This window comes from Xaviernesmea rhizosphaerae (assembly GCF_001938945.1).
In the GTDB taxonomy this organism is placed as follows: domain Bacteria; phylum Pseudomonadota; class Alphaproteobacteria; order Rhizobiales; family Rhizobiaceae; genus Xaviernesmea; species Xaviernesmea rhizosphaerae.
The window spans coordinates 1-223,171 of record NZ_MKIO01000029.1; the positions used below are offsets into that span (position 1 = coordinate 1).

Genomic DNA, 223,171 nt, shown 5'->3' on the forward strand with positions numbered 1-223,171 from the left:
AAAACACATCACTCATCACGGTCTCCTTTCCGAAACCGTGAATCACATCTCAAACCAAATTAATAGGTCCTGAGCCTAGATTTGATGCAACTGCTTAAGCCGTAGCTTTTGGACTTCACCTATTCGCCGAAGTTCCTCGGCCTCGGCCTTTCGCTTCGCTTTCTTGTCGCCCTCGGCGTATTTCCACGTCACACGGGCGGCCGGATTGCAGGGGACCGACACGAGACTGATTTCGAGAAGATCGGACTTCGTGTAGCGCTGCGGGCCCTTCATGGGATTGCCCTTGTCCAGCGGCAGGCTTTCGAGCGGACGGAAGCCGATGGAAACGCCTGCGATGACGTTGGCGCGCACCAGCGCATAAATCTGATCGGAAAGAGCGGACACGCCAGCTGGCGGAAACTCACATTCGGCTTCAAGGCTGTTGCCGCTCAAGCGAACGTCGGTCGCCCTGGCGATCGGCGATCCGTGGTCGTGCTGCCAGAGAATGACCGGGTTTTGTCGATACGCCTGCAAATCAATCCCGGTCTGCACAACGATATCACCCGTACGGTCGATATCATCGGTTGAGCATAGCAGCACAACGCGCCGGGATTTGCCGTCGTTAAACGCTGCCGTGTTCGCTACCGCCGGGACGCTGCCGCCCGGGGAAAACTTGCGGATGACGTTCATTCTCGGTCCTCATCCGGCTTTGCAAGCCGCTGCTCGCCTTGCGCGATCTTGCGAACCATGGAAAGGCCGTCCGCCGTCCGATCGTCTGTCTTCTTCTCGGCGCTCTTGCCGGTGGTCTCAAATCTGTATGCCCTGGCCATGTCGGACCCTTTCAAACGAAAACTGCCGCGCCAGCCGCAACCAAAGCCGCAGCCTCCGGCAAGAGAAAATCAAATGTCGAGCCGGTCGGAAGCACGGCCCGACGCTTGGCAACCTCGCCCCCCACGTTGGGCCGATCCGGCCACCCTGGCACCCACTCAAGCCGATAGTCGGCCGTCAGAGTAACGCGTGTCAGGATAGGGCTGCCGCCGCTGATGCCTTGGGAAATGTCCGCAACGACAGGCGTTCCATTGACTGTTGCGATGCGGACAAGGACGGGGTTAATCGCCATCTTTCGCCGCGTCCTCGATACGGTCGGGAACCGGTTCGGCCTGTGTCGGAACCGCATCCGGCGGCGCAAAGTCCGCAGCGCCCTTGCCCATCAGCGCATGGGCGATAGTGTCGGGATAATCGACGATATCGCCGATCCGGCTTTGTCCGCCGTCAGGCAGTTCGATGCCGGACCGCAGGATGGCAAGACGGATGCGGAGCAGGTAGGGACGGAGGTGCGATACAAGGCGCCGAAGTCAGGCAAGGCCCGCACTGTTGCATTGTCCTCCATGATGGCGACGGAATTGAAGGCGCACCGTGCGCGACAGGCTGAAGAGCAACTGAGGATCGGCCTCAGGCCAGGAGATGACGCGTTCGTCATTGCTCAAGTGGACAGTCGGCCGCTGAAACCGGTATCGCTGACGCACGAATGGACGCGACTGCTGGCGAAGACTGATCTTCCCCGTATCCGCTTCCACGATCTGCGGCACACCCACGCATCGCAGATGCTGGCCGCCGGCGTTCATCCGAAGGTCGCAAGCGAGCGCCTGGGGCACTCTACGATCGGGATCACACTCGATTTGTATTCGCACGTCATGCCCGGAATGCAGGCCGACGCGGCGGAACAGGTTGACGCGGCGTTGCAAGCGGCTATAAGCGCAAGTCGAAAAACGAAATAGTTGCAAAGTGCGTAGCAACAGGCGTTTTTCTCCTACGATGTCGAAGAAAAAACCGCTTTGATATCAATTAGATGGAAGAGTGTCCGAGTGGTTTAAGGAACCGGTCTTGAAAACCGGCGTGCGGGAAACCGTACCGTGGGTTCGAATCCCACCTCTTCCGCCATCTTGGCTGACATTCTCAGTCTACCATCGGCCCATGCCGCCGCGCGCCGATTTCCTTCCACATATGGCTGCCTGACTTTCTATCCCCTTGCCGCGCGATCGGCTCGTTTCGGCGTTGCCTTTTTAGGACATTCGCCCTAGATATCTTTAGGTCATACGTCCTAGGCGCGATTTCGGACCTTTGTTTGTCGCGCCATGATCGTGGAGTGCTGCAATGAGCGCGATCGAGACCCGCCGGCAAATCGTGGACGTCGCCGACAAGCTCTTCTATGAGCACGGTTACGAAGCCACCTCCTTTGCCGATATCGCCGGGGAGGTCGGCCTGTCGCGAGGCAATTTCTATTACCACTTCAAGAGCAAGGACCAGATTCTCGAGGCGGTCATCGAGCGGCGCATCGCAAAGACAGGCGCTATGCTGAACGCCTGGCAAGAGGATGCAGGATCACCCTTGGACCGTATCCGGCGCTTCATCCGCCTCCTCATCGCCAACAGCGCAAAGATCATGGACTATGGTTGCCCGGTCGGCACGCTTTGCAATGAGCTGGCGAAACTCGATCACGTGGCAAAGGACGACGCGGCGCACCTGTTCGCCCTTTACCGCGATTGGCTTGCCCGGCAGTTCGCGGCGCTTGGCCGCGAAACGGAGGCGGAGGCGCTGGCTCTCCACCTGCTGATGCGCAGCCAAGGTGTTGCCACCCTTGCAACGGCCTTCCGCGACGGAGATTTCATCCGCCGCGAGGTCGCCGATATGGAAGCGTGGCTGCAGGCACAATGCCCGGTCACATCATCCCCTCAATTCTAGAGCATCGGACCGAAAAGTGGGAACCGGTTTTCGGAAAAATCCGATGCGAAAACAAAACTCTAGAGCATCACACTGCGTATGGTTTCCAGTCCGATGCTCTAACAGTCCGCCTGATGGAGCAATCATGTTTGTCATTACCCTTCGCTTCGCCGACAAAACCAAGGCCCCCCAGTTCATGGAAGGGCATAATGCCTGGATCAAACGTGGTTTCGACGATGGCGTGTTTCTGTTGGTCGGAAGTCTTCAGCCAAATGCCGGCGGTGCGATCCTCGCGCACAATGCATCGCCGGAGGAGATCGAGCGACGTGTGCAGGAAGACCCTTTCGTCGCCGAGGGCGTGGTCCGTGCAGAAATCCTCGTTATTTCGCCTGGCCGTACCGATGAATGGCTGGACTTTCTGAAAGCATGAGAGATGAGTCCGATTGATCTCATGCGACCAGAGCAGGCGTGTCGTCGCAACGAAACGAGTCGCTCATAGCTTGCGAAGCTCTCACCGCAAGAGGGGCTTGCGGTCGCGCAGGAGGCGTATCCAGGCTTAAGGCACAACAAGACGAACGCCGCAAAAGCGGGACGCGGCGGTAACCTTACAATGCTGTTGTGATTATGATGGTCGGAGTGGAGAGATTCGAACTCCCGACCCTCTGGTCCCAAACCAGATGCGCTACCAGACTGCGCTACACTCCGACATAGCCTGTGCCCCAAGGGGCTGCGGCTCTCATCCCGCCTTCTAGCAGGGATGCGAAAGACGATGGCTTGGAGCCCTCAACTGCGTCTTTCGCGGGTTGGATACACGCTCGCTTGCGGGAGGGCAATGGGAAAGATTGCAGATTCCCGGGCCTTTTGTGCCCAACCTTTTTATAAGAAGGCTTCTGTGCGCGCTGAAAGGATCAGAGTTCCACCGTTTCGATCTTACGGTCGACGAAGCGCAGCGCGACGTCGCCCTGGATCAGCTTGAGCGCGGTCTCGCCGAACAAGTCGCGGCGCCAGCCCTTGAGCGCGGCGACATCGGCCTTGTCGCCTTCGGCGGCGATCTTGTCGAGATCGTCGCTGCTGGCGATCACCTTGGCGGCGACGCCCTGCTTTTCGGCCGTCAGCTTCAGCAGCACTTTCAGCAATTCTGAGGCGGCGCCTGCGCCTTCGGGCGACTGGGTCGTGCGGGGCAGCCGGGGAAGATCGGCCTTGGGCAGGTCCAGCGCCTCGTTGACGGCGGCGAGAATGGCACCGCCGGCGGCGGAGCGCTCCCAGCCCTTCGGCACGGTGCGCAGCCGCGACATGGCCTCGGCATCGCGGGGCTGCTGCTGGGCGATCTCGTAAAGGGCGTCGTCCTTCAAGATGCGGCCGCGGGGCACGTTGCGATTGCGTGCCTCGCGCTCGCGCCAGGCGGCGATGCGCTGGAGCACGGCCAGCTCCACTGGCTTGCGCAGACGCATCTTCAGCCGCTGCCAGGCATTTTCCGGGTCGATGTCATAGGTCTCGCGCGCCTCGAGCACGGCCATCTCGTCGGCCAGCCAGCTTGCGCGGCCCTCGCGCTCCAGCTCGGCCTTCAGATGGGCGTAGACGTCGCGCAGATGGGTGACGTCGGCAAGCGCATAGTCGAGCTGCTTTTCGGAGAGCGGGCGGCGGCTCCAGTCGGTGAAGCGCGAGGACTTGTCGATCTGCACATTCTTGATGCGGTTGACCAGCTGGTCATAGGAGACGCTGTCGCCGAAGCCGCAGACCATGGCGGCCACCTGCGTATCGAAGATCGGATGCGGGATCAGACCGCCGAGGTGGAAGATGATCTCGATGTCCTGCCTTGCGGCGTGGAACACCTTGATCACCTCGGGATTGGCCATCAACGCGAAGAAGGGCGAAAGATCCAGTCCCGGCGCCTGCGGGTCGACGATCACGGCAATGTCTGGTCCGGCCATCTGGATCAGGCAGAGCTGCGGCCAGAAGGTCGTCTCGCGCAGGAATTCCGTGTCGATCGTCAGATAGGGCGCGGCTGCGAGCTTTTCACAGGCATCGCGGAGTTCGGCTGTGGTGCTGATCATCAAACTTCAATCAAGATGGCAAAAATGCGACTTTTCCCGATTTAGACCGTCACGCCGCCCGCCTCAATGAAAAAAGCTATACCACACGGAAATAGGCCGACATGCCGCTCTTCTGATGTTCGATGATGTGGCAATGGAGCATCCAGTCGCCGGGATTGTCGGCCACCAGCGATAGCTCCGCCTGCTCGTCCGGCTGCAGGAGAATGGTGTCGGTCGGCGGCGGCAGGCTGGTGCGCTTGCTGGAGGAGAGAAGGGTGAAGGCAAGCCCGTGCAGGTGGATCGGATGGGCGTGCGGCGTGCGGTTGGCCATTTCGAGAATATAGCTCTTGCCGAGCTTCAGCTCGGCCAGCGGCCCCATCGGATCGGCCGTGTCGCCCTGCCACGGCACCTTATTGATCGCCCAGAACGTATAACCGATCGAGCCGCAGAGGCTCGGAGCCGGCGCATGCTCGGCGGTCGCCGTGAAGTCCAGCGGAATGCGGATGGCGGAGGAGGCGTCGAAAGGGGTGAGATGGTTGGGGGTCAGCGCCCTGACATCCCGCAGGTCGCGACGGGCGGCGGCGCCGACGGCCCGCAGGCTCGCCACCGTCCAGGGATTTGAGCCGCGGAAATTGGTGAGCGTCACCACCGTGCCCTCCGTCTCGGGCATGTGAACGACGAGATCGGCGCGCTGGCCGGGGGCGAGATCCAGCTGGTCGAGCGGCAGCGGCGCCGGCGTGGCATGGCCGTCGAGCGAGATGATCACGGCCGCGGCGCCCTTGAGCCCCAGCGTGTAGATCCGCGTGACATCGGTCGCCGCCAGCCGCAGCCGCACCAGCCCGCCGGCCGGCGCATCGATCACCGGCGCATCGCGCCAGTTCGCGGTGCGCAGCGTGCCGAACGTGCCGCTGCGGGCAGCATCACGCGGCTTGAAGGTTTCCAGGAAGGTGCCGTCCGGGCGCAGCCGCCAGTCGCGCAGGTTGAGCACGATCTCGGCGTCGAACACCGGATCGGTCGGATCCTCCACCACGATCACGCCGGTCAGGCCCCGGCCCATCTGTTCCAGCGTGTTGCAATGGGGATGATACCAGAAGGTGCCGGCATCGGGCGGGGTGAAGCGATAGTCGAAGCCATCGCCGGGATAGACATAGGGCTGCGTCAGCTCGGGCACGCCATCCATGGCATTGTCGATCCTCAAGCCATGCCAGTGCACCGTGCTCGGTTCGGCGAGGTGGTTGGTGAAGCGGGCCGCAAAGGGTTCGCCCTTGCGCATGCGCAGGACCGGCGGCGGCGCGGCCTCGGCCGTATCGTCGAGGCTATAGGTCATCACATCGCTCGGGCCGGTGGCGGCGCCGATGCTGAGCCGGGCCGGCCGGGCGGTGAGCGGCACGGGTGCTGCGCTGGCGCCGGCGTGGCGCGCAAGACCGGCGCCGAGCGCGGCGCAGGCGGCGGCAGCCGACCCCTTGAGAAGTGTGCGGCGGGAGAGCGGCATCATGAAAGGAGCTCCGAGGCGGATCTGACTGGATGCTTCTTTAAACTTGAGAGATCAATTCATCAATCCTGCCATCAATCCTGCTTGTCGGCTTGTGGATGGGCCGGCGGCGTGTGGGGCGTATCCGGACGGGCGGGAAGGCGATTGAAATAGGCGGAGACGCGCAACAGCGCCCGGAACCGCAATTGCCGCCGGCCGATCTCCACGCCGCCACGCGCGCGCATGCGCAGGAGCGTGTAGACAATGAAGCCGGCGAGCACCACCGACATATAGAGGAACAGCGCGCGGCTGCCGAAATGGTCGATGAGCAGCGAGGCGCCGAGCGGCCCGACGATCGCGCCCAGCGACCAGAAGAACAGGATGCCGGCGGAGACCAGCGCATGCTGGCCGGGGGCGGCATGATCGTTGGCATGGGCGGAACAGAGCGAATAGAGCGGCATGGCGAAGGCGCCGAACAGGAAGATGCCGATGATGTTGCGGGTCTCGTCCTGCCCGGCGAAGAAGGCCAGATAGAGCACCGACACCAGCGAGCCGATGCCGGCGGCCAGGATGATCCGGCGCCGGTCCAGCCGGTCGGAATAAAGGCCGAGCGGATATTGCAGCACCACGCCGCCGATGATGCCGGCGCTCATGAAGGTGGCGATGGCCGTGACCGACAGGCCGATATCGGCGGCATAGATCGGCCCCAGCGAGCGGAACGGCGCAGTGGTCAGGCCGACCACGATCGCGCCGACGGTGGCCAGCGGCGAGACCGACCACAGGGCTTTCAAATCGAAGCGGAAGGCCTCGGGCGGGGCGGGGCTGGAGCGGTCGGCCAGCGAGATCGGCACCAGCGACAGGCTGAGCGCCATGGAGATCACCGCAAACAGGCCGAAGCCATCCACGCCGATGGCCGGGATCAGATATTGGGCCGCGGTGACCGAGCCGAGATCCACCAGCCGATAGACCGAGAGCGTGCGGGCCCTGTTGTCGTTGGTCACCCGCGCATTCAGCCAGCTTTCCACGGTGGCGAACAGGCTGGCCAGACACAGCCCGGCCAGAAGCCGCATGGCGAACCAGACAGTGGGATCGATGACCAGCGCCATCGACAGCGAGGCGGCGGCCGCCAGCGCCGCCATGGCCGAGAAGGTGCGGATATGGCCGATCGACCGCAGGATGCGGGTGACATAGACGCAGCCAATGGCAAAGCCGATATTGTAGCCCGCGCCGATCAGGCCGATGACGCTGGGCGAAAAGCCTTCACGCAGGCCCCTGAGCGAGATGAAGGTGGCGAGCAACCCATTGCCGCCGATGAGAATGCCGGCAGTGACGAGCAGGGGAACGAGCGGGCGGATCTGGGACATCAAATTTCGGCCGGAAGGAAAGCTTCAAAAAGCGCGAATCGCGCGCTTCGACAGCTGCCATCCTTACAGTCTTTTCAAGACTTGCTGTTGGTCTGACGAAAAGGGTGATTTCGAGAACCGGAGCGCAGCGTCCTTAAGGTCCGTGAGCACCGGAAGCGCAGAAATTGCCATTTGCAGGCGGCCAACGGCGATTATTGGACAGACTGTGAGACCCGGCGAAGGTGTGAGGACAGGCACGATTGCGCCTGTTCGCCTTTCCATTGACGTCGCGACAGGGCCGTGTCCGCGCGGCTTGAGCGTCGGACTGAAAATCATAGGCAGTCCGATGCGCCAGTTTTTTGTTTCTGGATCGGATTTTCCCCGAAAGCCGCTTCCCGCTTTTCGGTCCGGTGCTCCTGCCCGCAAGAGACTGAGGGGGCGCCGTGACCGGGCACGTCCCTGCGCCGGCTATTTCCAGCCGTACTGCTTGGCCGCCGTCTCCACCTCCTTGGCGTAATCGGCCTCGATCGCATCCAGCGCCGTGACCGCCGCCGCGCCGGCGCCGCCCAGTGCCTTCACATAATCCTCGCCCTTGGCCGATTTTTCCCAGTCATTGCCGACGAAGCGCGCATTGACCTGGCCGGATTGCGAGATGGCCGGCTTGTTCGGCGCGAAGGCTTCGGCGGTCTTGGTCAGACCCTCGAGAAACGCCTTGTCCGTCAGGCCGCTATAGGGCTTGCCGGCATCGTCGGTGACATTGAGGAAGATCTGGTCGTCGCCGAAGGCGGTATAGCCGCCGCCGAGGCCCTTTGCGGTGGCATCGGCCTTTTCGAAGAAGCTCTGCGCCGTCTTGGCATCCAGCGTGTCCTTGGGGAAGGAGACGGTGACGTAGAAGGTCTTGCCCTTGGGATCGTCGAAGCGCGAGACGAGCACGCTGTCCTGACGGAAGACATAGCCGAGCGCGGCCGCCAGCCGGTCGGCTAAGGGATCGTCGATCTCGCTTTCGCTCTGCAGCGAGGCATTGGTCTTGAGCATGTAGCCGCCGGGTGTCACCTCCGTCTCCAGCGCGCCGGGCGCGACGCCGACGGCCTCGGCGATCCGGGGCACAATGGTTTCGAGCATCTTCCCGGCAAAGGCGGCGCGGTCGGCATAGGTCGCATCCGCCATCTTCGGCAGGTCGAAGCCGTGCGACGGCGTCGCCTCATAGGACAGCAGCACGCGGTTTTCGGCAAGCGCTGGCCCGGCAAGCGCAAGGAGCGCGGCGGCGAGCGGCGGCAGCACGCGGCGCAGAAGCCGGCGGGTGCGGGAGGCAAGGGCAGAGACAGGCGCGGCAGGCGTGATCGAGGGCATCGGCTTCTCCATTTTCGACGGGCACCGCCCGCCGGAGATCGACCGAGGCGGCTCAGCCCGCGAGAATGTGCGGCGCCGCGCGGCTTGGCAATGATTCGTGTGCACTTGCTAAAGGATCGCCACAGCGGCGGCAGAAGGGCCGGCGCTTTCTCCATGGTCGGCCCCAAAGCCGACTATGCCGCTTTTGCGCTTCATGGAGGCGGCCCGCGGGTGGCAGAAGCGCGCGAAGCATGGCATGCAGAGGCCACGCCCCGTCGCGCCGCCCCGGCCGCAGCGGATGCCGCCCTCCAGCCTTCGAGACATCATGCCCGATTTCGCCCTGCCAAGCACCTATGCGATCACGCTTGCCAATTGCGCCTTCTTCGCCCGCCATGGCGTGCTGGCGGAGGAGGCGAGCCTCGGCCAGCGCTTTTTCGTCGATTGCGAGCTGGAGGTGGAGGCCGGTCCGGCGCTGGTGGACGACCGGATCGACGGCACGGTGCATTATGGCGAGGTGTTCCAGGCGATTGAGGCGGTGGTGACGGCCACGCGCCGCGGCCTGATCGAAACGCTGGCGCATGATATCGCCGTCAGGCTTCTTTCCACCTTCCCGCAGATCCAGCGCGCGCGCATCACCCTGCGCAAGCCGAGCGTGCCGATCCAGGGCATTCTCGACCATGCGCAGGTCTGCGTCGAGGTTCGCCGATGAGCATGCCTGCGCTTCTCGGGCTTGGCGGCAATATTGGCGACAGCCGCGCGCTTCTGGCCGAGGCCCTGCGCCGGCTGGATGCCCTTGATCACTGTCGCGTTCTCGCCGTTTCCCGCCTGTTCCGCACCCCGCCCTGGGGCGTGACCGACCAGGCCTGGTTCACCAATGCCTGCGCGGCGGTCGAAACCGATCTGGCAGCCGAGGCGCTGCTGGAGGCCTGCCTGGCCACGGAGCGGGCGATGAAGCGCGAGCGGATCGCGCGCTGGGGGCCGCGCACGGTCGATATCGACCTGCTGACCTATGGCGATCTCAGGCTGGACACGCCGGCGCTGACTTTGCCGCATCCGCGCATGGCCGAGCGCGCCTTCGTGCTCCTGCCGCTCGCCGATATCGCGCCCGGCTTCATCCTGGAGGGGCGCAGCATTGCGGAGCGGGCGGCAAGGACGGATGCCGAGGGCATCGCGCCGCTGACGGAGACCGGGGACTGGTGGCGATAGGGCATCGGACCGGAAAGCGGCTCCCGCTTTTTGATCAGAGGCGCCAGCGGGGATCAGCCCTTCCGCAGGCTAGAGCATCGGACCGAAAAGTGGCAACCGGTTTTCGGAAAAATCCGATACAAAAACAAAAAATTAGAGCATCGGACTGCGGGCGATTTTCAGTCTGATGCTCTAAGCAGCTCGGCGCCTGAAGATCCGGCGTAAGGATTGCGAAGCTTTAGCGGATCCGAGCGGTTTCCACCCTGTCGCCCGGTTTGAGGCCGAGGCGGCTCACCGTGCCGGCATTCAGTTCGAGAACGAACGCCACGGGCTTTCCCGAATCGATGATGGCCTCCGACTGGGGCACCGCATTCTCGCGGATGGTTTCCACCCGGCCGTTCCTGCCGATGAACAGCATGTCGAGCGGCAGAGTGGTGTTCTTCATCCACATCATCACACGGCGAACCTCGCCGAAGTCGAAGAGCATACCGTGCTCGGGCGCCATGGCGCGGCGAAACATCAGGCCCTGGGCCCGTTGGTCCTCGTCAAGCGCCAGTTCGACGGTGAAATTATGCGTCCGTCCATCCTGTGCGTGAATGACGAGCGGCGCCGTGGAAAAGGCGAGCGTGTCGGCGCGCACGCCGTCCGGGCGAAACAGCGCGAGCAGCATGGCGAGCGATACGAGCAGCGCCATGACGATGAGCGCGCGGGCGGGGAACGCGGATGGACGGGGAATGGCCCTCCCCATGCGCGCCTGCGGGAAGGGCGCGCGATCCAAGTCCTGTTGCGATTGCCGCTGCGTGCGCTGAAACTGTCGGGTCATCCGCTTGGCCTCCCTGTCCTCATCGGACTGTCCTCGTCCTGCCGTCCGCGTGTCCTTGTCGCATTGACTGCGGCAGGCTCGCCGAAGGCAGGCGGCCGCAATCCTGCTCGCCTCTGGCCGCGCTCGCGGTCATCTGCGCCGCTCGACACCGCATTGCGCGAGCCGACGCGACGGTACGTCCGCCGCGCAAAGACTGCGTAACAGGCCCCGGCCGAGCCAGCCAGCAAAATAGGACGATCCTGAGGCGCCAGAGCGTCGAGCCGAAAAGTGGAGATGCGCCAGAGGACACGAAATCGCGAAGAGGAGCGGAAATAGGCGGCCGACGCCGGGATCGACCCGGCAGAACAGATATCCTCCGGGCAAAAAGACGGAGGCATCCGCTCGCGCAACCCGACGCATCTCCTCACCCGGACGCAACAACAAAAAGCCGGCTTACGAAAAATTCTCTTTTTCGTAAGCCGGCTTATATTTCAGCACTCCGGCGCAGCCATTGCGCTGGTCTGGATGCTGCATTTAATGCGCGCGGCCCACGGGCGCGGGCACGTCAGGATGGATTTCCGCGGCCATCAGGCCCTTGTCGCCATCGCCGAAGCGCACGAGAACGGTCTGGCCCGGGCGCAGCTCGGTCAGGCCGAAGCGGCGCAGGGTTTCCATGTGAATGAAGATGTCTTCAGTGCCGTCGCCGCGGGTGAGAAAGCCGAAGCCCTTGGTGCGGTTGAACCACTTGACGATCACCCGCTCCAGCCCGCTGGTCGGCGTGACCTGAACATGGGTGCGCACGGGCGGCAGCTGCGAGGGATGCACGGCGGTGGACTGGTCGATCGAGAGAATACGGAAGGCCTGATAGCCCCTGTCCCGTTTCTGGATCAGCGCGACGATGCGCGCACCTTCCAGAACCGTCTGGATCCCGTCGCGGCGCAGGCAGGTGACATGCACCAGAACGTCCTGCATGCCGTTGTCAGGAACGATGAAGCCGAACCCCTTGGCAACGTCGAACCACTTGATGACGCCGGTGATCTCGATCAGGTCGAGGGCTTCGGAGCCAAAGTCGTCCCCCCGTGCGAGGCTCTTCGGTGTTAATCTTTCCGCCATAGATTCTCAGCCCTCGATATACGCGACACGGTCTGCGGTTACTGATTCTTAAGGCTGAAGCATAACATCCGCTGCGCTGGCTTGCGCAAGTCCTCGGACGAAATTTGCCGCCTTGAGAAAGAGGCTAGATCGCGAGGCTTGCCCCTGGCTGATGACCGATTAGATAGGCCTTGCAGCCGGTTCTGAGCGGATGCCGCACGCCCGCACGACACTGGCCCAGCCTGCCCATCCGAATCCCACCGCATCGAAGGACACCATCATGCGCTATCTCCACACCATGGTCCGCGTGACCGATCTGGACGCCGCTCTGCACTTTTATGGCACACTCTTCGGCCTGACCGAGGTGCGCCGGATCGAGAGCGAACAGGGGCGCTTCACGCTCGTCTATCTGGCCGCGCGCGACGATCTCGATCAGGCGAAGAGCGCAAGCGCGCCGCTGCTCGAGCTCACCTGGAACTGGGATCACGAGGACTATACGGGCGGGCGCAATTTCGGCCACCTCGCCTATGAGGTCGATAATATCTATGAGACCTGCCAGAAGCTGATGGATGCCGGCATCACCATCAACCGCCCGCCGCGCGACGGCCATATGGCCTTCATCCGCTCGCCGGAGGGCATCTCGATCGAACTGCTGCAGAAGGGCGAACGTCTGGCGCCGCAGGAGCCCTGGTCCTCCATGGCCAATACCGGCAGCTGGTAAGCCTCACACAAAGCTGAACGCGCACCTTGCCGCCGACTGACGGGCATCAAGCCCGATTCCAGCCGGCGGCAGGGCAGAACGGATCGCGACCGATCATGCCCGCGCCGGCAAAAGGCGATGGAGGCCTGCCCGCGTGATCCGCCACTCCCCCCGCACCCGCTCCCGCCTGATCCTCGGCCTTCTGGCCTCCGCCTGCCTTCTCTCCGGCTGCATGACCAGCAAGGACAGCGCCGACAAGGCGGCCGATGCGCTCTATGAGGCGGCGCAGGAAGAAGCGGCCGCAAAGGGACCCGCCAAAGGGGCGGCGAGCGCGCAGGCGGCCGACGCCGTCGTGCAGCCCGCCCTCGCCCATCCACAGGCAGCCTCCGCACAGCCTGCCGTGCTTGCGCCGCAGCCGGCGACGGCGGCCACCACCGCGACGGCGGCGGAAACGCCCGCACCGCTCAACAGTCCCGATGGCAGCGGCGTGGTGATGCAGGGCACGGCGGTCAATGCCATGGCCGGCAGCATTTTTTCCAGCCGCCAGCCGGGCCAGGGCGGCGCGCCGCGCAGCCTGTTCGAGGCGCCGGCCAGCCCTGCCGCCTATCCGCAGACCGCAAGCCCGGTCGCGCCCGCGCCTGCGGAACCGCAGGCGGCAATGCCGGAAAGCTCGATCGCCCCGGCGCCGGAGGCCGCCAGGCCGGGCGACTCGCTGATCGGCCTTTTTGCGAAATCCGCCAAGCCGGGCGTGGCCAAAGCTGGGGCCAAAGCGGTGGTGCCGCAGGCCGGCGCCACGCCGCAGCAGGTCGCGGCCCTGAGCTATCACCCGCTGCCGGGCATCCGCGCCCGCTCGATGTTCGCCACGGTCGACGATACCGATCCCGAGCATGACGACAACAGCCCGCGCATCACCCAGGCCTCCCTGCCCGGTCTCGCCCGGCTGGCGGCGCGCGGCTTCTGGCTCGAACAGCCGCAGGTGGACAGCAGCTGCTTTCGCCCGGATCTGAAAGCCATTCTGAAATCGGTCGAGACGCGGTTTGGCCGCAAGGTTCTCGTCACCTCGGGCCATCGCACCCCGGTCCACAATGCCCGCGTCGGCGGCGCGCCGAAATCGCGGCACCTGACCTGCGAGGCGGCCGATATTCAGGTGGCCGGCGTCGACAAGTTGCAGCTGGCCGGCTATCTGCGCTCGCTGCCCAATGTCGGCGGGGTCGGTACCTATTGCCACACCCAGTCCGTCCATGTGGACACGGGCAAGCGCCGCGACTGGAACTGGGGATGTGCCCCGCGCAACGTGTGATCGCGGCTGGCCGGACCGCCGACGGCAGCCTTGCTTTGCACGGCCTGTTTCGCGCCGCTTACAGTGCCCCCACCCGCGAAGGCCTGTGGACGCGCCTCAATCCACAGGCGCAAACACATGATTTCGCAGGGAAATGCGCCTTTGCGCTCCAACATGTCAAAAAAATGAAAGAATCCGATTTTCCTGCTTGCGCCCTGCGAAGGTGCTGATTATAAGCACCCCCACGAGACGACGCGGCGACAACGAAACGCCACACAGTCTCGGCGGCATGCGCCCTTCGTCTATCGGTTAGGACGTCAGATTTTCATTCTGAAAAGAGGGGTTCGACTCCCCTAGGGCGTGCCATCATCCCCTTCGATGTGTTTGTTTCAAGCCTGTCCTGCGGACGGGCTTTTTGCATTTTTCGCCCGTTTTCGTGCTTATCCACAGGCCTCTCCGGGCGAGAAGAAAAATCAAAAAAAGGCTTCACTTTCATCACTTTGGGGCTTGCGGCCTCATACGGCCGAAGCTATAAGCAGCCCCACGAGAGCGGCGGGAAACACCCGACGGTTTCTACGGCATGCGCCCTTCGTCTATCGGTTAGGACGTCAGATTTTCATTCTGAAAAGAGGGGTTCGACTCCCCTAGGGCGTGCCACCCTTTCTCCAGAAATGACTGTCTTTGAGATCTGACCCTGCGTCGGGCGGTGAGTCGTCGTCCTCTCGCTGCCTTGGCTGCACCGTGGCGGGCGATACCGTCGCCATCATCAAAAATTCATGGGCCGCTAGCCTGTCTGTCGCACCGGCGCAATAGAAGCGCTGCATCAGCAAAACCTCACGCATCGTCCGCTGCGAGGTTCTCATGCTGACCCGATTGTTCTCCTCCACGATTCTCGCTTTGTCGATCCTGGCGCCGCTGGCCATGCCGGCCGCAGCCACGGAGATCGGCCAGACCATCGGCAATCCCTGCCCTTTCGGCGATTGCGGCGCGCAGATCGCGCTCGCCTATGCCGGCGAATTCGTGATCCCCACGGGCACGGTGATCGACGGTGTGGAACTCGGCGGCCTGTCCGGCCTGGATTTCGATCCGGCGACGGGGCATTTCATCGCCATTTCGGATGATCGCTCGGAAAAGGCGCCGGCGCGCTATTATGAACTGGCCATCGATGCGGACAGCGCGGGCATCCATGATGTGACGGTGCTGAAGCGCGTGACGCTGCAGGACAAGGATGGAAAGCCCTTTGCGCCGAAGATGGTGGATCCGGAAGCGATCCGTTTCAGCAAGGCAGGGATCGCCTGGACAAGTGAGGGCGACGCCAAGCAGCTTCTGCCGCCCTTCGTGCGCGAGATGAATGCCGATGGCAGTTTCCGGCGTGAATTCGTCCTGCCGGTCGGCTTCGCTCCGCTTGCCGACAAGTCCGCCGGTATTCGCGATAATCTCGCTTTCGAGGGTCTGACCTTCCTGTCCTCCGGCGATCTTGTTGTCGGCACCGAGGAAACGCTGAACCAGGACGGGCCGATCGCCGACCTGCTGCATGGCGGCCTGTCGCGGCTGATCCGCTATGATGCGGACAGCGGCGCGCCCAAGGCGGAATATGCCTATACGATCGCGCCGATCCCCCAGGCGCCGAGCGAGGAAAAGGGCTGGAAGGACAATGGTCTGTCGGAGATTCTGGCGCTGGACGATCATCGGCTGCTGGCGGTCGAGCGCGGCTTTGCCAAGGGCTTCGGCTTCAATATCAAGGTCTATATGATCGATCTTTCCGGCGCGACCGACATTTCCGGCATTGCCTCGCTTGCCAAGGCGGAGACGCCCGTCATCCCGGTGCGCCGCAGCCTGGTGATGGACATGCGCGCCTTCGGCCTCACGCCCGACAATATCGAGGGCATGACGCTGGCCAGGGGCAAGGACGGCAGCGACCTCCTGATCTTCGTATCCGACAATAATTTCTCGCCGGAGCAGAAGACCCAGTTCTACGCCTTCAAGGTGCTGAAGAAGCCCTAAGCGGTCCCCGCACCTGTCATCTCCCGGAGATGGCGGGCCTCTACCGCGCCACCGCCGCGTCGATGATGCGCAGCTGCACCCGGCGCAGGCCCTGATAGGTGTCGGCAGAGAGCGCCCCGGCGACATGAACGAGATTGCCGCGCGCGCCGAGCAGGAAATCGCCGAGCGGGCCGCCGACGGCGCGGAAGGCCATCGCGTCGATCCGGCTTCCGTCCTGGGCCTCTAGCGTCGCCTTGACATGGCTTTCGCCAACTGGGCGGACATCGCGCACGCGATGGGCCGGAAGCGCGAAGATCGGCTGCGGATGGCCCGCGCCATAGGGGCCGGCGCTGTCGATCTGGTCCATCAGCGCGAAGGTGGCGCCCGAGGCCGCCAGCGCGCCATCGATCTTCAGCACTTCGCTGGCCGCCAGTTCGCTGACGGCGGCGCGGGCCCGATCCTCTAAGAAGTTTCGCAGTGCGCCGAGCTTGGCCTTTTCGACCGTCAGTCCGGCCGCCATGGCATGGCCGCCGCCCTTGACCAGCAGGCGCTCGGACACGGCGGCGCGCACCAGCCTGCCGATATCGAACCCGCTGATCGAGCGGCCGGAGCCGGTACCGGTGCCGTTCGGGTTGAAGGCGATGGCGAAGGCCGGGCGGCGGAAACGCTCCTTGAGCCTGGAGGCGATCAGCCCGACAATGCCGGGATGCCAGCCCTCGCGCGCCGTGAGGATCACGCCAGCAGTCGAGCCATCGCCATATTCCACCATCGCCTCGGCTTCCGCTTCGGCGAGCATCGCCTTTTCCATCGCCTGGCGCTCGCGGTTGAGATCCTCCAGCAAGGCGGCGATTTCGGCCGCCTTGTGCGGATCGTCGAGCGTGAGCAGCCGGCTGCCGAGCGCGGCATCGCCGATGCGCCCGCCGGCATTGATGCGCGGGCCGACGACGAAGCCGAAATGATAGGGCGTGACCGGGCCACCGATACCGGCCTGGCGGAAGATGGCGGCGAGGCCAGGATTCTTCATGTGGCGGGCGGCGATCAGCCCCTTGACCACATAGGCGCGGTTCAGCCCCTTCAGCGGCACCACATCGCAGACGGTGGCGAGCGCCACGAGATCGAGCAGGCCGAGCAGGTCGAAGTCACGCGCGCGGGCATCCCCCGCCTCCCGGCGCTGGCGCAGCACCTCGACCAGCACGAGAAACACCACGCCGGCGGCGCAGAGATGGCCCTGGCCGGAGAGATCGTCCTCGCGATTGGGATTGACGAGAGCATGGCAGGGCGGCAGGTCGACGCCGACCTGGTGATGGTCGATCACCACCACGTCGATGCCGCGCGCAGCCGCCGCTTCGAGCGATTCGTGGCTGGTGGAACCGCAATCGACGGTGACGATCAGGCGCGCCCCCTCATCGATCAGCTGGTTGATCGCCGCCGGATTGGGGCCGTAGCCCTCGAAAATCCGGTCGGGAATATAGATACGCGAATCCAGGCCAAAATGGCCGAGCAGCCGGAACATCAGCGCGGAGGCCGAGGCGCCGTCGACATCGTAATCGCCGAAGATCGCCACTTGCTCGCGCCGCTCGATCGCTTCGGAAATGCGGGCTGCGGCCTTGGCGCAATCCGTCAGGCTGCGCGGGTCGGGCATCAGATCGCGGATCGTCGGATCGAGAAAGCGCAGGGCATCGTCCTGCACCACGCCGCGCCCCGCCAGCACGCGGGCCACAAGCTCCGGCAGGCCATGCACCTGGGCAATGGCAAGTGATCGGTTGAGCCCCGCCTGATCGAGCCGAGCAACCCAGCGCTGCCCGGTCACCGATTGCTCGACATTCAGGAAGGCACGCGGAACGGGGTCCGGCGCGTCCATCATCGGCTTTGCGCGCCCTTCCCGATCAGACGTCCTTCGGCCGCTCGATGCGGATCACCTGCGGCTCGCCCATCAGATAGCCTTCGCCGCGAATGACGCCGACCGCCTTGCGCACCGATTCCTCATGCGTCGCATGGGTAACGAGAATGATCGTCTGCGCGCCCTCTTCGACAGGCTTCTTGGAGTGCTGCATGATCGATTCGAGCGAGATGCCGTTGGCGGCCATGGCGGTGGCGATGGAGGCGAAGACGCCGGTCCGGTCTTGAACCTTGAGCCTTATGAAATAGCCGCCCTCGTGATTCTGGATCTGCGCGCGGCGATAGGGCAGCAGCGCGTCGGTGGGGCGGCCGAAGGCCGGAACGCGCTGGGCGCCCGGGCGGCTCTTGGCGATGTCGGCAATATCGCCGAGTACGGCCGAGGCCGTGGCATTGCCGCCGGCGCCGGGGCCGACCATCAAAAGCTCGCCGAGAATATCCGCCTCGATCGCCACGGCATTGGTGACGCCATCGACCTGGGCGATGACGGAGGCGATCGGCACCATGGTCGGATGCACGCGCTGCTCGATGCCGCTCTCGGTGCGCTGGGCGACGCCGAGCAGCTTGATGCGGTAACCGAGATCTGCGGCCGCCTGGATGTCCTCGATCGAGATGTTGGAGATGCCCTCCAGATAGATGTCATCGGGCGCGATCGCCGTGCCGAAAGCGAGGCTGGTCAGGATGGCGAGCTTGTGGGCGGTATCATTGCCCTCGATGTCGAAGGTCGGGTCCGCCTCGGCATAGCCGAGCCGTTGCGCTTCCTTCAGGCAGGCGTCGAAGGTCAGCCCTTCCTTCTCCATCCGCGTCAGGATGTAGTTGCAGGTGCCGTTCATGATGCCATAGACGCGCGAAATCGTGTTGCCGGTCATCGACTCGCGGATCGCCTTGATCACGGGAATGCCGCCGGCCACCGCGGCCTCGTAGTTCAAGAGCGCGCCCTGCTCTTCCGCCAGCGCGGCCAGTTCCATGCCATGGGCGGCCAAGAGCGCCTTGTTGGCGGTGACGACATGCAGGCCGCGGCCGAGCGCGATCTTGACGGCCGAATAGGCCGGATCCTCGGCCCCGCCCATCAGCTCGACGAACACGTCGATCTCGGCTTCACGGGCAAGGGTTGCCGCGTCATCGTACCAGGTGATGCCATCGAGCGCGATGCCGCGATCCTTGCCACGGCTGCGGGCGGTGACCGCCACGACCTCGATCGGCCGGCCGCAGGTCGTCGCCAGGCTTTCCCGTCGCTCGGTGAGAATGCGCATCAGCGATGCCCCCACCGTTCCGAGACCCGCAACGCCCAGTTTCAGCGCATCCGCCATATCAGATCGTCCTTTGAAAAATGCCTTCGGCACGCCTTCTGCCATCTGGCGCGCGGCTTGTCACCCCGGATGGAACTTTCACCATGGGCTGAGTCGATCCCCCGCAAGGATGTCCGACTCGTCAAAAGGGGCGACCCAAGCCGCCCCTCGCCGTGCCCGGCATGTGACCGCAGCATCCCGCACGCTGAGAGCGTCAGCGCCGCGCGTTGAGCGAGATCACATTGTGCAGCGTATCGTCGGCCGAGGAGAAGAAGCGCTTGAGATTGCGCGCGGCCTGACGCAGCCGGTGTTCGTTCTCCACCAAGGCGATGCGGACATAATCATCGCCCTGCTCGCCGAAGCCGATACCCGGCGCCACCGCGATATCGGCCTTTTCCACCAGCAGCTTGGAGAATTCCAGCGAGCCGAGATGGCGGAATTTTTCCGGGATCTTGGCCCAGGCGAACATGGTCGCCTCCGGCGGCGGCACCTCGAAGCCGGCCTTGGCGAAGGCCTCGACCATCACGTCGCGCCGGCGCTTGTAGATGGCGCGCACCTCGGCAATGTCGGAGCCATCGCCGTTCAGCGCATGGGTCGCAGCCACCTGGATCGGCGTGAAGGCGCCGTAATCGAGATAGGACTTCACCCGCGTCAGCGCGGCGATCAGCCGGTCATTGCCCACGGCAAAGCCCATGCGCCAGCCGGGCATGGAGAAGGTCTTGGACATGGAGGTGAACTCGACCGTGCAATCCATCGCGCCCGGCACTTCCAGAACCGAGGGCGGGGGCACGTCGCCGAAATAGATTTCGGCATAGGCGAGGTCCGAAAGGATCACCAGCTCATGCTTCTTGGCGAAGGCGACGACTTCCTTGTAGAAATCGAGGCTCGCCACATGGGCCGTCGGGTTCGACGGATAGTTGATGATCAGCGCGATCGGCTTGGGGATCGAATGGCGGATCGCCCGCTCCAGCGGCGGAAAGAAGCTGTCATCCGGCTCGACCGAGATCGAGCGGATCACGCCGCCGGTCATCAGGAAGCCGAAGGCATGGATCGGATAGGTGGGATTGGGGCACAGCACCACATCGCCAGGCGCGGTGATCGCCTGCGCCATGTTGGCGAAGCCTTCCTTGGAGCCGAGCGTGGCGACGACCTGCGTGTCGGGGTTCAGCTTCACGCCGAAGCGGCGGGCATAATAAGCGGCTTGCGCGCGGCGCAGGCCGGGAATGCCCTTGGACGAGGAATAGCGGTGGGTGCGCGGATCGCGCACGACTTCGCACAGCTTGTCGACGATGGCCTGCGGCGTGGGAAGATCGGGATTGCCCATGCCGAGGTCGATTATATCGGCGCCGCCGGCCCGGGCGGCGGCCTTCAGCCGGTTGACCTGCTCGAAAACATAGGGCGGAAGGCGCCGAACCTTGTGAAACTCTTCCATGTTTTTATCCTCGCCGCGACGCCCTCGGCGTCGCCGATCCTCACGCTGTCCCATCCGGCCCTTGGGCCCTGGACCGTCTGCCGCAATCTGTTCGCTTTGCGTCCAATTTGACGGAAAGGCAAGCGCAAAACGCGCGAGCGCGTCGGCCAGATGCAGCGGTGCTCCGAGAGGCAGGGCGCTCGCGGCTTTTTCAGGGCAGGGTCGCCCCGTAACCGCGCTTTCTCAAGGATTTTTGCGCGGCTGCCGTCCCCGCGCGTGGGCCAAGCCGGCTATTCGCGGCCGATCTCGTCCAGCGTCGCCTGGCCATGGGTTTCGGCCAGATTGGTCAGCGCCTTGCGGCGACGCTCATATTCGGCCTCGGAAATCTGGCCGCCGGCCCGCTGCTTGGACAGAGCGGAGAGGCGCGCCTGCTGGGCGGCGGCCTCGTCATTGGTCATCTGCGTCGTCGCCGCCGGCAGCTTGCCCTCGATCACGGGGTAAACATTGGTCGGCGCCGTGCGCAGCATCGCCGCGGTATAGGCGGGTTGCGGCGTGCGCGGGCCGGTCTCTGTGGTGCAGCCGGCGCTGGAGACGAGGGCGAGGCTCAGCGCGAGGAGAGAGATCAGCGAATGCGGCCGGGCGAGATGAGGCCGGGCGAAACGGGAAGGGGTCGCCCCTGCCGCATTATGTGTGTTCGCCATGCTCATCCTCTGCCTGCTCCGCCCGTGATGCCGCCCCGACCCCAAAGAGCCTTGAGCGACAGGATCTCTGCCTTATGCAGGACGCGGCGCCGCATATCAGGGCCATCGAACCTGCGCTGGCACCTTTACCTGTTTTGTTGCAGAATGCAAAAAGGGAAAAACAGCATGCGATCGGGAGGATTCGGCTTGGCAGGGGATAATGCGACCGGGCATGCGGACAACGCCAAGGCGGGAGGGTTCGCCGGCTTCGATCCGGCCTCGCTTCAGGCCTATATGGTCAAGGATCCCGAAGCACTGACCGTCAATTTCGCCAGAGCGATCGAGAAGGCCGGCCAGGCGGCATCGGCCTGGTTGCAGCCGCGCGAGGCGGGCGAGAAGGTCGACCATCTGGCCGATCCGATGACCGACATGGTCAAGACGCTGTCCAAGGTCTGCGAATACTGGATGTCGGATCCGCGCCGGACGCTGGAGGCCCAGACCCATCTGATGACCGGCATGATGGGCCTCTGGATGCGCTCGATGCAGCGGCTGAACGGCGAGGAGACGGAGGATCCCGCCAGCGGCCGGCCGGATGCCAAGCGCTTTGCCGATCCCGAATGGGCGAAGAACCCGTTCTTCGATTTCCTGCGCCAGGCCTATGCCGTCGGTGCCGGCTGGGCGGAGCGCATGGTCGAGAATGCCGAGGGGCTCGACCCGCATGTGCGCCACAAGGCGATCTTCTACACGCGGCAGATGGCGAGCGCGCTGTCGCCCGCCAATTTCGTCACCACCAATCCGGCGCTCTACCGCGAGACGGTCGCCTCCAACGGCGCCAATCTGGTGCGTGGCATGGCGATGATGGCGGAGGATATTCTGGCCGGGCGCGGGGAATTGCGGCTGCGCCAGACCGATACCAGCAAGTTCACCGTCGGCGAGAACATCGCGGTGACGCCGGGCAAGGTGATCGCCCAGAACGACATCTGCCAGATCCTGCAATATGATCCGCAGACCGAGACCGTGCTGAAGCGGCCGCTGCTGATCTGCCCGCCCTGGATCAACAAATTCTACGTGCTGGACCTCAATCCGCAGAAATCCTTCATCCGCTGGGCGGTGGAACAGGGACACACGGTCTTCGTCATCTCCTGGGTCAATCCGGACGAGCGCCATGCCGACAAGGACTGGGCAGCCTATGCCCAAGACGGCGTGGGCTTCGCGCTGGACATGATCCGCCAGTCCTGCGGCGAGGAGGAGGTCAACGCAATCGGCTACTGTGTCGGCGGCACGCTGCTATCGGCCGCGCTGGCGCTACAGGCGCGCGAGGGCGACCGACGCATCCGCTCGGCGACGCTGTTTACCACCCAGGTCGATTTCACCCATGCGGGCGATCTCAAGGTCTTCGTCGACGAGGAGCAGATCCAGGGGCTGGAAGAGCGCATGAAGGCGCGCGGCTTTCTCGAGGGCTCGCAGATGGCCATGGCCTTCAACATGCTGCGCGCCTCAGAGCTGATCTGGCCCTATTTCGTCAACACCTATCTCAAGGGCGAGGAGCCCTCGGCCTTCGACCTGCTCTACTGGAATTCCGATTCCACCCGCATGCCGGCGGCCAACCACTCCTTCTATCTGCGCAACTGCTATCTGGAAAACCGGCTGAGCCGCGGGGAGATGGTGCTGGAGGGCGCACCGGTTTCGCTGAAGGATGTGACCATCCCGATCTACAATCTCGCCACGCGCGAGGACCATATCGCCCCGCCGCAATCGGTGTTCCTCGGCTCCTCCTGCTTCGGCGGCGAGGTGACCTATGTGCTCACCGGCTCCGGCCACATTGCCGGCGTGGTCAATCCGCCCGACAAGCGCAAATACCAGTTCTGGACCGGCGGCGCGCCCGAAGGCAGCTATGAGGACTGGCTGGACAAGGCCGAGGAACATCCGGGCTCCTGGTGGCCGCATTGGCATGCCTGGATCGAAAAGCTCGATGACACCCGCGTGCCGGCGCGCAAGCCGGGCGGCACGCTCAACACGATCGAGGAAGCGCCGGGCTCCTATGTCCGCGTGCGCGCCTGATCCGTTGCGAAACCGAAGGGTGCGCGCTTCAACCCGGCAGGGGCTTGCGAAAGACCCTGCCGGACGCCGCATCCCGCATGGACGAAGCGGATCTGCGGGACTATGAGGGAAGACGCATCCGCCGCACAGTGGCGGGCCGAACGGGAAACCAAGCCCCTGCCGCGCAGGCAGCGCAGAGTTTGGCCCGGCCAGCCGGCAGCACCAAGTGAAAGACGAACGCATGGTCACCTATATCGAAGCCGATAGCGCTCCCTTGCGCAACACCGGCGCCATCCGCCTCTATCGGCCCGAGGACTTCGAGGGCATGCGCCGGGCCTGTGCCGTGACCGCGCGCTGCCTCGATGGCCTGGTCGACATCGTCAAGCCGGGCGTGACGACCGAGGCGATCGACCGTTTCGTCTTCGATTTCGGCATGGATCACGGTGCGCTTCCGGCCACGCTGAACTATCGCGGCTACACCAAATCCTCCTGCACCTCGATCAACCACGTCGTCTGCCACGGCATTCCCAATGACAAGCCGCTGCGCGAAGGCGATATCGTCAATATCGACGTGACCTATGTGGTGGATGGCTGGCATGGCGATTCCAGCCGGATGTATCCGGTGGGCGAGATCAAGCGCGCGGCCGAGCGCCTGCTGGAGATCACCCATGAATGCCTGATGCTCGGCATTGCCGCCGTCAAGCCCGGTGCGCGCACCGGCGCCATCGGCCAGGCAATCCAGGCCCATGCCGAGGCCAATCGCTGTTCTGTCGTGCGCGATTTCTGCGGCCATGGCGTCGGCCGGCTGTTTCACGATGCGCCCAATATCCTGCATTACGGCCGCGACAGCGACGGCCCCGTGCTGCGCGAGGGCATGATCTTCACCATCGAGCCGATGATCAATCTCGGCCGTCCGCATGTGAAGGTTCTGTCCGACGGCTGGACGGCGGTGACGCGCGACCGGTCGCTCTCGGCGCAATATGAGCATGCGGTGGGCGTGACCGCCACGGGCTGCGAGATCTTCACGCTCTCGCCTGCCGGGCTCGACCGTCCCGGCCTGCCAGCCGCCGCCTGATCGCAATCGAGCGGGAAGCGCCCATGACCAAGGTTCCGCCCCTGCTCCACGACCTTCCGGAAGCGGAAGACGAACGCGGCTTTTTTGCCGACCAGCCCGCGCGCCGGCCCAAGGCCAAGGCGGAGCGTGCGCCGGCCCCCTCGCCCGATCGGCCGGCCGAGGAGGCGCATTATCACGGCCACCGCGACCGGCTGCGCGCCCGCTACCGCGAGAACGGCGACACGGCGCTGGCGGATTACGAACTTCTGGAGCTTCTCCTCTTCCGGCTCATCCCCCGCCGCGACACCAAGCCGATCGCCAAGGCGCTGCTCGACCGGTTCGGCACGCTGTCTGGCGTTCTCGGCGCGCCGATCGGCCTGCTGACCGAGGTGAAGGGCGTGGGCGAGGCCGTGGCGCTGGACCTGAAGCTCACCGCAACCATCGCCCACCGCATGCTGAAAAGCGAGCTGAAGGGCAAGACGGTGCTGTCCTCCTGGTCCCAGGTGATCGACTATTGCCATGCGGCCATGGCGCATGAGACGCGCGAGCAGTTCCGCATCCTGTTTCTCGACAAGCGCAATGCGCTGATCGCCGACGAGGTGCAGCAGACGGGAACGGTCGATCACACGCCGGTCTACCCCCGCGAGGTGGTGCGCCGGGCGCTCGAACTCTCGGCCACCGCGATCATCCTCGTGCACAATCACCCCTCCGGCGATCCGACCCCCTCGCGCGCCGATATCGACATGACCCGCACCATCGTCGAAACCGCCAAGCCGCTCGGCGTCACGGTGCACGATCACATCATCATCGGCCGCGAGGGCCATGCCAGCCTGAAGGGCCTGCGGCTGATGTGATGCCGGCATCCTGCGGCACTGCGGCACCATCATCGGCTTGTTTCAAAACGACACAGGAAGTCGCGTCCGTTTCACCGTTTTTCCATGATTGACCTGCTATGCCGGTCACTGACACATTCCGCATCGCAGCACGTTCAACGTTCACCTTTGCGAACAGGGCTTCCTCATGGTTCAATTTGATCTCGTCGTCGTCGGCAGCGGGCCCGCGGGCCGCCGGGCCGCCATCCAGGCCGCCAAGCTCGGCAAGAAGGTTCTGGTGATCGAACAGGGCAAGCGCGTCGGCGGCGTGTCCGTCCACACCGGCACGATTCCCTCCAAGACCCTGCGCGAAACCGCGCTGAACCTCACCGGCTGGCGCGAGCGTGGCTTCTACGGCCGCGCCTATCGCGTCAAGCAGGAGATCAGCGCCGAGGACCTGCGCCGCCGCCTGCTGATCACGCTCGACCACGAGGTGGAGGTGCTTGAGCACCAGTTCGCCCGCAACCGTGTGCAGCACATGCGCGGCAAGGCGAGCTTTGTCGATCCCACCACGCTGCAGGTGCTGAAGGATGACGGCGAAGCGGTGCAGGTCACCAGCACCAGCATCCTGCTGGCGGTCGGCACCAAGCCCTTCCGCCCCTCCTACATGCCCTTCGACGGCAAGACGGTGATCGACAGCGACGAGCTGCTCGATATCGCCGAGCTGCCGCGTTCGCTCGCCGTGATCGGCGCCGGCGTCATCGGCATCGAATATGCCACGATCTTCAGCGCGCTCGACACGGCCGTGACGCTGATCGATCCGAAGTCGACCATGCTCGACTTCATCGACAAGGAGATCGTCGAGGATTTCACCTATCAGCTGCGCGACCGCAACATGAAGCTTCATCTCGGCCAGAAGGCGGAGAAGGTGGAGCGGCAGCCCGACGGCAAAGTGCATATCAAGCTCGACAGCGGCCGCGTCGTCATCGTCGACATGGTGCTGTTTGCCGCCGGCCGCATGGGCGCGACCGACACGCTGAACCTCGACGCCGCCGGGCTGACGGCCGACAATCGCGGCCGGCTCAGCGTCAATCCGGAAACCTTCCAGACCAGCGTGCCCAATATCTATGCCGCCGGCGACGTCGTCGGCTTCCCCTCGCTCGCCTCCACCTCGATGGAACAGGGCCGGATCGCCGCGCGCGTGGCCGTGGGCGCCATCGCCAAGGAGCCGCCGAAATTCTTCCCCTATGGCATCTATGCCGTGCCGGAAATTTCCACCTGCGGCTTGAGCGAAGAAGAGGTCAAACAGCGCGGCATTCCCTATGAATGCGGCATTGCCCGCTTCCGCGAGACCTCGCGCGGCCACATCATGGGCCTTGATTCGGGCCTGCTAAAGCTGATCTTCTCGCTGAAGACCCGCCGGCTGCTGGGCGTTCACATCGTCGGCGAAGGCGCGACCGAGCTGGTGCATATCGGCCAGGCCGTACTGAACCTGAAGGGCACTGTCGAATATTTCGTCGAGAACACCTTCAACTATCCGACGCTGGCCGAGGCCTACAAGATCGCCGGCCTGGACGCCTCCAACCGCATGGGCGACGGCGAAGTGAAGACGGTGACGGCGGTCTCGGTCTGAGGCTGCCGGAAGCCCAGTTCGGTTTGAGGCATCAAGAGCCTCCGCGGACCGCCCGCGGAGGCTTTTTCATGCGCAGACAGGTCCTCCACGGACGCCGCCCAATGAAAACCCCCGCCGGTGCATCACACCGACGGGGTTCGATCGTTCCGAAAAACGGCCGGCCGATTACTCGGCGGCAGCGTCGTCCTCAGCGGACTTCTTCTTGGAAGCAGCCTTCTTCTTCGGGGCCGGAGCCTCTTCGGAAGAGGTCGCCTCTTCGGACTGGGCGGCGTCTTCGCCTTCAGCCTTGGCGGCCTTGGTCTTGGCGGCCTTCTTGGCGGACAGCAGATCGTCCTCGTCTTCCGCCGTCAGCTCGTCCTTGGAGACGGTCTTGTCAGTGACGCTGATCTGGCCGAGCAGGTGATCGACGACCTTTTCTTCGAAGATCGGCGCGCGCAGCGAGGCGGCGGCACCCGGGGTCTTCTGGAAATATTCGATGATCTGGCGCTCCTGGCCGGGGAACTGGCGCAGCTGTTCGAACAGCGAGCGCTGCATTTCCTCGTCGCTCACCTGGATTTCGGCCTTTTCGCCGATTTCGGAGAGCACCAGGCCGAGGCGGACGCGGCGTTCGGCCAGCTTGCGGTATTCCGCGCGGGCTTCTTCTTCCGTGGTGTCCTCATCGGCGAAGGTCTTGCCGGCCTGTTCCAGGTCGGTATTGATCTGGCGCCAGATGTTGTCGAACTCGGCATCAACCAGACGCTCGGGCGTCTCGAAGCTGTAGAGCGCGTCGAGCTGGTCGAGCAGCTGGCGCTTGACCTTCTGGCGGGTGATCTGGCCGAACTGGCCTTCGATCTGGCTGCGAACGACTTCGCGCAGCTTGTCGGCCGATTCGAGGCCGAGCTTGGAGGCGAGCTCGTCATTGATCTCGACGGCGCCGGGGGCTGCGACGGTCTTGACCTTGATGTCGAAGGTGGCGTCCTTGCCGGCGAGGTTGGCAGCCGGATAGTCGGCGGGGAAGGTGACGGTGATGACCTTCTCGTCGCCGGCCTTCAGGCCGACCAGCTGCTCTTCGAAGCCGGGGATGAAGCGGTTGGAACCGAGAACCAGTTCGGCGTCCTCGTCCTTGCCGCCGTCGAAGGCTTCGCCATCGAGCTTGCCGAGGTAATCGATGGTCACGCGGTCGCCGTTTTCGGCCGCGCCGTCCTTGTCTTCAAAGGTGCGAGCGTTCTCGGCGATCTTGAGGATCTGCTCTTCGACTTCCTTGTCATCGATGGCGACGACTTCGCGCGTGACGCTGATGCCGGAAACGTCCTTGAGCTCGATGCTCGGGATGACTTCGTAATTCAGGGTAAATTCGAAATCGGCTTCGGCATTGAGGATCTTCTCGGCTTCCGCCTGGTCCTCGGTCATGCCGACTTCCGGCTGGGTTGCGGACTTTTCGCCGCGGCCGCTCAGGATCTCGGAAGGCTTGTCACGCACGAGATCGTTGACGAGCTCGGCCATGACGGACTTGCCGTACATCTTCTTCATATGCGCGAAGGGGACCTTGCCCGGACGGAAGCCGTTGATCCGGACCTTGCCCTTGACCTCTTCCAGGCGCTCGACCATGCGCGCGGCCATGTCGGCGGCGGGAATGACGACCTTCAGTTCGCGCTTCAGCCCTTCGGAGCGCGTTTCGATGACTTGCATGTTCAAACCTTCACTTCGGTTGCGGGGCCCGTTCCCGACAAGAGGGAACGTTAGGGCCCATGCTTCGCTTCAGGGACGGCTGCGAGCTGCCAAACCGGCGGCTTTCGACGGGCCGAAAACCTCCCCGGCCGGCGGAGGCCTGTCAGCCGAACCGCATCGCCTTGATCCTGGTGCGGGTAGAGAGACTTGAACTCCCACGCCTTGCGGCACCAGAACCTAAATCTGGCGTGTCTACCAATTTCACCATACCCGCTTGAGCGCGCCCTATCTCACAAAGGGGTGCGTGATGCAAGCTGCGGCGGGCTTTTGCGGGTGTTTCCGGGCGTTTCTTTGTCGTTCGCCGCCACTCATCCCCAGTTTGCGCCGCGACCGCCGCACGCACCCCGAGGACGGCCGGGACTTGAGCCGGCATGCAACCGGCAAGCCTATCCCTGGAAGCCATCGTGAAAGCCTCACGGTCACGTCCAACAGGGACCCCGGCCCCGGACCGGCCATGGCCGCCATTCTGCCTCGGATCCGAAGGGGACGGTGCGGCGGGCTGAGAGGGAATCCTAATGTGAGCAGACGATCCGGCGCAGCGCCACCAGCCATGCATCGGGCGCAGGCCTCCCATACGTCCTTGCCGCTGGTGACGACAGGCCGTCTCCGATATCAATCGATTTAACGCAGCCGCTTCTCTCCTCCCTCTCGAGCGGCGCGCTTGATCGCCGGCCCCTCCTCCTCCCAATGGCCGGTCGATCCCTTAGCCGACGCCCGCTGGACCTCCTCCCCCAGCGGGCGTTGCGCGTTTCAGGCCAGCCATGTGCCGGACGGTCAGCAGCGACCGTCATTTTCCTCCTCTTCATGATCGATGATCTCCAAGCCGTGCGCTCGCCTCGCGATGCGGGATGCACAGACGCCGATCGTGCCGTTGCGGCGACAGCGATCCCGCCGGCATATCAGGCTTCGGGCACAGGGGTTGGAAATTGGCCCGCCCATCGGTAGGCTTTCCGGAATTTCATTATAAATCCGTGACTTGAAGCAACGTCTGAGCAGCGAATTCCGGGCGGGTGACGGCGCAGAAATCGCGTGCGCCTGCTATTGCAGCACACGCGCCAAAATTCAGCCAGATCGCAAATCTGCACAAGAAACATTCAGGCATTTGCACAAATGCATAGCAGATGCCTTTTCATTGCACTGCATTTCCCGAAACGGCGGGTGTAGAACAGCGTCACCGGGCAAGGCGGCGAGGCTGCCGATGCCCCACAGAACACACGAAACAAACCGCAGTTGAGGAAATGACCATGAACCCGCTTCGTATCGCCAAGAACTGGATGAACTACCGCCGCACGATGGCCGAGCTGGCCAGCCTGTCGAACCACGCCCTGTCGGACATCGGCATCACCCGCTACGACATCCGCAACATCGCTTCGCGCTCGTTCCAGTAAGAACGGCGCCAGGCGGAGGCGCGGAGCTGACGACGCCCGGCGGCATGCCGAGAGCGCCGGCTCAAGCCCTCACGCGGCAGAAGAACGATCGACCGACGGCGCCCTTTTGGGCGCCGTTTGCGTTTCAGGAATGGCGCGCGCAGCCAGTCTTGCCCGCACAGGCATCGACGCCCAGCGAATCTGCGGTCGATGTCCGGGCTTGAAATTCCCGGCGCAAAGCGTCAGGACACAGGGCATGACGCATCAAGACACACCTTCTCCCCTCCCTGCGCCGGTCCATGTCATCGGCGGCGGCCTCGCCGGCAGCGAAGCGGCTTGGCAGATCGCGAGCGCCGGCATTCCGGTGATCCTGCACGAAATGCGCGGCGTGCGCGGCACCGAGGCGCACAAGGGCGACAGCCTGGCCGAGCTGGTCTGCTCCAACTCCTTCCGCTCGGATGACGCCACCAGCAACGCCGTCGGCGTGCTGCATGCGGAAATGCGTCTGGCCGGCTCGCTGATCATGGCCTGCGCGGACAAGCATCAGGTGCCGGCGGGCGGCGCGCTCGCGGTGGACCGCGACGGCTTTTCCGAGGCCGTGACGCAGGCGATCGCCGCGCATCCGCTGATCACATTGACGCGCGAGGAGGTGACCGACCTGCCGCCGGAGGACTGGGACCAGGCGATCGTCGCCACCGGCCCGCTGACCGCGCCGTCGCTCGCCGCCGCCATCCAGGCCCGCACGGGACAGGATGCGCTCGCCTTCTTCGACGCGATTGCGCCGATCGTGCACAAGGACACGATCGACATGGACATCTGCTGGTATCAGTCGCGCTATGACAAGATCGGCCCCGGCGGCACCGGCCGCGACTATATCAACTGCCCGATGGACGAGGCGCAGTACAATGCCTTCATCGACGCCCTGGTGGCCGGCGATCGCCTGGGCTTCAAGGAATGGGAAGGCACGCCCTATTTCGATGGCTGCCTGCCGATCGAGGTGATGGCCGAGCGCGGCCGGGAAACGCTGCGCCACGGGCCGATGAAGCCGATGGGCCTGACCAATGCGCACAATCCCGAGGTCAAGCCCTATGCCGTGGTGCAGCTGCGCCAGGACAATGCGCTGGGCACGCTCTATAATATGGTCGGCTTCCAGACGAAGCTGAAATATGGCGCGCAGGCCGACATCTTCCGGATGATCCCGGGGCTGGAACAGGCCGAGTTCGCCCGGCTGGGCGGCCTGCACCGCAACACCTATCTGAACTCGCCGACGCTGCTCGACCCGACGCTGACCCTGAAAGGGCGGCCGGGCCTGCGCTTCGCCGGGCAGATCACCGGCTGCGAGGGCTATGTCGAGAGCGCCAGCATCGGCCTGCTCGCCGGCCGCTTCGCCGCCGCCGAACGCCTGGGCCAGGCGCTGCGCCTGCCGCCCGCCACCACCGCCTTCGGCGCGCTGCTCGGCCATATTACCGGCGGCCATTTGGTGGCCGAGGAGGAAGAAGAGCCCGGCAAGCGCTCCTTCCAGCCGATGAATGTGAATTTCGGCCTGTTCCCGCCGCTGGAACCCGGCGCGCTCACCAGGCCCGAGGGCGTCAAGCGCTTTCGCGGCAAGGAGAAGGCGCTGGCCAAGAAGCACGCCACCGCCGCGCGCGCGCTTTCCGACTGCGCCGCCTGGCTGGAAGCCGTGACCTCCGACGTCAACAGGCAAGACCTCTCGGCCTGACCGGTCGACATCGGCGTTGATGCGGATGGACCGCCTCGATGCTTCCGGGCGATGGAAAGTCTCAACGCTCAGGTCCGGAAACTGCCGAGCAGCCAGAGCGAGACATCGGCGGCGGCCTCCGGGGTCGTGAAATGATAGAGCCCGTCGAGCTTCGCGAACTGGGGAAAGACGATGGCGAGCGTCTGCGTATCCGGCGCATGGTCGAGGCGGATCTGGCCGGCCTCGAAGCGGTAGCACGCATAATGGGCGCCGTGGGAGACCATCAGCCCCACGCGCTCGTCATGCAGCCGCAAGAACGTGGCTTGCCCGTTCTGCGTGGCATGAATGGCGCGAATCGCTTCCTCGGGAAAGGCGCGGCCGAACTCGATGATCGCCAGACCGGGATCCGGCATGCGCTGCTCTTCCTCGGCGCGCTGCGTCATGCGCAGATAGAACAGGCCGGCCGCCGAGGCCGCGCCGATGACGATGAGCCAGGACCATTCGACCGGCAGATCCATCTCAGTCTCCTTCCCGCGGCAAGGACGCAAGCCGCGATGCCCCGCCCTTGCCTTGCCGCCCTCTCTAGAGAATCGAACTGCAAATCATAGGCAGTTCGATGCTTTAGGGTTTTGTTTTTGCATAGGATTTGCCCGAAAATCGGTTCCCGCCTTTCGGTCCGATGCTACAGAGCAATCGGGACAGGCAGCGGCGCAACAGCGCGCTCCCCGGTCCGACGCTCGACTTTTCTGAAGCCGGTCCCGATGTCAGACTGTCCGGCATCCGCCCTTGTCTCAAAGCGGGCTTGCGTCAGTCTCGCTTCCGGTCTCCCGCCGGGCCCAGTTTTTTACCAGCGTCCAGAGCGCGCCGCGCGCCACATGCGCCATTGCCGGCGCCATTGCGGGGGCGCCACCGGCTGGTCGAACACGGCCGCTCCCGCCCTTGCCGCCCGCTCGAAGACGGGCTCGGCCAGGGCGACGGTGACGAAGGCCGGCCGCAGTGCGGGAGAGAGCCCACGAGCGGCGGCGCGCGCCTTGGTGAGATGCTCGCGGCCGAGACCGATCATGGCATCCACGGCGCGGGCAAGCGCCTGCTTGTCCTGGCCTTCGAGGAAGCGCTCGCGGTCGAGACCGGTGGCGGCCAGAAGGTCGAGCGGGAAGAACACCTGCCCGCGCGCGCGATGGATCGGCGCCAGCAGCAAGAGCCCCGCCACCGTCTGGGCGACGCCGGCATGGCCCGCGGCATCGGCCGCACCGGCGACGGCCGCCGGATCGAGCATCAGCCCGGCCAGCTGGATCAGCGCGCTCGCCGTCTCCCCGGCATAGCCTTCCAGCGCATGGCGGCTTTCCATGGGATCGTCATAAAGATCGAAGATCCGGGCATCGATCATATCGTGCAGCACCTGCAGCGGCAGGCGATGGTCGGCCACCGCCTGAAGCAGTGCCTTTGCCACGGGATGGCCGCTGGCCTTGCCGCCGGAAGGATCGTCCAGCACATCGCGCCACCATTGCAGGCGGATTTCGCCCGGCAGAGGCTCGCGCACCACGTCGCGCACCCGGGCGATCTCGGCATGGAAGGCATAGAGCGCGGCGAGCGACGGGCGCGCCGCTTCCGGCGCCAGCAGGCAGGCTAGATAGCGGTCGCGGTCATTCTCGCGCAGCGTGGCGAGGCAGGGGTCTAGGCCGGCGGGCGCGCCCGCGATTCCGGGCGCCGCTGTGGGTTCGGGACTGGCGATCATGACGCGGTCAGACGGCGATGACGGCCGCGGCCACGCGGCGCTCTTCGGCGAGCATGATGTTGTAGGTGCGCACGGCGGCTCCCGTGCTCATCGGATCGCTGTTCATGCCGCGCGCGCGAAAAGCGGTGCGCAGCGGCGCAGGCAGCGGCCGGATATCGGCCCCGGTGCCGACCAGCACGAATTCGATCGGCTCGACCTCGTCGAACAGGCGGGCGAACAGGCCTGCGTCCAGCGCCTGCCCCTCCTCCACGTCCCAGCCGTAAATCCCCGAAGGCAGGAGCAGGAGCGAGCCGCGATGCGACATGCCGGCAAAGCGGAAGCCGCCATTGCCATAGCTGTCGATGGGCGCGCGCCCGGGAAAATGTGCGTTGCGGACTTCGATGGGCCGTCTCATGCTGATCTCGTTTCATCGGGCCTGCGTGAAGGCCGGGCTTGCGTGAAGGCAGGGCTGCCTTCAGGGCCGGACTGGTTTGACAGCCCCGGGCCCCGCGCGGCGCCTGCCTGGCTCCCTGGAGGGAACCCGTTGCGGCGGTTCGGGTTTCATCCGCTCCGCCGTTTCTGGCCGTCCTTTACGGCGAATTCTCGCCCGGCGCCACCTCGCCGCTTTCCGGCCTGCCGGCGCGGCGCATTCGCGTCAGGCGGAAGAGGATCAACAGCGGTCCGGCGACATAGATCGACGAGAAGGTCGCCACCGTTATGCCGAAGAACATCACCAGCGCGAAAGGCCGGATCAGCGGCCCGCCGAAGACGGCCAGCGCCAGAAGCGCCAGCAGCGTGGTGGCCGCCGTCAACAGCGTGCGCGATAGCGTCTGGTTGATGGCCGTGTCGATGACGATCGGAAGCGGCATCATCGGGAAACGGCGGATGACGCTGCGCACGCGGTCATAGATGACCATCGTATCGTTCAGCGAATAGCCGATGATCGTCAGCAGCGCGGCCACGCCGGTCATGTTGAATTCCAGGCCCGTCAGCGTGAACAGGCCGATCGTCAGAATCACGTCATGCAGGATGGCGATGATGGCCCCGACCGCGAACTGCCAGGCAAACCGCATCCAGACATAGGCGGCGATGCCGGCCACGGCCGCCGCCAGCCCGAGCGCCGCGGAGCTCGCCAGACTTTCGGAGACCACGGGCGCGACGACATCGACGCGGCGGAACAGGTATTCATCCTCCAGCTCGCCACGCATGAGGATGACGGGCGTCTGCTCGGCATTGTCGCCGCTGTCGCGCGACTGCACGCGCACCAGCACGTCGCGCGGATTGCTCAGCGGCCTGACGGTGACATCGCCGATATTCAGCCCTTCCAGCCGCGCAGCGATATCGTCGGGATCGGCAGCCCCCTGGCGGGCCGAGAGCTCCACCACCGAGCCGCCGGAAAAATCGATTCCCAGATTGAGGCCGACATTGGCGAGCAGCAGGAGGCTTGCCAGCGACAGGACCGACAAGGTCGAGAAGACGATATTGCGCGCGGCCATGAAACGGATCGCCGCCGTGGCGAAGAAGCCGGTGTGAATGCCCGCCACCGCCTTGGACAGCGCCTTGCGGCCGAGGCCCGCCTCCAGCACGATGCGGCTGACGGTATAGGCCGTGAACAGCGTGGTGACGATGCCGATCGCCAGCGTCACGGCAAAGCCGCGCACGGTGCCGGCGCCCAGATAGAGCAGCACGATGGCCGCCATCAGCGTGGTGATATTGGCATCGGCAATGCCGGCAAAGGCGTTCTGAAAGCCGTAACGGACGGCATCCACCGCGTTGCCGCGCCGCCGGGCCTCCTCGCGCACGCGCTCGAAGATCAGCACATTGGCATCCACCGCCATGCCGATCGTCAGGATAACGCCGGCCACGCCGGGAAGCGTCAGCGGCAGGCCAGTCAGCGTCAGCACGGCGATGATCATCACCACATTGAGCAGCACCGCCCCGGTCGCCACAAGCCCGAACAGGCCATAGAGCCCGACCATCAGCGCGCCGATCAGCACCGTGGCGACAAGGCCGGCGAAGATCAAAAGGCTCAGCGCATCCGCCCTCAGCCCCGCGCCGGACGAGCGTTCCTCCACCACGGCGACGCTGGTGGGCAGTGCGCCCGCCCGCAACACCATGGCGAGATCCTGCGCGCCCTCCGGCGTCATTTCCGGCGCAAGCCGGACCGAGCCGCCGGTGATCGCGCCCGAGACCGTGGGCACCGTGACGATCAGCCCGTCGAGCGCCACGGCCATGCTGCCGCCGACTGCCTCTTCCGTCGCATCGGCCAGGCGCTTGCCGGCATCCTGAGCGAAATGCAGGTCGATCGCCGGGGCGCCCGAGCCATCGGTAACGGCCTCGGCGGCCACGACATCATGGCTCGATACGATCGGCTGCCGGCGCACCAGCGTGCCCACCGGCGGATCGTCCGCCGTGTAGAACACGGCGCTGCCCGCGGGCACCTGGCCTGCCTCGGCCTCAGCCACGGAGACGGACTTGTCGATGAGATGGAAGGTCAGCTCGCCGGTGGTGGAGAGCACGGTTTTCAGCCGTTCGGCATCGATATCGCCGCTGACCTGGATGGCGAGGCGGTCGCGCCCGCGCGGCTGGACGATGCCGCCTTCCAGCCCCAGAGCGGCGAGACGCCGGCGAATGACGGGGATCGTCTCGTCACGCAGCGCGGCAATGCGCTGGTCGACGCCCTGCGGGGTGAGTTGCAGGGACAGGGTGGCGCCCGCCGCAGGCAGGAGCGCCAGATCGCTGCCGCCGCCCGTCAGCGCCTTCAGCGCATCGAGCGCCGGCTGCAGCTGGGCGGGATCGGTGATGGTCACGGAAAGACGATCGCCGGCGCCGGCGAGATCGCGATAGGCGATGCGCACCGCCTTCAGCCGCGCGCCGACCGCCTCGACGGCCACGCGCAGCCGTTGCGCCATGACCGCGCCCCGCTCGACCCGCAGGCCGAGCTGCGAGCCGCCGACCACATCCAGCCCGAAATGCAGACGCCGGTCCGCGAGCGCGGCCGGCGCCTTGTCCAGCATGCTGGCGGGAACGAGATTGAGGCCGGCGACGGCGATGCTCAAGCCGACGATCAGCCAGACCAGCAGAACACGCCAGCGAGAGATCGGGGGAAAACCATTCTGCTGACGCATCGCGCTCTCGGGCTCTGGCGGTCTAAGAACGGACCGCCAAAGGCCGAAAAGCCTTATTCCTTGACGGGTTCGCCCTTCACGCGGACTTCGGAAATACCACTGCGTACCACACGAATCTTGACGCCGTCAGCAATTTCCACCTCGACCTCGCTGTCATCAACGACTTTGGTCACGCGACCGACAATGCCGCCGGCCACCACCTGATCGCCGCGGCGGATGTTGCGCAGAAGCTCTTCGCGGCGCTTCATCGCGGCGCGCTGGGGCCGGATGATCATGAAGTACATGACGACGAAGATCAGCAGGAACGGCAGGATCGACATGATGATCTCTGTGGTGCCGCCGCCCGCCGTGGGGCCGCCCGTCTGCGCGAATGCTTGCGTCACGAACATCGAAAACTCCTTGAAACTTTTCCTGAGACCGGGATTGGCCCGGCTTTTCCGGCCGGCACTATAGGAAAGACGCCTTCGAATGCAACAGAGGCGGGGGCGAATGCAGCAGGCAAACAAGGCCTGCGGCAGCCCTCATACAAGCACAGACGCGTGATCGCGCCTTGGCCGGGCCGGATCCGGCCCCTGTCCATCCTCAGACACCCATGATAAAGCGCGACGCGATCTTTCAGATTCGCTTCCCGCGCTTTACGTGCCTGTTTTGTCGCATGTCGCGATCGCAAAACCGGCGACCGCCTTTCGCCCGACATGCTTTGGCGCGCGGCGGCACGAGATCTTGGAGAGGATGAGGCCATGGACGAGCGCGCTCTGGACGGACACAGGATCGACACGCTCATCGCAGAGGTGCGCAAGCTCTCGGCGGCGCTCGAGCGGATCGCAGGGCCGGCACCGGCCGAAAACGACTGGGCGGCGGCCGATTGCTTCGTCTGGTCGCCGCAGCGCCGCCACCTGCAGCCCGTACCCCGGCCAAACCGCATCGGGCTTGCGCTGATCAAGGGCGTCGACCACGTGCGCGACATCCTGCACGAGAACACCCGCCGCTTCGCCGACGGCCTGCCGGCCAACAATGTCCTCCTGTGGGGCGCGCGCGGCATGGGCAAGTCCTCGCTGGTCAAGTCCGTGCATGCGGCCGTGGCGAGCGAGACCGGCGTGGCGCTGAAGCTGATCGAGGTGCATCGCGAGGACATCGCCACCCTGCCCCTTCTGCTCGACCTGTTGCGCGATGCGCCGGCGCCGGTCATCGTCTTCTGCGACGATCTCTCCTTCGATCATGACGACACCTCCTACAAGTCGCTGAAGGCGGTGCTGGATGGCGGGGTGGAGGGCCGACCGGCCCATGTGCTGCTCTACGCCACCTCCAACCGCCGCCACCTTTTGCCGCGCGACATGATGGAGAACGAGCGGTCGACCGCGATCAACCCTTCGGAAGCCGTGGAGGAGAAGGTTTCGCTGTCGGACCGGTTCGGCCTCTGGCTCGGCTTTCACAAATGCAGCCAGGAGGATTATCTGGCGATGATCGACGGCTATGCGCAGGCCTTCGGCCTTGAGACGCCCTGCGCGCAGTTGCACGCCGAGGCGCTGACCTGGGCCACCACGCGTGGTGCCCGCTCGGGCCGCGTCGCCTGGCAGTTCATCCAGGACCTGGCCGGGCGCGAAGGCAGGCGGCTGCCGTAACCTATGACACCAAAGCAGAAGGCCACCGGTTCCGGGAGGAAACGGTGGCCTTTGCGCAGAATGGATTTTTTGCGCTGATGGGTCGCTGTACTATTCGAGATAGGTGGCCGGGTTGACCGGCGTCGCGCTCTTGCGCACCTCGAAATGCACCTGCGGCTGCGTGGCCGTGCCGCTCATGCCCGAATCGGCGATGGTCTGGCCGCGCTGGATCTTCTGGCCGCGCTGGACCTTGAGGTCGGAGGCGTTGCCATAGACCGTGACTGTGCCGTCGTCATGGCGGATCAGCACGGCATTGCCGAGCTCCTTCAGGCTGCTGCCCGAATAGATCACCACGCCGTTTTCGGCGGCCTTGATCGGCGTGCCCTCGGGCACGGAGATGTTGATGCCGTCATTGCGGTTGCCGTTGACGTTGGCGCCATAGCCGGCGATCACCGCGCCGCGCACCGGCCAGCGATACTTGCTGATGCCGGTCGCCTTCGGCGCATCCGAACCATCGTCGCGCGCGGCGACTTCGGTCACCGACTGCTTGGCAACGGCGGGTGCTGCGGGCGTTTCGGCCTCATGCTTGGCGGCAGCGGGTGCGGCCTTCTTGGCGGCCGGCTGCGGCTCAGCCGCGGCAACCGCTGCCGGAGCCGCGGCCATCGGCTTGACCGAAGCGGTCATGACCTGTTCCGTCTTCGCCGGCAGCTTCAGCTCCTGGCCGACGCGAATCGTGCCGTTGGACATGCCATTGGCCGCGCGCAGTTCCTCCACCGTCACGCCGTTCTGCTTGGCGATGCGGTTCAGCGAGTCGCCCGGCTTGACGACATAGGAGCCCTTCTTGTCGCCGGCGCCGGCCTCGGGCTGCTTGCCCAGAGCCAGATCCTTGGACGAGGAGTTCTTCTCGCGCGACTGGCTCTGGCCGGGCAGGATGGCGACATCGCGCTGGGCCGGCAGGTCGGGAACGTTCTTCTGCTTGTCGACATCGAGGCTCGCAGCCTGCGTGGAGGCCGAAGCCTTGGCCGCGCTGCCGGAGACGCCGAAGGTGGGGATAACGATGCGCTGGCCAGGCTCGGCCTGCGCGGCCGAGGTCAGGCCATTGGCCTTGAGGATTTCCTTTTCGGGAATGCCGTAGCGCTTGGACAGGGTGGCAATGGTCTCGCCCTGGCGCAGCATGACGGCGGGCGCGTTGGCGCCGCTCGACCAGCCGTTCTTGGCTGCAGCAGAAGCGCTCGGCGTCGTGCCCGTGGCGATGGGATCGGCCAGCGCCGGCTTACGCTCCAACGCGGCGACCTGGTGCGTTTCAGCAGGCCTGCGCGTCGGCGCAACGGCTGTCGGCTCGGCAAGCTCGGTGCGCTGCACGGCGATGGGCTGGCTGGCGGCGCGAGCACGCGACACCGGCGCGACGCTGGCGGAAGCCACGCGGCCGGGCTGGGTCGGCATCGGCTGCGCCAGCGCCTGGTTGCGGCCCATATCCATCCCGCCCTGACCGACATCGCCCTGCGGCACCGGCGCGGCGTTGACGGAACTGGTCGTCACAAGATCCGAGCGATTGAACAGCCCGCCAAAGCGCGAGGAGTCCGAGCTGCAGCCGGTGGCAGCGCTTGCCAGCAAGATCGCCACCATAAGGCGGGAAACCGGCATTCCAACATTCGACGAACCACTGACACGCATGTCGCACCCACTTCGAAACTCAACTCGATGTGGATTGATTAAAACGCATTAGAGTTACCGGGCGGTTAAGCCGGCGGCAAAAGCGCGAAATGCCTGTCTATTCGATAACCTTAACAAAAGCGCAAAGCCCTGGCGCGGCGGGCTTTTTCGCGCGGGAAAAACACGAGGCACACGGCCTTTGGAGGCTGCGAAACCGGCCGGTCATGCATGACAGCGTCAGCATCGGGTTGAACGAAGGGTATGCTGGCGTGCGAATCCGTCAATTTTGCGCCCGCCCGATGTGGTCAGAAATCCTCGGTGTAGAACTTCTCGATTTCGGACAGCGGACCCCGGCGCTCCGAGCCGTCATCATAGGAAAAGGCCGGAGCCTCCCAGCCGAACATGTCGCCGGCGATCATGTTGGAGGCCGGGCGCTCGGGCGTGTCGAGATCGGTCTTTTCGCCATCCAGAAGGGCGCTGACGAGGGTGGTGAACACCTTGGTGCCCGTTTCCGTGCCGTCGCTGTAATCCATGGAGCGCAGGCCGGCCACGGCCGCGTCGCGCGTGCCGAAATAGCGCAGGCTGGTCTGGTCTTCCGGGCGCAGATTATCATAGTAGTCGATGAAGGCGCGGTAATAGGCCTTGTAATCGCCCGTCTCGGTATAGCGGCCGAAAGCCTGATATTCGCGCGCAGCAAGCTGCGGCGAGAGCTTGTTGGCCCATTCGTCATGGGTCAGCGGCGGATATTTCTCGGCCACCGGCGCGCGCTTGGTGCCATAGCTCAGGAACAGCATCGCCTCGGCCGAGAGCGCCACGCGCGAACTCGGGTCGAAGCCGCTGGTGACGCCGCCGACCTGAACCGTGGTGGTGGGCCGCGTGGACGTCTCTGCCGCACCGGCGACACGGACCTGCCGGGCATTCCTGTTTTCGCCCGTCTGGCCTGGATTGGATCTGCTATCGACCTGCATGGGGAGCCTCCTGCGCGTCGGCGTGTGTGCCATATGGCAATCCGAGCGACTCGAACGGGCCCAAACACACACCTATTGCCAAAGGCCTACGCGCGCGAACTTGCGCCGGACTGGATATGTTAAGCTTTGGTTAAGAACGCGCACCGTCGGTGCGGCAGCGCACGCAGGCGGTGGACCGGCCTTGCGAAGGGTGCCTCTCCGGCAAAGGGATCAGAGATAGGCGGCCAGCTGGGGCACGATCGGCAGATAGGGCGCGGAAAACAGGTCCTCGCGCTCGAAGCGGCTGCCGGTGCGGGTGATGCGCACCATGCGACAGTCAGTTTCCGAGATCATGATCGGTAGCAGCAAGACGCCGCCGGAGACCAGATGATCGGTATAGCTGCGCGGAAGACTGTCGAAGGCCGTCGTGACGAGGATGCGGTCGAACGTCCCCTCCCCGATCAGGCCGTTGCTGCCATCCCCCTGACGGGCGATGATGTTGCGGATGCCGAGCTCTTCGAAGCCGCGCTGGGCGCTGGCGACCAGCGAGCGGTAGCGGTCGATCGTCAGGACGCGCTCGGCGATCCGGCTCATGACGGCGGCCGTGAAGCCCGAGCCGGTGCCGACTTCGAGGATGCGCTGGCCGGGCTTGACGTTCAGCGCATTGAGGATGCGCACGGCAAAGTCGTAGCCTTCCATGAAGGAGCCGCAATCGAGCGGAACCAGGCGGGAAGACAGCGCCTCGCGCTTGTAGAGCGGCGGGGCAAAAACGCTGCGCGGCGTCTGCTCCACGGCGTTGAGCAAGCCTTTGGCGGTCAGGCCCTCCGCGCGCAGGCGCAGAACCATGGCGGCAAAGCCTTCCTGCTCGACCAGTGCGGACGCGATCACGCCGCGCCTCCGCGCTCGGCCTCGTCGGGCGCGATCAGCGCGGCCGCCACACGGTCCTGTACCGCATAATCCGTCAGGTCGAGCTTGAGCGGCGTCACCGAGATCTTGCGCTCGCGCAGGGTCTGGATGTCGGTCCCTGCGCGGAAATCGCCGACGCGCTCGCCGAAGCGCAGCCAGAAATAGGGGTGGCCCCGCCCGTCGGTACGCTCGTCGATGGTCAAGCCGAAATCGAGCTTGCCCTGCGAGGTCACCTCGACGCCCTCGACCTCTTCCGGCGGGCAATTGGGAAAGTTGAGATTGAGGAAGGTGCCATCCGGCAGATCCACGGCCATCAGCTTGCGCAGGAGACCGGCCGCATGGGTCTCGGCGACCGCCCAGGGCATTGGCCCACTCAAGGGATAGTGAAAGGCCTGGCTCAGCGCAAAGGAGCGCACACCCTGCAGCGTGCCTTCGATGGCGCCGGCGATGGTGCCGGAATAGGTCACGTCGTCGGCCATGTTGGCGCCGGCATTGACCCCGGAGAGGATGAGATCGGGCTTGCGGTCCAGCACCTTGCGGATCGCCATGATCACGCAGTCGGTCGGCGTGCCGCGCAGGGCGAAACGCTGCTGGCTGATCTGGCGCAGGCGCAACGGTTCGGAAAGCGTCAGGGAATGGGCGAGACCGCTCTGGTCGGTCTCCGGCGCCACCACCCAGACGTCGTCCGTCAGGCTCAGCGCGATGCGCTCCAGCACGGAAAGACCCTCGGCATGAATGCCGTCATCATTTGTCAGCAAAATGCGCATCAGCGTATCCAGATCCCAGGCAGCGCGGCGAACGGCCGGTCGCACGATCCCCAAGCCGGCGGCGTCATATCGCCGGCTCGGGCCGCTCCCACAGGGACCGATCGATCAGGTCTCTCAGGCGGCGCGTTCGATTCGCTTCAGCCCGCCCATATAGGGCAGCAATGCTTCAGGAACAGTTACCGAGCCGTCGTCGTTCAGATAGTTCTCAAGGACCGCGATCAGCGCCCGGCCGACGGCGGTGCCCGAGCCGTTCAGCGTATGGACGAAGCGGGTGGCCTTCTCGTCGCGGCCACGCGTGCGGGCATTCATCCGCCGCGCCTGGAAATCACCGCAGACCGAGCAGGAGGAGATTTCGCGATAGGTGTTCTGGCCGGGCAGCCAGACTTCCAGATCATAGGTCTTGCGGGCGGAGAAGCCCATATCGCCCGTGCACAGCGTCATCACCCGGTAATGCAGGCCGAGACGCTTCAACACCTCTTCCGCGCAGGCCGTCATGCGCTCATGCTCGGCGATCGCCTGATCGGCATCGGTAATGGAGACGAGCTCGCACTTCCAGAACTGATGCTGGCGCAGCATGCCGCGCGTGTCGCGCCCGGCCGAACCGGCCTCGGAGCGGAAGGACGGGGTCAGCGCGGTGAAGCGCAGCGGCAGGCGCTCGGCATCGATAATCTCGCCGGAAACGAGGTTGGTCAGCGTCACCTCGGCCGTCGGGATCAGCCAGCGGCCATCGGTGGTGCGAAACAGATCCTCGGCGAATTTCGGCAGCTGGCCGGTGCCATACATGGCATCGTCGCGCACCATCAGCGGCGAGGACACCTCGGTATAGCCATGCTCGCCGGTGTGCAGGTCCAGCATGAACTGGCCAAGGGCGCGCTCCAGCCGGGCAAGCTGGGCGGTCAGCACGGTAAAGCGCGAACCGGAAAGCTTCGCCGCGCGCTCGAAATCCATCAGGCCGAGTTTTTCGCCGATGTCGAAATGCTCGAGCGCCGGATGGTTCCAGCGCGGCTTGTCGCCGACCGTGCGGGCGACGACATTGCCGGCCTCGTCCTCGCCGACCGGCACGTCGTCAAGGGGAATGTTGGGGATGCGCGACAGGGCGTCTGCAAGCTCGGCATCGACCGCCTTGCTCTCCTCCTCCAGCGCCGGCATGCTGGTCTTCATCTCGGCCACTTCGGCCTTGAGCCTGTCGGCCAGTGCCGAATCCTTGGCGGCCATGGCCGCGCCGATCTCCTTGGAGGCGGCATTGCGGCGGGCCTGCATGTCCTGCAGCGTCTGCACCAGTGCGCGCCGGCGCTCGTCGAGCGCGATCAGCGATGCGGACAGCGCCTGTTGGCCGCGCTTGGCCAGCGCCTGGTCGAGAGCCTCGGGATTGTCGCGGATCCATTTGATGTCGAGCATGACACGTTCCAAACATGAAGATGGACGCAGGGCCTGCCTCAGGCAGGATGCGCCGGAAAAATTGCCGCGCAGGGGCACGGTGTCGACCACGGCGTGACAGGCGCGCGAGGAAAGGGTGCGCTCACCCTCTGAGCCTTGTCTCGCCCATCAAGCTGGCGTGCCGCTGACGCTCTCAACACTTGACCGAGGGGCGGCACCGCCTCTCCGGTCGCGCCTTACGATCGCTCGTCCGTCTCGGCCAGATCGCGCGAAGAGGATGCGTCCGCATTGCGCGCGCGCTGGCGCTCGATCAGCCGGGCAGTGTGGATGGAGACCTCGTAGAGAAGGATGGCCGGCAGGGCAAGACCGATCTGGGAGACCGGGTCCGGCGGCGTCAGGATCGCCGCGGCGATGAAGGCGATGACGATCGCATATTTGCGCTTGGCCGCAAGATCGTCGGCCGTGACGATGCCGACACGGGCCAGAAGCGTGGTGATCACGGGCAGCTGGAACACCAGCCCGAAGGCGAAGATCAGCGACATGATCAGGCTGAGATATTCCGAGACCTTCGGCAGCAGCTGGATCGCCACCTTGCCGTCGCCACCGCCCTGCTCCATCGTCAGGAAGAACCACATGACCATGGGCGTGAAGAAGAAATAGACCAGGCAGGCGCCGAGCAGGAACAGGATCGGCGAGGCGATCAGAAAGGGCAGGAACGCCGCGCGCTCGTTCTTGTAGAGGCCGGGCGCGACGAATTTGTAGACCTGATTGGCGATGACAGGGAAGGAGATCACCAGCGCGCAGAACATCGCCACCTTGATCTGGGTGAAGAAGAATTCCTGCGGCGCGGTATAGATCAGCTCGACCTGACGATGGTTGAGGCCCGCCCATTCCACCGACCAGCGAAAGGGCTGGACCAGAATGTTGAACAGCCCCTTGGCGAAATAGAAGCAGACAAGGAAGGCGACGAAAAACGCGCCGACCGCCCAGATCAGGCGGGAGCGCAGCTCGATCAGGTGCTCCATCAGGGGCTGGGGCTTGTCTTCGATATCGCCGCTCATGCCTCGGTCTCCCCGAAATGGCTGTTCGTCTTGCTGGGATCAACCGGCTTGCTGGGATCAAGCGGCTGGCCGGGATGGACCGGCAGGCGCCGATGCGGCGGGGCCTGGACATCGACCACGGCGAAGGAGGCCTTGCGCACACGGCGGAGCGCCGGCTTGCCCGCACCGGCCCGCTCCCAGAGCTTGGCCTTCGCCCGGGTGTTGCGCAGCGCCTTGGGGCGCGGCGTCAGGCGCGGCTTCTGGCTCTCCGCCGGTCCGGCCTTCAACGGTGCGGCACGCACGGGCGTCACCGGCGCGGCATAGCTGTCGGTCTCGTCCAGAAGGGCGGAAGGAAAGGCGAAATTCTGTGGGGGCGGCTCGTCGGAGACGGCGCGGTGCAGATCGGCCTTGATGTCATTGCCCATCTGGCGCAGCGGGTTCATCGCGTCGCGCAGGCTCTGGGCCGGGTTCAGCCGCTGGGCGTCGCTGATATGGCGTCGGACCTCGTCGAGATCCGCCTCGCGCAGGGCATCATCGAATTGCCGGCGGAAATCGGTCGCCATGCCGCGCATGCGCGACATCATCCGGCCAAATGTCCGCAGCATCCCCGGGAGCTCCTTAGGCCCCACGAAGATGATCATCACCACCGCGATGACGACAAGTTCCGTCCAGCCGACATCCAGCATGGCGACGCCTCTAAACCAACCTTAAGGGCCGGCGGCCGGCCGCATGGGGCCGATGCCGCGCGCTAAGCCCGCCTGTTCCTGGGAAAGCGCCGCCGGCAGGATCTGCCCGGCGGCATACCGGTCTTGTCAGCGAACTTCGTCGGACTTGTGATCGACGGTGCGTCCATCGACGGTCTTGCTCGTCGTCGCATCGGCATGCTCGTCGTCCGACATGCCCTTCTTGAAGCTCTTGATGCCCTTGGCGACATCGCCCATCAGCTCCGGAATCTTGCCGCGTCCAAAGAGGAGCAGCACGACAACCAGCACGATCAGCCAGTGCCAGATGCTAAAAGAACCCATAATCCAGTCTCCCCTTGAAGTCTGCGGATGGCGCCGATGTAAGCGGTTCGCCCACTCTTTTCAAACAGCACTTTGTGTCGCTCGTTATCGGAAAGCGTGACATCACGCAATCCTGATGGACATGTCAGCCACCTTTGTCCGTCAATCCGCGGCATCGGGCGCGCCGCCGGGCGGCAGCAGGACGAGTTCTTCCAGATCCTGCGGCGTGATCGGATCTTCTTCCGGACCCAGCGTGTCCGATTCGGCCGGGATCGGCAGAGAGAGGCCGGAGGAGATCCGCCCGCTGATCAGGCCGGCCGCCTTGAGATCTTCCACCGCCGGCAGATCGCGCAGATCCTCCAGCCCGAAGTGATCGAGAAAATCGCGGGTGGTGCCGAAGGTGACGGGCCGGCCGGGCGTGCGCCTCCGGCCGCGAAAGCGCACCCAGCCCGCCTCCATCAGCACGTCGAGCGTACCCTTGGAGGTCTGCACGCCGCGCACCTCCTCGATCTCCGCGCGCGTCACCGGCTGGTGATACGCGATGATCGCCAGCACCTCCATGGCCGCGCGCGAGAGCTTGCGCGGCTCGGCCTGGCCGTCCGCCAGCACGCGCGCGAGATCGGCGGCCGTGCGGAAGGCGAAGCTTTGGCCGATCTGCACGAGATTGACACCCCGGTCGCGATACTGCGCCTTCAGCCGCGCCATGACGGCGCCGGCATCGATGCCAGCGGGCAGTCGCTCGGCGATATAGGCGAGCGAGACCGGCTCGGCGGCAGCAAAGACGATGGCTTCCGCCACGCGCTCGGCCTCGGCCGCCCCCGCCGCGTCGATATCAGCCGGAAGCGCCCTGCCCTTGGCCGCATCAGCCCTCATGCGCCGCCTCCATCCTGCGGATCTCTTCCTCGGAAAAGCGGCGGCGCCCGCCGCGCATCTCGATCGGCGCGAAGGCGCAGGACTGGCGCATGTCCATGCGCCCCTCCCGCACCAGTTCGAGCGAGGCGGCAAAGGCGCTGGCCAGTGCGGTGACGCGCGCCTGCGGCTCGGCGAGATAATCGAGAAGGAAGGCATCGAGCCGCGTCCAGCGCCCCGGGGCCTCCTGCAGCAGCCGGGCGAGCGTCAGCCGCGCCTCGGCCAGCGACCAGACCGCGCGGCGGGCAATGGTGACACGGGTTTCCGCCGGGCGCTGGCGCAGCCGCGCATAGGCCTCGACCAGATCGAACAGTGCGGCGTCGAAACGGCGTCCACCTTCCACGGGCGCATGCTCGGGCGCGCCGCGGGCAAAGACGTCGCGTCCCAGCCGGGGACGCTCGCCGAGCGCCTGCGCCAAGGTGCGCACCTCCTCCAGCCGCTGCAGCCGGCGCGCCAGCGCTTCGGCCATTTCCTCGCCGGAGGGCTCGTCATCCTGCTTCTTCGGCAGCGGCAGCAAGAGCCGGCTTTTCAGATAAGCAAGCCAGGCCGCCATCACCAGATAATCAGCCGCCAGTTCCAGGCGCAGATGCCGGGCGCGGGCGACGAAGGCGATATATTGCTCGGCCAGCGACAGCACGGAGAGCCGCGCCAGATCGACCCGCTGGTTGCGGGCCAGATGCAGCAGGAGGTCGAGCGGCCCTTCAAAGCCCGCGAGATCCACCACGAGCGCTTCCCCTTCACCTGGCAGAGCCTGCGCCGCCGCAGGTGCGGCCAAAGGCTGCTCCGGCGAGGCGTCGGCCTGCAGGCCTTCGGGCCATGCCTGTTCGTCATCCAGCATGGGACGGGTCCCCCGGAGAGGGGCAGAGGATGCGGCGCATCGCCATGGTGCGGCTCAAGCCAGGGCCAGAAGGCTGGCGAATTCCTCGCGCAACGCCGGCTCGTCGGCCGGCTCGGCCGGGCGGAACGCGGCGCGGGCCGCTGTCGCGCGTGCCAGCCCCTCGCCTGCGAGCGGCGGCACGACGGCTGCGACCGCCGTCATCTCCTCCATGATGCCATGGCAATGCAGCACCAGATCCAGCCCCGCACCGATGATATTGCGAGCCCGTGTCGCCATGTCGCCATCAAGCGCATTCATCGACACGTCGTCCGACATCAGCAGACCCTTGAAGCCGATATGGCCGCGAATGATCTCGTCCACGACCTTGCGCGAGGTGGTGGCCGGCCGCTCGGGATCGATCGCGGTGAAGACCATATGGGCCGACATGGCCATGGTCTCGTCCTTCATCGCCACGAAGGGCTTGAAGTCGGTCTCCTCCAGGAGCGCGCGGGGCGCATCGACGATCGGCAGCTTGTGATGGCTATCGACGAAGGCTCGGCCATGGCCGGGCATGTGCTTGATGACCGGCTGCACGCCGCCGGCCTTCAGGCCATCGGCGACGGCGCGGGCAACCGCGACCACGGTCTCGACATCGCGTCCATAGGCGCGGTTGCCGATCACGTCACTGCCGCCTTCGAGCGGCACGTCCAGAACCGGCAGGCAATCGATGTTGATGCCGAAGCGCTGCAGGTCATGGGCGATCAGCCGGCCATGCAGCCAAGCGGCGCGCAGCCCTTTTTCCGCATCCTGCCCATAGACGGCGCCCAGCGCCGCGCCATTCGGATAGGCCGGGACGATCGGCGGGCGGATGCGCTGCACGCGGCCGCCCTCCTGGTCGATCAGCACCGGCGCGGTCTCGTCGCCGATCGACTCGCGCAGGGACGCCACGAGATCGGCGATCTGCCCGGGCTCTGCGATGTTGCGCCCGAACAGGATGAAGCCCCAAGGGCGTTCGTCGGCGAAAAAGGCCTTTTCGTCGGCAGTGAGGCTCAGGCCCTTGCAGCCCGAAATGAAGGATTTTGATTCGCTCATGTGTGCGATCATAGGGCGCGTCCGGCGGCAAAGCGAAGGCACCGCACCCGGCATCGACGCTCTCAGGCGCGTTTTCACCGGATTTCCGGTGGATAACCGGTTCTTACGAGAGGCTGGAGCTGACAGCATGCAGCACCGCCGGCCCGTCGGCCGCGCGCCTCGCCTCCACCGGAAACGCGAAACGCCGCGAGAGCGATCTCGCGGCGTTGTCGATCGATCTGGCCCAGGCTCTCTGGCCCAGGCTATCGGGCTCAGCGCGTGACGAGGCAGGAGCCGCCGGCGGCCTTCAGCTTGTCGCAGAGCGCATTGGCATCGGCGCGGGAGCCGGCGGCGATGCGCACGCGGTAGTAGGTGCCCTTGCCGGCAATGTCCGCCTTGCGGATCTCGACGCTGCGGCCGCCGATGACGCTGGCGAATTTGCCGGACATCTTCTGATAGGACGCCTTGGCATCGGCCTCGCTCGGCAGCGAGGCGACCTGGATGACATAGTCGCCCGTGGAGGCCGAGGCCGGCGCGGCCGCAGGCGCGATGGCCGCCGTCTGCACGGGTGCGGCCGGCTGGGCGGCGGGCGTTACGGGCTTGGCGGCAGCGGCGGGCAGCTTTGCCACGGCGGGGGCCCTGGCCGACGTCGGCACAGGCACATGCGTGTCGACGGCAGCGACCTGCGTGGCCGCCTCGTCATGCAGACCCGCCAGGTTGGCGTTCGGCAATGCGCTCGTCATCTCGCCAGGCGCCGTGCGGCTGGTGCTCTGCGCCAGCGACGGGCGGATCGCGCCGGCGCCGGCATCGGCCGCCGGATCATCCGGCTCCTCGCGGGCGACCAGCGTTCCATCCGGCTTGACCACCATGGTGCGCACCTTGCGCGGCGGCAGGGCCGGCGCGTGATCGCTTGCGGCAGCGCCGGAAACCGCGCCGCCATCCTCAGCGACGAGACGCTCGGCCCCGTCATCGCCGACCATGTCGTTCTCGCCTTCCAGCGGCAGGCTTTCCGGCGTCAGCGTGCGCTGGACCACGTCCATCGGCTGTTCCTCGGAGGTGACAAGCTCATCCTGCCGCGGCGCCGCTTCGCTGCCGCCGGACACGCGGTCATAGACAGCCTTGTCCTGGTTCGGCACGGTCTTGCCGCCCTTTTCGACCGGCACCATCTTGCTCGGCGACTTGTCGGCCAGGATGATCTGCGGTTCGCCGCTGGCCATGCTGGTGGCTTTGCCGCCGAAGAGGCTGTAGGCGACGCCCGCGCCGGCCACCAGAACCACGACGGCAGCCGAGGCCAGCAGGACGAGACGGCGCGACGAACGGGGCTCCTCGATCTGGCTGACGGCATCTTCCGGGTAGAGCGGATCGAAGCCCTGGCGGCCATCGGCCTGGCGCTCGGCGAAGGTGCGGCGGAAGTCCTCTTCCATGGCGCGCTCGAAAGCCTCGTCGGCCATGCCGATCGGCACGACCGGCGCGCGGCCGAAGGGCTCGGCGCGCTGCGCGGACGGCGCTTCATGGCTGGCCGGGCGCGGCGCGGCGGCGCGCGGCGCCGGTTGGAACAGCTGGGCCATCTCCGCGTCGATATCGAGATCATAGTCGCTGGCATGGGCCATCGGCTTGACCGGCTCGTTCACCGGCAGCTGGGGCACGTCCAGCTCGGCGATCGGCGTCACCTGCTCCTCGGCTTCGGCAAGCAGGGCCGGATCGAAAGCGAACTCGTCCTCCTCGATCGCCTCGGGCTCCGGCATCACCTGAAGAGGCGGCATCACCGGCTGGGACGCCATCATCTGGCCCGGAACGGGCTGGACGGGATCGCGCTCGACCGGAATGGCAGGGGCCATCATCGCCTGAGCCGGCATCGCCTGAACCGGCGCGGGTGCCGCTGGCGGCTGCCGCACCGGCATGGCGACCTGCTGGACCGGCTGCGCCGGGCGCACCGGTGCCGGAGCGACGGGAGCGGGATGAACGGCAGCCTCGACGACCGGCGTCCGGGCAGGCGCCGGCGGCGCCACCACGGGCGCATCCGCCATCGGGGCGACAGCCGCCATGTCCAGGCTTTCGGCTTCCAGCCCCATGTCGAGATCCGACAGGTCGAAGGCGAAATCATCGAGATCGATCTCAGGCTCGGCATTGGCCTGCGGCGCGATGGGGGCCTGCGGCGCGACATGGGACTGCGGCACGACGGAGGCCTGCGGCGCAACCGGGACCTGCGGCGGCGCGACGGACGGCTGCGCAGCAGCGGCCACAGGGGGAACCGGTTCGCTCTGGCTGACGGGGCGGGCAAAGCTGCGCCCCCCGCCGGCCTGGCCGGCCATGGTCGGCGTGGCCCGGGTGAAATTCGGCGTGAAGGGATAGCTGCTCTTGCGCGCGACCGGCTCGGGCGCCGGCGCCTGGGCCGGTCGCTGGGCCACCGGCGGCACGGGGAAGCGCGCGACATCGGACAGGAGCGCATCCGCCGTCACCGGCTCGACGAAGGAGGGCACGGGCGCGAAGCCGGAGGGCGCAGCCGGTGCGGTCGCCTGCACGGCGGGGGCGCGCGGCGGCGCAACGGGCTCCGGCGCGACAGGCCGGGCTTCAACGGTGCGTGCTTCGACAGGGCGCGCCTCAACAGGCTCGAGATGCAGCGACTGGGTCAGCTCATCCGCCAGATCGAAATCGAGAGACGGTTCTGACACGGGCGCCATGACAGGCTCCACCCGATGGGCGACCGGCGCGATCGGCTCGGCGCGCGGGATGGGCGCGATCTCGGCCGCCTGAGGCAAAGGCTGCGGCATGACGCGGACGGGCTCGGCAACGGGCGCGGCCGCAGCCGGCGGGGCCATCGGCGGCTCGACGCGGACGGGCTGGACAGGCTGGGCCGCTACGGGCTGTGCCGGCATGACCGGCTCGACCACCGGCGCGGGCGCGGCGGCGTCCTCGAACATGCCGAGCTCGCGCAGGAGTTCGGCTTCCAGGTCGAAGGCAGGCTCGACCCGGACGCGCTCTTGCTGACGCTCCAGCTCGCGCAATTGGTGAACGGCAGGGCGGCTGTCATCGCCGACGATGCGGGCGAGCTCGGCCAACGGGTCGTCCTTCGCAAAGGAAGCAACGTTGCGGTCGTCGCTCAGCGCCAATTGTTTCTCTGCCATTCTCTCCACTCACGCTAATCAGACTCGGTCTGCCAGTGCATTGTGCGGAAATGGTGACTGCTTATCGCATTTCCTCGGGGGCATCCGTGCCTGTGATCGACAGGCCGGACTTGAGAACCGAGGCAACAGCGTGCACCAACCCTAGTCTGGCTATCGTCAATTCTCGGTTTTTATCGTTAACAAAACGTAAGCTCGTATTGTCCTTGCCCTTGTTCCAGTGCCCGTGGAAGGCGCTGGCGAGGTCGTAGAGGTAGAAGGCGATGCGGTGCGGCTCCTGTGCGAGCGCTGCCGCCTCGACGACGCGGGGATATTCCGCCAGTTTCGCTACCAGCTGCAACTCATTGGAATCGTTGAGCTGCGGCAGCGCCGCCACCATCTCCTCAACGGAGGGCGAGAAGCCCGGAAAGGCCTCGGCCGCCTGCCGGAAGACCGAGCGGCAGCGCGCATGCGCATATTGCACATAAAAGACCGGATTGTCCTTGGACTGCTCCGTCACCTTGGCAAAATCGAAGTCGAGAGGCTCCGAGGCCTTACGGTAGATCATCATGAAGCGGACGCTGTCGCGGCCGACCTCCTCGACCACGTCGCGCAGCGTGACGAAATCGCCCGAGCGCTTGGACATCTTCACCGGCTCGCCATCGCGGAAGAGCTTGACGAGCTGGGTCAAGAGCACGGTCAGCGTCACCGTGCCGCCGGAGACGGCGCGCGCCAGCGCCTCCAGCCGCTTGACGTAGCCGCCATGGTCGGCGCCCAGCACATAGATCATCTGCTCGAAGCCGCGGTCGTACTTGTTCTTGAAATAGGCGACGTCGGCGGCGAAATAGGTGAAGCTGCCGTCCGACTTCATCAGCGGCCGGTCGATATCGTCGCCTACCTCGGTGGAGCGGAACAGCGTCTGCTCGCGGTCTTCCCAATCCTCCGGCAGCTGCCCCTTCGGCGGCGGCAGCGCGCCCTTGTAGACATGGCCCTTGAAGGTGAGGTCGTTGATAGCCGACAGGATCGGGCCGCCATTGCCTTCATGCAGCGTGCGCTCGGAGAAGAACACGTCGTGATGGACATTGAGCGCGGCGAGATCGTCGCGGATCATCGCCATCATCGCGTCGATCGCCCTGTTCTTGACGATCGGCACCCATTCGCTTTCCGGCATGGCGGCAAGCCGCGCGCCGTATTCCTCAGCCAGCGCTTGGCCGACGGGCACGAGATAATCACCCGGATAGAGCCCCGGCGGGATCTCGCCAATCGTCTCGCCCAGCGCCTCGCGATAGCGCAGGAACACCGAGCGCGCGAGCACGTCGATCTGCGAGCCGGCATCGTTGATGTAATATTCCTTGGTCACCTGCCAGCCGGCATAGGCGAGCAGATTGGCCAGCGTGTCGCCCACCACCGCGCCCCGGCAATGGCCGACATGCATCGGGCCGGTCGGGTTGGCCGAGACATATTCGACATTGATCGGCTTGCCGCCGCCGATCCGGCTGCGGCCGAAATCCTCGCCCGCCAGGACGGCCGCCTTCAGCACCTTCTGCCAATAGGCCACGGACAGGCGGATATTGATGAAGCCGGGGCCGGCGACCGAGACCTCGGCCACGTCGGCATCGCGGCCCAGCGCCTCGGCGATCAGGCCGGCCAGCGCGCGCGGATTGGTGCCGAGCGGCTTGGCCAGCACCATCGCCGCATTGGTGGCGACATCGCCATGCGCCGCGTCGCGCGGTGCTTCGACCGTGACGCGCGACAGATCAACGCCACCGTCCTTCTCGCGAACGATATCAAGGGTTTCCAGAAGTTTTTTAATTCTGTCTTCAAAGTCGGTGAAGAGATTCATCAAGCCCATCCGCCGGCGCGCCGCGACGCATTGCCCGTCGGCGGCTGCCGGTCCATCACGTTTCCGGCCGCCCCTTGGCCGATGGGGACAAGGCGATGCGGCCGCTTTTCATTTGGCGGCATGCGCAAGCGCATGCCCCGTCGATCCTGAATATCGGCCGCGCGGGCGGCCCTGCCGGCTTCCTGCTTCGCCAGAGGGCGACAGATCAGGCCGCGGCCGTCGATAACCTTCGGCGAGAACGACGTAAGATTTCGCGCCGCCTGGCCCGTCCCGGGCCGGCCCCCGCATCGCATCCCGCCTGCATTTTTTGCCGGCGGGACACCCGTTTAGGGCGATGCTCTAACGCAAATCCGGGGTATGGTCAAACAAGCGGCGGTGAACGGAGACGGCATAGGTGTCGGTCATGCCGGCAAGGTAATCGCCGACATGGCGCGCCTTTGCGGGGATCTCCATGCCGGCGATCTGGTCCGCCCAGTAATGCTTCTCCATCTGCCCGGGATCGGCCATGAAGGCATGATAGAGATCGGTAACGATGTCGGCTGCGGCTGCCCGCACCCGCATCACATCCGGATGGCGGTAGATCCGCGTCATCAGCAGCCGCTTGATCTGGCGGTCCGTCTCCGCCATCGCCGGGGAGAAGGTGGCGACCGCCCGATCGGCAGCCCGCACGTCGGACGCGGTCTCGGGCCTCAGCTCGCGCAGCCGGCTCTGGGATACGGTGATGACATCCTCGACCATGGCGGTGATCTGCCGGCGCATGATCTCATGGGTGAAGCGCACTGGCTCGAGGTTTGGATAGCGCGCGCGCACCTCCGCCATCAGGCCCGCAAGGAAGGGAATGTCTTCCAGCATGTCGAAGGTGAGATAGCCCGAGCGCAGGCCGTCATCGATATCGTGGGTGTTGTAGGCGATGTCGTCGGCAATGGCGGCGACCTGGGCCTCCAGGCTGGCGAAGCTGCCGAGCTCCAGATCGTGCTGGGCGCAATAATCGGTGATCGGCTGGGGCACCGGGCCCTTCATACCCTGCCCGTCCGCGCCCACCAGAGGGCCATTGTGCTTGACCAGCCCCTCCAGGCTCTCCCAGGTCAGGTTCAGCCCGTCAAACTCGGCATAGCGCCGCTCGAGCTTGGTGACGATGCGCAGCGACTGGGCATTGTGGTCGAAGCCGCCATAGGGTTTCAGCACCTCGTGCAGCGCATCCTCGCCGGTATGGCCGAAGGGCGTGTGGCCGAAATCATGGACCAGCGCCACGCCTTCGGCCAGATCCTCGTCGATGCGCAGGGCGCGGGCGAGCGCGCGGGCGATCTGCGCCACCTCGATCGTGTGGGTCAGCCGGGTGCGGTAATGGTCGCCATCGGCAGCGATGAACACCTGGGTCTTGTGCTTGAGCCGGCGGAAGGCGGTGGTGTGGACGATGCGGTCGCGGTCGCGCTGGAAGTCGGAGCGCGTCAGGCTCGGCTGCTCGGGATAGAGGCGGCCACGCGTGCGCCAGGGATCGGATGCGTAGCGTGCGCGCTCCGCCGAGCCGAAACCCAAAGCCTGCCGGTCCAAAGTCAAACCCATAACGTCTCCCATTGACGACGATTTCATCGCTTCATACCTATAGGGCAGGCGCGGAAAAAGCCATGGGGCTCGCCCCCGCGCGGAAAGCCTCCTGCCTGTTTCGGCCCTGCGCCGCGCAAGGTTGAGGCTGTATTGAATATTTTTGATGACGTGCCCGTTCGCACCGCGCTTCCATGGTCGAAGCCGGACAGAGGCATGAGGATGTGAACCGCCATGACCGAAGCCAGCACCCAGGCCAGCATCACCCTTTCGGATTCCGCCGCGCGCCGGATCGACCAGATCCTGCGCAAGGAGCCGGACAAGACCGCCATGCGCGTTTCCGTCGAAGGCGGCGGCTGCTCCGGCTTCTCCTACAAGTTCGATCTGGTCGGCGACGCCACCGAGGACGACATCGTCCTCGAAAAGAACGGCGCCCGCGTCTTCATCGACAGCCTGTCGCTCGTCTATATGGAAGGCTCCGAGATCGACTTCGTCGACAATCTGCTCGGCCAGTCCTTTCAGATCAAGAATCCGAATGCGGTCGCAAGCTGCGGATGCGGAACGAGTTTTTCGATCTGATGTCCATTCGGTTTTAGAGCATCAGACTGAAAATCGCACGCAGTCCGATGCTCTAATTTTTTGTTTTTGCATCGGATTTTTCCGAAAACCGGTCCCCACTTTTCGGTCCGATGCTCTAGCGTTTCAAGCCCGCCGGCGCCTCCCGCCCGCGGGCTTTTTGCGATCAGAGATAAGGTGAACCCAGCCAGAAGATCCGGTTCAGGAGCCGGGTGGCGAAGGGCTTTTGCGAAAGCTGCTCCAGCGTGACGGGCAAGGCATCGGCGATCGCCTTGTCCACCCGCGCTTCCAGCGCCTGCGCCATCTCCCTGTCGAGGATCTCCAAATCGACCTCGAAGTTCAGGCGCAGCGAGCGCGGATCGAGATTGGAAGAGCCGGCATAGGCCCAGCGCCCGTCGATGGCGAGCAGCTTGGTATGGTTGAACGGCCCCTGCGCCCGCCAGACGCGGCAGCCGCCTTTCAGCACCTGATCGAACTGCGCCTGCATGGCCCTGTCGACAAGCTGCAGATTGTTGACGGCGGGAACAACGATATCGACCGTGACGCCGCGCAGCGCCGCAGTGACCAGGGCGCTGATCAGCTCGCGATCCGGCAGGAAATAGGGCGACATGATGCGAATCGAGCGCCGCGCCACCGAGAAGGCGCCGATCAGCATCTTGTGGTTCGACTCGTTCGCCTTGTCGGGGCCGGAGGGCACCACGCGCAGAATGGTCGGCGCATTGGGCACGGCTTCCCGCGGCAGCGTCAGGGTCCAGGCGGGACCTGCCAGCGTCTCGCCGCTGGAAAACAGCCAGTCTTCCGCCGCCACCTGAAACAGGCTGGCGACCACGGGGCCCGTAAGCTCGAAGTGGGTGTCGCGGGCCTGATCGTCACCGGAAAATTCGCGGGTGAAGCCGGCACGGATGTTCATGCCGCCGGTAAAGGCGGTTTCGCCATCGACGATCAGGATCTTGCGGTGGGTGCGCAGATTGGCATAGGGCAGCCGCAGCCCCATGACGATATTGCCGTTGAAGGTTTTGACGGTCACCCCGCCATCGCGCAGCGCCTGCACGATGCTTGGCACGGAATAGCGCGCCCCCACGGCGTCGATCAGTACCCGCACCTCCACGCCGCGCGCTAGTGCCGCCTTCAGCGCCTCGACGAAACGCAGGCCGACGGGGTCGCGGTCGAAAATATAGGTTTCCAGGAGAATGGAGCGCCGCGCCGCTGCGATCGCCGCCAGCATGCGCGCATAGGCGGCGTCGCCGCCATCGAGCAGCGTGATGCGGTTTCCGGCATGCAGCGCGTGGCGGCTGACGCGGTCGCCGAGCAGGGTCAGCGCGCCGAAGCGGTGGCCATAGGCGTCCTCGATCGCCGCGCGCTCCACCAGAAAGCCATCGAGCCCGTCAGCCCGGGCCCAGCGCATATTGTCGCGCAGCTGGCCGATGGAGGAACGGCGCATGCGGTTGATCCCCGCCACCGCATAGATCGCCGCGCCCAGCACCGGCGAGAGGATGATGATGCCGACCCAGCCAAGCGCCGCGCGCACCTCCTGCTTGGTCATGGTCGCGTGAACGGCGGCGGGCACACCGAGCACGACGGAAAGGACGGCAAGGACATGCGGCCAGTAGGTCTCGAACAAGAGGATCATGGGCGCTGATAATAGGGCGCGCCCGTGACAGCGCAATGCACGGCGCGTCTTGTGCATCGCAACCGTTGCGCCGCGCCCTGCCCCGAAACATTGCCGTAAGCGGACCCGGCCCGGCTCCCTCCGACCCGAGACACGCAAAAAGCGGCACTTTCCCCCGGGTTTTTTACCGCGCCTGCGCGAAAGCCCTGCGCAGGACGGCCGGCGCGGCTATAAGGACGGGAGCCGGCACGTTGCCGATCGTTCTGATGAACCGCGATCCGGCGGATGCCGGCGGGGTTTTGCGCATGCAAGGAGCCGCCGATGGAGATCGCCACCTGGAACATCAATGGCGTGCGCGCGCGCATCGAGACGCTGGTCGCCTGGCTGAAGGAGGCCGGGCCCGACATCGTCTGCCTTCAGGAAATCAAGACGGTGGATGAAGGCTTCCCCCGCGGCGAGATCGAGGCGCTCGGCTATCATGTCGCCACCCATGGGCAGAAGGGCTTCAACGGGGTCGCCATTCTCTCCAAGACGACGCCGGACGAGGTGACAAACGGCCTGGCCGGCGACCCGGAGGATCCGCAGTCACGCTTCCTCGAGGCGGTCTATTCCATCGAGGGCGGCGCCTTGCGCGTCTGCGCGCTCTATTTGCCGAACGGCAATCCTGTCGGCAGCGAGAAATATCCCTACAAGCTCGCCTGGATGGAGCGGCTGCATCGCTTCGCCGAGAGCCGGCTGGCGCTGGAGGAACCGCTGATCCTCGCCGGCGACTACAATGTCATCCCGCATGGCCATGATTGCTGGAACCCGGAGGTCTGGAAAGACGATGCCCTGTTCCTGCCGCAGACCCGCGCCGCCTTCCAGGCGCTGGAGGGCCTCGGCCTGACGGATGCCGTGCGTGCCACCTCCGACGCCACAGGGCTCTATACGTTCTGGGATTATCAGGCCGGGGCCTGGCCGAAGAATTACGGCATCCGCATCGATCATCTGATGCTGTCGCCAGAGGCCGCTGACCGACTTCTCGAGACGCGGATCGACAAGCATGTGCGCGGCTGGGAGAAACCGTCGGACCATGTCCCCGTCATCGGCCGTTTCGATTTTCGCTTTCGGGAGCGGTAGCTGCGGCGGGCCTTTGCGCCACCGTCGTCCCGGCCGCAACCTTGGCCTGCCGGGATAAGCCCTGACCACGACATCCTGATGCCGTCGCCCTCATGCGGAGCATAGCCTGACCGCCTGCCTCACGTCGGCGGCGGTCTCACTCCGGGTCGTTGTCCGAGGTCTGGATCGTCTGCGCCATAGCGATGGCCTGGCGACGATCGTTTTCGCCGGCCAGCGAGAAGGCCTGTTCCTGCATCTGCTGCAGCCAGGGCCGGTCCTTGGGCGAACATTTGTCGAGCGCGGCGGTCATATAGGCGAGCCCGCGCGCCGTCTGCCCTTCCTGGAAGATGACATTGCCGAACACGCCCATGGCACCGACATGCCCCTTCTTGCGGGCGCGGTTCAGCCATTTCTTGGCCTGCTGGACATTGGTGGTGCCGCTGTCGCCGTCAAGCAGCATGCGGGCGAGCTGGAACTGCGCCTCCGGCACGCCGAAGGTCGAAGCGGCCTGGAAATAGAGCTGGCGGGCCTGGTTGAGGTCGCGCTTGATCGGGGTTCCGGGAATGCCGCGGCGGTAGTAATTGGCAAGCGAGATCAGCGCATTGACGAAGTAGCCGGTGTCTTCGGAACCGGGCTCGACGCCCTTCTCGGCAATCTCGCTGTAGATCTTGAAGGCTTCGAGGTCGTTTTCGGCGACGCCGTCGCCATAGGCATACATATTGGCAAGCGCCCAGCGCGAGGCGGTATGGCCCTGCTCGGCGGCATAGCGATAGGCCTCGACCGCCTCGTCCTTGCGGCCGTTCTTGTAGGCCGAGAAGCCGAACTTGAACAAGGCGAAGGGGCCGGACTCCTTGGAGACCCCGGCATCGGGATCGAAGGCGTGAGCACGCTGAACCGGACCACAAACCGCCAGCGCCATACTCACCACCAGAAACGTCAACGACCTGTAGTCTTTTGCGACCATCGTACCCGTGTTCTTTCCTACACCCGCTGCCGCGGCGCCTGTCCGCCCGCGTCAACGTCCCCGCACGTGCCGTTCCGTCAAGCCGGATATCCGGCTCAAGGATCGTCCTCTCCTCTCGAAGAAGCTTATTGGCATCGCATTCCGGCGAGACTGGGGCTGTCTTTGGCGCTAAACCGCGCGCCGCCCTTCATCAACACCTTCACCATCTCACGCAACAGCTTGACCGACTTCGATCTTTTTCCAATCCGCCCGGATGCCCGAAAGCATCGTGTCCCCCGGCGGCTGGCTGTCCTTTTCACGGTCGATCCTGCATTCCCGCAAGATGACCGCCGTCGATCCTGACTGCGTGCTCTGTTTTTGTGGCGGGAAATGGACAAAATCCAGCGCGGAAAATCTGCTCTGGAGCTTAAGCGCGACGTGTTGCTGAATCATCACAAGCGCGCGGGCCAAAGCCGCATGGATTCACGCAAAATTAAGCCCGGCACGAGGGCCGGGCTTGTTCTTGGAAAGGTTTGGAAGGAGCGGTTCTGTTCAGAACCTGACCTTGACGGAGGTGGAGATGGCGCCGACGAAATCATTGTCGAAGGAGTATTTCACCTCATTGCCATAGACGCGGCCATTATATTCCTTGGCGCCGGACTCGCCGCTCGTCAGGATGCCGACGACACCGGCCAGACGGAACTCGACATTCTTGGTCGGCGTGTAGGAAACGCCGGTACCGAGCGTCCAGCTGTCGGTCTGCGAGAGAATGCCCGTCGAGGTGCCGCGGTCCCAGGTCAGCGAGACGGCGCCGGACCATTGTTCGTTGAACTTGTGGCCGATGCCGCCGGAGACGGTCCAGCCATCGCGGTAGAGCAGGTCAAGCGAGGTGATCTGCGTGGCAGGCGAGCAGCTCGGAACGCCCTTGACGCAGAACGGGATGGTCTGCAGCTGGCTCCAGTCGGTCCATTTGACCGAGCCGAAGGCCAGCCAGTCCGGGGCGATGCCGGTCTGCAGCTTCAGCTCCAGCGTGTCCGGCATTTTCTGGCTGCCATAGACGTCGAAGACGCGGCCATTGACCTGGCTGAGATCCAGCGTGCCGGTGATGTCCTTGAGGTTGACCTCGCTGTTATAGACGAGGCTCGCCCGCATGGCATATTCGGGGATCTCATAGGCCACGCCCGCGCGCCAGCCCCAGCCGTCGCCCTTCAGGTCTAGACGGCCGACGCCCGTTCCCGGCACCGCGAAATCCGGCGCGACGAGGCGCTCCTTGAAGCCCTCGACCTCCTGGTAGAAGGCGCCGCCGATCAGGCGGATCTGGCCCGGGCCCATCGCCCATTTATAGGAGCAGGTAGCGGCATAGTTGTCGCTGGTGACCTTGGTTTCGATATTGTCGTTCGCGCCCACCCAGTCGGCGCCTGGCTTGGAATGGATGCCCCAGGGCTGCGAATAATCGACCATGCAATCGACGCCTTCCCAGCCGGCCTTCAGGCCGACGCGCGGCACCCAATAATCCGGCGAGTCGGTGACGGAGGTCTTGCCGCCGCCGATGCCGTTCGAGCCGAGGCCGTTCAGCCGATTGGTGTCGACCGCATCCTTGTACTTGCGCTGCGGGCTGACATAGGTCGTGGTCGCCTCTGCGGCATAGGTGCCGGGGTCGAACAGCAGATCAATGTTGTATCCACCGCGCTCCAGTCCCCCGGCCTGCGCCCCCGTGGCCAGCATCATCGATACAAGCAACGTTCCAGTCAGTCTCGTCTTCATGCGTTCCAATCCTCCCACTGTGATGCCCGGTGCGACAGCAGCCCGAGATCCCTCCCGTCTCCCGGACTGCTGCTACAGGTCCGCCGCATCGAACTTGCCGTTGCAGCCTAAGCGCTGGAGAGGTTCATCATCAAGTCATTGACCCAGCTCGGTTTTTGACCGGAAGCTTCGATTTTTGACGTAACTTGGCTATCGCACTGCCGAAATCGGCGGCTGTATGGAATTCTGTTCCACGGGACTTGCCTCAGGCGTGATCCGGCGAAATGAAATTCCCAAAATTGCCACAGATGTCACATTGTCACCACATCTCGCATTTTTGCCTCAGCTTATGAATAACGGCGCGCCCAGCGCGCCGAAGCCGTCAGCGAGGGGTGCGACGGGGCGCCCTTCTCCCCATGAGGCTGCGCAGGCGCGTAGGGCGATTCCCCTGCGGGCGGACGCAAAAAGGCCGGCCGGAGCATCCCTCCGGCCGGCCTTTCCGCACTGTTTCGATGACATCCCTGCCTGACGATGCCCCGCCGCCGCCCGGGCGAAGGAGCAGAGGCGGCACAGGTGCCTCAGACCGCTTCCGCCAGCCGCGACAAGGCAAGCTTCAGCGAGGCGGCCTGCCCGTCGAGCTCGGCCAGACGCTCGCGCTCGGCCTCGACCACCTCAGGCTTGGCATTGGCCACGAATTTCTCGTTGGAGAGCTTGCCGAGGATGCGCTGACGCTCGGCCTCCACCTTGTCCAGCGCCTTTGTCAGCCGCGCGCTCTCGGCCTTGAGATCGATAAGGTTGCCGAGCGGCAGGCAGAAGATCGCCTCGCCGACGACCACCTGCGCGCTGCCGCGCGGCGCGGTCTCGGCCACGGCGATCGTCTCGATGCGCGCCAGCCGGCGGATCGCCGCATCGTGACGGGCGAGCCGTTCGGCGGTCAGCGCATTGGCGCCGATAACCACCAGCGGCGCCATGGCGGCCGGCGGCACGTTCATCTCGGAGCGCACCGAGCGAATGCCGGTGACCAGATCGATCAGCCAGTTGATCTCGTCGGCGGCATGGGCATTGGCAAAGCCCGCCTGCGGCCACGCGGCGTGGCACAGCAGCGTCTCGCGCTCGACACCCTCGCCGGCTGTCGCCGCCCACAGCTCCTCGGTCATGAAGGGCATGAAGGGATGCAGCAGCCGGTAAACGGCGTTGAGCACATAAGCGACGCAGGCCTGCGCCTCCTTCTTCGCCGCCTCGTCCTCGCCGGCAAAGACCGGCTTGAGGAGCTCCAGATACCAGTCGCAGAACTGGTTCCAGACGAAGCGGTAGAGGCTGCCCGCCGCCTCGTTGAACCGGTAGGTCTCCAGCGCCTCGGTCACCTCGGCCACCGTGCGCGACAGCTCGGTGAGGATCCACTGGTTGATGGTCAGCACGGCGCCTTCCGGCACGAAGGCCGGATCGCTGGCCACGCCGTTCATCTCGGCGAAGCGCGTGGCGTTCCACAGCTTGGTGCCGAAATTGCGGTAGCCGGCGATGCGGGCCGGGTCGAGCTTCACGTCGCGCCCTTGCGCCGCCATGATGGCCAGCGTGAAGCGCAGCGCATCCGCGCCATATTCGTCGATCAGGTCGAGCGGATTGATGACGTTGCCCTTGGACTTCGACATCTTCTGCCCGTTCTTGTCGCGCACCAGCGCGTGGACATAGACGGTGTGGAAGGGCTCGTAAGGGTTGCCGTCCTGGTCCTTCATGAAATGCAGGCCCATCATCATCATCCGGGCGACCCAGAAGAAGATGATATCGAAGCCGGTGACCAGAACGTCGGTCTGGTAGTAGCGGTCGAGCTCGCGCGTCTGGTCCGGCCAGCCGAGCGTGGAGAAAGGCCAGAGCGCGGAGGAGAACCAGGTGTCGAGCACGTCCTCGTCGCGGGTCAGGATCTCGCCGGGCTGGAAGTTCTCGAGCTTCTCCTGAACCCAGGCCTTCCACGGACCTTCATGGGCTAGGTAGTGCTGGACGGCGGCATCGAGTGCCTCTTCCTCGGTCTTCTCGACGAAGACCTGCCCATCCGGCCCGTACCAGGCCGGGATCTGGTGGCCCCACCAGAGCTGGCGGGAGACGCACCAGGGCTGGATGTTTTCCATCCACTCGAAATAGGTCTTTTCCCAGTTCTTGGGCACGAAATTCGTGCGGCCCTCACGCACGGAAGCGATGGCCGGCTCGGCCAGCGTCTTGGCATCGACGAACCACTGGTCGGTCAGCATCGGCTCGATGACCACATTGGAGCGGTCGCCGAAAGGCTGCATGATCTTCTTGTTCTCGACATAGGCAATGTCGTTGCCTTCGCCATCCTTGACCGTAACGGCCAGGCCCTCGGCATTGATCGCGGCGACGATGCGCTTGCGCGCCTCGTAGCGGTCGAGACCGCGATAGTCCTCCGGCACGAGATTGATTTCGTCGATCTCGGCCTCGCTCGGCAGGCGGCCGGAGCGGGCGATCTCCTGCGCCTGGGCGGCGTAAGTCGCGTAGTCCTCGCCATCGGCACGCATCTGCGCCTGGGTGTCCATCAGCCGGTAGAGCGGGATATTGTTGCGCTTGGCGACCTGATAGTCGTTGAAGTCATGCGCGCCGGTGATCTTGACCGCGCCGGAGCCGAAAGTCGGATCGGGATATTCGTCGGTGATGATCGGGATCAGGCGGCGATGCGCCTTCGGCCCGACCGGGATCTCGCAAAGCTTGCCGACGATCGGCTGGTAGCGCGCATCCGAGGGATGGACCGCCACCGCGCCATCGCCCAGCATGGTCTCCGGCCGGGTGGTGGCGATCGCGATATAGTCGCGCTCTTCCTGGAAGGTGACGTTGCCGTCCGCGTCCTTCTCGACATAGGTATAGGTCTCGCCGCCGGCCAGCGGATACTTGAAGTGCCACATATGGCCGTCGGTCTCGCGGTTCTCGACCTCGATGTCGGAGATGGCGGTCTCGAACTGCGGGTCCCAATTGACCAACCGCTTGCCGCGATAGATCAGGCCTTCCTTATAGAGCGTGACGAAGACCTCAAGCACGGCCTTGGACAGGCCCTCATCCATGGTGAAGCGCTCGCGCGACCAGTCACAGGACGCGCCCAGGCGCTTCAACTGGTTGAAGATCAGCCCGCCCGACTCGGCCTTCCACTCCCAGACCTTGTCGACGAAGGCCTCGCGGCCCATGGCGCGGCGGCCGGGCAGCTGGCGCTCCATCAGCTGGCGTTCGACCACCATCTGCGTGGCGATGCCGGCATGGTCCATGCCCGGCTGCCACAGAACGTCCTTGCCGCGCATGCGCTCGAAGCGCACGAGCACGTCCTGCAGCGTGTTGTTGAGCGCATGGCCCATATGCAGCGAGCCGGTGACGTTCGGCGGCGGGATCACGATGCAGAAGGGATCGGCACCCTCGCTTGCGCCCGCGCCGGCGCGAAACGCATTGTTGTCGTCCCAGAGCTTCGCGATGCGCGGTTCGACGGCGGCGGAATCATAGGTCTTGTCAAGCATTTCGAAGCCACGAGAAAGATTGGGGTTGAGGGCCTGATAAATCGGAACGTCGCCAGCCTGTCAACTCACGCCGGATCCGGCAGAGTGGCAAACGACGAAGGCCCGCACTTAAGCGGGCCTTCGGAATCCCCGATTTTCAGTCGAGATAGATCTGTGCTGTCGCCGCTTGCGGGAAGAGGCTGGCGGCAGAGGACGGCGTGCCCGTCAGCGGCGCGGGCCGCGGGCCACGCGCTCGATTTCCTCGCGCACCAGCCGCTCCACCAGCGTGGGAAGGTTGTCGTCCATCCATTCCTGCAGCATGGGGCGCAGCATGTCCTGGGCGATCTCGTCGAAGGAGCGGCGCGGCTTGCTGTCCACGGCAATGGCGAGCTGCTCGAAGGCATGGGCCACATGCGCTCCGACCACAGGCGAGATGATTCCGGCAACGCCGGTCAGCGGATGATCCTGCTCCTGTGCCTCGGCAGGCGCAGCCGGTTCGGCATGCGGTCCTGCCAGCTCCGTCGTCGCCGCCTCATGGGCGTCGAGCTCGGCCTCGAAGGCGTCGGCTGCGGCATGGAGCGCATCCTCCACCGGGTCGGCGGATGCCTCAGGCAGGTCCGTGACGATCTCGAAATCCTGCTCTTCCGCCTCAAAGCCTCCCGGCTCCAGGCCAATATGTGCCGGGCCGCTATGTGCCAGGTCCATGGGCGCCGGGGCCGGGCTAACGGAGATAGGCGCAGCAGGCGCAGGCTGGCCCACCCCGCGCAGGGGCTGCTGGCGCAGCGCCATGGCCTCGTCGAAGGGCAGATCCAGATCGCTGGAGCGCAGCGGCGCGGCGGCGGCCGGCTGTGCGAAAACCGAAGGCGCGGGCGCCGCGAAAACCGGCATCTCCACCGCGCGCGGCGGCTCGGCCGCTGGCGGGGCATCGAAATGCACAACGCGCGCCTGCTCGAAGCTGCGCGGGGCCGGCTCGACCGCCGGCGCGGCGCCGGCGCCGCGCTCGAAAGCGGCAAAGGCGCTGCCAGCGGAGGGCAGCGGGCGCGACGGCTCGAAGCCGGCGACAGGCACGACCGGAGAGGGCGGGGCAAAGCTGTTGGCGACGGGCGCGACCTGCGGCGCGGGGGAAGGAGCCGCGGCTGCGGCCGGGCGGGCGGCGGTATCGGCGGCACCCTCGATGCGCGCGGCAACGCTGCGCTCGGAGGCGGCGCGCACCCGCGCGGCGACATCTGCCAGCGACAGCGGCGGATTGGCGATGGCGGCCGCACCGGTATGTTGAGCGGCTTGCGGCAGGCTGGGCGCCGAGGGACGCGCCGGAGCCTCATAGGCATCCTCGCCGAAAGCGGGAAGCCTGAGGTCGTCATCCACCGTCAGATGCACCTCTTCCGCAGCGGCGGCACCATAGCGCGGCCCGGGATCGTTGGCCGGCTGGCCGGGACCGCCGATCTCGTTGCTCTCGATGATCCGGCGGATCGAAGCAAGAATTTCGTCCATGGACGGTTCACGCGCTACGTTGCCTTGTGCCATGTCGCTTTCCAGTATCCCAGCCTATTGAAATCCATCGCGCCGCTTCTGCGCGCGAAGCGGTTTGCGGCGAAATTATGCCAGTACGATCCGAGGGGAAACCGCTCGAATCAACCCTTGACGATCATGCACAGATTTGTTCGCGCCGTCATCACGGCCGCAGCGGGAACAGCAAGGCAATCGCCAGAGGTGGCGGGTTTGCCACGGTGGTCAAAACAGGGGATAGGCCGGAGCATCGGGCTCACACCCAGGATCGGTCAGAGCCCCCCAGCCTTTTGTTTTCAGGTGGGATTTCTTCGGGGAGCGGTTCCCGCCCTGCGGACCGACGCGCTATCGCGCGCTGTCGATGCTTGCGCCGAAGGCCTTGTTCTTCACGGCATTATAGTGCCGCTCGGCATCATATTCGGCCACGGGAAGACCCTGGCCCGCGACGGTGAGACGGCCGGTGGCCGCCAGCAGGGAATAGCTTGCGACCACGGCATTGCGCTGCGCGGCGGCCAGCGTCTCGCGCGCAGCCAGAACGGACTGCTGGGCATCGAGAACATCGATGGTGGTGCGCTGGCCGACCTTGCGCTCCTCGATCACGCCTGACAGCGCCCGGGTGGCAGCGGCGATGCGCTCGCGCGTTGCCAAGATCGTCGCCCGCGCGCCGTCGAGCTGGGCATAGGCCTGCATGATCGTCTGGCGCACCTCGGCGCGAATCGAATCGACCAGGATCGCCTGCTGGCCGGCCCGCTCCTTGGCCTGGCGGATCTGGCCATATTCGGCGCCGCCCTGATAGATCGGGATTTCGATGCGCGCGGTCACCGCGGCATTGGAGCTGTTGGGCACCTCGCCCGGCTGGTCGGTCAGGCTGCGGCTGATCGAGCCCTGCAGGGTCACGCCGGGCAGCATGGTGCCCTCGGCCTGCTTGACGCGGTAATCGGCGGCATCAACCCGGTGGAGTGCCGCGGCAATCGCCGGATGTTCCTTGATGCCGGTCGCCACGGCCAGATCCAGCGTTCGGGGGAGGTTGCGCACGGCCGGCTTGGCCTGCTTGATGCCGCTTGCCGGGCTGCCGACGATCTGCAGATAGGTGGCCTCGCTCTGGCGGAGCTGGGCAATGGCGGCGGCGAGAAGCGCCTTGGCCTCGGCCGCCTGCGTTTCCGCCTGGTTGACGTCGGTCAGCGTGCCCTCGCCTAGGCGCTGGCGGCTGCCGGCGGCATCCACCTGCTGGCGCAGGAACGACAGGTTCTGCTTGCGGATGGCGACTACGTCTTGGTCGCGCGCGACATTGGCGAAAGCTTCGGCGGCCGACAGCAGGGTCGAGATCTCGTTGGCGCGCATGCTCTCGCGCTCGGCAAAGGCCGAAGCCTCGGCCACGCGCACGCTGTTCAGCGTCTGAAATCCGTCAAAGACCTGCTGGGTGATGGTGATACCGGCCGAGCGGTTGGTGTAGTCGAGCGGCTTGGCGATCGAATTCGAATCGAAGCGTACGGCCGTCCCCGTGGCATTGGCGGAAATGCGCGGACGATAGCCCGATTTGGCGATCGGCACGCCCTCGTCCACGGCACGCAGGCTGGCGCGCGCGGCGTTCAGATCCGGATTGTTGGCATAGGCCTTGGCCATGGCGCCGGCGATCGTCTCGGCGAGGGAGGCGGAGGAAAGCCCCAGAACCAGAGCCAGCGCTATACCCGCTTTTGCGATCTGAATCGTGACGATGTGCTTCAGGGCGTTTTGCTTCATGGCGACTGCGGATCCGCAATGCCCTCTGCGAGAGGGCTTCGGTCGGCCGCCATACCAGCGAGTCCGACGGTTTCGTCAGCCCCGGCGCCATTGCGGGGCGGCTTTCGCGGCGGCCACATCATCTGCCAGCCACCCCTCCTTATTGCCTCAGCTTCCACCGGAGGGCAAGACCCGGACGGGAAGCCCTGAAGCGCCAGCGCCGCATCGGGCACCGGCGCGCGAGCCGCAGGGGCTCAGAATACGAATTCACGGGCCAGGCGGAAGCCCGGCAGCGGCTTGACGGCCGTGTTGAAGGCCGGGCTTTCGGACACGATCCCGCCTTCGCGCAGGAAGAGCTTCGCACGTGAGGCATTCCCGTAGCCGACCACGGCAACGAGACGGCCGCCATCCTTCAGCTGGGCGAAGATCGCGTCGGGAACGGTTTCGACGGCGCCATGCAGGAAGATCACCTCATAGGGCGCCCCGGCCGCATGACCGGCTTCCAGCGGGCCTTCCACCACCGTGACATTGTCATAGCCCAGCGCGGCCAGCGTCGTCCTGGCCTGCGCGGCCAGAGCGCCATCGCTTTCCAGCGCGACGACAGAGCCGCCGATGCGCGAGAGGATGGCTGCGCCATAGCCGCTATTGCTGCCGATTTCGAGAATGGCGTCGCCCGGCTCGATCGCCGCCAGCTGCACCAGCTTGGCGAGCGGCGAGGGCTCCATGACGTAGCGGCCACCATTGGCGGCGGAAACCTTCACATCCGTGTCGATATAGGCCAGCGCCTTCATCTCCTCGGGAACGAAGGCCTCGCGCGGCACCGTCAGAAAAGCGGAAAGCACCGGATGGGACGTGACATCCGTTGTCCGGACCTGGTTGTCGACCATTTTGATGCGTGCTGCTTCGAAATCCATCTCTGCCTCGTCCCCGTGGGCGTTCGCTGCCGGAGCGCTCATGCCCTCCTGCGGTCTCTACGCTCATATTGCGGCGCAGGCGGCGTTTCAAGCCGCGAATGTTGCGCGAGCGCTTCGCCGCGCATGTTTCGCATCATGCCGTGACCTCCCGCGAGGGGCAAGAGCCGCTGCAATCGGGGTCGCGAGGCCCGCGCGAGCACCCTGCCCCGCTCGCGTCTTTTATGAGGATCCTCTCCTAGGCCGCGGGATAATCTTGTGTTTCCAGGATTTCTGACCGAACTCATCCGGCCCAGCCACAGTCCTTCGCCTGCAGCGATCATGCGCAACGGTCCGTCCGCAGCAAAAAGCCGGCCGGCGGATCGGGTTCTTCGCCGCGTGGCAGTGCGATGCGGCAGGCGGGATAAGGCAGCGGCGCTCAGCGCGCCGGCATGCCCTCGAGACCGACAAGCGCGATGCGCTGATAGCCGGCGCGCTGGATCCTGTTCATCACATCCATGAGCGCCCCGTAATCAACGGATTTGTCGGCGCGCAGCAGCACGCGGGTCTCCCGGTTGCCGCCGGTCTGCGCCTGAAGGGCCGCGGCGAAGGCCTGCTCGCTGACGGTCTCATTGCCGATGGCGAGACTGCGGTCGGCCTTGAGCGTGACGAAGGCGGGCTTGTCGTCGCGCGGCGCCGGGCGCGCGGCCGATTGCGGCAGATCCACCTTCAGATCGACGGTGGCGAGCGGGGCCGCCACCATGAAGATGATCAGGAGCACCAGCATCACATCGATGAAGGGCGTGACGTTGATCTCGCTGTTTTCCGCAAGGTCGTCGCTGTTTTCATTGAGCTTGGCCGCCATGGTCAGTTGCCCCTGGCGGAAGAGAGGCCCCGCTCGCCCAGCGGGCGTTCGGCCGACAGGCGGCGGGCGAGACGCTGATCGAGATCGCGGCTGACAAGCCGCTCCACCGAGGCGGTGAGATCGGCGAGAATCGCCTTGTAGCCGCTGATCGAACGGGCGAAGTAGTTATAGATCACCACGGCGGGAATGGCGGCGATAAGGCCGATCGCGGTGGCCAGCAGCGCCTCGGCAATGCCAGGCGCGACCACGGCCAGATTGGTCGTCTGCGACTGGCTGATGCCGATGAACGAATTCATGATGCCCCAGACCGTGCCGAACAGGCCGACAAAGGGGGCGATCGAGCCGATCGTGGCGAGAATGCCGGTCCCGGCGGCCGCACGCTTGCCGGCCCCCGCTTCCACCCGGGCAAGCCGCGAGGCGACCCGCTCGCGCAGGCCGGCCGACGGCACGAGATCGATCACTGTTTCCGAGCGTGTCAGCTCCTCGCGCGCCTCAGCCACCATCTGCGCGCCGGGGCCGGCAAGGCCCGAACCATCGGCGAGATCGGACAGGCCGCGCGCGGCGGCGAGCCGTGCAAGCGCCTTGCGGGCCCGGCGCTTGGCGGCGGCGATTTCGGCCGTCTTGGCCACCAGGATCGCCCAGCTGGCGACCGAGGCCAGAGCCAGGCCGATCATCACACCCTTCACCACCCAGTCGGCCGCCAGGAACATGCCGAGCGGCGAGAGATCATGCGGCAGGGCGGGATCGCGCGCCTGTACCTCGCCCTGCGCGTCGAGAGATTGGGCGGAAGGCGTTGCGCCTTCCTGCGCGGAGAGATCCGGCGCAGGCGCATCAGGCTGGGCGGCCGGCGTGGCTGGCGCAGGCGTCGCCTGCCCTTCTAACGAACCCGGCGCGGACGGAGCGGATTGCGTCTGCGCGCAGACGGCAGCCGGGCCGGCGGCCAGCATCAGGCCGATGGCGGCGGCTGTGGCAGTCCGGGCGAGCCGGTTCGAGATCGAGAAGACCATGACGAGTTCTCCCTGCGACGCCCGCTTCGGCGCGGCGAATGTCATACGGTTTCCGGCCGATCGCTTCGCGAACCGGAAACAAGAACCAACGAAAATCTCTGGCAGGAAGGCCAGATTTTCGATGGAAGGCGTACGGTTTTCGGTCTGATCAACCGGAAACCGTATCAGTCCAGCGGGCTGATCTCGACCTTTGCCAACCGCTCGCAAAATCCCCGAGGGCCAACAATCAAAATCATGAGGATCACTGAATAAGCGAATGTTTTCCATTGGAATTTTCGAAATTGCCGTTTGATCCCCAGAGCGCGGCAGATCGGCATCACCTGTCAAATTCATTCCACCTGGCTGTCATAGGCAAAGCCGTCCGCCGGGGCAAGATTATCTTGATTATTTTCATCATGATTTTTGGTCGCAAGATCGGGCGGGGCCGCCGGGGCAAACTGGCGGGTGCGCCAGTCATAGAGGCGGTGACGGGCCCAGGGCGCGGCAAGATCCGGCACGGAGGCGAAGACGCGCAGGGCCGGCTTGCCGCCCGCCGAGGGCTCAGCCGCTGGCCCGGCGCGGATCTCAAGCGCCCCGCTGCGGCGCAATGTTGCGCCGGTGGCGGCAGCGGCCGGCCCCGCCTGGCAGAGCGGCGTCTCCCGAAGGGCGCCCGGCGCGATTACCAGATCAGCGCCAAGGCAGGCGGCCTGCGACAGACGCAGATCCTCCAGCGTGACGATGCGCCAGCCCTCGACACTCACCGCCGCGCACCATTCCCGAGCCACGCAGGCGAAGCGGCCGGGTGGCGCCGCCGCCAGAAGCGCCACCAAGCGCTGATCCGCCGCGGCAAGATCGAGTGGCGGCGGTTCACGCCGGGCTTTGGGCGATGCGGGCTGATCGCCCTCCTGTCGCTTTGCCTGCGCCTCGGGGTGCTCCGGCCCTGCCGCCGCCTTGATGGCCAGCGAGAGCGCGGGCAGCATCAGCGGCGCTGCCGTGGTCTCGATCACCAGCGCGCGGCGCCATTGCTGGTAGATGAAATCCGGCGGCTTGGTCCGGTTCACTCCTGCCGTGCCGCCGGAGAGCAGTGCGACCAGCCGCCCATCCTCCGACACGAGCATGGCCGGCCGCGAAGGCTGGGCCAACACGGCGACGGCGGCACCTGCCAGGATGAGGAGGAGGCCGGAAAGCGCGAGTGCCGTGCGCAACAGGCAGAGGAGAACGCCGCCGACGGCCACGAGGGTGAAAGCCATGGGTGCCAGCCGGCCGGTATCGACCTCCCCGCCCCAGCCGGCAACGGTGCGCGCCACGGCATTCATCCAGTCCAGCCCCAGCGCCACAGCCATCCAGGCCGGGCCATCCAGCCCGAAGGGCATCAAGAGCATGGCGATCAGTGCGCCCGGCATCACCACCGTGCCGACGACCGGCAGCGCCAGCACATTGGCGATCAGGCCATAGGCCGGCAGGCGGTGGAAATGGGCGGCGGAATAGATCAGCGTCGACAGGCCGCCGATGAGCGAGGACAGGACCAGGCCGACAAAACCGGTCCAGACAGGGGAAACCAGCCTCAGCACCGGAAGCGCGCTCGCCTCCCGCCCCTCGGCCGGCGAGTCGAGCCGGCGATAGAGCGCCACAAGAGCTAGCGTGGCGGCAAAGGACATCTGAAATCCCGGCCCTGTGATGGCCGAGGGGGTGACCAGCAGAATGAGGAGGCCCGACAGCGCGATGTTGCGCAGGCTGATCGAGGGCCGGTCAACGAAGACAGCCAGCAGCATGACGACGATCATCACGAAGGAGCGCACGGCCGAAACCGCGCCGCCGGCGATCATCATATAGAGCGTGACCATGAGCAGCGCGCCGGCCGCAGCGATCTTCTTCACCGGACGGCGCTGCGCGAAGCCGGGAAGCAGGCTGAGGCCGGTGCGCAGGCCGACCAGCAGCGTGCCGGCCGCCAGCGCCATGTTCAGCCCCGAGATCGCCAGCACATGGCCAAGGCCAGACAGGCGCATGGCCTCCACCAGCGCCGGGTCGATCGCCCGCTCCTCCCCTGTCACCAGTGCCGCCGCCAGCGCGCCGGTGGGGCCGCCCACAAGGCCGCGAATATGCGTGCCCACCGCCTCGCGCAGAATGGCGATGCGCATCAGCGTCTCCCGCAGCAGGCCCTGCGCCGGGGCGGGGCCGAGATCGCGCGGCGTGCCATAGAAGTAGCCGACAGCGCCAATGCCGGCGAAATAGGCGTCATAGGCGAAATCATTGGCGCCGCGCAGCGCCGGCCCCGAGGGCGGCGACAGGCGGGCCCGCCCCTCGATCTGCCGGCCGATCGCCACAGGCGGCCCGCGCCCGCGCGACAGCAGCATCACTCTCTCCGGCCGGCGAAAGATCGCCGGTGCACGGGTGCCCAAGAGCGCCACCTCGTAACGCCAGAAGCCGCGCGCATCCACCTCCCGCCCCTGCACCACCCCCGTGATCGTCGTGGTCACCGGCGCATCGATCAAAACCGTGTCGAGACGCCAGGTCTGAAGCGCGGCGGCAGCGGCGCCGACCGCCAGCAGCCCTGCCGCAAGCGCAACGGCTTGAAGCAACGGATAGCGATAGCGCGCGCCATAGGCAGCCATGCATAAAACACATGCCAGAGATGCGTTTTGCGCAAGATCCGACGGATTGGCCTGCGAAAACCAGAGGAGCGCGCCAAGGCCGATCAGCAGCGGCCAGAAGAGAAAGCCGTGACCATAACCGGCCTCCAGCGCCAGGCAGTCGCGCAGCCAGAGCGTCAGACGCCGAAGCAGCGACGGGCGTTCTATGCCCAGCAGATCCTGCGACCGGACGAGCGCACGGCCCTGCGTGACGACCGCGGGCAGATTGGCAGAGCCGATATCAGTCGCCGGAGCCTGGGGCGCATCCGCCCAGGCGGTCTCGCGGGGCGATTGACGTTCCCCCTCCATCGGCACCTCGTCACCCTACGTGCACTGAGGCTATACTGTGCAACCCCGCGCCGATCGCGGCAAGAGCCTCGATTGCTCAATTTCAAGGCAGTTCATGCCATAAAGTCGTGCAAGGCCAGATATGGCGTTTCGAAATAAGCCGTGTACGATGCATATATTGCAAGGCCGCATTCCTTTGCTGCACCGCATTGACACGCCCGCTGCCGAACTTGGCACCGGTGGATAAATGGGCTAGCACAAGGGCAACTTTAACATTTGCGGCTTATCGCATAGACCATTGAACCCGCATCACGGAGGATCCCCGGTGGCGAATAAAAGCGCAGTCTTCACGGTCGATGAAAAGCAGGTCGAAATGCCGGTGCGATCCGGCTCCATCGGTCCCGATGTGATCGACATCGGCACGCTCTACAAGAATACGGGCACGTTCACCTACGATCCGGGGTTCACCTCGACCGCATCCTGCGAATCCAAGATCACCTATATCGACGGTGACGAAGGCGTTCTCCTGCACCGCGGCTATCCGATCGAGCAGCTGGCCGAGCATGGCGACTTCCTCGAAGTCTGCTACCTGCTGCTGTACGGCGAACTGCCGACGGCAAACCAGAAGAAGGACTTCGACCACCGCGTGACCATGCACACCATGGTTCACGAGCAGATGAGCCGCTTCTTCACCGGCTATCGCCGCGACGCCCATCCGATGGCCGTCATGTGCGGCACGGTCGGCGCTCTCTCGGCCTTCTATCACGACTCGACCGACATCACCGATCCGCACCAGCGCATGGTCGCTTCGCTGCGCATGATCGCCAAGATGCCGACGATCGCCGCCATGGCCTACAAGTACCATATCGGCCAGCCCTTCGTTTACCCGAAGAACGACCTCGACTACGCCTCCAACTTCCTGCGCATGTGCTTCGCCGTTCCCTGCGAGGAGTATGTGGTGAACCCGGTTCTGGCCCGCGCCATGGACCGCATCTTCATCCTGCATGCCGACCACGAGCAGAACGCCTCGACCTCGACCGTTCGTCTCGCCGGCTCCTCGGGCGCCAATCCCTTCGCCTGCATCGCGGCCGGCATCGCCTGCCTCTGGGGCCCGGCCCATGGCGGCGCCAACGAAGCGGCGCTCAACATGCTCGCCGAAATCGGCTCGGTCGACCGCATTCCGGAATATGTCGCCAAGGCCAAGGACAAGAACGATCCCTTCCGCCTGATGGGCTTCGGCCACCGCGTCTACAAGAACTACGACCCGCGCGCCAAGATCATGCAGAAGACCACGCATGAAGTGCTGGCCGAGCTTGGCCATCGCGACGACCCGCTGCTGGAAGTGGCGATGGAACTCGAGCGCATCGCACTGACCGACGAGTACTTCATCGAGAAGAAGCTCTACCCGAACATCGACTTCTACTCCGGCATCACGCTGAAGGCGCTGGGCTTCCCCACGACCATGTTCACCGTGCTCTTCGCGCTCGCCCGCACCGTCGGCTGGATCGCGCAGTGGAACGAGATGATCGAAGACCCGCAGCAGCGCATCGGCCGTCCGCGCCAGCTCTACACCGGCGAACCGAAGCGCGATTACGTTCCGGTTCCCAAGCGCTAAGGCGCCGAAACGCTGACAGACAGAAACCCGGCTGGAAACGGCCGGGTTTTTTGATGGGTAATACGAAATCCGGTTGATCGCTTCGCGATGTCTGGAGCGTCTTGGCAGAGGCGCACAGTCCTCGTTTCGTCATGCTCGGGCCTGTCGCGAGCATCTCGCAAACGCCTGATATGTCGATAAACCAACCGCCATGGCAGATCCTCGGGACGAGCCCGAGGATGACGTCGCGCGCGATGATCGTCCTTGCCGGAAATCTCAAAAGCCGGACGTGACGCTCAGATGCCGGCGCTGCGCCCTTCGGCATAGGCCAGCACGATCGCGGCCCCCGCCTCGCCCGGCGGCACCGGGGTCTGCATGCGCGCCATCACCAGGTCGAAGCCGACGCGCATGGCGCGGCGCTGGTCGGTGTCGAACGCCAGGCGTTCGATCCAGCGGGCGAGCGCACCGGGGCGGATCGATTCGTTGAAATATTCGGGAACGACCGGATAGTCGGCGATCAGGTTCGGCAGCGCGCCGGTCCAGATGCGGATGCGGCTGTGCATCAGCTTGATCAACCAATCGGCACGATAGGTGGAGACCACGGGAATGCCGCAGAGGCCAAGCTCGAGGATGACCGTGCCGGAGGCCGCCAGCGCAGCGTCGGCCTCGGCGAAGGCCTCCCATTTCGCCTCGGCGCCGACGCTGATCTCGGGCTTATGCGGCCAATTAGCCACCAAGTCCCTGACCCGTGCTTCCTGCCGGGGCACGGTGGGCAGGAGGAAGCGCATGGTCGGGTGGCGCTCCTTCAGAAACAGCATGGCCGCCTGGAATTCCGGCAGGAGCCGCGTGATCTCGGCGCCGCGCGAGCCGGGCAGCAACAGGCAGGTGCGCGGAGCGTCTTTCGCCTCACCATCGCGCTCCCGCTCTCTCTCGCGCGCGCTCTGACGGGCACGCACGGCCAGCACCGCGGCATCCTGCGCCAGCCGATGGCCGACATAGCTGGTCTTCGGTCCGCCGAGACGGGCCATCACCTCCGGCTCGAAGGGCAGCACCGCCAGCACATGATCGACATAACCGCGCATCCGCGGCGCGCGATATTCCTTCCAGGCCCAGACGCTGGGGCAGACATAGTCGATGATGGGCACGCCCGGCAGCGCCGCGCGCACGCGCCTGGCGACGCGATGGGTGAAATCCGGGCTATCGATGATCAAGAGCACATCCGGCCGGGCCGCGATCAGCGCGTCGGCCGTCTGGCGGATGCGGCGGATCAGCGTCGGCAGCCGCGCCAGCACCTGGGACAGGCCCATGATCGACAGTTCGCTGTAATCGAACAGCGATGCCAGCCCCTCGCGCTGCAGGTCCTCGCCGCCGACGCCGACGAGACGGACCGGCCGGTCCGTCTGCCGCTTCAAGGCGCGAATCAGGTCGCCGCCGAGCAGGTCGCCGGACACCTCGCCGGCAACCACGCCCACGGTCAGGACGGGACGATCGGCCATGCTCACTCCTTTGCCAGGGATCGGTCGATGCCGAGAATGAAGAGGTCGGCGGCATCCGCCGCCGCCACGGCCGCCGCGCGATCGAGCAGCAGCGCCCGGCCCGCCTCCACCGCGATCCCGGCAAGGCCGGCCGCAGCGGCCTTTTCTATTGTCGAGAGCCCGATCGAGGGCAGATCCGCGCGCAGCTCCTGCTGCGGTTTGCACATCTTTACCAGCACGCCGCGCCGGCGCTGCGAAATCCGCCCTTCGCGGCGCAGCTCCGCCACCCGCTCCAGCATGCCATCCGTGCCCTCGGCGCCCTCCAGCGCCACCACGCGCCCGCCAATGGCGACCGCGCCTTGGCCGATGTCGAGCTGGCCGAGCAGATCGGCCGCCGCCCTTCCGGCCGCAATGTCACGAAGCGCCTCGGCATCGGGCCGGCACGCACCAAGAGGGCCGATCTCGGCCAGAAGATCCGGAACGATCTCCTGCACGCCGATGACGCGGGCGCCGCTGGTCTCGATCAAGGCGATTGCCATTTTCAAGACCGCATCGTCCCCGCCAGAGATCAGCGTGCGCACGACGGCCGGAACGCGGGCGATCATGCGCAGGGTCGGGCGGATCTGGCGGAAATCCGGCCGCCGCCGCACCCAGCCCGACAGCACCACGCGGTCGACGCGCTCACGCTGCAACAGGCCGGTGATCGCGCGAAAATCGCCGATCGGCAGAACGACGCGCTCGAAGCCGGCCCAGTCGCTTTCCGATTCGCCTGTGAGCGCGATGATCAGCGGCTCGTCGCCGCGCGCACGCGCCGCCTGGGCCACATCCACCGGCAGCCGGCCGCCGCCGGCAATGATCGCCAGGCGCCCCTTGGACGGCGCCGGCGACCCCGGCAGGGGCGCGCTCGCCGTCACGGCCTCAGCCCTTCTTGCCCCGGTGCGGCGAGGACAGCGCCCGGTCCTTGGCCGCGGCAATGAAATCGAGGATCTCGACCACCGCCTTGCTCTCGGCAAACCGCTCGCGGATCGCCTCCGCATTGGTGCGCACATTGCCCGGCCCCTCGAAAATCTCGAGATAGGCGCGGCGCACCTCATGGATCTCAGGCTTGGAGAAGCCCGCCCGCGTCATGCCTACGACGTTGAGACCGGAGAGCACGCCGGGATTGCCGTTGAGCATACCATAGGGAATCACGTCATAGCTGACGGCCGAGAGGCCGCCGACAAAGGCCTGCCGGCCAATGCGGGTGAACTGATGCACCGCCGAACCGCCGCCGAGAATCGCGCGGTCCTCCACGGTGACGTGGCCGGCCAGCATGACATTGTTCGACAGGATGATGTGGCTGCCCAGCCGGCAATCATGCGCCACATGCGCATAGGCGAGAAACAGATTGTTGTCGCCCACCTCGGTCAGGCCGCCATGCTCGCGCGTGCCGGTGTTCATGGTCACGCCTTCGCGGATCGTGCAGTTCGCGCCGATGCGCAGCTCTGTATCCACCGCGCTGTGATGCACGCTCTGCGAATCGCCGCCGATCACCGCATTCGGGAAGATGCGCGTGCCCTTGCCGACGGTGGTGCGGCCGGTGACCACCACATGGCTGAGGAGAACCACATCGTCAGCCAGCACCACCTTCGGCCCGACATGGCAGAAGGGGCCGACGGTGACGTTCTCGCCGACCACGGCGCCCTCTTCGACCAGCGCGAGCGGATGGATCTTGGCGCTTGCAGCAATCATGATCAGGCGTCTTCCTTCTTGATGATCATCGCGCCGATATCGGCCTCGGCCACCAGCTGGCCATCCACCTTGGCATCGCAGTGAAACTTCCAGATGGTGCCGCGTTGCTTCTGCTTGACCACATGGAATTCCACGCGGTCGCCCGGCACGACCGGCTTGCGGAAGCGGGCATTGTCGATGGTCATGAAATAGACGAGATTGGTGCCCTCGCCCGTCTTGCGCGCGCAGATGGCGCCGGCCGTCTGGGCCATGCCCTCGATCAGCAGCACGCCCGGCATGATCGGCTGTTCCGGAAAATGCCCGGTGAAATGCGGCTCGTTCGCCGTCACGTTCTTGATGCCGACAGCGGAATTATCCCCGTCGATGTCGATGATCCGATCGACCAGCAGGAACGGGTAACGATGTGGAAGAAGCTTGAGGATCTCGCGAATATCGGCCGTACCGAGAACATTGGCGTCTGCGTCACTCATCCTTGGCTCCAGATTTCCTTTGTCTGTTTTGCGCGCGCGCCGACACTTCGGCGATCTCGCGCAAGAAGTCCTTGATCGGCCGGGCCGGCAGGCCGCCGATCCGCTCACCCGGGCCGACATCAGAGGCGACGCCGCTCTTGGCGGCGATCTGCGCTCCGTCTCCCACGGTGATGTGGCCGTTCAGCCCGGCATTGCCGCCGATCATCACGCCATTGCCGATCGTCGTCGAGCCGGCAATGCCGACCTGCGCGACGATGCCGCAATGACGGCCGATGCGCACGTTGTGCCCGATCTGAACGAGATTGTCGATCTTGGTGCCCTCGCCGATCACCGTATCATCCATGGTGCCGCGATCGATCGTCGTGTTGGCGCCGATCTCGACGTGATCTTGAAGGATGACCCGGCCGATCTGGACGATCTTCATCATGCCGGGACGCGTGCCCGGCGCATAACCGAAACCATCCTGGCCGATGCGGGCGCCGGGATGAATGATGACGTGATTGCCGATCAGCGCGCTGGCAAGGGTCACGCCCGCCGCGATCGTGCAATCGCGACCGATCGCAACATTGGCGCCGATCACGACATTGGGTCCGATGCGCGTGCCCGAGCCAATCTGCACGCCAGCGCCGATCACGGCAAAGGGCTCGATCTCGACATCGGGCTCGATCTCGGCTGTGGGATGAACCACGGCTTGGGCGGAAATGCCCTGTCCGGTGGAAATGCGTTCGGGCCGCAGCGCCTGCGGATGCAGAAGCGCGCCGGCCAGCGCGAAGGCGGTGTGCGGCCGCGCGGTGATCAGAAGCGGCAGATGCTCGGGCGCAAGCCGGGCCATGGCCGCATCGCAGATCAGCGCGCCGGCGCCGGTCGTCTTGAGTTCGTCGGCCTGACGCCGGTTGAGAAGATAGCACACCTCGTCAACCCTGGCGCGCGCGACCGGCGCCACGGTGCGGATCAGCCGGTCTGCCACGCCCTCGCCCTTCAGCTCCGCGCCGATGGCCTCGGCAAGCGCCGCCAGGCGAATGCCGTCATGCGGCGGAAAGAAGGGCCTGGTTTCCATGCTGAATGCTCCCGTTTTCGTGCGGCCCGCCGGGCCGGACGATCATGCCGCGCGGCGCTGCCGCGCTCGTCTTGCCGCCCGCCTGCGAAGGTCGCGGAGCCGGCCGCCTCAGGCCGATCCAGCCGGCTGTCCGGCGCCCCAGGCGCGGGGCCACGCACGGCTGCCAAGATCCGCGCGGCAGCGGCAATCACCCGGGCATTAGCCTTGAAAGGTCGCCGACTTCAAGAGCATGTCGCCGTTTTTGCCAGACGCAACGCAATCTTTTGAACGAAGCCAACAGAATAACACTGTCTGGAACGCAAGATCAGCGCCGCCTTTGCCCGCAGCGGAACGCATGGCCAAAACGCCCGCAGCGCATTGCCGCAGCGCCTAAAACGCAAACGTGCCGCTAGCACTGGCCAGCGGCACGTTCAAGAGAAATGGTTTTCCCGCAGAAAGCAGGACATCCCGCCGCCTTGTTAGAAGGCCGAGGAAATGCCGAGTTTCAGGTTCTGAACGCGGTCATAATCCTTCTTCACGACCGGCACGGCGTAATCGACGCGCAGCGGGCCGAACGGCGAGGCCCAGATCAGGCCGATACCGACCGAGGCGCGCAGCGACGCATCGGTGCCGACCACGCGGTCCGCCTTGGTGACGGCGACGTCGTTACCATAGAGCGTGCCGGCATCCGCAAAGATCGCGCCGCGGAAACCAGCGTCACGCGAGACGCCGGGCAGCGGGAAGGTCGCTTCGGCCGAGGCGGTGAAATAGGTCGTGCCGCCGATGGCATCGCCATATTGCAAGCTGCGCGGGCCGATACCCATACGCTCGAAACCGCGGACATCCGAGTTGCTGAACTGGAACTGGTCGAAGACCTCCATCGGCCCGCCCGTGTTGAACATATGGCCGGCCGAGCCGGCCAGCGAGCCGATCAGATCGGCCTCGTCGTTCAGCGTGTAGTAGATCTTCGCCTTGCCGCTCAGCTTGTAATAGTCGGAGGTGCCGCCGAGACCGGCATATTCCTGCGTTGCCGAAGCGAGAATCCCGCCATGCGGCAGCTGCGCGTCATCCAGCGTGTTGTAGGTCACCGTCTGCGAGATCGCGGAGCGCGTCCAGGGCGATTCCTTGACCACATGGCGGAAGGGCGAGGAAATGTCCGTGAGGTCGCCGCTGTAATCCAGCTGCGTCAGCGTGTAGCGGAAGGTCGTCGACAGGCGCTCGGTGATCGGCGCCGTCACGCGCAGCGTGAAGCCCTGGTCCTCATAGCTGTAGTTCTGGCCCGAGGTGCTGTCGTTCTCGTTCTTGAACACGTCGAAGCCGGCAGCCAGACGGTAACCGAGGAAATAGGGCTCGGTGAAGGACAGGTTATAGGTCTTCGTCGCCTGACCGCGGCCGGCGGCCAGACGGATATACTGGCCGCGACCGAGGAAGTTCTTCTCCTCAACCGAGGCTTCCAGCAGGACGCCGCCATTGGCGCCGGCGGCATAGCCAGCACCGATGCCGAAGGAGCCGGTCGACTGATCCTGCACATCGACGACCACGACGACACGGTCGGGCGCACTGCCCTGCTGGGTCGTGATGTTGACGCTGGAGAAATAGCCGAGCGCTTCCAGCCGGCGCTTGGCCGAAGCGATCATTTCCTGGTTGAAGGCATCGCCTTCGCTGATGTCGAACTCGCGGCGAATGACATAGTCACGCGTGCGGGTGTTGCCGCGAATGTCGATCCGTTCGACATAGGCACGCTCGCCCTGGTCGACCAGATAATCCACGGCAACCGTGTGATTGTTGAAGTCGCGGTTGCCGCGCGGGGTGACGCGGGCGAAAGGATAGCCATTGGCGGCAACGCGGCGCGAAATCGCCGACATCGTGTCCTGGATGTCCTTGGCCTTGTAGATCTGCCCCTGCTTGCTGACCACGAGGCCCTTCAGCTCGTCGGCATTGATGCCCTGCACGGTCGATTCGACGTTGATCGCGCCGAAATCGTAGCGCGGGCCTTCCTCGACCACGAACTTGATATTGTACTGATTGGACGCGGGATCGAGATCGGCGCTCGAAGAGACGATCCGGAAATCGGCATAGCCGCGGTTGTAATAGAACTGGCGCAGCGCCTCTTCGTCCGCCTGCAGCTTCTCGGGGCTGTAGACGTCCTTGCGGGTCAGGAACGAAAAGATGCCCGATTCCTTCGTCAGGATGACGGAGCGCAGGCGGTTGTTGCTGTAGGCGCTGTTGCCTTCGAAGCTGATGTCCTTGATCTTGGTGCGCTCGCCTTCATTGATCTGGAAGGCGAGGTTGATGCGGCCTTCGGCGATCGGCGCAGTCTTCACCTCGACGGTGACATCGCTGCGGCCGATGGCGGCATAGGCATCCTTGATCGTCTGGACGTCGGCCTGGACGGTGGCCTCGTTATAGGGGCCGAGCGCCTTGGTCTTGACGATCGTCTGAAGCTTGTCGTCCTTGATCTTGCTGTTGCCGTTGAAGACAACCTGATTAATCAGCTGCGCTTCCTTGACGGACACGACGAGCGTGGAACCCGCGACATTGATCGTCACGTCGGAGAAGTAGCCCGTCTGATACAGACGACGGACAGAAGCATCGATATCCGCGCCGGAAAAGGCCTTGCCCGGCTGGATGCTGATATTGGCGCGCACCGTTTCAGGGCTGACGCGCGTGGCACCGCGAACCTCAATGCGCGACACCGTCGCAGCCATGGCGACAGAGGCGCTCGCAAGCATGGCCACGCCGGCACCCGTCGTCACCATCCCTGCAGACAGCGCGACCGCCGAAACCGCGGTCAAAAATCTCGAACCAGCTTTCATGTCGTCTTCTTACCTTTTTCCGATGTCACGCGGCAAACTCGTACCGACTCCGGTCATGCTGCCGTTTTACCCGCTTTTGTCATTGAAGCAAGGTCACCCGTTCATTTCCGTTTACTTCACCAAGACGGCGTGTCCTAATGGCCACTCTCATGTTCCATTAGGGTAAATGAACCCTTCCAAGCGAAGGTTTTGCTTAGGATTTTGGCAAGCTTTGCGCCATTGTTGAAGGTTGATCCCGGGCAATGCGCCCAGCAGCGTCGATGCCCCTTTTCCCCGTCTTTTTCCGGGACGCCCGGCGCCTCCCTCAAGGCGCCGCGCATGGACCGGAATGGCCCGAGCCGCAGCCCTCGCCAGCCCGTTGGCGAGGGTCAAAAGGGATGCAAGCCAGGATGCGCAGTCAGCCGATCAGCGAGCTGATATCGTTCCAGGTGGCGAACACCATCAGCATCAGAACCATGGCGAAGCCGATACGGAAGGCCACGTCCTGAGCACCCGCCCCCAGCGGCCGGCCACGGACGGCCTCGATGGCATAGAACATCAGATGCCCCCCATCGAGGACCGGCACCGGCATCAGGTTCAGCAGGCCGATCGACACGGAAAGCACGGCGGCGAGATGGAACAGGGCGACCACGCCGAGCGTCGCCATCTGGCCCGAGGCCTGCGCCACCCGAATCGGACCGCCCAGCTGATCGGCCTTCATCCGCCCGGCAATGAGATTGCGGATATAGTCGAAGGTACCGGTCACGACGTTCCAGCTCTCGCGCGCGCCTTCCGCGACGGCCTGCGCCGGGCTGAAGGTCTGAACACGGAAATTGCCGCTCTGCTGGCTGGTCAGAATGCCGATGATGCCGAGTTCCATCTTGTTGCCGAACTGGTCCTCCACGACCGTGCGCTCCGGCACCATGGTGAGATCGACCTCCTGCCCGGCGCGATCGATGCGCACGGCGATCGGCACTTCAGGACGGACGCCGACATAGCGGCGCACATCGTCAAAGGTGACCACGGGCGAGCCGTCGATCGCCACCAGCCGGTCGCCCGGCTTCACGCCCGCCCGCTCGGCCGCACTCCCGGCCTTGACCTCGGACACGGTCGGGTCGGCAATATGCTTGCCATAGGTGGCGAAGATCACCGCGAAGATGGCGATGGCGAGGATGAAATTGGCAATCGGGCCGGCGGCGACGGTGGCCGCGCGCTTCCACAGCTTGGCGCCGAGGAAGGTCCGGTCGCGCTCCTCCGGGGCAACGCGGTCCAGCGCGGCGTAATCGGGCGTGCTCGCCGCGTCGCCATCGCCATAGAAGCGGACATAGCCGCCGAGCGGGATGGCGGAGATCTTCCATCGGGTTCCATGCCGGTCGTTGAAGCCGATGATCTCGGGACCGAAGCCGATGGAGAAGGCCAGCACGCGAATGCCGGTCCAGCGGCCGACCAGATAATGGCCCATTTCATGGACGAAGACGATCAGGGTGAGAACCACCAGGAAGGGCAGGATATAGCCCACCAGAAGGTTCAGCGCGTCGCCGAGGAAAACCATGTCATCAAACTCCCGCAGGGCCTACCGGCCTGCCTGTTCACAGACCCAGTAGGATTGCCCCAATCGAGGCCTGCTGTCCATCCAGCTGGCCGAGATTGCCCGTCAGGGCCAGTTCCACCAGGACGATGGCAAGGGCCAGCGTGGCGGCAACCACCAGCGCATCGACCCGGTCCATCACCCCGCCATGGCCGGGAATGATGCGACCGGAATCCTTGACGCCCGAGCGCCGCTTGACCCAGCTTTCAAAGAGATCGCCCACCTGACCCGCCACTGACAGCACGAAAGCGATGAGGAGAATGCGCAGGAGCCCCTGCCCGCCGGCGGCAAACTGCACGCAGGCGCCGGCAAACACGCCTGACAGCGTGCCGCCAATGGCGCCCGACCAGGTCTTGCCGGGCGAAATGCGCGGCGCGAGCTTTGGTCCGCCCAGGGCGCGGCCGAAGAAGAAGGCCATGATGTCGGTCGACCAGACCACGGCGAAGAGAAAGATCGTCGCCATCAGTCCCGCCGAGGAGCTGCCACGCACCGCCTCCAGCGAAATCATCGCCAGGCCGGAATAGAAGATGCCGGTGGGAAGCCAGCGGCTGGCATGGTCGCGGCGGTAAAGGAGAATCGCGGCGAGCACGCCGAGGATGACGACCGCCAGTGCCCAGAGAATGCCGAAAAGCACGAGAGCCACGGCGGCGAGCGCAAAGCTTGCCCAGCCGAGCGCCAGACCGCGCCGGCCGCGCAGGACCAGCCGCGTCATCGCGCTCCATTCGGAAAAGACCAGCGCCCCGATCACCACGCTGAACAGGGCGAAGGCATATCCGCCGGCCCAGGTCACGGCCAAGGCGAGAATGGCAAGGATGATTCCGGAGATGATTCGCAGCTTCAATTCACGCGTCATCAGGAACCGACGGCCAGGGTTTGCGCGGCGGTGACGCCGCCGAATCGGCGCTCGCGCCGGGAATAGGCATCAAGCGCGCGCAGAAAGACCTCGCGGTCAAAATCCGGCCAGAATTCCGGCACGAAAACCAGTTCGGCATAGGCGGCCTGCCAGAGCAGGAAGTTCGACAGACGCTCCTCGCCGCTGGTGCGGATGACCAGATCGGGATCGGGGATGCCGGCCGTATCCAGCCGGCTTGCCAGGCGCTGCGCGGTGATCTCCTCCGGGGCGAGGCGCCCGGCCGCCACCTCGGCGGCGAGCGCCTGGGCAGCGCGGGCGATCTCGTCGCGCGCGCCGTAATTGAAGGCGATCACCAGGGTGATGCCGCTGTTGCGCGCCGTCGTCTCTTCCGCCTCCTCCAGGAGAGGCAGGATGTCGCCGCGCAGGTGCACCCGGTCGCCGATAATGCGGATGCGCACGTTCTGGCGGTGCAGCTCGGCGAGATCGCGACGTATGAAGACTTTGAGCAGGCCCATGAGATCATTGACCTCGGCCTCGGGCCGCCGCCAGTTCTCGGAGGAAAAGGCAAACAGCGTGAGATAGTCGATCCCGAGATCGCCGGCCGTGCGCACGGCCTCGCGCACGGCTTCGACACCCTTCTTGTGGCCGAGCGTACGCGGCAGGCCGCGCTTGTTTGCCCAACGCCCGTTCCCGTCCATGATGATGGCGACGTGCTGCGGAACAGTCTGATGTGTGGCTTTGGACATAGATCGCCGTCGGAAAAAGAGTCTGAAAGGGCTGAACTTAGACCTGCATGATTTCCTTTTCCTTGTCGGCAAGCAAGCGGTCGATGTCAGAAATCATATCATCGGTGATCTTCTGCACTTTTTCCGAGAGGCTGCGGCTTTCATCCTGACCGACGATGCCGTCCTTTTCCGCCTTCTTCAGCACATCCATGCCGTCGCGGCGCACGTGGCGGATGGCGACCTTGCTCTTCTCGGCATAATCATGCGCGACCTTGACCAGCGAGCGGCGGCGCTCCTCGTTGAGCTCCGGCAGCGGGATGCGCAGGTTCTGGCCGTCGATGATCGGGTTCAGGCCGAGATTGGATTCGCGGATCGCGCGGTCGACGGCGCCGACCATCTGCCGGTCCCAGATCGACACGCCGAGCATACGCGGCTCCGGCACGGTGATGTTTGCAACCTGGTTCAGCGGCACGCGCGACCCGTAGGCCTCCACCATCACGGGATCGAGAACATTGGCCGAAGCGCGGCCGGTGCGCAGCGAGGCGATATCGTTCTTGAACGCTGCCAGCGCGCCATCCATGCGGCGCTTGATGTCGTTAAGGTCCAAACCCTTGCTCATGGCATCACTCCCTTTTGCCGGCGCTCTTCCCGGCCCGCTCAAATCAGTCTTCGGCCGCACGCTCTATGCTGCAGGGACATAGGACAGCCGGTTAAAACGTCATCGGCACGGCGCACGGGCAATGAAGCCCGACGGCCGCGCGCGATCTTCTCATGCGTTGCGGCGTCGCCGTCCGCAAGCGGCAAAACGGCAAAACGTCACAAAAGCGCGAGGGAATGCAGCATCGCCTGGGTGAAAACGCCGGCCGAAGCCGGCGCCGGGCGCCTGCTCACGGCGACGATCAGTTGTCCGAGACGATTGTGTAGAGGCCCTTGCCGCCGAGAATATCGGTGAAGCCGCCCTTCTCGTGGATCGAGAAGACAATGATCGGAATATGGTTTTCACGCGCGAGTGCAACAGCCGCGACGTCCATCACGGCCAAGCCCTTGGCCAGCACGTCGGAATGGGTCAGCTTGTCGAAGCGTGTGGCATGCGGGTCCTTCTTCGGGTCAGCCGAATAGATGCCGTCCACCTGGGTGCCCTTGAAGATCGCCTCGGCGCCCATTTCGGCGGCGCGCAGCGCGGCGGCGGAATCGGTGGTAAAGAAGGGATTGCCGGTGCCGCCGGCGAAGATCACGACGCGGCCGAGCGAGAGGTGATGCAGGGTGGCGCGCTGGGAGAAGCTTTCGCAGATTTCCGGCATGGCGATGGCCGAGAGAACCACGGTATCGACATCGAGCTTGCGCAGCGAGGTGGCCAGCGCCAGCGCGTTGATGACGGTGGCGAGCATGCCCATATGGTCGCCGGTGACGCGGTCGCCACCCTTGGAGGCCACGGCCACGCCGCGGAAGATATTGCCGCCGCCGACGACCACGCCGACTTCCACCCCCATGGCGCGGGCCTCGGCAATGTCGGATGCGATCCGGTCGGCAACGGCGACATCAATGCCGAAACCTTGATTTCCCATCAAGGCTTCACCTGAGGCCTTGAGCAGGACGCGTTTGTAGAGCGGCTGGGCGGGCATCGTCACTCCTGTCGGAAAAGCGCGAGATATCGCGCGGAAAATGCGGGCTTACGCCGCCAGGCCGTGCAAGCGCGAGCGCACATGCGTGTTCAAGGGGCCTCGGCCGGCGGCCATCCCCGCGATACACGAAGGGCACCGCGTTGTCCACGCGATGCCCCTGGTTTTCCCGGCGATTTTATTGCAATGCACAAGGCGCCTTCGCAACCGCATCAATGCGCGGCGTTAAGCGCCCCAATGCATCAATGCCTCAGCCCTTGGCGACGGCGGCGACTTCGGCGGCGAAGTCGGTCTCTTCCTTCTCGACACCTTCGCCGAGCAGGAGGCGGGCCATGCCCGTGACTTCGATCGGCGCGCCGACGGTCTTTTCAGCTTCCTTGATCGCAGCCTCGACGGTGATGTCGGGGTTCATCACGAAGGCCTGCGACAGCAGGGCGACTTCCTCGAAGAACTTGCGCATGCGGCCGTCGACCATCTTCTCGATGATGTTGTCGGGCTTGCCCGAGGCGCGCGACTGCTCGATGAACACGTTGCGCTCGCGCTCGGCAACCGCTGCATCCACTTCGCTGGCGCGGATGGCGAGCGGGTTGGTGGCGGCGATGTGCATGGCGACCTGGCGGCCGATCGTGTTCAGCGCATCCTTGTCGCCGGTGGACTTCAGCGCGACGAGAACGCCGAGCTTGCCCAGGCCGTCGGCTGCGGCATTGTGGATATAGGTCGAAACCACGCCGTCCTCGACCGAGAGCAGGGCTGCACGGCGCAGCGTCATGTTCTCGCCGATCGTGGCGATGGCGTCCTTGATGGTCTCGGAAACCGACTTGCCGGTGGCCGGATAGGTGGCGGCGGCGATCGCGTCGACCGAACCTTCGGTTTCCACGGCAACGGCGGCTACGCCGCGAACCAGATCCTGGAAGGCGTCGTTGCGGGCAACGAAGTCGGTTTCGGAGTTGATTTCGACCACGACGGCCTTGGTGCCGGCGCTGGCGATGCCGATCAGGCCTTCAGCAGCGGTGCGGCCGGACTTCTTGTCCGCCTTGGCGATGCCCTTGGCGCGCAGCCAGTCGATGGCCGCTTCCATGTCGCCATTGGTCTCGGCCAGAGCCTTCTTGCAATCCATCATGCCTGCGCCAGACTTCTCGCGCAGTTCCTTCACCATTGCAGCTGTTACGCTCATCTTCCTGCCTCTTTGATTGGTTCCGTTTGGCGCGCAGCCCGGATGAAACGGCGCGGTGCCAGAGGTGTGAGGGGAATGCCCCTCCTTCATGACATCGTGATGAACCTCAACCCGATGCCAGGCGGCAGGCGATGCCTGCCGATGAAATGAACAGGGCCGTTTTCCCTTTTCAGCGGTGAAACGGCCCCGTCAGTCATTCGGTTGCGATGACGGCCGCCCTTGAGACCCGAAAGGGCAAGGGCGGCGCGGCAATCAGGCTTCCACGCCTTCTTCGAGCGCGGGCTCGAGCGGCAGGTCGGCCGAAGCGCCGAGGTCGCGGCCGGCGGCACCCTGCTGGCGGGCAATGCCGTCGAGGGCAGCGCGCGAGATCAGGTCGCAATAGAGCGAGATGGCGCGCGAGGCGTCGTCATTGCCGGGGATCGGGAAGTCGATCTGGTCCGGATCGCAATTGGAGTCGATGATGGCCACGACCGGGATGCCAAGGCGCTTGGCTTCGTCGATGGCGATCGATTCCTTGTTGGTGTCGATGATGAACATCAGGTCCGGAACGCCGCCCATGTCGCGGATACCGCCGAGAGCGCGGTTGAGCTTTTCGCGCTCGCGCTCGAGGTTCAGGCGTTCCTTCTTGGTGAAGCCCTGGGCGTCGGAGGCCAGGATTTCATCGAGCTTGCGCAGGCGCTGGATCGAGTTGGAGATCGTCTTCCAGTTGGTCATCATGCCACCGAGCCAGCGGGCATTGACGTAGTACTGGGCCGAGCGCTTGGCGGCATCGGCGATGATGTCCGAGGCCTGGCGCTTGGTGCCGACGAAGAGAACGCGGCCGCCACGGGCAACGGTGTCGCTGACGACCTGCAGGGCGCGCGACAGCATCGGAACGGTCTGGGCCAGGTCGATGATGTGAACGTTGGAACGTTCACCGAAGATGTAGGGCTTCATCTTCGGGTTCCAGCGATGGGTCTGGTGGCCGAAGTGAACACCAGCTTCCAGAAGCTGGCGCATGCTGAAATCAGGCAATGCCATGCCTTTTACTCCTTTTCCGGTTTAACCTCCGCGAAGTGAACAGCCCGCCCGATCATGTTCGGATACGGACAAAGCCACCGGCGGAACCGCCGGATGTCTCCCGGTCGATCCCAACTTCGCGTGTGGAATGGTGGGCGCCATACAGGATGGCCGACGAACAATCAAGGCCGGGAGGGCCTTTTCGCCCGCCCGCTGCCGGTTTCCTCGTGTTTGAGGCCTATTTGGCCTGCTTTGCGGGCGAGTTACAGCCATCGGCCTTGTAAAGATCAAGCTTGGCAAGCTTGGCCGAGAGGACGAAATCGCCGTAGTCGAGGGTCAGGTCGCGAGTCACACCGTTTTCGTAGAGCTTGAAGCTGGTGCGGTAGGTCGGCGTGGCGTCGCCGGTGGAGTGATCCTCGAAATAGGCGATGGTCACGGGCCAGTAGGGGCTACGGGCCAGCGTGCCGGCCTTTTCGGCGTCCGTGTCGTCCGCGCCCTCCTCGGCCTTGCCGCTCTCGATCTTGTCTTCCTTGTTCTTGTCGCTCTCGGCCTTGCCTGCGCCACCGCCGGCAGGCGTCTCCCGCGCACCGATCACCGTCGTCGTCAGCATGGTCTTGTCGCCCGAATCGGAGCCGTCGAACAGGCGCGCCTCGAACAGCTTCTCGCCCTTCAGCGCCCTCTCGATCACGTCGATCATGTGGGCGGTGGGAAACATCGCCTTCGTCAGATCGACCGACTGCTTCTGCGGCGCCTCCAGATCCACGGAGACCCCCTTCTCCGTTTCATGGGCGGTGCCGCGCACCTCCTTGTCCAGCTTGTCGTCGGTGAAGGAGCGCGTGAGGAAGCGGAAGCTGCCCTTCGGATCCTCGAAGGTCGTGGTCTGCTGGTCTGTGGTGCGCACCTCCTCGCCGCCATCGACCTTGGTGACGAAGCGGAAGCTGACCGTGTAGCCGGCGCAGGCCGAGCCGTTGAACTCATAGACCATGCGGCCATACATGTTGGAAATGCCGGACTGCTCGGTGGCGTCCTGCAGCTGCAGATCATAGACGGCGCGATGGGGCACCAGCGGCGTCATCGCCAGGGCCGGGGCAGCGTGGCTCATGAGGGTGCCGGCCATAAGGAAGAGCGTCAGAGCGCTGCCTTTCCGGAGCGCCTGCGTCCTGTCGGGGCGTCTTGCAAAGGCTTTCGGAAACATGCGCTTGGCTCCTGTTGGTTTGCGCGGCAATGCGTTAGAACACGGGTGCCGAGGAAAGCCGCTTCCTGCGTGCGCCGCGGCCGTCACTGACGCTTCGCACAAACCGTCTGCATGCCGCATCCGCCGGCAAAACACAATCGACCCGAATCCGGAGATATCATGTCCGCCGTCCATCCGATCGATGCAAAACTCGCCGAACTCGGAATTACGCTGCCTGTCGCTGCCGCGCCGGCCGCCAATTACGTGCCCTATGTGCTCTCTGGCACGCAGCTGTTCATTTCCGGCCAGCTGCCGATGGAGGCCGGCAAGGTCGCCGTGACGGGTAAGCTCGGGGCCGGGGTCGATGTCGCCGCCGGGCAGCGCGCCGCCGAACTCTGTGCCATCAACATCCTCGCCCAGGCCAGGGCCGCGCTGGATGGCGACCTCTCGCGCATCGCCCGCGTCGTCAAGCTCAACGGCTTCATCGCCTCTGTGCCGGAGTTTACCGAGCAGCATCTCGTCATGAACGGCGCGTCCAATCTGATCGCAGCGATCCTGGGCGACGCCGGCCGTCATGCGCGCGCCGCCGTCGGCATGGCCGCCCTGCCCTTCGATGCCGCCGTCGAGATCGACGCCGTGCTCGACATCATCTGAGCCGCGATATCAGTCGTATAGAACGAGGACTGAGACCCTGGCGCCCCGAATGCAGGCGCGCCGGGTTTCGGCCGAGCGTCAAGGATCATGCGCATGACCGATCATTCCTGGCTGAAGACCCTGCCGATCGCCCATCGCGGCTATCACGACATGAACGGCCACATCTGGGAAAACACGCTGTCCGCCTTCCAGCGGGCGGTCGACAAAGGCTTCGCCATCGAATGCGACCTGCATTACACGGCCGACAGCGTGCCGGTGGTGTTTCACGATGACGACACGGAGCGGCTGTGCGGCATAGCCGGCGATGTGCGCGCCCGCACCGCCGGCGAGCTTGGCCTGCTCGCGGTCGGCGGCACGAAGGACAGGGTGCCGACCTTCAAGCAGATGCTGAAGCTGGTGGGCGGCCGCGTGCCGCTGATGGTGGAGCTCAAGGGCCGGGAAGGCGATGACGAGGGCTTTGCCGCCGCCGTGCTGGAAGTGCTGGAAGATTATAGCGGCCCCGTGGCGCTGATGAGCTTCGACGCCTGGCTCCTGGCCGACCTCAAGGCGCTGGATGCGCCCTTCCCGCTTGGCCTGACGGCCTGGGGCGAGACGGCGGAGGATTTCGAGCGCCACGAAAAAGCCATGGAGCTGGGGCTCGCTTTCACCTCCTATCATTACGCCCACCTGCCCAATCCCTTCGTCGACGGGGTCAAGGCCCGCGGGCTGCCGGTAATCACCTGGACGGTGAGGGACGAGGCGGCGCTGCGCCACAGCTATGCCGAGGGCGACCAGATCACCTTCGAAGGCTTCGACCCGACGGAGCTTCCCGCCAGCGGTCTCGACAACACGGCAAGAACAAATGGTAAGGAGTGAGCCAGCCTCGTGACAACGCCTGTCAGCATTCGCATCGAAACCGCCTTCCAGGCGATCGACAAGCAGGCCTGGGCGCGGCTTGGCGGCGCCGCGCGCGGCCAGTCCGGCATGGCCTATAATCCCTTCGTCTCCCATGCCTATCTCTCGGCGCTGGAGGAATCGGGATCGGCCACCGCCAAGACGGGCTGGCTCGGCCAGCATCTGCTGATCGAGGACGAGGCGGGCGGCCTGCTCGGCGCGCTGGTCTGCTACCTGAAGAACCACAGCCAGGGTGAATATGTCTTCGACCATGGCTGGGCCGATGCGCTGGAGCGGGCCGGCGGGCAATATTACCCGAAGCTGCAATGCTGCGTGCCCTTCACCCCGGCTACCGGCCCGCGCCTTCTGACGGCGCTCGGCACCGATCCAGAGGCGACGGGTGCAGCGCTCACCGCCGGCCTGCAGGAGCTGACCCGGCGGCTCGGCGCCTCGTCCGCCCACGTCACCTTCCTGCCGGAAGCCGAGCTGGAAAGCTTCGACGATGCCGGTTTCCTGCACCGCATGGACCAGCAGTTCCACTTTACCAATGCCGGCTATGGCTCGCATGACGATTTCCTGGAGACGCTCGCCTCGCGCAAACGCAAGGCGCTGAAGAAGGAGCGGCGCGCCGCGCTCGAAAATGGCATCAGCATCGACTGGCTGACCGGCTCCGACCTGACAGAAGACATCTGGGACCAGTTCTTCGCCTTCTACATGGATACGGGCAGCCGCAAATGGGGCCGCCCCTACCTCACCCGGCGCTTCTTCTCATTGATCGGCGAGCGCATGCCGGAGGATATCCTGCTGGTGATGGCCAAGCGCGAGGGGCGCTACATTGCCGGCGCCATCAATTTCATCGGCGAGGATGCGCTGTATGGCCGGCACTGGGGCTGCATCGAGGACCACCCCTTCCTGCATTTCGAGGTCTGCTATCACCAGGCCATCGACTTCGCGATCGCCCGCAAGCTCGCGCGCGTGGAGGCCGGCGCGCAAGGGGAGCACAAGCTCGCGCGCGGCTATCTGCCCGTGACCACCCATTCCATGCATCACATCGCCCATCCCGGCCTGCGCCGCGCGGTGGAGGCCTATCTCGAGCGGGAGCGGCGCGATGTCGAGGCCATGGGCGACATGCTCTCCGAGCATGGTCCCTTCCGCAAGGGCGCGCGCCAGCTGCGCGAGGGCGAGGAGATCGAGTAGAAGGCCACAGGCGGATCGCCGATCCGCCGCTTGCGATTGCCCTCTTTCCCTTTCAAGAGAATGCACACAAAGACTCACGGAAACCGCGATGGCGCCGAACCGGTGCTGGTCGCGCGCCCGCATCAGGAGGACCCCATGACCGCCTATGACACCGACAATATCTTCGCCAAGATCCTGCGCGGCGAGATCCCGTCGCACCGCGTCTATGAGGACGAGGCGACTATCGCCTTCATGGATGTGATGCCGCAGGCGGACGGCCATGTGCTGGTCGTGCCCAAAGCGCCCTCGCGCAACCTGCTCGACGCCGACCCGGCCACGCTCGCCGGCCTGATCCAGGTGGTGCAGACGATCGCGCAGGCCGCCCAGGAGGCCTTCGAGGCCGATGGCATCAGCATCATGCAATTCAACGAGGCTGCCGGCGGCCAGTCGGTGTTCCATCTGCATTTCCACGTGATCCCCCGCCATGAAGGCCGGCCACTGAAGCCCCATACCGGCACCATGGCTGATCACGGCCTCTTGGCCGCCCAGGCGGAAAAGCTGCGGGAAGCACTCGCCGGCTGAGGCTGAAGGCCTGTCAGCCCCTGGATCGATCCGACTCAGCGAAAGGCCAGCCGGATCAGATAGAGGCAGGCGCCGAGGATGAGCGCCGGCAGCACGAGGATGCGCACGAGATAGGAGACGGCGATGGCGATCGAGGCGTTGAACAGATCGCCCGAAATCGCCACGCCGTCCGCCACCACCTTGGCCTGGGAGATCACGCCCTCCGACAGGCGTTCGACCACGCCGGACGCAGAGGTCACGGTTTCCGACAGGGCGGCGCCCGAAGCGCCGATCGCCGTGCCGATCCGGCCGAGAAGGCTCTGCTCCGGCGGGGCCACTTCCGGTGTTGGAGCGGGCGGCGGCACCACGGCGGCTTCGGCCGCCTTGTCGCTATAGTCGGTCTGCAGCCGGTCGAAGACGGCGGTCGCCTGTTTCCAGGCGGTATTGGTCATCGCCTCGCCGGCATGGAAAGCCAGCGTGTAGGACAGGGGCAGCGCCAGCGCGCCGACAAGCCCGAGCACCACCAGTCCCCGCATCAGCCTTTGCCCCGCCTCCGGCAGGCTGCGGCCAAGTCCGGCGATGAGCGCGAGCAGGGCGGAAGCGGCGGCGAGGCCCACCGCCGCGACCTTGGCGACCGGCAGGACGATGGTGGAGAGAATGCCGGAGAGGATCGCCAGCCAGAAGAGCAGCTCGGCCATGCGGTCGATCGTGTTGGTAACGGGCTGCAGCAATTGTCCGGGGCTCGCAGTGACCGAGGCCACGCCGACACCGCCCGTGACATCCGCATCCTTGGCCACGCTCATCACCGAATTCATCACCCGGAGCGTTCCATAAAGGGCGGTGCTGCCGATGGTGACGTCGCGATTATAGCCGGCGGCCCGGTCCGCCAGCGGATTGGCGAAGGCCAGCAGAACCGCCAGGGCCGCTGTCAGCAGCCAACCCAGCGCCTGACGGCGTCGTCCTGACATGCGCGTCTCCTTTCGGTGGTCCGACCAATCATCCGCTGCCGGGACGCGTGGACATCAGCGCCACGTCATCATCTTAAGGCCGGACGGGTTCTGCCTGCCGAAAGCGGCAAGCCGCTTGTCTATATAGGTCGATGACGGCCAAAGCGCAGCCCATGCAAGCGTGTGGCATCCCGCGGCGCGTACAAGGCCGCGACCGGCGCGATCAGAAGCCGATCCACCAGAGGCCGAGGGCCAGCGTGGCGATTGCGGTGCCGATGCCGATGGCGGGCGTCTTGCGGCCGAGGAAGAAGGCCAGAGCACCGACGGCGACCGCCAGCAGCCGCACCCAGAGCGGCGAGGCGGCAAGTTCGCCGGTGGGGAAGACGATGAGCTTGGAGACGACGGCCGCCACCAGCGCGGTGGCGACGGCGCGCACCCAGTTGAGCATTTCCGAGCTCTCGTCCAGCCGGTTGCCGATGATCACGCCGAGCCAGCGCCAGATGTCGGTGGCGAGAAATCCGGCGATCGCAATGAAGAGATAGCCCTCAGGCCCCGGGGTCCAGTTCATGCCGCCTTCCCTTCCCGCTTGCGCCAGGCCCGCTCGATCATCCAGGCGAGCGTGCCGCCGCCGATGCCGGAGACGAGAATGTCGAAATCGGGCACAGCCAGCGCCGCGAAGGGGCCGATGAAGAGGCCGATCACGAGCGCCACGGGAATGACCCTCTGGCGCGCCGAACTCCAGATCGAGGCGAGAAAATAGACCGGCGTCAGGAAGAACAGGCAGCCGGCCACCAGCGGCGGAAAGGTGGAGACGAAGGGATAGACCAGCGCCACCAGCGCCATGCAGGAGAGCGTCAGCGTCAGCCCAAGTGCCGCGACGAAAGCGAGCCGGTGCGGACGCGGAACCGCCTGCACCCGCTCCATGGCCATGACCCAGGCGGTGATCGCGATCAGATGCGAGACCAGCAGGAGCGCCCAGCTCGGGGTTTTCGCCGTGCGGATTTCCGGAATCAGCGCCGCGATCATCGGCATCAGCCGGATGGAGGACAGGGTGACGGCGAGGAAGGCGGCGATCAGCGGCGCGCCGCTGACGATCGACCCCACGAGAATCACCTTGGCCGGCAGCGCCCAGATGATTCCGGTCATGAACACGGCCTGCGCCATGGGAATGCCGGACTGCGCGGCGAAGGCGGCAAAGCCGGAAAAGGAGATGAGCAGGATCATCCCCGGCAGGCTGAAGAGACCGAGCATGCCGCGCCCGATCCAGTAAGCGCGCGTGCGCTCCGGCAGGCCATCCTTTTCAGGGAGGTCGCCCCCTCGGCCGTGTGGGATCGGCGGCCCGTGCTTCTCGGTCATGCCATCAGCCTTTGCTGTGCTTTCCGCCGCCGCGCGTGACGCGTCTGATCAGCGTTCCTGTCCGGCTGCCTTTCAGGCAGTAGCGGATGCACGCTCGCGAAGAAACCACCATCGCACATGGCTGTCATGAAGAAGGCGCAACACGTCATGCGCCTGGGCGATCCTAAAAGGCCCGCTTCGATCATCGCACCGCCCGGCGATGCCATGACCGAGCCGAAAGAGCGACACCGTCCTGGTCAGCCGGCTTTTCCACGAAAAGGCGAAAACGAAAAAGGCCGGACGATCCCGCCCGGCCCTTTCCTTCATCTTTGAGCAAGCATCGCTTACTTGCGCGGCACCTTGGGAACGGTGCGGCCCTTGCGTGGTGCATCGGGCTCCGGCGTCTGCGCGGGCTTGGCGGCCTTGCGGCCGGAGGCCTTGGGCTCTGCGCCCACGGTTTCCACCTCGGCCTGAGGTTCGGCCTTGGCGCTCTTGCGCGCGGGGCGAACCACTTCGGCCTTCGGCTTGATCCGTTCGCTCTCCGGCACCGATTCCAGAACAATACCCTTGGAGCCATCGGGCTTGTCGCCGATCGTCACCTTGACGACGCCGCCCTTCTTGAGCTTGCCGAAAAGGATTTCCTCGGCGAGCGGCTTCTTGATGTTTTCCTGGATCACGCGCGAGAGCGGGCGGGCGCCCATCTTCTCGTCGTAACCCTTCTCGGCCAGCCAGGCGACGGCCTCCGGCGCGAGGTCGAAGGTGACGTTGCGTTCGGCCAGCTGGGTTTCCAGCTGCATGACGAATTTCTGCACCACCTGATGGATGACCGGCGTCGGCAGCGGGCCGAAGGGGATCACCGCATCCAGACGGTTGCGGAATTCCGGCGTGAACAGCCGGTTCAGCGCCTCCACATCCTCGCCCGTGCGCTTGGACGAGCCAAAGCCGATGGCGGCCTTGGCCATATCCGAAGCCCCCGCATTGGTCGTCATGATCAGGATGACGTTGCGGAAGTCGATCTTCTTGCCGTTATGGTCCGTCAGCTGGCCATGGTCCATGACCTGCAGCAGGATGTTGAACAGATCCGGATGCGCCTTCTCGATCTCATCGAGCAGCAGCACGCTGTGCGGATGCTGGTCGATGCCATCGGTCAAGAGCCCGCCCTGATCGAAGCCGACATAGCCGGGAGGTGCGCCGAGCAACCGCGAGACCGTATGGCGCTCCATGTATTCCGACATGTCGAAGCGCAGAAGCTCCACGCCGAGCGAAGCGGCGAGTTGCTTGGCCACTTCGGTCTTGCCCACGCCGGTCGGGCCGGAGAAGACATAGCAGCCGATCGGCTTGTTCGGCTCGCGCAGGCCGGCGCGGGCCAGCTTGATTGCCGAGGACAAGGCTTCGATCGCCAGATCCTGACCATAGACGACCGTGCGCAGCTCCTTGTCCAGATTGGCGAGAACGGTCTCGTCATCCTTGGACACGGTCTTGGGCGGGATGCGGGCCATGGTGGCGATGGTGGCCTCGATCTCCTTCTCGGTGATCAGCTTGCGCCGCTTGGCCACGGGCAGCAGCATCTGCGCCGCACCGGTCTCGTCGATCACGTCGATCGCCTTGTCCGGCAGCTTGCGGTCGGAAATGTAGCGGGCCGACAGTTCGACGGCCGACTTGATCGCCTCGTTGGAATATTTCAGCTTGTGGTAATCCTCGAAGTAAGGCTTGAGCCCCTTCATGATCTCGATCGCATCGTTGATCGACGGTTCGTTGACGTCGATCTTCTGGAAACGGCGGACCAGCGCGCGGTCCTTCTCGAAGAACTGGCGATATTCCTTATAGGTGGTCGAGCCGATGCAGCGGATCGCGCCTGAGGAAAGAGCCGGCTTCAGCAGGTTGGAGGCGTCCATCGCCCCGCCCGAAGTGGCGCCCGCACCAATCACCGTGTGGATCTCGTCGATGAAGAGGACCGCGCCGGGATAATCCTCGAGCTCCTTGACGACCTGCTTCAGCCGCTCCTCGAAATCGCCACGATAGCGCGTGCCAGCCAGCAGCGTGCCCATGTCGAGCGAGAAGATCGTGGCATTGGCCAGCGCTTCCGGCACCTTGCCCTCGACGATGCGCTTGGCCAGCCCTTCGGCAATCGCCGTCTTGCCGACGCCGGGATCGCCGACATAGAGCGGGTTGTTCTTGGAGCGGCGGCACAGGACCTGGATCGTGCGGCTGACCTCGGAATGACGGCCGATCAGCGGATCGATCTTGCCGATCTTGGCCTTCTCGTTGAGATTGACGCAATAGGCAGAGAGCGCATCCTGCGGCTTCTTCTGCCCGGTTTCGTCATCGGTGCGCGCAGCCTTCGGCTCGGCCTCGCCTTCATCGACGCCGCGCGGCGGCCGCGCCTCCGAAGTGCCGGGACGCTTGCCGATTCCATGCGAGATGAAATTGACGGCGTCATAGCGCGTCATCTCCTGCTCCTGCAGGAAATAGGCGGCATGGCTTTCCCGCTCGGCGAAGATCGCCACCAGCACATTGGCGCCGGTAACCTCTTCACGGCCGGACGACTGGACATGGATGACGGCGCGCTGGATCACGCGCTGGAAGGAGGCCGTCGGCTTGGAATCCTCGTCATAGCCAGTGACGAGATTGCTCAGTTCGTTGTCGACATAGTCGGCGACGGTCTTGCGCAGGGTTTCGAGATTGACATTGCAGGCCCCCATGACGGCCGCGGCATCCGCGTCGTCGATAAGCGCAAGCAGCAGATGTTCGAGGGTCGCATATTCGTGATGGCGCTTGTTGGCGAGCGTCAGCGCCTGATGGAGTGCCTTTTCAAGGCTGGGCGAAAATGTTGGCACGTGCGTTCCTCATTTCTTTTCCATGACGCATTGAAGCGGATGCTGATGCTGACGCGCAAAATCCATCACCTGCATCACCTTGGTCTCCGCGACCTCGTAGGTGAAGACGCCGCATTCCCCCACCCCGTGGTGGTGGACATGCAGCATGATCTTGGTCGCCTCTTCGAGATCCTTCTGGAAAAACCGCTCCAGAATATGGATCACGAACTCCATCGGCGTGTAGTCGTCATTCAGAAGCAGGACACGATACAGACTCGGCTTCTTGGTCTTCGGCTTGGTCCGGGTGATGACCGATGTGCTCCGGCCACCCTCCCCGCCGCCGTCTTTCTCACTCTGCATCCGGATCGGCAGTGCGATCATTTCTTGTTCATTCCCTTATCGGATCGCCGAGCCTCCGGCTGCAATGCGACCATTCGATGACATGTTATCTAGTGGTTCGTTTCCTGATTTTAAGCCCGTTCTGCCGCTCTGCAACGATATTCGCAGGGGCCGCGCCAGAATGCTCGGCAGACGCCGCAATCGCTGGGAAACCTCTCGCCGGAATGGCGGTTCCGGCTGATATGGGGACGAAGCGCGCAAAACAAAACCGGCCGCAGAAATCTGCGGCCGGTTTCGGCTCAATCCGGAAATTGACGATGGACCCGGCGGGGCCCGTCCGTGCCATCAGGCAGCGGCGGAATCTCAGGCAGCGGCAGCGGCCTGGGCCGCGGCGGCCTTCACATTGGCGGCAGCCTTGGCGACCGGCGCTTCATAAGACTTGTAGGCGCTGCGGGCCAGATCGGCATACATTTCGCCGAGCTTGGTGGCTTCGGCGACGTAGCCCTCATAGGCCGACTTCACGAAGTTGGTCTGCAGCTCGACCGCAGTCTCGATGCTGCGAACCGACGACAGACGCTCGATATGGGCAACGCTTTCCTCGAAGGAGCGCTTGGAATAGTCGGTCGCTTCCGCGGCGATGGCCTGGAAGCCCTTCGCCATCGAGGCGTAGGACTTCAACACCAGGTCCATGGCTTCCTTGTTGCGCTTATTTGCTTCATCAAATGCAAACATGGGATGTCTCCTCTCACCAGTTTATGCTGACAAAAAGAGTATGTGCGGTGCACAATGAAGTCAATGTGCACCGCGGTATAGCCAGGGATGGAATCACTAGAAATAGCGAGAAAACCGACCAAAAATCCGTGATCACCTTTTGATTGCAGGCGCTGCGGGCCTCAGAGATCGATCGCCAGGATCGCCATCGAGAAATTGTAGGACAGTTCGCCGTCTTCCTCGTCGCGGAAGATCACGCCCAGGAACTCGTCGGCCAGATAGACCTCGGCCGATTCGTCCTTGCGCGGGCGCGGCTTGATGACGATCTCCTGGTTCAGGTTGCGCTTGAAATAGGCTTCGAGCTTCTTGACTTCTTCAGGCTTCACGGATGTCTCCGACGTGAGGGTGGGCCGTCATCGCGCGGCGAAGGCGCCAGAAAGGCGCTCGGCTCCGGGCAGCGCCGGACGGCGGAACGGCAAAGGAGGACAGCGCGCGATGCGCCGTGCGGGCTTTTCTCACGAAGCCACGGGCGGTGTAAAGCCGCGCCCGAGACAATTTGCGACAAAGGCTGCGCCCGACCCGCGCAAAACGGCGCGCGCCTTCACCGCGCACGCGCCATTCTGCTGCCGTCAGCTCTCGAAGGGCGGCACCAGCTGATCCATCGAGCGCGCGGGCTCCGAGCAGCCGGCCTCGCCCACCACCCGCGCCGGCACGCCGGCGACGGTGGACTTGGGCGGAACGGGCTTGAGAACGACCGAGCCGGCCGCCACGCGCGAGCAGTTGCCGACATGGATATTGCCGAGGATCTTGGCGCCCGCGCCGATCAGCACGCCATTGCCGATCTTCGGATGGCGGTCGCTGCCTTCCTTGCCCGTGCCGCCGAGCGTCACGCCATGGAGGATCGAGACATTGTCGCCGATCACTGCGGTTTCGCCCACCACAAGCCCGGTGGCATGATCGAGGAAGATGCCCTTGCCGATGCGCGCAGCCGGATTGATGTCGGTCTGGAAGATCGAGGAGGAGCGGCTCTGCAGGTAAAGGGCGAGGTCGCGCCGGCCGTGCGAGAACAGCCAATGCGCCAGACGATGGGTCTGGATGGCGTGGAAGCCCTTGAAATAGAGCAGAACCTCCATGAAGCGGGTGCATGCCGGATCGCGGTCATAGACGGCCTGGATATCGACGCGCAGGATCGAGCTCCATTGCGGCCAGTCCGCCGCCATTTCCGCAAAGGCCTGGCGCAGCAGGCTTGCCGAGAGGTCGCCATGGTCCAGCCTCTCGCAGATGCGGTGGATCACGGCCTTTTCCAGCGAGGTCTGGTTGATGATCGTCGCGTAGAGGAAGGCTCCCAGGACCGGCTCGCGCTCGGCGGCAAGGGCGGCTTCCTCGCGCAGGCTGTCCCAGATCGGATCCATCGGCTGGATCGTCTCGCTGGAACGGATGTCGGTCCTGGCAGCCATTGCCGCTCTCCTTGCACCTTGCGAATAGGGGCCTTGTGACGGCGCGCAGCTCATGGGAACTCCCAGGGCACGCGCCGCTGTCCTTCTCCTTTCCGATGAGGACGGAAAGGCCTGTCAATTTGAGTGGCACATATAGGGCAAAATCACGCCAACGGAAATGGCCCTGCGGCCACAACACAGGTCCCTCTCTGCCTTCCGGACCAGGGCGGGTGGCCTGCCTGCATCGTTCGCTGCGGACACGCCCGCTATTTGCGGCCGGGCATAAGCCGGACCTCGCGCGCCATCGGGCAGCGCGCCCGGCGTCAATGACCGGCATGCTGCTCCAGGAAAGCGAGGACGGCGGCCTTGAACACCCGGTCGCCGACAGCCAGCATGTGGTCGCGGTTGGGAATGTCGAGCGCGGTGGCATTCGGCATCAGGGCGGCCAGCGCCTGAGGCGATCCGCCAATATCGTCGCGCGTGCCCACGGCCACCAGCGTCGGTGCGGCGATCCGGCCCATGTCCTCGACTGAGAGGAGATCGCGCGAGGTCGAGATGCAGGCGGCAAGGGCCTGACGGTCGCTCTTGGTCTGATCGGCGAAAGCGCGGAACATGCGGCCGCGCTCATGGCTCACCTCCTCCAGCGAGGGCGCCAGCAGCGCGTCGGCGATCGGGTCCCAATCGCCCACGCCCTCGACCATGCCGATGCCGAGACCGCCGAGCACGAGCGCGCGCACGCGCTCCGGCGTCTCGCGCGCCAGGAAAGCCGAGATGCGCGCGCCCATGGAATAGCCCATCAGCGTGGCCGAGGTGATGCCGAGATGATCGAGCAGCGCCCGGGCATCGGCCGCCATGGCCGGCGGATGATAGAGGGCAGGATCGTGCGGCTTGGCGCTTCGGCCATGGCCGCGATTGTCGAGCGCGATCACCCGGTAACCGGCATCACCCAGCGTCTTCAGCCAGCCGGGAAAGACCCAGTTGACGAGCGCGCTGGAGGCGAAGCCGTGAATGAGCAGCACCGGCGGACCGGCAGGATCGCCCTTGTCGAAAAAGGAAAGATCCAGCCCGTCATGGCGAAAGGTCTGGAACGACGGAGCGTTGAGATCCATGGGGCAAAACTCCTTCAAACGGTCTTCGTCCGGCACCAAGGGCGCCGGCCATCATCTTTATGCGGCGTCTTCTTACATGGTGACGGCCCGGCGCGCGACCGCAAAGCGCAGCCGATCTGCCCACCATCACGCCCGATCGTGGCGCCGGAAAATCCGGCATGAGGCACGCTTGGCGTCTACACATTTGCCGCAAAGCTTTCTAAGGTGCCGGCCGATCGAAACCCGATACCGCAAGAACCGGAGCATAGAGCCATGGCCAGTCACGGCATTCCCCATTTCCAGAACGACGGCGGCCATGCCGTGATCGAAATCGGCGTCAAGGAGTTCATGTGCACCGGCGCCTCCATTCCCTTCGACCATCCGCACATCTTCATCGACATGGGCGACGACAACGAGAAGGTCTGCTCCTACTGTTCGACGCTCTATCGCTACAACCCTGCCCTTAAGGCAGAAGAGACCGTGCCCTCGGGCTGCCTTTTTTCGGTCAAGGCGGCCTAAGACCGTTCGATGCCGCATGATCTGCCCGTCGCCATCGCCGGGGCGGGCATTGCCGGCCTGACGGCCGCGCTGTCGCTCGCCCGTCACGGCTTCCAGGTCGACATCGTCGAGCAGGCGACGGAGTTGAAGGAAGTCGGCGCGGGGCTGCAGCTCTCGCCGAACGCCACGGCCGTCTTGGAGCGGATCGGGCTCGGCCACGACCTCGCGCGCGTCTGGCGCGAGCCGGAGGAAATTCGGCTGTCCGACGGCGCGAGCCTTAGCCGCGTGGCCGCGGTGCCGGCCGGCGCCTATGCCCGGCAGCGCTGGGGCCATGCCTATGCCGCCATCCACCGCGCCGCCCTGCAGCAGGTGCTAAGCGCGGCGGTGGCCGCCCATCCGCTCTGCCGCCTGCATCTGGGCCAGCGGCTGGATGGCGGCACGATCTCCCGTCTCGACGCCATTACGGGCCGGCGCCCGGCCGTGCTCATCGGTGCCGATGGCGCCCGGTCCGCGTTGCGCGCGGTTCTTCCCGGCGCCGGCGCGCGGCATTTTTCCGGTCACGTAGCCTGGCGCATGACCCTGCCCTTCGACAAGGCGCCAGACGTGCTCGATCCGCAGGCGGTGACGGCCTTCATGGCGACGCGGGCCCATGCGGTGGCCTATCCGCTGCGCGATGCCTTCAATCTGGTGGTGATCGGCCGCGGCAGCGCCGATCTCGCCGCCGGCAGCCCGCATCAGGTGCCGGCCGATCTGCTGGCGCTCTGGCATCCCGGCCTTCAGGCGGCGATCCGCCAAGCGACGCCGGCCGTGGCCTGGCCGCTCTTCGAGGTGGCAGACGGCGCCTGGGACGATGGCGCGCAGCGTGTGCTCATCGGCGATGCTGCCCATGCGATGACACCCTTTGCCGCACAGGGTGCGGCCATGGCGATCGAGGACGCCTTCGAGCTGGCGGGTTTTCTCGCGCAATCGCGCGCGCCGGCCGATGCTTTCGCCGCCTATCGCCGCCATCGCGCCGGCAGGATCGACAAGGTGCGCGCCCGCGCGGCCTTCAACCGCTTTGCCTATCACGCCGCCGGTCCGCTGCGGCTCGGCCGCAATCTCGTACTCGGCCTGCGCCGCGGCGAAAGTCTCGCCGCGGATTTCGACTGGCTCTATGGCTATCAGGCGCGGGGATAATCCGCGCCATTCGCGCTGCGGCCACTGCCGTCCAGCAGCGACTGCAACAATTTTGGGGCTTCCCTCTTAAAGCAGCGAGGCCGCGGCAAAGCCTAGCTCGAGATCACGCTGGAGATCGGCGACGTTTTCCAGACCGATCTGCAGACGGATGACTGTGCCCTCCGCCGGTCCCTTGGCGATGACGCGGTCGTTGAGATTGACGTGCACGGCCAGGCTCTCATAGCCGCCCCAGGACCAGCCGAGCCCGAAGAGCCGGAGCGCGTCGAGGAAGGCATAGGCCTTGGCCTTGCGGGCGCCGGGCTCAGCCTTCAGGACGAAGGAGAAGACACCGGACGCCCCTTTGAAATCGCGCTTCCACAGCGCGTGTCCCGGGAAGCTTTCCAGCGCGGGATGCAGAACCGCCGCCACCTCCTCGCGCGTTTCCAGCCAGCGCGCAATTGCCAGCGCGCTTTCGCCGTGATGTGCCAGCCGCACGCCCATGGTGCGCAGGCCGCGCAGCACCTGATAGGAATCATCGGGTGATCCGCAGATGCCGAGCGTGATCGAGGCCTCGTGCAGCCGCTCCCACTGCGCCGCATTGGCCGAGACGGTGCCGAGCAGGATGTCGGAATGGCCTGCCGGATATTTCGTCGCGGCATGGATCGAAATATCGACGCCGTGGTCGAGCGGACGGAAATAGAGCGGCGTCGCCCAGGTATTGTCCATGGTGACGACGGCACCGTGGCGATGGGCGACATCGGCGATCGCGCGAATATCCTGCATTTCAAACGTGTTGGAGCCCGGGGCTTCGGTGTGCACCAGCCGGGTGTTCGGCCGCATCAGGCTCTCGATGCCGGCGCCGATCTCAGGATCGTAATAGTCGACGGTCACGCCGAGATGCGTGAGCATCGCATTGCAGAAATGCCGCGTCGGCCCATAGACCGAGTCGACAATCAGGGCGTGATCACCCGCGGAGAGCAGCGCCAGGAACGGCACCGTCACCGCCGCCAGCCCCGAGGGCACGACGATGGTGCCGGCAGAGCCCTCCAGCGCGTCGATCGCCTCGCACAGGGCGTCGGTCGTCGGCGTGCCGCGCGTGCCATAGGTATATTTCTGCGCCCGCGTCTCCATGGCCGCCGCATTGGGAAACAGCACCGTAGAGGCATGCACGACGGGCGGATTGACGAAGCCGTGGAAGTCGAAGGGATGATTGCCGAGATGGGCGAGCCGCGTGTTCATTCCGGCAGAGGCCAGTGCGTCCTTATAGACGGGATCCTTGTCATCAGTCATCGCGAAAGCATGCTCCATTGAGATGCCCTCTCTTGAAACCGAGACCCCGCATCCGTCAAGAGTCGGCACTTTTGATCGAACAAAGTGAATCAGCCTGGGATACCAGGGATATTCCTGGGGGATATCGATTATTTTTTGTGCGGTGGGCGGATTTATCCCCGTTTATTCGCGAATTTCAGTGGCAAACTCGCAGAAAAAAACAGCAATGCCTTTGTGATGAGCAAGCCGACTTGACCGGGGTTGTTTTTATGATGAGATAGAATTCTGAGCGCCACCCGCGGTGGTTGTACATCGAGAGGTGGCAGCAGCTTTCGATCGCTCTTTCAGCGCAGATGACAACACAAAAAGGTTCAAACAATGGCAAACAGGATTCTGGCAGTGCTGATCGGCGCTGCGGTCATGGGGATCGGCGCGCAGGCTTCGGCGGGCACCCTGGAAGACGTGAAAGCCAAGGGCTTCCTGCAGTGCGGCGTCAACGCAAATCTGTCAGGCTTCGGCTCGCAGGATTCCTCCGGCCAGTTCGCGGGTCTTGATATTGACCTTTGCAAGGCCGTGGCGGCCGCTGTTTTCGGCGACGCCACCAAGGTCAAGTTCACGCCTCTCTCGGCCAAGGACCGTTTTCCGGCGCTGCAGTCGGGCGAGATCGACATGCTGGCCCGTAACACGACCTGGACTGCCAGCCGCGACAGCCAGCTCGGCTTCGACTTCCGCGCCGTCAACTATTACGACGGCCAGGGCTTCATGGTCCGCAAGGAGCTGAACGTGAAGTCGGCGCTGGAACTCTCGGGCGCCGCTGTCTGCGTACAGACCGGCACGACCACCGAGCTGAACCTGGCCGACTACTTCAAGTCGCACAACCTGCAATACAATCCGGTCGTGTTTGAAAAGCAGGAAGAAGTCGATGCCGCCTACAATGCCGGCCGTTGCGACGTCTACACCACCGACCAGTCGGGCCTGTACTCGATCCGCCTGTCGCTCTCCAATCCGGACGATCACGTGATTCTGCCGGAAATCATCTCCAAGGAGCCGCTCGGCCCGGCCGTTCGCCAGGGCGACAGCAAGTGGTTCGACGTGGTGTCCTTCTCCCATTACGCCATGGTGGCCGCCGAGGAATTCGGCATCACCCAGGCCAATGTCGAGGAAATGAAGAAGTCGCCGAACCCGGATATCAAGCGCTTCCTCGGCGAGGAACAGGGCTCGACCATCGGCGCCGATTTCGGCCTGTCCAAGGACTGGGCCGTGAACATCATCAAGGCCGTCGGCAATTACGGCGAAGCCTTCGAGCGCAATGTCGGCCAGGGCTCGCCGCTGAAGATCAAGCGTGGCCTCAACGCGCTGTGGAACCAGGGCGGCCTGCAATACGCTCCACCGATCCGCTAAGGCGGATGTTGACGCGCTAAGCGTCCAATCCTGCGGAAGGCACCCCCGCGCCTTCCGCGACTCTCATTTCAAACGCCCGGCCAACAGGGCGATGCAAAAGGGGTTAAACATGGCTTCCGCTGATGCCCGCGATGGGGATGGCCGTCGCGCATCTCTTCTCTATGATCCGTCTGTGCGTGCCTATGCCTATCAGGCGCTGACCGTTCTCGTGGTCGGCTGGCTGATCTGGCAGGCCTGGTCCAATGCCGCCGAGAACCTCGCCCGCGCCAATATGACGGCCGGCTTCGGCTTTCTGTCCGGCCGCGCCGGCTTCGACCTCGGCCAGGCGCTGATGGCCTACAGTTCCGATTCCACCTTCGCCCGTGCGCTGACCGTCGGTCTGCTCAACACGCTGCTCGTCGGCGTTCTCGGCATCATCACCGCCACGATCGTCGGCCTGCTGATCGGCATCGGCCGGCTTTCGAAGAACTGGCTGATCGCGCGGCTCTGCACGATCTATGTCGAGCTGTTCCGCAACATCCCGCCGCTGCTGGTCATCTTCTTCTGGTACAAGGGTGTGCTGTCGATCCTGCCGGATTTTCGCGCCATTCGCGCCGGCGTGGAACAGGCCAAGGCCGCCGATCCCTCTGTCGGGGACCCGCTGTTCATCATCTCCAACCGCGGCATCAGCTTTCCCGCGCCGATCTTCCAGCCCGGCTTCGGCGCTGTCTGGATCGCGCTGGCCGCGGCCGTGCTGGGCGCGATCGGTTTCACCCTGTGGGCCAACAAGGTCCAGGCGGCCACGGGCAAGCGCCCGCCGGCGCTTCTCGTCTCCGTCGCGCTGATCGTGCTGCTTCCGCTCGCAGTCTTTTTCGCGGCCGGCCAGCCGATCGCCTTCGACTATCCCGTGCTCGGACGCTTCAACCTGAGCGGTGGCGGTCTCATCAGCCCGGAATTCCTGTCGCTCTATCTGGCACTCTCGCTCTATACCGCCTCCTTCATCGCCGAAATCGTGCGGGCCGGCATTCGCGGCGTGCCCTCGGGCCAGTTCGAGGCCTGCAGCGCGCTCGGCGTGCGGTCCGACCGCGCCATGCGCCTGGTGATCCTGCCGCAGGCCATGCGCATCATCATTCCGCCTCTGACATCGCAATATCTCAACCTGATCAAGAACTCTTCGCTCGCCGTCGCCGCCGGCTATCCCGATCTCGTGCAGGTGGGCAACACCATCCTGAACCAGAGCGGCCGCGCCATAGAGGTGATCGCCATCTGGATGATCGTATATGTCACGATCAGCCTGGTCACATCCGTCTTCATGAACTGGTTCAATGCCAGGATGGCCCTGAGGGAGCGTTGAGATGACCGAGAGCCTCTCCCCGAATATGACCACCGAACTCGGCTATGTCCGCCAGACCTTCCTGCCGCAACAGCCCGCACCGAAGGCGAAATCCACCACGCTTTCCTGGATCCGGGACAATCTGTTCCCGTCGGTCGGCAACAGCATCCTGACGCTCATCGCCCTGGCGCTGCTCGTCCGCTATCTGCCGGGGCTGATCGACTGGCTGTTCGTCTCGGCCCAATGGACAGGCACAGACCGGGCGGCCTGCGCCACCGCAGTTCAGGGCGGCGTTCGCCCCGATGGCTGGAGCGGCGCCTGCTGGGCCTATGTCGGCGACCGCTTCCAGCAGTTCATGATCGGCTCCTATCCGCGGTCCGAAGCCTGGCGGCCCTATCTGGTGGCCGCCCTGTTCGTGGCGCTCTTGGTACCGCTGCTGATCCCCTCGGTCCCGCGCAAGGGGCTGAACGCGCTGCTGATGCTCGTTGCCCTGCCCATCGTCGCCTATATCCTGCTGCTCGGCGGGGTCTTCGGCCTCGAACATGTCGAAACCGCGCTCTGGGGCGGCTTGATGGTCACCCTGATCATCTCCTTCGTCGGCATCGCCGTGTCCCTGCCCGTCGGCGTGCTGCTGGCGCTGGGGCGGCGCTCGACCATGCCAATCGTCAAGACCTTCTGCGTGCTGTTCATCGAGTTCATCCGCGGCGTGCCGCTGATCACCGTCCTGTTCATGGCCAGCGTGCTGCTGCCGCTGTTCCTCGAGCCGGGCGACACGATCGACAAATTCCTGCGCGCGCTCGTCGGCGTGTCCATCTTCGCCTCCGCCTATATGGCGGAAGTGATCCGCGGCGGCCTGCAAGCCATTCCCAAGGGACAATATGAGGGCGCCGACTCGCTCGGCCTCAACTATTTCCACAAGATGGGCTTCGTCATCCTGCCGCAGGCGATCAAGCTGGTCATTCCCGGCATCGTCAACACCTTCATCGGCATGTTCAAGGACACCTCGCTGGTCTCGATCATCTCGATGTTCGACCTGCTCGGCGTGGTCAAGAACAGCTTCAGCGACGCGACATGGCTGACGCCGGTGACCCCGATGACGGGCCTGGTTTTTGCCGGCTTTGTCTTTTGGATGTTCTGCTTCGGCATGTCGCGCTATTCTGGCTTCATCGAGCGCCGGCTCGACAAGGGGCACAAGCGCTGACCCTTCAAACGCGAAAGCCTGCGCCAGCGCGCCGGGAAGGCCCCGATCCTTCCCGGCACCATCGTAACAAGCAAAGAAAAAACAAGGGAAACGACAGATGAGTGCTCAAGCCGCGCCGAAAGCGATGACCGTCTCCGCGACAGACGTTGCCGTCGAGATCATCGGCATGAACAAATGGTATGGCGACTTCCACGTTCTGCGCGACATCAACCTCAAGGTCATGCGCGGCGAACGGATCGTGATTGCCGGCCCCTCGGGCTCCGGCAAATCGACGATGATCCGCTGCATCAACCGCCTGGAAGAGCACCAGAAGGGCAAGATCATCGTTGACGGCATCGAGTTGACCAACGACCTCAAGAAGATCGACGAAGTGCGGCGCGAAGTCGGCATGGTGTTCCAGCACTTCAACCTGTTTCCGCATCTCACCATCCTGGAAAACTGCACGTTGGCGCCGATCTGGGTGCGCAAGATGCCGAAGAAGGATGCCGAAGAGATCGCGATGCACTATCTCAAGCGCGTCAAGATCCCGGAACAGGCAAACAAATATCCCGGCCAGCTCTCCGGCGGCCAGCAGCAGCGCGTGGCGATTGCCCGCTCGCTCTGCATGAAGCCGAAGATCATGCTGTTCGACGAGCCGACCTCGGCACTCGACCCCGAAATGGTCAAGGAAGTGCTCGACACCATGGTCGGCCTGGCCGAAGAGGGCATGACCATGCTCTGCGTTACCCATGAAATGGGCTTCGCCCGCCAGGTGGCCAACCGCGTGATCTTCATGGACCAGGGCCAGATCGTCGAGCAGAATTCGCCCGCCGAATTCTTCGATAATCCGCAGCACGAGCGCACCAAGCTCTTCCTGAGCCAGATCCTGCATTGATCTCAGGGCTCCGCTAATCACCGGCCCGAAGCGCAAGGGCATCTCTCGACAGGCGTCGGCAATGGTCAAAATTGCCGGCGCCTGTCGCCGTTTGATAGACAGGAGCGCGCGGGGTTGGTCTGTCGATCCGCTGCAGACGCTTTCGGCAGATCGCGCTTGCGCTCCCCGCGGCCCGCCTCTTCCAACCCTCCAGCACCCGGCCCCGCTCAGGGGGGCCCGCGGCCGGAGCATCGGCTTGAGACCGAACGCAGTCTTATGCTCCAGGATTTTGTTTTTGCACCGGATTTCTCCGAAAGTCGGCTCCCGCTTTCCTATCCGACGCGCTTCAAAAAAAGCAGCCCGCCCAAAACAAAACCCGCCCTGGTCGGACCACGGCGGGTTTTAATGTCTTAAGAAAAGAAAGCGGTGTCTCAGCCGGCCATAGCGGAAGCGACAGCCTCGACGGCGTCCGCCGCCTTGTCGCCGTCCGGGCCACCGGCCTGGGCCATGTCTGCGCGGCCGCCGCCGCCCTTGCCACCGAGCGCGGCGGAGGCGACGCGCACGAGCTCGACGGCGCTGAAGCGGCCGGTCAGGTCCTCGGTGACGCCGACGACGGCGCTCGCCTTGCCGTCGGCCACGCCGACGAAGACGACGACGCCGGAACCCAGGCTCTTCTTGCCGTCATCGGCCAGACCCTTGAGATCCTTGGGCTCGACGCCGGTGACGACCTTGCCGAGGAAGGGCACGCCCGCAACCTCGCGCGGCGCATCGCTTGCCTGCGTGCCGCCCGTCAGGGCCAGCTTGCGCCTGGCATCGGCCAGTTCGCGCTCCATCTTGCGCCGCTCGTCGACCAGCTGTTCGACACGCGACAGGACTTCGGCCGGCTGCACCTTGAGCTGGCCGGCGAGCGCCTTGACCCGCTCATCCTGCTCGCTGAGATAGGCCAGAGCGCCGGGGCCGGTCAGCGCCTCGATGCGGCGCACGCCGGCGCCGACCGCACTTTCGCCGAGGATCTTGACGAGGCCGATCTGGCCCGTCGCCGCCACATGCGTGCCGCCGCACAGTTCCACCGAATAGGGCTTGCCCGCCTTGTTGCCATGCAGCGCGGTGCCCATGGAGACGACACGCACTTCGTCGCCATATTTTTCGCCGAACAGCGCCATCGCGCCTTCGGCAATGGCGTCATCGACGCTCATCAGCCGCGTGGTGACCGCCGTGTTCTGCACCACGATCTCATTGGCCATGTCCTCGACCACCTTGAGTTCCTCGGCCGACATCGGCTTGGGATGCGAGACGTCGAAACGCAGGCGCTCGGGCGCAACGAGCGAGCCCTTCTGCGCCACATGGGTGCCGAGCACCTCGCGCAGCGCCTCGTGCAGGAGGTGGGTGGCCGAGTGATTGGCGCGCAGCCGTGCACGGCGGCCATGATCGACCTCCAGCGCCGCCGCCTGGCCAGCCTCGACCGTACCCTCCTCGACCTCGGCGATGTGGACGAACAGGCCATCGCCACGCTTCTGCGTGTCGGTGACCTTCAGCCGCGCCTGTTCGGTGGTGATGGTGCCGGCATCGCCCATCTGGCCGCCGGACTCGCCATAGAACGGGGTCTGGTTCAGGACCACCTGAACGCTTTCGCCGGCTTTTGCCGAGGCGATCTCCGCCCCGTCGCGCACCAGCGCTTGGATCACGCCTTCCGCGGTCTCGGTCTCATAGCCGAGGAATTCGGTGGCGCCCAGGCGCTCGCGCAGGCCGTACCAGATGGTCTCGGCCGCCGCGTCGCCCGACCCCGCCCAGCTTGCGCGCGCCTCGGCCTTCTGCCGTTCCATCGCGGCGGCAAAGCCGTCGGTATCCACGCCGACGCCGCGGGCGCGCAAGGCATCCTGCGTCAGGTCGAGCGGAAAGCCATAGGTGTCGTAGAGCTTGAAGGCGGTCTCGCCATCCAGCCGATCGCCTTCGCCGAGCGTGGCCGAGGCATCGTTCAGCAGGCCAAGGCCGCGCTCCAGCGTCTTGCGGAAGCGGGTTTCCTCGAGCTTCAGCGTTTCCGAAATCAGGCTCTCGGCGCGGATCAGCTCGGGATAGGCGCGGCCCATCTGGCCGACCAGGGCCGGCAGCAGCCGGTACATCAGCGGATCTTTCGCACCCAGCAGCTGCGCATGGCGCATGGCGCGGCGCATGATGCGGCGCAGAACATAGCCGCGGCCTTCATTCGACGGCAGAACGCCATCGGCGATCAGGAAGGCGGAGGAGCGCAGGTGGTCGGCAATCACGCGGTGGCTGGCGCGCTGGTCGCCCTTGGCCTTCACGCCGGTTGCCTCGACCGAGGCCGCGATCAGCGCCTGAAACAGGTCGATATCGTAATTGTCATGCTTGCCCTGCAGCAGCGCGGCGACGCGCTCGAGGCCCATGCCGGTATCGATGGACGGACGCGGCAGGTCGACGCGCTCCTCCTTCGTCACCTGCTCATACTGCATGAAGACGAGGTTCCAGATCTCGATAAAGCGGTCACCATCCTCATCGGCGGAGCCGGGCGGCCCGCCCCAGATATGGTCGCCATGATCGTAGAAGATCTCGGAACAGGGGCCGCAGGGGCCGGTATCGCCCATGGCCCAGAAATTGTCGCTGGTCGGAATGCGGATGATGCGCTCGTCCGGCAGGCCGGCGATCTTCTTCCACAGGCCGAAAGCCTCGTCGTCGGTGTGATAGACGGTGACCAGCAGGCGATTGCGGTCGATGCCGAATTCGCGGGTCACAAGCGTCCAAGCCAGCTCGATCGCCCGTTCCTTGAAATAGTCGCCGAAGGAGAAATTCCCCAGCATCTCGAAGAAAGTGTGGTGGCGGGCGGTGTAGCCGACATTGTCGAGGTCATTGTGCTTGCCGCCGGCGCGCACGCATTTCTGCGCGGTGGTCGCCGTGGAATAGGGGCGGCTTTCCAGTCCGGTGAAGACGTTCTTGAACTGCACCATGCCGGCATTGGTGAACATCAGCGTCGGGTCATTGCGCGGCACGAGCGGACTCGAGGGCACGATCTCGTGGCCATTCGTCTTGAAGAAGTCGAGGAAGGTCGACCGGATTTCGTTCACGCCACTCATTCGCTTGCCTCTGCTGTTTCCGCCTGCCCGCCCCCGTTCAAGGCCGGACGCGCCCACGCCCCGGATCTCGTTTCCCTGCGGCCCTGCCCGGCCGGCTCATCGAGCGAAACCACAGCCGAAGCCACAAGGGGAACAGCGGCTTTTATCGTTGCAGAAAAACCCTGTCCAGCGCGCAAACGAAAAGGCTTGAGATCGACCGCCCGCCGGGCGCAAACGCCCCACCTTGCCGCGTAACGTTGCCGCATCGCCTTATCGGATCACGAGGCCCCACAAGCAAAAAGGGCGGCACCTTCCGGCACCGCCCTTTTTCAAACCGTCAGCCCAGGGCCGCGTCGTCGTCGTCGCTCTCGCCGGCCTCGGGGCCGCCATTCTCCAGGAACTTCTCGGCGATCAGCCCGGCATTCTGGCGCAGCGCCATTTCGATCTCGCGCGCGGCATTGGGATTGTCGCGCAGGAACTGCTTGGCGTTCTCGCGCCCCTGGCCGAGGCGCTGGCTGTTATAGGAGAACCAGGCGCCCGACTTCTCGACGATGCCAGCCTTGACGCCGAGATCGACGAGCTCGCCGGTCTTGGAGACGCCTTCGCCATACATGATGTCGAATTCGACCTGCTTGAAGGGCGGGGCCATCTTGTTCTTGACCACCTTGACGCGGGTCTGGTTGCCGACCACCTCGTCACGCTCCTTGACCGAACCGATGCGGCGGATATCGAGACGGACCGAGGCGTAGAACTTCAGCGCATTGCCGCCGGTCGTGGTCTCGGGCGAGCCGAACATGACGCCGATCTTCATACGGATCTGGTTGATGAAGATCACCATGCAGTTCGACTTGGAGATCGACGCCGTCAGCTTGCGCAGTGCCTGGCTCATCAGGCGAGCCTGAAGACCCGGCAGGCTGTCGCCCATCTCGCCCTCGATTTCGGCGCGCGGCGTCAAAGCTGCGACCGAGTCGACCACCAGCACGTCGATCGCGCCGGAGCGCACCAGCGTATCAGTGATTTCAAGCGCCTGCTCGCCGGTATCGGGCTGGGAGATCAGCAGGTTTTCCAGATCGACGCCGAGCTTGCGGGCATAGATCGGGTCCAGAGCATGTTCGGCATCGACGAAGGCGCAGACACCGCCCTTCTTCTGCGATTCGGCAATGGTCTGCAGCGCCAGCGTGGTCTTGCCCGAGCTTTCCGGCCCGTAGATCTCGACGATACGGCCCTTGGGCAGGCCGCCGATCCCCAGCGCGATATCCAGCCCTAGCGAGCCGGTCGGCACGGTCTCGATCTCGACCACGCTGTCCTTGCCGCCAAGCTTCATGATCGAACCCTTGCCGAAAGAGCGTTCGATCTGGGAAAGTGCCGCCTCGAGTGCCTTGCTTTTGTCCACGGATTTTTCCTCTACCAGCCGCAAAGAATTCTGTGCCATTTCGTCCACCTTTAGGTTATCGGAACTGTCGAGGCAATCACGCCGCCGCTCAGGACTATGTACTGCTTTTGTTCTCAATCCACAAGAGGCGAACAAGTCCTTGCCGGTAAATTGGAATTTTATTTTCGTTCCACAGATGTTCACGCTGGGGACAATCGGTGCCTGCTTTATGACGAAACCGACGCAGAGCGGCGCGAATCGCGCTTTTGGCGAGGATGATCGGCGATGCTGAACCTCCTCGAGGACCACGCGGTCGTGGTGCTGGGCGGTGCGCATCTCGATCGGCGGGGGCGCATCGGCGGGCAGACCGTAATGGGCGCCAGCAATCCCGGCAGCCTGTTCGAGGAAGCGGGCGGCGGCGGCTTTAATGCCGCGCGCAACCTGGCGCGGCTCGGTGCGGCGGTGACGATGGTCAGCCCGCGCGGCGGCGATGCGGCGGGCGAGATGGTGGCGCAGGCCGCGCTCGATGCCGGCGTTACCGACAAGCCCTTCGTCTTCCTCGATCGTCGCACCCCGAGTTACACGGCGATCCTGGAAGCCGATGGCAATCTCGTCATCGCCATTGCCGACATGGATCTCTACCGCCTGTTTGGCCCGCGCCGCGTGCAGCAGCGGCAGCTGCGCGAGCAGATTGCGGCAGCCGACGCTCTTTTGACCGATGCCAACCTGCCCGCTGAGACACTCTTGGCAGCGCTTCTTCTGGCGGAAGCCGAGGGCCGGATCAAGGCGGGCATCGCGATTTCGCCGGCCAAGGTCCTGCGCTTCCAGCCGAGCCTCGACGCGCTCGATCTCCTGTTCATGAACCGGGCGGAAGCGGCCGCGCTGGTGGCGGCGCAGACGGGGCTGGACGGCGAAGCAGACGGCGCCGGCATCGATCCGGCCAGCGTCGATCCCGCAAGCTGGCCGGCGCGCCTGTCGGCGCTGGGTCTCAAGGGCGGGGTGGTCACCTCGGGCGCCGGACCCGTCATTGCCTTTTCGCACGGTCAAGCCGTGCTGCTGCAGCCGCCGAAGCTCCCCGCGCTCGCCGACGTCACCGGCGCCGGCGATTCGCTGGCGGCGGGATTTCTGGCCGCGCGGCTTGCCGGCCTCGATCTGGGCCAGAGCCTGCGCCATGGCGTGGCCGCGTCGCTGGTCACGCTCGCCTCACCGCTCGCGGTCTCGTCGCAGATGAGCCCGCCGCTCCTGGCGGGCGCGCTTGCCCATGTGCCCGACGTCACGCATCTGCCACCTGTGAGAGGGAGCAGCGCGGCATCGATCGCGGCTTTCTAAGGCCCGCGAAGAAAAACGACTTCTCCTGGCGCAGGCCCAAATGCGGCGCCAAATGCCAGACGACTCGCCGGCTGCGCAAACGCCCCCGCCGGCTTCCAGCTCCAAGAGGATCCATGTGATGACCCGACCCGCCTCCCCGCTCCTGCCCATGCGTCTTTCGGCCGAGGTTGCCGCCGCCAAGGAGCGCAGCGCGCCGGTTGTTGCGCTGGAATCGACCATCATTACCCATGGCATGCCCTATCCGGGCAATCTGAACATGGCCCGCAGCGTCGAGACGATCATCCGCGAGGCCGGCGCCGTGCCGGCAACCATCGCCGTGATCGACGGCACGCTGCATATCGGCCTGGAAGAGGCCGAGCTAGAGACCCTGGCCCAGACCAAGGGTGCGATGAAGGTTTCCCGCGCGGACATCGCCTTTGCCATTGCCGAGCGGCGCACGGGCGCCACCACGGTGGCCGCGACGATGATCGCCGCCGCCCGCGCCGGCATCCGCGTTTTCGCGACAGGCGGCATTGGCGGTGTCCATCGCGGTGCGGAACTGAGCTTCGACATTTCGGCCGATCTGGAAGAGCTGGCGATCTCGCCCGTGATCGTCGTCTGCGCAGGCGCAAAAGCGATCCTCGATATCCCGAAGACGCTGGAAGTGCTGGAGACGCGCGGCGTGCCCGTCGTCACCTTTGAAAGCGAGGCTTTCCCTGCCTTCTGGTCGCGCGAATCGGGCCTTGCCTCGCCGCTCAGCCTCAACAGCCCGGCGGCGATCGCCAATTTCCAGAAGGTGCGCGACCAGCTCGGCATCGATGGCGGCATGCTGATCGCCAATCCCGTACCGGAAGAGGCGGAAATCCCGCGCGAGGAAATGGAGATCTACATCGCCCGCGCGCTCGACAATGCCAAGCGCGACGGCATTCTCGGCAAAGCGGTCACGCCCTATCTGCTGCAGAGCATTTTCGAGATCACCGACGGGCGCAGCCTCCAGACCAACATTGCGCTGGTGGAAAACAATGCGCGCCTGGCGGCCGAAATCGCAGTTGCCATGGTGTGAGACGGAGGTCTCGGGGTTGAGTACGAAAGCGCGAGCCCTCGCCTTCGCATCCATGCAAAGGCCCGTCCCGAGGCTGCGCAAGCTCCTCGTTGCGTCATGCTCAGGCTTGCCCCGAGCATCTGCAAACGTTTGATATATCTACGAATCACTGAACATGGCAGATCCTCGGGACAAGCCCGAGGATGACGTCGCACGTGATGGTTATCTCTGGCAGAAACCTCAAAATTCCGCCTGATCTCCTATCACAGGACAGGGCGCAAATGTCTTTGACCCTGGCTACCCCCTCATGCGGCCCTTCGGGGAGCCTTCTCAAGGCTATACAACAAGGCCGAGGATGACGTCCCATCAGCATCGATGGCCGGGGAAACCTGTTGAAGCCTCCCGCACGCTGGGCCGAACAAGCCTGTCCCATCGAATGCAAAAGCCCGGAGATCCGTCGGATCTCCGGGCTTTTGCATTGTCTATCCGGCGATAGCCTCACCAGTTCTCGCTGTCGTCCAGCTTCGGCGCCAGCCCCAGGCGGCGCTCGAGGTCGATGGAATCGCTGGCCGACAGGCGCAGCTCGAGGCGGACGGCGCCGTCCTCCAGATCCTCCCGCTCCTCGACATGCGCATGCTCGTAGATCCAGGGCAGCAGGTGCAGCCTGTCGACCGGAATGGTGACGCTGCCCTCGGTCATCACGCCGGAAAGCCGGTCGTTGACGAGATCGATCAGCGCATCGACACCCTCGCCGGTAATGGCGGAGAGCGCCATGACGCCCTCGGTGTGGGTGGCCTTTTCCTTCAGCGCATCATGCGCCTCGGGCTCCAGCCGGTCGATCTTGTTCCAGACCTCGACCAGGCGCTCCTTGCGCGCGGCCTCGTCAATGCCGAGATCGGCCAGGATGCGCAGGACGTCGCTTGCCTGGGCGGCGGTGTCAGGGTCCGACATATCGCGCACATGCAGGATCAGATCGGCTTCCAGCACCTCTTCCAGCGTGGCGCGGAAGGCGGCGACCAGATGGGTCGGCAGGTCCGAGATGAAGCCGACCGTATCGGACAGGATGACGGTGCGGCCATGCGGCAGCTTCATCCGGCGCAGCGTCGGGTCGAGGGTGGCAAACAGCATGTCCTCGGCCAGCACGCCGGCGCCGGTGATGCGGTTGAACAGCGTGGACTTGCCGGCATTGGTATAGCCGACCAGCGCCACGATCGGATGCGGCACCTTCTTGCGCTTGGCGCGGTGCAGCTGGCGGGTGCGGCGAACCTGCTCCAGCTCGCGCTCCAGCCGGACGATCCGGTCCTGCAGCAGCCGGCGGTCGGCCTCGATCTGGGTTTCACCCGGGCCGCCCATGAAGCCCGCGCCACCGCGCTGGCGTTCAAGGTGGGTCCAGCTGCGCACCAGCCGGCCCTTCTGATAGTTGAGATGGGCGAGGTCGACCTGCAGCGTGCCTTCCTTGGTGGAGGCACGGCGGCCGAAGATTTCGAGGATCAGGCCCGTCCGGTCGATGACCTTGGCGTTCCATTCCTTCTCGAGATTGCGCTGCTGCACCGGCGTCAGCGGATGGTCCATGATCACCAGTCCGGCATTGTGCTCGCTGAGCAGGTGGCCGATCTCTTCGATCTTGCCGCTGCCGAGCAATGTGCCGGGTTTGGGCTGGGCCACGGGCACGATCAGGCCCTCGACGACCGTCAGGTCGATCGCAATGGCCAGGCCCTTGGCCTCTTCAAGCCGGCTTTCGTCGGAGCGCGTGGAAACCGACACGGCGGCTTCCGCCGCGCCGCGTCCGGTCTTCTTGATCACGGGCACGACGACAAGCGCACGCATGTCGTCGCGAAGCCGCTCGAGCTCCGGGATGATGGAGGTGGATTTCGTATCGCGTTTGGTAATGAGACCAGATCCCGTCAGGACGTGCTGTCGTCGCTTTCGAACATCTGCACCGGCTGGCCGGGCATGATTGTCGAGATCGCGTGCTTATACACGAGCTGGGAGTGGCCGTCACGGCGCAAAAGCACACAGAAATTGTCAAAGGAAGTGACAACGCCAGTCAGCTTGACGCCGTTGATGAGGAAAATCGTCAGGGAAATCTTCTGCTTGCGGACGGTATTGAGAAAAAGATCCTGCAAGTTTTGAGAACGTTCCGCCATGGCGTCGCTGCTTTCTTATTTGCCGGTCCGGCAACCGGTTGTTCCAAAAGAAAAAAATTGCACCCGGGCATGCCCCCGCCCGTCCGTGCGCATTTTGGTATCAAATCGGGGTTACCTCCGCAATCTCGAAAACGATTGCCGCTGCATCCCCCGAAAAAAAGAATAGCCGGCGATCCGGACCTGACTGTCTGATTTTGACATTTGATTCGTGAGATCGCCCGAGGTTGGCCTCAAATGTCAAATTCCCTAGACACCGAGCGATTTCAGTTTTCGGTGTAGCGCGGAGCGTTCCATCCCCACGAATTCGGCCGTTCGGGAAATATTTCCGCCGAAACGGTTGATCTGCGCAATAAGATAGTCGCGCTCGAACATTTCCCTGGCCTCGCGCAAAGGCAGCGTCATGATGTGCTGGTCGCCCTGGGCGGAGATCTTCGGCAGGCTGTCGCCCACCTCGGTCGGCAGCATGTCGGCGGTGATGACGCTGTCGGGACCATCGGACCGGGCGAGAATCATCAGCCGCTCGATATTGTTGCGCAGCTGGCGGATATTGCCCGGCCAGTCATGCGCCTGGAGAACCGCCAGCGCGTCATCGCCGATTCGCCGCGAGCGGATGCCGGCCTGTTCGGAAATCTGGCGCATGAACATGTCGACCAGGAAGGGAATATCCTCGCGCCGCTCGGCCAGCGGCGGCACGCGCACCGGGATCACCGCAAGGCGATGGTAGAGATCCTCGCGGAACAGCCCCTCGGCGATCAGGCTTTCGAGATTGTAAGCGGTGGAGGAGATGATGCGCACATCCACCTTGACCCGCTTGGAGCCGCCGACACGCTCGAACTGCTGATCGACCAGAACGCGCAGGATCTTGTTCTGCGTCTCGCGCGGCATTTCGCCGATTTCATCGAGATAGAGAATGCCGCCATGGGCCTCCTCCAGCGCGCCGGTGCGGCGCGGCTGCCCGGCCGTGCCCTCGGTGCCGAACAGCGCGATCTCCATGCGATCCGGCGTGATCGCTGCGGCATTGAGCGCGACGAAGGGGCCAGTGGCGCGGCTGGACTTGCGGTGGACCATCCGCGCCACCAGCTCCTTGCCGGAGCCGGAGGGGCCGAGGATCATGATGCGGCTGTTGGTCGGCGCCACCTTCTCGATGGTCTGGCGCAGCTGGGAGACCGCCACCGACGTGCCGATCAGCTCGACAGGATCGCCGGAGCGCTTCTTCAGTTCGGACACCTCGCGCTTGAGCTTGGAGGTTTCCAGCGCGCGCTCGGCGATCAGGATCAGCCGGTCGGCCTTGAACGGCTTCTCGATGAAGTCATAGGCGCCGCGGCGGATGGCGGAGACCGCGGTTTCGATATTGCCATGGCCGGAGATCATCACCACGGGCAGTTCGGGATGGCGGGAATGGATCTCGTCGAGCAGGGCCAGCCCGTCCAGCCGGCTGCCCTGCATCCAGATATCGAGGAAGACCAGACGCGGAAGGCGATCGGAGATCGCCGCCAGCGCGCTGTCGCTGTCGAAGGCCGTGCGGGTCTCGTAGCCCTCGTCGGACAGAATGCCGGAGACGATCTCGCGGATGTCTTCCTCGTCGTCCACAACCAGAATATCAGCCGCCATGCCTGTTTTCCTTGTTCTCTTGCTCGGCGCCCTCGGCCGTGGCCGGGGGCAGGAGCACGCGGATCATCGCCCCGCGCCCCTGGTCGAAATCGGCGGGCGCATCGTGCAGTTCGAGCTGCCCGCCATGATCCTCGATAATCTTCTTGACGATGGCGAGGCCGAGGCCCGTACCCTTCTCGCGCATCGTCATATAGGGCTCCAGGATCCGGTGCCGGTTTTCCGTGGGAAGCCCCTTGCCGTTGTCGATCACCTCGACACAATAGAGGTGGCGCTCCGCATCGGCGCGCGCACGCACCAGGATCTTGGCCGGCCCGCGCTCGGCATCGCCCGACACGGCCTCGATCGCCTCGACGGCGTTCTTGATCAGATTGCCGAAGGCCTGGCCCAGCATGCGCGAATCGAACAGGCCATCCAAGGCCGCGGCGCCGAAATCGCGCTGGAACTGGATGTGGCTGTTGCCCATCTCGCGCAGGAAGACGGCGTCCTTGAGGATCGCGCGCAGATCGCTGCGCTCCTTCGTCGGCTTGGGCATGCGCGCAAAGGCGGAGAACTCGTCGACCATGCGGCCGATATCCTCGACCTGGCGCACGATCGTGTCGATGCACTGGTCGAAGACCGGACGCCCATCCTCGGCGATCTGCTTGCCATAACGCCGACGCAGCCGCTCGGCCGAAAGCTGGATCGGGGTCAACGGGTTCTTGATCTCATGCGCGATGCGCCGCGCCACATCCGCCCAGGCCGTGGAGCGCTGGGCGATCACGAGGTCGGTAATGTCGTCGATGGTGATGACGAAGCTGTCCTTGGCATCATGGCTTTCCTCGCGCGTCACCTGAACATTGAGCGTGCGCTCGGTGCCGCCGCGCATGATGTTGATCTGCCGGCGATAATCGGCGCGCGGCCGGCTGACGGCCTCGCTCAGCACCTGATCGATCTCCGGTGCGACATCGCCGAGGCGCTCGCCGACCATATCCAGCACGGGACGGGCGAGAAAATCCTCGGAGGAGGGATTGGCGATGGTGATGCGCCGGTCTTCCTCCACGCCGATCACCGCCGCTGTGACGCCCGACAGCACCGCCTCGATGAAGCGGCGGCGGTTGTCCATCTCGTCCTTGGCCTCCAGCAACTGGTCGCGCTGGGTGCGGATCTGGACGATCATCTTGTTGAAAGTGCGCGACAGGCTGCCGACATCGCCATCGACGGCATGCACCGGAACCACCACATGCAGATTGCCCGAGGCGACGCTGTCGGCCGCGCCGATCAGCAGGCGGATTGGCCGCACGATCCGGTCGGCCACGGCAATCGCGGTCCAGATGGCCGCAAGCAGCACGATCAGCGCAAAGCCGAGATAGAGCACGCCGAAGGCAAGCTGCAGGGAGGCGCGGCCGGCCTTCAGGTTGGAATATTCGGCGGCATTCTCCTCCATCTGCCGCATGGCCCGCATGACGTTCGGATCGACCGAACGCACTGTGTAGAGCAGCGTGTCGGGAATGTTGTCGACGGGAATGATGGCGCCGACGAGATTGGTCACGCCGGGAGGAATGAGCGTCGGCTGGCCGGCGACGGTGCTGTTCAGCGCATCCGTGGGAATGGCCGGCAGAGGCCTGTCGGTGGGAATATTGGCCTGAAGGATGGCCGTGCCGTCCTTGCGCACCAGGAAGGCGCCGAGCATGCCGCGCGCGCGCGCCTGGCGCGTCATCAGCTCGATGAAGCCGGTGCGGTCGAGGCTGTAGAGCTGGCGGTTGCGCTCCAGATCATTGGCCATCGAGGCCGTCTGTCCCTGGAGGTAGCTGGCATTTTCCAAGACATAGGCTTGCGCCACATCGAGCGAGGAGCGCACGATCGCTTGGGTTCGCAGCGAGAACCAGCGGTCGAGGCCGACATCCAGCGTGATCGAGGCGAAGATCGCCACCAGGATCGCCGGGGTGATCGCCACGATCGAAAACAGCGCGACGATGCGGATATGCAGCCGCGCCGCCGCCCGGCCGCGATGGCGCGCCTTCAACAGGCGGGTGATTTCACGGCCGATGAGATAGGCGAGACCGATGACGAAGACCGCGTTGACCGCGGCCGAGGCGATGACGATGTTGCGCTCGGGCGCGATCGGCGTGAGACCCAGCAGAATCAGCAGCGAGGCGATGGCGCAGAACAGCGCGCCGCTGGCCAGCATCACGCCCGGCAAAGCGAAGGACGCACGGCGATCCTGGCCGATCACCGCCCCCTCCTTCTGCCCCGCAGGCATCGATACCCCGTCCACCATGCTCTCACTTCCTTCGACGCCCGACCTTCCGGCTCTCGCCGCTTCGGTGCCGCCTCGTCGCCGTCCATCATCCCCACGTCCGCGCTTGCCAAGGCGGAGAAGCGACCAAGCCGCGCCGACCTCCCCTGACCGGGATCCCTGCCAGGCAAAGCGCATCAAAGGCTCGAAGACGGAGCGAAGCCGACAATCTCTTGAGACGAGATTGTGGTCTAATCAACGGATTGTGGCCAAAATGCAACGGTCCGGCAGCGGAAGTCAAGCAGGGACATCCGCAGACGCAGGATCAAGGCGCTCGAGCGGAGCAAGGCCCCGGCTGGGCATGCCCGGTGAAAGTGCCGCTCAGGCCGAGCGCGAGGAGCGATAGACGGACACGCCGAGCTCGCGAATTTTCTTGCGCAACGTGTTGCGGTTGAGGCCGAGCAGATCGGCGGCCTTGATCTGGTTTCCGCGCGTGGCGGTGAGGGCCGCCAGAATCAGCGGATATTCCATCTCGGCCAGAACCCGGTCATAGAGCCCGGGGGGCGGCAGGGCATCGCCGAAACCGGCGAAATATTGCCGCATGTTTTCCTCCACCGCCTGGGAGATCGACAGGGTTCCCGTGCGCCCGCCATTCTTGTCGATCGGGCTGTCGGGAATGTCGGCCCGCAGCTCGGTCTCGATGATCTCGCGGGTAATGACATCCTGCGGATAGAGCGCGGTCAGGCGGCGCACGACATTTTCCAGCTCGCGCACATTGCCCGGCCAGGGATAGGCCTTCATCAGCTCCAGCGCCTCATTGTCGAAGCGCTTGACGTCGAGCCCGTCCTTCTCCGCCTGGGCGACGAAATGGCGCACGAGGTCGGGAATATCCTCGGCGCGGTCGCGCAGCGGCGGCAGGCGCAGCGGCACGACGTTCAGCCGGTAATAGAGATCCTCGCGGAACAGGCCCTGGTTGATCGACTGCTTCAGATCCTTGTTGGTGGCCGCAACGATGCGCACATCCGAGCGGATCGGCGTGCGGCCGCCGACGGTGGTGTATTCCCCCTGCTGGAGTACGCGCAGCAGGCGCGTCTGCGCATCCATCGGCATGTCGCCGATTTCATCGAGAAACAGCGTGCCGCCCTCGGCCTGCTCGAAACGGCCGGTGGAGCGCTGCTGCGCGCCCGTGAAGGCACCCTTCTCATGACCGAACAGCTCCGATTCGATCAGATCGCGCGGAATGGCGGCCATATTGATGGCGACGAAGGGGCCATTGCGGCGCTTGCCGTAATCATGCAGCGCGCGCGCGACCAGCTCCTTGCCGGTGCCCGATTCACCCGTGATCATCAGCGTCAGGTCAGTCTGCATCAGACGGGCGAGCACGCGGTAGATTTCCTGCATGGCGGCCGAGCGGCCGACCAGCGGCATGCCGTCCTGCGGATCCTCCTCCACCTTGACCGGCTTGCGCTTGGGCTCGGCCAGCGCGCGGCCGATAATGGCGATCAGTTCGGTCAGGTCGAAGGGCTTGGGCAGATAGTCATAGGCGCCCTTTTCCGACGCCTTGATCGCCGTCATGAAGGTGTTCTGCGCGCTCATGACCAGCACGGGAAGATCGGGACGGGCCTTCTTGATGCGCGGCAGCAGGTCGAAGGCGTTCTCGTCCGGCATGACCACGTCGGTCACCACCAGATCCCCGTCGCCGGCCGAAACCCAGCGCCACAGCGTGGCGGCATTGGAGGTGATGCGCACATCATAGCCGGCACGCGACAGAGCCTGGTTCAGAACGGTGCGGATGGCGGCGTCGTCATCGGCGACGAGAATCGTGGCGCCTGTCATCGGGAGGATCCTCTTACGCTGGACGGATCGGCGTCCTCGGCCTTGCCCTTGGAGGCCGGCATGAGCACGCGGAAGGTGGTGCGGTGGTTCTGGCTGTCGCATTCGACGATGCCGCCATGGCCGCCGATGATCTTGGCGACCAGCGCCAGCCCCAGACCCGATCCGTTGGTCTTGGTGGTGACGAAGGGGTCAAAGAGATGCGGCAGCAGGTCGGCCGGAACGCCGGGGCCGTTGTCATGAACGCAGAATTCGAGCGGCAGCGAGATCTTCTCGCGCGTGCCGGCAACCGACAGGCGGATGCCCGGACGATAGGCCGTCGTCAGCATGATCTCGCCATCCGGCTTGTCGCCGATGGCTTCCGCCGCATTCTTCACCAGGTTGAGGAAGACCTGTACGAGCTGGTCGCGATTGGCGAAGACGGCCGGCAGCGACGGATCGTAATTCTCGGTGATCTTGATGCGCCGGGCAAAGCCGGCCTTGGCCACGGCCTTCACATGATCCAGCACGGAATGGATGTTGACCGGATGGCGGTCGACCGGCCGCTCGTCGGAAAACACCTCCATGCGATCGACCAGCGAGACGATGCGGTCCGTCTCGTCGCAGATCAGCCGGGTCAGCGCCCGGTCCTCGTCGTCGACGGAGGTTTCCAGAAGCTGGGCGGCGCCGCGAATGCCCGACAGCGGGTTCTTGATTTCATGCGCCAGCATTGAGGCGAGGCCCGTGACAGAGCGGGCCGCCGCGCGATGGGTCAGCTGGCGGTCGATCTTGTCCGCCATGGAGCGTTCCTGAAACACCACGACGACGCAGCCGGGCTCGGAGGCGACCGGACCGACGAAAAGATCGACCAGCTTGTCGGCGCCCAGGCGCGGCGAGCTCAGATCCACCCGGTATTCGTTGACCGCGGCGCGGCGTTCGCGCACCTGCTCGATCAGCGTCAGCAGCGGGCTGCCGAAGGGAATGAAGGCGCTGATGTCGTGGCGGGCGAGATAGTTGGCGCTGGCGCCGAAAAAGGATTCGGCCTGCCAGTTGGCAAAGACCACCAGCCCCTTGTCGTTAACCATGATCACAGGATTGCGGATGGCGTTCAGCACCGCCATCGGCAGGCTGTCATCCACGCGCTTCTCGGTATCCTTCCTGCCGGCGTCCGTCATGCAGCGGCGCTCCTTTCGACCAGGTCGTTGCCAGGCTGGCGGCCATCGCCTCTGCCTTGCGCGTCTTCGATGGCGGCGAGCACGCGGGCGATCACCGCCTTCGGCTCCGTTCCGGTCATGATCAGGCCCTTGTCGCCGGGCGCGAGCCCCGGCGCGAAGCGGTCGAGATACCAGCCGAGATGCTTGCGCGCATGGCGCAGGCCCGCCTGCTCGCCGTAAAAATCCAGTATGGCGGCATAGTGCTCGGCCACAAGATCGCGCAGCGCGGCGCCTTCCGGCGCGGTGGCGGCGCCGGCCAGACAGCCGGGCAGCCAGGGCTGCCCCTGCGTGGCCCGGCCGACCATGACGGCATCGGCGCCCGAGCGGCGCAGGATCTCGCGCACATCTTCCGGTGTCGCCACATCGCCATTGGCCACCAGCGGCACGGAGACCGCCGCGCGCACGGCGCGGATCGCGTCCCAATCCGCCCGCCCGGTGTAGAACTGCATCCGCGTGCGCCCGTGAATGGTGATCATCCGCACGCCGGCCTCTTCCGCGCGCCGCGCGATCTCGGCCGCGTTGAGGCTCGTCTCGTCCCAGCCCAGCCGCATCTTCAGCGTCACCGGCAGCGACACGGCCTTGACCGTCGCCTCGATCAGCCGCAGCGCATGGTCGGGATCGCGCATCAGCGCCGAACCGGAATAGCCGCCCGTCACCTTCTTGGCCGGGCAGCCCATATTGATGTCGATGAGATCGGCGCCCTCGCCTTCAACGATGCGCGCAGCCTCCGCCATCCAATGCGCCTCACGGCCGGCGAGCTGCACCATATGCGGGGAAATGCCCGCGCTTTTCAGCCGCGCCCAGCTTTCCTCCGCCTGCCCCACCAGCTCGCGGCTGGCCACCATCTCCGTAACCACCAGCCCGGCGCCGTGCCGCCAGGCCAGCCGGCGAAACGGCAGGTCCGTGACGCCGGACATCGGCGCAAGCACGACGCGGTTGCGCAGAGCGACAGGACCCACCATCAGGGAAGAGGAAGCATCCGTTACGTGCAACTGATTATCTTTCGGGCACATCTGTACTTTGCTGTATTTTTAGACATGGATTGAAAGCTTGCCAAGCGCTTTTCCGGGGATTTGCGATAATTTCCGCAGCAATTGCGCGAATAAGGTCATTCGTTTCACGCGGGCTCTGTGATCCGCGGCCAGCCTGGACAAGAGATGGGCAACGGGCCGAGATGCAGCCGGCAGGAACGCCGGCGCGGCTGTGGTGCGGGCTGGAGCGAATTCGCCTCCCAAGTACCGCCATGGTGCTCTATAGAGACGCAAGCCCGGCCCTGTCCGGGCGGCCATTGCGCGGGGATTTAGCACAGAGCATGCAGGCAAAGAAACAGCTTCAGATCGGCATTGTCGTGGTGGCCGCAGGCCGGGGCGAGCGCGCCGGCCAGGAAGGCGGGCCGAAACAATATCGCAGGATCGGCGACGCGCCCGTGATCAGCCACACGCTGCGCCGCTTCGCGGCCTGGCCCGGCACCGCCTGCCTCGTCGCCGTGACCCACTTGGATGATGACGCGCTGTTCGACCATGCCCTAGAGATAAGCCGCATCGCCATGCCGGTGATGCGCGTGCATGGGGGCGCGACCCGGCAGGCTTCCGTTCTGGCCGGGCTCAGGGCGCTTCGCCAGCAGGCGCCAGACGTGACCCATGTGATGATCCATGACGGCGTCCGCCCGTTTTTCGATGCGGCCCTGCTGGAGCGCTGCGCCGCCGCGCTGGCGCAGGGCGACAAGGCCGTGCTTCCCGCCGTAGCGGTGGCCGACACGCTGAAGCGCGGCGACGCGCAGGCCCTGGTGAGCGCCACGGTGCCGCGGGCCGGCCTGTTTGCCGCGCAGACCCCGCAGAGCTTCGACCTCGACGCGATCCTCGCCGCGCATGAAGCGGCGGCGGCCGATGGCGGCCAGGATTTCACCGACGATGCCGGCATTGCCGAATGGGCCGGCCTTGCCGTCCGCCTGGTCGAGGGCGATGCGGGCAATGTCAAACTGACCGTGAAGAAGGATATCGACATGGCCGACCAGCGGCTTGCCACCCCCGCCATTCCCGACATCCGCACCGGCAACGGCTATGACGTTCACAGACTGGTGGCGGGCGATGGCGTGACGCTGTGCGGCGTCTTCATTCCCCACGACCAGGCGCTGCTCGGCCATTCCGATGCCGATGTGGCCCTGCATGCCCTGACGGATGCACTGCTGGCCACCTGCGGCGCCGGCGATATCGGCGATCATTTCCCGCCCTCCGATCCGCAGTGGCGGGGCGCGCCGTCGCGCATCTTCCTGGAGCACGCCGCGCGGATCGTGCGCGACAAAGGCGGTGTCATCCTCAACGCCGATATCTCGCTGATTGCCGAAGCGCCGAAGATCGGGCCGCACCGCGAGACGATGCGGGCCCGTCTTGCCGAGATGCTGGCCATTTCGATCGATCGCTGCTCGGTCAAGGCGACGACCAATGAGACGATCGGCTTCGTCGGCCGCCGCGAAGGCATCGCCGCCATTGCCACCGCCTCTGTCTTTTATCCGCCGGAGCCTGCATGAGCCTCTTTCCCGAACCGCTCGAGCGCCTCGCCGCAGAGGTCATCGCCACCTATGCCGCGCGCGGCCTGATGGTGGCGACAGCCGAATCCTGCACCGGCGGGCTGATCGCCGGCCTGCTCACCGATGTCGCCGGCTCCTCCAAGGTCGTGGATCGCGGCTTCGTCACCTACAGCAACGCGGCCAAGCAGGAGCTGATCGGCGTGCGCGAGGAGACGCTGGCGCGCCATGGCGCCGTCTCGCGCGAGACAGCGCTGGAGATGGCCGCCGGCGCGCTGGCAGCCTCCCAGGCCTTTGCGGCGGTTGCGGTCACCGGCATTGCCGGCCCGGGCGGCGGCAGTGCCGAAAAGCCTGTCGGGCTGGTGCATCTGGCCGCGGTGAACCGCCAGGGCGAGATTCTGCACCTGGAGATGCGCTATGGCGACCTTGGCCGCACCGGCATTCGCCTTGCAACCGTCGAGACGGCACTCGAACTGCTTGTAGAGTTGATACCCGAGCGCTAGAGCGCAGGACTGAAAATCGCACGAAGTCTGATGCTACAGGATTTTGTTTTTGCATCGGATTTCCCCGAAACCCGGTTCGCACTTTTCGGTCCGATGCTCTATAGGTTCCTATCATCGACACTTGGTATAAGACCCGCAACCGGGAAGCAGTTGCACCTCAGCGATAGATCGCGTCGGCCCGCTTCTCGAAAGCTTCCGCGAACATGCGGAAGGCGCGGTCGAACATCGACCCCATCAGGGCGCCCAGGATGCGGTTCTTGAACTCGTAATCGATGTAGAAGACCACCGTGCAGCCGCCCTCAGGCGTCGGCTCGAAGCGCCAGCGATTGTCGAGATAGCGGAAGGGGCCGTCGATATATTTCACGTCGATTTCCCGCGCGGCGGCATTCAGCAGCACCTGCGTGGTGAAGGTCTCGCGAATGGCCTTGTAGCCGACGGTCATATCCGCGACGAGCAGCTCCTTGCCATCGCGCTCCTTGCGCGATCGCACGGCCAGCGCTTCGCAGAGCGGCAGGAATTGCGGGTAGCGCTCCACATCGGCGACAAGATCGAACATCTGCTCCGGGGAGTGCGGGACGACACGTTTCGTTTCAAACTTCGGCATGGACGCCAGTTAGTCGGGGTGGGAGATAAGATCAAGCAGCCGCGCCGTTTCGCCGCGGCTTTTCAGGATGAGAACCCGGCAGTCCGGCGCATAATGCTGCAGCGCCTTAAGGATGAGCGGCGAAAACCGTTTCTCGAAATGCCAGATATAGGAGAGGAATTCGCGGTCCGGAAACTGTTCCAGGCAGCCGGGCGCCATTTCTGGCCGGGTCCCGCCACGATGGCGCAGGGCACGGCTGAAAACGCCATAGAGGCAGAGCCAGCGCGGCATGCGCACCCAGATCACCAGATCCGCGCGCGGCAGCCGCAGATCCATGCTCGAGCTCCCCGTGCCGTCCATCAGCCAGCGCTGCTGCGCGACCGCTTCGGCAATCAGCGCCCGCTCCCCAGCCTTCTCGCGCTTGACCCACCCCGGCAGCCAGAAGAAATCGCGGTCCATCGACAGAAAGGGCAGGCCGAAGCGTCGGCAGAGCGCCAGGGAAAGCGTCGATTTTCCGCCGCCCGAGCAGCCAATGACGAGAATACGCTGGCAGTCAGGCAGGCGGCGCGCCGCGTCTTCAGGCGTGATGGAGTGAACCGACATAAGGCGCGCTCCCGGAAGAAGCTGTTACAAGCCCCCGCTCCGACCGAAGCCGGCACAGGCTTTTGCAGCAGGGTCGTTACCGCGCGCGTTACTCCGCGGCTGCGAGCAGCTTCTTCTCCCGCGCCGCCCGCAGCCGGGCAAAATCGTCGCCGGCATGGTGGGACGAGCGCGTCAGCGGGCTGGAGGCCACCATCAGGAAGCCCTTGGTGTAGGCGACCGTCTCGTAGGACTGGAACTCGTCGGGGGTCACGAAGCGCTCGACCTTGTGGTGCTTGCGCGTCGGCTGCAGATATTGGCCGATCGTCAGGAAGTCGACATCGGCGGTCCTGAGGTCGTCCATCAGCTGGAGCACTTCGTTGCGCTCCTCGCCGAGGCCCACCATGATGCCGGATTTGGTGAACATGGTTGGATCCAGCTCCTTCACCCGCTGCAACAGCCGGATGGAGTGGAAATAGCGCGCGCCGGGGCGCACGGTCAGGTAATTGCCGGCGACCGTCTCCATATTGTGGTTGAAGACGTCGGGCTTGGCGGCCACGACCCGCTCCAGCGCGCCCGGCTTCTTCAGGAAGTCGGGCGTGAGGATTTCGATGGTTGTCGAGGGCGAGGCCGCGCGGATCGCCCAGATCACCTTCTCGAAATGTTCGGCGCCGCCGTCTTCCAGATCGTCACGGTCGACCGAGGTGATGACCACATGCGACAGGCCCATTTGCTTGACGGCCTTGGCGACGTTTTCCGGCTCGTCCTGGTCCAGCGCATTCGGCCGTCCCGTGGCGACATTGCAGAAGGCGCAGGCGCGGGTGCAGATCTCGCCCATGATCATGAAGGTGGCGTGCTTCTTGTCCCAGCACTCGCCGATATTCGGGCAGCCGGCCTCTTCGCACACGGTGACGAGCTTGTGGCTCTTCACGATCGAGCGGGTCTCGACATAGCCCTTGGAGGTCGGCGCCTTCACCCGGATCCAGTCCGGCTTGCGCATGACCTCTGTATCGGGCCGATGCGCCTTTTCGGGGTGGCGCACGCGCTTGGCCTCGTCGCCAGCCGCCGCCTGGGCGTCCGCTGCCTTTGCCAGATGGGTGCGATCCAGGATCGTGACCATGAAGGACCTGCTTTCAAAGCGCGCGTCCTGCGCGCCGGAGAGGGGAAACCGCCGTGTCGCTCACGGCGCGACGGGGCGCTGACGGATCAGCGCCGCACGAGTTTTGCGAGAAATAGCAGAATGCACGCGCCGACGAAACCCGTGACCAGATAGCCCCACCAACCGGGCATGATGAAGACATGCATCCGGTCGAAGATGGCGCTGCCGAGCGCCGCGCCGAGAATACCGATGATGATGTTCATCAGCACGCCGAAGCGCAGATCCATCAGAATCCCGGCCAGCCAACCGGCCAGACCGCCGACGATAATCGTTCCGAAAAGGCCCACGCCTTCCATCATCTTCCCCTTTGCTCGATCCGGTCTGCCACCGGCCCGGCCCCCAGGTGGGGAACAGGGCCAGCGGCGTCAAGGCTGATGTCGCCCGCGGGCGATCAGGCGTTCAGCACGCGCCCATAGGCGTCAAGCACGCTTTCCTTCATCATTTCCGAGAGAGTCGGATGCGGGAAGATCGTGTGCATCAGCTCTTCTTCCGTCGTCTCCAGGTTCATGGCGACGACGAAGCCCTGGATCAGCTCGGTGACTTCGGCGCCGACCATATGCGCACCGATCAGTTCGCCCGTCTTCTTGTCGAAGATGGTCTTGATCATGCCCTGGTCTTCACCGAGTGCAATGGCCTTGCCATTGGCAGCGAAGGAATAGCGGCCGACGCGGATCTCGCGTCCCTGTTCCTTCGCCTTGGCTTCCGTCAGGCCGACGGAGGCGACCTGCGGGTTGCAATAGGTGCAGCCGGGGATCTTGGCCTTGTCCATGGGATGGACATGCGGCAGGCCGGCGATCTTCTCGATGCAGATGACGCCTTCATGCTCGGCCTTGTGGGCGAGCATTGGCGGGCCGGCAACGTCGCCGATCGCATAGAGGCCGGGAACGTTGGTCTTGCCATAGCCGTCGATGACGATACAGCCGCGATCGGTCTTGACGCCGAGCGTCTCCAGGCCGAGGCCCTCGATATTGCCCTGAACGCCGACGGCGGAGATCAGACGGTCGGCCACGATCTGCTGCACCTTGCCGTCCTTGGTCTCGACATGGGCGGTGATGGAATTGCCGCCCTTCTCGACCTTGGAGACCTTGGCTTCGGTGATGATCTTCAGCCCGCGCTTTTCCAGCTGCTTGCGGGCGAAAGTGGAGATCTCCGCATCCTCGACCGGCATGATATTGGCCATCAGCTCGACGACGGTGACATCGACGCCCATGGAGCGATAGAAGGAGGCGAACTCGATGCCGATGGCGCCGGAGCCCATGACGACGATCGACTTCGGCATGAAATCGGGCTTCATCGCCTCGAAATAGGTCCAGATCAGCTTGCCATCCGGCTCGATGCCCGGCAGGGCGCGCGGACGGGCGCCGGTGGCGACGATAATGTGCTTGGCGGTGTAGGTGCCGTGGCCCAGCGTGCCCTTCGGCACGGGGTTCTGCGGCTGCACCACCGGCTTGGAGGAGGCGCCGACCACGATCTCGCCGGGCTTGGTCAGCTTGGCCTCGCCCCAGATCACGTCGATCTTGTTTTTCTTCATCAGGAAGCCGACGCCGCCGTTCAGGCGCTGCGACACGCCGCGCGAACGGGCGACCACATCCTTGACATCGGCGGTCATGGTGCCGTTGAGCGTCAGGCCGAAGCTCTTGGCATGGTTGGCATGGTCGAGAATCTCGGCCGAGCGCAGCAGCGCCTTGGTCGGGATACAGCCCCAGTTCAGGCAGATGCCGCCCAGATGCTCGCGCTCGACGATTGCCGTCTTCAGGCCGAGCTGGGCGGAGCGGATGGCGGTGACATAGCCGCCGGGGCCCGACCCGATGATGATGACGTCATAGGCATTCGACATGAGCGCTTCCACTCCTTGGCGTTGTTCTTCTCCCCGCCGGCGGCCTCGCAAGGCGCGGGCGGAGCTGTCTCATGGAGCGGCAAGCCCGCTCCGGTGCCATCGCGCAGCCTTGGCGGCAGCGATGCCTGCTTGTTCATCGGCGCCGGCCGAGGCCGGGCCTGCGTGGGGCTAAAGCCCCAGCATCATCCGCGCCACCGGCTCCAGCGCGCGACCCAGCGCGCGGGTGTTCTCCGCATCCAGATGCACGCCGTCGAGCGGGGTGGTGCGGGCCACCGAGCCGGCATCGAAGAAGCCGCAGCCCTTCTCGTCGGCGAGATCGCGATAGAGCGAGGCCAGCATGGCCGACTGCTCGACCCCGCCGGCAAACATGGCGGCAAAGGCGGAATTGGCGGTCTCGCAGAGCGGCGGCGGGGAAACGATCAGGATCTCCGGGCCCTCGTCCCGGCCGAAGGACCAGGCATGATGGCGCACCAGCTCAATCAGCCGCTCCATGCCCTGAACCGCACCGAAGGCCTGCCCGCAGATCACCGGCTTCATGTCGTTGGCGCCGAGCATGATGATGACGAGGTCGAGCGGATCATGGCTGTGGAGGATGGTCGGCAGGATGCGCGCGCCATTGCGGTCGCAATCGGCCAGATGATCGTCATAGGCCGTCGTGCGCCCGTTCAGCCCCTCGGCAATCACAGTGACCTCCGGCCCAAGCGCCGCGGCGAGCACGCTTGGCCAGCGATCGGCGAAGTCGTGCCGGCCAAGGCTTTCGGCGCTGTACCCCCACGTCAGGCTGTCGCCATAGCAAAGAACTGTTTTCATCATGCTCCCCGCCGGGCGTTTGCCGGCAACACTGCGGATGGCCGCGCAGCCCGTTCATGGCCGTTCATTGGCCCTTCGTCAGCGCCTCGACCTTGCGCTCAAGTTCGAAGATTCGCTCTTCGAAATCGCCGGTCACGAATTTCGACATCATCGTATCGGCGGTCAGGGCCTGGCGGATGGTTTTCTGGCCGCTTTCCAGCTTGTCCAGTCGCTGTCTCAGATCAACAAACTCTCCGCGAACCTCTTCAAAGCGCCGATCGATTTCGCCGCGAATCTCACGCAACAGAGGGATGATCATGCTTTCCGGCTCATTTGCCATCACGTTGGCTCCTAAAACCCGCGCGTTGTCCGTCTCTCAGCAAGAGATAAGATATCCGAAAAGATTTTCACGCTTCCATCTCTTTGATGAACAGCGAGCTTCAGGGCAATGGCTCAGATGGACTTCCCTGTTGGCAAGACGGACATTTGCGGATATGGCAATCGCACCCGTTCGCGCCATACTCGACGCCACAGAGCAGGCACTTCATCTTCCAGATCCGCTGATTGTAATGGGTCGTTGATGGGCGACCAGTGTCGCCCATCACTTGTTGAGAACGCGCATTAACGTCCCCAACCTTTGGCATCAGACCAGCATGCTCATCGGGTTTTCGATGTAGCGCTTGAAAGCTCCGAGCAGTTCGGCGCCGAGCGCGCCATCGACGCAGCGATGGTCGGTCGAGAGGGTCACGGTCATGACATTGGCGATTTTCATCTCGCCCTTCTTGACCACCACGCGCTCCTCGCCTGCGCCGACCGCCAGGATCGTCGCATGCGGCGGGTTGACGACGGCGGCGAAGTTCTTGACGCCCATCATACCCATGTTGGAAACGGCGGTGGTACCGCCCTGGTACTCTTCCGGCTTCAGCTTGCGGCCCTTGGCGCGGGCGCCGAGGTCCTTCATCTCGTTGGAGATGGCCGACAGGCTCTTCAGCTCGGCCGAGCGCACGATCGGGGTGATCAGGCCGCCGGGAATGGAGACCGCCACGCCGACATCGGCATGCTTGTGCTTGACCATGGCGCTGTCGGTCCAGGAGACGTTGGCATCCGGAACGTCGCGCAGGGCGAGCGCCAGGGCCTTGATCACCATGTCGTTGACCGAGAGCTTGAAGGCAGGCTTGCCGTCCTTCTCGGGTGCCGAAGCGTTGAGCTGGGTCCGCAAAGCCAAAAGCGCATCCAGCTCGCAATCGAGCGAGACATAGAAATGCGGGATGGTCTGCTTGGATTCCTGCAGGCGCTTGGCGATGGTCTTGCGCATGCCGTCATGCGGCACGAGCTCGTAGGAGCCTTCGGCGAAGTTCTTGAGAACCGCTTCGTCGGACATGCCCTTGGGCGCGCTGGCGGGGGCTGCGGCGGCCGGAGCAGCGGCGGCCGGGGCCGGAGCGGCAGCAGTGGCAGGCGCCGGCTTGGCGCCGCCGGCAACGGCCTTTTCCACATCGCTCTTGACCACGCGGCCATGCGGGCCGGAGCCCGAAATGGCGGCGATGTCGAGACCGGCTTCCTTGGCCAGACGCCGGGCCAGCGGCGAGGAGAAGGTGCGCGCGCCGCCCTCGGCCTTGGCCGGCGCCGCAGCGGCCGGCTTGGCTTCCGACGATGCGGGTGCGGCCGAAACCGCCACCTGATCCGACTTGACGTCCTGGGCCTGCGCCTGGGCGGGCGAAGCGCCGCCACCTGAGGCCGCCGCGCCGACATCCTCGCCGTCTTCGGCGAGAATGGCGATCAGCGCATTGACCTTGACGGCCTCGCTGCCGGCGGGAACGACGATCTTGGCGATCGTGCCCTCATCGACGGCTTCCACTTCCATGGTCGCCTTGTCGGTCTCGATCTCGGCGATGACATCGCCGGCCTTGACCTTGTCGCCTTCCTTCACCAGCCACTTGGCGAGGTTGCCCTCCTCCATGGTGGGAGAGAGGGCGGGCATCGTGATGTTGATCGGCATGAGATGCCCTCCCCGTTACTTGTAGCAGACTGCCTTCACCGCCTGGACGACCTCGCCGACATTCGGCAGGGCCAGCTTTTCCAGATTGGCGGCGTAGGGCATCGGCACGTCCTTGCCGGCAATGGTGATCACGGGCGCATCGAGATAGTCGAAGGCCTCCTGCTGGACGCGGTTGGCGATGAAATCGCCGACGGAGGACTGCGGGAAGCCTTCCTCGACGGTGACCAGGCGGCCGGTCTTCTTCACCGATTCGATCACGGCCGGCAGATCCATCGGGCGGATGGTGCGCAGGTCGATCACTTCGGCGTCGATGCCGTCCTTCTCCAGCTCGGCCAGCGCCTTGACCACATAGGTCATGCCGATGCCCCAGGAGACGATGGTCACGTCCTTGCCCGGACGGTGGATGCGGGCCTTGCCGATCGGCAGCACGAAATCATCCAGCTTCGGCACGTCGAAGGTCTGGCCGTAGAGGATTTCGTTTTCCAGGAAGATGATCGGGTTCGGATCGCGGATCGCGGCCTTCAGCAGGCCCTTGGCGTCGGCAGCCGTATAGGGCTGGATGACCTTCAGGCCCGGGATCTGGCTGTACCAGGCGGCATAGTCCTGGCTGTGCTGGGCGCCGACGCGCGCAGCGGCACCGTTCGGACCGCGGAAGACGATCGGCGCACCCATCTGGCCGCCGGACATATAGAGCGTCTTGGCGGCGGAGTTGATGATCTGGTCGATCGCCTGCATGGCGAAGTTGAAGGTCATGAACTCGACGATCGGCTTCAGGCCGGCCATGGCCGCACCCACGCCGACGCCGGCAAAGCCGTGCTCGGTGATCGGGGTATCGACGACGCGGCGGTCGCCGAATTCCTGCAGCAGGCCCTGCGTGATCTTGTAGGCGCCCTGATATTCGGCGACTTCCTCACCCATGACGAAGACGTCGGGATCGCGGCGCATTTCCTCGGCCATGGCGTCGCGCAGCGCTTCGCGCACGGTCGTCGGCACCATTTCCGTGCCGGCCGGAATGTCCGGATCGGCGGCGACATCGACCTTGGGCGCTGCCGGAACCTTGGCGGCGACGGGCGTTTCAGCGGCAGCCTCGCGGGCCTTGCCGCCGGTGCTGTCGGCCGCAGCGGCCGGCGTATCGGCATCGGCCTTCGGAGCCGCGGCCGCGTCGGCGCTCTCGCCGTCCTGCAGCAGCAGGGCGATCGGCGTGTTGACCTTCACATTCTCGGTGCCGGCGGCCACCAGAAGCTTGCCGATGACGCCTTCGTCAACGGCTTCGACTTCCATGGTCGCCTTGTCGGTCTCGATCTCGGCGATGACATCGCCTGACGTGACCTTGTCACCTTCGTTCTTCAGCCACTTGGAGAGCGTGCCCTCTTCCATCGTCGGCGAAAGCGCGGGCATCAAAATTTCAACGGGCATGATGGCGTCCTCGTCGGATCAAAGCAGGATGTCGGTGTAGAGCTCGGATACATCCGGCTCCGGATCGGCCTGGGCGAAATCGGCACTGTCGGCGACGATGTCGCGCACATCCTTGTCGATCGCCTTCAGCTCATCTTCGCTCGCCCAGCCCTTTTCCAGGAGGCGCGCCTTCACCTGCTCGATCGGATCATGCTCCGACCGCATCTTCTGCACTTCATCCTTGGAGCGGTATTTCGCCGGGTCGGACATGGAGTGACCGCGATAGCGGTAGGTCTGCATTTCGAGGATGATCGGGCCCTTGCCGTCGCGGCAATGCGCCACGGCTGCATCGGCAGCGGCCTTGACGGCGCGCACATCCATGCCGTCCACCTGGAGGCCGGGGATGCCGATGGCGGTGCCGCGCTGGGAGAAGTCGACGCCGGCAGACGCGCGGGCGACCGAGGTGCCCATGGCGTAGCGGTTGTTCTCGATGATGTAGATCACCGGCAGCTTCCAGAGTGCCGCCATGTTGAAGCTCTCATAGACCTGGCCCTGGTTGGCCGCGCCGTCGCCGAAATAGGCGAGAGAGACATTGTCGTTCTGGCGATAGGCATTGGCAAAGGCCAGCCCGGTGCCGAGCGACACCTGGGCGCCGACGATGCCGTGGCCGCCGTAGAAATTCTTCTCCTTGGAGAACATGTGCATGGAGCCGCCCTTGCCCTTGGACAGGCCGCCCCGACGCCCGGTCAGCTCAGCCATCACGCCGCGCGCGCTCATGCCGCAGGCCAGCATGTGGCCGTGGTCGCGATAGCCGGTGATGACCTGGTCACCTTCCTTCAGCGCCAGCTGCATGCCGACGACGACGGCCTCCTGGCCGATATAGAGGTGACAGAAGCCGCCGATGAAGCCCATGCCATAGAGCTGGCCGGCCTTCTCCTCGAAACGGCGGATGAGGAGCATCTCGCGATAGGCCTTCAGCTCCTGATCGCGGTCGAACTCCACGATCGCGCCAGGCGCAAACTCATCGATGCTTTTTGAACCTGTCTTGCGGCTGGATACGGACGCGGTATTTCGCGAAGCCATGCAATCCTCCCTTGTGGTTTGCCTGAGAGAGCCTTACCCGAACGGAACCCGGCAACCGGCGCAGCTTGTTCGCAGGCCTTTACAACCACCCTATAGCGCAGAGGGGAAGAAGGAAAGCCGGCACACACGCATCCCTTGCCTCGGGTGGGCTTCCCCACCATCGGCAAGTCACGGCAGGTGGCCGGCTAAGCACCGTCTGAGGAGATCCGATCCCGCCAGTCCGCGCCGCCCTCCACATGCCAGATGACATGCAGCGCCCCTATCCGGTCGGATAAGGTTCCGCGCACACAATAAGCAAAGTCGCGCACAACAGCAATGGGGAAGATTGAAGGCTTTGCCTAGACTAATCGATTGATTAAAAATTGTTTTTTGTGATTAACTGGAAAAAGGTTAATTCCATTTTCAGTGGAAAATCACGATCTCGTCCGCGCGAGACATGTTCAAGGCGAAGCGGGCGCGCTCGTCCAGCATGTCGCGTTCCAGCGAGCCGTCGCTCAGAAGTGCGACTTCCTTCTCGATCGTCTGGCGCTTCTCCACCAGCACGGCCAGGCGCGCCTTGCGATCCACGAGTTGCTGGTTGAAGCGCTCGGTGGACTCCAGGCCGAATTCGCCATGGATGGAATGATAGCCGAAATAGGTGAGGAAGACGGCGGTGATCGCCGGCATGGCGAGACGTCCGAGGTAACGTTTCTTGTGATGTTTGGTCCACATCGCCATTCTGGGCCCTACGCAAAACCGATCCGCCGGGACACACCCTTTGGTTCTCAGGCGACATTACGGGGGAGAGATTAACCGAGCGTTGACCATGCCGAGGACCGCGCCGTCGCGGCCCTCCCTCAACATCGCTCGCCCAGACGGGCAACAAAAAGCCGGCGGGCAAAACCCGCCGGCCAAGACCGCCGACAAGGCGGCGCAAGCCATGAAAGTAAGAGGATCGGGGCTGGCCCCAACCCTCCCTCATCCGGTCGAAGCTCAGCCCTTCAGGATCGAGCGGCCGGCATAGCGGGCCTGCGGGCCCAGCTGCTCTTCGATGCGGATCAGCTGGTTGTACTTGGCGGTGCGGTCCGAACGGGCCAGCGAGCCGGTCTTGATCTGTCCGCAATTGGTGGCGACGGCGAGGTCGGCAATGGTCGAATCCTCGGTCTCGCCCGAGCGGTGCGACATGACGGCGCTGTAGCGGGCCTTGTGCGCGGTCTCGACGGCGTCGAGCGTTTCAGAGAGCGAGCCGATCTGGTTGACCTTGACGAGGATCGAATTGCCGACGCCCATCTTGATGCCGTCGCGCAGGCGGGCGGAGTTGGTGACGAACAGGTCGTCGCCGACGAGCTGGACCTTGGCGCCGATCTTGTCGGTCAGGATCTTCCAGCCGTTCCAGTCGTCTTCGGCCATACCGTCCTCGATCGAGAAGATCGGGTACTTGCCGACGAGTTCGGCCAGGTATTCGGCCATGGCTTCCGATTCGAGCGTGCGGCCTTCACCTTCCAGAACGTATTTGCCGTCCTTGAAGAATTCGGTCGAGGCGCAGTCGAGCGCGATGAACATGTCTTCGCCCGGCTTGTAGCCGGCCTTTTCGATCGAGGACATGATGAAGTCGAGCGCGGCCGGAGCCGAAGCGAGGCCGGGGGCGAAGCCGCCTTCGTCGCCGACATTGGTGTTGTGACCGTCGGCGGCCAGCTGCTTCTTCAGCGTGTGGAACACTTCCGAGCCCATGCGAACGGCGTCGCGGATGGTTTCGGCGCCGACCGGCACGATCATGAATTCCTGGAAGTCGATCGGGTTGTCGGCATGGGCGCCGCCATTGATGATGTTCATCATCGGCACGGGCAGGATGCGGGCATTCGGGCCGCCGACATAGCGGTAGAGCGGCAGGCCGGAGGATTCGGCAGCGGCCTTGGCGACGGCGAGCGAAACGCCGAGGATGGCATTGGCGCCGAGGCGAGCCTTGTTCGGCGTGCCGTCGAGCTCGATCATGGTCTGGTCGACATGGATCTGGTCTTCGGCGTCGAGGCCGCCGACCGCTTCGAAGATCTCGCCGTTGACGGCTTCGACGGCGCGCTCGACGCCCTTGCCGAGATAGCGCGAGCCACCGTCGCGCAGTTCCACGGCTTCATGCGCGCCGGTGGAGGCGCCCGAGGGAACGGCGGCGCGGCCGAAGCTGCCGTCTTCCAGATAGACGTCGACCTCAACAGTGGGGTTGCCGCGGCTGTCGAGAATTTCGCGTCCGACGATATCGATGATTGCGGTCATGGATCTCTTTCCTGATTGAAGCCTTTTGGCTGACGAATACCGGCATGCAGCCGGCGGTGAAGTGGCACGTGTTTGATGACGTGCGGATGAAAGCCGGAACGACGGGCGTTGCCGGGAAAGATCAGCGCTTGGCCACGGCGTCGAAGGCCATCAGCGTTTCGAGCAGGCGCGGCATGTCCTTCAGATGCACCATGTTGGGACCATCCGAAGGCGCATGGTCCGGATCCTCATGCGTCTCGATAAAGACGCCGGCAACCCCCACGGCAACGGCGGCACGCGCCAGCGTTTCCACGAATTCCCGCTGGCCCCCGGTCGAGCCGCCCTGCCCGCCCGGCTGCTGCACGGAATGGGTGGCGTCGAAAACCACGGGCGCGCCGAGCGCGGCCATGATCGGCAGGGAACGCATGTCGGAGACCAGCGTGTTGTAACCGAAGGAGGCGCCGCGCTCGCACAAGAGCACGTTCGGATTGCCGCTCTCGGTGAACTTGGCCAGCACGTTCTTCATGTCCCAGGGCGCGAGGAACTGCCCCTTCTTGACGTTGATGACGCGGCCGGTCTTGGCGGCGGCGACCAGAAGGTCGGTCTGGCGCGACAGGAAGGCCGGGATCTGCAGAATGTCCACGGTCTCGGCAACCAGAGCGCACTGTTCTTCCGTGTGGATGTCGGTCAGGACCGGAAAACCGAATTCAGCCTTGAGATCGGCGAAGATCTCCATCGCCGCATCAAGGCCGATGCCCCGCTTGCCGGAAAGCGAGGTGCGGTTGGCCTTGTCGAAGGAGGACTTGTAGACTAGGCCGATGCCGAGCTTGGCGCAGAGTTCGGCGAGCGTGCCGGCGATCATGAAGGCATGGTCGCGGCTTTCCATCTGGCAGGGACCGGCGATCAGCGACAGCGGCTGGCTGTTGGAAAAGGCGACCGCCTTTTCTCCCGCGCCGGCGGTCACGGTGGCGTTGGTCTGCATGGTCATTCTCCAAAAGCAAATAGAACGCCCTGGCCCGAAGCGGGCGGGACGATGATGAGCGGACCGAGGCTGCGGAAGGCCACATCCCCTGCCCGCAACGTGTCTTCGAGCTGCGCCCGGCTGGCGACACGGAAGACGACGGCAAAGCCGCGCAGGCCGCGCTCGCCCTCCAGTCGTCCCGCCTCGCCGAAAAAGGCCTGCACCGCCTCGGGCGTCAGCACGGAGACCGCTGCGTTGGCGGCTTCCAGATCCATGCCGAAGGACTGGGCGGCAACATGGCGCTGCATGAAGATTTCCTGCAGCAGATACTGAAAATCGCTTGGATTGTCTTCGGTCAAAACCACGCGGGCAATGCCGGTAACGCCATTGGCGTGGCGCTCCAGCGCCGTCCTGTCCGAGGGAAGCGATTGCAGCCGCTGGCAGGCGAAGAAGAACATGTCAGGTGCGCGCAGATCCGCGGCAAAGGCGAGGCGAAAGCTGCCGGTGCCCTCGCTGCCATCGGGCAGGCGCATGATGCGGGAGAAGTCGAGCGGCGCGCCGGCGCTGATCCCGGCCGCGTGGAAGCGCCGGTCATCGGCCTGCGCATCCTCTGACGAGACCACGAGAGCGGAAAGACCCTCCGGCCCCCTGCGGAAGCGGAAGGCCTGGTCGCGCGCCACGAAGACATTGCCGGCGCGCGCGGCGGCCTCGCAGTCCTCGCGCGAGGCGATGGCGAGCGGTTCCAGATAGGTGCCGTCGGCCAGGAAGACGCAGGCATTTTCCGTGCCGAAGGGATGCTGGGCATCGGCGGCCACGGTGAAGCCCATGGCTTCCATCCGCCGGCGCGAGGCATCCAGGCTTTCGACCGGCAGCACGAGATGATCAAGACGGCGGGGCTGCCCTGTCATCGACGGTGCTGATGCCATTCTGCGCGTCCTCTCGCTGGTCCGGGTTCTGAAAGTCTTCTCGCGTGCGAAGCGCCCGGCGGGGCGTTCGGCCTGCCGCTGCGACACTAGCGCAGCCTCCCCTCAGCCCTCTTTCTGTGCTTGGCATCTTCGGGTGAACAATTCAAGGCATGTGTTGCAGCGCACGCGGCTTTGGCGAGGACCTCAGCGCGCTCCTCCTGAATCAAATCGATCCATATTGTGCAGGACAAGGTTTCACCCGGGTGCCACGCTGCGGGCAGGTGGACGGCGCGCCGGCATGAGGACACCGCGATGTCAGTCCGTGCTTGCGAATCATGTCGGTACGACGATCACACTCCTGTGACCGAAAGAGGCGCAGAGCCATCCTGCCGGCTCCCGTCATCGACGCCTGGTGTTACCGGCAGCGGCGCAGCTGGGTCGAATAGTTGCGGGCGATCGAGGTCGCCTTTGCGGCCGCGCGGCGCACACCGGCATCATTGCGCCAGGTGCCGCGGGCATAGCCGACATGGCCCGAGTAATAAGCGAGATAGAGATTATAGGGATCGGTGAGCGCGATGCCGTTCTTCTGGTGATTGAAGTTGTGATACCAGGCGACGAAATGGACGGCGTCGGAGAAATTGCTGCGCCGGGCGCTCCAGTTGCCTGTCGCGCGGCGGTAATGCTCCCAGGTGCCATCCAGAGCCTGGGAATAGCCATAGGCAGTGGAGACACGCCCCCAGGGGATGAAGCCGAGAATGTAGCGGCGCGGCGGCCGGGCATAGGGCCGGAAGCCCGATTCGACATAGATCGTCGCCATCAGGATCGGAACGGGCACACCATATTCGCGCGAGGCGGCGCGGGCCGAACGCTCCCAATTGTTGAAGAGCCCGTCGCGCTGATCGAAGATCGCACAGGCGTTCTGGATATTTCTGGGAGCGGTCGCACAGCCGGCAAGCGCCAGCAGAACGACAATCAACACAATACGCATCGCTCTCATCCCTCATGGACCCGTGATGAATAGAGCGTAAAGATTAAGGGAAGGTTTTGAGCCACTCCGCAGGCTTGGGGATGGCAGCCGCCGAGCGAGCGCCCGACGCAAGGACGCGGCCAAACGGAAACGGGGCCCTCCCTGCCAGGAAGACCCCGTTGACACGATGCATTGATAAGCCTTGCGATCAGACCAGCCGGCTCTGCTCCAGCGCCGCTTCGACGAAGCTCGCAAACAGCGGATGCGGATCGAAGGGCCGGCTCTTCAGCTCGGGGTGATACTGCACGCCGATGAACCAGGGATGGTTGGGATATTCGACGGTCTCAGGCAGGACGCCATCGGGCGACATGCCGGCAAAGACCATCCCGCAGCTTTCCAGCCGGTCCTTGTAGTCGACATTGACCTCGTAGCGGTGGCGATGACGCTCGGAGATCGCGGTTGCGCCGTAGATCTCGGCGATCTTGCTGTCCTTCTTCAGGCTGGCCTGATAGGCGCCGAGACGCATGGTGCCGCCGAGGTCGCCGGCCGCCGTGCGCTTCTGCAGCTCATTGCCCTTGATCCATTCGGTCATCAGGCCGACCACCGGCTCCTGCGTGGGGCCGAACTCGGTGGAGGAAGCCTTTTCGATGCCAGCGAGATTGCGGGCGGCTTCCACCACGGCCATCTGCATGCCGAAGCAGATGCCGAAATAGGGCACCTGACGCTCACGGGCAAAACGCGCCGCATTGATCTTGCCCTCGGAGCCGCGCTCGCCGAAGCCGCCCGGCACGAGAATGCCGTGGACTTTTTCCAGATAGGGCGCCGGATCTTCCTTCTCGAAAATCTCGGACTCGATCCATTCCAGCTTGACCTTCACCCGGTTGGCGATGCCGCCGTGGTAAAGCGCTTCGATCAGCGACTTATAGGCATCCTTGAGCCCGGTATATTTGCCGACGATGGCGATGGTCACCTCGCCTTCCGGCGTGCGGATGCGGTCGGCCACGTCGTCCCAGGCGTCCAGGCGCGGCATGGGCGCCGGCTCGATACCAAAGGCGGCGAGCACTTCCGAATCGAGGCCTTCGCGATGATAGGCGATCGGCACGTCGTAGATGGAGGCAACGTCGAGCGCCTGGATCACGGCCGAGGGGCGGACATTGCAGAACAGCGACAGCTTGCGCCGCTCGGCCTCGGGGATCTCGCGATCGGCCCGCACCAGCAGGATGTCGGGGTGAATGCCGAGTGCCTGCAGTTCCTTCACCGAATGCTGGGTCGGCTTGGTCTTCAGCTCGCCGGCCGCCGGGATATAAGGCATCAGCGTCAGGTGGACATAGACGGCCGTGCCGCGCGGCAGGTCGTTGCCGAGCTGGCGGATCGCCTCCATGAAGGGCATGGCCTCGATGTCGCCGACCGTGCCACCGATCTCGCAGATCACGAAGTCATAGTCTTCGTTGCCCTCGGTGACGAAGGCCTTGATCTCGTTGGTGACGTGCGGGATGACCTGGACGGTGGCACCCAGATAGTCGCCGCGCCGTTCCTTGTCGATGATGTTCTTGTAGATGCGGCCGGTGGTGATGTTGTCGGTCTTGGTGGCCGAGCGGCCGGTGAAGCGCTCGTAATGGCCGAGATCGAGGTCCGTTTCCGCGCCGTCATCGGTCACGAAGACCTCGCCGTGCTGGGTCGGGCTCATCGTGCCGGGATCGACATTGAGATAGGGGTCGAGTTTGCGAAGCCGGACCCGGTAACCCCGAGCCTGCAGCAACGCGCCGAGAGCAGCGGCCGCGATTCCCTTGCCAAGGGAAGAAACCACGCCGCCAGTGATAAAGACATATCGCGCCATGGGCTTAACCGGATACCTTTTCACGTTTGATTCCGCCACCTAAAAAACGGGAAAACGCCGCGATGCGGCGTTCCCGGCCTTTCCCCGTGCGCGCAGGGCCCCCATTTGCGGGCCCAACACGTCAGGACAACGCGACCGAAGACTCCCGCCGTCCGGATCTTCGCCCGGAACGGCTTGCGCCGCAGCGTCCTCAGGTCTCCCGCGCGCCTAAGCCGGAGGGAAAGCTCACCACAAAAGAAAACCGGCGGGCACTTGCGCGTCCCGCCGGTCGGTTCATCAGGCCATCAGCCTTACTGCCCGCTGGGCACGCCGGAAGCCGGCGGGTTGGCGGCCGGAGCCGCCGGAGCGTTGTTGGTCGCCGGCGCGGCCGGGCTGGTCTCGGCCGGCGCGGAGGCTGCAGGCGCAGAGGGCGCAGGAGCCGAAGACGCTGGAGCCGAAGACGCTGGCGACGACGACTGGGCAGGCGCGGCCGGTGCATCCCCCTGCGGAACGCCATTGGACGGCTGTGCCGGGGCGACGCCTGCGGGTGCCTGACTTGCAGGTGCTTGCCCGGCCGGTGCCTGGCCGCTCGGGCCGAGCGAATCGAGAACGCCGTTGCCGGTTCCGGTCGTGCCGGGGATCCGGTCGAGAACGTCGGTGGCCGTCGGCTGGTAGCGCGCGAGAATGCCCATGGCCAGCGCCAGAACGAAGAACAGCGCCGCCAGGATCGCCGTGGTGCGGGTCAGCGCATTGGCCGTGCCGCGGGCGGACATGAAGCCGGAGCCCCCGCCTATGCCCAGGCCGCCGCCCTCAGAGCGCTGGATCAGCACGACGCCGATCAGCGCCAGCACGACCATGAGATAGATCACGAGCAAGATGGTCTGCATGTTCTTCCAGAATCCCGGCCCTTCGGCCAAACATCAATCATCGGGCGGCTCAATATACCATGGAGCCGCCCTTTCCAAGCCCTCTAGGGTCATTGGTCCTGCATATCGTCATGCCAAAGGCCCGTCGCCCCTCTGGCGACGGGCCTCAAGGCTTGACGGACGCCGTTTGGCGGAACCGCCAGGCGCGATGGCTCAGGCGGCTGCCTCGAGATCTAGCAGGCCTTCATAAGCCCCGTAGATGGCGAGGAAGTCGGTCGCCTTCAAGCTGGCGCCGCCCACCAGCACGCCGTCCACATGCGCAATGGCGACGATCTCGCGGGCATTGCTCGGCTTGACCGAGCCGCCATAGAGAATGCGCATGCGCGCACCCTCGTCCCCCAGCCGCTCCTTCAACCGGGCGCGCAGGAATTCATGGGCAATGGCGATGTCACCCGTGGTCGGCGTCAGCCCTGTGCCGATCGCCCAGACGGGTTCGTAGGCAATGATGGTGTTCTCGGCACGGGCGCCCTCAGGCACGGAGCCCTCGATCTGGCGGGCGAGCACTTCCAGCGTCTGGCCGTCGTCGCGCTCGGCCTGGGTCTCGCCGACGCAGATGATGGCCTGGAGGCCGACATTGAGCGCCGCTTCCGCCTTGGCGCAGACGAGCGCGTCGCTTTCGGCATGGTCCTTGCGCCGTTCCGAATGGCCGACGATGACGTGGGAGGCGAAAAGATCGGCAATCATCTCGGCGGAGATGTCGCCGGTATAGGCGCCGCTATTGTGGTGATGGCAATCCTGCGCGCCAATCTGCAGCGGTGAGTCCTCGGCCAGCGCGGTGGCGACGTAAAGCAGCGTGGACGGCGGGCAAAGAACAGTCTCGACCTTCTCGGAAAGCGAGCCGTCGACACCATCGGCGATCTGCTTGATCTCGTCCAGCGCGGCGCGCAGCCCGTTCATCTTCCAGTTACCCGCCACCAGCGGTCGCACATCAGGTGTCATTCACTCTCTCCTGTCAGTTTGCCCTGTCCCCAAGGGGGTCTAACAGATGAATTTTGTCAGCGGAAGTCATATTTCTGCAAAGCGGAAATCCAGTCCCTCCTATTTTGCAATGCAAAATAGCCTGATGGGATCGAACAAACGACCTAATCTATTCTTTAAAACGTTTCATTCTTGCGGAAAGCTTGCATTCAAAAGAAATACTAATCGATTAATTCAATCGCGACCTCCTAATAAATCGATTTAAGAGCGCGGCTAATCGATTTACTTTTGGTGAAACAGAAAGGGGCCGCTGCGCGAAGGCAGCAGCCCCTTCCCCTCCCTTTATGCGATGCAAAATCCGGCCCGTCACAAGCCCGCCAGGATCCTCTTCGATCCGCGTGACGTGCCTGTCTGGGGCCTGGGGGTCTCAGCCGATCTGCGAACCGACGAAATCCTTGACAATGCGGATGATGCCCCGGTTGAGCAGATCGTCCAGCGCCTCGACGAACTGATCGACGTGCTCGCGGCCGCAGATGAGCGGCGGCTCGAGCCGAATGACGTTGCGGTTATATTCGGTGAAGGCCACGAGCGTGGCATAGTCGCGTAGGAGCAGCGCGCCGATGAAGCCGGAGAGCGAACCCTTGAGCTTGTCGTCGAGCATGGAGACAACAGGGCGCAGCACCAGCGGCAGCGTCTGGCTGAAATCATGGAACTCCAGGCCGATCATCAGCCCCTGCCCGCGCACTTCCTTGATGATCTTCGGATATTTCGCCTGCAGTCCCTGCAAGCGCTCCAGAAGATAGGCGCCCTGGACAGCCGAGTTTTCGATCAGCTTCTCGTCATAGAGAATGTTCAGCGCTTCGATCGCGGTGATGCAGGCCTCGCCGATGCCGCCGAAGGTGGCCTGGGCGTGGATCATTGCCGTCTTCGGCGAGCCATAGGCCTTCATATAGATTTCGCGCCGGGCAATCATGGCCGCCATCGCCGTCTTGCCGCCGCCGAGCGATTTGGCCAGCGCGGTCACGTCAGGCACGACGCCGGCATGCTCGAAGGCATAGAAGCGGCCCGAGCGGCCGACGCCGCACTGCACCTCGTCGGCGACCCAGATTACGCCATGCTTGTCGCAGAGCCGGCGCAGCTCCTGCCAGAATTCCGGGGGTGCGGTGATGATGCCGCCGCCGCCCTGGATGGTTTCGAGCACGATCACGCCGATCTCAGGATCGCTCTCGAAGGCGTTGCGGATTGCATCGATGTCGGCGAAGGGTACCCGCACGGTGCGGTCGACCAGGCGGAACTCGCCGCGATAGAGCGGGCTATCGGTGATCGACAGCACGCCCTTGGTCTTCCCGTGGAAGGAATTTTCGGCATAGACGATCTTGGGGCGCTTCGGCCCGGCGGCGCGCTCGGCCACCTTCACCGCCGCTTCCATCGCCTCGGACCCCGTCGATCCGAGGAAGACCATGTCGAGATCGCCGGGAGAGATCGCCGCGAGGTTCTTCGCCAGCGCCGCCGCATATTGCGACATGAAGGCGATGGCAATCTCGTGGCGTCCCTCGTCCTGGAAAGCCTTGCGCTGGGCGATCAGCCTGGGATGGTTGTGCCCGACAGCGAGAGAGCCGAAGCCGCCGAAGAAATCGAGGATCTTCCGGCCGTTCTGATCGATGTAATACATGCCTTCGGCACGCTCGACCTTGATCTTGTTGAAGCCGAGCAGCTTCATGAAATGCAGCTGGCCGGGATTGATGTGATCCTTGAACAGGCTGTTCATATCGGCCACGCTCATGGCCTTGGCGTCCGCCACCGTCATCAGCGGCGGATGCGGAATGGCGGGCGCGGCCGGCGCGGCGCCGCCCGTGGCGGGCGTGTCGTGAAGGCGGGTCTGCGCATCGAGCATGGCAGCGTTCCTCTCTCGGTATTCGGCTCTTCGGCTTCGTTCGGCTCTTGGGACCGCTCGATCGACCGGCCCCGGTCTTTCCTGTGCCCACGCATCCGGCAGGCGCGCACCACGCCGGCCGGATGGCCTTGCTTTCTATTCGGCGGCGACGGCGGCGCCGGAGGCGCGTGTCTGGCCGGCCTTCTTGGCGCGGTATTCGTCATAGGCGGCGATCAGCATGGCGCCGTCCTGGTAGCGCGGCGCCCAGCCCAGATCGCGCTTCAGCCGCCCGGTCTCGCGCACGCACATCTCGTCGGCGATCAGATATTGCTCGGGATCCATGATCGGCAGGTTGATCAGGTCGAAAAAGGCAAGCGTCTTCTTCACCGCGAAAGCCGGCGTCGGCACCAGGATCGAGCGCGAGCCGGTGTGCTTGATCAGATCGCCGAGCAGCTTGCGCACCGAGGGCGGATTGTCCGAGCCGAGATTGTATTCGGCATTGGGCACGCCGCCCTTCCAGCCGAGATAGGCGGCATCGGCGCAGTCGAACACCGAGATGAACTGATACGGCACCTTGCCGGAGCCGATCATCGGCACCGGCAGGTTGGCGTCGATCAGCTTGAACAGCTTTTCCAGAATGCCGAGCCGGCCCGGACCGATGATCAGGCGCGGACGGAAGATGGTGATGTTGAGCCCCTTCTTGCGCCAGTCGAAGGCGAGCTGCTCCGTCGCCCATTTCGACTTGCCATATTCGCCGAGCGGCGCGGCCGGATGGTCCTCGGTCTGCGGCGATTGCACCGTATGGCCATAGATCATGTCGGTGGTGAACTGCACCAGCCGGGTGCAGCCGGCCTCATGCGTCGCCTTCATGATATTCTCGGCGCCGTAATAATTGACCGGCCAGAAGAACTCCCAGCGCTTGGCCCGCACCTGCAGCGGCGAGAGCATCTTGGCCGCCATGTTGTAGACCATGTCGTCAGGGGCGATGCCCACGGCCTGGACCTGGGCGAAATCGGTGACGTCGCAGCGCACATAGCGGGCGCGCTGGTAGAGCGGCAGGTCGGACTTGACGATATCGGCAATGACGACGTTTTCGCCATCGGCAATCAGCTTTTCCGCCAGATGACGGCCGACGAATCCGTCACCGCCAAAGATGATGTGGTTCATGCTGCGCTCCTGATATCCTTGGTCTTGGTCGCGGTGCCCTGAACGGCGGCGTCGGGCGCATGGCTCTCGGACGAGCGGCCGGACTGGGCGATGAAGAAGGTGCCGACGCAGATGAAGGCGATGCCGGCGATGCGCCAGGCATTGAGATCCTCGCGGAAGACGAAATAGGCGAAGATCGCCACCGCCACATAAGCGAGGCTGAGGAAGGGATAGGCGAAGGACAGCTCCACCTTCGACAGGACGAAGAGATGCGAGGCCATGGAAATGGCGAAGGTAACGAGCCCGGCAAAGACCCAAGGGTTGAACAGGATCTGGAAGATCCGCGCCACGGCCGTCTCCGCCGTGAAACTCAAGGGGCCGAGCGAGATCATTCCCTGCTTCAGCATCAGCTGCGCAGCCGCATTGGTCAGAACGGTGAAGAGAATGAAGGGAATATATTTCATAGGCACGCCTCTTTTTCTTGCATCGTCCTACAGATCAAAGCTGAAGAGCCCGGTAAACACGGCTCTCAATTTGATGACAGGCTTGACCAGGTCTTAAACAACATCGCAGCACTTTATCGTTTTCCGGCGGACCATCGGCATCGGACCGGAACCCTTTCGGCCTCAGCCACGCGGGAACGGCTACACGGTCAGGATGCATTTCTATACAGCATTGCGATCGAACCGGCGCGCTCGACAGCATCATATGCTTAATGTCACAGGCGCAGCGCGGTGCGGCGCCAGAAGTCGGAGACGAGCGCGGGATCGCGCAGCGCTTCCAGCTGTCGCCAGTCTGGGAAGGAGGCGGCGAAGACATCCGGCCGCATCCGCGCGTCCTTATAGGGGTTCACCGCCCCGCCGGCCGCCATCACAATTTCGTCGAGACGGTCGAGAAGCCTGAGTGTCGCCTCCCCCTGATTGGGGAAATCGAGCGTCAGGGTGAAGCCGGGTCGGGCAAAAGACAAGAGCCCCTGCGCCGGCTCGTCACCGAAGCGCTTGAGCACGGTCAGAAACGAGCCATGCCCAGCCCTGCGCGCCGTCTCCATCAGCCGCGCGGTGATCTCAGGCGCCTGCGCTTGCGGATAGACGCTCTGGTGCTGATAGAGGCCGCGGGGGCCATAGAGCCTGTTCCAGTCGCGCACGGCATCGAGCGGATAGAAATAGCCGGGCCATTTCACCGTGGTCACCGTTTCGCCCGGCTTTTCCTTGCGGAAATAGGCGAGATTGAAGGCCTTGAGCGTCAGCCGGTTGAGAAGGCTCACGGGCGGGCGGAAGGGCACGGCCAGCCGCAGCCCCTTGGGAACGTCGGGAAATTCGCAGGCGCCATCGGCATGATCGCCCGCGAGCAGAATACCGCGCCCGGCAGCCCGGCCGGCGGCGAGCTGGTCGATCCAGGCGACGGAATATTCGTGCTCGCCATCGATCCGGTCGATCATGCGGAAATAATCGTCCAGCCGATCGAAGCGGATCGCATGCTGCTGCACATGCGGCGACGGCACCTTCATCAGCCTGAGTTCCACCTCGCCGATCAGTCCCGTCAGGCCCATGCCGCCGATGGTAGCGCGGAAGAGATCGGCATTGTCCTGTCGCGAGCAGGAAAGCGACTCGCCTTCTGACCGCAGCAACGTGAAGGAGAGCACATGGCGGCCGAAGGTGCCGCGGCTGTGGTGGTTCTTGCCGTGAACATCATTGGCCAGCGCGCCACCGACGGTGACGAAGGCCGTTCCCGGCGTCACCGGCAGGAAGAAGCGATGCGGCACCGCCCGCTCCAGCACTTGGCGCAGGGTGACGCCGGCCTCGCAGCGCAGGATACCGGTGCCGGGATCGAAGGCGAGGATGCGGCTGCGCGGCCTGACATCGATCAGCCGTCCCTGGTCGTTGTGGCAGCTGTCGCCGTAGGAGCGGCCATTGCCGAAGGGCAGGAAGGCGTCCCGCCCGGCCGTTAGCCTCGCCTCCTCATAGGCATCGACGGAGATGGAGGCGCGCAGGCGCGGATCGATCCGGCCCCAGCTGGTGAAATCGGCGCTCACGTCAGCGTCCTCATCGCGGCCCCAGGGCGCCGGCCAGAATCAGCAGGGCGCCGATCGACATGATCACCAGGCTGCGCCAGTCGCGCATGATGAAGACCACGGGATCCTCATGCAGCATGCGCCGGCGCGCCATCATCCAGATGCGCAGCTGCATGTAAAGCACCAGCGGGCACAGAGGCCACAGTGCCCAGGGCAGCGCATACATCTCCATCATCTCCTTGCTGTGCACATACATGGCCAGAACCAGCGCGGAGGAGAAGGCGGAGGCGACGCCGGCCTGGCCGACCATTTCGAAATCGACCGGGCGATAGCCGCGGCCGGGCACCAGCTCGTCATCCGCGCGGCCGATATGTTCATGAAGCTCGACATAGCGCTTCACCAGCGCCAGGCTGAGGAAGAAAAAGATCGAGAAGGCCAGGAGCCAGAAGGACAGGTCGGTCTGCGTGGCGGCGGAACCGGCGGCGATGCGCATGGTGTAGAGACCGGCCAGCGTGAAGACATCGACCAGAAGCTTGCGCTTCAGCACGAAGGTATAGGCCGTCGTCGCCACCGCATAGAGCGCCAGCGTGCCGGCGAACTCGATCGGCAGAAGCGCCGTCAGACCGAGAGAGGCCAGCACGAGACTGAGCGCCAAAGTCAGCGCGATCGGCACGGAGATCTGCCCGCTCGCCAGCGGGCGATAGCGCTTTTTGGGATGATTACGGTCGTTGGTCAGGTCCGAGAGGTCGTTGATGATGTAGACGGCCGATGCCAGGAAGCTGAAGGCGAAAAAGGCCAGAACGGTGTTGATGAGCGCATCCATGTGCAGGATGGTGTGATTGAGCACCATGGGAACGCCGATCAGCACATTCTTGGCCCATTGATGCATGCGGATGCATTTCAGCGCCACGATCGCGCTTGTCGGGCCCGTATCCAGCCGTTCGGCATCATGCTTGCGCCACCAGCGCTCGGCAACGGGGTCCGGCGCCACGATGATGGCCCGGCGCGCGGCCTCGAACACCGGCACATCGTCGGCGCTGTTGCCCATATAGTCGAAGCCGGCCTCGCCATAGCGTGCCACCAGCGCATCGCGCTTGTTGTTGTGGGTGAGATTGTGTTCGGTCGACGAGTGGAGAATGGACGAGAACAGGCCGGTATGGGCGGCGACGCCCTGCGCGATGCACTCGGCGGCGCCGGTGACCAGCACGATCTCCCGACCCGCCTTCCGCTCGCGCTCCAGCCGCTGAAGCACCACCTCGCGATAGGGCCAGTCCTTCGCGGCGCGCCCCGTGCGCACGGCGACTTCGTGCTTCAGGCGCCCCTTGCCCCGCAGGGCCCAAAGGAGAAGGGAGAAGATCAAAAAGGGATTGCGCATCAGAACCACCGCGACGCCTTCCCAGAGCGTGTCGGTGGCCAGCAAGGTTCCGTCGAGATCGACACACAGCGGAATATGCCGCGCTTCGGTGCGAACATCCATTTTGTCTGCCCCAGCTAACATAAGGCCGTACCTTTCGGCCAAGGGGCTTTCCAAAATGCAAATGAGGGCGCTTGCCGACCCCGCGACCGGCGGGGATGGTTAACGAAGGGACGGCCGGCGCAGCAAAGCCTGATCGGACCCATGTCGCGGCTTTGAGAAGCCTGGTCTGCCATCCTGTTCATGTCCTGCTGAGGCACCCCGCCGGAACGCATCGACGGCTGATCGCCAAAAAAGACCAAAACCACAAGGCCCAGTGGCGGACCGTGCAAGCTCAAGTTTAATCGAGACCGCTCGTCGCACAAGCGAGATCGACAAGCAAACACGAAGGTTTGCGCGAGCAGGCACCGGGCCGACCGTCGATCCAGGCCGATGCACGGGGATCACCCGGACGTTTAGCGCGAAGCACCGGCCTTCCTGCCACGAGGATCTGGTGCCAAGACAAAAGCGCGAAGGCGGACAAGGTCCTGATCGCCTTCGCGATTGATCAAGGCTGTCCTGTCATCGGGGCTGTCCGGTCTCCTCTCCCGCGCCGAGGGGAGAAGCGGTCGCTATGCGCAGGCACGCCTCTATCGCGCGTCGAACCAGTTCAGCGTCTCGCGCCAGTCGGTCATGCGCACGGGCGTTCCATGCGTGCCCGAACGGAAAAGCACAAAGCGGGTGGGATAGCCGGCAGCCTTGAGCTGGCGATAGAGCGCGATCTGCGCCTCGGCCGGATAAACGCTGTCAGCGCTGCCATGGCTGAAGAACAATGGCAGGCGCGCCTGATGCGCGGCACTCTTGAGAAAGGCGGGATCGGCCGGGCCGGCCAAGATCATCATGCCCTGGAGATCGGCGACCGCCTGGCGATCGCGAGTGATGCCCCAGCAGATGAAGGTGCCCATCGAGGCGCAGGCCAGAATGACCGGCCGGCCCGGAGACTGGGTGGCGGCATGGTGGATCAGCGCAGCCACGTCAGCCACGCCGTTCTCGTCGAAGGAGCGCACGGTCGGGGCGTAATAGACGCCGCGGCCATTGACGGCGAGGTTCTTCAGCCGGTTGAAATTGCCGCCAAACGTATAGTCATTGGCGCCGAGCCGCCGGTCGCCGCCCCGGCCATGGATGAAGATCACGGTGAAGGCGGCGCCGCGCGCAGCCCCCACCCGCAGCACCTCGACCGACCGCCCGCCGGCATCGACGCTCTCGAAAGCCTGCTCGCTCTTCACCCCGAGCGAGACATAAGCCCGCTTTACCCGCCGCTCGGGAATGTCGTCCCGCTCATTGATGTCGCGCAGCTCCTGATAGTCGACCACGCGGAAATCGCCCTTGTCCTGCGACTCGACCAGCGCGGGATAGGCAAAAAGCGCATCCTTGTAGGGGCCGACCAGCTCGGCCGAGGCAGGCAGAGCGCTGCCGAAAAGCATCAGTGCCGCGAGAAAGCGCTTGACGCCAACAGGAATTGTGGACACGGACATAAAGAAATGTTCCTCTTTTGATCCGGGTCTTGCCATTCCGACCCGTCCGTCGCAAGACTTGCGGCGCCTTTTCCCGATCATCATCCCCGCGATCCCCCAGCGATTACCGACGAGTTCCATGGCCGACGACAAAGACCTCTTCTCGAGCATGACACCGCCCGCAGGCGCCGCGAAGGCGGCGACCAGGGCGGCCGCTCAGCCGGCGCAAGAGCCCGCAGCCGCCGCCCTGCCTGCGGTAAAGCGCGCCCCGCCCGTCGCATCGCCCGTCCCTTCGGGCCTTCCAGCCGCTGCGGCGGCCCCTGCCGTCAAGGGGTCCGATGGCGAGAGCTATGACGCCTCCGCCATCCGCGTCCTGGAAGGGCTGGAGCCCGTGCGCATGCGCCCGGGCATGTATATCGGCGGTACCGACGAGAAGGCTTTGCACCATCTCTTCGCCGAAGTCATCGACAATTCGATGGACGAGGCGGTGGCGGGACACGCCAATTTCATCGACGTGCATCTGGATGCCGAAGGCTTCCTCACGGTCACGGACAATGGCCGCGGCATTCCCGTGGAAAACCATCCGCAGGCGCCCGGCAAGTCGACGCTCGAAGTGATCATGACCGTGCTGCATGCCGGCGGGAAGTTCGACGGCAAGGCTTATGAGACCTCCGGCGGCCTGCATGGCGTCGGCATTTCGGTGGTCAATGCGCTGTCGGATCTGGTCGAGGTCGAGGTGGCGCGCAACCGCAAGCTCTATCGCCAGCGCTTTTCGCGCGGCCTGCCGCTCGGCGGGCTGGAGGAGCTGGGCGACGTCCAGAACCGGCGCGGCACGCGCGTGCGCTTCCGGCCGGATGCCCAGATCTTCGGGCCGGCGATGAAGTTCGATCCCGGCCGCATCTTCCGTATGTCGCGCTCCAAGGCCTATCTGTTCGGCGGCGTGGAAATCCGCTGGTCCTGCGAGGCGAGCCTGGTTGCCGGCACCGACATTCCGGAAAAAGCGGTGTTCCATTTCCCCGGCGGCCTGAAGGATTATCTGGCGGCAACGCTCGGCAAGGAATTCACCGTCACCCGCGAGATCTTCTCCGGCAAGACCGAGCGTTCGGGCGGCCATGGCTCGCTGGAATGGGCGGTGACCTGGTATGGCGGCGATCCGCAGCTGCATTCCTATTGCAACACCATCCCGACGCCCGAAGGCGGCACGCACGAAGCGGGCTTCCGCATCGCGCTGACCAAGGGGCTGAAGGCCTATGCCGAGCTGACGCAGAACAAGCGTGCGGCGGCGATCACCACCGACGACGTGATGATCTCGGCCGTGGGCATGCTCTCCGTCTTCATCCGCGAGCCGGAATTCGTCGGCCAGACCAAGGACAAGCTGGCGACCGTCGAGGCCCAGCGCATCGTCGAAAACGCCATTCGCGACCCGTTCGACCATTATCTTGCCGGCAATCCGGCCGAGGCCGCCAAGCTTCTGGATTGGGTGATCGAGCGCGCCGAGGAGCGGCTGCGCCGGCGCAAGGAAAAGGAAGTCAACCGCAAGAGCGCGGTGCGCAAGCTGCGCCTGCCGGGCAAGCTGGCGGACTGCACGCAGAACACGGCCGATGGCGCGGAACTGTTCCTGGTCGAGGGCGATTCGGCCGGCGGCTCGGCCAAGCAGGCGCGCAACCGCGCCAACCAGGCCATCCTGCCCCTGCGCGGCAAGATCCTGAACGTGGCCAGCGCCGGGCGCGAAAAGCTCTCGGCCAACCAGCAGCTTGCCGATCTCGTGCAGGCGCTGGGCTGCGGCACACGCTCGAAATACCGGCAGGAGGATCTGCGCTACGAGCGCGTGATCATCATGACCGATGCGGATGTCGACGGCGCGCACATCGCCTCGCTGCTCATCACCTTCTTCTATCAGGAAATGCCGGAGCTGGTGCGTGGCGGCCACCTCTATCTCGCCGTGCCGCCGCTCTACCGCATCACGCAGGGGGCAAAGACGCTCTATGCCCGCGACGACGCCCACCGGGTCGAACTGCTGAAGCGCGAGTTCAAGGGCAAGGCCAAGGTCGATATCGGCCGATTCAAGGGTCTGGGCGAGATGATGCCGGCCCAGCTCAAGGAAACCACCATGGACCCGGCCCACCGCACGCTGCTAAAGGTGGCGATCGACGAGGTGGACTTCGAGGGCACGCGCGAGGCCGTCGACAATCTGATGGGCACCAAGGCGGATGCCCGCTTCCGTTTCATCCAGGAGCGCGCAGCCTTCGCCGACAATCTGGATATCTGACGGCTGGGTCGCCGGGGACTTGCTCCCTGGGGACTGGTTTTCCGGGAAGTCGAAAGAACGGGTTGCGGCGCAGCCTGTTACTGGACCCGCCGCTCGCCCAGATCTTCGTAAAAGCGCAGGAGATAGCCGTCGGGGTCGGCGACCACGAATTGCCGGTTGCCGCTTTCCAGCCCCTCGCCCACATCGTACCATTTCTCTTCGAGCGGCAGATGCAGCGTGACGCCGGCATGGGTCAGCGCCGAAAGAATCCGATCGAGGGCGGCCACGCGGATCTGAAGATTGAGGCCGCGGCCGAAAGGCCTCTCGAGGGTCTGAATGCCGCTGTCGAAATCCCGTCCGAGGCCGATCTGGTCAATCATGATCTGCGCCCCGTCACGCTCGAGAAAGGCGAAGCCTTCGTCGGCGCGAATGTAGCGACAGGAGAAGCCCAGCAGATCACGGTAGAACATCAAGCTCACGCGCCAATCGCGTACGCTCAGCTCGGGCACGAGCACATTCGACATAAGCGGCAGTCTCCAGATTAGCGAGTCGGTGGGTGTCACGCATCTTCTAAAGGCCGGATGACAGGGTCAAGACGCACAAGATTGCTTGCATTGGATTATCGTCGCATGCCGGCCCGCGCCCGGGAGGCGCAGAGATGAAGCCGGCGCAGCATCCCGCGCCCGAGCATCGACCCGCACTCTTCCATGAGTGCCGCCGCCGCGCCTTGTTGAGACCTGTCATGTGGTTTCCGGCTGATCGCTTCGCGAACCGGAAACAAGAACCACCGAAAATCTCTGGCCGGAGCCAGATTTTCGCTGGACGGAATAGGGTTTCCGGTCTGATTAACCGGAAACCGTATCAGGCGGCGCCGAACTGCGCCTCGTAGAGCCTGCGATAGGCGCCTTTCGCCGCGATCAGTTCTTGGTGCGGCCCGGCCTCGACGATCCCGCCGCGATCGACCACGACGATGCGGGCCGCGTCGCGGATGGTGGCCAGGCGGTGGGCGATGATCAGCGTCGTGCGCCCGCGCGCCAGCTCGTTCAGCGATTGCTGGATCGCGCGTTCGGTCTCCGTATCGAGCGCCGAGGTCGCCTCGTCGAGGATCAGGATGGCCGGGTTCTTCAGGAACATGCGGGCAATGGCCAGCCGCTGCTTCTGCCCGCCAGAAAGCTTGACCCCGCGCTCGCCGATTACCGTATCGAGCCCCTGCGGCAGGGCGTCGATGACGCTCTCCAGCCGGGCGCGGCGCGCGGCGTCGACGATCTCGGCCTCGCTGGCGCCCAGCCGGCCATAGGCGATGTTTTCGCGAATCGTGCCGCCGAACAGGAAGACATCCTGCTGGACGATTCCGATCTGGCTGCGCAGCGAGGCGAGCGTCATCGCGCGAATGTCGATGCCATCGATGGTGATCGCGCCGCCGGTCACGTCGTAGAAGCGCGGCAGCAGCGAGCAGAGCGTGGACTTGCCGGCGCCGGAGGGGCCAACGAAGGCAATGGTCTCCCCCGGCGCGATGGTGAGCTCGATATGCGACAGCACGGGATCGCCCTCGCCATAGCCGAAGGAGACGTCGCGATAGGTGATCTGCCCTTTGAGCGGCGGCGCCACGATGGCATCGGGCCGATCGGCGATATCGGGCGCCGTCTCCATCAACTCAGTAAAGCGGCGAAAGCCGGCAATGCCCTTGGGATAGGTCTCGATCACCGAATTGATCTTCTCGACCGGGCGGAAGAACACACCGACGAGCAGCAGGAAGCTGACGAAGCCGCCATTCGACAGCTCGCCGCGCAGCACCAGCCAGGCGCCGGCGATCATTACGATCATCTGGATCAGGCGCATGCTCATATAGCTGAGCGAGGTGGAGGCGGCCATGATCTTGTAGGCCTCCAGCTTGGTGCGGCGGTAGTTCTGGTTGTCCTTTTCGAACAGCGCCTTTTCATGCGCCTCGTTGGCAAAGGCCTGGACGACGCGGATGCCGCCGACATTCTCTTCAATGCGCGCATTGAAATCGCCGACGCGGCCATAGAGCGCACGGAAATTGCGCGTCATCCGCCCGCCATAGCGGCTGGTGACCCAGGCGGTGGCCGGCACCACGGCGGCGGTGAGCAGCGCCAGCTTCCAGTTGACCGAGAGCATCAGCAGGAAGGCGCCAATGAAGGTCATGATGGCGATGAACAGATCCTCCGGCCCGTGATGGGCCACCTCGCCGATCTCCTCCAGATCCTTGGTCAGCCGGCCGATCAGATGCCCGGTCTTCTCATTGTCGAAATAGCGGAAGGAGAGCTTCTGCACATGCTCGAAGGCCAGCCGCCGCATGTCGGTTTCGATGTTGATGCCGAGCATGTGTCCCCAATAGGTCACGGTCGCCATCAGGCCGGTGTTGACGATGTAGATCAGCAGAAGACCGATGGAGGCGGCGAGAATCACCGGCCAGGCGCCGGAGGGCAGCAGTTCGTCGACGAACAGCTTGACCGCCATGGGAAAGCCGAGCTCGAGCAGGCCGGAGAGCACGGCGCAGCTGAAATCCAGCAGGAACAGGCCGCGATAGGGCCGATAATAGGCGAAGAACCGACGCAGCATCGACAAGTCTCCCTTGCGGGCGGCCGGCACAGGCCTGCAGCCCGCGCGACAGGCTGCCGGTACATTTTCAGGAAAAGACGGGCAGACAACCGAGGCAGGCAGCGGCCGGCGAAGCCGGACAAAGATGGCGCCTCTCCTCGCATGGAACGCGTCTCGCGCCAAGGAGAAAGATGCCAAAAGGAGTCAAGTTATAAGCCGGCAAAAAGCTTCGGCTCTTGCTCGTGCAGGATCCGCCGGACGGGCGGCACTGCGTGCGCGGGCCGAAGCAGACGGGAATGCAATCTCCCTTCCCGTCTGCGCGGCTGACGGACAGGCAAGCCTTCCCGTCCGCCTCGCTCAGGCCGCCAGCCGCCTCTCCATGAACAGGCTGAGCGGATCGGGCTGGTAGCTGCCGAAGGGCGCAATCTCTTCGAAGCCGGCGGAGCGATAGAGCGCGATCGCCTCGGGCTGGTAGATGCCGGTTTCGAGCCGCAGCGCATCGAGGCCCGCGCCCTGCGCCTCCTCCAGCAGCCGGTCGAGCAGCCGGCGGCCGATCTTCAGGCCGCGCGCGCTCTGATGCACGAACATGCGCTTGATCTCGGCCGTGCCGTCGCCGGCCTCCACCAGGGCGCAGCAGCCGACGATCGCCCCTTGATGGCGGGCGACGAAGAAGCGCACCTCGGGCTTTTCCAGCGTTGCCAGATCGACCATGTGGTTGCTTTCAGCAGGGTAAAGCGCGGCAGCATAGGCATCCGACAGCGCCAGCAGCTCCTCCACCTCCGGCTGGCGCGGCGTCTCCTGGGCGATCTCGACCGTCATATGTATTCCTTTCCTCATCTTTTTAGAGCACCGGTCCGGTTCCCGATTTCCGGTCAGATGCCAACAGTCTTTCTCAAGCCGCAAGGCGAAGGGTTCAACGCCCCGAGGCGCAGCATGGAAACAGGCTCTTGCCGGAAAGCGGCCGTGCCTGCAACGACATGGCCCGGCGCGACCCCGCAAAACGCCCGGCAGGGGTTCGCTCATGCCGCCGTCTTTTTCTACGCTGTTTCAGCACATCCGAAAAAGGCGGAGAAGCGCCGTATTTCGACCAGAGAGCGCCTCTAGCGTCAGGGTCACCCCTCCCCAGGATCGCCATGGAGATCTGCGCCTGTGATGTCGACCGCCCTTGTTGTCATGACCATCCTCGGCTGTGACGATGCCGTGACCTCCTGCCATTATGTCGAGACCGTCAAGGGCAGCTGGACCTCGATTTCCGCCTGTGACACGCATTCGCAGACCGTGCTGCCGCGCTTCACCAATCGGAGCTATCCCGTCATCGTCGCCCTGTGCGAGAAGCAGGACGAGGGCATCGTGGCACAAAGCGGCATGATTCCGGCGCCTCCCGCCGCTCCGGCCCTGCCTGAAGCGGGCGCGGATCTGGCAAGCGCGGCGGCGGTACCGCCCGCGCCGGTGCCGGCTGCGCCTGTCGGACAGGGTATCGCTGCCCGCGCGCCGGACAGCGTAGAACGGCCCTCCCCGACGACCGCGGCCCCCACGGCCACGACGCTGGAGCAGATCGACCCGGCGCCGGTTCCGCCGGAGCCGCCGGGACTAACGGCCATTCCGGCGCGTGCCTATGATTTCCTGCGCAACCAGTTGCCCGGCCGCGACGCCCTTCGCCGGACACTGACGGCCCCGGTTCATTATGTCGGCGAAGGCTATTCCTGGGTCGCGCACCGGATCGTGCCGGACAAGCCGTGAGGCAAGAGGCTGCGCGCCTCTGACAAGGATGCGACACGGGCGCCGGTGCGCTCCCGCTCTCAGGACTTGCCCGCCGCGATCAGGCTCTGCGCGGCCGCCAGCACCGCCTCCTGCGGCGGGCGTGACCGCCAGCCGAGCAGATGCTCCGCCTTCTCGCTGGATACCCGGGCATCGCGGCCGAGTTCGCCTGCAATCAGCCGCAAATTGGCATCGAAGGGTGCGGCAAGCCGCGCCAGCCAAGTGGGCAGGACGAGGCGAGGCACCCGGCCGGCATGAGCGGGCAGCGACCGGCGCAAGAGCGCCGCGATGTCGGCAAGGCTCATCACCGGCCCGGCGGCCAGAAAGCGCTCGCCGATGGCTGCCTCCCGTTCCAGTGCCAGCCGGTGCATCTCGGCGACATCGCGCACATCCACCACAGACACGGCGAATTTCGGCAGGGCCGGGTAGCGCCCCGACAAAAGCTTCTGGATCACCATCAGCGAGGTGCCCGGTGCGCCGCCGAGCATGGGGCCGAGGATCATCGCCGGATTGACGGTGGTGAGCGCCAGATCGTGGCGCTCGGCCAGGTCCCAGGCTATGCGCTCGGCGAGCGTCTTGGAGCGGTAATAGGGCGTGGTCAGCGGTCCGTCCGGGTCGGTCCAGTCGCGCTCCGTGAAGGGTGCCTGTCCGGACCCGTAATTGGTGGCGGCAATGGAGGAGGTAAGCACGATCCTATCGATCCCCGCCGCCTTGGCCGCCAGCAGGACGCGGCGCGTGCCCTCCCGGGCCGTGGCAACGAGGCTTGCCGAATCGTCAGGCGCACGGGCGGGAAAGGGCGAGGCGACATGGATGACGGCCGCAGCGCCACCAAGCCCTTCCGCCCAGCCGCGATCCTGTTCGAGATCGGCGGTGAAGAAGGTGAGGTTCCGGGTCTCGCTGCCGGCCGCGCCGAGCGCCGCGGCAATCTCCGCGCCACGACGCGGATCACGCAGGCTGCCGCGCACGGGGTAGCCGGCATCGAGCAGGCTCTTGGCGACATGCCGGCCGAGAAAGCCGCCAATGCCTGTGACCACCACGATCGGCCTTGCCTCCGGCGCATTCTGGCTCATCACATCTCCTTGGCGCCCGCGCTTTCCGCCGCCGGGCGCGGGGGAAGATCAGGCGGCATCCAGCGCCAGGCGGCGGGCCTGGCGGCGCTGCTCGGCTATATCGAGCTTCTCGATGATCTCGGCAAGGCCGGGGGCGACATTCGCCTGTCCACCCAGATCGCGCAGCCGGGCGAGCAGACGCTTGGGCACCGAGCCCGTCTCCTCCGGCAGGCGGTTCTCGCGCCGCCAGAGCAGCACGGCATCCATATAGAGCCCGCTGACATCGCGGCCGAGCCCGGCGCGCTCGATCATCGCGCGAACGGCATGGCCGCTGCCGCCGGAGAGGATGGCGCGCACGCGCGCCTCGCCCATGCCGGTCAGGCACACCATGGCCTCGGCAAAGAGCGCGACCTTGCCGGCGCACAGCGCCTGCAGAAGGAAGGCCGGCGTCAGCCGCGCGCGCAGCCGCAAATGCTCGACCAGCCGAATCATGTCGGGCGCAGGCACGGCGGCGCTGACATGGATGGTGGCCACGTCGCAGGCCTCGCGGGTGATGCGCGCGGCCCGATCGGCACCGAGCGCCCGGGCCACCAGCGAAAAGCCGGCCAGCGCCTCGGACACGGCTTCCGTCAGCCCGGCGCGCACGGCGGCCGGCAGATCGGCGCGGGCCAGCAGGCCGCCGCGAATGGCGGCGTGATCGCGGAAGCGCTCGGCAAGCCGCGCGAGAGTGCGCGCGGTCAGTTGCGCCTGCGCGTTCTCGATCAGGATCGACACGGCGATCTCGTCGCCGATCTCGGCAATGGCAGCGGCCAGCGGCGCGCGAACGGGGTGCCGCGCGGCGATCAGCGCCCGGATCTCGGCAGACCCGCGTGCCACGAGTTCCACCAGATCATGGTCGGTCAAGACGGGCGAGCGCGAGATCACGGTATAGGCGGTCTCGGCGCGATCCTGCGCCAGCGACAGGATGATGGCGCGGGGAACATGCGGACAATCCGCCAGCGCCTCCGCCAGCGCCTGGCGCACCTGCGGCGCGGGATCGTCGAGCAGCAGCGTCATCCCCATTTCCGCGGCGTTGCGGTCGAGATGGGGCGTGCCGCCAGTGGCATAGGCACGGCCGAGTGCTGCGGCGGCACGGGCGCGATTACTGGCAGACGCCTGTTCCACCCATCGAAGAAATGCCTGTATGATCAAGGCCGACCACCCCTTGCGATGGATGCACCCTAGCAAACGCGCATCCCACCTCGTTTGAGCAGAAGTTATCCGCCAATGGTTTACGATTGGTTCACCATGTTTTTGCAAGGGCGCGGCCTGCCCGTTCTCAGGCGCTGGTTGCAAGGCTGCCGGCCGGAGGCAGATACATCGGACAAGCGGGCGCCGCTAATCCTCTCGCTTGCCGCCATGGAGACGGGCCTCGCAGCAGAGCTGGCGCCGACCGGCTGCGCGATCATCATCGAGGCAAAGGTGGAGGCCATCGAGCAGGCATCGACGGCTCTGGCTGCCTATCTGCCGGATGCCGTTCTCCTGGCGCATGCCACACCTGTTGCCGTTCAGCGGCTGCATGTCGCACTTGGCGTTATGGAGGCGGAGGCTGGCGTGGCGCAGGGACGGACCGCCATCCTGGCACAGCTGGGCGCCGATCCGGCCGTCTTTCTCGGCGGCGCGCGCTTTAAAGATCTCTCAACACGGCTGGTGGCGCTGGTCTTCGACGGTGCGCAGCTGCGGCAGCGGCTCTCAGGACCAGCGGTCGCACGGCAGGAGGAAGAAAAATGTGGCCATGACAAAGGACTGGAGGCGCTGGTTCGTTCGGATTCTCGGCAATCATGGCGTGGGAGCCTGCCCGCGCCGGATCGGGAAACACCGCTTTTTCCCATCGCTTTCGCTGAGGCACAGACCCTGCTGATGGCGGCCGATGCCGGTCTTGCCGCCCTGCTGCAGGCGCCGCCGGGTTCGGACGACGGAGCACTTGCCGCACAGGCCGAGGCGGCCTGCCTGGCAGGCTTTCGCGGGTTGGTTTTATGACCTCGAACGGCGGAGCCCGACGGCCTTTGTCGTCATCAGGCGCTGACCGGCCGCACCATCTCGAAGACATCGCCGCCATCGCAATAATCGCGATAGCCGAGCCGGGCGATGGGGCGAACCGTGGCCATATCGAACCGTCCGTCGACGATCGCCTCGTCGCGGATGTGGATGCCGACGACCTGGCCGATGACCATGTAATTCTCTGTCGGCTGACCTTCGAGATCCTTCGGCCGCAGCATTTCCGTCACCCGGCATTCGAGCGCGGCGAAGGCCTCGCCGACAAAAGGCGCTTCCACCAGCCGGCCCATGACCGGCGTCAGGCCGGCCAGCGCGAATTCGCTGGTGCCGCGCGGGGCAGGCGCGGAGGTGGCGTTCATCGCCTGCATCAGGCTGCGGCTGACGAAGCTGGCGGTGAAGACCCCGGTTTCCTCGATGTTGGAGACCGAATCCTTATGGCCGGTGGAGGAGAACATCACCAGTTTCGGCGTGTCGGCGATGGCGTTGAAGAAGGAATAGGGCGCGAGGTTGAGGCTGCCGTCGCCGCCGCGCGAGCCGATCCAGCCGATCGGCCGGGGCGAGACGATCGCCTTGAAGGGATCATGCGGCAGGCCGTGGCGGTTTGAAGCGGTCTCGTAGAACATCAGGCCTCTCCCACCCACATCATTCTTCTCCCACCCATGTGACGATGTCCTTCAGCTCCGGCCGCGGCCGTTCGAAGGGCGGAACCTGCGCCGTGCCGATATGGATGAAGCCGGCCACCTTCTCCTCCGGCTGCACGCCGAGCAGGTCGAGGGCGGCGGGATCGAATGCGATCCATTCGGACAGCCAGTTGGCCGAATAGCCCAGCGCATTGGCCGCCATCAGCAGGTTGAGGCAGACGGCGCCGGCCGACATCACCTGCTCCCATTCCGGGATCTTCACATGCGGCGCGGCACGGCTGACGACGGCGACCACCGTCGGCGCACGGGTCAGGCGGGTGCGCTCGACCTTGATCATCTCCTCGGAGAGATCGGGCTTGGACGTCAGAGCGAGCTCCAGAAAGCGCTCGCCAAGCTCGGCGCGCACGGCGCCGCGATAGACGATGAAGCGCCAGGGCGCGAGCTTGCCGTGATCGGGCACGCGCGAGGCAAGCGTCAGCATCTCCTCAACCTCGTCGCGCGAGGGGCCGGGCTCGCCCAGCTGGAAGGCGGGAATCGATCGGCGCGTGGAGAGATAGTCGCGCAGGCTGAAATCGGTTTTCATCAATTCGGCTTTCGTCTAGGTTCGATCGGACGCTGTCTCGTCCGGACAGTTCGTTTCACCAGGGCTGAAGCAGCCAACCGGCAGCCACGAAAACGCCATAACGGCGTCTCACGTGGAGCCATCACGTCAAGAAGTCAACGCCTCACGATGCGCATTCCTACCGCCCGTCTGCCCTCTCTCCTGCGCCCGGCGCTCCTTGCCTGCGCCGTTCTGGCGGCGGGCGCGCCCGTGCAGGCGCAGGATCTGCGCTCGACCCTGCCCTTGCAGGACAATGGCGAGGTGCCGGAAGCCCTGCCGCCGGTGGCGACCGATCCCTTCAAGAACTTCCCGGCGATCACCGGCCCGCAGAAGAAGATGCCGAAGCTCAACAGCTTCTCGACCATGAACCCGGACAGGCCGGCCGCGCCGGCGGCCAAGGACGTCAAGCTGCAGGCGCTCCTGAAACAGAAGGGCCAGCCGGTGGAACAGGGGCTCGTCTGGCGGGTCTTCAGCCCGCAGCCGGGCTCGGATGGCAAGCTGCCGCTCCTGGCCACCTCGCAAGGCGGCTCGGCCGATTTCCAGCTGGTGCCCGGCGAATATTTCGTCAATGTCGCCTTCGGCCGCGCCGGCGCCACCCGCAAGATCCGCGTGCCCGACATCGGCGAAGCGGAGCGCCAGACGCTGGTGCTCGATGCCGGCGGCGTGATGCTGAATGCCGTTTCCGGCCCGGATACGAAGATTCCGCGCACCGAGCTGAGCTTCTCCATCTTTGCCTCCGACGTGAAGGAGGATGGCGAGCGCCAGCTGGTGGTGGCGGATGTGAAGCCCGATGCTGTGGTGCGCCTGCCGAGCGGCACCTATCACGTGGTCTCCAACTATGGCAGCGTCAATGCGGTGATCCGCGCCGACATTCAGGTGGAAGCCGGCAAGCTGGTGGAAGCCACGATCCAGCACCGCGCCGCCAAGCTGACGCTGAAGCTGGTGGCCGAAGCCGGTGGCGAGGCGATCGCCGACACGGCCTGGTCGATTCTCACAGGCTCGGGCGACGTGGTCAGCGAAAGCGTCGGCGCCTTCCCCACCCTCGTCCTGTCGGAGGGCACCTATACGGCCGTGGCGCGCAACAAGGACAAGATCTACCAGCGCGACTTCACCGTTACCGCCGGGGTCAACAGCGATGTCGAGGTCTATCTCGACGAAAAGGCCAATGCGGAAGCCTCCGCCAAGGCCGCGCGCGGTGAAGACTGAGCGGCTTTTCTCTCCCTTGAACGCCTCCGCGTTGAAGCGCCTTCAGGCCGCCCGCTTGGCCCGCCGCTTCAGCCCGAGGCGCCGTCTGCGCCCCGATGGGCTGCGCAAGGCGAAGACGGATTGGTAGATCCGCGCCAGCAGATCCTTGCGGTCGGTCAGCGGCGCCAGCGTCGCCCAGGGCAGAACCGGGCCGATCCGCGCCTCGATGGTCTTGCCGGAGAGACGGCGGAATTCCCGGATGAGCAGCGACAGGCGCAGCGTCAGCGAAATCTTGCTGACCAGATGGAACAGCCGGCCATTCTGCCCCTCGAAATAGACGGGAATGACGCTGGCCTGCGCGGCCTGCACCAGCTTGGCCGGAAAGATCTTCCACGGCAGGTCCTCCGCCCGGCCGAAGCCGCGGCGCGCGGTGGCCACGCCGCCGGCCGGGAAGACGACGATGGTCGTTCCCTCTTTCAGCAGCTTCACCGCCTCGTGGCGGGTGCGCATGTTGAGCGCCAGCGCCTCGCGACTTTCCTCGAAGGACACCGGCAGCGCATAGGGCGCCATTTCCGAGATTTTCAGGAGATCATTGTGAATCAGGACGCGGAAGGGACGGCCGAGCCTTTCAGCCAGCGACAGGATGGCGATGCCGTCGCCAATGCCGAAAGGATGGTTGGCGACGATGACGAGCGGCGTATCCGGCAGGTCGCGCGGCGGCCATTCGCCCTCGACCCTCAACCCGATATCGACCATGGAGAGCATCTCGCCGAAGACATGGGCGCTCTGGCCGACGACCTCGCTGCGCCAGCGGCCATAGATGCGGGCATAGCGGTCGCGCCCGCCCAGCCCCTCCACCGTGCGGATGAACCAGCGCTTCAGCCGCCGGTCGCTGTCATTGGCGTAGGAAAGTTCCTTGAAATGCACTGGCGTCGCGCCCCCTGCTCACCACGCATGCTCACACTCAAAGATGCCGGCAGGCATGCCGCATCTGTTGAAAAGGGCGCGGCCATCGGCCACGCCCCTTTCACCGTCTTCGATCCTCAGCCGGCCTTGCGGGCGGCGCGTTTGCGCGCGACATCCGGCGGCGTCGCCTCTTCGATCAGGGTCGAAAGCGCCTCGTCCAGCGCCATCGGCGTCTGGGCCTGGCTGCCCAGGCGGCGGATGTTGACCGAACGCTCCTCGGCCTCCTTGCGGCCGCAGACGAGAATGACCGGCACCTTGGTCACGGAATGCTCACGGACCTTGTAGTTGATCTTCTCGTTGCGGAAGTCGGTCTCGACCGCGAGCCCCGCATCGCGCAGGAGCTCGGCCACTTCCTGGCCATAGGCATCGGCTTCCGAGGTGATCGTCGCCACCACCACCTGCACCGGCGCGAACCAGAGCGGCATATGGCCGGCGAAATTCTCGATCAGAATGCCGAGGAAGCGCTCCATCGAGCCGCAAATCGCGCGATGGATCATGACCGGCTGGGTCTTTTCCGAATTGCTGTCGATGTAGAAGGCGCCGAAGCGTTCCGGCAGGTTGAAGTCCACCTGCGTGGTTCCGCATTGCCATTCGCGGCCGATGGCGTCCTTCAGCGTATATTCGAACTTCGGCCCGTAGAAAGCGCCCTCGCCCGGCAGGATGCCGGTCTTGATGCGCCCGCCGGACTGGGCCTCGATGGTCTTCAGCACCTCCATCATCACGCCTTCGGCGCGATCCCAGAGCGCATCGGACCCCACGCGCTTCTCCGGCCGGGTTGAGAGCTTCACCACCACTTCCTTGAAGCCGAAATCCTCATAGACCGAGAGGATCAGCGCATTGATGCGCAGGCATTCCTCGGCCAGCTGCTCGTCGGTGCAGAAGACATGCGCATCGTCCTGGGTGAAGCCGCGCACGCGCATCAGCCCATGCAGTGCGCCCGAAGGCTCGTAGCGATGGACATTGCCGAATTCCGCAAGGCGGATCGGCAGTTCGCGGTAGGACTTCAGGCCATGCTTGAAGATCTGCACATGGCCGGGGCAGTTCATCGGCTTCAGCGCGAAGACGCGCTCGTCATCGGTCTCGTCGCCTGCGACGGTGACCTTGAACATGTTGTCGCGATACCAGCCCCAGTGGCCCGAGGTTTCCCACAGCGACTTGTCGAGCACCTGCGGCGCGTTGACCTCCTGATAGGTGCCGGCCAGCCGTCGGCGCATATAGGCAACCAGCGTCTGGAACATGCGCCAGCCCTTGCCATGCCAGAAGACGACGCCGGGGCCCTCCTCCTGGAAATGGAACAGATCCATCTCGCGGCCGAGGCGGCGATGGTCGCGCTTCTCGGCTTCGGCGAGGATGTTAAGATACTGGTCCAGCTCTTCCTGCGTGCGCCAGGCGGTGCCGTAGATGCGCGTCAGCATCGGATTGTTGCTGTCGCCGCGCCAATAGGCGCCGGCCACCTTCATCAGCTTGAAGGCGGTGCCGATCTGGCCGGTGGAGGCCATGTGCGGGCCACGGCAGAGATCGAACCAGTCGCCCTGGTAATAGATCTTCAGGTCCTGACCTTCGGGGATCGCATCGACCAGCTCGACCTTGAAGGCCTCGCCCTTGTCGGCAAAGACCTGGCGGGCCTTGTCGCGCGGCCAGACTTGCTTTGTGAAGGCCTTGTTGCGCTGGATGATCTCCTTCATCCGCTTCTCGATCTTCGGCAGATCGTCGGGCGTGAAGGGCTCGTTCTTGGCAAAATCGTAATAGAATCCGTTCTCGATCACCGGGCCGATGGTGACCTGCGTGCCGGGCCACAGCTCCTGCACGGCCTCGGCCATCACATGGGCGGCGTCGTGGCGGATGAGTTCGAGCGCGCGGTCGTCCTCGCGCGTGACGATCTCGATCCGGCCGTCGGTCACCGGGTCGGAGAGATCGACGAGCGCGCCGTCGAGCGCGATGGCGATGGCCTTCTTGGCCAGCGATTTGGAGATGGATTCGGCCACCTCGCGGCCGGTCGTGCCGGCGGCGTAAGAGCGAACGGAGCCATCAGGAAATGTCAGGGAAACGGCGTCAGCCATGGGTCTCTCCTATCCAGTCCCGCCAACGAATGCGGGTGGTGATGATCGGGCCGCGGGAAGCGGCGATGGACGCGCTCTGATAGGGCTTTTGCCCGCAGGAGTAAAGCAAGGCGGGAAGGCGGCGCAAGCGCCGCGACAGCCAGCGCCCTGCCCCGCAGCTCGCCTCAGGAATGCCGGACCGGCAGGCAGGAGACATGGCTGCGCTTGAGCACGCGGCAGGCGGAGGCCGCATCCTTCTCGCTGCCGGTGCCGGAAAAGCGCACGCGGAACAGCGCCTTGTGGCCGGAGCCCGAGGCGATCACCGTGCCCTTGGCCGGCTTGCCACCGGCTTTCAGAAGGTCGCCGACATGGTCGCGCAGCGTTTCGGCGCCCTTGCGGCTGCCGCTGGTGCCCACCTGGATCGTCCAGCTCGACCGGGCGGAGACATGCTCGGCCGCCACAGGCATGCCGCCATCGCCCTGTTCGAGATCGGCATCGTCGATGATATCCGCCACCTCCATCGGCCGATCGGCCGGGCGCGGTGCCGTCGTCTCGGCTTCGGCTTCGGCTTCGTCGTCATCGGCATCCTCGGCTGCAACAGGCGTTACACCCTTGCGGCCGGCCTTGCCCGCCGGCCTGGCGGCGGCCACGGTCACGCTTTTCTCGTGGGAAAAGCGGTTGAGCAGCGCGGCCATCTGATTGTCCCGCGCGGCTGCCGAGCGCCCGCCCAGCACCACGCCGATCAGATGGCTCTTCGGGGTCGAGAGCGAGGAGACGAGATTGTAGCCGGCCGCGTCCGTATAGCCGGTCTTGATTCCATCGACGCCGGCATAGCGATACATTAGATTGTTATGGCCGTGGATCGTGCGGCCGCGGAAGACGAAGCTGCGCTGGGAGAAAAGCTTGTACTGGGCGGGAAAGTCGCGCTTGAGCGCCAGGCCCAGCCGCGCCATGTCCTCGGCCGTGGTCAGTTGCGGCGCCCTGGCCGTCAGTCCGGCCGGCGTGGCGAAGATCGTGTCGCGCATGCCGAGCTGGCGGCCCTTCTCGGTCATCCTGCGGGCAAAGGCGGCTTCCGATCCGGCGAGATGCTCGCCCATCGCGGTCGCCGCATCATTGGCGGAGAGGATGATCATGGCACTGACGGCTTCGCGCACGCTGATGGTGGTGCCGGCCTTCACATTCAGCTTCATGCGGACCTTGGAGGCCGCGTTAGCCGACATCGCGATGCGATCGTCCCAGTGCAGCCGCCCGGCGCGCAGCGCCTCGAAGGTGAGATAGAGCGTCATCATCTTGGCGAGCGAGGCCGGCGGACGCCGGGTCTTTCCGCCCTGGCCGCCGAGGAATGTCCCCGAGGTCACATCCATGACCGCCCAAGTGGTTTCGGCCGCGGCCGCACCGGCCTGCAGAACGCTGCTCACAGCCACGAGCAAGCCCAGGGCCGCCACGCGCACGGCCTTCAAGAAAGTCGACAAAATCCGCCCCACAACCGTCTTACAGTCTGTTCAAGGATTGCTGTTGGTCTGACGAAAATGGTGATTTCGAGAACCGGAGCGCAGCGTACTTAAGGTCCGTGAGCACCGGAAGCGCAGAAATTGCCATTTGCAGGCCGCCAACGGCGATTGTTGGACAGACTGTTGATCCAACAAGCGCCCGGACGCCCATCACCCAAATGATTGCGCGGTACGCTGGCGGCCCTTGTTGGCGGGCATGCGGCAAACAGTGAAGCGGGGACGATCCGCACCGGAACTTTCAGCTTTTAGGTAAAGGATGTCTTAACCTTAAGCCCTGGAGGTTCATGTTCAAGGCAAAGACCGGCGGCTGCACAGCTTGCCGGCCGGCATCAATGCTTGCCGAGCTGCCAGAGGCGCCATGGCGCCCACCAGCCCAGCCGTGGCGCCAGCCTCTCGGGGACCGGGTCGAGGCCGGTCGTGCCGCCGGGGCCGCAGCGCGCCACGCGAAACAGCGCCATCCACCCGCCGCGCCAGAGACCATGGCGGGCGATGGCCTCATAGCCATATTCCGAGCAGGTGGGGATATGCCGGCAGCCATGGCCGACGAAGCCGGAGAGCGTCAGCTGATAGAGCCGGATCAGCCCCAGACCCGCCAGCCGGCCCGGCGTGCGGCGAAACGGGCCGCGCCAGTTGCGGCTGAAGCGGGGTGTGGGCTTCGTCCGGGGTGCGGTCTCGGCAGGGTCTTTCGCGGGGTGTTCATGCGGCCCGCCGCAGGCTTTACACAAGCCGTATCTCCTTCAGGGCCAATCTCTCTCACGCCACGCCGCCTTCGGCAGAGCGGCGCGGCATCCCTGGGCGCGGCACTCCGCAAGGCTCATTCGGCAGCCGTGCGGCGGGCATCGATCTGGTCGAGGCAGTCCACCACCGCATCAAAGGTCAGCATGGTCGAGGCGTGGCGCGCCTTGAAATCCTTGACCGGTTTGAGCACGCGCATCTCCTCGAACCGCCCGTCAGGCCCCTCGCCACCCTCCTTGAGCATGGCGAGCATGGCCGCGCGCGCGGCGCGCAGCTCGGCGGCGCTGGCGCCCACGACGTTCTTCGCCATGATCGCCGAAGAAGCCTGACCCAGCGCGCAGGCCTTCACCTCCTGGGCGAAGTCCGTGACACGATCGGCGTCGAGCTTCAGATAGACTTTCACCTTGGAGCCGCAGAGGCGTGAATGCGCCTGTGCGGCGGCATCGGCATCCTCCAGCCGGCCGAGGCGGCCGACATTGCCGGCATAGTCGAGAATGCGGCTGCTGTAGATATCGTCCATCGTCATCGCGGCGAATGCCCCATCTTGGCGCAGCGCACGCAAGGGTCTTGCCCGCCCCTGAGCGCGATTGCGAAGGATTGCTCGGGTGATGGCGCAAAAAAGCGAGAGGCCTGCGCACATCGCTCTTTCGACAAGAGCCCGGTAACATTATATGGTAGCCATCCCCGGGGCGGCAATCCGCTTGGGGACGGGATTGTTGCACAGGGCCACGGGCCTTTGCGGCATGACAGGGTGAAATGCGGGCCGGGCCCAGACGAAGAGGATGCGGATCGCCGGAGACGGCTTCAGGCGCAGGCACGAGAGCCCCCGGGAACGAGCGTTTCCAAGGGGCCCAAAGCCAGCGGCACGAAGCGCTGCGGACGAGACAGAACTCCGGTCAGGCCAAAGTCCTGGCCGAAACAGACCATGGACCGCCACGCGCCAAGGAACCATCATGGACGCCATCATCAAGAATTTTCCCGCGCCTGAAGGTGTCGACGACCGGCCGAGCCAGAAGGAAGCGGAGGACGCGGTGCGCGTTCTCCTGCGCTGGGCGGGCGAGGATCCCGAACGCGAAGGCCTCAGGGATACGCCAGCGCGTGTGGCGAAATCCTATCGCGAACTCTTTGCCGGCTATGATCTCGCGGCGGAAGACGTGCTGGGCCGCACCTTCGAGGAAGTGGCCGGCTACGACGAGATGGTGCTGGTCAAGGACATCCCGTTCTTCTCGCATTGCGAACATCACATGGTGCCGATCATCGGCCGCGCCCATGTGGCCTATCTGCCGCAGGGCCGGGTTCTCGGCCTGTCGAAGATCGCCCGCGTCGTCGATATCTACGGCCGCCGCCTGCAGACCCAGGAAAGCATGACGGCGCAGATCGCCACCGCCATCGACGAGACGCTGCGCCCGCGGGGCGTCGCCGTGATGATCGAGGCGGAGCATCTGTGCATGGCCATGCGCGGCGTGCAGAAGCAGGGCTCGACCACGCTCACCACCACCTTCACCGGCGCCTTCAAGACCGACGCGGCCGAGCAGGCCCGCTTCATGACCTTCCTGCGCGCCCAGCGCTGAGAAGCATCGGGGCGCCGCGCGCCGGCATAGGCGCGCGCCCGCAGCTTGCGGCTTTGCCTCCGGAGCGCGGCCCGTTCAGCGGCCGCGACGGGCCACTCCTGTTTTCGCTCCATCCCTTCTTGTTCGATCTCTCATTGTTCGGGCCCGCCATGTCCTCTTCCGATGCCCTTTTCAGCCCGCCCCCGTCCGACAAGGCACTTCTCGAAGAAGGCCAGGCCTTCACACCACGCTTCGGCGCGGATGGGCTGATCACGGCGATCGTCACCGATGCAGGGGACGGCGCGCTTTTGATGGTCGCGCATATGAATGCGCAGTCGCTCGCGCTGACGCTCTCGACCGGCATCGCCCATTACTGGAGCCGCTCGCGCGGGCAGCTGTGGAAGAAGGGCGAAACCTCGGGCAATCTGCAGAGCGTGGTGGAGCTGCGCACGGATTGCGACCAGGATGCGCTCTGGCTCAAGGTCACGGTGGCGGGCGACGGCCCCACCTGCCATACCGGCCGCCGCTCCTGCTTCTACCGCGTGGTGGAAACCCGCGATGGCGCCCCGGTTCTCCTCAGCGACGGCCCTGCGCCGCACGATCACGGCTGAGTGTGGGCCCGGGTAACGGACCCGGCTCGACAGACACGAAAAGGGGACTCGACGGACCGGTTAGCGTCCCCCCTTGCATCTCGATCGCATCACGCGCTGCTATACCAAGCGGCTCAACCCCGCTCGGGCAAAGCCCGTCGTCGCGTACCTCTATCCTTTTGCCCGTTTGCGCCTTCTGCCCGTTTGCGATGCCTCCTGCATCTTTTCCAGGCATGATCTGTGCCGTGAACCGAATTGCAACGCTCTCCTGCGACGATGGCGCGACACGCAGTGGGCGGCGCGGGCGCGCCGGTCGCCTTCGGCAGGGCGGACGTCAGGACAGGTTGGGGCTTGCGCGCGGTCAGGCGGTTGAGCGCCAGGGGTCGACATCGGTCGGGTCGACGCGCGCTTGGCCTTCGCCCGCTCATGCCATGTCCTTCGCCATTATGCGGCCGGACAGGCATGCAAGGCGTGACGAGCGGTCGTTCGCGTGCCTCTCCAATGACGGGGCATAAGCGGGCGGATCGGCGAGTTTGGGGGAAAGCGCATGCTGGACTGGAATTTCCTGCGCATGCCGGCAGCCAATGGCCATGGGGCCGCAGGCCACGGGCTGGCAAAGCCGCAGCCGGCGAAAGCCAAGGCGAAGATCGCGCTGGCGCTTGGCGGTGGCGCGGCGCGCGGCTGGGCCCATATCGGCGTGCTGCGCGCGCTGGACGAGGAAAAGATCGAGATCGGCATGATCGCCGGCACCTCGATCGGCGCGCTGGTCGGCGGCTGCTATCTCGCCGGCAAGCTCGATGAGCTGGAAAGCTTCGCCCGCTCGCTCACCATGCGCCGCATCGCCAGCATGCTGGATTTCGCCATTGGCGGCGGCGGCCTGTTCGGTGGCCTGCGGCTGACCAAGCGGATGCAGGAACATATGGCCGACCTGACGATCGAAAGCCTCGGCCGGCCTTTCGTCGCGGTGGCCTGCGAGATCCAGACCGGTCATGAAGTCTGGATCGCCGAGGGCTCGCTGATCACCGCCATCCGCGCCTCCTATGCCCTGCCCGGCATTTTCGAACCGGTGAAATGCGCCAATCGCACGCTGGTCGATGGCGCCATCGTCAATCCCGTGCCGGTGTCGGTTTGCCGCGCCTATGAACAGCCGCTCGTGGTGGCCGTAAACCTCAACTACGATCTCTATGGCCGTTCGGCGGTGGTGAAGCTCAAGGCAAGCCAGCCGCCGGCCGCTGCGCTCAGCCCCGGCACGGAGGCGGTGTCCCGCCTCGGGGTCACCAGCGTGATGGTGCAGGCGTTCAACATCATCCAGGACCGGATTTCCCGGGCGCGGCTGGCCGGAGATCCGCCCGATCTCTCGCTGCATCCGCGTCTCAACGATATCGGCCTGTCGGAATTTCACCGCGCAGGGGAAGCGATCGAGCGGGGCTATACGGAAGCCCGCGCCCGCATCGCCGATCTGAAACGTCTGCAGGATGTCGTGCTCAGGTGAGCGCCAGGGCGACCAGGTAAGCGCCCGGCATCCGCGAGCGTGTCGATTATCCTTGAGATGCAAGATCCTCGGCACGAGGCCGAGGGTGATGGCGGGAGCCGCTTATCCGGCAATATAGGCCTTGATCTGCTCGGTCTCGCCCTCGATGGTGCGGATGTGGTTTCGCACGGCGTCGCCGATCGAGACGATGCCGATCAGCCGGCCATTGCGCTCCACCGGCAGATGCCGGGCGCGATGACGGTTCATCGTTTCCATCAGCTGATGAATGCTTGTCGCCTCGCTGCACAGATGCACCTCGCGCGACATGAGCTGCGCCACCGGCATGTCCAGCGCGCTCGCGCCATGGCGCGCCACCGCGCCGACGACATCGCGCTCGGCCAGCACGCCCGTGATCGTCTCGCCCTCCAGCACGACGACCGCACCGATCCGGTGCTCGTTGAGCAGCGCGGCCGCGCTCCTCAATGTCTCCTGCGGCGCGACGGTGACGACGCGACGTCCCTTTTCATCGAGGATGGCCTTAACAGACATTCGAAACCTCCCGTTTTCGGTGACTGACAGCGGGATCGTGCGCCTCAAGCGGTGGGAAATCAAGCGCAAGGTCAACAGGAGGTTAAGAGCGCCGGGAAGACTGCGACGCCAGCTCTTCTAATCGTCCGATGAGCATAAAGCCGGCATGCGCTTGAGCCGAAACCAAATGGTCTCTTTCCGCGCGACCGGTAAGACTTATCGGGGGCGCCTCGGGATGGGATCGAACAGCGGAAAGGCGAGGAAGCCGAACAGGAAGCCGCCGATATGCGCCTGCCAGGCAATGCTCTGCCCACCCGCCAGCGGCAGCAGGCCGCTGCCGATCAGCACGTTCGTCGCTGCCCAGATGCCGACGAAGAACACCACCGAGCGATTGGCGAAGGTTTCGGCGATCGACAGGCGCGGGTTGAGATGGGCGATCTCGCGCCGGATGCTGCCATCGGCAGAGAAGACGAAGCGGGCGGCCGCGCCCATGAAGGCGGAGACGACGCCGGATGCGCCGATGACCACGGTGTCGTCGCCCCAGTTGGTGGCCGCATGCAAGCCGGCCGCGGCCGCCGCCGACAGGCACCAGAACAGCGCGAGACGCAGGGTGCCGATTCGACGCACGACCGGCGCGCCGAAGGCGACCAGCCAGAAGCCGTTGAACAGCAGATGGTCCCAGCCGCCATGGAGAAAGGAATAGGTCACCGGCGTCCACAGCCAGGCCAGCCCCTGCTCCGCCAGCGGATAGACATAGCGCAACGGCAGGAAGGCGAAGGTGAAGACCACCCAGCTGTCGGTTTCCGGTGTCAGCAGATAAAGCCTTGCGGCATGGATGGCGATCAGCGCCGCCAGGATCCAGACCAGCACCGGCGGCAGGTTGAAGGCCGGCTCGCGCGCAGGCCGGTCCGAATAGCCAGGCGCATCATACCGCTCGAAATCGGCGGCCTGAGGATCCTGCGGCCCGATCTCCTGTGCATCCCTCTCCGGCCTGTGATCCGTCATGTTCATCCTTCCCCTGCTTCTCGATCATGCCCGGCCTCGCCATCATGCGATGATGCGCCTTGAGCCCCTCGCGAAGATCGTCGCTGTGACAGTGATCGAAGACGTTGCGCAAACAGATTTTCCCGGTCGCAGGCCAGATCTATGGCGCATGCGTGCAAGATCGATGAAGGACATCGCGAAATCTAGCATTCTCAAGCTTCCTTTAACGCAACAGCGTTAGGAAAAACCAGATGAACTCCAAGCACGGGCACGCCATGTTCTCATCTCAGCATGCTCAAACAGCCGGACCGAAGGTCTATGAGGAAGGCGCGTTCCAGCGCGTGACCGTCAATCTGTCCGGTCGCCTGATGCTCGCCAATCATGAGGAATTCCCTTGCGCGGCGGTCGACATGTCGCCCGGCGACGTGGTTCTGCACAGCAGCGCCCGCCCGCGGCCCGGCGAGCGCATCATCGCCTATGTCGATCATGTGGGACGGCTGGAAGGCACGGTGGCCCGCCTCGCCGACCAGCAATTCGTCGTGCAGCTCAATGCGACGGAGCGCAAGCGCGAGAAGCTGGCGGCACAGCTGACCTGGATCGCCAACCGCCATGAGCTGGGCCTGCCGGAAGACCGCCGTCACGATCGACTGACGCCGCGCCGCACCCGCACGACGCTGACGCTCGAAAGCGGCGCCGTCCAGCACTGCCGGCTGATCGACCTTTCGCTCTCGGGCGCCGCCATCGACACCGAGCTGCGCCTGCCGGTCGGCACCCCCGTCACCTTGGGGGCCATGCGCGGCCGCGTCGTCCGCCTGTTCCAGGAAGGCCTCGCCATCGAGTTCGTCGGCGTGCAGACGCTCGAAACGCTGCGCGAATTTCTCTGACAGGCTTGAGGCTGGCCACCGTCAAGGCGGTCCGGCATGTCAATCCGGCTACAGGCGCAAATCTCCCCAAGTCCATGTCAACGCCGTTCCTTCCCGGAGCGGCGTTTTGTTTTGTGGCCTCGAGCGCTGGATCTCACCGCGCCGGTGCATGACGCCGCAGGTCAGGCGAAAACGCGCATCGCCTTCCCCCTGTCGCCACAGCCCGACACCGCGCCGGCGCGTTACGCCCCCTTAAGCATGTTCAAAAGCGAGACAGATTGCCAGGCACCGTTTTGGGGCGCTGACAGGGGGCGGGCGAGGCCACGCGGCGCCTGCGGGCGCGCGACGGGCATTTCACGAACAGGCCCGCACGATTCTCGCGCTCCACGCCCCAGTCTTCTGCCGCCGGCTAAATTTATTTGACATCAATGACTTACGCTTTCGGTCCGTGGACCTGAGAGGCTGCCGGCAACGGATGATTGCCTCGCATTTGAATTAAAGACAGCGCGTCTTTTCGGCAATATTTATTCAAATACAGTTCGAATTATCTGAAAGTATAAATAGAATAGTTCCGCCGGATTTTGGCTAACCGCAAGTCCTTCCTGCGACATTGTCTCCATTACGGGGAGAATGACATGAAGACCATTGCGATGCTCAAGGTTGGCGTGTTCGGCTCGCTGCTTGCAGGCCTCAGCACCACGGCGACCCTGGCCTTTCCGCCCAATATGGTAACGCTGGGCGCGACCAGCCCGCCCATCGGCCATTATGAATTCTGCAAAAGGCTGCCGGCCGAATGCCGCCCGAATGCCGGCGATCTCACGCCGGTGGCGCTGACACCGGAGAAGTGGAAGCAGATCCTGACCATCAATTACGACGTCAACACCCGCATCCAGCCGGTGACCGACATGGAGCTCTATGGCGTCGAGGAATATTGGGCCTATCCCGACAAGGCCGGCGACTGCGAGGACTATGTGCTGTTGAAGCGGCGCGAGCTGATGGCCAAGGGCTTCCCGGCCTCGGATCTGCTGATCACCGTCGTCCTCCAGCCGAACGGCGAAGGCCATGCGGTGCTGACCGTGCGCACCGATCGGGGCGACTTCGTCCTCGACAACATGCGCAACAAGGTCCTGCTGTGGTCCGACACGGAATACACCTACCTCAAACGCCAGGCGACCGAGGATTCGGGCCGCTGGGTCAAGCTGCAGGATGGCCGCGCGGTGGCCGTGGGCAGCGTCGCTTCGAGATGAGCTTTCGCCGGCGGCACCCGCCGCCGGCATCCCCCATCCAGCCGATACAGGGCGGCTGGAGTTCCGGGCCTGATCCTTTGCAACCCCGTCTTGGTCAGGCCCAACGGCCGGCCTCCGCTGTCCCCGGAGGCCGGCCGTCTTTCGTTGGCTACGCTGCGGCGCAAATGGCCGTGCCCGCCCTGCGCTCCGCCGCCGCACAGCGTTAAGATTGCCTTAACCATTCCGTCCCAAGGTCGAGCCAGCCCTGCCGGCGCCTGTTCGTCGCGTTTCCCGCCGCGGATCCATCGTTCCTCGACCGGGAGCCTCAAAGCCATGCCGCTGCGCCCACGCCGGACAAGACCGCGTCCTGAAAGCACAACCCTTCCGTTTCGCGGGCTTTTCATCGGTGCCGGGCTGCTGGCCTGCGGCTGCCTTGCGGTTGCGCTGGGCGCCTCTTGGTACGGCGGCGCGCTCAGGCTCGCCGGGCAGAGCGAACAGCGCGTTCCCCTGGATATCCTGATCGGCGACGATCACCTGCGGCTGCCGGCCAATATGATCCGCTTCGAGGACCAGCGCCGCGCCGGCATGGCCGAGCGTGTCGATCTCTATCTCGCCTGGCCGGAGCTCGAAGGCTACAGCGCCGCCCTGCGCAGCCGCTTCGACGCGCCCGACGATCAGGGCCGGCTGATCTTCGTGCAATTGTCGCAGAGCACCATGTCGCGCGACATGAGCGGCCGGGTCGAGCCGATCTATCGCCACCTGCTGGAAGGGCCCGCCCGCCCCGGCCCGGCCGGGCTCACGGCGCAGACGCTGAAGAAGACCTCCGGTTTCGGCGAGGATGTGCTTCTGACGGGGACGGATGCCGATGGCGCGCTCTATGCCGTGCGCTGCGCCCTGCCGGTGGCGCCGGGCAAGACGACCAATGCCGATTGCCAGCGCGATGTGCATGTGGGGCGCGACCTCACCATGCTTTACCGCTTTTCCAGCCAATTGCTGCCACAATGGCAGGCCATCGATGCGGGTCTGCGCCGCTTTGTATCGGCCAGCCTCATTTCCGATATGTCCCAGAATGATTCGGGAGACGCTTTGCGGCCTTGATCCGCGCTGCGCGAGGGAAACCAATCGTTCACGATAAACCGATTGGTAACGCTATCTCGCTAATGTCGCTGGAACGGTCGTCCTTGGGGCGGCGCCCGGACGACATCCTGCAATGAGAATGAAGAGTAGATTAGTGTCCACATCCGAATCCGTTGGTTCCGCCCGGCCAGGTCCGGTCCCTTTTCTCAAGAAAGCCTCCCGGTTCGTCCTCGTCTCGATCGTTGCTGCCGCCGCCATGACCAGTGCGGCCTATGCCGCGCAATATGCCGGCATTGTCGTCGACGCGAAGACCGGCAAGGTGCTCTACAGCGAGGATGCCGATGGCCTGCGCTATCCGGCCTCGCTGACGAAGATGATGACGCTATACCTCACCTTCGAGGCGCTGGAAGCAGGCAAGATCCGCAAGGACACGCCGGTCCCCTTCTCCAAGCATGCCGCCTCGGAGCCGCCGTCCAAGCTCGGCGTGCGCGCCGGCCAGCAGGTCACCGTCGAACAGGCGATCCTCGCCCTCGTCACCCGCTCGGCCAATGACTGCGCCACCGCCCTTGGCGAACTGCTCGGCGGCTCTGAAGAGCGCTTCGCCCGCATCATGACCGCCAAGGCCCGCGCGCTCGGCATGACGCGCACCACCTATCGCAATGCCAATGGCCTGCCCAATGACGAGCAGATGACGACGGCCCGCGACCAGGCCCGTCTCGGCATGGCGCTGCGCCAGCATTTTCCGCAGTATTACGGCTATTTCTCCACCCGCAGCTTCGCCTTCGGCCGCCAGGTCATCGGCAACCACAACCGCCTGCTCGGCAATGTCCGCGGCGTGGACGGCATCAAGACGGGCTATACCCGGGCCGCCGGCTACAATCTCGTGACCTCGGCCCAGGCCGAGGGCCGCAGCATCGTCGGCGTGGTGCTCGGCGGCAAGTCCGGCGGCGCGCGCGATGCGCAGATGCGCGCGCTCGTTGCCAAGTACATGCCCGCCGCCTCGACGCGTGGCGGCTCCGGCAATGTCGTGGCCGAAGCGCCGCCCGCGCCCACGCTCAGCGCCACCACCGCGCGCAGCGCCCCGGCCAGCACCGGCGGCAGCTTCAACCTGCCCTCCGCAGGCCCGGTTCCGGAAGGCCGCTATGACGAAGGCATCACCAACAGCCTGTCGATGAACAGCTATGCCGAGCCGCGCAAGGCGGCGAGCGAGAACCCGGTTCTGAAGCCTGCCCCCGGCACGCTGCAGGCCCAGGCCGCGCGCATGGCCGGCGGCAGCGATGTCGGCGTGGTCGATCAGCAGGTCACCAGCTCGGTCGCGCGTGCCGCGTCCGGCGACGAGGGCGCAGGCGCTCCGTCCGGCTGGGTGATCCAGATCGGCGCGACGCCGAACCGCGGCGAAGCCATGTCCATGCTGGCCGATGCCAAGGAAAAGGGCGGCAAGGCGCTATCAGGCGCGCAGGCCTTCACCACCAGCGTGGCCAGCGGCGACAGCCAGATGTACCGCGCCCGCTTCGGCGGCTTCGTCAACCAGACGAAGGCCGTCTCCGCCTGCAAGACACTCAAGGCCCGCGGCTTCGCCTGCTGGGCGAGCGCACAGTAAAACCGCGGGCCGCAAGACCCGCGCAGCAAGACGTGACCAGGACGGTGCGGCCGGAACGCGGGGCGGCGGAGTGAACCTCTGCCCTTCGCGCCACGCCCGACCCGCAAGGCCCGTGCCGCGCATCGCGCGCCAAGGGCCGCGAAGACATTATGACGCGCAAGACCGAAGGCGATCGCCGCCGCTCTTGCGCCTATGCCGATCGTCCGACGCGGGATGTTTCAAGCCGCGGCGGTTCACCCCGAAGAAAACCTCGATTGTGTTGCGTTGACGAGGATCACGATGGCCGTGAATGAGAATGGTTCCGACGTTACCCCGGAACAGAAGCGCAAGCGCGCCCCACGCAGTGCCCTTCTCCCGATCCATGAGGCTGCGATGCGCATTGCCGAGATCGGCGCCCTGCCCCGCTCCAAGACCCGGGACCTCGTCTCCCTGCTTCTGACCCATGGCGCGCGCGCCTGGCGGTCCTCGCAGCCCGAAGTCTCGGTGCATGTGCATGTGCGCACGCCGGCCCGCCGACAGGCGCTGCGGATTCGCTTCAAGTAAGACGGGCGGTTCAGGGCAAGCGGCGTTTCCGAGCCGGGCCATGCCGCGAAGCATGGCTTGCGGGATGCCACGGAGCCGGCGCGGGCCCAAGTGGAGCCGGTGCGGGTGACCGACCACCGCCGGGATCGTCATCCGCCCTGTCAAACGTCACATGGTCAGAGTCCGGGAGCGTTCTTCCAGGTTCCGGTCCGGCTCAGAATCACGTCAGAGCAGGCCGAGCTCGGCCAGTTCCCGGCGCAGCTCGGCCGGCAGCTCGGCACCGCCTGCTGCCGCGAGATCCGGCGGAACGTCCTTTTCCACCAGATAGCGCCAGCCCTGGAAGGGGCGGCGCGGCTGAAAGGCGGTTTCGACCACCTCCGGCCCGAGCACGAGCCGGCAGCGGCCGATGCCTTCATTGTCGGTGAAGGGCGTGATGTCGACAATGCGCTGGCGGGCCTGCACCTGCCCCTTGATGACCCAGTAGAGCGAGCCGCCGTCGAGGATCTCGTCCATGCGCTTGGGCACCATGCGGGTCACGTGAGCGCTGTGCGGCTCGAGACCCGCCGCAATTGCGGAGAGCGCACGCTCGGAGACCCATTCGCGCAGATCCTCGATCGAATCGGCGCCGACGCAAAGCTTGATCAGATGAAGTGCCATGGGTGGGGTTCAATAGACCTTCGGCGCGATCGGTCAAGTGCCTTGGCCGTGCCCGGCACGCCGGGCCCTCATCCCGATCGCGCCGCCCCCGGCCTCACAGTCTGTTCAAGACTTGCTGTTGGTCTGACGAAAATGGTGATTTCGAGAACCGGAGCGCAGCGTCCTTAAGGTCCGTGAGCACCGGAAGCGCAGACATTGCCATTTGCAGGCGGCCAACGGCGATGATTGGACAGACTGTCAGCATTCCACGACATTGACCGCAAGTCCGCCGGTCGAGGTTTCCTTGTACTTGTCGTGCATATCGACGCCGGTCTGGCGCATGGTCTCGATGCAGGCGTCCAGCGGCACGAAATGGCTGCCGTCCCCTTTGAGAGCGAGCGAGGCGGCGGTGACGGCCTTGACGGCGCCCAGCGCGTTGCGCTCGATGCAGGGCACCTGGACAAGGCCGGCTACGGGATCGCAGGTCATGCCCAGATGATGCTCCAGTGCGATCTCGGCGGCATTTTCCACCTGCTCGGGCGTACCACCCATGACGGCGGCAAGCCCCGCGGCGGCCATGGCCGAGGCCGAGCCGACCTCGCCCTGACAGCCGACCTCGGCGCCGGAAATCGAAGCGTTGAACTTGATGATCCCGCCCACGGCGGCGGCAGTCAGCAGATAGTCGCGAATGCCGTTCTCGTCCGCATCCTCATGGAAATGCAGGTAATAGCGGATGGTTGCGGGAATGACCCCGGCGGCGCCATTGGTGGGCGCGGTGACGACGCGGCCGCCGGCGGCATTCTCCTCGTTGACGGCCATGGCGTAGACGCTGAGCCAGTCATTGGCCAGCAGCGGATTGGAGCGGTTGGACCGCCAGTCCTGCTCCAGCTTGTCATGGATGGCGGCAGCGCGCCGGCGCACCTTCAGGCCGCCGGGCAGGATGCCCTCGCCCGACAGGCCCCGGTCGATGCAGCCCTTCATCGCCGCCCAGATCCGGTCCAGCCCGGCATCGAGTTCCTCGCGCGGCAGGCTGACTTCCTCATTCGCCCGCTTCATCTGCGCGATCGACAGGCCGGAACGCTCGGCCATGTCCAGCATCTGGCGCGCGCTGGCGAAGGGATAGGGCACCTTGATATCGGCGGGCTTGGCCTTGTCCGCCCGCATGGCGGCAAGCTCGGTATCGGTGACGACGAAGCCGCCGCCGATCGAATAATAGATCCGCTTGAGCAGAATCCGTCCGTCGCGGTCGAGCGCGGCGAAAGTCATGCCATTGGCATGGCCCGGCAGCGGCTGCTTCTTGTCATAGACAAGGTCGGTCTTCGGCTGGAAGGCATAAGCGGGATGGCCCGGCGGCGTCACCGTGCCGCTGCGCTCCACCTCGCCGATCAGCCCGTCCATCCGGTCGGGATCGATCGCATCCGGCCGCTCGCCCAGAAGCCCGAGGATCACCGCGCGGCCGGAACCATGGCCGACGCCGGTATGGGCGAGCGAGCCATGCAGGCTGACCTTCAGCGCCGCCACGCCCGCGCCGGTCGGACGCGGCCAGTCAGGCGACAGGATGAGATCGAGAAAGCGGTTGGCCGCCGACATCGGCCCCATCGTGTGCGAGCTCGAAGGGCCGATGCCGATCTTGAACACGTCGAAAACGGAAAGAAACATCGCGGACGATCTTTATTCTGACATAACGGCCGAAGGGTCCGGCCATCCTCTTTCTAGACCCTAATCCTCCGCCTGTCGCCAGTGTAGCGGATGGCCGACATCATGCGGCATCTTCTGCGACATGATGGCCCATCGTGCAGGGGCCCGGCCGCGCGAGGGCGGGCGCGCGAGGCCGCGACAGTTTGACTATAGTCGGCGCGACGAATCGCGGCCGCTCAGGATCGGCCCACGGGCAGAAGGTTTCGCATGAACACAGAGGATATTTTCGCGCTCTGTTACTTCGGGCTGCTCTGGTTCAGCTACAACTGGGCGACCGACCGGCACACGATCCTGGGACGGATCAGCCTGACGCGGCTGATGGCGGAGCACCGGCGGCGCTGGATCATGAATTCGCTGCATCGCGACCTGAAGATGATCGATACGCAGATCATGGCCGGGCTGCAGGCGGGCACGGCCTTTTTCGCCTCCACCACCATTTTTGCCCTGGGCGGCTGTTTCGCCCTGCTCGGGCAGACGGACCGAGTGCAGGCGATCTTCAACGACCTGCCCTTTGCGTTTCCCGGCGACCGCACGGCCTTCGAGCTGAAGGTCGGCGGCCTCGCCTGCCTGCTCGGCTATGCCTTCTTCAAGTTTGGCTGGTCCTACCGCCTGTTCAACTATTGCTCGATCCTGATCGGCGCGATCCCGATGACGCAGCATGTCGAGCGCGACCGACCGGCCGCCGAGCGCGCGGCCGAGCGCGCGGTGGTGATGAACGTGCAGGCCGGCATGCATTTCAACGCCGGTCTCAGGGCCATCTTCCTGTCGATCGGCTATCTCGGCTGGTTCGTCAGCGCTTATATCTTCATGGCCACCACAAGCTTCGTCATCTTCGTCCTGCTGCGCCGCCAGTTCTTCTCGCCCGCCCGCCTCGCGCTCGCCCCCGATCCGCCTGCCGGGGCCGGCCCGGCCGGATAGCGACCCTGCCACGCCAGAGCGCCAAAGCCGGTCTCCCCGAACCCGCCTTTTTGGTTTACAGCAGTGCGGACGCGCGCCGGCTCCCGCCGATGCCGATCCGCTGGAGCACCGGACCGAACAGCTGATGCGGTCCGATCCTCCGGTTTTTTGTTTTGCATCGGACCGTCCCGAAAAGCGGACAGCCGTTTTCGGTCCGATGCCTTGAAGGCGCCTTGTCCATGTCCCTCCCGCACAGCATGTCTCCCGCAAACCATCCGGCGGCCGGCCGCAAGATGCCCCGCCTGCTCGGCATCGATGCCGCGCGCGGGGTGGCGCTGATCGCCATGGCTACCTATCATTTCTGCTGGGACCTGGAATTCTTCGGCTATGTCGCCTCGGGCACCGCCGGCACCGGGCTGTGGAAGCTCTTCGCCCGGTCGATCGCCTCGAGCTTCCTGTTCCTGGTGGGCGTCGGCTTGGTTCTCGGCCATAGCCCCGCCATCCGCTGGAAGCCGTTCTTCACGCGCTTTGCCCGCATTGCCGGCGCGGCGGCGGTGATCACGATCGCGACCTATTTCATTTTCCCCGATGCCTTCATCTTTTTCGGCATCCTGCATGGCATCGCCGCCATGAGCCTGATCGGCCTGGCCTTTCTACGGCTGCCGGTGCTTCTCACCCTTTTGGCGGCCATCGGCGCCTTCCTGGCGCCCTCCTATCTGCGCTCCACCTTGTTCGACCATCCGGCCTTCTGGTGGCTGGGCCTGTCGACAATGCCGATCCGCTCGAATGATTACGTCCCGATCTTTCCCTGGCTCGCGGCACTGCTGACCGGCATCGCCGCCGGGCGGCTTGCCCTTCATAGCGGCGTTCTCGACGCGATGGCCGCACGCGAGGCCCGCAGGACACAAGGGGTGGGCGCGCGGCTGCGCCAGCGCCTGGCCTGGCTGGGGCGCCACTCGCTCGCCTTTTATCTGTTGCATCAGCCGGTGCTGATCGGCTTGGTCTATCTCGCCTCGCTGATCCACCCCGCACCCAGGCCGGACCCCGCGATCACCTACCGCGCAAGCTGCATGCAAGGCTGCACCGCCGATCAGCCGGAAGCCTTCTGCTCGGTCTTCTGCGGCTGCACGCTGACGCGGCTTCAGGATGAGAAGCTTCTCGAGCCGCTGGATGCGGGCCAGATCGACGTGACCCGGGACCCGCGCATCCAGGCGCTGGCCGAACAATGCACCAGCGCCGCACTCGCGCCGCCGGCCCAGGATCCCAGCAGTATGACCGCCCCGCCCGCGCCGCCCCAGCCTTAGGGCGGGTCGCGCGAAACTGTGCAGCGGTTTTCGGGAAAGTCCGATGCCAGACGGAATCTTAGAATATCGGTCGCATGAGGGGCCGGCCAGGGGCGCAAATCATGGTGTCGTGTACTGTGAATGATAATCGGGAGGCGGCCTTTGAAAAATCCGGTGCCGAAATCCGGGGCATCGGCTGACCGGCGCGCGATCGCCGGTCGCGTCACCTCAGAAACCGGGTGAAGCGCCTGCCAGACAGAATCCGCTTCACCCGCTATCGGCTTGGAACGGATTCACATTTGCACGTATGCCGCAGAGAATTCTCTGTCAGGTGCCGACGCCGATCTCCGCCAGCCGGGTCAGGCAGGCTTCCTCGACATTGTTCAGCTCTTCCAGCGTCTCCTCAATATCGAGGCGGCGCTGCAGGAGGTCGGCGCGCTTGTCTTCGACACGCTTCATGATCAGCTTGAGCTGTCCGGACTCGCCGGTCGGATCCTTGTAGACCTGAATGATCTCCCGGATCTCCGCCACGGTGAAGCCGATGCGGCGGCCGCGCAGAATCTCCTGGATCAGGCGCCGGTCCATAGGGCGAAACAGCCGCGTGCGGCCGCGCCGCTCAGGATGGATCAGGCCCTCATCCTCGTAATAACGCAGGGTCCGCGTGGAAACGCCGAACTCGCGCGTCAGCTCTGTGATCGTATAATATTTGTCCACGTCTGGGTCTCCGATCACCCGAGTTTATTGACTTTTACGTCAAAGTCAAACCGCGCATCGATCCAGTCAGTGAATGTTGAACCACCAGCTCGCCAATCCGAGAAAGGAGAAGAAGCCGGTGATATCCGTAACCGTGGTGACGAAGACGGCGGAGGAGACCGCCGGGTCGGCGCCGATCCGGTCGAGCAGCAGCGGAATGAGAATGCCGGCAATAGCGGCGGCGATCATGTTGATCAGCATGGCGGCGGCGATGATGCCGCCGAGATTGACGTCCTGAAACCAGGCACCGGCCGCAAGCCCGATCAAAACTCCGAAGACCAGGCCGTTCAACAGGCCGACTCCGCATTCGCGGCGGATGACGCGGAAGGCATTGTGGATGTCGAGATCACGCGTGGCGAGCGCGCGCACCGTCACCGTCATGGTCTGCGAGCCGGCATTGCCGCCCATGCCCGCCACGATCGGCATCAGCACGGCGAGCGCGACGATCTGCTGGATGGTCGCGTCGAACAGGTTGATGACGGAGGCGGCCAGCAGCGCGGTGAACAGGTTGACCAGCAGCCAGAGCATGCGCGAGCGCGAGGTGCGCAGGACGCCGCTCGACAGCTCTTCGTCACCGACACCGCCGAGGCGCATGATGTCCTCCTCGGCCTCTTCCTGGATCACGTCGACCACATCATCGATGGTCAGTACGCCGACGAGGCGGTTGTTCTGATCGACGACGGCGGCCGAGAGCAGGTTATACTGCTCGAACAGCTGGGCCGCCTCTTCCTGGTCCATTTCCGCTTCGATCGGATGCAGCGTGTCGCGCATTACCGCTTCGATCTTGACCGAGCGCTTGCTGCGCAGGACCATGTCGAGATCCACCGCGCCGAGCAGGCGGAAGGTCGGATCGATGACGAAGACCTGGGTGAAGCTTTCGGGAAGCTCGGTGTCCTCGCGCAGATAGTCGATCGTCTGGCCGATGGTCCAGAAGGGCGGCACGGCGACGAATTCCGTCTGCATGCGGCGGCCGGCCGTGCTTTCGGGATAATCCAGCGAGCGACGCAGCCGCACCCGCTCGACAAAGGGCAGCTTGGCGAGGATCTCCTCCTGATCCTCCTGATCGAGATCCTCAAGAATATAGACGGCGTCGTCCGATTCCATGTCGCCGATCGCCGCGGCGATCTGGTCGTTGGACATGTGCTCGGTGATATCGACGCGGATCTGCTCGTCCACCTCGGTCAGCGCCGACAGATCGAAATCCGTACCGAGCAGGGAGACGAGCCGGCGGCGGCGCTCGATCTGCAAGGCCTCGAGGACGTCGCCGAGCTCGGAGGCGTGAAGGTCGGCGACATGCTCCAGAAGCGACGCGCGATCCCCCTCCTCGATGGCGTGGTTGACCGCCTCGAGATAGTCGGAGCGCAGCGAGCCGTCCTCGTCGTAAATATCGGCCATCTGCTCGCGCGCAGGCTCTTCGGGCGTGCGGGTGATGGTCTCGTCGTCGCCGGTGCTGCTCATGCGCGCCCCTTTTTTCTGTGCTGCCTGCCATGCCCGTTCGCCCACAGCCTAAAGGACGATTCGGACAGGAAAACAAAGCGCTCTTTGATATGCCGTAAAGACCGCGCGCCCGGTCCGGCGCCTTGGCGGCCGCTTGTGACCCGACTGCATCAGCTTCGCGCCGAACCGCAGGCGGCAACGCCCTTGCCGCATCCGCACGTCCATTCCATACAGTGTCGCCGTTACGAAGCGATTGATCCGGGCGGGTGAGACCGCTCTCGCGGATGCAACTAGCCCCATGCAGGCGCAGGTCAAGCCAGCGGCTTCGCCGCGCGTGCGCAGGCGCGTCAGACAAACCAATGGCCCTTTGCACCTGATGTCATCCATGGGAAAAGGCCTCAAGGGCCAGTGGGCCGGAGAGAAACACAGGGAAAGATTTCCAATGGCGATCAGGCCGATCCTCCGCTTTCGCGATCCCCTGCTCAGCCGCGCTTGCGCGCCCGTGACCCGGTTCGATGCGGAGCTTGCCGCGCTGGCCGAGGATCTCGCGGACACCATGCATGCCGCCCCCGGCATCGGCATTGCCGGGCCGCATATCGGCGCGCTGCAGCGCGTGGCGGTGATCGATCTCGATGACAGGGCCGGCGTGCGCGTCTACGTCAACCCAGAGATCATCGCGGCCTCAGCGGATCAGGCTTCGCACACCGAAGGCAGCATCTCCATGCCCGGCGTCACCGAGGAGGTGCTGCGGCCGAAGACGGTGACCGTGCGCTATCAGGATCTGGCGGGAGAGATGGCGCAGCTGGAGGCGAGCGGCCTGCTCGGCGTCTGCCTGCAGCACGAAATCGACCAGTTGGACGGCATCTTCTGGATCCAGCGCCTGTCCCGGCTGAAGCGCGACCGGCTGGTGCGCCAGTTCGCCAAGCTGCAGGGGCGTTAGAGCATCAGACTGGAAATCGTACGCAGTCCGATGCTCTAATTTTTTGTTTTCGCATCGGATTTTTCCGAAAACCGGTTCCCACTTTTCGGTCCGATCTCTAGAGCTTGTCGTGCAAAAGCGCGCACCGGTTTTACGACCAAGGCATGTGACGAAACAGGACTTGAAGCCCGGGCCGCTCTTCTCAAAGAGCGCGACGTTCTTCAAGGCCGTCAGCAGGCGGCACGTTCGCACGTTTCGCTGCAGCAGCGCTAGGACAAAAGCGATCGAATTTTCAAGGAAAAGCCGTCTTCCCTGCAGGGGAATTGCCGCGCGTTGCGCTGCATGTTGTCATCCGGCCAGGATGACATGGTGCGGTCGAGAAGACTCGAACTTCCACGGGTTGCCCCACAGCGACCTCAACGCTGCGCGTCTACCAATTCCGCCACGACCGCAACCGTGGTAGGGCCGGATTGCTCCGGCGCGGCTGCATGTAGCAAAAGCCCTTGAGGGGCACAAGGGCCGGAAACCGGCTTTCTTCAGGAGAGTGGTGGATAGTGTGCGGCCGCGGCGATGGCTCGCAGTCGCGCCGCAGGACGCCGCCGAGATGCAGGGAACGCGACGACGATGATGCTGACTGGCGGCGCTTGAGAAGAGAGCAGCACAGCGGGGATGCGTCCCTGCGCCCAGCAAAACCGCCGCTTCGATCACATCCAGCGAAGGGGAATAAAAGGAAGGGAAAATGGCCTTAAGCCAGAGGGCCCATGCCGGCGCTGCCGGCGGGCGAATGGTGCGGTCGAGAAGACTCGAACTTCCACGGGTTGCCCCACAGCGACCTCAACGCTGCGCGTCTACCAATTCCGCCACGACCGCAACCGTGGTAGGGCCGGATTGCTCCGGCGCGGCTGCATGTAGCAAAAGCCCTTGAGGGGCACAAGGGCCGGAAACCGGCTTTCTTCAGGAGAGTGGTGGATAGTGTGCGGCCGCGGCGATGGCTCGCAGTCGCGCCGCAGGACGCCGCCGAGATGCAGGGAACGCGACGACGATGATGCTGACTGGCGGCGCTTGAGAAGAGAGCAGCACAGCGGGGATGCGTCCCTGCGCCCAGCAAAACCGCCGCTTCGATCACATCCAGCGAAGGGGAATAAAAGGAAGGGAAAATGGCCTTAAGCCAGAGGGCCCATGCCGGCGCTGCCGGCGGGCGAATGGTGCGGTCGAGAAGACTCGAACTTCCACGGGTTGCCCCACAGCGACCTCAACGCTGCGCGTCTACCAATTCCGCCACGACCGCAACCGTGGTAGCACCGAATTGCTCCGGCGAGGCTGCGTGTAGCAAAAGCCCTCGGAGGGCACAAGGGCATCACGACATAATTTTGACATCGGTGGAAAAAGCCGCCGGCATGACGGCTTTCCTTGCGACAAAAGCGGGGGATCGCCACATGCTGTCGGCCGCTCTCCTCGAACCCTCCAGCCTTCGACCATCGGATCGCGCTTGCGCATCCGCCGCCGGCATGGAATGGAACGGGCGATGGGATAGCGGTTGGCCGCGCGCAGGGCGCGATGACGACGGCATGGCCTGATGCGCGCCATCTCGCCTCCCGCATCCCGCGCGGATCCGCACGCTCCAGCTTGCGCCCGCGATCAACACAGTCGGACATATCCCATGGAACGCGACCTGATCGACGTCACCCTCCTGCCCGCGGCCGGGTCGCCGCCCGTGCGCTGGCGCGTGGCGCAGGGACTGGTGGATTACGAGGCGGCTGTGGCCTTCATGGAGGCCGAGGTGGAGAAGATCGCGCGCGGCGAGGCCGACGAGCTGGCCTGGCTGGTGGAGCACCCGCCGCTCTACACCGCCGGCACCAGCGCGGACGCCGCAGATCTGGTGATGCCCGGCCGTTTTCCCGTGCACAAGACCGGGCGCGGCGGCGAATATACCTATCACGGGCCCGGCCAGCGGGTGGTCTATGTCATGATCGACCTCAAGCGCCGGCGGCAGGATGTGCGCGCCTTCGTCGCCGCGCTCGAGCGCACGGTGATCGGCGCGCTCGATGCCATGAACATTCGCGGCGAGCGACGGGAAGACCGCGTCGGCGTCTGGGTGCGCCGGCCGGAAAAGCCGCCGCTGCCCGATGGCAGCCCGGCCGAGGACAAGATCGCAGCCATCGGCATCCGCCTGCGCAAATGGGTGAGCTTCCACGGCCTTTCGCTGAACGTCGAACCTGATCTAGACCATTTCGGCGGCATCGTGCCCTGCGGCATTCGCGGCTATGGCGTTACCAGCCTGGTGGATCTCGGCCTGCCGGTGACGATGGAAGATGCCGATCTGCAGCTGCGCGCCGCCTTCGAGGCCGTGTTCGGCCCGACGGTGGATGATCCCGCCTGAGATTTAGGTGGGCTGTGCCTTGGCCTGGCGGCCTGTCACAGTCTGTTCAAGAATTGCGGTCGGCCAGCGGCGATTATTGGATGGACTGTCAGGCCGGCTGCGCTCCCGCCTGCCGTTCGAGCCGGCGCTCCCGCCAGATGATGAACAGGCCCGATGCCACGATGATGGCGATGCCAAGCCATTTCGACAGGCTCGGAAAATCGCCGAAGACGAGGAAGCCGAGGGCCGTGGCGCTGACGATCTCGAAATAATGGAACGGCGCGAGAATCGAGGCCGGCGCGGCGCGGAAGGCGCGCACCACCAGCAGATGGCCATAGCCTGAGATCGTGCCGAGCAGAATGCAGAGCGCCCAGGCAAGCGGCGTGGCGGGCAGCGAGGGTGCGAAATCCGCATGGCCGAGACCGTGGCCGATGCCGAGCGCCAGCACCATGATCACCGTGCCGCCGAGCCCGGCAATGGTCTGCATGACCAGGGGCGAATCATGCGAACCCGCCATACGGTTCATCAGCAGATAACAGGCGAAGAGGAAGGCGCAGCCGACCGGCATCAGCGCCGTAAAGCCGAAAGCGGCGAAACTCGGCTGGATCACGATCATGGCGCCGAGAAAGCCGACGGCGATCGCCAGCCACCGCATCGGCCCGACCCGCTCGCTGAGGACGATGGCGGAGAGGCAGGTGAGAATGAAGGGCTCGACGAAATAGATGGCGAAGACATCGGCGAGCGGCATGTATTTCACCGAGACGAAGAACAGGAGCGAGGCCAGCGCCAGCAGCACGCCGCGCAGGAGATTGGACCAGAGCCGCTTGGGCTTCAGCGCCTTGAGGCCGCCCAGCCGCAGGAGCATCGGCAGCGTCGACACCAGCTGGAAGAAGAACCGGTAGAAGGTCACCTGCCCGGGCGACATGCCGAGATAGACCGCCAGATATTTGGCGATCGCGTCCATGCAGGGCAGGATGATCATGGCCACCAGCATGATGGCGAGGCCCTGGACGATGCCCGATGCAGGGCTCGATGCGGGCGTCTCGGCGGCAGGTGGCATGTCGGTCATCTCCGTGAAGGCGGGCGGGATATCCTGCGACGACCGCCTGCGGCAGCGGCGTTCCAAAAGCGGCACGCCGGCCCGGATTTTGCCGCAAGCGGGTCTTTGCCGCCGTGGCGAAGCTTGTAGAGTGCGCCGTGAGGGCACACAAGCTGAGCAAAATCGGGCCGCGCAAGGGCGGGGCCTTTGCAAGGAAGGAATTGGCCATGCGGTTGTCGACAGGCGACGTTCAGGCGCGGCTCGGCCTCTCCGGCCAGGATGACACCGCCGGCGGGCGAATCTGGCGGGCGCGCGATGCGCTCGGCTGGTCGATCGAGGCTCTGGCGGAGCGTCTCGGCCTGCCGGGCGAGACCATCGCCGCCTGGGAAGACGACCGAAACGCCCCCTCCGCCGCCCAGCTCTTTCCGCTTGCCGCAGCGCTCGGCGTCACCTCTGCCTGGCTGTCTGACGGCACCGGCCCCGGCCCCGCCCTTCCCCCGCCGGGCGACGAAGTGCGCCGGCTGCGCCAGGAACTCGCTCTGGTCAAGAAACTGCAGGACGACATGGCCAAGGCGATTTCTTCGCTTGAGATCGCCATGGAGCGCGTCCTACACGAGAGGGACTAAGCGACCGTTTCGCGAATCGTCGCGCCTTGCCATCACGGAGGATATCGGGATCACCTGCCCGATCGTCCGCCGTGATCTTTGGTATCAAGTCAAGCGATATCAGACCCAGTCGATATCGGACCCACCCGGTCGCCGACCAGGCGACCCACGCATCAGGGAGACAGGAAAATGGATGTTCGTGCCGCCGTCGCCACCCAGGCCGGCAAGCCGCTGGAAATCATGACGGTTCAGCTGGAAGGCCCGAAGGCCGGCGAAGTGCTGGTCGAGATCAAGGCAACCGGCATCTGCCATACCGACGACTTCACCCTGTCGGGCGCGGACCCGGAAGGCCTGTTTCCGGCGATCCTCGGCCATGAGGGCGCTGGTATCGTTGTCGATGTCGGCCCTGGCGTGACCTCGCTCAAGAAGGGCGATCACGTCATTCCGCTCTACACGCCGGAATGCCGCGAATGCTATTCCTGCACCTCGCGCAAGACCAATCTCTGCACCTCGATCCGCGCCACACAGGGCCAGGGCGTGATGCCCGATGGCACCTCGCGCTTCTCGATCGGCAAGGACAAGATCCACCATTATATGGGCTGCTCGACCTTCGCGAACTTCACGGTGCTGCCGGAGATCGCGCTGGCCAAGATCAACCCGGACGCCCCCTTCGACAAGGTCTGCTACATCGGCTGCGGCGTCACCACCGGCATCGGCGCGGTGATCAACACGGCCAAGGTCGAGATCGGCTCGACGGCCATCGTCTTCGGCCTCGGCGGTATCGGCCTCAACGTGCTGCAGGGCCTGCGCCTGGCGGGCGCGGACATGATCATCGGCGTCGACATCAACCCCGACCGCAAGGCCTGGGGCGAGAAGTTCGGCATGACGCATTTCGTCAATCCGAAGGAAGTCGGCGACGACATCGTGCCCTATCTCGTCAACATGACGAAGCGCGGCAATGACCTGATCGGCGGCGCGGACTACACTTTCGACTGCACGGGCAACACCAAGGTGATGCGCCAGGCGCTGGAATCGTCGCATCGCGGCTGGGGCAAGTCGGTCATCATCGGCGTTGCCGGCGCCGGCCAGGAAATCTCGACGCGTCCCTTCCAGCTGGTCACCGGCCGCAACTGGATGGGCACGGCCTTCGGCGGCGCACGCGGCCGGACCGACGTGCCGAAGATCGTCGACTGGTACATGGAAGGCAAGATCCAGATCGATCCGATGATCACCCACACCATGCCGCTCGAAGACATCAACAAGGGCTTCGAGCTGATGCACAAGGGCGAGAGCATCCGCGGCGTGGTCGTCTACTGAGATGATCGATTACGATGTCGATGTGCGGCCGATGGACGCCTTGTCGTCGCAGGAGCTTTATGCGCTCCTGAAGCTGCGCACCGACGTCTTCATCGTCGAGCAGGCCTGCATCTATCCCGAACTCGACGGCAGGGATCCGGAGGCGCTGCATCTGCGCCTTCTGTCCGGCGGTGATCTCCTCGCCGCCGCCCGCCTCTTCGGGCCGGGAGAGATGGCTGAAACGGTCAAGATCGGCCGAGTCGTCGTCGCGCCCGATCATCGCGGGCGCGGCCTCGGCCAGGCGCTATGGCTGAAACGGTCAAGATCGGCCGAGTCGTCGTCGCGCCCGATCATCGCGGGCGCGGCCTCGGCCAGGCGCTGATGCGCGCAGCACTCGATATTTGCGCCCGCCTCTTCCCCACAGAGCCGGTGGCGCTTTCCGCCCAGAGCCATCTCGTCCCCTTCTACCGCGCGCTTGGCTTCGTGCCGACCTCGGACGAGTATCTTGATGCCGGCGTGCCGCATGTGGATATGCGCCGGGCGGCTGGGGGCTGAACCCGTTTGTTCGATTTGCTCGTGAAGAGCATTGTAGCTACAATCCGTGTCGGATGAGCCATGTTCGAATGGGATGAAGCAAAGAACCTGACCAATATTGCGAAACACGGCATCGGGCTTCCAAACTGCGGCCTTGATCTTCAACGGCCCAGTTTTCACGGCCATTGACGATCGTTTCGACTATGGCGAAATCAGGCAAAACAGCATCGGCGCAATCAAAGGCGTTGCCATCATCGTCTTGAGCCATACAGAGCGGAACGGACGTACCCGCATTATTTCGGCACGCCCGGCAAAAAAACAGGAAAGGGACCGATATGCCAAAGCCCTTCACCAGAGAACTGAGCCTTGACGAACTGGCTGCGCTTCCAGATTCGCAAGTCGATACCAGCGACATTCCAGAGCTGGACGAAACATTCTGGCGCAACAGTCAGACTGTCGAACCGGAAGGCACCGAGCAGATCACGCTACGGGTCAAGAAATCGGTGCTTCAAGCGTTCCGTAATACGGGAAAAGGCTATCAAACCCGCATGAATGCGGCTCTCGAATCCTATGCACAGACGTTGAAGAAATAAATTGCCAATGATCTATGTCGATGCCGATGCCTGCCCGGTCAAGCCGGAGATCCTCAAGGTCGCCGAGCGGCATCAGCTGGAGGTGACCTTCGTCGCCAATTCCGGTCTTCGGCCCTCGCGCGATCCCATGGTGAAAAACGTGATCGTCTCCGCCGGCTTCGACGCGGCCGACGACTGGATCGCCGAGCGGGCCGGCGCGGGCGACGTGGTGGTGACGGCGGATGTGCCACTGGCCGTGCGCTGCGTCGCGTCAGGCGCGCTTGTCACCGGGCCGACCGGGCGCGTGTTCGACGAGACCAATATCGGCATGGCCTCGGCTATGCGCGATCTCGGCCAGCACCTGCGCGAAACCGGCGAGAGCAAGGGCTATAACGCCGCCTTCAGCCCTCGCGACCGCTCGAAATTCCTCGAAACCTTCGACAGGCTTTGCCGGCGCGCACGAAGCAGCAGCGCGCCGGCCTGACAGCGTGCAAATTGCCGGCGGGTCTGCCTGACCTCCAACGAAGATCCTTGCCGCGCCGGCGGTGGCGCGGCATCTGCCGACCCTGCTCCCGCCGTGGCGCATTCAACGCACGAGACCGTCTCGCGGTGGATGCACGGGCAGAGGAATCATGGCAAGGAAGAGCCCTTGCCGGTCCGCACGAACTGCGCGGCCATGGGTCCGCTCCATCCGGGTGGATCCGAATCAATGCGCCATGGAGGGCGATCATCTTGCACATGCGCATGTGGACGCATCGCCGTCACTGGCCGTTTCTCTGGGGCGGCATTGCCGGGCTGCTCGCCTTGCCGGTCTTCCTGGTTCTGGCGCCGCGGCTCGCAGTCGAGGGACCGGCGATCGTGTTTTTCCTGATCTATCTCGCCCAGGTCGGCCTGCGGCTGCGGCGGCTGACGGCCGATCGTCTCAAGGCGACGGCGGAGGCGGATGACGCGCCGGCGCCGGTGATCCTCTTCGTCACGCTGATGGCGGTGGTGGCGGCGATTGTCGCCCTGTTCAATGCGATGAACCGTGCCGGCTCCTCGGAAAGCAGCCTGGAGGTGGCGCTCGCCTTTGCCTCGGTGGTGCTTGGCTGGCTGACGGTGCACACCATGTTCTCGATGCATTATGCCCATCTCTACTGGCGGCCGCTGAAGACCAAGCCCGGCACGCCGCCGGCCCGCGGCAAGGGGCTGGACTTTCCCGGCGATGACGAGCCTGGCGCCTATGACTTTCTTTATTTCGGCTTCGTCATCGGCATGACGGCGCAGACCTCCGACGTGGAAATCACCGAAACTGCGATGCGCCGGATCAACCTCGCCCATTCGCTGGTCTCCTTCTTTTTCAACACCGTGCTCGTGGCCGCCGCCGTCAATGCGGTCGTGTCGCTGGCGAACTGAGTTCAGGAGTTCTCATGAAAACCATCTCCACCGCGCGCGCCTTCGCCGGCACCCAGGGCGTCTACAGCCACCACTCCGACGTGCTCGGCTGCGACATGACCTTCGCGGTCTTCGTGCCGCCGCAGGCCAAGGATGGTCCCTGCCCCGTTCTCTGGTATCTGTCGGGCCTCACCTGCACCCATGCCAATGTGATGGACAAGGGCGAGTATCGCCGCATCGCCGCCGAGCGCGGCGTGATCCTCGTCTGCCCGGACACCAGCCCGCGCGGCGAGGCGGTGGCCGACGAGCCGGACAACTGGCAGATGGGCAAGGGCGCGGGCTTTTACCTCGATGCGACTGAAGAGCCCTGGTCGGCGCATTTCAAGATGGAAAGCTACATCACCCATGAGCTGCCGGCGCTAATCGCCGCCGAGTTCCCCGCCGATATGGGCCGCCAAGGCATTTTCGGCCATTCCATGGGCGGCCATGGCGCGCTGACGATCGCGCTGAAGAACCCCGAGCGGTTCAGGAGCCTGTCGGCCTTCGCGCCGATCGTCTCGCCCTCGACCTCGGACTGGTCCGTGCCGGCGCTGACGAAATATCTGGGCGCCGATCAGGCGGCCTGGCGCGCCTATGACGCCTGCCTGCTGGTGGAGGACGGCAAGCGCTTTCCCGAGATCCTGATCGACCAGGGCACGGCCGACAGCTTCCTTCAGACCGGCCTGAAGCCCTGGCTGTTCGAAGAGGCGGTAAAGGGAACGGAGATCGCGCTCACCCTGCGCATGCAGGAAGGCTATGATCACTCCTATTATTTCATCTCCACCTTCATGGCCGATCACATCCACTGGCATGCCGACCGGCTGGCTTGAGGTTCACCCATGTCTCCCCTTGTTCTCGTAGCTCTCGGCGGCGCGCTCGGCTCTGTGGCGCGCTATCTGGTCGGTCTGATGATGGTCCGGCTGATCGGGCCGAACTTTCCCTGGGGAACGCTGACGGTCAACATCGTCGGCTGCTTCGCCATCGGTGCGGTGGCCGCCACGCTGGCGCGCATGGGCGGCAATGAGCCCTTGCGGCTGTTCATCATCACCGGCATCCTCGGCGGCTTCACCACCTTCTCGGCCTTTTCGCTGGAAACCGCGGCGCTGCTCGAAGCCGGGCGTATGGGCGCGGCATTCGCCTATGTGGCGGCGAGCCTGGCGGCTTCAGGCCTCGCCGTCTTCAGCGGGCTAGCCCTGATGCGCGCAATGGGCTAGGAGCGGCACACAGGATTTCAATCAAGGAGACGCGGCGCGCAGCCGCGCGGAATGGACCGATATGGCAGGGATCGAACACAAGCAGGTGGACGCCGACGAAAAGGGCATGCGGCTCGATCGCTGGTTCAAGGTCCACTATCCCGGCCTCGGCTTCGGCGCGCTGCAGAAGCTCCTGCGCTCCGGCCAGATCCGCGTCGATGGCGGCCGGGTGAAATCCGACACCCGCGTCGAGCCCGGCCAGACCATCCGCATCCCGCCGATGGAGGTGGATGCCAAGCGCTCGGGGCCGATCGCCGGGCGTGAGCTGAAACATGCGGGCGATGCCGAGCTGCTCTCGCGCATGGTGCTGCATGAAGACGCCAAAGTGATCGTGCTGAACAAGCCGGCGGGCCTGGCGGTGCAGGGCGGCTCCGGCGTCGTGCGCCATGTGGACAAGATGCTGGAGGCCTGGACCAACCAGCGCGGCGAAAAGCCCCGGCTCGTCCACCGTCTCGACCGCGACACCTCGGGCGTGCTGGTGGTCGCGCGCACGCGCGGCGCGGCGCAGAAGCTCACGGCAGCGTTTCGCGAACGCGACACCAAGAAGCTCTACTGGTCGCTGGTCAAGGGCGTGCCGCGCAAGCGCGACGACAAGATCTCGACCTGGCTCGTCAAGGAGCAGACGCCCGATGGCGACCGCATGCGCATCGCCAAGCATGGCGAGGACGGCGCCGATCACGCGGTCTCCTATTACCGCATTGTCGAGCAGGCCGGCCAGAACTTCGCCTGGCTGGAGATGGAGCCCTATACGGGCCGCACGCACCAGCTGCGCGTCCATGCCGCCCATATCGGCCATCCGATCCTTGGCGATCCCAAATATTTCGAAGCCGATATCAACTGGAATTTCCCCGGCGGCGTACAGAACCGGCTGCATCTCCACGCCCGCCACATCGACATTCCCCATCCCGATGGCGGCCGCCTGTCGGTAACCGCGCCGCTGCCGCCACATATGGTCCAGACCTGGAACCTGTTCGGCTTCGATGTCGCAAGCGCCGGCGAGGACGAATGAGCCTGAAGCTGGTCCTTTTCGATTGCGATGGCACGCTGGTCGACAGCGCCCGGCTGATCCATGAGGTGATGGCCCGCACTTTCGAGGCCTTCGCCCTGCCGCGTCCGGCGCTGGAGGAGACCAAGGCGATCATCGGCCTGACGCTCGACATCGCCATTGCCCGGCTCATGGGTCGGCCGCATGTCGATAGTCAGGCCAGTGCGATGGCCGAGCATTACAAGAGCATTTTCGCGCCGGTGCGCAGCGACGGCTTCGCCGAGCCGCTCTTTGCCGGCATCGCCGAGATGATGGCCGCACTTCGCGCCGAGGAGCATCTTCTGATCGGCGCCGTCACCGGCAAGTCGCGCCGCGGGCTGAATGTGATTTCCGCCGCCCATGGCTTCGACAAGACCTTCACCGTCAGCCGGACGGCGGATGACTGCCCGTCCAAGCCGCATCCGGCCATGGTCAGCGAATGCTGCGCCGAGACCGGCATCGATCCGCGCGACACCGTGGTCATCGGCGATGCGATCTATGACATGCAGATGGCCAAGAGCGCCGGCGCCATGGCGGTGGGCGTGGCCTGGGGCTATGCCTCCGTGCCGCAACTGATGGAGGCCGGCGCCGACCGGATCGTGAAAGACCCCCAGGAGATTACCCAGCTGCTGCTTGGCTGATCCGATGCCCCGTCTGGTCTGCCACCAAGTGCGGCCGGCGCGATGATCGAACGGGAAAACACGCGCCGAGGATTGTCCCGATCCAGAGAACGCCATACATGGCGCAATAACGCTGCAGGGCCGCTTTCACGTCTGTGACGACAAGTGGAGCCCAGAAGCAGAGGCATTCGCCGCGAGGTTTTGCGACCCTATGCTTCCATCCTAGAGCATCGGACTGAAAACAGTCCTCAGTGCGATGCTCTAGATTCTTGTTTTGCATCGGATTTTTCCGAAAACCGGTTCCCACTTTTCGGTCCGATGCTCTAGCTGAAGGCAGGGCGGACGGGTGCCGCGCCGCTTATTCTTGTTTTGCCGCGTGATCGACGCCGGAGCGTGCCAGGGCTTCGGGTGGACATGCCAGGGAGACCCATCATGGCCGATCTCTTCGACCTTCCCGAAATGAGCGATCCCGATCCGGTGCGCCGGGCGCAGATCCAGATGCTGAAGCCGCTGCCCAAGCGATTCTACAAGGAGGTGACCGTCGCAGAGACGGAGGATGGTTTCGCCATTCGCCTCGATGGCGCCTCCGTGCGCACACCGGCCAAGAAGATGCTGGTGGTGCCGAGCGCAGCACTCGCGGAGATCATCGCCGACGAGTGGCGCGCCCAGGCCGAGGTGATCGACCCCGCGCGCATGCCGGTCACCCGGCTCGTCAACAGCGCACTCGATGGCGTGGCCAATGACCCCGAGGTTACCTTCAACGATATCCTCTCCTTTGCCGGCACGGACATGCTCTGCTATCGCGCCGACGGGCCGGAGCGGCTGGTGGAGCGCCAGCAGGCGCAATGGGATCCGATCCTTGCCTGGGCGGCGGAAACCCTCGGCGCGCGCTTCATCCTCGCCGAAGGCGTGATGCACCAGACCCAGCCGGACGCGGCGATCGCTGCCTTCGGCCGGGCGCTGTCCGCCTTCAAGGCGCCGCTGCCGCTCGCCAGCCTGCATGTGATGACCGCGCTCACCGGCTCGGCGCTTCTTCCCCTCGCCTTCGCCCTGCAGCGGATTTCCGCCGAGGAAGCCTGGGCGCTCGCCCATCTCGACGAGGACTGGCAGATCGAGCTCTGGGGTGCGGACGAGGAGGCCGAACACCGCCGCGCCCATCGCTGGCAGGCCATGGCGGCGGCGGCAAGGACCTTTGACGCACTGGGTGTGCGATAAGTCGGCCTCCGTTTCGTTATGCAGTTGCTTAGAGCATCGGACTGAAAATCGTGCGCCACAAGACAGGACGCTGAGAATTTATCCGCTGCATACGCCGTCCGACACGGTTGGCGATCACCTTCGCACGGCCTCCTTATAAGGCGGAGCCTCTCCTTTTCGTCATCCTCGGGCTTGTCCCGAGGATCTGCCGACATTAATAAAATCAAAGCGTTGCAGATGCTCGGGACAAGCCCGAGCATGACGACCGAGAGGTTTAGCCCGTTTTTTGGATGTCAGGTTGAGCGCACAGGACAGAAAGCGCATCAGGGGTGCGAAGCTGATCGATAGCACGCTCAACGGCACCCGAAGCGTGCGCTCGGAGCACCACTGGCCAAGCCCGCGACCCGCACAACCCGTTACTGCGCCAGCTTCAGCCCGGCAATGCCCGCGACGATCAGTCCCAGGCAGGTCAGCCGCCAGACGGTTGCCGCTTCGCCAAAGAGCACGATCCCGACGATAACGGTGCCGATGGTGCCGATGCCGGTCCAGACCGCATAGGCCGTGCCCAGCGGCAGGTCGCGCAGGGCCACCGAGAGCAGGCCCAGGCTGACGACCAGCGCGCAGAGCGTGGCCAGCGCGGGCCAGGGCCGCGTCAGCCCGTCCGAGAGCTTGAGCCCGACGGCCCAGCCCACTTCGAGTAGACCGGCGATGAAAAGGAAAATCCAGGGCATGCATCACTCCTGTCGATAAAGGAGCGAGGCCGTCCCCGCGAAGATGAGAAGAGCACGGGCCCTTCCTGCAGTCGTCTGCTGATCGGTATGTAGGACGCCGGAGAGGCTGCATCAAGGCTTTGGCGGGTCTTGCCTATGCAGACCCCGTCGCTCCTGCGGGCCCCCAGGCCGCTGTCTCACCCTGCGCCGCCGCTCCCGCTCTTCTCAGCCCTGCGAACGTTCCTTGCGCAGCTTGCTCCACCAGTCCAGCCGCTTTCGCAGCTCGCGCTCGAAGCCGCGTTCCGGCGGATCGTAGAAGGTCTGGCGGCCCATCTTTTCCGGGAAATAATCCTGGCCGGAAAAGGCGTCGGGCTGGTCGTGGTCATAGCGATAGCCGTCGCCATAGCCCTCGCCCTTCATCAGCTTGGTCGGCGCATTGAGGATATGCTTGGGCGGCAGCAGCGAGCCATGCTCCTTGGCCGCGCGCATGGCGGCCTTGTAGGCCGTATAGACGCCGTTCGACTTGGGCGCGGTGGCGAGATAGACGCAGGCCTCCGCCAGCGCCAGCTCGCCCTCCGGCGAGCCGAGATAGTCATAGGCGTCCTTGGCGGCATTGCAGATGACCAGCGCCTGCGGATCGGCAAGGCCGATATCCTCCACCGCCATGCGCACCAGCCGGCGCCCGAGATAGAGCGGGTCCTCCCCGGCATCGAACATCCGGCAGAGATAATAGAGTGCGGCGTCCGGATCGGAGCCGCGCACGGATTTGTGCAGGGCGGAGATCAGATTGTAGTGCCCGTCCTGGCCCTTGTCATAGACGGGCGCCCGGCGCTGGACGATGTCCTGCAGCGCCGCGGCATCGAAGATCTCGCCGCTGCGGGCCGCGCGCCAGACTTCCTCGGCAAGCGTCAGCACCGCCCGGCCATCGCCATCCGCCATGCGCACCAGGCTTGCGCGCGCTCCCTCATCCAGCGGCAGGGGCCGCCCCTCGGCGGCTTCCGCCCGGGTCAGAAGCTCCGACAGGCTTTCGGCATCATGCGGTTTGAAGGTCAGCACGCGTGCGCGCGACAGGAGCGCGGCGTTCAGCTCGAAGGAGGGGTTTTCCGTGGTCGCGCCGACGAGAATGATGGTGCCGTCTTCCATGACCGGCAGGAAGCTGTCCTGCTGGGCGCGGTTGAAGCGATGGATCTCGTCGACGAACAGCAGCGTCTGCCGCCCGCCCATGCGCCTGGCACGCGCCGATTCGAACACCTTCTTCAGGTCTGCCACGCCGGAGAAGATCGCCGAGATCTGCTCGAAGGCGAGCCCCGTCTCGCCGGAGAGAAGCCGCGCCACGGTGGTCTTGCCCGTGCCGGGCGGGCCCCAGAAGATCATCGAGCCGAGCGAGCCCGATGCGATCATCCGCCGCAGCGTGCCGTCGGGCCCGGTCAGATGCGCCTGACCGGAGACATCCGCGAGGGTCTTCGGCCGCAGGCGATCCGCCAGCGGCCGTGCCAGAGCGAGCCGCTCCTCTTCTTCAGCGGCAAAGAGATCGCTCATCGGAAGAACTGGCGGATCCGCTGCCCGTCCCGCTCGATCTCGATGCGCCAGAGCGAGGCGCCAGCGCGCACGATCTTTTCCAGATCGGCGGAGCTCTGGATATCCACGCCATTGATGGCGACGATTATATCACGCGGTGCAAAGCCAAGCCGCGCGGCCGGCGAGCCATCGGCCAGCTGGGTGATGGCGACGCCGCGAATGCGCCCGGGAAGCCGCAGCTCCTCTGACACGCGCGGCGAAAGATTGGCGACGGTGGCGCCGGCCAGCGGGCTGCGCCCTTCCAGGAGCCTTGCATCGCGCTTGGGCACCTCCGGCGCCTGTTCCAGCGCCAGCGACATCTCCCGCTCGCGGCCATTGTCGCTCACCTGCAGCTGGGCAGTGCGGCCGACGCCGATGGTGGTCAGGCGATAGCCGAGCGCATCGGGATGTTCGACCTCCACGCCATTGACCGCCAGCACCACCTCGCCCGGCTTCAGCCCGGCCTTCTCCGCTGGCCCGCCCTCGACAACGGAGGTGACGAGCGCGCCGCGCGGACGGGGCAGGCCCAAGGCTTCGGCAACCTCGGCGGTCACCGGCTCGAAGCTCGCGCCGATATAGGGGCGGGCAAACTTGCCGCCGCCGCCCATGGCCGATTCGACGAAGACCTTGACCAGATTGGCGGGGATGGCGAAGCCGATCCCGTTCGACCCGCCCCCGCGCGAAAAGATCGCGGTGTTGATGCCGATCAGCCGGCCGCGCATGTCGATCAGCGCGCCGCCGGAATTGCCGGGATTGATCGAGGCATCGGTCTGGATGAAGAAACTGAAATCGCTCCCCTCCGTCACCTGGTTGCGCGCCAGCGCCGAGACGATGCCGCTGGTGACCGTCTGGCCGACGCCGAAGGGATTGCCGATCGCCAGCACGAGATCGCCGACCTCGACCTTGTCGCTATCGCCCAACGGCAGCACCTTGAACGGGCCATTGCCCTTGATCTTCAGCACGGCAAGGTCGAGGCGCTCGTCCTTCATCACCACGGTCGAGGCGAATTCACGGCCATCGGCCAGCGCCACCTTGATGTCATCAGCGCCGTCGATGACGTGATTGTTGGTCACGACCGTTCCGTCCTCGCGCACGATCACGCCGGAGCCGAGCGAGGACTGCTTTTCCGAGCGATTCGGCATGCGCTGGCCGAAGAACTGCTCCAGGAAAGGATCGCCGGCGAAGGGCGAGCGCTGGCGCACCGTCTTCTCGGCATAGACATTGACCACGGCGCCGGAGGTTTGCTTGACCAGCGGCGAGAAGGAGAGCTGCATCTCCGCCCGGCTTTCCGGCACGGTCGTCTGCGGCACCGTCTGCGCCACAGCTGCCGTCTTCACCGGATCAACCGCGGGAGAGGATTCGCTCAGGCCTGTCGGCGCGATGGCATAGGACAGCAAGAGAATGATCACCAGTCCGGCGATGCCGAACTGGACGAGCGACAAGGGAGTGCGAGACATGCGGCGAGCCCTACTGCGGCAATGAGACTGCGTGTCGAGATAGGCGATAATGCGTGAAAAGCAAAGAACCTATGCAGCATCCCCCCTCGGCTCCGACAGCTGCCACGATTGAGCGGACGGTAGACGACCGAGAATGAAGAACGCGCGACTGCTTCTTCAATCCGTGATCGCGCTCTATCTCGCGCTGAGGGTAACACATCTCAAATCGCTACTGACCAAGGCAAACTTCGACCCCGACCAGCCACGCCTGCCCCGCGGTTTGCCTGATGGCGGGAGATGAACGGACACAGGCGGCTCTCATCGCGATTTTGCTGGCTGCGCAGGCGACCGTTCTCGCAAGCTCGAAATCAGCGCAGATGAACAACATAAGGTTGCCGCCACATGTGCCGAACATATTGCAGCAGCTTGCAAAGGCTTGGTGCTGCGTGCGTTTCCAAGTCAGTCTCTCGATATGGAAATCGAAGAGGTACCGCGCGAAGCTGCTTCCGGGAGTGCAGCGGCAAGAAAGGCTTTGACGTTGATGTTCGACAAAAGGTTTCAGAAATGAAAAGCGATCAACAACCGCTGTTTGAGCTTCTGGCTTTTCTCGACCTGAAGCGCATCCATTACAGTCTCCTGCGAACGCGGCCGGACTCGATCGGCATTTTGATTACGCTCGTCGGAATGCGAATCGAGATTTTTGTCTTCAATGACGGGCATCTCGAATATTCGACTTTCGAGGGCACTGAGGACGTACTGTCAGAGCGGAGCGAACTTCTGCGCCTGCTTTCCGCCTTGGGCAAGAGCATCGGACCGAAAAGTGGGAACCGGTTTTCGGAAAAATCCGATGCAAAAACAAAAAATTAGAGCATCGGACTGCGTGCGATTTTCAGTCTGATGCTCTAAAGCCTGTCCATCAGCGCGCAACAGATAGAACGCAAAAAAGCCGGGCGATCGCTCGCCCGGCTTTCATGATTGAACTTCAGAACCGATCAAGCGGCTTCGGCAGCTTCGGCTTCGGCAGCCAGACGGGCGCGGTCGGCGGCGCCCTTGGCTTCCACGTCGCGGTCAACGAATTCGATGACGGCGAGGGCAGCGTTGTCGCCCTGACGGTAGCCGGCCTTCATGATGCGCAGATAGCCGCCGTTGCGGGTGGCGTAGCGCGTAGCGATCGCGTCGAACAGCTTGCCGACGACGGTGACGTCGCGGATCTGGGCGATGGCCTGACGGCGGGCATGCAGGTCGCCACGCTTGCCGAGCGTCACCAGCTTCTCGACGATCGGACGCAGGTCCTTCGCCTTCGGCAGGGTGGTGATGATCTGCTCGTGCTGGATCAGCGAGGCTGCCATATTGGCAAACATCGCCTTGCGGTGGCTGGCGGTTCTATTGAGCTTGCGGCCGGCTTTACCATGGCGCATGGCTTATCTCCTTCTTCGCAGGTTCCCGCTCATCTCAAGCGCGCGGCCCTGCCGTTTCCTGGCACATACAGGCGTCCGCATCGTTTGGCGACGCTTGGCCTGCTGTCTGACGGGGAAAAGGCAGAGATGGGGACCTGCCTTTTTATTGTTCTCAGTACTGGTCTTCGTAGCGCTTGGCGAGGTCTTCGATGTTCTCGGGCGGCCATGCCGGCACTTCCATGCCGAGGTGCAGGCCCATGGATGCGAGAACTTCCTTGATCTCGTTCAGCGACTTGCGGCCGAAATTCGGCGTGCGCAGCATTTCGGCTTCCGTCTTCTGGATCAGGTCGCCGATATAGACGATGTTGTCGTTCTTCAGGCAGTTTGCCGAACGAACCGACAGCTCGAGCTCGTCGACCTTCTTGAGCAGCGCCGGGTTGAAGGCGAGCTCGGTGACGGCCTCTTCCTCGGTTTCCTTCTGCGGCTCGTCAAAGTTGACGAAGACCGACAGCTGATCCTGCAGGATTCGGGCTGCGAAGGCGACGGCGTCTTCACCGGTGACCGAGCCATTGGTCTCGATCGTCATGGTCAGCTTGTCATAGTCCAGAACCTGGCCTTCACGGGTGTTTTCCACCTTGTAGGACACTTTCTTGACCGGGGAGTACAGGCTGTCCACCGGGATGAGGCCGATCGGCGCATCTTCCGAACGGTTGCGATCGGCAGGAACATAGCCCTTGCCGTTGTTGACCGTGAACTCCATGCGGATCTCGGCGCCGTCGTCCAGCGTGCAGATCACATGGTTGGGGTTCAGGATCTCGATATCGCCGACCGTCTGGATGTCGCCAGCCGTGACCACGCCCGGGCCCTGCTTGCGAACGACCATGCGCTTGGCATCGTCGCCATCCATCTTGATGGCGATTTCCTTAATGTTGAGGACGATGTCCGTCACATCTTCGCGCACGCCGGGGATCGAGGAGAACTCATGGAGCACACCGTCGATCTGCACCGCCGTCACGGCGGCGCCGCGCAGCGAAGACAGAAGCACGCGACGCAGGGCATTGCCAAGCGTCAGGCCGAAACCACGCTCCAGCGGTTCCGCAACAAGGCTGACCTTGGTGCGACCGGAAGACGTGAATTCCACCTTGTTCGGCTTGATCAATTCCTGCCAGTTTTTCTGAATCATCTTTGTTGCCTTCCGTTCGTCGCCACCATCCAATCGTGACGACCGAGCATTGAAGCGCCGAAGCGGCAAAAGCCCCTTCGGCAAGCGCGAGCAAAAATCAGACGCGGCGCTTCTTGCGCGGACGGCAGCCATTGTGCGGGATCGGCGTCACGTCACGAATCGAGGTGATCATGAAGCCGGCAGCCTGCAGGGCGCGCAGAGCCGATTCACGGCCGGAACCCGGGCCGCAGACTTCGACTTCGAGCGTGCGCATGCCGTGTTCCTGCGCCTTCTTGGCAGCATCTTCGGCAGCGATCTGGGCGGCGAAGGGGGTCGACTTGCGCGAACCCTTGAAGCCCTTCGAGCCAGCCGAAGACCAGGCAATCGCGTTGCCCTGGGCATCGGTGATCGTGATCATCGTGTTGTTGAAGGACGAATTGACGTGCGCGACGCCGGAGGAAATGTTCTTACGTTCGCGGCGGCGAACGCGGGTGGCTTCTTTGGCCATGGTCTACCTTTCAATGATCTCTGCACCGCCGTAATGCCAGCGGCTCCACCGGGAAGAAAACGCCTTCCCAACCGGGTTGCCGGCGCGAACGCCGGCCATGCCTTCAAAGCGCATGCACCGATTCGGCATGCCCTTCAAACTACAAAAAGAGGCCGGCGCCCTCGCGCCAGCCTCTTTGCCTCGCAAGGAGCGGGGCTTTACTTCTTCTTGCCGGCAATCGCCTTGGCCGGACCCTTGCGGGTGCGGGCATTGGTGTGCGTGCGCTGGCCGCGAACCGGCAGCGAGCGGCGATGGCGCAGGCCGCGGTAGCAGCCAAGGTCCATCAGACGCTTGATGTTCATCGAGGTCTCGCGACGCAGATCACCTTCGACCTGATAGTCACGGTCGATGGTTTCGCGGATCTGCAGGACTTCCGCGTCCGTCAGCTGATGAACGCGACGGTCAGCGGGGATGCCGACCTTCTCGGTGATTTCCTGTGCGAACTTCGGTCCGATCCCGTGAATATAGGTGAGCGCGATTACTACGCGCTTAGCCGTCGGGATGTTGACGCCAGCGATACGAGCCACGTCGTTTCTCCTTGATTCCAGTTGCCATCCGGCAATAGGTGCTCTGTTGCAGCCTTGAAAAGCCGTCTGCTTCTATAAATGGTCGAACACGGAAAAAGACCGCGCCCGGGCTTCGTTGCCGAAAGTCCGCGCCGGTTCCTTGCCTGTAGCGAGTTGGTGCGGTCTTTTACGGAATCGGCCGGAAAAGTCAACTCCCCGGCCGGTTGTTTTTAGGCCACCGCAGCGGCTTCGGACAGAATCCGATCGATCTCGCGCGTTACGGTCTCGACCGGCGCCATGCCGTCCACCGTCTTCAGCTCGCCGCGCGATGCGTAATATTCCGAAAGCGGAGCGGTCTTCTCGCGATACTCGACGAGACGCTTGCGAACCGCTTCCGGATTGTCGTCCGAGCGGACCTTGCCGCCGGCTTCGAGCGTCTCCTTAACCCGATTCTCGATCCGGCGCACCAGGGCAGCCTCGTCGACCTTGAGCTCGATCACAGCATTCAGCTGCAAGCCCTTGCTCTCGAGGATCTTGCCCAGGGCGATCGCCTGGGGAACCGTGCGGGGATAGCCGTCCAGAATGAAGCCGCGCGCACAATCCTCCGAATCGATGCGCTGCGACACGATCTCGTTGACGATGTCGTCGGACACGAGCTGGCCGGCGTCCATCACCGCCTTGGCGCGCTTGCCGATATCGGATTCGGCCGCCACAGCCGCCCGCAGCATGTCGCCGGTGGACAGCTGCGGAATGCCGTGCTTGTCCGTCAGCAGCTTTGCCTGTGTGCCCTTGCCCGCACCAGGCGGTCCCAGAAAAATCAGCCTCATCGCCCCCTCTTGCCTCCACGCAGCTTCGATTTGCGAATAAGCCCCTCATATTGCTGCGCAATGAGGTGCCCTTGAATCTGTGCTACCGTATCGAGGGTGACGCTGACAACAATCAAAAGCGATGTACCACCAAGGTAGAAGGGCACACCTGTCTGAGCGATGAGAAACTCGGGCAGGATGCACACGAAGATCAGGTAGATCGCCCCAAGGACCGTGATCCGGGTCAGGACATAGTCGATATATTCCGCGGTCCGCTCACCCGGGCGAATGCCGAGGATGAAACCGCCATGCTTTTTGAGATTGTCGGCCGTCTCCTTCGGATTGAAGACGATGGCCGTGTAGAAGAAGGCGAAGAAGGCGATCATGGCGGCATAGAGCGCCATGTAGAGCGGCTTGCCATGGCCGAGCGCGCTGACGATCGCGGTCGCCCAGGCCGGCATGTTGGCCGACTTGGCAAAGCCCGCCAGCGTCGCCGGCAGAAGCAACAGCGAGGAAGCGAAGATCGCGGGAATGACGCCGGCCGTGTTCAGCTTCAGCGGCAGGTGCGACGTGTCGCCCTGATACATGCGGTTGCCGACCTGGCGCTTCGGATACTGGATCAGAAGCCGGCGCTGGGCACGCTCCACAAAGACGATCAGCGCGATCACCGCGACGATCATCACGATCAGGAAAAGGATGAGCGGCGTCGACAGGGCGCCGGTTCGGCCGAGTTCCAGCGTGCCGGCAAGGGCCGTCGGCAGATGCGCGACGATTCCGGCGAAGATGATCAGCGAAATGCCGTTGCCGATGCCGCGCGAGGTGATCTGCTCACCGAGCCACATCAAGAACATCGTGCCGCCAAGCAGCGAGATCACGGTGGACACGCGGAAGAACCAGCCCGGATCGGCCACGAGACCATTGCCGCTCTCCAGTCCCACGGAGATCGCATAGGCCTGGACCGTGCCGAGGAGCACCGTGCCGTAGCGGGTGTACTGGTTGATGATCTTGCGGCCCTGCTCGCCTTCCTTCTTCAGCTGCTCCAGCGCCGGAATGACCGAGGTCATCAGCTGCACGATGATGGAGGCCGAGATATAGGGCATGATCCCAAGCGCGAAGATCGCCATGCGCTCGACGGCGCCGCCGGAGAACATGTTGAACAGGCCGAGAATGCCACCGCTCTGGCCCCGGAAAGCCTGGGCGAACGCATCGGGATTGAGCCCCGGAAGAGGGATGTAGGTGCCGAGACGATAGACGAGAAGCGCGCCCAGCGTGAACCAGAGCCGCTTCTTGAGGTCGGTCGCCTTCGAAAAGGTGGAAAAATTCAGATTGGAGGCGAGCTGTTCCGCTGCAGAAGCCATGCGATTCTCCGCGAAGCCAATCGGAACCTGCGGATGAAGAACCCCCTCGGTCCCGAACTGGCCTTGTTGCCATGTTTGAAACCGGGTCGCACTGGCGGCCGACGCTCATGCGCCTGCCCGTCAGGTCCTCCCGGCCTTCCTGTCCCCTGCACAAGAGCCAATGCAAGCCAGGCAGCGCGCCCTCCCCACCCGGTCTCCAACCTCTAATCGATTGAAGCCCGGCTTGAGACCACCCGCCGCTTTCTCGCGAAAGGCGCCATCGGCGCCGCTGGCAGTCTCAGGAGGCGTCGCCCGTCATGCCTGACCGCCCTTTCTTGAAAGAGGCGTGCCGATCGGACAAAAAACCGCCCGGAGCTTTAACACCCCGGGCGGTTTGTCTTCAAGCTTATTCCGCGTCGGCGGCTTCGACGGCCGGAAGCACGATCGTGCCGCCAGCCTTCTCGATCTTCTCGACGGCAGCCTTGGAGGCGCCGACGGCCTGGATCGAGACCTTCGCCGTCAGCTCGCCGTCGGCGAGAACGCGAACGCCAGCCTTCGGGCGACGGATCACGCCGGCAGCCTTGAGCGCATCGGCGTCGATCGTTGCGGCAGCGTCGAGCTTGCCGGCATCGATCGCCGTCTGGATGCGGCCGAGCGACACGACAACATATTCCTCACGGAAGATGTTGTTGAAGCCGCGCTTCGGCAGACGGCGGTAGATGGGCATCTGGCCGCCTTCGAAGCCGTTGATGGCCACGCCGGAGCGGGCCTTCTGACCCTTGACGCCGCGGCCGCCGGTCTTGCCGGAGCCGGAGCCGATGCCGCGACCGACGCGCTTGCGGTTCTTGGTCGCGCCTTCGTTATCGCTGATGTCGTTGAGCTTCATGATCTTTGCTCCCTCACTTCTCGTCGACGACGCGCACGAGGTGCTGGACGGACCGGATCATGCCGCGAACGGAAGGGGTGTCTTCCAGGGTACGAACCCGGTGCATCTTGTTAAGGCCGAGACCGATCAGCGTCTGGCGCTGCACGGCCGGCCGGCGGATCGGGCTGCCGATCTGTTCGATCGTCACCGTCTTCGTAGCGGTTTCCTGGTTAGCCATGGCGTGGATGCTCCCTTATTCTTCCGCAGAGACCATGCCGGCGGCTTCACGGCGACCCTGGAGCGTGGCGTACTTGATGCCGCGCTGGGCCGCGATGTCCTTCGGATGCATCTGATTCTTCAGAGCGTCGAAGGTGGCGCGGATCATGTTGTACGGGTTCGACGAACCGGTCGACTTGGCGACGACGTCGTGCATGCCGAGCGTTTCGAAAACGGCGCGCATCGGGCCGCCGGCGATGATGCCGGTACCAGCCTTGGCCGAACGCAGCAGGACCTTACCGGCGCCGTGGCGGCCGTGAACGTCATGATGCAGGGTACGGCCGCCACGCAGCGGAACGAAGATCAGTTCGCGCTTGGCAGCTTCGGTTGCCTTGCGGATTGCTTCCGGCACTTCGCGTGCCTTGCCATGGCCGAAACCGACCCGGCCCTTCTGGTCACCGACGACGACGAGAGCAGCGAAGCCGAAACGACGGCCGCCCTTCACCACCTTGGCGACGCGATTGATGGCGACGAGCTTGTCAACGAATTCGCTGTCGCGCTCCTCGCGGTTCTGGCGGTCTTCGCGAGAACCTCTTCTTTCCTGTGCCATTGTCCTTTTCCTTTGTTCTTTTCCGGGTGCAATCGGCAGATTGACGGAGATGCCGCGCCTGAGCCGCGTGTGTCACGCGGCGTGGAACGGCGAAACCGGCCGCTTGGGGCCCTCCCCCGGCTGTGCGGGAAAGCGGCCCGGCTGACGCCGGGCATGCGTCCGCCCGAACCCTTGCGGATTCGGGCGGAAAGACGAAATCAGAAGCTCAGGCCGCCTTCGCGGGCTGCGTCGGCGAGAGCCTTGACGCGGCCGTGGAAGAGAAACGAGCCGCGGTCGAAAACGACCTCGGTGACGCCGGCGGCCGTCGCGCGCTCGGCAATCAGCTTGCCGACAGCGGAAGCCGCGGCAACGTCGGCGCCGGTCTTCAGCGAGCCGCGCAGACCGGAGTCGAGGGTCGAGGCAGCGGCAATGGTCTTGCCGGCGACGTCATCGATAACCTGAACGTAGATGTTCTTCGACGAGCGATGCACCGACAGGCGCGGACGCCCATTGGCAACCGCCTTGAGATGGCGACGCACGCGGTTGGCGCGACGCACAGTGGTGTCTTTCCTGTTAGCCATTTCGCGTGATCCTTACTTCTTCTTGCCTTCTTTGCGGACGATCCGCTCTCCGGCGTACTTGACGCCCTTGCCCTTGTAGGGCTCGGGGCCACGATATTCGCGGATCTCTGCGGCGACCTGGCCAACCTGCTGCTTGTTGATGCCGGACACGACGATTTCGGTCGGCTTCGGAACAGCAATCGAGATGCCCTCGGGCGTCTGGTAGATCACGTCGTGGCTGAAACCGAGCGCCAGCTGCAGGTTCTTGCCCTGCATGGACGCGCGGTAACCGACGCCGTTGATTTCGAGCTTGCGCTCGTAGCCGTCCTTGACACCCTTGAAGATGTTCTCGATCATCGTGCGGGACATGCCCCACTTTGCACGAGCATCCTTGGTCTGCGACACAGGCGCGACAACAACCGCGTTGTTCTCCAGCGCCACCGAAACTTCGTCATTGGCGACGAAGGTCAGTTCGCCCTTCGGGCCCTTGGCGGTGACGGTCTGGCCATTGACGGCGGCCGTGACGCCAGCGGGAACCTGAACGGGCTTTTTACCGATACGAGACATTGTTTTGAATCCTGTCTGTTCGACGGGAGATGCCCTGCTACAGCCTTAGAAGACCGAGCAGAGAACCTCGCCACCAACGTTCTGTTCACGTGCCTGATGGTCGGCCATCACGCCCTTCGGGGTCGAAAGGATGGTGATGCCGAGGCCGTTGGCCACCTGCGGGATGGACTTGACCGAGACATAGACCCGGCGGCCCGGCTTGGAAACGCGGCCGATCTCGCGGATCACGGACTGGCCTTCGTAGTACTTCAGCTCGATGTTGAGCTCGTTCTTGCCGTTGTCGAACGCGACTTCCGAGTAACCGCGGATGTAGCCTTCGGCCTGGAGAACGTCGAGAACGCGGGCGCGCAGCTTGGAAGCCGGCGTGGAAACGCTCGACTTGCGGCGTGCGGCGCCGTTGCGGATACGGGTGAGCATATCGCCCAAGGGATCAGTCATCGTCATTTTCCCGTCTCCTTACCAGCTCGACTTCACGATGCCCGGCACCTTGCCGAAATTGCCGAGCTCACGCAGCGCGATACGCGACATCTTGAGCTTGCGGTAAAAGGCGCGGGGGCGACCGGTGACTTCGCAACGGTTGCGGATGCGGGTCTTCGACCCGTCACGCGGCAGAGCCGCCAGCTTCAGCGTCGCCTTGAAACGCTCTTCGATCGGAAGAGCCTGGTTCATGACGATGGCCTTGAGCTCAGCGCGCTTTGCAGCCTGGTTCGCGACCGTCTTACGACGGCGCTTGTTCTTTTCAATTGCGCTCGTTTTCGCCATTGAAATTCAATCCTTCTGCTTGTCGTTACGGCTTACTGGCGGAACGGGAAGTTGAACTCTTTCAGAAGAGCCCGTGCTTCGTCGTCGGTCGGAGCCGTCGTGCAAACGATAATGTCCATGCCCCACATCTGATCGACCTTGTCGTAGTTGATCTCGGGGAACACGATGTGTTCCTTGAGGCCCATGGCGAAGTTGCCACGGCCGTCGAAGGACTTCGGGTTGAGGCCGCGGAAGTCGCGAACGCGCGGGAGCGCGATGTTGACCAGGCGGTCGACAAACTCATACATGCGGGCGCCGCGCAGCGTCACCTTGGCACCGATCGGCATGCCTTCGCGGACCTTGAAGCCGGCGATGGAGTTGCGCGCGCGGGTGATGACCGGCTTCTGGCCGGCGATCGCTGCGAGATCGGCCGCTGCGATGGTCGGCTTCTTGGAGTCGCCGGTCGCTTCGCCAACGCCCATGTTGATCACGATCTTTTCAAGCTTCGGGATCTGCATTTCGTTGGAGTAGTTGAACGCGTCCTGCAGAGCCTTGCGGATCCGGTTGACGTATTCGGTCTTGAGCCGGGGCTCGTAGTTTGCTGCTTCAGCCATTGATCACTTCTCCCGAACGCTTGGCGAACCGAACCTTCTTGTCACCTTCAAAACGGAACCCGATGCGGGTCGGCTTGCCATCCTTGGGGTCTGCGACCGCGAGGTTGGACAGGTGGATCGGCGCTTCCTTGGAGATGATGCCGGCTTCCTGGGTCTGGGTCTGGCGCTGGTGGCGCTTGACCATGTTGATGCCGCGAACGACCGCACGGTCTTCCTTCGGCATGACCTGGATGACTTCGCCGGTACGGCCCTTGTCCTTACCGGTCAGGATGACGACCTTGTCGCCCTTACGAATCTTTTGCATCGCCGTCGTCTTCCTTACAGCACTTCCGGAGCCAGCGAGATGATCTTCATGTGGTTCTTGGCGCGGAGTTCGCGCGGAACCGGTCCGAAGATACGGGTGCCGATCGGCTCTTTCTTGTTGTCGATCAGAACAGCTGCATTGTTGTCGAAACGGATGACGCTGCCGTCCGGACGGCGGATGTCCTTGGCGGTGCGCACGACAACCGCCTTCATCACGTCGCCCTTCTTGACGCGGCCGCGCGGGATCGCCTCCTTGATCGAGACGACGATGACGTCGCCAACGGAAGCATACTTGCGCTTGGAGCCGCCCAGCACCTTGATGCACATGACACGACGTGCGCCGGAATTATCCGCCACGTCGAGGTTTGTTTGCATCTGAATCATGTCAGGTCGCCTTCTTGTTGTGACCGGACCGGTTGGGCCTGACCGTCCTCACGGAAAAGCCCCCTGTTCCAGCTTGTCGAAATGTTTTGCGTGCGCGGGGATGATCGTTGCCAGGGTGGTTTCCTGAAGACAGGACCTTCCGTGCGCTCAAAAGCAAAAGAACGCCCAGAGCACCGGGCGTTCTTTGATGCAGCTTCATACAGGATTCCCCGCCACTTTCAAGTAGCGCGCGGGAAAAAGCTTGGTTTCGGACACCCGGCGCGGGCGGCGCTGCCAGCGCCCTCGCCCATCCGATCCGCTCCAAGCAGAAGCCCCGCCCTGGTCATGACGACGTGGCGGGGCTTCCTGATCTTCCAGCCTTAAGGCTTAGGCGTGGGCCGCAACAACGGTCCAGCGCTTGTCCTTGGAGATCGGCGCGCATTCCTCGATGGATACGACGTCGCCGACCTTGTACTGGTTATTTTCATCATGCGCCTTGTACTTCTTCGACCGGCGCACGGTCTTCTGGAGAATCGGGTGCGCAAAGCGGCGCTCGACACGTACGACAACGGTCTTGTCGTTCTTGTCGGAAACGACCGTGCCCTGCAGAATGCGTTTCGGCATGAGTTTCGTCCTTTAGGCCTTGGCTTCGGCCGCCTTCTGGCGGGCAATGGTTTTGATGCGCGCAATATCCTTGCGGACTTCAGTGATGCGCGAGGACTTCTCGAGCTGGCCGGTCGCCTTCTGGAAGCGCAGGTTGAACTGCTCCTTCTTCAGCTTGGCAAGCTCTTCGTTGAGTTGGTCGGCGCTGAGCGCGCGAACATCTGCGGCTTTCATGGGCTTCACTCCTTACTCTGCAATGCGCTGCACGAAGCGCGTCTTGACAGAGAGTTTCGCAGCACCAAGGCGAAGCGCCTCACGGGCGAGTTCTTCGCTGACGCCATCGATTTCGAACATCATGCGGCCGGGCTTGACCTTGCATGCCCAGTACTCAACGGAGCCCTTACCCTTACCCATACGGACTTCGGTGGGCTTTGCCGTGACCGGCACGTCGGGGAACACACGGATCCAGACGCGGCCGGCACGCTTCATGTGGCGGGTGATCGCGCGGCGGGCCGCTTCGATCTCACGGGCGTTGACGCGGTTCGGTTCCAGGGACTTCAGGCCGTATTCACCGAAGGCGAGATCGAACCCGCCCTTGGCGACACCCTTGATGCGGCCCTTGAACTGTTTGCGGTACTTCGTACGCTTTGGCTGCAACATTTTTTTACTTCTCCGATATTGGCTGCCAAACGCGACTGTTACGCGTTTTCACGTTCACGACGACGGTCGCGATCGCGATCACCGCGTTCGCGGCTGCCCGGACCCTGACTGTCATTCTCGCTCGCACGGCGCTCCGAGGCCATCGGATCGTGCTCGAGGATTTCGCCCTTGAAGATCCAGACCTTGATGCCGCAGATACCGAAAGCGGTTTCGGCCTCGGCAACGCCGTAGTCGATGTCGGCGCGCAGCGTGTGCAGCGGCACGCGGCCTTCACGGTACCATTCGGTGCGGGCGATTTCCGCGCCGCCGAGGCGGCCGGCGCAGGTGATCTTGATGCCTTCGGCACCCAGACGCATGGCCGACTGAACGGAACGCTTCATGGCGCGGCGGAAGGCCACGCGGCGCTCGAGCTGCTGGGCGATCGACTGGGCGACGAGCGTCGAGTCGATTTCCGGCTTGCGCACTTCGACGATGTTGAGATGCGTCTCGGAAGACGTCATCTGCGACAGCGTCTTGCGCAGCTTCTCGATGTCAGCGCCCTTCTTGCCGATGATCAGGCCCGGACGTGCCGAGTGAATCGTGACGCGGCACTTCTTGTGCGGACGCTCGATGACGACCTTGGAGATGCCGGCCTGCTTGAGCTCGCTCATCAGGTACTTGCGGATCTTCAGGTCTTCATGGAGCAGCTGGCCGTATTCGGCGTTGTCGGCGAACCAGCGGCTGTCCCAGGTGCGGTTGATGCCGAGACGGAAACCAACCGGATTAATTTTCTGGCCCATTATGCGGCCTCCCCTTTGGCTTCGACTTCCCGCACGACGATGGTCAGGTGCGAGAACGGCTTCTCGATGCGCGAGGCGCGGCCACGGCCACGGGCGTGGAAACGCTTCATGACGATCGACTTGCCGACGAAGGCCTCGGCGACGACGAGCGAGTCGACGTCGAGGTCATGGTTGTTCTCGGCATTGGCGATAGCGGATTCGAGCGTCTTCTTGACCGTACCGGCGATCCGCTTGCGCGAAAATTCCAGTTCGGCCAGAGCGCGGTCGACCTTCTTGCCGCGGATCATCGCGGCAACCAGGTTGAGCTTCTGGGGGCTGACGCGGATGGTGCGCGCAACGGCCTGCGCTTCATTGTCCGCCAGCCGGCGTTCGGCTTTTGCCTTGCCCATGATTACTTCCTCTTCGCCTTCTTGTCGGCGCCGTGGCCGTAGTAGGTCCGGGTCGGCGAGAACTCGCCGAACTTGTGACCGACCATGTCCTCGTTAACGCTGACGGGAACGTGCTTGCTGCCGTTGTAGACACCGAAGGTCAGTCCGACGAACTGCGGCAGGATCGTGGAGCGGCGGCTCCAGATCTTGATGACTTCATTGCGGCCGCCCTCGCGCACCTTCTCAGCCTTCTTGAGAAGATAGCCGTCGACGAACGGACCTTTCCAAACTGAACGAGCCATTGGAAACTTCCTCTCTTACTTCTTACGCTGATGGCGCGAGCGCATGATGAACTTGTCGGTCGACTTGTTCGAGCGCGTCCGCTTGCCCTTGGTCGGCTTGCCCCAGGGGGTAACCGGATGGCGGCCGCCCGAGGTGCGGCCTTCACCACCGCCGTGCGGATGGTCGACCGGGTTCATGACGACGCCGCGAACGTGCGGACGCTTGCCGCGCCAGCGCGAACGACCGGCCTTGCCGTCGTTGATGTTGCCGTGATCGGGGTTGGATACGGCGCCGACAGTGGCCAGGCAGGTGCCGTGAACCAGGCGCTGTTCGCCGGAGTTCAGGCGCAGGATGGCCATGCCCTGGTCGCGGCCGACGAGCTGCACATAGGTGCCGGCCGAACGGGCGATCTGGCCGCCCTTGCCGGGCTTCAGCTCGACATTGTGGACGATCGAGCCGACCGGCATCGCCTGCAGCGGCATGGTGTTGCCGGGCTTGACGTCGACGGCCTTGTCGGAGGCGATGACCTTGTCACCGACAGCCAGGCGCTGCGGCGCCAGGATGTAGGACTGGGTGCCGTCTTCATAGCGGATCAGCGCGATGAAGGCCGTGCGGTTCGGGTCGTATTCCAGACGCTCGACGGTGGCTTCCATGTCGAACTTGCGACGCTTGAAGTCGACCAGACGGTAGGTGCGCTTGTGACCGCCGCCCTGGAAGCGCACGGTGATGCGGCCCAGGTTGTTGCGACCGCCCTTGGAGCTCAGGCCCTGCGTCAGCGACTTGACCGGCTTGCCCTTAAAGAGCTGCGACCGGTCGACGATGACGAGCTGGCGCTGGCTCGGGGTCGTCGGATTGAAACTTTTCAATGCCATTTTCTTGTTCCCTTTTTAGATCTCGCCCGCGGATCCCTCTCGCTTGAGAGGGACCCCGGCGGGTTTGACCTCAAAGTCCGGTGGAGACGTCGATGGTCTGACCGTCAGCAAGCGTGACGATCGCCTTCTTCTGGTCCCGCTGCCGGCCGACGAAACCGCGGAAGCGCTTGGTCTTGCCCTTGCGCAGCAGCGTGTTGACCGCCGTGACCTTCACACCGAACAGCGCCTCAACGGCGGCCTTGATTTCCGGCTTGGAGGCGTCCTTGGCGACGTTGAAGACGACCTGGTTGTACTCCGACACCATCGTCGACTTTTCAGTGATCGAGGGGGAAAGGATCACATCGTAGTGGCGAAGATCCGTCATTTGAACCGCTCCTCCAGAGCTTCGACAGCATCCTTCGACAAGACCAGCTTGCCGCGGCGCAGAATGTCATAAACGTTGATGCCCTGGACCGGCAGAACGTCCACGTTCGGGATGTTCTTGGCTGCGAGCTTGAAGTTGTTGTCCAGCTCGGCGCCGCCGATGATCAGCGCGTTGGTGAGGCCGAGACCGGCAAAGGCGCCGACGAGCGTCTTGGTCTTGGCGTCGGCCGCGACCAGGCTGTCAACGATGATGACGTCTTCGGACTTCAGCTTGGCCGAGAGCGCGTGACGCAGGCCGAGCGCGCGGACCTTCTTGGGAAGGTCATGCTCGTGGCTGCGGGCGACCGGACCATGGGCCTTGCCGCCGCCGCGGAACTGCGGAGCGCGGGCCGAATGGTGACGGGCGCGACCGGTGCCCTTCTGCTTGTACATTTTGGCGCCGGTGCGGGAGACTTCGCCACGGGTCTTGGTCTGGTGCGTGCCCTGCTGACGCTTGGCAAGCTGCCAGCGAACGACTCGGGCAATGATGTCTTCACGCGGCTCGAGGCCGAAAATGGTGTCCGACAGGGATACTTTCCCCGCGTCCTTCCCTTCAAGGGTGGTGACGGTGAAATCCATTATTCGGCTCCCTCAACTTTAGCGGAACGGATGCCGGCCGGACGCGGTGCGTTTTCCGGAATGCCGGCCTTGATGGCGTCGCGAACGACGATCCACGAGCCCTTCGAACCGGGAACCGCACCCTTGACGAGGATGAGGCCGCGGTCTTCGTCGGTGGAGACGATTTCGAGGTTCTGGGTGGTGACGCGGGTCTGGCCCATGTGACCGGCCATGCGCTTGCCCTTCCACACCTTGCCCGGATCCTGGTTGTTACCAGTCGAACCGTGCGAACGGTGGGAAACGGACACGCCGTGCGTGGCGCGCAGACCGCCGAAGTTGTGGCGCTTCATGGCGCCGGCAAAGCCCTTACCGATCGAGGTGCCCGTGACGTCGACCAGCTGGCCGGCGACGAAGTGGCTCGCGGTCAGCTCGGAGCCGACATCGATCAGGTTCTCGGAGCTCACGCGGAACTCGACGAGCTTGGCCTTCGGCTCGACGGAAGCGGCGGCGAAATGACCGCGCAGGGCCTTGGTCGTGTTCTTGACCTTCTTCTGGCCGGCGCCGAGCTGGACAGCGACGTAGCCATTCTTTTCTTCGGTCCGATGGGCCACCACCTGGCAGTTTTCCATCTTCAGGACCGTAACAGGGATATGCTCGCCGGCGTCGTTATAGACCCGGGTCATTCCCACTTTCTGTGCAATCACACCTGAACGCATCGGTTCGTTCCTCTTGAGAGTCCCTGTCGGGGCAAGGACCCCTTCAGCCTCTTGTTCAAGGCTTCCATCCACGCCGAACTTATGCCGCCGCTTTGGTCACCCGTTTCCGGAAGCCGTTGGATCTAACGATCCACGTACCTTCCTTGTTATTTCCGCCGTTTTCAGGCGGGGCCTTTAGAGCTTGATTTCGACGTCGACGCCGGCGGCGAGATCGAGCTTCATCAGGGCGTCGACCGTCTGGGGGGTCGGGTCGACGATGTCGAGCAGGCGCTTATGGGTGCGCATCTCGAACTGTTCACGGCTCTTCTTGTCGATGTGGGGCGACCGGTTGACCGTAAACTTTTCGATCCGGGTCGGCAGCGGGACCGGGCCGCGGACGCTGGCGCCCGTGCGCTTGGCCGTGGAGACGATTTCCCGGGTGGAGGCATCGAGGATCCGGTGATCAAACGCCTTCAGGCGGATACGGATATTCTGGCCGTTCATTCGACTAATCCTTGCTCGTGTTCCTGCGCCGGATCCGTAAGAGCGGCCGGCGGGGCAGCTGTTGTTCTTACGGTCGAGCCGCTTCTCTTTTCAAAAATCGCAGGGGCATGTCACCATGCCCCTGCTCTTTCAAACGGCGGCGTCAGACCGCCCTTTTATTACTCGACGATCGAGGCGACGATGCCGGCGCCGACGGTGCGACCACCTTCACGAATTGCGAAGCGCAGCTTTTCTTCCATCGCGATCGGAACGATCAGCTCGACGGCAACGGTGACGTTGTCGCCCGGCATGACCATTTCGGTGCCTTCCGGCAGCGTGACGATGCCCGTCACGTCCGTCGTGCGGAAGTAGAACTGCGGACGGTAGTTGGTGAAGAACGGCGTATGACGGCCGCCTTCTTCCTTCGTCAGGATGTAGGCTTCGGCCATGAACTTCTTGTGCGGCTTGACCGAACCCGGCTTGCACAGGATCTGGCCACGCTCGACGCCGTCACGGGTGACGCCGCGCAGCAGCGCGCCGATGTTGTCGCCGGCCTGGCCCTGGTCGAGCAGCTTGCGGAACATTTCAACGCCGGTGCAGGTCGTCTTCGTCGTCGGACGGATGCCGACGATTTCGATTTCCTCACCGACCTTGACGATACCGCGCTCGACGCGGCCGGTCACGACCGTGCCACGGCCCGAGATCGAGAACACGTCTTCGATCGGCATCAGGAAGGGCTGGTCGATCGGGCGTTCCGGCGTCGGGATATAGGCGTCGACCTGAGCCATCAGCTCGCGGATCGCGTCTTCGCCGATCGTCTTGTCCGAATCTTCCAGAGCGGCAAGGGCCGAGCCCTTGACGATCGGAATGTCGTCGCCGGGGAAGTCGTAGGACGACAGCAGTTCGCGCA

Annotated in this window: 212 protein-coding genes, 8 tRNA genes and 1 pseudogene (1 of these 221 cut by a window edge); 67 read left to right on the top strand and 154 right to left on the bottom strand. The window is 64.7% G+C overall.

Annotated features, from left to right (window positions below; genetic code table 11):
- Positions 1-75 precede the first annotated feature (75 nt).
- Complete coding sequence (locus BJF92_RS10820) at positions 76-669, bottom strand: HK97 family phage prohead protease (RefSeq protein ID WP_075634777.1); 594 nt, start codon at positions 667-669, stop codon at positions 76-78.
- A gap of 389 nt (positions 670-1,058) precedes the next feature.
- Between BJF92_RS10820 and BJF92_RS10825 the strand changes: the two genes are divergently transcribed.
- The 4 genes from BJF92_RS10825 to BJF92_RS10840 all read left to right on the top strand — a co-directional run bounded on the left by BJF92_RS10825 (position 1,059) and on the right by BJF92_RS10840 (position 3,130).
- Complete coding sequence (locus BJF92_RS10825) at positions 1,059-1,757, top strand: tyrosine-type recombinase/integrase (RefSeq protein WP_245294725.1); 699 nt, start codon at positions 1,059-1,061, stop codon at positions 1,755-1,757.
- 73 nt (positions 1,758-1,830) lie between these two features.
- A tRNA-Ser gene (locus BJF92_RS10830) sits at positions 1,831-1,920 on the top strand.
- 213 nt (positions 1,921-2,133) lie between these two features.
- Positions 2,134-2,721 (top strand): TetR/AcrR family transcriptional regulator, encoded by a 588-nt coding sequence (locus tag BJF92_RS10835; RefSeq protein ID WP_075634778.1) that lies wholly within the window; start codon positions 2,134-2,136, stop codon positions 2,719-2,721.
- 124 nt (positions 2,722-2,845) lie between these two features.
- Positions 2,846-3,130 carry a YciI family protein gene (locus tag BJF92_RS10840; RefSeq protein WP_075634779.1) on the top strand — a complete coding sequence of 95 codons (285 nt, stop codon included), beginning with the start codon at positions 2,846-2,848 and terminating at the stop codon, positions 3,128-3,130.
- Between the two features lie 198 nt (positions 3,131-3,328).
- Here BJF92_RS10840 and BJF92_RS10845 read toward each other — a convergent pair.
- The 5 genes from BJF92_RS10845 to BJF92_RS10865 all read right to left on the bottom strand — a co-directional run bounded on the left by BJF92_RS10845 (position 3,329) and on the right by BJF92_RS10865 (position 8,897).
- Positions 3,329-3,405, bottom strand: a tRNA-Pro gene (locus tag BJF92_RS10845).
- 203 nt (positions 3,406-3,608) lie between these two features.
- Positions 3,609-4,754: a ribonuclease D gene (gene rnd / locus BJF92_RS10850; RefSeq protein ID WP_075634780.1), complete on the bottom strand. Its 1,146-nt coding sequence runs from the start codon at positions 4,752-4,754 to the stop codon at positions 3,609-3,611.
- Between the two features lie 76 nt (positions 4,755-4,830).
- Positions 4,831-6,228, bottom strand: coding sequence for a multicopper oxidase family protein (locus BJF92_RS10855; protein ID WP_075634781.1), 1,398 nt, complete (start codon positions 6,226-6,228; stop codon positions 4,831-4,833).
- Positions 6,229-6,299: 71 nt separating this feature from the next.
- Positions 6,300-7,568, bottom strand: a complete 1,269-nt coding sequence (locus BJF92_RS10860; protein ID WP_075634782.1) for an MFS transporter — start codon at positions 7,566-7,568, stop codon at positions 6,300-6,302.
- A 447-nt stretch (positions 7,569-8,015) separates the two neighbouring features.
- On the bottom strand, positions 8,016-8,897 hold the full coding sequence (locus tag BJF92_RS10865) for a hypothetical protein (RefSeq protein WP_245294726.1): 882 nt from the start codon (positions 8,895-8,897) through the stop codon (positions 8,016-8,018).
- Positions 8,898-9,201: 304 nt separating this feature from the next.
- Here BJF92_RS10865 and folB point away from each other — a divergent pair, with 304 nt between their 5' ends.
- On the top strand, positions 9,202-9,585 hold the full coding sequence (folB, locus tag BJF92_RS10870; RefSeq protein ID WP_075635012.1) for a dihydroneopterin aldolase: 384 nt from the start codon (positions 9,202-9,204) through the stop codon (positions 9,583-9,585).
- On the top strand, positions 9,582-10,082 hold the full coding sequence (folK, locus tag BJF92_RS10875; RefSeq protein ID WP_078057979.1) for a 2-amino-4-hydroxy-6-hydroxymethyldihydropteridine diphosphokinase: 501 nt from the start codon (positions 9,582-9,584) through the stop codon (positions 10,080-10,082). Before folB ends, folK begins: the two co-directional genes overlap by 4 nt.
- A gap of 217 nt (positions 10,083-10,299) precedes the next feature.
- Here the strand turns inward: folK and BJF92_RS10880 are convergent, their stop codons facing one another.
- Both BJF92_RS10880 and BJF92_RS10885 read right to left on the bottom strand, forming a co-directional pair.
- Entirely contained in the window at positions 10,300-10,884 is a 585-nt protein-coding gene (locus BJF92_RS10880) for a DUF192 domain-containing protein (RefSeq protein ID WP_245294727.1), read from the bottom strand.
- 513 nt (positions 10,885-11,397) lie between these two features.
- Positions 11,398-11,976: a cold-shock protein gene (locus BJF92_RS10885; protein WP_075634784.1), complete on the bottom strand. Its 579-nt coding sequence runs from the start codon at positions 11,974-11,976 to the stop codon at positions 11,398-11,400.
- A gap of 259 nt (positions 11,977-12,235) precedes the next feature.
- Here BJF92_RS10885 and BJF92_RS10890 point away from each other — a divergent pair, with 259 nt between their 5' ends.
- From BJF92_RS10890 to BJF92_RS10915, 5 genes are all read left to right on the top strand, one after another.
- Positions 12,236-12,676 carry a VOC family protein gene (locus tag BJF92_RS10890; RefSeq protein WP_075634785.1) on the top strand — a complete coding sequence of 147 codons (441 nt, stop codon included), beginning with the start codon at positions 12,236-12,238 and terminating at the stop codon, positions 12,674-12,676.
- Positions 12,677-12,809: 133 nt separating this feature from the next.
- Positions 12,810-13,955 (top strand): YcbK family protein, encoded by a 1,146-nt coding sequence (locus BJF92_RS10895; RefSeq protein ID WP_075634786.1) that lies wholly within the window; start codon positions 12,810-12,812, stop codon positions 13,953-13,955.
- Between the two features lie 270 nt (positions 13,956-14,225).
- A tRNA-Glu gene (locus tag BJF92_RS10900) sits at positions 14,226-14,300 on the top strand.
- Positions 14,301-14,516: 216 nt separating this feature from the next.
- Positions 14,517-14,591: transfer RNA gene (locus BJF92_RS10905), tRNA-Glu, on the top strand.
- A 207-nt stretch (positions 14,592-14,798) separates the two neighbouring features.
- A complete protein-coding gene (locus BJF92_RS10915) occupies positions 14,799-15,938 on the top strand; it encodes an esterase-like activity of phytase family protein (protein WP_075635014.1) in 1,140 nt (379 codons plus the stop codon).
- 40 nt (positions 15,939-15,978) lie between these two features.
- On the opposite strand, the gene recJ is transcribed toward BJF92_RS10915, so the two are convergent.
- From recJ to BJF92_RS10935, 4 genes are all read right to left on the bottom strand, one after another.
- The gene (gene recJ, locus BJF92_RS10920) at positions 15,979-17,781 is read right to left on the bottom strand and encodes a single-stranded-DNA-specific exonuclease RecJ (protein ID WP_143523999.1); all 1,803 of its coding nucleotides are present in this window, start codon (positions 17,779-17,781) and stop codon (positions 15,979-15,981) included.
- 22 nt (positions 17,782-17,803) lie between these two features.
- Positions 17,804-19,123 carry a homoserine dehydrogenase gene (locus BJF92_RS10925; RefSeq protein WP_075634788.1) on the bottom strand — a complete coding sequence of 440 codons (1,320 nt, stop codon included), beginning with the start codon at positions 19,121-19,123 and terminating at the stop codon, positions 17,804-17,806.
- Positions 19,124-19,316: 193 nt separating this feature from the next.
- A complete protein-coding gene (locus BJF92_RS10930) occupies positions 19,317-20,534 on the bottom strand; it encodes an LL-diaminopimelate aminotransferase (RefSeq protein ID WP_075634789.1) in 1,218 nt (405 codons plus the stop codon).
- Between the two features lie 269 nt (positions 20,535-20,803).
- Positions 20,804-21,214, bottom strand: coding sequence for a hypothetical protein (locus tag BJF92_RS10935; protein ID WP_245294728.1), 411 nt, complete (start codon positions 21,212-21,214; stop codon positions 20,804-20,806).
- A 165-nt stretch (positions 21,215-21,379) separates the two neighbouring features.
- Between BJF92_RS10935 and BJF92_RS10940 the strand changes: the two genes are divergently transcribed.
- The 4 genes from BJF92_RS10940 (at position 21,380) to sthA (ending at position 26,732) form a co-directional block, all read left to right on the top strand.
- On the top strand, positions 21,380-23,254 hold the full coding sequence (locus BJF92_RS10940; RefSeq protein ID WP_078057980.1) for a PHA/PHB synthase family protein: 1,875 nt from the start codon (positions 21,380-21,382) through the stop codon (positions 23,252-23,254).
- A 220-nt stretch (positions 23,255-23,474) separates the two neighbouring features.
- Positions 23,475-24,308 carry a type I methionyl aminopeptidase gene (gene map / locus BJF92_RS10945; protein WP_075634791.1) on the top strand — a complete coding sequence of 278 codons (834 nt, stop codon included), beginning with the start codon at positions 23,475-23,477 and terminating at the stop codon, positions 24,306-24,308.
- A gap of 23 nt (positions 24,309-24,331) precedes the next feature.
- Entirely contained in the window at positions 24,332-25,141 is an 810-nt protein-coding gene (gene radC / locus BJF92_RS10950; RefSeq protein ID WP_075634792.1) for a RadC family protein, read from the top strand.
- Positions 25,142-25,307: 166 nt separating this feature from the next.
- Complete coding sequence (gene sthA, locus BJF92_RS10955; RefSeq protein ID WP_075634793.1) at positions 25,308-26,732, top strand: Si-specific NAD(P)(+) transhydrogenase; 1,425 nt, start codon at positions 25,308-25,310, stop codon at positions 26,730-26,732.
- Positions 26,733-26,897: 165 nt separating this feature from the next.
- Here sthA and tig read toward each other — a convergent pair whose 3' ends face one another.
- Both tig and BJF92_RS10965 read right to left on the bottom strand, forming a co-directional pair.
- Entirely contained in the window at positions 26,898-28,400 is a 1,503-nt protein-coding gene (gene tig / locus BJF92_RS10960) for a trigger factor (protein WP_075634794.1), read from the bottom strand.
- 168 nt (positions 28,401-28,568) lie between these two features.
- Positions 28,569-28,653, bottom strand: a tRNA-Leu gene (locus tag BJF92_RS10965).
- Between the two features lie 1,030 nt (positions 28,654-29,683).
- On the opposite strand from BJF92_RS10965, the gene BJF92_RS10970 reads away from it, so the two are divergent.
- Positions 29,684-29,827: a DUF1127 domain-containing protein gene (locus BJF92_RS10970; protein WP_075635017.1), complete on the top strand. Its 144-nt coding sequence runs from the start codon at positions 29,684-29,686 to the stop codon at positions 29,825-29,827.
- Positions 29,828-30,062: 235 nt separating this feature from the next.
- Positions 30,063-31,526: a methylenetetrahydrofolate--tRNA-(uracil(54)-C(5))-methyltransferase (FADH(2)-oxidizing) TrmFO gene (trmFO, locus tag BJF92_RS10975; RefSeq protein ID WP_075634795.1), complete on the top strand. Its 1,464-nt coding sequence runs from the start codon at positions 30,063-30,065 to the stop codon at positions 31,524-31,526.
- A 68-nt stretch (positions 31,527-31,594) separates the two neighbouring features.
- Here trmFO and BJF92_RS10980 read toward each other — a convergent pair whose 3' ends face one another.
- From BJF92_RS10980 to yajC, 5 genes are all read right to left on the bottom strand, one after another.
- Complete coding sequence (locus tag BJF92_RS10980) at positions 31,595-32,023, bottom strand: hypothetical protein (RefSeq protein ID WP_075634796.1); 429 nt, start codon at positions 32,021-32,023, stop codon at positions 31,595-31,597.
- A gap of 326 nt (positions 32,024-32,349) precedes the next feature.
- Positions 32,350-33,240, bottom strand: coding sequence for a phytoene/squalene synthase family protein (locus tag BJF92_RS10985; protein ID WP_075634797.1), 891 nt, complete (start codon positions 33,238-33,240; stop codon positions 32,350-32,352).
- A gap of 7 nt (positions 33,241-33,247) precedes the next feature.
- Positions 33,248-33,634, bottom strand: coding sequence for an Mth938-like domain-containing protein (locus tag BJF92_RS10990; protein WP_075634798.1), 387 nt, complete (start codon positions 33,632-33,634; stop codon positions 33,248-33,250).
- A gap of 175 nt (positions 33,635-33,809) precedes the next feature.
- Positions 33,810-36,347 (bottom strand): protein translocase subunit SecD, encoded by a 2,538-nt coding sequence (secD, locus tag BJF92_RS10995; protein ID WP_075634799.1) that lies wholly within the window; start codon positions 36,345-36,347, stop codon positions 33,810-33,812.
- A gap of 53 nt (positions 36,348-36,400) precedes the next feature.
- Positions 36,401-36,736, bottom strand: a complete 336-nt coding sequence (gene yajC / locus BJF92_RS11000) for a preprotein translocase subunit YajC (RefSeq protein ID WP_075634800.1) — start codon at positions 36,734-36,736, stop codon at positions 36,401-36,403.
- A gap of 351 nt (positions 36,737-37,087) precedes the next feature.
- Between yajC and BJF92_RS11005 the strand changes: the two genes are divergently transcribed.
- Positions 37,088-37,969, top strand: a complete 882-nt coding sequence (locus BJF92_RS11005) for an ATP-binding protein (protein WP_075634801.1) — start codon at positions 37,088-37,090, stop codon at positions 37,967-37,969.
- Positions 37,970-38,059: 90 nt separating this feature from the next.
- Here BJF92_RS11005 and BJF92_RS11010 read toward each other — a convergent pair whose 3' ends face one another.
- The 14 genes from BJF92_RS11010 to BJF92_RS11080 all read right to left on the bottom strand — a co-directional run bounded on the left by BJF92_RS11010 (position 38,060) and on the right by BJF92_RS11080 (position 54,940).
- Positions 38,060-39,622 (bottom strand): peptidoglycan DD-metalloendopeptidase family protein, encoded by a 1,563-nt coding sequence (locus BJF92_RS11010; RefSeq protein WP_075634802.1) that lies wholly within the window; start codon positions 39,620-39,622, stop codon positions 38,060-38,062.
- A gap of 284 nt (positions 39,623-39,906) precedes the next feature.
- Positions 39,907-40,569, bottom strand: a complete 663-nt coding sequence (locus tag BJF92_RS26070; RefSeq protein WP_075634803.1) for a hypothetical protein — start codon at positions 40,567-40,569, stop codon at positions 39,907-39,909.
- Positions 40,570-40,779: 210 nt separating this feature from the next.
- On the bottom strand, positions 40,780-41,433 hold the full coding sequence (locus BJF92_RS11020) for a protein-L-isoaspartate(D-aspartate) O-methyltransferase (protein WP_075635018.1): 654 nt from the start codon (positions 41,431-41,433) through the stop codon (positions 40,780-40,782).
- The gene (gene surE / locus BJF92_RS11025; protein WP_075635019.1) at positions 41,433-42,221 is read right to left on the bottom strand and encodes a 5'/3'-nucleotidase SurE; all 789 of its coding nucleotides are present in this window, start codon (positions 42,219-42,221) and stop codon (positions 41,433-41,435) included. Before surE ends, BJF92_RS11020 begins: the two co-directional genes overlap by 1 nt.
- A gap of 114 nt (positions 42,222-42,335) precedes the next feature.
- The gene (serS, locus tag BJF92_RS11030) at positions 42,336-43,619 is read right to left on the bottom strand and encodes a serine--tRNA ligase (RefSeq protein WP_075634804.1); all 1,284 of its coding nucleotides are present in this window, start codon (positions 43,617-43,619) and stop codon (positions 42,336-42,338) included.
- 215 nt (positions 43,620-43,834) lie between these two features.
- Positions 43,835-44,659 (bottom strand): twin-arginine translocase subunit TatC, encoded by an 825-nt coding sequence (gene tatC / locus BJF92_RS11035; protein WP_075634805.1) that lies wholly within the window; start codon positions 44,657-44,659, stop codon positions 43,835-43,837.
- Positions 44,656-45,324, bottom strand: a complete 669-nt coding sequence (gene tatB, locus BJF92_RS24750; protein ID WP_078057981.1) for a Sec-independent protein translocase protein TatB — start codon at positions 45,322-45,324, stop codon at positions 44,656-44,658. Before tatB ends, tatC begins: the two co-directional genes overlap by 4 nt.
- A gap of 126 nt (positions 45,325-45,450) precedes the next feature.
- Entirely contained in the window at positions 45,451-45,663 is a 213-nt protein-coding gene (locus BJF92_RS11045) for a twin-arginine translocase TatA/TatE family subunit (RefSeq protein ID WP_075634806.1), read from the bottom strand.
- Between the two features lie 141 nt (positions 45,664-45,804).
- Positions 45,805-46,515, bottom strand: a complete 711-nt coding sequence (gene scpB, locus BJF92_RS11050; protein WP_075634807.1) for an SMC-Scp complex subunit ScpB — start codon at positions 46,513-46,515, stop codon at positions 45,805-45,807.
- Positions 46,505-47,389 (bottom strand): segregation and condensation protein A, encoded by an 885-nt coding sequence (locus BJF92_RS11055; protein ID WP_075634808.1) that lies wholly within the window; start codon positions 47,387-47,389, stop codon positions 46,505-46,507. The genes scpB and BJF92_RS11055 overlap by 11 nt, the downstream gene beginning before the upstream one ends.
- 54 nt (positions 47,390-47,443) lie before the next feature.
- Positions 47,444-48,460, bottom strand: coding sequence for a beta-N-acetylhexosaminidase (gene nagZ / locus BJF92_RS11060; protein ID WP_075635020.1), 1,017 nt, complete (start codon positions 48,458-48,460; stop codon positions 47,444-47,446).
- A gap of 251 nt (positions 48,461-48,711) precedes the next feature.
- Complete coding sequence (locus BJF92_RS11065) at positions 48,712-51,564, bottom strand: SPOR domain-containing protein (RefSeq protein WP_075634809.1); 2,853 nt, start codon at positions 51,562-51,564, stop codon at positions 48,712-48,714.
- 61 nt (positions 51,565-51,625) lie between these two features.
- Complete coding sequence (gene argS / locus BJF92_RS11070) at positions 51,626-53,383, bottom strand: arginine--tRNA ligase (protein ID WP_075634810.1); 1,758 nt, start codon at positions 53,381-53,383, stop codon at positions 51,626-51,628.
- Between the two features lie 339 nt (positions 53,384-53,722).
- Positions 53,723-54,940 carry a deoxyguanosinetriphosphate triphosphohydrolase gene (locus BJF92_RS11080; RefSeq protein ID WP_075635021.1) on the bottom strand — a complete coding sequence of 406 codons (1,218 nt, stop codon included), beginning with the start codon at positions 54,938-54,940 and terminating at the stop codon, positions 53,723-53,725.
- Positions 54,941-55,159: 219 nt separating this feature from the next.
- On the opposite strand from BJF92_RS11080, the gene erpA reads away from it, so the two are divergent.
- Positions 55,160-55,504: an iron-sulfur cluster insertion protein ErpA gene (gene erpA, locus BJF92_RS11085; protein WP_075634812.1), complete on the top strand. Its 345-nt coding sequence runs from the start codon at positions 55,160-55,162 to the stop codon at positions 55,502-55,504.
- A gap of 163 nt (positions 55,505-55,667) precedes the next feature.
- Here erpA and BJF92_RS11090 read toward each other — a convergent pair whose 3' ends face one another.
- Positions 55,668-57,131 (bottom strand): phospholipase D-like domain-containing protein, encoded by a 1,464-nt coding sequence (locus tag BJF92_RS11090; RefSeq protein ID WP_075634813.1) that lies wholly within the window; start codon positions 57,129-57,131, stop codon positions 55,668-55,670.
- A gap of 300 nt (positions 57,132-57,431) precedes the next feature.
- On the opposite strand from BJF92_RS11090, the gene xth reads away from it, so the two are divergent.
- Entirely contained in the window at positions 57,432-58,229 is a 798-nt protein-coding gene (gene xth / locus BJF92_RS11095; protein ID WP_075634814.1) for an exodeoxyribonuclease III, read from the top strand.
- A gap of 136 nt (positions 58,230-58,365) precedes the next feature.
- On the opposite strand, the gene exoR is transcribed toward xth, so the two are convergent.
- The 10 genes and pseudogenes from exoR to BJF92_RS11145 all read right to left on the bottom strand — a co-directional run bounded on the left by exoR (position 58,366) and on the right by BJF92_RS11145 (position 73,284).
- Entirely contained in the window at positions 58,366-59,172 is an 807-nt protein-coding gene (gene exoR, locus BJF92_RS11100; protein ID WP_075634815.1) for an exopolysaccharide production regulator ExoR, read from the bottom strand.
- A gap of 207 nt (positions 59,173-59,379) precedes the next feature.
- Positions 59,380-59,604, bottom strand: a complete 225-nt coding sequence (locus tag BJF92_RS11105; RefSeq protein ID WP_143524000.1) for a hypothetical protein — start codon at positions 59,602-59,604, stop codon at positions 59,380-59,382.
- A 99-nt stretch (positions 59,605-59,703) separates the two neighbouring features.
- Positions 59,704-60,915, bottom strand: a complete 1,212-nt coding sequence (locus BJF92_RS11110; protein WP_075634817.1) for an OmpP1/FadL family transporter — start codon at positions 60,913-60,915, stop codon at positions 59,704-59,706.
- Between the two features lie 557 nt (positions 60,916-61,472).
- Entirely contained in the window at positions 61,473-64,400 is a 2,928-nt protein-coding gene (locus BJF92_RS11115; RefSeq protein ID WP_075634818.1) for a valine--tRNA ligase, read from the bottom strand.
- A 204-nt stretch (positions 64,401-64,604) separates the two neighbouring features.
- Positions 64,605-64,817 (bottom strand): annotated as a pseudogene (locus BJF92_RS11120) (PopZ family protein); the annotation flags it as partial.
- A gap of 1,413 nt (positions 64,818-66,230) precedes the next feature.
- On the bottom strand, positions 66,231-67,625 hold the full coding sequence (locus BJF92_RS11125) for a TolC family outer membrane protein (RefSeq protein ID WP_280938378.1): 1,395 nt from the start codon (positions 67,623-67,625) through the stop codon (positions 66,231-66,233).
- Between the two features lie 233 nt (positions 67,626-67,858).
- Positions 67,859-68,518 (bottom strand): protein-L-isoaspartate O-methyltransferase family protein, encoded by a 660-nt coding sequence (locus tag BJF92_RS11130; protein ID WP_075635023.1) that lies wholly within the window; start codon positions 68,516-68,518, stop codon positions 67,859-67,861.
- Positions 68,519-68,933: 415 nt separating this feature from the next.
- A complete protein-coding gene (gene exbD / locus BJF92_RS11135; RefSeq protein WP_075634819.1) occupies positions 68,934-69,359 on the bottom strand; it encodes a TonB system transport protein ExbD in 426 nt (141 codons plus the stop codon).
- 2 nt (positions 69,360-69,361) lie between these two features.
- On the bottom strand, positions 69,362-70,366 hold the full coding sequence (gene exbB, locus BJF92_RS11140; protein WP_075635024.1) for a tonB-system energizer ExbB: 1,005 nt from the start codon (positions 70,364-70,366) through the stop codon (positions 69,362-69,364).
- Positions 70,367-70,695: 329 nt separating this feature from the next.
- The gene (locus BJF92_RS11145) at positions 70,696-73,284 is read right to left on the bottom strand and encodes a ComEC/Rec2 family competence protein (protein WP_075634820.1); all 2,589 of its coding nucleotides are present in this window, start codon (positions 73,282-73,284) and stop codon (positions 70,696-70,698) included.
- A 304-nt stretch (positions 73,285-73,588) separates the two neighbouring features.
- On the opposite strand from BJF92_RS11145, the gene gltA reads away from it, so the two are divergent.
- On the top strand, positions 73,589-74,878 hold the full coding sequence (gltA, locus tag BJF92_RS11150) for a citrate synthase (protein ID WP_075634821.1): 1,290 nt from the start codon (positions 73,589-73,591) through the stop codon (positions 74,876-74,878).
- A gap of 275 nt (positions 74,879-75,153) precedes the next feature.
- Here gltA and lpxB read toward each other — a convergent pair whose 3' ends face one another.
- From lpxB to bamA, 6 genes are all read right to left on the bottom strand, one after another.
- The gene (gene lpxB, locus BJF92_RS11155) at positions 75,154-76,353 is read right to left on the bottom strand and encodes a lipid-A-disaccharide synthase (RefSeq protein WP_075634822.1); all 1,200 of its coding nucleotides are present in this window, start codon (positions 76,351-76,353) and stop codon (positions 75,154-75,156) included.
- Positions 76,354-76,355: 2 nt separating this feature from the next.
- Complete coding sequence (locus BJF92_RS11160; protein ID WP_245294730.1) at positions 76,356-77,246, bottom strand: LpxI family protein; 891 nt, start codon at positions 77,244-77,246, stop codon at positions 76,356-76,358.
- A gap of 4 nt (positions 77,247-77,250) precedes the next feature.
- Positions 77,251-78,069 (bottom strand): acyl-ACP--UDP-N-acetylglucosamine O-acyltransferase, encoded by an 819-nt coding sequence (gene lpxA, locus BJF92_RS11165; RefSeq protein WP_176218596.1) that lies wholly within the window; start codon positions 78,067-78,069, stop codon positions 77,251-77,253.
- Complete coding sequence (fabZ, locus tag BJF92_RS11170) at positions 78,066-78,533, bottom strand: 3-hydroxyacyl-ACP dehydratase FabZ (RefSeq protein WP_075634824.1); 468 nt, start codon at positions 78,531-78,533, stop codon at positions 78,066-78,068. Before fabZ ends, lpxA begins: the two co-directional genes overlap by 4 nt.
- Positions 78,526-79,590, bottom strand: coding sequence for a UDP-3-O-(3-hydroxymyristoyl)glucosamine N-acyltransferase (gene lpxD / locus BJF92_RS11175; protein ID WP_075634825.1), 1,065 nt, complete (start codon positions 79,588-79,590; stop codon positions 78,526-78,528). The genes fabZ and lpxD overlap by 8 nt, the downstream gene beginning before the upstream one ends.
- Before the next feature lie 458 nt (positions 79,591-80,048).
- Positions 80,049-82,328, bottom strand: coding sequence for an outer membrane protein assembly factor BamA (gene bamA, locus BJF92_RS11180; protein ID WP_245294738.1), 2,280 nt, complete (start codon positions 82,326-82,328; stop codon positions 80,049-80,051).
- On the opposite strand from bamA, the gene BJF92_RS26075 reads away from it, so the two are divergent.
- The gene (locus BJF92_RS26075; protein WP_245294744.1) at positions 82,255-82,551 is read left to right on the top strand and encodes a hypothetical protein; all 297 of its coding nucleotides are present in this window, start codon (positions 82,255-82,257) and stop codon (positions 82,549-82,551) included. The genes bamA and BJF92_RS26075 overlap by 74 nt on opposite strands.
- A 231-nt stretch (positions 82,552-82,782) precedes the next feature.
- Here the strand turns inward: BJF92_RS26075 and rseP are convergent, their stop codons facing one another.
- From rseP to BJF92_RS11220, 8 genes are all read right to left on the bottom strand, one after another.
- Positions 82,783-83,916 carry an RIP metalloprotease RseP gene (gene rseP, locus BJF92_RS11185; RefSeq protein WP_075634827.1) on the bottom strand — a complete coding sequence of 378 codons (1,134 nt, stop codon included), beginning with the start codon at positions 83,914-83,916 and terminating at the stop codon, positions 82,783-82,785.
- Positions 83,917-83,953: 37 nt separating this feature from the next.
- Positions 83,954-84,805 (bottom strand): phosphatidate cytidylyltransferase, encoded by an 852-nt coding sequence (locus tag BJF92_RS11190; protein WP_075634828.1) that lies wholly within the window; start codon positions 84,803-84,805, stop codon positions 83,954-83,956.
- The gene (locus BJF92_RS11195) at positions 84,805-85,551 is read right to left on the bottom strand and encodes an isoprenyl transferase (RefSeq protein WP_075634829.1); all 747 of its coding nucleotides are present in this window, start codon (positions 85,549-85,551) and stop codon (positions 84,805-84,807) included. The genes BJF92_RS11190 and BJF92_RS11195 overlap by 1 nt, the downstream gene beginning before the upstream one ends.
- A 37-nt stretch (positions 85,552-85,588) precedes the next feature.
- Positions 85,589-86,149, bottom strand: a complete 561-nt coding sequence (gene frr / locus BJF92_RS11200; RefSeq protein ID WP_075634830.1) for a ribosome recycling factor — start codon at positions 86,147-86,149, stop codon at positions 85,589-85,591.
- A gap of 280 nt (positions 86,150-86,429) precedes the next feature.
- On the bottom strand, positions 86,430-87,152 hold the full coding sequence (pyrH, locus tag BJF92_RS11205) for a UMP kinase (RefSeq protein ID WP_075634831.1): 723 nt from the start codon (positions 87,150-87,152) through the stop codon (positions 86,430-86,432).
- A 247-nt stretch (positions 87,153-87,399) separates the two neighbouring features.
- Positions 87,400-88,323 (bottom strand): translation elongation factor Ts, encoded by a 924-nt coding sequence (tsf, locus tag BJF92_RS11210; RefSeq protein ID WP_075634832.1) that lies wholly within the window; start codon positions 88,321-88,323, stop codon positions 87,400-87,402.
- Positions 88,324-88,575: 252 nt separating this feature from the next.
- A complete protein-coding gene (rpsB, locus tag BJF92_RS11215; protein WP_075634833.1) occupies positions 88,576-89,343 on the bottom strand; it encodes a 30S ribosomal protein S2 in 768 nt (255 codons plus the stop codon).
- Positions 89,344-89,560: 217 nt separating this feature from the next.
- On the bottom strand, positions 89,561-90,424 hold the full coding sequence (locus BJF92_RS11220) for a cell envelope integrity EipB family protein (RefSeq protein ID WP_245294731.1): 864 nt from the start codon (positions 90,422-90,424) through the stop codon (positions 89,561-89,563).
- 252 nt (positions 90,425-90,676) lie between these two features.
- On the opposite strand from BJF92_RS11220, the gene BJF92_RS11225 reads away from it, so the two are divergent.
- The 4 genes from BJF92_RS11225 (at position 90,677) to BJF92_RS11240 (ending at position 93,781) form a co-directional block, all read left to right on the top strand.
- On the top strand, positions 90,677-91,150 hold the full coding sequence (locus BJF92_RS11225; RefSeq protein ID WP_075634834.1) for a RidA family protein: 474 nt from the start codon (positions 90,677-90,679) through the stop codon (positions 91,148-91,150).
- A gap of 93 nt (positions 91,151-91,243) precedes the next feature.
- Positions 91,244-92,005 (top strand): glycerophosphodiester phosphodiesterase, encoded by a 762-nt coding sequence (locus BJF92_RS11230; RefSeq protein WP_075634835.1) that lies wholly within the window; start codon positions 91,244-91,246, stop codon positions 92,003-92,005.
- A 9-nt stretch (positions 92,006-92,014) separates the two neighbouring features.
- Positions 92,015-93,220 (top strand): GNAT family N-acetyltransferase, encoded by a 1,206-nt coding sequence (locus BJF92_RS11235; RefSeq protein ID WP_075634836.1) that lies wholly within the window; start codon positions 92,015-92,017, stop codon positions 93,218-93,220.
- A 135-nt stretch (positions 93,221-93,355) separates the two neighbouring features.
- Positions 93,356-93,781 carry an HIT family protein gene (locus tag BJF92_RS11240; protein WP_075635027.1) on the top strand — a complete coding sequence of 142 codons (426 nt, stop codon included), beginning with the start codon at positions 93,356-93,358 and terminating at the stop codon, positions 93,779-93,781.
- A 35-nt stretch (positions 93,782-93,816) separates the two neighbouring features.
- On the opposite strand, the gene BJF92_RS11245 is transcribed toward BJF92_RS11240, so the two are convergent.
- From BJF92_RS11245 to BJF92_RS11255, 3 genes are all read right to left on the bottom strand, one after another.
- Entirely contained in the window at positions 93,817-94,728 is a 912-nt protein-coding gene (locus BJF92_RS11245) for a hypothetical protein (RefSeq protein ID WP_075634837.1), read from the bottom strand.
- 202 nt (positions 94,729-94,930) lie between these two features.
- The gene (locus BJF92_RS11250; RefSeq protein WP_075634838.1) at positions 94,931-95,275 is read right to left on the bottom strand and encodes an AzlD domain-containing protein; all 345 of its coding nucleotides are present in this window, start codon (positions 95,273-95,275) and stop codon (positions 94,931-94,933) included.
- A complete protein-coding gene (locus BJF92_RS11255; RefSeq protein ID WP_075635028.1) occupies positions 95,272-95,958 on the bottom strand; it encodes an AzlC family ABC transporter permease in 687 nt (228 codons plus the stop codon). Before BJF92_RS11255 ends, BJF92_RS11250 begins: the two co-directional genes overlap by 4 nt.
- A gap of 222 nt (positions 95,959-96,180) precedes the next feature.
- Here BJF92_RS11255 and BJF92_RS25150 point away from each other — a divergent pair, with 222 nt between their 5' ends.
- A complete protein-coding gene (locus BJF92_RS25150; protein WP_143524002.1) occupies positions 96,181-96,375 on the top strand; it encodes a hypothetical protein in 195 nt (64 codons plus the stop codon).
- A gap of 11 nt (positions 96,376-96,386) precedes the next feature.
- Here the strand turns inward: BJF92_RS25150 and clpA are convergent, their stop codons facing one another.
- From clpA to BJF92_RS11285, 6 genes are all read right to left on the bottom strand, one after another.
- Entirely contained in the window at positions 96,387-98,879 is a 2,493-nt protein-coding gene (gene clpA, locus BJF92_RS11260; protein ID WP_075634839.1) for an ATP-dependent Clp protease ATP-binding subunit ClpA, read from the bottom strand.
- Between the two features lie 9 nt (positions 98,880-98,888).
- Positions 98,889-99,239: an ATP-dependent Clp protease adapter ClpS gene (gene clpS / locus BJF92_RS11265; RefSeq protein WP_075634840.1), complete on the bottom strand. Its 351-nt coding sequence runs from the start codon at positions 99,237-99,239 to the stop codon at positions 98,889-98,891.
- A gap of 321 nt (positions 99,240-99,560) precedes the next feature.
- Positions 99,561-99,929, bottom strand: coding sequence for a phasin family protein (locus BJF92_RS11270; protein ID WP_075634841.1), 369 nt, complete (start codon positions 99,927-99,929; stop codon positions 99,561-99,563).
- 161 nt (positions 99,930-100,090) lie between these two features.
- Positions 100,091-100,294, bottom strand: a complete 204-nt coding sequence (locus tag BJF92_RS11275) for a DUF3126 family protein (RefSeq protein ID WP_075634842.1) — start codon at positions 100,292-100,294, stop codon at positions 100,091-100,093.
- Between the two features lie 243 nt (positions 100,295-100,537).
- On the bottom strand, positions 100,538-101,365 hold the full coding sequence (gene cysE, locus BJF92_RS11280; RefSeq protein WP_075634843.1) for a serine O-acetyltransferase: 828 nt from the start codon (positions 101,363-101,365) through the stop codon (positions 100,538-100,540).
- Between the two features lie 302 nt (positions 101,366-101,667).
- A complete protein-coding gene (locus tag BJF92_RS11285; RefSeq protein ID WP_075634844.1) occupies positions 101,668-102,453 on the bottom strand; it encodes an alpha/beta fold hydrolase in 786 nt (261 codons plus the stop codon).
- A gap of 252 nt (positions 102,454-102,705) precedes the next feature.
- Here BJF92_RS11285 and BJF92_RS11290 point away from each other — a divergent pair, with 252 nt between their 5' ends.
- Positions 102,706-102,951, top strand: coding sequence for a zinc-finger domain-containing protein (locus tag BJF92_RS11290; protein WP_075634845.1), 246 nt, complete (start codon positions 102,706-102,708; stop codon positions 102,949-102,951).
- Between the two features lie 9 nt (positions 102,952-102,960).
- Positions 102,961-104,106, top strand: coding sequence for an FAD-dependent monooxygenase (locus tag BJF92_RS11295; protein ID WP_075634846.1), 1,146 nt, complete (start codon positions 102,961-102,963; stop codon positions 104,104-104,106).
- 66 nt (positions 104,107-104,172) lie between these two features.
- On the opposite strand, the gene BJF92_RS11300 is transcribed toward BJF92_RS11295, so the two are convergent.
- Complete coding sequence (locus BJF92_RS11300; protein WP_075635029.1) at positions 104,173-105,375, bottom strand: cystathionine beta-lyase; 1,203 nt, start codon at positions 105,373-105,375, stop codon at positions 104,173-104,175.
- Positions 105,376-105,732: 357 nt separating this feature from the next.
- On the opposite strand from BJF92_RS11300, the gene BJF92_RS11305 reads away from it, so the two are divergent.
- The 4 genes from BJF92_RS11305 to BJF92_RS11320 all read left to right on the top strand — a co-directional run bounded on the left by BJF92_RS11305 (position 105,733) and on the right by BJF92_RS11320 (position 110,142).
- Entirely contained in the window at positions 105,733-106,755 is a 1,023-nt protein-coding gene (locus tag BJF92_RS11305) for an amino acid ABC transporter substrate-binding protein (protein WP_075634847.1), read from the top strand.
- A gap of 109 nt (positions 106,756-106,864) precedes the next feature.
- Positions 106,865-108,088: an amino acid ABC transporter permease gene (locus BJF92_RS11310; RefSeq protein ID WP_078057984.1), complete on the top strand. Its 1,224-nt coding sequence runs from the start codon at positions 106,865-106,867 to the stop codon at positions 108,086-108,088.
- 1 nt (position 108,089) lies between these two features.
- Complete coding sequence (locus tag BJF92_RS11315) at positions 108,090-109,268, top strand: amino acid ABC transporter permease (RefSeq protein WP_425356465.1); 1,179 nt, start codon at positions 108,090-108,092, stop codon at positions 109,266-109,268.
- 97 nt (positions 109,269-109,365) lie between these two features.
- Positions 109,366-110,142, top strand: coding sequence for an amino acid ABC transporter ATP-binding protein (locus tag BJF92_RS11320; RefSeq protein ID WP_075634849.1), 777 nt, complete (start codon positions 109,366-109,368; stop codon positions 110,140-110,142).
- A gap of 410 nt (positions 110,143-110,552) precedes the next feature.
- Here BJF92_RS11320 and alaS read toward each other — a convergent pair whose 3' ends face one another.
- Both alaS and recA read right to left on the bottom strand, forming a co-directional pair.
- Positions 110,553-113,207: an alanine--tRNA ligase gene (alaS, locus tag BJF92_RS11325; RefSeq protein ID WP_075634850.1), complete on the bottom strand. Its 2,655-nt coding sequence runs from the start codon at positions 113,205-113,207 to the stop codon at positions 110,553-110,555.
- 316 nt (positions 113,208-113,523) lie between these two features.
- Positions 113,524-114,618, bottom strand: a complete 1,095-nt coding sequence (gene recA, locus BJF92_RS11330) for a recombinase RecA (RefSeq protein ID WP_075634851.1) — start codon at positions 114,616-114,618, stop codon at positions 113,524-113,526.
- 225 nt (positions 114,619-114,843) lie between these two features.
- Here recA and BJF92_RS11335 point away from each other — a divergent pair, with 225 nt between their 5' ends.
- A complete protein-coding gene (locus BJF92_RS11335; protein ID WP_075634852.1) occupies positions 114,844-115,887 on the top strand; it encodes a carbohydrate kinase family protein in 1,044 nt (347 codons plus the stop codon).
- A gap of 118 nt (positions 115,888-116,005) precedes the next feature.
- Entirely contained in the window at positions 116,006-116,929 is a 924-nt protein-coding gene (locus BJF92_RS11340; RefSeq protein ID WP_075634853.1) for a pseudouridine-5'-phosphate glycosidase, read from the top strand.
- Between the two features lie 477 nt (positions 116,930-117,406).
- Here the strand turns inward: BJF92_RS11340 and hflX are convergent, their stop codons facing one another.
- The 7 genes from hflX to dusB all read right to left on the bottom strand — a co-directional run bounded on the left by hflX (position 117,407) and on the right by dusB (position 126,920).
- Positions 117,407-118,735 carry a GTPase HflX gene (hflX, locus tag BJF92_RS11345; RefSeq protein WP_078057985.1) on the bottom strand — a complete coding sequence of 443 codons (1,329 nt, stop codon included), beginning with the start codon at positions 118,733-118,735 and terminating at the stop codon, positions 117,407-117,409.
- Between the two features lie 77 nt (positions 118,736-118,812).
- Positions 118,813-119,055 (bottom strand): RNA chaperone Hfq, encoded by a 243-nt coding sequence (gene hfq / locus BJF92_RS11350; protein ID WP_075634855.1) that lies wholly within the window; start codon positions 119,053-119,055, stop codon positions 118,813-118,815.
- 246 nt (positions 119,056-119,301) lie between these two features.
- Positions 119,302-120,666: a nitrogen assimilation response regulator NtrX gene (gene ntrX / locus BJF92_RS11355; RefSeq protein ID WP_075634856.1), complete on the bottom strand. Its 1,365-nt coding sequence runs from the start codon at positions 120,664-120,666 to the stop codon at positions 119,302-119,304.
- Positions 120,656-122,923: a sensor histidine kinase NtrY-like gene (locus tag BJF92_RS11360; RefSeq protein WP_075634857.1), complete on the bottom strand. Its 2,268-nt coding sequence runs from the start codon at positions 122,921-122,923 to the stop codon at positions 120,656-120,658. Before BJF92_RS11360 ends, ntrX begins: the two co-directional genes overlap by 11 nt.
- 339 nt (positions 122,924-123,262) lie before the next feature.
- A complete protein-coding gene (gene ntrC / locus BJF92_RS11365; RefSeq protein ID WP_075634858.1) occupies positions 123,263-124,717 on the bottom strand; it encodes a nitrogen regulation protein NR(I) in 1,455 nt (484 codons plus the stop codon).
- Positions 124,714-125,868, bottom strand: coding sequence for a two-component system sensor histidine kinase NtrB (locus BJF92_RS11370; RefSeq protein WP_075634859.1), 1,155 nt, complete (start codon positions 125,866-125,868; stop codon positions 124,714-124,716). Before BJF92_RS11370 ends, ntrC begins: the two co-directional genes overlap by 4 nt.
- Positions 125,865-126,920, bottom strand: coding sequence for a tRNA dihydrouridine synthase DusB (gene dusB, locus BJF92_RS11375; protein ID WP_075634860.1), 1,056 nt, complete (start codon positions 126,918-126,920; stop codon positions 125,865-125,867). Before dusB ends, BJF92_RS11370 begins: the two co-directional genes overlap by 4 nt.
- Positions 126,921-127,219: 299 nt before the next feature.
- On the opposite strand from dusB, the gene BJF92_RS11380 reads away from it, so the two are divergent.
- Positions 127,220-128,434 (top strand): bifunctional 2-C-methyl-D-erythritol 4-phosphate cytidylyltransferase/2-C-methyl-D-erythritol 2,4-cyclodiphosphate synthase, encoded by a 1,215-nt coding sequence (locus BJF92_RS11380; RefSeq protein WP_075634861.1) that lies wholly within the window; start codon positions 127,220-127,222, stop codon positions 128,432-128,434.
- Positions 128,431-128,934 (top strand): CinA family protein, encoded by a 504-nt coding sequence (locus tag BJF92_RS11385; RefSeq protein WP_075634862.1) that lies wholly within the window; start codon positions 128,431-128,433, stop codon positions 128,932-128,934. The genes BJF92_RS11380 and BJF92_RS11385 overlap by 4 nt, the downstream gene beginning before the upstream one ends.
- Positions 128,935-129,091: 157 nt before the next feature.
- On the opposite strand, the gene BJF92_RS11390 is transcribed toward BJF92_RS11385, so the two are convergent.
- The 24 genes from BJF92_RS11390 to BJF92_RS11510 form a co-directional block, all read right to left on the bottom strand.
- The gene (locus BJF92_RS11390; protein WP_075634863.1) at positions 129,092-129,538 is read right to left on the bottom strand and encodes a type II toxin-antitoxin system RatA family toxin; all 447 of its coding nucleotides are present in this window, start codon (positions 129,536-129,538) and stop codon (positions 129,092-129,094) included.
- 9 nt (positions 129,539-129,547) lie between these two features.
- Positions 129,548-130,120, bottom strand: coding sequence for a P-loop NTPase family protein (locus BJF92_RS11395; RefSeq protein ID WP_075634864.1), 573 nt, complete (start codon positions 130,118-130,120; stop codon positions 129,548-129,550).
- An 88-nt stretch (positions 130,121-130,208) separates the two neighbouring features.
- The gene (gene lipA, locus BJF92_RS11400) at positions 130,209-131,216 is read right to left on the bottom strand and encodes a lipoyl synthase (RefSeq protein ID WP_143524003.1); all 1,008 of its coding nucleotides are present in this window, start codon (positions 131,214-131,216) and stop codon (positions 130,209-130,211) included.
- A gap of 86 nt (positions 131,217-131,302) precedes the next feature.
- Positions 131,303-131,551, bottom strand: coding sequence for a GlsB/YeaQ/YmgE family stress response membrane protein (locus BJF92_RS11405; protein ID WP_075634865.1), 249 nt, complete (start codon positions 131,549-131,551; stop codon positions 131,303-131,305).
- Positions 131,552-131,646: 95 nt separating this feature from the next.
- On the bottom strand, positions 131,647-133,092 hold the full coding sequence (gene lpdA, locus BJF92_RS11410; RefSeq protein WP_075634866.1) for a dihydrolipoyl dehydrogenase: 1,446 nt from the start codon (positions 133,090-133,092) through the stop codon (positions 131,647-131,649).
- A gap of 168 nt (positions 133,093-133,260) precedes the next feature.
- Positions 133,261-133,905, bottom strand: a complete 645-nt coding sequence (locus BJF92_RS11415; RefSeq protein WP_075634867.1) for an SGNH/GDSL hydrolase family protein — start codon at positions 133,903-133,905, stop codon at positions 133,261-133,263.
- 61 nt (positions 133,906-133,966) lie between these two features.
- Positions 133,967-134,221: a hypothetical protein gene (locus BJF92_RS11420; RefSeq protein WP_075634868.1), complete on the bottom strand. Its 255-nt coding sequence runs from the start codon at positions 134,219-134,221 to the stop codon at positions 133,967-133,969.
- A gap of 303 nt (positions 134,222-134,524) precedes the next feature.
- Positions 134,525-135,877, bottom strand: a complete 1,353-nt coding sequence (locus tag BJF92_RS11430; RefSeq protein WP_075634870.1) for a pyruvate dehydrogenase complex dihydrolipoamide acetyltransferase — start codon at positions 135,875-135,877, stop codon at positions 134,525-134,527.
- 15 nt (positions 135,878-135,892) lie between these two features.
- Positions 135,893-137,293 carry a pyruvate dehydrogenase complex E1 component subunit beta gene (locus tag BJF92_RS11435; protein WP_075634871.1) on the bottom strand — a complete coding sequence of 467 codons (1,401 nt, stop codon included), beginning with the start codon at positions 137,291-137,293 and terminating at the stop codon, positions 135,893-135,895.
- A gap of 18 nt (positions 137,294-137,311) precedes the next feature.
- A complete protein-coding gene (gene pdhA / locus BJF92_RS11440; protein ID WP_075634872.1) occupies positions 137,312-138,355 on the bottom strand; it encodes a pyruvate dehydrogenase (acetyl-transferring) E1 component subunit alpha in 1,044 nt (347 codons plus the stop codon).
- A 402-nt stretch (positions 138,356-138,757) separates the two neighbouring features.
- Positions 138,758-139,066 carry an FtsB family cell division protein gene (locus BJF92_RS11445; RefSeq protein ID WP_075635032.1) on the bottom strand — a complete coding sequence of 103 codons (309 nt, stop codon included), beginning with the start codon at positions 139,064-139,066 and terminating at the stop codon, positions 138,758-138,760.
- Between the two features lie 261 nt (positions 139,067-139,327).
- Positions 139,328-140,602, bottom strand: coding sequence for a phosphopyruvate hydratase (gene eno / locus BJF92_RS11450; RefSeq protein ID WP_075634873.1), 1,275 nt, complete (start codon positions 140,600-140,602; stop codon positions 139,328-139,330).
- A 121-nt stretch (positions 140,603-140,723) separates the two neighbouring features.
- Complete coding sequence (kdsA, locus tag BJF92_RS11455; RefSeq protein WP_143524004.1) at positions 140,724-141,563, bottom strand: 3-deoxy-8-phosphooctulonate synthase; 840 nt, start codon at positions 141,561-141,563, stop codon at positions 140,724-140,726.
- A 2-nt stretch (positions 141,564-141,565) separates the two neighbouring features.
- The gene (locus tag BJF92_RS11460) at positions 141,566-142,468 is read right to left on the bottom strand and encodes a VOC family protein (RefSeq protein ID WP_075634875.1); all 903 of its coding nucleotides are present in this window, start codon (positions 142,466-142,468) and stop codon (positions 141,566-141,568) included.
- A gap of 394 nt (positions 142,469-142,862) precedes the next feature.
- Positions 142,863-143,435, bottom strand: a complete 573-nt coding sequence (locus tag BJF92_RS11465) for a transglycosylase SLT domain-containing protein (RefSeq protein WP_075634876.1) — start codon at positions 143,433-143,435, stop codon at positions 142,863-142,865.
- Between the two features lie 187 nt (positions 143,436-143,622).
- Positions 143,623-145,251: a CTP synthase gene (locus BJF92_RS11470; RefSeq protein ID WP_075634877.1), complete on the bottom strand. Its 1,629-nt coding sequence runs from the start codon at positions 145,249-145,251 to the stop codon at positions 143,623-143,625.
- A 290-nt stretch (positions 145,252-145,541) separates the two neighbouring features.
- A complete protein-coding gene (secG, locus tag BJF92_RS11475) occupies positions 145,542-146,117 on the bottom strand; it encodes a preprotein translocase subunit SecG (RefSeq protein WP_075635033.1) in 576 nt (191 codons plus the stop codon).
- A 192-nt stretch (positions 146,118-146,309) separates the two neighbouring features.
- A complete protein-coding gene (gene tpiA / locus BJF92_RS11480; RefSeq protein WP_075634878.1) occupies positions 146,310-147,095 on the bottom strand; it encodes a triose-phosphate isomerase in 786 nt (261 codons plus the stop codon).
- A 406-nt stretch (positions 147,096-147,501) separates the two neighbouring features.
- Positions 147,502-148,881, bottom strand: coding sequence for an aspartate aminotransferase family protein (locus tag BJF92_RS11485; RefSeq protein WP_245294739.1), 1,380 nt, complete (start codon positions 148,879-148,881; stop codon positions 147,502-147,504).
- A gap of 222 nt (positions 148,882-149,103) precedes the next feature.
- Positions 149,104-150,114: an NAD-dependent epimerase/dehydratase family protein gene (locus BJF92_RS11490; RefSeq protein ID WP_075634880.1), complete on the bottom strand. Its 1,011-nt coding sequence runs from the start codon at positions 150,112-150,114 to the stop codon at positions 149,104-149,106.
- On the bottom strand, positions 150,111-150,557 hold the full coding sequence (locus BJF92_RS11495; protein ID WP_075634881.1) for a DMT family transporter: 447 nt from the start codon (positions 150,555-150,557) through the stop codon (positions 150,111-150,113). The genes BJF92_RS11490 and BJF92_RS11495 overlap by 4 nt, the downstream gene beginning before the upstream one ends.
- Positions 150,558-150,811: 254 nt before the next feature.
- Entirely contained in the window at positions 150,812-152,125 is a 1,314-nt protein-coding gene (locus BJF92_RS11500) for an FAD-binding oxidoreductase (RefSeq protein WP_075634882.1), read from the bottom strand.
- A 10-nt stretch (positions 152,126-152,135) separates the two neighbouring features.
- Positions 152,136-153,581, bottom strand: a complete 1,446-nt coding sequence (locus BJF92_RS11505) for a UbiA family prenyltransferase (RefSeq protein ID WP_075634883.1) — start codon at positions 153,579-153,581, stop codon at positions 152,136-152,138.
- A gap of 566 nt (positions 153,582-154,147) precedes the next feature.
- Positions 154,148-155,032, bottom strand: coding sequence for an alpha/beta hydrolase (locus tag BJF92_RS11510; protein WP_075634884.1), 885 nt, complete (start codon positions 155,030-155,032; stop codon positions 154,148-154,150).
- A 118-nt stretch (positions 155,033-155,150) separates the two neighbouring features.
- Here BJF92_RS11510 and parE point away from each other — a divergent pair, with 118 nt between their 5' ends.
- The gene (gene parE, locus BJF92_RS11515; protein WP_075634885.1) at positions 155,151-157,280 is read left to right on the top strand and encodes a DNA topoisomerase IV subunit B; all 2,130 of its coding nucleotides are present in this window, start codon (positions 155,151-155,153) and stop codon (positions 157,278-157,280) included.
- A gap of 77 nt (positions 157,281-157,357) precedes the next feature.
- Here the strand turns inward: parE and BJF92_RS11520 are convergent, their stop codons facing one another.
- The 3 genes from BJF92_RS11520 to BJF92_RS11530 all read right to left on the bottom strand — a co-directional run bounded on the left by BJF92_RS11520 (position 157,358) and on the right by BJF92_RS11530 (position 160,637).
- Positions 157,358-157,783 (bottom strand): bleomycin resistance protein, encoded by a 426-nt coding sequence (locus BJF92_RS11520; RefSeq protein WP_078057987.1) that lies wholly within the window; start codon positions 157,781-157,783, stop codon positions 157,358-157,360.
- Positions 157,784-158,120: 337 nt separating this feature from the next.
- Positions 158,121-159,839 (bottom strand): ABC transporter ATP-binding protein, encoded by a 1,719-nt coding sequence (locus BJF92_RS11525; RefSeq protein ID WP_075634886.1) that lies wholly within the window; start codon positions 159,837-159,839, stop codon positions 158,121-158,123.
- Positions 159,840-160,175: 336 nt separating this feature from the next.
- Positions 160,176-160,637, bottom strand: coding sequence for a GNAT family N-acetyltransferase (locus BJF92_RS11530; protein WP_075634887.1), 462 nt, complete (start codon positions 160,635-160,637; stop codon positions 160,176-160,178).
- Between the two features lie 333 nt (positions 160,638-160,970).
- On the opposite strand from BJF92_RS11530, the gene BJF92_RS11535 reads away from it, so the two are divergent.
- Complete coding sequence (locus tag BJF92_RS11535; protein ID WP_075634888.1) at positions 160,971-161,558, top strand: hypothetical protein; 588 nt, start codon at positions 160,971-160,973, stop codon at positions 161,556-161,558.
- A gap of 59 nt (positions 161,559-161,617) precedes the next feature.
- Here the strand turns inward: BJF92_RS11535 and BJF92_RS11540 are convergent, their stop codons facing one another.
- Both BJF92_RS11540 and BJF92_RS11545 read right to left on the bottom strand, forming a co-directional pair.
- Entirely contained in the window at positions 161,618-162,646 is a 1,029-nt protein-coding gene (locus tag BJF92_RS11540; RefSeq protein ID WP_075634889.1) for an NAD-dependent epimerase/dehydratase family protein, read from the bottom strand.
- A gap of 48 nt (positions 162,647-162,694) precedes the next feature.
- A complete protein-coding gene (locus BJF92_RS11545) occupies positions 162,695-163,816 on the bottom strand; it encodes a DUF2336 domain-containing protein (RefSeq protein WP_075634890.1) in 1,122 nt (373 codons plus the stop codon).
- 75 nt (positions 163,817-163,891) lie between these two features.
- Between BJF92_RS11545 and BJF92_RS11550 the strand changes: the two genes are divergently transcribed.
- Positions 163,892-164,644, top strand: coding sequence for a hypothetical protein (locus BJF92_RS11550; protein ID WP_075634891.1), 753 nt, complete (start codon positions 163,892-163,894; stop codon positions 164,642-164,644).
- A 35-nt stretch (positions 164,645-164,679) separates the two neighbouring features.
- Here BJF92_RS11550 and BJF92_RS11555 read toward each other — a convergent pair whose 3' ends face one another.
- Positions 164,680-165,285 (bottom strand): flavin reductase family protein, encoded by a 606-nt coding sequence (locus tag BJF92_RS11555; RefSeq protein ID WP_075634892.1) that lies wholly within the window; start codon positions 165,283-165,285, stop codon positions 164,680-164,682.
- 19 nt (positions 165,286-165,304) lie between these two features.
- Positions 165,305-165,886 (bottom strand): nitroreductase family protein, encoded by a 582-nt coding sequence (locus BJF92_RS11560; RefSeq protein WP_075634893.1) that lies wholly within the window; start codon positions 165,884-165,886, stop codon positions 165,305-165,307.
- Between the two features lie 147 nt (positions 165,887-166,033).
- Between BJF92_RS11560 and BJF92_RS11565 the strand changes: the two genes are divergently transcribed.
- Entirely contained in the window at positions 166,034-167,110 is a 1,077-nt protein-coding gene (locus BJF92_RS11565) for a hypothetical protein (RefSeq protein WP_143524006.1), read from the top strand.
- Between the two features lie 42 nt (positions 167,111-167,152).
- Here the strand turns inward: BJF92_RS11565 and BJF92_RS11570 are convergent, their stop codons facing one another.
- From BJF92_RS11570 to BJF92_RS11590, 5 genes are all read right to left on the bottom strand, one after another.
- Positions 167,153-168,016: a lysophospholipid acyltransferase family protein gene (locus BJF92_RS11570; RefSeq protein ID WP_075634894.1), complete on the bottom strand. Its 864-nt coding sequence runs from the start codon at positions 168,014-168,016 to the stop codon at positions 167,153-167,155.
- A gap of 116 nt (positions 168,017-168,132) precedes the next feature.
- Positions 168,133-170,115, bottom strand: coding sequence for a threonine--tRNA ligase (thrS, locus tag BJF92_RS11575; RefSeq protein WP_075634895.1), 1,983 nt, complete (start codon positions 170,113-170,115; stop codon positions 168,133-168,135).
- 164 nt (positions 170,116-170,279) lie between these two features.
- Complete coding sequence (locus tag BJF92_RS11580; protein WP_143524014.1) at positions 170,280-171,458, bottom strand: D-alanyl-D-alanine carboxypeptidase; 1,179 nt, start codon at positions 171,456-171,458, stop codon at positions 170,280-170,282.
- A 476-nt stretch (positions 171,459-171,934) separates the two neighbouring features.
- On the bottom strand, positions 171,935-172,330 hold the full coding sequence (yidD, locus tag BJF92_RS11585) for a membrane protein insertion efficiency factor YidD (RefSeq protein WP_075634897.1): 396 nt from the start codon (positions 172,328-172,330) through the stop codon (positions 171,935-171,937).
- Positions 172,331-172,419: 89 nt separating this feature from the next.
- The gene (locus BJF92_RS11590; RefSeq protein ID WP_075635036.1) at positions 172,420-172,860 is read right to left on the bottom strand and encodes an iron-sulfur cluster assembly scaffold protein; all 441 of its coding nucleotides are present in this window, start codon (positions 172,858-172,860) and stop codon (positions 172,420-172,422) included.
- A 433-nt stretch (positions 172,861-173,293) separates the two neighbouring features.
- Here BJF92_RS11590 and folE point away from each other — a divergent pair, with 433 nt between their 5' ends.
- The 3 genes from folE to BJF92_RS11605 all read left to right on the top strand — a co-directional run bounded on the left by folE (position 173,294) and on the right by BJF92_RS11605 (position 175,972).
- Entirely contained in the window at positions 173,294-173,911 is a 618-nt protein-coding gene (gene folE / locus BJF92_RS11595) for a GTP cyclohydrolase I FolE (protein ID WP_075634898.1), read from the top strand.
- 149 nt (positions 173,912-174,060) lie between these two features.
- Positions 174,061-174,501: a phosphoribosyl-AMP cyclohydrolase gene (hisI, locus tag BJF92_RS11600; protein ID WP_075635037.1), complete on the top strand. Its 441-nt coding sequence runs from the start codon at positions 174,061-174,063 to the stop codon at positions 174,499-174,501.
- 526 nt (positions 174,502-175,027) lie between these two features.
- A complete protein-coding gene (locus BJF92_RS11605; RefSeq protein ID WP_075634899.1) occupies positions 175,028-175,972 on the top strand; it encodes a patatin-like phospholipase family protein in 945 nt (314 codons plus the stop codon).
- A 102-nt stretch (positions 175,973-176,074) separates the two neighbouring features.
- Here BJF92_RS11605 and BJF92_RS11610 read toward each other — a convergent pair whose 3' ends face one another.
- Both BJF92_RS11610 and BJF92_RS11615 read right to left on the bottom strand, forming a co-directional pair.
- Complete coding sequence (locus BJF92_RS11610) at positions 176,075-176,500, bottom strand: CBS domain-containing protein (protein WP_075634900.1); 426 nt, start codon at positions 176,498-176,500, stop codon at positions 176,075-176,077.
- A 195-nt stretch (positions 176,501-176,695) separates the two neighbouring features.
- Positions 176,696-177,484: a rhomboid family intramembrane serine protease gene (locus BJF92_RS11615; protein ID WP_078057989.1), complete on the bottom strand. Its 789-nt coding sequence runs from the start codon at positions 177,482-177,484 to the stop codon at positions 176,696-176,698.
- Between the two features lie 254 nt (positions 177,485-177,738).
- Between BJF92_RS11615 and BJF92_RS11620 the strand changes: the two genes are divergently transcribed.
- The 5 genes from BJF92_RS11620 (at position 177,739) to BJF92_RS11640 (ending at position 182,772) form a co-directional block, all read left to right on the top strand.
- Positions 177,739-178,347 (top strand): PilZ domain-containing protein, encoded by a 609-nt coding sequence (locus tag BJF92_RS11620; RefSeq protein ID WP_075634901.1) that lies wholly within the window; start codon positions 177,739-177,741, stop codon positions 178,345-178,347.
- Positions 178,348-178,961: 614 nt separating this feature from the next.
- Entirely contained in the window at positions 178,962-179,573 is a 612-nt protein-coding gene (locus tag BJF92_RS11625) for a transglutaminase-like cysteine peptidase (protein ID WP_075634902.1), read from the top strand.
- Between the two features lie 312 nt (positions 179,574-179,885).
- On the top strand, positions 179,886-180,650 hold the full coding sequence (locus BJF92_RS11630; RefSeq protein ID WP_075634903.1) for a hypothetical protein: 765 nt from the start codon (positions 179,886-179,888) through the stop codon (positions 180,648-180,650).
- A gap of 112 nt (positions 180,651-180,762) precedes the next feature.
- Positions 180,763-182,229: an SPOR domain-containing protein gene (locus tag BJF92_RS11635; RefSeq protein WP_075634904.1), complete on the top strand. Its 1,467-nt coding sequence runs from the start codon at positions 180,763-180,765 to the stop codon at positions 182,227-182,229.
- Between the two features lie 279 nt (positions 182,230-182,508).
- Positions 182,509-182,772, top strand: a complete 264-nt coding sequence (locus BJF92_RS11640; protein ID WP_075634905.1) for a hypothetical protein — start codon at positions 182,509-182,511, stop codon at positions 182,770-182,772.
- Between the two features lie 204 nt (positions 182,773-182,976).
- On the opposite strand, the gene BJF92_RS11645 is transcribed toward BJF92_RS11640, so the two are convergent.
- Complete coding sequence (locus BJF92_RS11645; RefSeq protein WP_075634906.1) at positions 182,977-183,408, bottom strand: DUF1489 family protein; 432 nt, start codon at positions 183,406-183,408, stop codon at positions 182,977-182,979.
- A gap of 237 nt (positions 183,409-183,645) precedes the next feature.
- Positions 183,646-185,046 (bottom strand): L-serine ammonia-lyase, encoded by a 1,401-nt coding sequence (locus BJF92_RS11650; RefSeq protein WP_075634907.1) that lies wholly within the window; start codon positions 185,044-185,046, stop codon positions 183,646-183,648.
- 246 nt (positions 185,047-185,292) lie between these two features.
- Between BJF92_RS11650 and BJF92_RS11655 the strand changes: the two genes are divergently transcribed.
- Both BJF92_RS11655 and BJF92_RS11660 read left to right on the top strand, forming a co-directional pair.
- Positions 185,293-186,003: a DUF599 domain-containing protein gene (locus tag BJF92_RS11655; RefSeq protein ID WP_075634908.1), complete on the top strand. Its 711-nt coding sequence runs from the start codon at positions 185,293-185,295 to the stop codon at positions 186,001-186,003.
- Between the two features lie 218 nt (positions 186,004-186,221).
- The gene (locus tag BJF92_RS11660; protein ID WP_075634909.1) at positions 186,222-187,286 is read left to right on the top strand and encodes a heparan-alpha-glucosaminide N-acetyltransferase; all 1,065 of its coding nucleotides are present in this window, start codon (positions 186,222-186,224) and stop codon (positions 187,284-187,286) included.
- A gap of 306 nt (positions 187,287-187,592) precedes the next feature.
- Here BJF92_RS11660 and BJF92_RS11665 read toward each other — a convergent pair whose 3' ends face one another.
- Positions 187,593-187,979, bottom strand: coding sequence for a MerR family transcriptional regulator (locus BJF92_RS11665; protein WP_075634910.1), 387 nt, complete (start codon positions 187,977-187,979; stop codon positions 187,593-187,595).
- Between the two features lie 66 nt (positions 187,980-188,045).
- A complete protein-coding gene (gene mgtE / locus BJF92_RS11670) occupies positions 188,046-189,476 on the bottom strand; it encodes a magnesium transporter (RefSeq protein WP_075634911.1) in 1,431 nt (476 codons plus the stop codon).
- 421 nt (positions 189,477-189,897) lie between these two features.
- On the opposite strand from mgtE, the gene BJF92_RS11675 reads away from it, so the two are divergent.
- Positions 189,898-190,395 carry a peptide deformylase gene (locus BJF92_RS11675; RefSeq protein WP_075634912.1) on the top strand — a complete coding sequence of 166 codons (498 nt, stop codon included), beginning with the start codon at positions 189,898-189,900 and terminating at the stop codon, positions 190,393-190,395.
- A gap of 346 nt (positions 190,396-190,741) precedes the next feature.
- Here BJF92_RS11675 and BJF92_RS11680 read toward each other — a convergent pair.
- The 3 genes from BJF92_RS11680 to BJF92_RS11690 all read right to left on the bottom strand — a co-directional run bounded on the left by BJF92_RS11680 (position 190,742) and on the right by BJF92_RS11690 (position 191,662).
- Positions 190,742-190,826 (bottom strand) — tRNA-Leu (locus tag BJF92_RS11680).
- 333 nt (positions 190,827-191,159) lie between these two features.
- Positions 191,160-191,244: transfer RNA gene (locus BJF92_RS11685), tRNA-Leu, on the bottom strand.
- A gap of 333 nt (positions 191,245-191,577) precedes the next feature.
- Positions 191,578-191,662: transfer RNA gene (locus BJF92_RS11690), tRNA-Leu, on the bottom strand.
- A gap of 372 nt (positions 191,663-192,034) precedes the next feature.
- On the opposite strand from BJF92_RS11690, the gene lipB reads away from it, so the two are divergent.
- Positions 192,035-192,754 carry a lipoyl(octanoyl) transferase LipB gene (gene lipB, locus BJF92_RS11695; protein ID WP_075634913.1) on the top strand — a complete coding sequence of 240 codons (720 nt, stop codon included), beginning with the start codon at positions 192,035-192,037 and terminating at the stop codon, positions 192,752-192,754.
- 88 nt (positions 192,755-192,842) lie between these two features.
- On the opposite strand, the gene BJF92_RS11700 is transcribed toward lipB, so the two are convergent.
- Positions 192,843-193,802, bottom strand: coding sequence for a DMT family transporter (locus BJF92_RS11700; RefSeq protein ID WP_425356466.1), 960 nt, complete (start codon positions 193,800-193,802; stop codon positions 192,843-192,845).
- A gap of 197 nt (positions 193,803-193,999) precedes the next feature.
- On the opposite strand from BJF92_RS11700, the gene BJF92_RS11705 reads away from it, so the two are divergent.
- The 13 genes from BJF92_RS11705 (at position 194,000) to BJF92_RS11760 (ending at position 202,304) form a co-directional block, all read left to right on the top strand.
- Positions 194,000-194,398, top strand: coding sequence for a helix-turn-helix domain-containing protein (locus BJF92_RS11705; RefSeq protein ID WP_075634914.1), 399 nt, complete (start codon positions 194,000-194,002; stop codon positions 194,396-194,398).
- Between the two features lie 168 nt (positions 194,399-194,566).
- A complete protein-coding gene (locus BJF92_RS11710; RefSeq protein ID WP_075634915.1) occupies positions 194,567-195,694 on the top strand; it encodes an S-(hydroxymethyl)glutathione dehydrogenase/class III alcohol dehydrogenase in 1,128 nt (375 codons plus the stop codon).
- A 1-nt stretch (position 195,695) separates the two neighbouring features.
- A complete protein-coding gene (locus tag BJF92_RS11715) occupies positions 195,696-196,055 on the top strand; it encodes a GNAT family N-acetyltransferase (protein ID WP_425356467.1) in 360 nt (119 codons plus the stop codon).
- A complete protein-coding gene (locus tag BJF92_RS26480) occupies positions 195,980-196,228 on the top strand; it encodes a GNAT family N-acetyltransferase (protein ID WP_425356468.1) in 249 nt (82 codons plus the stop codon). The genes BJF92_RS11715 and BJF92_RS26480 overlap by 76 nt, the downstream gene beginning before the upstream one ends.
- 97 nt (positions 196,229-196,325) lie before the next feature.
- A complete protein-coding gene (locus BJF92_RS11720; protein ID WP_425356469.1) occupies positions 196,326-196,577 on the top strand; it encodes a BrnT family toxin in 252 nt (83 codons plus the stop codon).
- On the top strand, positions 196,543-196,800 hold the full coding sequence (locus BJF92_RS11725; protein ID WP_075634916.1) for a BrnA antitoxin family protein: 258 nt from the start codon (positions 196,543-196,545) through the stop codon (positions 196,798-196,800). The genes BJF92_RS11720 and BJF92_RS11725 overlap by 35 nt, the downstream gene beginning before the upstream one ends.
- 7 nt (positions 196,801-196,807) lie before the next feature.
- Positions 196,808-197,263, top strand: coding sequence for a YaiI/YqxD family protein (locus BJF92_RS11730; RefSeq protein ID WP_075634917.1), 456 nt, complete (start codon positions 196,808-196,810; stop codon positions 197,261-197,263).
- Positions 197,264-197,517: 254 nt separating this feature from the next.
- Positions 197,518-198,174: a DUF1345 domain-containing protein gene (locus BJF92_RS11735; protein WP_075634918.1), complete on the top strand. Its 657-nt coding sequence runs from the start codon at positions 197,518-197,520 to the stop codon at positions 198,172-198,174.
- Between the two features lie 14 nt (positions 198,175-198,188).
- A complete protein-coding gene (gene fghA / locus BJF92_RS11740; RefSeq protein WP_075634919.1) occupies positions 198,189-199,022 on the top strand; it encodes an S-formylglutathione hydrolase in 834 nt (277 codons plus the stop codon).
- Between the two features lie 9 nt (positions 199,023-199,031).
- A complete protein-coding gene (gene crcB, locus BJF92_RS11745) occupies positions 199,032-199,406 on the top strand; it encodes a fluoride efflux transporter CrcB (protein WP_075634920.1) in 375 nt (124 codons plus the stop codon).
- 61 nt (positions 199,407-199,467) lie between these two features.
- The gene (locus tag BJF92_RS11750) at positions 199,468-200,454 is read left to right on the top strand and encodes an RluA family pseudouridine synthase (protein WP_075634921.1); all 987 of its coding nucleotides are present in this window, start codon (positions 199,468-199,470) and stop codon (positions 200,452-200,454) included.
- Between the two features lie 2 nt (positions 200,455-200,456).
- Complete coding sequence (locus BJF92_RS11755; protein WP_075635040.1) at positions 200,457-201,110, top strand: HAD-IA family hydrolase; 654 nt, start codon at positions 200,457-200,459, stop codon at positions 201,108-201,110.
- 411 nt (positions 201,111-201,521) lie between these two features.
- The gene (locus tag BJF92_RS11760; RefSeq protein ID WP_075634922.1) at positions 201,522-202,304 is read left to right on the top strand and encodes an ATP12 family chaperone protein; all 783 of its coding nucleotides are present in this window, start codon (positions 201,522-201,524) and stop codon (positions 202,302-202,304) included.
- A gap of 395 nt (positions 202,305-202,699) precedes the next feature.
- Here the strand turns inward: BJF92_RS11760 and sugE are convergent, their stop codons facing one another.
- The 3 genes from sugE to BJF92_RS11775 all read right to left on the bottom strand — a co-directional run bounded on the left by sugE (position 202,700) and on the right by BJF92_RS11775 (position 206,007).
- Positions 202,700-203,014, bottom strand: a complete 315-nt coding sequence (gene sugE, locus BJF92_RS11765; protein ID WP_075634923.1) for a quaternary ammonium compound efflux SMR transporter SugE — start codon at positions 203,012-203,014, stop codon at positions 202,700-202,702.
- 204 nt (positions 203,015-203,218) lie between these two features.
- Positions 203,219-204,532 (bottom strand): replication-associated recombination protein A, encoded by a 1,314-nt coding sequence (locus tag BJF92_RS11770; protein ID WP_075634924.1) that lies wholly within the window; start codon positions 204,530-204,532, stop codon positions 203,219-203,221.
- Positions 204,529-206,007, bottom strand: a complete 1,479-nt coding sequence (locus tag BJF92_RS11775) for a DegQ family serine endoprotease (protein ID WP_078057990.1) — start codon at positions 206,005-206,007, stop codon at positions 204,529-204,531. The genes BJF92_RS11770 and BJF92_RS11775 overlap by 4 nt, the downstream gene beginning before the upstream one ends.
- A 543-nt stretch (positions 206,008-206,550) precedes the next feature.
- Between BJF92_RS11775 and BJF92_RS11780 the strand changes: the two genes are divergently transcribed.
- The gene (locus BJF92_RS11780) at positions 206,551-206,853 is read left to right on the top strand and encodes a hypothetical protein (RefSeq protein ID WP_075634925.1); all 303 of its coding nucleotides are present in this window, start codon (positions 206,551-206,553) and stop codon (positions 206,851-206,853) included.
- A gap of 125 nt (positions 206,854-206,978) precedes the next feature.
- On the opposite strand, the gene rplQ is transcribed toward BJF92_RS11780, so the two are convergent.
- The 28 genes from rplQ to tuf all read right to left on the bottom strand — a co-directional run.
- Entirely contained in the window at positions 206,979-207,404 is a 426-nt protein-coding gene (gene rplQ / locus BJF92_RS11785) for a 50S ribosomal protein L17 (protein ID WP_075634926.1), read from the bottom strand.
- 151 nt (positions 207,405-207,555) lie between these two features.
- The gene (locus tag BJF92_RS11790) at positions 207,556-208,566 is read right to left on the bottom strand and encodes a DNA-directed RNA polymerase subunit alpha (protein ID WP_075634927.1); all 1,011 of its coding nucleotides are present in this window, start codon (positions 208,564-208,566) and stop codon (positions 207,556-207,558) included.
- Positions 208,567-208,663: 97 nt separating this feature from the next.
- A complete protein-coding gene (rpsK, locus tag BJF92_RS11795; protein WP_075627145.1) occupies positions 208,664-209,053 on the bottom strand; it encodes a 30S ribosomal protein S11 in 390 nt (129 codons plus the stop codon).
- 197 nt (positions 209,054-209,250) lie between these two features.
- On the bottom strand, positions 209,251-209,619 hold the full coding sequence (gene rpsM / locus BJF92_RS11800) for a 30S ribosomal protein S13 (RefSeq protein ID WP_075634928.1): 369 nt from the start codon (positions 209,617-209,619) through the stop codon (positions 209,251-209,253).
- A 209-nt stretch (positions 209,620-209,828) separates the two neighbouring features.
- A complete protein-coding gene (locus tag BJF92_RS11805; RefSeq protein ID WP_075634929.1) occupies positions 209,829-210,425 on the bottom strand; it encodes an adenylate kinase in 597 nt (198 codons plus the stop codon).
- Positions 210,422-211,762 (bottom strand): preprotein translocase subunit SecY, encoded by a 1,341-nt coding sequence (secY, locus tag BJF92_RS11810; RefSeq protein WP_075634930.1) that lies wholly within the window; start codon positions 211,760-211,762, stop codon positions 210,422-210,424. Before secY ends, BJF92_RS11805 begins: the two co-directional genes overlap by 4 nt.
- Positions 211,763-212,147: 385 nt before the next feature.
- The gene (gene rplO, locus BJF92_RS11815) at positions 212,148-212,627 is read right to left on the bottom strand and encodes a 50S ribosomal protein L15 (protein WP_075634931.1); all 480 of its coding nucleotides are present in this window, start codon (positions 212,625-212,627) and stop codon (positions 212,148-212,150) included.
- A 13-nt stretch (positions 212,628-212,640) separates the two neighbouring features.
- On the bottom strand, positions 212,641-212,844 hold the full coding sequence (gene rpmD / locus BJF92_RS11820) for a 50S ribosomal protein L30 (RefSeq protein WP_075634932.1): 204 nt from the start codon (positions 212,842-212,844) through the stop codon (positions 212,641-212,643).
- A gap of 15 nt (positions 212,845-212,859) precedes the next feature.
- Positions 212,860-213,432, bottom strand: coding sequence for a 30S ribosomal protein S5 (gene rpsE / locus BJF92_RS11825; RefSeq protein WP_075627139.1), 573 nt, complete (start codon positions 213,430-213,432; stop codon positions 212,860-212,862).
- Between the two features lie 197 nt (positions 213,433-213,629).
- Entirely contained in the window at positions 213,630-213,992 is a 363-nt protein-coding gene (rplR, locus tag BJF92_RS11830) for a 50S ribosomal protein L18 (protein WP_075634933.1), read from the bottom strand.
- A 12-nt stretch (positions 213,993-214,004) separates the two neighbouring features.
- Positions 214,005-214,538, bottom strand: coding sequence for a 50S ribosomal protein L6 (gene rplF, locus BJF92_RS11835; protein WP_075634934.1), 534 nt, complete (start codon positions 214,536-214,538; stop codon positions 214,005-214,007).
- 45 nt (positions 214,539-214,583) lie between these two features.
- A complete protein-coding gene (gene rpsH / locus BJF92_RS11840) occupies positions 214,584-214,982 on the bottom strand; it encodes a 30S ribosomal protein S8 (protein ID WP_075634935.1) in 399 nt (132 codons plus the stop codon).
- A gap of 12 nt (positions 214,983-214,994) precedes the next feature.
- Positions 214,995-215,300 (bottom strand): 30S ribosomal protein S14, encoded by a 306-nt coding sequence (rpsN, locus tag BJF92_RS11845; protein ID WP_075634936.1) that lies wholly within the window; start codon positions 215,298-215,300, stop codon positions 214,995-214,997.
- Positions 215,301-215,332: 32 nt separating this feature from the next.
- The gene (gene rplE / locus BJF92_RS11850) at positions 215,333-215,893 is read right to left on the bottom strand and encodes a 50S ribosomal protein L5 (RefSeq protein ID WP_075634937.1); all 561 of its coding nucleotides are present in this window, start codon (positions 215,891-215,893) and stop codon (positions 215,333-215,335) included.
- Complete coding sequence (gene rplX / locus BJF92_RS11855) at positions 215,886-216,197, bottom strand: 50S ribosomal protein L24 (protein WP_075634938.1); 312 nt, start codon at positions 216,195-216,197, stop codon at positions 215,886-215,888. Before rplX ends, rplE begins: the two co-directional genes overlap by 8 nt.
- A 14-nt stretch (positions 216,198-216,211) precedes the next feature.
- Positions 216,212-216,580: a 50S ribosomal protein L14 gene (gene rplN, locus BJF92_RS11860; RefSeq protein ID WP_062468282.1), complete on the bottom strand. Its 369-nt coding sequence runs from the start codon at positions 216,578-216,580 to the stop codon at positions 216,212-216,214.
- A 366-nt stretch (positions 216,581-216,946) separates the two neighbouring features.
- Entirely contained in the window at positions 216,947-217,183 is a 237-nt protein-coding gene (rpsQ, locus tag BJF92_RS11865) for a 30S ribosomal protein S17 (RefSeq protein WP_034795546.1), read from the bottom strand.
- Between the two features lie 12 nt (positions 217,184-217,195).
- Positions 217,196-217,396, bottom strand: coding sequence for a 50S ribosomal protein L29 (gene rpmC / locus BJF92_RS11870; RefSeq protein ID WP_075634939.1), 201 nt, complete (start codon positions 217,394-217,396; stop codon positions 217,196-217,198).
- Positions 217,397-217,408: 12 nt separating this feature from the next.
- A complete protein-coding gene (rplP, locus tag BJF92_RS11875; protein ID WP_075627130.1) occupies positions 217,409-217,822 on the bottom strand; it encodes a 50S ribosomal protein L16 in 414 nt (137 codons plus the stop codon).
- A gap of 38 nt (positions 217,823-217,860) precedes the next feature.
- Positions 217,861-218,601 carry a 30S ribosomal protein S3 gene (gene rpsC / locus BJF92_RS11880; RefSeq protein WP_075634940.1) on the bottom strand — a complete coding sequence of 247 codons (741 nt, stop codon included), beginning with the start codon at positions 218,599-218,601 and terminating at the stop codon, positions 217,861-217,863.
- On the bottom strand, positions 218,601-218,990 hold the full coding sequence (gene rplV / locus BJF92_RS11885; RefSeq protein WP_075634941.1) for a 50S ribosomal protein L22: 390 nt from the start codon (positions 218,988-218,990) through the stop codon (positions 218,601-218,603). Before rplV ends, rpsC begins: the two co-directional genes overlap by 1 nt.
- A gap of 2 nt (positions 218,991-218,992) precedes the next feature.
- Positions 218,993-219,271 carry a 30S ribosomal protein S19 gene (rpsS, locus tag BJF92_RS11890; protein WP_075627127.1) on the bottom strand — a complete coding sequence of 93 codons (279 nt, stop codon included), beginning with the start codon at positions 219,269-219,271 and terminating at the stop codon, positions 218,993-218,995.
- Between the two features lie 15 nt (positions 219,272-219,286).
- Complete coding sequence (gene rplB, locus BJF92_RS11895; RefSeq protein ID WP_075634942.1) at positions 219,287-220,123, bottom strand: 50S ribosomal protein L2; 837 nt, start codon at positions 220,121-220,123, stop codon at positions 219,287-219,289.
- 70 nt (positions 220,124-220,193) lie between these two features.
- Positions 220,194-220,487, bottom strand: coding sequence for a 50S ribosomal protein L23 (locus BJF92_RS11900; protein WP_075634943.1), 294 nt, complete (start codon positions 220,485-220,487; stop codon positions 220,194-220,196).
- Positions 220,484-221,104, bottom strand: a complete 621-nt coding sequence (gene rplD / locus BJF92_RS11905; protein WP_075634944.1) for a 50S ribosomal protein L4 — start codon at positions 221,102-221,104, stop codon at positions 220,484-220,486. Before rplD ends, BJF92_RS11900 begins: the two co-directional genes overlap by 4 nt.
- The gene (gene rplC / locus BJF92_RS11910) at positions 221,104-221,799 is read right to left on the bottom strand and encodes a 50S ribosomal protein L3 (protein WP_075634945.1); all 696 of its coding nucleotides are present in this window, start codon (positions 221,797-221,799) and stop codon (positions 221,104-221,106) included. The genes rplD and rplC overlap by 1 nt, the downstream gene beginning before the upstream one ends.
- A 174-nt stretch (positions 221,800-221,973) precedes the next feature.
- Positions 221,974-222,282 (bottom strand): 30S ribosomal protein S10, encoded by a 309-nt coding sequence (gene rpsJ / locus BJF92_RS11915; RefSeq protein ID WP_003547547.1) that lies wholly within the window; start codon positions 222,280-222,282, stop codon positions 221,974-221,976.
- 158 nt (positions 222,283-222,440) lie between these two features.
- Positions 222,441-223,171: the 3' portion of an elongation factor Tu gene (gene tuf, locus BJF92_RS11920; protein ID WP_075634946.1), read on the bottom strand. 445 nt of this gene lie beyond the right edge of the window; 731 of the gene's 1,176 nt are visible here — the last part of the coding sequence; its start codon lies beyond the right edge, outside the window; the stop codon is at positions 222,441-222,443.

What these genes read in the sequence shown, in the direction of transcription:
- BJF92_RS10820 (WP_075634777.1), bottom strand. Translation starts at nt 669, where the DNA reads ATGAACGTCATCCGCAAGTTTTCCCCGGGCGGCAGCGTCCCGGCGGTA.
- BJF92_RS10835 (WP_075634778.1), top strand. Translation starts at nt 2,134, where the DNA reads ATGAGCGCGATCGAGACCCGCCGGCAAATCGTGGACGTCGCCGACAAG.
- BJF92_RS10840 (WP_075634779.1), top strand. Translation starts at nt 2,846, where the DNA reads ATGTTTGTCATTACCCTTCGCTTCGCCGACAAAACCAAGGCCCCCCAG.
- rnd (WP_075634780.1), bottom strand. Translation starts at nt 4,754, where the DNA reads ATGATCAGCACCACAGCCGAACTCCGCGATGCCTGTGAAAAGCTCGCA.
- BJF92_RS10855 (WP_075634781.1), bottom strand. Translation starts at nt 6,228, where the DNA reads ATGATGCCGCTCTCCCGCCGCACACTTCTCAAGGGGTCGGCTGCCGCC.
- BJF92_RS10860 (WP_075634782.1), bottom strand. Translation starts at nt 7,568, where the DNA reads ATGTCCCAGATCCGCCCGCTCGTTCCCCTGCTCGTCACTGCCGGCATT.
- BJF92_RS10865 (WP_245294726.1), bottom strand. Translation starts at nt 8,897, where the DNA reads ATGCCCTCGATCACGCCTGCCGCGCCTGTCTCTGCCCTTGCCTCCCGC.
- folB (WP_075635012.1), top strand. Translation starts at nt 9,202, where the DNA reads ATGCCCGATTTCGCCCTGCCAAGCACCTATGCGATCACGCTTGCCAAT.
- folK (WP_078057979.1), top strand. Translation starts at nt 9,582, where the DNA reads ATGAGCATGCCTGCGCTTCTCGGGCTTGGCGGCAATATTGGCGACAGC.
- BJF92_RS10880 (WP_245294727.1), bottom strand. Translation starts at nt 10,884, where the DNA reads ATGACCCGACAGTTTCAGCGCACGCAGCGGCAATCGCAACAGGACTTG.
- BJF92_RS10885 (WP_075634784.1), bottom strand. Translation starts at nt 11,976, where the DNA reads ATGGCGGAAAGATTAACACCGAAGAGCCTCGCACGGGGGGACGACTTT.
- BJF92_RS10890 (WP_075634785.1), top strand. Translation starts at nt 12,236, where the DNA reads ATGCGCTATCTCCACACCATGGTCCGCGTGACCGATCTGGACGCCGCT.
- recJ (WP_143523999.1), bottom strand. Translation starts at nt 17,781, where the DNA reads ATGATGGACGCGCCGGACCCCGTTCCGCGTGCCTTCCTGAATGTCGAG.
- BJF92_RS10925 (WP_075634788.1), bottom strand. Translation starts at nt 19,123, where the DNA reads ATGGCGGATGCGCTGAAACTGGGCGTTGCGGGTCTCGGAACGGTGGGG.
- BJF92_RS10930 (WP_075634789.1), bottom strand. Translation starts at nt 20,534, where the DNA reads ATGGAAGAGTTTCACAAGGTTCGGCGCCTTCCGCCCTATGTTTTCGAG.
- BJF92_RS10935 (WP_245294728.1), bottom strand. Translation starts at nt 21,214, where the DNA reads ATGGCGAACACACATAATGCGGCAGGGGCGACCCCTTCCCGTTTCGCC.
- BJF92_RS10940 (WP_078057980.1), top strand. Translation starts at nt 21,380, where the DNA reads ATGCGATCGGGAGGATTCGGCTTGGCAGGGGATAATGCGACCGGGCAT.
- map (WP_075634791.1), top strand. Translation starts at nt 23,475, where the DNA reads ATGGTCACCTATATCGAAGCCGATAGCGCTCCCTTGCGCAACACCGGC.
- radC (WP_075634792.1), top strand. Translation starts at nt 24,332, where the DNA reads ATGACCAAGGTTCCGCCCCTGCTCCACGACCTTCCGGAAGCGGAAGAC.
- sthA (WP_075634793.1), top strand. Translation starts at nt 25,308, where the DNA reads ATGGTTCAATTTGATCTCGTCGTCGTCGGCAGCGGGCCCGCGGGCCGC.
- tig (WP_075634794.1), bottom strand. Translation starts at nt 28,400, where the DNA reads ATGCAAGTCATCGAAACGCGCTCCGAAGGGCTGAAGCGCGAACTGAAG.
- BJF92_RS10970 (WP_075635017.1), top strand. Translation starts at nt 29,684, where the DNA reads ATGAACCCGCTTCGTATCGCCAAGAACTGGATGAACTACCGCCGCACG.
- trmFO (WP_075634795.1), top strand. Translation starts at nt 30,063, where the DNA reads ATGACGCATCAAGACACACCTTCTCCCCTCCCTGCGCCGGTCCATGTC.
- BJF92_RS10980 (WP_075634796.1), bottom strand. Translation starts at nt 32,023, where the DNA reads ATGGATCTGCCGGTCGAATGGTCCTGGCTCATCGTCATCGGCGCGGCC.
- BJF92_RS10985 (WP_075634797.1), bottom strand. Translation starts at nt 33,240, where the DNA reads ATGATCGCCAGTCCCGAACCCACAGCGGCGCCCGGAATCGCGGGCGCG.
- BJF92_RS10990 (WP_075634798.1), bottom strand. Translation starts at nt 33,634, where the DNA reads ATGAGACGGCCCATCGAAGTCCGCAACGCACATTTTCCCGGGCGCGCG.
- secD (WP_075634799.1), bottom strand. Translation starts at nt 36,347, where the DNA reads ATGCGTCAGCAGAATGGTTTTCCCCCGATCTCTCGCTGGCGTGTTCTG.
- yajC (WP_075634800.1), bottom strand. Translation starts at nt 36,736, where the DNA reads ATGTTCGTGACGCAAGCATTCGCGCAGACGGGCGGCCCCACGGCGGGC.
- BJF92_RS11005 (WP_075634801.1), top strand. Translation starts at nt 37,088, where the DNA reads ATGGACGAGCGCGCTCTGGACGGACACAGGATCGACACGCTCATCGCA.
- BJF92_RS11010 (WP_075634802.1), bottom strand. Translation starts at nt 39,622, where the DNA reads ATGCGTGTCAGTGGTTCGTCGAATGTTGGAATGCCGGTTTCCCGCCTT.
- BJF92_RS26070 (WP_075634803.1), bottom strand. Translation starts at nt 40,569, where the DNA reads ATGCAGGTCGATAGCAGATCCAATCCAGGCCAGACGGGCGAAAACAGG.
- surE (WP_075635019.1), bottom strand. Translation starts at nt 42,221, where the DNA reads ATGCGCATTTTGCTGACAAATGATGACGGCATTCATGCCGAGGGTCTT.
- serS (WP_075634804.1), bottom strand. Translation starts at nt 43,619, where the DNA reads ATGCTCGACATCAAATGGATCCGCGACAATCCCGAGGCTCTCGACCAG.
- tatC (WP_075634805.1), bottom strand. Translation starts at nt 44,659, where the DNA reads ATGAGCGGCGATATCGAAGACAAGCCCCAGCCCCTGATGGAGCACCTG.
- tatB (WP_078057981.1), bottom strand. Translation starts at nt 45,324, where the DNA reads ATGCTGGATGTCGGCTGGACGGAACTTGTCGTCATCGCGGTGGTGATG.
- BJF92_RS11045 (WP_075634806.1), bottom strand. Translation starts at nt 45,663, where the DNA reads ATGGGTTCTTTTAGCATCTGGCACTGGCTGATCGTGCTGGTTGTCGTG.
- scpB (WP_075634807.1), bottom strand. Translation starts at nt 46,515, where the DNA reads ATGAGGGCTGATGCGGCCAAGGGCAGGGCGCTTCCGGCTGATATCGAC.
- BJF92_RS11055 (WP_075634808.1), bottom strand. Translation starts at nt 47,389, where the DNA reads ATGCTGGATGACGAACAGGCATGGCCCGAAGGCCTGCAGGCCGACGCC.
- nagZ (WP_075635020.1), bottom strand. Translation starts at nt 48,460, where the DNA reads ATGAGCGAATCAAAATCCTTCATTTCGGGCTGCAAGGGCCTGAGCCTC.
- BJF92_RS11065 (WP_075634809.1), bottom strand. Translation starts at nt 51,564, where the DNA reads ATGGCAGAGAAACAATTGGCGCTGAGCGACGACCGCAACGTTGCTTCC.
- argS (WP_075634810.1), bottom strand. Translation starts at nt 53,383, where the DNA reads ATGAATCTCTTCACCGACTTTGAAGACAGAATTAAAAAACTTCTGGAA.
- erpA (WP_075634812.1), top strand. Translation starts at nt 55,160, where the DNA reads ATGACCGAAGCCAGCACCCAGGCCAGCATCACCCTTTCGGATTCCGCC.
- BJF92_RS11090 (WP_075634813.1), bottom strand. Translation starts at nt 57,131, where the DNA reads ATGATCCTCTTGTTCGAGACCTACTGGCCGCATGTCCTTGCCGTCCTT.
- xth (WP_075634814.1), top strand. Translation starts at nt 57,432, where the DNA reads ATGGAGATCGCCACCTGGAACATCAATGGCGTGCGCGCGCGCATCGAG.
- exoR (WP_075634815.1), bottom strand. Translation starts at nt 59,172, where the DNA reads ATGGTCGCAAAAGACTACAGGTCGTTGACGTTTCTGGTGGTGAGTATG.
- BJF92_RS11105 (WP_143524000.1), bottom strand. Translation starts at nt 59,604, where the DNA reads ATGATTCAGCAACACGTCGCGCTTAAGCTCCAGAGCAGATTTTCCGCG.
- BJF92_RS11110 (WP_075634817.1), bottom strand. Translation starts at nt 60,915, where the DNA reads ATGAAGACGAGACTGACTGGAACGTTGCTTGTATCGATGATGCTGGCC.
- BJF92_RS11115 (WP_075634818.1), bottom strand. Translation starts at nt 64,400, where the DNA reads ATGCTTGACAAGACCTATGATTCCGCCGCCGTCGAACCGCGCATCGCG.
- BJF92_RS11125 (WP_280938378.1), bottom strand. Translation starts at nt 67,625, where the DNA reads ATGAAGCAAAACGCCCTGAAGCACATCGTCACGATTCAGATCGCAAAA.
- BJF92_RS11130 (WP_075635023.1), bottom strand. Translation starts at nt 68,518, where the DNA reads ATGGATTTCGAAGCAGCACGCATCAAAATGGTCGACAACCAGGTCCGG.
- exbD (WP_075634819.1), bottom strand. Translation starts at nt 69,359, where the DNA reads ATGGCGGCCAAGCTCAATGAAAACAGCGACGACCTTGCGGAAAACAGC.
- exbB (WP_075635024.1), bottom strand. Translation starts at nt 70,366, where the DNA reads ATGGTCTTCTCGATCTCGAACCGGCTCGCCCGGACTGCCACAGCCGCC.
- BJF92_RS11145 (WP_075634820.1), bottom strand. Translation starts at nt 73,284, where the DNA reads ATGGAGGGGGAACGTCAATCGCCCCGCGAGACCGCCTGGGCGGATGCG.
- lpxB (WP_075634822.1), bottom strand. Translation starts at nt 76,353, where the DNA reads ATGGCCGATCGTCCCGTCCTGACCGTGGGCGTGGTTGCCGGCGAGGTG.
- fabZ (WP_075634824.1), bottom strand. Translation starts at nt 78,533, where the DNA reads ATGAGTGACGCAGACGCCAATGTTCTCGGTACGGCCGATATTCGCGAG.
- lpxD (WP_075634825.1), bottom strand. Translation starts at nt 79,590, where the DNA reads ATGGAAACCAGGCCCTTCTTTCCGCCGCATGACGGCATTCGCCTGGCG.
- BJF92_RS26075 (WP_245294744.1), top strand. Translation starts at nt 82,255, where the DNA reads ATGCGCGACACCGTCGCAGCCATGGCGACAGAGGCGCTCGCAAGCATG.
- bamA (WP_245294738.1), bottom strand. Translation starts at nt 82,328, where the DNA reads ATGGTGACGACGGGTGCCGGCGTGGCCATGCTTGCGAGCGCCTCTGTC.
- rseP (WP_075634827.1), bottom strand. Translation starts at nt 83,916, where the DNA reads ATGGTTTTCCTCGGCGACGCGCTGAACCTTCTGGTGGGCTATATCCTG.
- BJF92_RS11190 (WP_075634828.1), bottom strand. Translation starts at nt 84,805, where the DNA reads ATGACGCGTGAATTGAAGCTGCGAATCATCTCCGGAATCATCCTTGCC.
- BJF92_RS11195 (WP_075634829.1), bottom strand. Translation starts at nt 85,551, where the DNA reads ATGTCCAAAGCCACACATCAGACTGTTCCGCAGCACGTCGCCATCATC.
- frr (WP_075634830.1), bottom strand. Translation starts at nt 86,149, where the DNA reads ATGAGCAAGGGTTTGGACCTTAACGACATCAAGCGCCGCATGGATGGC.
- pyrH (WP_075634831.1), bottom strand. Translation starts at nt 87,152, where the DNA reads ATGCCCGCCCAGCCGCTCTACAAACGCGTCCTGCTCAAGGCCTCAGGT.
- tsf (WP_075634832.1), bottom strand. Translation starts at nt 88,323, where the DNA reads ATGAGCGTAACAGCTGCAATGGTGAAGGAACTGCGCGAGAAGTCTGGC.
- rpsB (WP_075634833.1), bottom strand. Translation starts at nt 89,343, where the DNA reads ATGGCATTGCCTGATTTCAGCATGCGCCAGCTTCTGGAAGCTGGTGTT.
- BJF92_RS11220 (WP_245294731.1), bottom strand. Translation starts at nt 90,424, where the DNA reads ATGAGCCACGCTGCCCCGGCCCTGGCGATGACGCCGCTGGTGCCCCAT.
- BJF92_RS11225 (WP_075634834.1), top strand. Translation starts at nt 90,677, where the DNA reads ATGTCCGCCGTCCATCCGATCGATGCAAAACTCGCCGAACTCGGAATT.
- BJF92_RS11230 (WP_075634835.1), top strand. Translation starts at nt 91,244, where the DNA reads ATGACCGATCATTCCTGGCTGAAGACCCTGCCGATCGCCCATCGCGGC.
- BJF92_RS11240 (WP_075635027.1), top strand. Translation starts at nt 93,356, where the DNA reads ATGACCGCCTATGACACCGACAATATCTTCGCCAAGATCCTGCGCGGC.
- BJF92_RS11245 (WP_075634837.1), bottom strand. Translation starts at nt 94,728, where the DNA reads ATGTCAGGACGACGCCGTCAGGCGCTGGGTTGGCTGCTGACAGCGGCC.
- BJF92_RS11250 (WP_075634838.1), bottom strand. Translation starts at nt 95,275, where the DNA reads ATGAACTGGACCCCGGGGCCTGAGGGCTATCTCTTCATTGCGATCGCC.
- BJF92_RS11255 (WP_075635028.1), bottom strand. Translation starts at nt 95,958, where the DNA reads ATGCTCGGTCTCTTCAGCCTGCCGGGGATGATCCTGCTCATCTCCTTT.
- BJF92_RS25150 (WP_143524002.1), top strand. Translation starts at nt 96,181, where the DNA reads ATGGCTGTCATGAAGAAGGCGCAACACGTCATGCGCCTGGGCGATCCT.
- clpS (WP_075634840.1), bottom strand. Translation starts at nt 99,239, where the DNA reads ATGATCGCACTGCCGATCCGGATGCAGAGTGAGAAAGACGGCGGCGGG.
- BJF92_RS11270 (WP_075634841.1), bottom strand. Translation starts at nt 99,929, where the DNA reads ATGTTTGCATTTGATGAAGCAAATAAGCGCAACAAGGAAGCCATGGAC.
- cysE (WP_075634843.1), bottom strand. Translation starts at nt 101,365, where the DNA reads ATGGCTGCCAGGACCGACATCCGTTCCAGCGAGACGATCCAGCCGATG.
- BJF92_RS11285 (WP_075634844.1), bottom strand. Translation starts at nt 102,453, where the DNA reads ATGGATCTCAACGCTCCGTCGTTCCAGACCTTTCGCCATGACGGGCTG.
- BJF92_RS11290 (WP_075634845.1), top strand. Translation starts at nt 102,706, where the DNA reads ATGGCCAGTCACGGCATTCCCCATTTCCAGAACGACGGCGGCCATGCC.
- BJF92_RS11295 (WP_075634846.1), top strand. Translation starts at nt 102,961, where the DNA reads ATGCCGCATGATCTGCCCGTCGCCATCGCCGGGGCGGGCATTGCCGGC.
- BJF92_RS11300 (WP_075635029.1), bottom strand. Translation starts at nt 105,375, where the DNA reads ATGACTGATGACAAGGATCCCGTCTATAAGGACGCACTGGCCTCTGCC.
- BJF92_RS11305 (WP_075634847.1), top strand. Translation starts at nt 105,733, where the DNA reads ATGGCAAACAGGATTCTGGCAGTGCTGATCGGCGCTGCGGTCATGGGG.
- BJF92_RS11310 (WP_078057984.1), top strand. Translation starts at nt 106,865, where the DNA reads ATGGCTTCCGCTGATGCCCGCGATGGGGATGGCCGTCGCGCATCTCTT.
- BJF92_RS11315 (WP_425356465.1), top strand. Translation starts at nt 108,090, where the DNA reads ATGACCGAGAGCCTCTCCCCGAATATGACCACCGAACTCGGCTATGTC.
- BJF92_RS11320 (WP_075634849.1), top strand. Translation starts at nt 109,366, where the DNA reads ATGAGTGCTCAAGCCGCGCCGAAAGCGATGACCGTCTCCGCGACAGAC.
- alaS (WP_075634850.1), bottom strand. Translation starts at nt 113,207, where the DNA reads ATGAGTGGCGTGAACGAAATCCGGTCGACCTTCCTCGACTTCTTCAAG.
- recA (WP_075634851.1), bottom strand. Translation starts at nt 114,618, where the DNA reads ATGGCACAGAATTCTTTGCGGCTGGTAGAGGAAAAATCCGTGGACAAA.
- BJF92_RS11335 (WP_075634852.1), top strand. Translation starts at nt 114,844, where the DNA reads ATGCTGAACCTCCTCGAGGACCACGCGGTCGTGGTGCTGGGCGGTGCG.
- BJF92_RS11340 (WP_075634853.1), top strand. Translation starts at nt 116,006, where the DNA reads ATGACCCGACCCGCCTCCCCGCTCCTGCCCATGCGTCTTTCGGCCGAG.
- hflX (WP_078057985.1), bottom strand. Translation starts at nt 118,735, where the DNA reads ATGCGTGCGCTTGTCGTCGTGCCCGTGATCAAGAAGACCGGACGCGGC.
- hfq (WP_075634855.1), bottom strand. Translation starts at nt 119,055, where the DNA reads ATGGCGGAACGTTCTCAAAACTTGCAGGATCTTTTTCTCAATACCGTC.
- ntrX (WP_075634856.1), bottom strand. Translation starts at nt 120,666, where the DNA reads ATGGCGGCTGATATTCTGGTTGTGGACGACGAGGAAGACATCCGCGAG.
- BJF92_RS11360 (WP_075634857.1), bottom strand. Translation starts at nt 122,923, where the DNA reads ATGGTGGACGGGGTATCGATGCCTGCGGGGCAGAAGGAGGGGGCGGTG.
- ntrC (WP_075634858.1), bottom strand. Translation starts at nt 124,717, where the DNA reads ATGACAGGCGCCACGATTCTCGTCGCCGATGACGACGCCGCCATCCGC.
- BJF92_RS11370 (WP_075634859.1), bottom strand. Translation starts at nt 125,868, where the DNA reads ATGACGGACGCCGGCAGGAAGGATACCGAGAAGCGCGTGGATGACAGC.
- dusB (WP_075634860.1), bottom strand. Translation starts at nt 126,920, where the DNA reads ATGTGCCCGAAAGATAATCAGTTGCACGTAACGGATGCTTCCTCTTCC.
- BJF92_RS11380 (WP_075634861.1), top strand. Translation starts at nt 127,220, where the DNA reads ATGCAGGCAAAGAAACAGCTTCAGATCGGCATTGTCGTGGTGGCCGCA.
- BJF92_RS11385 (WP_075634862.1), top strand. Translation starts at nt 128,431, where the DNA reads ATGAGCCTCTTTCCCGAACCGCTCGAGCGCCTCGCCGCAGAGGTCATC.
- BJF92_RS11390 (WP_075634863.1), bottom strand. Translation starts at nt 129,538, where the DNA reads ATGCCGAAGTTTGAAACGAAACGTGTCGTCCCGCACTCCCCGGAGCAG.
- BJF92_RS11395 (WP_075634864.1), bottom strand. Translation starts at nt 130,120, where the DNA reads ATGTCGGTTCACTCCATCACGCCTGAAGACGCGGCGCGCCGCCTGCCT.
- lipA (WP_143524003.1), bottom strand. Translation starts at nt 131,216, where the DNA reads ATGGTCACGATCCTGGATCGCACCCATCTGGCAAAGGCAGCGGACGCC.
- BJF92_RS11405 (WP_075634865.1), bottom strand. Translation starts at nt 131,551, where the DNA reads ATGGAAGGCGTGGGCCTTTTCGGAACGATTATCGTCGGCGGTCTGGCC.
- lpdA (WP_075634866.1), bottom strand. Translation starts at nt 133,092, where the DNA reads ATGTCGAATGCCTATGACGTCATCATCATCGGGTCGGGCCCCGGCGGC.
- BJF92_RS11415 (WP_075634867.1), bottom strand. Translation starts at nt 133,905, where the DNA reads ATGATGAAAACAGTTCTTTGCTATGGCGACAGCCTGACGTGGGGGTAC.
- BJF92_RS11420 (WP_075634868.1), bottom strand. Translation starts at nt 134,221, where the DNA reads ATGGCAAATGAGCCGGAAAGCATGATCATCCCTCTGTTGCGTGAGATT.
- BJF92_RS11430 (WP_075634870.1), bottom strand. Translation starts at nt 135,877, where the DNA reads ATGCCGATCAACATCACGATGCCCGCCCTCTCTCCCACCATGGAGGAG.
- BJF92_RS11435 (WP_075634871.1), bottom strand. Translation starts at nt 137,293, where the DNA reads ATGCCCGTTGAAATTTTGATGCCCGCGCTTTCGCCGACGATGGAAGAG.
- pdhA (WP_075634872.1), bottom strand. Translation starts at nt 138,355, where the DNA reads ATGGCTTCGCGAAATACCGCGTCCGTATCCAGCCGCAAGACAGGTTCA.
- BJF92_RS11445 (WP_075635032.1), bottom strand. Translation starts at nt 139,066, where the DNA reads ATGTGGACCAAACATCACAAGAAACGTTACCTCGGACGTCTCGCCATG.
- eno (WP_075634873.1), bottom strand. Translation starts at nt 140,602, where the DNA reads ATGACCGCAATCATCGATATCGTCGGACGCGAAATTCTCGACAGCCGC.
- kdsA (WP_143524004.1), bottom strand. Translation starts at nt 141,563, where the DNA reads ATGCAGACCAACGCCACCGTGACCGCCGGCGCGGGAGAAAAGGCGGTC.
- BJF92_RS11460 (WP_075634875.1), bottom strand. Translation starts at nt 142,468, where the DNA reads ATGGCATCAGCACCGTCGATGACAGGGCAGCCCCGCCGTCTTGATCAT.
- BJF92_RS11465 (WP_075634876.1), bottom strand. Translation starts at nt 143,435, where the DNA reads ATGCGTATTGTGTTGATTGTCGTTCTGCTGGCGCTTGCCGGCTGTGCG.
- BJF92_RS11470 (WP_075634877.1), bottom strand. Translation starts at nt 145,251, where the DNA reads ATGGCGCGATATGTCTTTATCACTGGCGGCGTGGTTTCTTCCCTTGGC.
- secG (WP_075635033.1), bottom strand. Translation starts at nt 146,117, where the DNA reads ATGCAGACCATCTTGCTCGTGATCTATCTCATGGTCGTGCTGGCGCTG.
- tpiA (WP_075634878.1), bottom strand. Translation starts at nt 147,095, where the DNA reads ATGACACCTGATGTGCGACCGCTGGTGGCGGGTAACTGGAAGATGAAC.
- BJF92_RS11485 (WP_245294739.1), bottom strand. Translation starts at nt 148,881, where the DNA reads ATGACGGTGGCGGACGCCAAGGCCATGAGCGTGGCCGATATGAACAGC.
- BJF92_RS11490 (WP_075634880.1), bottom strand. Translation starts at nt 150,114, where the DNA reads ATGAACCACATCATCTTTGGCGGTGACGGATTCGTCGGCCGTCATCTG.
- BJF92_RS11495 (WP_075634881.1), bottom strand. Translation starts at nt 150,557, where the DNA reads ATGAAATATATTCCCTTCATTCTCTTCACCGTTCTGACCAATGCGGCT.
- BJF92_RS11505 (WP_075634883.1), bottom strand. Translation starts at nt 153,581, where the DNA reads ATGGATGTTCGCACCGAAGCGCGGCATATTCCGCTGTGTGTCGATCTC.
- BJF92_RS11510 (WP_075634884.1), bottom strand. Translation starts at nt 155,032, where the DNA reads ATGTCCGTGTCCACAATTCCTGTTGGCGTCAAGCGCTTTCTCGCGGCA.
- parE (WP_075634885.1), top strand. Translation starts at nt 155,151, where the DNA reads ATGGCCGACGACAAAGACCTCTTCTCGAGCATGACACCGCCCGCAGGC.
- BJF92_RS11520 (WP_078057987.1), bottom strand. Translation starts at nt 157,783, where the DNA reads ATGTCGAATGTGCTCGTGCCCGAGCTGAGCGTACGCGATTGGCGCGTG.
- BJF92_RS11525 (WP_075634886.1), bottom strand. Translation starts at nt 159,839, where the DNA reads ATGCTGCGTCGGTTCTTCGCCTATTATCGGCCCTATCGCGGCCTGTTC.
- BJF92_RS11530 (WP_075634887.1), bottom strand. Translation starts at nt 160,637, where the DNA reads ATGACGGTCGAGATCGCCCAGGAGACGCCGCGCCAGCCGGAGGTGGAG.
- BJF92_RS11535 (WP_075634888.1), top strand. Translation starts at nt 160,971, where the DNA reads ATGTCGACCGCCCTTGTTGTCATGACCATCCTCGGCTGTGACGATGCC.
- BJF92_RS11540 (WP_075634889.1), bottom strand. Translation starts at nt 162,646, where the DNA reads ATGAGCCAGAATGCGCCGGAGGCAAGGCCGATCGTGGTGGTCACAGGC.
- BJF92_RS11550 (WP_075634891.1), top strand. Translation starts at nt 163,892, where the DNA reads ATGGTTTACGATTGGTTCACCATGTTTTTGCAAGGGCGCGGCCTGCCC.
- BJF92_RS11555 (WP_075634892.1), bottom strand. Translation starts at nt 165,285, where the DNA reads ATGTTCTACGAGACCGCTTCAAACCGCCACGGCCTGCCGCATGATCCC.
- BJF92_RS11560 (WP_075634893.1), bottom strand. Translation starts at nt 165,886, where the DNA reads ATGAAAACCGATTTCAGCCTGCGCGACTATCTCTCCACGCGCCGATCG.
- BJF92_RS11565 (WP_143524006.1), top strand. Translation starts at nt 166,034, where the DNA reads ATGCGCATTCCTACCGCCCGTCTGCCCTCTCTCCTGCGCCCGGCGCTC.
- thrS (WP_075634895.1), bottom strand. Translation starts at nt 170,115, where the DNA reads ATGGCTGACGCCGTTTCCCTGACATTTCCTGATGGCTCCGTTCGCTCT.
- BJF92_RS11580 (WP_143524014.1), bottom strand. Translation starts at nt 171,458, where the DNA reads ATGGATGTGACCTCGGGGACATTCCTCGGCGGCCAGGGCGGAAAGACC.
- BJF92_RS11590 (WP_075635036.1), bottom strand. Translation starts at nt 172,860, where the DNA reads ATGGACGATATCTACAGCAGCCGCATTCTCGACTATGCCGGCAATGTC.
- folE (WP_075634898.1), top strand. Translation starts at nt 173,294, where the DNA reads ATGGACGCCATCATCAAGAATTTTCCCGCGCCTGAAGGTGTCGACGAC.
- hisI (WP_075635037.1), top strand. Translation starts at nt 174,061, where the DNA reads ATGTCCTCTTCCGATGCCCTTTTCAGCCCGCCCCCGTCCGACAAGGCA.
- BJF92_RS11605 (WP_075634899.1), top strand. Translation starts at nt 175,028, where the DNA reads ATGCTGGACTGGAATTTCCTGCGCATGCCGGCAGCCAATGGCCATGGG.
- BJF92_RS11610 (WP_075634900.1), bottom strand. Translation starts at nt 176,500, where the DNA reads ATGTCTGTTAAGGCCATCCTCGATGAAAAGGGACGTCGCGTCGTCACC.
- BJF92_RS11615 (WP_078057989.1), bottom strand. Translation starts at nt 177,484, where the DNA reads ATGACGGATCACAGGCCGGAGAGGGATGCACAGGAGATCGGGCCGCAG.
- BJF92_RS11620 (WP_075634901.1), top strand. Translation starts at nt 177,739, where the DNA reads ATGTTCTCATCTCAGCATGCTCAAACAGCCGGACCGAAGGTCTATGAG.
- BJF92_RS11625 (WP_075634902.1), top strand. Translation starts at nt 178,962, where the DNA reads ATGAAGACCATTGCGATGCTCAAGGTTGGCGTGTTCGGCTCGCTGCTT.
- BJF92_RS11630 (WP_075634903.1), top strand. Translation starts at nt 179,886, where the DNA reads ATGCCGCTGCGCCCACGCCGGACAAGACCGCGTCCTGAAAGCACAACC.
- BJF92_RS11635 (WP_075634904.1), top strand. Translation starts at nt 180,763, where the DNA reads ATGAGAATGAAGAGTAGATTAGTGTCCACATCCGAATCCGTTGGTTCC.
- BJF92_RS11640 (WP_075634905.1), top strand. Translation starts at nt 182,509, where the DNA reads ATGGCCGTGAATGAGAATGGTTCCGACGTTACCCCGGAACAGAAGCGC.
- BJF92_RS11645 (WP_075634906.1), bottom strand. Translation starts at nt 183,408, where the DNA reads ATGGCACTTCATCTGATCAAGCTTTGCGTCGGCGCCGATTCGATCGAG.
- BJF92_RS11650 (WP_075634907.1), bottom strand. Translation starts at nt 185,046, where the DNA reads ATGTTTCTTTCCGTTTTCGACGTGTTCAAGATCGGCATCGGCCCTTCG.
- BJF92_RS11655 (WP_075634908.1), top strand. Translation starts at nt 185,293, where the DNA reads ATGAACACAGAGGATATTTTCGCGCTCTGTTACTTCGGGCTGCTCTGG.
- BJF92_RS11660 (WP_075634909.1), top strand. Translation starts at nt 186,222, where the DNA reads ATGTCCCTCCCGCACAGCATGTCTCCCGCAAACCATCCGGCGGCCGGC.
- mgtE (WP_075634911.1), bottom strand. Translation starts at nt 189,476, where the DNA reads ATGAGCAGCACCGGCGACGACGAGACCATCACCCGCACGCCCGAAGAG.
- BJF92_RS11675 (WP_075634912.1), top strand. Translation starts at nt 189,898, where the DNA reads ATGGCGATCAGGCCGATCCTCCGCTTTCGCGATCCCCTGCTCAGCCGC.
- lipB (WP_075634913.1), top strand. Translation starts at nt 192,035, where the DNA reads ATGGAACGCGACCTGATCGACGTCACCCTCCTGCCCGCGGCCGGGTCG.
- BJF92_RS11700 (WP_425356466.1), bottom strand. Translation starts at nt 193,802, where the DNA reads ATGACCGACATGCCACCTGCCGCCGAGACGCCCGCATCGAGCCCTGCA.
- BJF92_RS11705 (WP_075634914.1), top strand. Translation starts at nt 194,000, where the DNA reads ATGCGGTTGTCGACAGGCGACGTTCAGGCGCGGCTCGGCCTCTCCGGC.
- BJF92_RS11710 (WP_075634915.1), top strand. Translation starts at nt 194,567, where the DNA reads ATGGATGTTCGTGCCGCCGTCGCCACCCAGGCCGGCAAGCCGCTGGAA.
- BJF92_RS11715 (WP_425356467.1), top strand. Translation starts at nt 195,696, where the DNA reads ATGATCGATTACGATGTCGATGTGCGGCCGATGGACGCCTTGTCGTCG.
- BJF92_RS26480 (WP_425356468.1), top strand. Translation starts at nt 195,980, where the DNA reads ATGGCTGAAACGGTCAAGATCGGCCGAGTCGTCGTCGCGCCCGATCAT.
- BJF92_RS11725 (WP_075634916.1), top strand. Translation starts at nt 196,543, where the DNA reads ATGCCAAAGCCCTTCACCAGAGAACTGAGCCTTGACGAACTGGCTGCG.
- BJF92_RS11730 (WP_075634917.1), top strand. Translation starts at nt 196,808, where the DNA reads ATGATCTATGTCGATGCCGATGCCTGCCCGGTCAAGCCGGAGATCCTC.
- BJF92_RS11735 (WP_075634918.1), top strand. Translation starts at nt 197,518, where the DNA reads ATGCGCATGTGGACGCATCGCCGTCACTGGCCGTTTCTCTGGGGCGGC.
- fghA (WP_075634919.1), top strand. Translation starts at nt 198,189, where the DNA reads ATGAAAACCATCTCCACCGCGCGCGCCTTCGCCGGCACCCAGGGCGTC.
- crcB (WP_075634920.1), top strand. Translation starts at nt 199,032, where the DNA reads ATGTCTCCCCTTGTTCTCGTAGCTCTCGGCGGCGCGCTCGGCTCTGTG.
- BJF92_RS11750 (WP_075634921.1), top strand. Translation starts at nt 199,468, where the DNA reads ATGGCAGGGATCGAACACAAGCAGGTGGACGCCGACGAAAAGGGCATG.
- BJF92_RS11760 (WP_075634922.1), top strand. Translation starts at nt 201,522, where the DNA reads ATGGCCGATCTCTTCGACCTTCCCGAAATGAGCGATCCCGATCCGGTG.
- sugE (WP_075634923.1), bottom strand. Translation starts at nt 203,014, where the DNA reads ATGCCCTGGATTTTCCTTTTCATCGCCGGTCTACTCGAAGTGGGCTGG.
- BJF92_RS11770 (WP_075634924.1), bottom strand. Translation starts at nt 204,532, where the DNA reads ATGAGCGATCTCTTTGCCGCTGAAGAAGAGGAGCGGCTCGCTCTGGCA.
- BJF92_RS11775 (WP_078057990.1), bottom strand. Translation starts at nt 206,007, where the DNA reads ATGTCTCGCACTCCCTTGTCGCTCGTCCAGTTCGGCATCGCCGGACTG.
- BJF92_RS11780 (WP_075634925.1), top strand. Translation starts at nt 206,551, where the DNA reads ATGAAAAGCGATCAACAACCGCTGTTTGAGCTTCTGGCTTTTCTCGAC.
- rplQ (WP_075634926.1), bottom strand. Translation starts at nt 207,404, where the DNA reads ATGCGCCATGGTAAAGCCGGCCGCAAGCTCAATAGAACCGCCAGCCAC.
- BJF92_RS11790 (WP_075634927.1), bottom strand. Translation starts at nt 208,566, where the DNA reads ATGATTCAGAAAAACTGGCAGGAATTGATCAAGCCGAACAAGGTGGAA.
- rpsK (WP_075627145.1), bottom strand. Translation starts at nt 209,053, where the DNA reads ATGGCCAAAGAAGCCACCCGCGTTCGCCGCCGCGAACGTAAGAACATT.
- BJF92_RS11805 (WP_075634929.1), bottom strand. Translation starts at nt 210,425, where the DNA reads ATGAGGCTGATTTTTCTGGGACCGCCTGGTGCGGGCAAGGGCACACAG.
- secY (WP_075634930.1), bottom strand. Translation starts at nt 211,762, where the DNA reads ATGGCTTCTGCAGCGGAACAGCTCGCCTCCAATCTGAATTTTTCCACC.
- rplO (WP_075634931.1), bottom strand. Translation starts at nt 212,627, where the DNA reads ATGAAGCTCAACGACATCAGCGATAACGAAGGCGCGACCAAGAACCGC.
- rpmD (WP_075634932.1), bottom strand. Translation starts at nt 212,844, where the DNA reads ATGGCTAACCAGGAAACCGCTACGAAGACGGTGACGATCGAACAGATC.
- rpsE (WP_075627139.1), bottom strand. Translation starts at nt 213,432, where the DNA reads ATGGCACAGGAAAGAAGAGGTTCTCGCGAAGACCGCCAGAACCGCGAG.
- rplR (WP_075634933.1), bottom strand. Translation starts at nt 213,992, where the DNA reads ATGGCTAACAGGAAAGACACCACTGTGCGTCGCGCCAACCGCGTGCGT.
- rplF (WP_075634934.1), bottom strand. Translation starts at nt 214,538, where the DNA reads ATGTCTCGTATCGGTAAAAAGCCCGTTCAGGTTCCCGCTGGCGTCACG.
- rpsH (WP_075634935.1), bottom strand. Translation starts at nt 214,982, where the DNA reads ATGACGATGACTGATCCCTTGGGCGATATGCTCACCCGTATCCGCAAC.
- rpsN (WP_075634936.1), bottom strand. Translation starts at nt 215,300, where the DNA reads ATGGCGAAAACGAGCGCAATTGAAAAGAACAAGCGCCGTCGTAAGACG.
- rplE (WP_075634937.1), bottom strand. Translation starts at nt 215,893, where the DNA reads ATGGCTGAAGCAGCAAACTACGAGCCCCGGCTCAAGACCGAATACGTC.
- rplX (WP_075634938.1), bottom strand. Translation starts at nt 216,197, where the DNA reads ATGCAAAAGATTCGTAAGGGCGACAAGGTCGTCATCCTGACCGGTAAG.
- rplN (WP_062468282.1), bottom strand. Translation starts at nt 216,580, where the DNA reads ATGATTCAGATGCAAACAAACCTCGACGTGGCGGATAATTCCGGCGCA.
- rpsQ (WP_034795546.1), bottom strand. Translation starts at nt 217,183, where the DNA reads ATGCCGAAACGCATTCTGCAGGGCACGGTCGTTTCCGACAAGAACGAC.
- rpmC (WP_075634939.1), bottom strand. Translation starts at nt 217,396, where the DNA reads ATGAAAGCCGCAGATGTTCGCGCGCTCAGCGCCGACCAACTCAACGAA.
- rplP (WP_075627130.1), bottom strand. Translation starts at nt 217,822, where the DNA reads ATGTTGCAGCCAAAGCGTACGAAGTACCGCAAACAGTTCAAGGGCCGC.
- rpsC (WP_075634940.1), bottom strand. Translation starts at nt 218,601, where the DNA reads ATGGGCCAGAAAATTAATCCGGTTGGTTTCCGTCTCGGCATCAACCGC.
- rplV (WP_075634941.1), bottom strand. Translation starts at nt 218,990, where the DNA reads ATGGGCAAGGCAAAAGCCGAACGCCGGCTGGCGGACAATGAAGCGCAG.
- rpsS (WP_075627127.1), bottom strand. Translation starts at nt 219,271, where the DNA reads ATGGCTCGTTCAGTTTGGAAAGGTCCGTTCGTCGACGGCTATCTTCTC.
- rplB (WP_075634942.1), bottom strand. Translation starts at nt 220,123, where the DNA reads ATGGCATTGAAAAGTTTCAATCCGACGACCCCGAGCCAGCGCCAGCTC.
- BJF92_RS11900 (WP_075634943.1), bottom strand. Translation starts at nt 220,487, where the DNA reads ATGACGGATCTTCGCCACTACGATGTGATCCTTTCCCCCTCGATCACT.
- rplD (WP_075634944.1), bottom strand. Translation starts at nt 221,104, where the DNA reads ATGGATTTCACCGTCACCACCCTTGAAGGGAAGGACGCGGGGAAAGTA.
- rplC (WP_075634945.1), bottom strand. Translation starts at nt 221,799, where the DNA reads ATGCGTTCAGGTGTGATTGCACAGAAAGTGGGAATGACCCGGGTCTAT.
- rpsJ (WP_003547547.1), bottom strand. Translation starts at nt 222,282, where the DNA reads ATGAACGGCCAGAATATCCGTATCCGCCTGAAGGCGTTTGATCACCGG.